Consider the following 230,686-nt stretch of genomic DNA (forward strand, 5'->3'; position numbering starts at 1 on the left):
GCATAAGGAACGTTTCTCCATAATTTAGCTAATTCGAAATGATAGAAACCGCGTAGAAAACGAGCTTCTGCAGTTGCCTGGGCAATATTATCCGCAGACATCGATCCGTCTTTCACCAAAGGAATTTCGCGAATTACATCGTTTGCGCGCTGTACGCCCGCAAAATTCATTCTCCATTTCGGGTCAAGGTAATCGTTTACACCATTCTGTGTACGAGCCTCAATGTCCGCCGCGCTTGGCTGATCACCCGGGGTAGAACCTTTGTGCGCATCATCACCACCCACACTACCGTAGATCCAGTTGTCTGTACCGGTAGACCAGGTAGCACCTGCCTGGCCGTTGTAAACACCATCTACCAGTGCGTAAGCGCCAATTAATAAACCATCAACACCCGCTTTGTTCGCTAAAACTATTTGGTTTAGCGACCCTGTGGGGGTTTTGTCCAGAAACTTCTTGCACGACATAGAGAAGGCAAGCGTGGCTATGGACCCCACAACAATAATTTTGTTACTTAATTTTTTCATCTTTAAAACTTTTAAATTCTTTCTAATTAAAATGTTACACGCACACCCAGGATGAACTTACGCTCGGTACTTGGATAGTTACCAAAATCCACACCGCTACTGTTGCCAGTAACAGCCTGCAATTCAGGATCAAGACCGGTGTATTTAGTAATTGTGAATGGATTTACAGCTTGTATATATACGTTTAATTTATCAGCACCGATTTGTTTAAGGCCACCTTTAAAGGTATAACCTACTTGTACTTGTTTTAATTTAAGGAACGAACCGTTTTCTAAGTAGTAAGAGTTAACAACACCAGCACTACTGAATGTACTTGCAGCTTCAGCAATAGGAGCTTTAGGGTTCAGGTTAGTTGGGGTCCAAGAGTTATATAACAGGTCGTTACCTTTGTTACCGGTTAATGAACTGTAGAAGTTAGTCCAGTATTTAACATAGTTAAAGTTGTCGTTACCTTGAGAACCGTAGAAGTTAGCGCTCAAATCAAAACCTTTATAGTTTAACCCTAAGTTTAAACCGTAAGTAAAGTCAGGGTTGGGATCACCAAAATAAGTACGGTCATCAGCGTTAATTTTCTTATCGCCATTAACATCGCGGTATTTGAAACGGCCCGGAGCAGCATCAGCCTGTGTAGGCGAAGCTGCTACATCCGCAGCAGAAGCAAAATAGCCAATTACATCATACCCGTAAAACGAACCGATCGGATGACCTTCTGCCTGTTGAGCAATGGTACCAATACGGCTACCAACCGATTGTAAAGGATTTGGTATATCATAAACCTTGTTTTTGTATGAAGTAAGCGAAAGTCCTACAGTGATACCCAGGTCGCTTCCGATCTTATCACGGTAGTTTAATGATGCATCAATACCTTTGTTACGTACTTCGCCAGTGTTTATGAATGGCTGAGAAGCACCACCTGTAGTTGCAGGCAATGAAGGATTGAATAATAATTTGGTGGATCTTTTTTGGTAGTACTCGATCGATAGATCTAACTTGTTAAACAATATCGCATCGAAACCAAAGTTGGCAACATAATCACGTTCCCAGGTAGTAGACGCGTTACCTATAGTAGAGTTAAAGTAACCTTGCTGAATGCTGTTACTTGTACCGCCTATATCGTAAAAAGATGAACCTTTATTAAGATTGTATAATGAGTAAGCATTTGATGAAGCCTGATCCATTACGTTACGATCGTAACCACCTACACCGTAGCTACCGCGAATTTTTAACGAGTTTAACCAGTTGATTCCTTTAGCGAAGTCTTCCTCAGTTACACGCCACGCTAATGACACAGATGGGAAATAACCTATGTTATGACCAGGGGCAAATACAGATGAACCGTCACGACGTATAGTGGCTGACAAGATGTACCTGTCGTTGTAGATATAATCTAATTTACCAAAGAAAGATTGGTGGGTAATAGGCTGTGCATTGTAGCTAAAAGCAGTGATAGCACCTGTACCACCAGAAATGGTAACGAAAGCAGGATCTAAAGATGGTAAGCTAACAACGTTACCACCAACACCGCGGCCGAATTGCTCTCTTTGCTCGTAACCTGCTAAGAAATTAATACTGTGTTTACCAAATACCTGGTTATAAACGAGGGTGTTACTCCAGTTATAGTTGTTATAGTAGCTGGCTTGCTCATTAAAGCTTTCAGTGCCACCATGGCCTTCACCACTGTCATACGGCCTGTAGCCAATAGCATACCTTTCCTGGTTGTTAATAGTACCACTCAAAGCTGTACGGACGGTAAAATGTTTCAAGAAATCTGCTTCAGCAAATACAGTTCCCTGGATATTCCAGTTTTTAACAGTATTATATTTTTGCCTATCCTGGGTAGCTACCGGGTTAACAGCGTTACCTAAAGAAGTAGGGCCTGCCCATGTACCACCGTATTGTTTACCAGAGATATCATAGATAGGGATCTGCGGCTCTATACGGTAAACTTCAGATATCGAGTTACCTTCGCCCTGGTTACCACCCGGGATAGTACCTTGTCCGTTTGGAGAAAGCGTATAAAATAATGAAGCATTTTCACCTACCCTGAAGTGATCTTTGATATTAAAAGTAGTGTTAATACGTGTAGTTGCTCTTTTGAAATAAGTATTCAACAATGTACCTTGTTGGTTAAGGTAACCGGCAGAGAAGTAGTATGCATTTTTATCGTTTGCACCCTGCGCGCTGATGGTATGCTGTTGCATAGAAGCTGGCTTGAACACTGCATGAAACCAATCGGTACCCTGGCCATTATCGTATTTTTGGATCAGGTAATCGTTGTTAGGGTTAAACGGGTCATATCTGTATTTAGTAGGATCAACCTGTGAAGCACCTGCTGCAAAATTGCCTTTTACACCCGGGCCTTGCGCACCATAAGCGGCAACGCTTCCGTCGGCCAAAAATAAACTGTTTTTAGGGTCAACCTTTTTCACCAATGTTAAATAATCCTGTGCGTTTAAAACGTCGAAGGGATTACCGCCTAAAGGCCGTTGTGTACCGTAGTAACCATCGTAAGTAATTGTAGACTTACCTTGTTTTCCTTTTTTAGTTGTCACAATAACAACACCGTTACCACCGGCGATACCGTAGATAGCCGCTGAACCCGCATCTTTTAATACAGAGATAGACTCGATATCGTTAGGGTTAACGTTACCTAAGTCGCCACCCTGAACACCATCAATAACAATAAGTGGTGAAGAGTTTGCAAGGTTAGAGATACCACGAACAAGGATTTGTGCACCTGCGCCCGGAGAACCCTGGGTAACTACGGTAACACCTGATGCCTGGCCTTGTAGTAATTGATCTGAACTACTTGCAGGAACTTTAATAGCCTGTGCCACATCTACTGTTGCAACCGCACCAGAGATGTCTTTTTTACGCTGAGAGGTGTAGCCCGTTACTACTACTTCGTTCAGCGTGTTGTTACTGGCTTGCAGCGTAACACTAATGTTATCGCTTGAGCCAACGGTTACTTCCTGGGTGGTGTACCCGAGGTAAGAAACTACCAAAACGTTACCGGCGCTTACACTAAGTGTAAATTGACCGTTAACGTCTGTTTGTGTACCAGTAGTGGTGCCCTTAACGCGCACAGTGGCACCTACTACGGGCAGCTTGTCGTCGCTGCCGATAATCCGGCCGGTGTGCTTTGTTTGGGCTGTAACTACCAGTGAAGATACCATGCAGCATAATAGCAGGCAAAGTACTCTTCCTTTAAGGAGTAAACTTTTAAACATGAGATTGAGATTTAGTTGATTAATATATTTGATTTAAGATTTTATTTCAGTGCTAAGTGCGGTGATAATAAGTGCCGTGGATAGTGGCATAGGAAAACTTTGACAAAGTTCCTTTTGAGAAAGGGGTGAGATTCCCTTTATACATGAAGTGTTCAAAAAGAAAAAAATGTAAAAGTTTTATCATATAGCGAAACTATCCTGCTTAAAATTTTTATTCCTGTTTGTATATTAATGGTGTACCACGTTTGGCGCACCAAGTTTTTTTTTCTGAAAATCTTGCGCTTTTCCTCATACGGAAAAGTTTATATTGGTAATGCATCTAATATAAATAGAGTGTATAGGTTACACAAGCCAATATTATAGAATTATGAATTATTTATTTTTTAATAAGTTTCTCGCAATAATTTATAAATTTTAAAAACTATTTTAAATACATGTTAACAATAACGACTCTTTTATAAAAAATTAGCAATGTAAAAAAGTTGTTATAAAGCGTTTTTAATTATAAAACATGCTGTTTTTGTTTAATAGTGGGTGTAATTTCCATTTTCGGACATTTTTTTTGTGAAACGTCCACTAATATCACCGGCATTTCGCGCGCTCAAATTACCATTATATTATATTTATATAAATAACCTGTTAACTCCCGGGGCTGCGTTAGGCAGGTGCAGCCAGGCAATTTAATGGTGATACTAAGTAGCTTGCTTTAAATGTTTTATAAAAAAAATGTGCCTTAGAATTAACCTAAGGCACATTAGCTTATCATTTGTATAAGTGTAATTTAACAATTACAGCATTTGTTTACTTTTGCCACTTCACTTTTGCGCTATGCGTATCAGCTGAATTTGTGCCAATCCGGATGATGAATTCTCCCGGTTCCCAATCGTATTTCAACTGGCTGTTGTAAAACTTAAGCTGCTCTGGCGTGATGGTAAAACTCACCTCCTTAGCCTCCCCTGCCTGCAGATTAACCTTGTTAAAGCCCTTTAACTCTTTAACCGAACGTGATATGCTGGCAACCGGGTCGCTGATGTAAAGTTGTACAACTTCTTCGCCTGCGTAAGCACCTTTGTTGGTTACCGTTACCGTTGCTGTTAAAGTTTCGGCCCCTTTTAAATTTGTTTTACTCAATTTTACATCACTGTATCCAAAGCTGGTGTAACTTAAGCCATAACCGAACGGAAACAACGGATCGTTAGAAATATCAAGGTAGTTAGATTTGAATTTGGTTGGCCCATCGGTATAAGGGCGGCCCGTATTTTTGTGATTATAATATATAGGTATCTGCCCAACCGTACGCGGGAAAGTGGTAGTAAGCTTACCAGCCGGGTTGTAGTTACCAAACAACACCTCGGCAATGGCGTTGCCAGCTTCGGTACCCGGTGCCCATACATCTAATATAGCAGCGGCGTTCTCATTTTCCCAGGTTAAGGTAAGCGGGCGGCCGTTAAAAACTACAATTACCATAGGCTTGCCCAGTTTGGCGAGTGCTTTCAGCATATTTTTCTGGCTCTCGGGCACGTCGATGTCCGACCGGCTTGATGATTCGCCGCTCATGCTCTGACTCTCGCCTACTACGGCAACAACAATATCTGCCTTTTTTGCCGCTTTAACAGCTTCCTCTATCATATCACCGGGCGGGCGGCTATCCAGGCTAACCATGCCCGGGCCAAAGTTGAGGCGTTTCATAAATTCGGCATCATCGGTAATATTCGCGCCTTTGGCGTAAACCAGTTTTACGTTATCGCCAACCACGTGTTTTATACCTTCTAATACGCTTACCGATTTTTCCCATTCGCCAGCAATAACCCAGGTACCCAGCATATCGCGTTTATTATCAGCCAGCGGGCCAACAACTGCTATCGTTCCGCCCGATTTTTTTAGCGGCAGTATCTGGTTAGCATTCTTCAGCAATACAAAAGAGTGCTCGGCTGCTAAACGTGCCACTTTGCGGTTCTCCTCGGTAAAAACATCTTTCTTTTCGTTCTCGGCGTTTAACGATTTGTACGGATTATCAAACAAACCCAGTTTATATTTTGCTTCCAGCACACGACGGCAGGCAAGGTCTATCTCGGCCTGTGTTACTTTGCCCTGCTGTAACGATTTTTTCAGTGTATTTAAAAAGCCTTCGGCTACCATATCCATATCCAAACCGGCTTTCAACGCCAGGGCCGATACCTGCGGCAGATCTCCCAACCCGTGGTTGCTCATCTCACTCAGCGAGGTATAATCGCTCACCACAAAACCTTTAAAGCCCCATTGCTTGCGCAGCAGATCGGTTAGCAACCACTTATTACCTGTAGATGGGATACCATCCACCGTATTAAACGAACTCATGATACTACCCGCACCGGCATCAACCGCAGCCTTGTATGGCGGCAGGTAATCCTGGTACATTTGCAGGCGGCTCATATCCACGGTATTGTACTCGCGGCCGGCTTCGGCACCGCCGTAGAGTGCAAAGTGTTTTACGCAGGCCATTACCGCGTCGGCATTTTTAAGGCTTGTGCCCTGGTAGCCTTTTACCATAGCGCCGGCAATTTTGCCGCCCAGCCATGGGTCTTCGCCGCTGCCTTCAGAGATGCGGCCCCAGCGCGCATCGCGCGCGATATCTACCATTGGCGAAAACACCCAGTTAAGGCCTTCCGCTGTTGCCTCTTTGGCAGCAACATGTGCCGATCTCTGGATAATATCCAGATCCCAGGTTGCAGACATGCCCAATGGTATCGGGAAAATGGTGCGATGCCCGTGTATCACGTCCAACCCAAATATTAAAGGTATATGCAGGCGGCTGTTCTTTACAGCCAGGTCCTGCGCTTTGCGTACATTCTCTACACCATATAAACCAAATATCCCCCCTATTTGCCCTTTGGCTATACCATTATCTACACCGTTATTGGTAACCGAGCCGGTAATGGCCATACCACTGGTAACCAGGTTAAGCTGACCTATCTTTTCGTCAACGGTCATTTTTTTCATCAGCCCGCTTACAAAAGCATTCATTTTGGCATCGGGTTGGGTTTGCGCCACGGCGTTGCCCAACGGCAATACCAACATTGCGGCGGCAGCTATTTTAAAGAGAGGTTTGTTTGAGAAAAAGCTTTTCATTTTGAATAAACTGGATTATATGTTTACTTCAACACCAATAAACAGGGTTAATTTTCCCATTATTAAAGTTTGTTAAACTTATTGGTTATAATTGGTTGTTAAAAAAATGTAAACACTGGGTGTAATTGGTACACAATTGTAGATATTAAATTTAAACATTCAAAGTATTTTCGTATAATAGTATAAATGCTGACTAAAGAAGAACTGGAAGAATATTCTGCCGAAGCTATCGAAATCTACCTCGACCACATTTCTATAGATTGTGTGGTATTTGGTTTTCATGAAGGACAAATGAAGGTACTAATGCTGAAGAGCAAAAACGAGGACGGTTGGCAACTGCCGGGTGGCTTTGTGCAAAAAAGGGAGCCCATTGATGTGGCGGCCAACCGCATACTGGCAACCCGTACCGGTATCGACGAAGTATTTCTACAGCAGTTCCACGTATTTGGTGCCCCCGACCGCAACCGCCAGCATAACGAGATGTACGCCGATATGGTAGCCAAAGAGAAAAATTTCTTCGCGCACCGCTTTATATCTATCGGTTACTATGCCCTGGTAGATTTTTTTGATGCCATCCCCACGCCGGATGAATTCAGCGAGATCTGCACTTGGCGCGACCTGAACGACCTGCCCCCTTTTCTGCTCGATCATGAACTGATATTTACTACCGCGCTGGATACCCTTCGCCTCCAATTAAGTTACCAGCCTATCGGCTATAACCTGATGCCGAAGGAGTTTACCATGCCCGAACTGCAAAAGCTTTACGAAACCATCCTTGGTAAAAAGCTGGACAGGCGCAACTTTCAGCGCCGGATGCTGGGCTTTGGCATATTAAATAAACTGCCACAAACCCGCAAAGGCGGCGCGCACAAGGCCCCTTATCTATACTCCTTCGACCTGGAGAATTACCAGGCGGCTTTAAAAGAAGGGTTAAAGAGCGGCTGGTAGTGTGGTGAGTGGTGAAAAAACAAATTCAATTCTCATTGTTTTAAAATCTGCAAAACCCGATTAGGGAACTATTATGGCAATCCCTGCGGACCGGGCTTTGCAGGGCTACGCTGCGCTTCGGCCACGCTTGCCGTTGCGCACAGTCCAGCCGCGCCGTGGCTAAACACTTCCAATCCCAATTGCAGAAAAATTGAGACAGCAGTTTCTATTGCCCACATACACTTCAGACTTCTCGTGCTGGCAACTTTTTATTATCTTAACCCCATCTACGCTTATTGCTATGAAATACAGACCCTATATTATAGACACCATGCTCGTTATATTAGGTATCCTATCCGCCGGGATGGGGCTTAAAGGCTTTTTGTTGCCCAGCCATTTTATTGATGGCGGCGTAACCGGTATCTCCATTTTATTGGCAGATGTTACACACCTGCCCCTATCCATATTAATATTTGTAATTAACCTGCCTTTCTTGTTTTTAGGGTACCGTAAACTGGGCCTTGGTTTTGCAACGCGCAGCGCGCTTGCCATTGGCGGCCTGGCCCTGGTGCTGGCATTTGTAAAATTCCCCGATGTTACGCCCGATAAATTGCTGACGGCCGTTTTCGGAGGTGTGTTCATTGGTGCGGGTATAGGCTTGGCCATCCGTGGCGGGGCGGTGTTGGATGGCACCGAGATAGCGGCCGTGCTGGTAAGCAAACGAACCCAAATAGTGCGCGTAAGTGACGTAATATTAACCCTTAACGTATTTATTTTTATAGCAGCGATTTTTGTTTTGGGTGTTGAACAAGGTCTGTATTCCATCCTTACCTACCTCTCCGCATCTAAAATGATAGACCTGATACTAAACGGCTTGGAACAATACACCGGCATGACTGTAGTATCCGCCAAGGGCGAAGAGATCCGGATGGCTATTACCCAAAACCTGGGCCGCGGCGTTACCGTTTACCAGGGCAAAAGCGGCTACGGTAAAGATGGCCACATCAATTCGCCCCGCGAAATTATCTTCACCGTTGCCACCCGTTTGGAAGTACCGTTAATAAAGCGCGAAATATTAAAGATAGATCCGGCTGCCTTTATTGTACAGCAAAGCGTAGACGATACAACGGGGGGATTGCTGAAGAAGAAAAAGCATTAGGGAGAGACACAGAAGATAAGAATTAACGATCAAGACATAAAGCTTAATGTAGAAATCCCTCGTTGTTGGCGCGGCTGTCACCCTGAGCTTGTCGAAGGGCGCGCAAACGCAGGGAGGGGTTTCGCCATGTAGTGACAACAATTATTCAAAATTTGCTCCCCTGCCCCCTATATTTGCTTAACCATTATCCTTCCCGATGAAACGCTTGATACCTTTAATAATAGTACTGTTTTCAACAGCATGCCTCGCGCAGCAAAAAACTACGGTAGAGCTCGTAAATCCGGCAACGGTAGTTACGCCAAAAGGCTATTCGCAGCTTGCGGTGCTTGATTTGGGCGCCAGCAAAATGCTTATTCTATCCGGCCAGGTAGCGCTGGATAAAGATGGCAACCTCAACGGCAAAGGCGACATAGCCAAACAGATAGAACAAACCTTCGCCAATATAAAAGCCATTATAGAAAGCCAGGGCGGCGCTATGGCCAACGTTGTGAAACTGAACTATTACTTACTGGATGTTGCCAACATCCAAACCCTGCGGGCCATCCGCGATAAATTCATAGATGTGAACCACCCACCTGCCAGCACCCTGGTGCAGGTAAGCAAATTGTTCCGTGAGGATATTTTGGTGGAGATAGAGGCGACGGCAGTTATACCGAACAAACCGTAAATTTTTTCACGCAGTAAAGACACACTCCGTTAGTATCATCCTGTTTATAGCAACAAACACATTCATTTCAGGTTCCGTGGGTGCCCCTTATCGCAAGGAAACTGCTTAAATAAAGAAGCGCCTACGGCACTTTTTTTCTTTCAAATTTTTCTATAAGCAAGGTGCTCCTACCGGAGCGCAGAAACTTGTATTTCGGCTTGATGTTTGCATTATTAACGCAAACTTACATCATGCCCGAAGGACCAAGCATCCTTATTTTAAAAGAAGCAGCAATGCAGTTTAAAGGCCAAAAGGTAGTTGCCGCCAGCTGCAATAATGGCGCTATTGATGCCGCTTTGCTGATACACCAAACCATTACCGATATTAAAAGCTGGGGCAAGCACTTTTTAATATGCTTCCCGAGTTTAACGGTGAGGGTACACATGATGATGTTTGGCTCCTACCGTATCAACTCACATACCGAAAAGCCCGCCCGTTTGCACCTACTATTTGAGAACGGCGACGAACTGAACTTTTACGCCAGCCAGTTAAAACTAATTGATGAGCCATTGGACGAGATCTACGATTGGAGCGCCGATGTAATGAGCCCCACCTGGGACGGCAAAAAGGCAATTAAAAAGATGAAGGACATACCCGGTTTGCTCGCTTGCGATGCTTTGATGAACCAAAACCTTTTCGCGGGGGTGGGCAACATCATTAAAAACGAAGTACTGTTCCGCACGCAGATACATCCCGAAAGCCTGATGAGCGCCCTTCCGCCTAAAAAATTGAAAGAGTTTATAGCAGAAACAATTAGCTACAGCTTCGAGTTTCTGGAACAAAAGAAAGCCGGAAAGCTGAAAAAGAATTGGAAAGCCTACAATAAAAAGATATGTCCGCGGGATGAAACGCCTTTTATCAAACGCGATACCGGCAAATCGCATCGCACAAGTTTTTATTGCGAGCTGTGTATGAAGAAGTACAGCTAAGTTGTGAGTAATGAGGGGTGAATAGAGATTGGTTAATATTTAATGGGAATGATGTACGGAAACTTATTTGCCGGCCCCTTGTTATCCTAAATAATTAAAAGCCCCAGCACTATGAGAACAATAACAGTACAAGGCAGCCCCGAAGGAATGACCGCCATTATGGTATCCAAATCCGAAGAGTATCACGACCACGATATTGTTACCCTGCAATCGGCAGATGGTAACCAATCAGTAGAAAAAACCATTTTCAGGGTGGTGGATGCCGGCGAAGATAAATGGGAACTGCAGTTCGAGTAAAGTGCAGCGCACATTGCGGCAATTGTACGTACTTGCCGCAATATACCACTCACTACTCTATTTCTCTTTAGTAAATACAAATTCGCCACCACCCTGCTTCAGGGTGAACTGGCCATCGGCTGGCTTAAACTCCATTACCACGCCTGCCGGTTCAAAAATAAACTTGTCGGGTGTGCTTGTGGCATCAAGCGTAAATGCCCTCTGCCCTGTCACCTGGGCTATAAGCGTGTTACCATCTTTAGTTACCGTAATTTTAATGGGCAACGTAGGGCTGGCATATACACCGGTATATTTTTCCAGCCCTTCAGCCTTTAAGGTAACAAAGGTTGGGATGGTATAGGGCTTATTAAAATAGATGGAAAGCGCGCCTGCAACCACCTCTTCCGGGGAGTAATTGCCACCATTTTTGGTGTACGAAATGGCGAGCTTGTCTTCAGGAAAATACTCCAGCGACGACAGGAAGCCATCTATAGCACCACCATGTCCATAGCCCGTTTTATCTTTAAAAGGCGTTTTATGCATGGCCATGCCATAATTTTCGGTAGTCGGTTTCATTTGCTCTAAGCTTGCCTTGCTAATGAGTTTGCCTGCAAAAAGCGCCTCTATAAATTCATCAAGATCGGCCGGGGTAGATACCATGGCGCCCGAACCCGATGGAACCGTCATATCTGTTTCGGGCAGCAACTTCCAGCTGCCGGCAAAATTGTAGGATTGCGCCTCGTTATCAGCCGCGGTTATCTTTCCGCCATAGTGTGTATCCTTTAAACCCACTTTGGCAATTATGCGTTGCTTTATTACTTCGGGGTAAGGTTTGCCTGTAATTTTTTCGATGATGTAGCTGAGCATTACAAAATTGGTATTACTGTATTGGTATTTGGCACCAGGCTCAAAAGCTGGTTTTTGCGCAATCATACGGGCCAGCATTTGCTCATGTGTTTGCGGGCTTGTCATGTAAGCCACCACACCCGGGTCATTGGTAAAATTGAAAAGGCCGCTGTGATGGCTCAGCATTTGCGCAACGGTAATTTTCGCGGCGTTGGGCATCTGCGGGTAAAACTTATCCAGCGTTGCATCAAGCGATAGCTTACCCTCCTCAATCAACTGAAACACAATTACCCCGGTAAACATTTTGCTGATGGAACCGACACGGTATTTGGTGTGCGCATCGGCCGGCGTTTTTGCCTCAACCGAGCTATAACCAATCGACTTTTGGTAAATCAGCTTACCATCTTTTGATATAGCAAGGCTGCCCATGGTTTTATTGTTGGCTGCAAGTACACCCAGCAGGCTATCCAGTTTGGGTTTGTTAAGCGTTTGCGCGTTAACGGCACTACTTAGCGTCAGGGCCAGCAATAAAAAGGCAGGTATTTTTTTAATCATTTTGGCAAATATTGGAGATTGTACTGGTTGGATTGGGCATTCTCTATTATGTTACTAAAATTAAGAAATATCCCTTTAACGCAGAGCGGCGGCTGGCAAGGTAGTCCTATTAACCCGAACGCAATAATATTTTAACCTAAAGCAAATGAAGCAGATAACAGATAACACTTACAATTCACCCCCGGCATTGTACAGGAATGGCTGTTTTTACCGTTAATGCGATATTTACACGCTAAATCTTTTCATGAAAACAGTAACAAAACTATTATCGGCAACCTTCATAGCGGTAGCATTATTTATCGGCACAAGTGCCAGCGCCCAGTCTATCACAAAAAGTAAATTACGCTTCGGCATTGGTGTGGATGGGCTGCTACCCGTTGGCAGTTTCACTGATGCTGCAAACTTTGGCATAGGCCTTACGCCACGTTTACAATATGGCATTGCTGATAATGTGGCGCTGACCTTTACTTCCGGATTTTACCATTTTTTCACCAAGCCTATTTACCTGCCACAGGGCGTTTTGGGTGCAGGTGAAAGAATGCAAAACGACCTTGATATCATCCCGGTTAAAGCCGGCCTTAAGGCGTTTGTATCATCAAACCTATATGTGGGTGCAGAAGTTGGCGTAGGCTTTGAAGTTGATAACGGCGGCGGAAACTCCAAGCTGATCGTATCGCCTGCTATCGGTTACGCGTCCAAAAAATGGGATATTGGCCTGCGCTACGAAAGCTTTTCGGGCCAGGGCCAAAATTATGGCCTACTCGGCTTGCGTATAGCCTATGGGTTTGGGTTGTAACGCCTAAAATACAATTAATTTATTGACGAGCCTTCGCTTTACAGCGAGGGGCTTTTTTTATGCAATTCTGGCCAATGCACCCGCGTGCGCCAGCGATTGTATGCCATTCACCCTAGAACACAATATTTTGCATCTATTACAAAAAAACACCCGCCGTGGCAAGTGCCCGCACCTGCCTGGATTAGAGGAGGCATGTACCACGGGTGTAATGGGGACGTACCACGCTGTCCCTCTCCGTACCATATTTAAAATCGCACACCCTGTTTAGCGCAGCGATGAACTTGGCTGCTCGCATGCCATCTCACTACTCATCACTTATCATTCACTACTCACTACTCACCATCTAAATCTCCTCAATCAAAAAAATCTCCCCGACCCCTTTAATCCGAATTAATTCTAATAACTTTATCTTTGCAATTAAACGTGCGGAGAAAGCAGGATGCCAGTAAAAGGAAACCAGTTCAGGACTAATAGTTTTAAGGATGAAGAAGCGCCGCGCAAGCCGGGTGCTAAAGCCGAAAGGCCAAAAACAATAAAACAGCAGGTAGAGCGCCTGCCCATTTTTGATCTGCAGGATGGCCGTATCTTAAAAATAGCGGGGCTTTTCTTTTTAGTGCTCGCGGTATTTTTCCTCATCGCGTTCACCTCCTACCTCTTCACTTGGGAGCAGGACCAAAGTTATGTATCGGCAGCAAATGGCGGCTGGCATAACATGTTCAAATCATCAAAAGAACTCATAGAAAGTGGCATTACCAACCCGGTTGATAACTGGCTGGGCATATTTGGCGCACTGCTGGCCAACCAGTTCATTTACCAATGGTTTGGCGTGGCATCCTTTATTTTTGTATTTATTTTCTTTGTTATCGGCTTTAGGCTGGTATTTAAGGTGAAGCTGTTTTCGGTTGCCAAAATGCTGGCGTACAGCATTTTTACCATGATATTCCTGTCGGTTACCATTGGTTTTATCCATGCCATGATCATAGATTACCCCCACTTTTTGGAGGGTGAGTTTGGCTATTGGAGCAACCGACTGCTAAGTGTGCAGGTTGGCCATGCCGGTACCGGTGGCATACTGGCATTTGCCGGGTTAACGGTACTGGTGATCGCCTATAATATCGACTTTAAACTACCTGCCCGTAAAGACCGGGGCCTTAACCCGGTTGAAGTTGACGAAGTTTCGCCCGAGCCGGTGGACCTGGTGGACGAGGATATTTCCCTGCCGGTGGAGTGGCCTAAAGGCAACCGACCGCGGCAAACCGTGCAGGAAAACCTGGTGGCCAGCGAGCCATTAAAACAGCAGCCAATGGTACAGCATGTTAAAGCGCATGAGCCATTGGTTTTAACCCCGCAGCCTTACATAGAGGACGAGCAGCGGGAGAACGATATTCCGCTTACTATTGACGTAGTGCGCCCTACCCCTATTTTAAACATTGAGAAAAGCGACGACGATGCCAAGGCGCAATCGCTGGTAGATCAGTTTGGCACTTATGACCATAAGTTGGAGCTTGCATCCTACAAATACCCAACGCTGGATCTGCTGGAGAACTACGGCTCAAATAAGATCCCTGTAAACAGCGACGAACTGGAGGCCAACAAAAACAAAATTGTTGAAACGCTGAACCATTATAATATTGAGATAGATAAGATAAAGGCCACCATTGGGCCAACGGTTACCCTGTACGAAATTATCCCTGCGCCTGGTGTGCGGATCTCTAAAATTAAGAACCTGGAGGATGATATCGCCTTGAGCCTCGCGGCCTTGGGTATCCGTATCATCGCGCCGATGCCGGGTAAGGGTACCATTGGTATAGAGGTGCCCAACCAGCACCCGGAGATGGTGTCGATGCGGTCGGTTCTGGCTACAGAAAAATGGCAGAGCAACACCATGGATCTGCCTATCGCCCTCGGTAAAACCATCAGTAACGAAGTGTTCATTGCCGATTTGGCCAAGATGCCCCACTTACTGGTTGCCGGTGCTACAGGCCAGGGTAAATCGGTAGGTATCAACGCCATCCTGGTATCACTGCTCTATAAAAAGCACCCGTCCGAACTGAAATTTGTACTGGTAGATCCCAAGAAGGTGGAGCTTACCCTGTTCCGTAAAATAGAAAGGCACTTTTTGGCTAAACTGCCGGATGAGGCAGATGCTATTATTACCGATACCAAAAAGGTGGTGAATACGCTCAATTCGCTTTGTATTGAGATGGATCAGCGGTACGATCTGCTGAAAGACGCGCAGGTACGTAACTTAAAAGAATACAACGCAAAATACGTAAACCGCAAAATAAGCGACCCGGAGAAACATCGTTACCTGCCCTTCATCGTGCTCATTATTGATGAGTTTGCCGATCTGATGATGACCGCTGGTAAAGAAGTGGAGCAACCGATAGCGCGTATTGCCCAACTGGCCCGTGCTGTGGGGATCCACCTGGTTATTGCCACGCAGCGCCCATCTGTAAACGTAATTACGGGTACTATTAAGGCCAACTTTCCGGCCCGTTTGGCTTTCAGAGTGCTTTCCAAGATAGATTCGCGCACCATATTGGATGCAGGTGGCGCCGATCAGCTGATCGGCCGCGGGGATATGCTCCTCAGCACCGGCAGCGACCTGATACGCCTGCAGTGCGCCTTTGTAGATACACCCGAAGTAGAAAGGATCTCTGATTTTATTGGCAACCAGCGCGGTTATGCCACCGCTATGATGCTACCCGAATATGTTGGCGAGGGCGAAGCAAGCAGCAGTTCTAAGGAATATAACCCTGATGACCGCGACCCGATGTTTGAGGAAGCAGCCCGCCTGATCGTATTGCACCAGCAGGGTTCCACCTCGCTTATTCAGCGCAAAATGAAACTGGGCTACAACCGCGCCGGCCGCATCATCGATCAGTTGGAGGCCGCCGGTATTGTTGGTCCGTTTGAAGGCAGCAAGGCCCGCGACGTACTTTACCCCGACGAGTACAGCCTGGAACGCCACCTGGAAAGCCTGCAAAAACCACGCGATTAAACCAACGTTCGCAGATGCACTCTAAATTGATAAAAACGACCCTTTTTTAGCTCATAATGCGAAATAAACAGAAGTTTACGCAAGTAAATTGGTGTATTTTGAGAAACAATTGGCAAAATGGGCATTATTTAGTATATCCAAAGATGAAAAAATTGACACTACTAATACTGGCATCGGCATTTACTTTTACCGCTGCCTTCGCCCAAAAAGATACCGATGCCAAGCTGATTCTGAACAAGCTCAGCAAGCAATATCGCAGCTACGACGCTGTAAAAACCGACTTCACCCTGCTGATAGATAATGCCCAGGCAAACATCAAACAAACGCAATCCGGTACGCTTATCGCCCGGTCGAAAACCAATAAATACAAGGTAACTATCTATGAAACAGGAAAACATGTTTCGCAGGAGATCATCAGCGATGGCAAAAGCCAGTGGACCTACCTTAAAGATGCCAACGAAGTACAGTTAGCCGATGCCGACAACAGCGAGGAAGGCTTTAACCCGGCCAAGATCTTCACCATGTACGAGAAAGGGTATAAATACATTTACACCGGCCTCCAAAAAGCCGGCGGCAAAACCTACCAGGCGATAGACCTCACCCCCGAAGACAGCAAAGCCACCTTTTTTAAAGTGAGACTGATGGTAGATAAGCTTAAAAATCAACTATATAGCGCCATGATATTTGATAAAAACGGTAGTCGTTATACCTACACCCTAAAAACATTCGCCCCGGTTACCAGACTAACCGATTCTACCTTCAGCTACGATAAAAAAGCGCATCCAGGCGCGGAGCTGGTGGATTTGAGGTAGTTAGGCACAAGTTCAAAGAATTTACTAATAGCGATGGAAATGAACCTATCGCTATTTTTTTATCTTTATCTTCGTTATATGCGGGCAGAGGAAATAGAAAGGCTGGTAAAAATAAGTAAAGAGCATCCCCTGATGCCCGAAACCTATGTACCCTGGGCAGAACAACCGCTACCAACCGATCTCTATCTCCCCGAAGTATTAACATCCTTAGAAGGCCTTCCCGTTTACAACATTCTAACCGCGCAACAAAAAACCGACCTGGGGCGTCACGAAGCCGTACAGGTTTTATACTCCTATTGCTGGGGCGAAGCGCTGTTTTGTGTATTTATGACGCGCCATCTGCTTACCCTGCCGCCCGACGGGCCGGAGCATCGCTTCCTCATACGCGAGATCATAGAAGAATACCGCCACCAGGAAATGTTCGCGCAAACCATTACACAGCTGAGGGGGCAGGCGCTTCCTCCTACCCGGATCCACGCCTTTATAGGTAAGTTCAGCACCAACTACCTGCCTGCCGATTTCCTGTTCATGGGCAGCCTGGCTGTGGAGCTCATTACCGATATGTACGGCAACCACACCCGCCGCGCGCCCGAAATTTACATAGTATTACGCAAAGTATTCGAGCTGCATAACATTGAGGAAGGCCGACACATCCATTTCACAAAAGGGTTATTGCAGAACTACACCGCCAGAGCAGGCTACATTAAGCGCACGCTGTATAGCTTTGTGATATTGATGAACATCTACTTTGTGCGCACCATGTATGTGCGCAAGGTGATCTATGAGCGCATTGGTATCCCTAACGCGGATGCAGTTTTCAAAGAGGCTACCAAAAACTACCGTAGCAAATTCACTCAAAACTGCCTCGGGCATATCATCGAATTTGTGGATAGCTGGGGCGGCTTTAATACCGCTACCCGCTGGGCATGGCGCTGGCTGTTAAAGGCCAAGGTATAGCAAGGTTTCTTACTGTTCTCTATGACATCGAAATAAACTACTTTATGATTAGCTTTGATAAAGTATACCGCAAACCATCAACTGAAAATTGCAAAGATGCCGCTTTTTATCCCTAAAAAAATATTAGCCCGCGGGGACGAGATCACTGCCGATTTCCTGAAGGAAATAGACAAACATCTCGACGATATTGTACAGGAAAAAACCGTGGATATGTTCGAAATCCGCGATTTTGCGGAGATACTGCACATACACCCCACGCATTTAACCAATACCGTTAAACTCACCACAGGCAAACCGCCCTGCTTTTTTTTCGAAAAAAGGATAATGGACATTGCCAAAGGCATGTTGGAGGAGAACACCCCCATTAAGCAGATCGCTTATAAACTCACCTTCGATCCCTCCAATTTTACCAAGTTTTTTAAGCGCTTTGAAGGCGTAACACCCAAGGAGTACAAAAAACAGGTATTTGCAGAAGTGTAACCGTAAGTACCTTTTATTTCCCCGGCTTTAGCCGATGGATAAGTGTAAATATTCTATCCTGTTAATCCTGAAATCCCTCAATCGTGTCCCTATCCTGGTAATCTTGGAATCACGAAATCGTGTCGAAACCCCTCAATCTTGTTAAAATACTGTAACTGTCACCATTTTATCTGAAGCTGTCACCATTTTTCGCCACGGTTTTTGCTGCACCTTTGTACCATCATCTAAAACAAAAAAAGAAATGGAACACACAAACAAAATAGCATTGATAACAGGCGGAAGCAGGGGCCTTGGTAAAAACACTGCGTTGAAACTGGCATCGAAAGGCAACGATGTGATAGTAACCTACCGCAGCAAAAAAGAGGAAGCCGATGAAGTGGTAGCAGAAATTGAATCGCTTGGTCTGAGAGCCGCGGCCTTACAATTGGATACCGGAATCGTATCGTCCTTTGAAGGGTTTAAAACAGCGCTAACCATCATTTTAAAAGAAAAGTGGAATCGCGACACTTTCGATTTCCTGATCAACAATGCCGGTATCGATGCTGCTGCACCCTTCGCCAAAACCACGGAAGAAGATTTTGACAACCTGTTTAATGTGCATTTTAAAGGAGTGTACTTTTTAACCCAAACCCTGCTCAACACCATAGCCGATGGCGGGCGCATCATCAACCTTTCTACCGGGCTTACCCGTTTTGCTACGCCGGGTTACGCGGCCTATGCATCTATGAAAGGCGCCATAGAGGTATTTACCAAATATTTGGCAAAAGAACTGGGCAGCCGCGGCATTGCCGCCAATTTGGTAGCCCCCGGCATTATCGAAACTGATTTTACCAAACGTGCTTTTGAAAGCCACCCGGGTATGCATGATTTTATATCCTCTATCACCGCATTGGGTCGCCCCGGTCAGCCAGACGATATTGGCGGCGTGATCGCTTTCCTATGCTCGGAAGATGCCCGTTGGATAAACGCGCAAAGGATAGAAGCTTCGGGCGGCATGTTCTTGTAAGCGAGGTTAACACACGACGCAAGTTGACTCAACCCCTGCCCCCTCTCTCCTGCGGAAAGAGGGTGTTCTTTTTTTTCCTATCTCTTCACCCTCTTTGTGAAGCAGAGAGGGGCGACGCACGGAGTGCCGTCGGGGTGAGTCAAATATGCAAGCGATAAGGAATCAATTTCCGGGTTGCGCACCATATATGCAAAAAGCATAGCGATACGCAACCCTTTGTTCGTTTTTACAGTAAGGCTTATAAACAGCCCCCCTCTTTATCAGCAATGCTTGCCAGCATCATTCAAACCGAAGCGCAATTGCACAACTTACTGCCACAGCAGCGGTTGGAAGGCAGCGTGCCCACGGATTTGCTGGATGCCGCAAGAGAATGGTCGCAATTAGTTTGGGATATGGCCGAACGGCTTGGCCCTATGCCTTTATCAAAAAAACAGGTGGAAGACGGCCTGAACCTCGCCGCACGCCCGGTGTTTATTTGTGGCGTACATCGCGGTGGCACCACGCTTGTACGCAACCTGCTTGATGGCCATCCCCAGCTTTGCGTTCTACCATCCGAAGGTACATTTTACACCAACCTCGAAGCTAAACTTAAACAATTACCCGCCGATAACTGATCCGCCTACATAGGAACGGAATGGCTGTGCAGGTTGGCCAATCCTATAAATCAGCCGCCTTATTGGCTGATTGGCCGCAGTAAACCAACTGTATCACCATATATTGATTTCGCGCGTTACCTGCTCTCCTGGTGGCAGGTGATTACGCATGAGCCAGGCACGCCATGGCCGCATGTGGCCGTAGTTTTGGCTTACGCCAGCGCCACCAACGAACGCTTTCTCAGCCGCATCAGGCAGGAAGCGCCAAACTCACGCATCATCCATGTTATCCGCGAGCCCATGGCAACTATCGCTTCACGAAAGGTAACGGAACCGGGTGCAGGGATCCGCGGAGCTTTACATGCGCTAAAGGAATGCTATACAATCGCTCTGCGTGAAAATGCTTTAAAGGAAACCGCGTATATGCTGCTACGCTACGAGGAACTATGCGACAAGCCGGAAGCTATTACCTGTCAAATGGCATCCTTCCTCAGAATTAAGCATTTGCCGGGGCTGGGCCAGGCTACGGTAGCAGGTGTATCGGCAAAAGCCAACAGTTCGTTTCATAAAAATTCACCATCGGGCGAAATATTAAAAGTTGAGCACCAGCAGCCATATACCCATTCTCGTGATACACAACGATACCGAGCCGGAGGAAGTATCCGCGCAAAAATTATTGGCCTTTATTCTTTCGATTAAATAACCTCTGAATTTTAAATCTGCTTATCTTGCCAAAAATTATAGCAATATGGAATTTGGCCGTGTAACCGATGAAGAACTTAATTTTGTAGATTTCACCCTCCCGCCCGATCCGAAGTTTACGGTGGAAACACTACAGGCGGCGGGTACCGCAGTGCCTTTGCAGGTACGCGCCGGCTGCGCCAAATGGGGGCGTAAGGAATGGGTGGGCAAAATTTATCCGGCAAAAACCAAGGATGCCAATTTTTTGGATGAATACGTAAAGCACTTCAATTGTATAGAGCTGAACGCAACCTTTTACCAAACCTACGGTCCGGCCACCATCAGTAAGTGGAAGGAAAAGGCTGATGCCAATCCCGATTTTAAGTTCTGCCCCAAATTTTCGCAGAGCATCAGCCACATCCGCCGGTTAAAAAATGCTGAAGATATCACCACCAGCTATTATGAGGGCGTTATGGCCTTTGGCGATAAGCTTGGCCCGCTATTTTTGCAGTTGAGCGATAATTACACACCCAAAAGCCTACCCGAGCTTACCGCATATTTGGAAAGCCTGCCTACCGATGTTCCTGTTTTTGTAGAGCTGAGACATAAGGAATGGTTCTCCGTACCAGCCAATAAGGAAGCCGTTTTTAACCTGTTTAAGCGCTTAAATATCGGCAGTATACTTACAGATGCCAGTGGCCGCCGCGATTGCCTGCACATGATGTTGCCCACGCCACACGCCTTTATCCGCTTTGTAGGCAACAGCCTGCACCCTACCGACTACAGCCGTTGCGATGATTGGGTTGACCGGATCATCCAATGGAAAGAACTTGGACTGCAGTCCGTTTGGTTTTTCATGCACCAGCACGATGAGCGTTACAGCCCCGAACTTTGCGATTACGTGATAAACAAGTTGAACCAGCGATTGGGCACCAGCCTGATGCGCCCGCAATTCATCACTAAGGATGAGGGCTTGTTTGGATAAATATTTTATTCCGCACCCGCTATTTTGCTATCTAACAGTTTAAATTTACCTTGGCTATATTATGCGCAAAACCTATTCCTTATTAGTATTGCTTTTTATTGTTCTGTTCGCAGTGCAGTCCTGTTCAAAGGGTGGCACTGTGACGCCGGTGACGCCGGTTACCCCAGTAACACCTGTTACGCCGGTAACTCCCGTTACCCCAGTAACACCCGAGGAAACTTTCGCCCCCGAGCGTTATTTTGTAAGCCGTATAACTACCAAAATGGCTTACAGCCGTACCAATGTTGAGGAGTTTGTATATGACGACAAAAAACGCTTAGCCGAGTATCGGTCCAGAGATTCGTTACAGAATTTTTACGAAAGTTACAGGTATACTTATGATGATCAAAACAGGGTAGTAAAATCAGCTTATTTTACAGTAAACGGAGCAGCCGGCGAAGTGAAATTATATTCCTACAATAACGATATAACAAAGCCGACAAAGGCTTACCCTACTACTACAGACGACGGAAAAGCCGCATTTATGTGGCCGGTATCGTTAACGGCAACCAATCAGATCATATTTTTGGGCGACCTGGGCATGTGTTCTTATAACGCGCTTGGGCAAACGGTGTATTTTGGTGCACCAACCCTCTTTGATGCGACTTACGCTTACCCTGTTTCTTACGATAATAAAAACAATCCGTTTAAGAATGTAACAGGCATAAATCCGCACTATACCTGCTTTATAAATAATTTCCCCACAAACACCATTAACAATAGGTTATCGCTAAAACTTAGCGGCGGTATTCAATTGAATTTAACTTATAACGGTGCAGATTTCCCTAAGAGCGCCTGGTATACCGACGACACCGGTTTTAAACACACCATTACCTACGAATACACTATAAAGTAAAATCACCCGAAAGAATCATCAGGCTATAACTGTAACATCACATATCCACAGCGCGTGTGCGGCTGCGTTTGATGTAGTTTCGGAAATCTAAAACGATGCCCGCGAAGAAGTAGAATACCAGCGGGAAACCTACCGCCAGGAACGACGAGTAAATGAAGAACAACCTTATTTTGGCGATGGAAACGTTGAAACGCTCGCCCAGGTAAGTACACACCCCGAAGGAGTAGCGCTCAAAAAAGGTGATGATCCGTTGTAGCATATCAGCCGGGTTTTAGTATTTTAATTCCAACGCCGCATTGCAGGCATTTCTTATAATCGCAGTAATTATTTTTTAACTCCAGCAATGCCTGCGATTCGAACGCTGTAAAAATATTTACCCCTAAGTTAGTAAAATCTGCCGTAACATGGTTATTTTCAGCAGGTATATTTTCTAAAAGTTTTAAAGCACGGCTGGTAAAATAGGTTGTTTGGATGTGCTTGCCATAACTAAACAGAAACAAAGCTACCGTATTCAGCAGTATGGTATCCACCGAAGCCTGCCCAAAATGCTTTGCCGATGGCGGCGATTTCTTATCAAAACGATAGTGATTTTCCCAGTAATCATTCACCTTAATATCAGCAAACAAAGCGCGCAACTCTTTTAGCTCTTTCAGCTCCAATATTTTGGAAAACAGGTGGCTGCTTTGTACGATCAATGCCGCAAACTGCGCCAGTCGTACCGTAGGGAAGTTTTGCGGCCTCATCCGCAGGAATTTCCAGAGGTGGTTCTCAACAGGTGTAAGGCTGAGCTTTTTTCGCAGATAATCGTATTCCTTTTTTAGGCTGCGCGGGTATTCGTCTTCGGGTTCGTTCTCCAAAAAGCCGGCCTGCCCAAATATCAGCGCCTCAATTTGCAGCGGGTTGTTTTTATGCTTCGCGAGGATATTTTGAGGGAGGGATTTTGCCAAAAGCTCGAATGGCAGCGCGTTGGTTTTAAAACCAAAATTGGCGGCGAGGTGCTGGTAAAACGTTTCCTCCCAGTCGCCACGGTTTATGGCAAGGGCGGCGTTCACGGCTTCGGCGCGTTTTTCCAATCGCTCTACCAACACGCGGGTAAGCCAATTTTGCATCGTCAACGGGTCTATCCTGCCAATACCGGCCTCGCAGGGGATAATGGTTTGGTTACCAAAAACAAGGTTATGATAGCGTTGATACAAATCGGAACTGATACGGTTCTTCAGCTCCAGCGTAGGCACTGCGCGGCCGCTGGGTAATGTTACCGGCGCATCATCGTTATACACCACATGCAGTATTACATTGTCGTAAGCGTTGTCATCAGTATGCCCGTGGCGCTGCCAGTCGCTCGAGCTTAAATGCAGTTCGGCGTTGCCTGCCCAGGTGGTATCGCCAATGCGGATGCGCGCGTTCTGAAAATCAGGACCCGCGTGAGTATTGTGCAGGCCCACCGAATAAATTTCAATCTCCTCTCCCTCTGTTGTGCACAGGTTAAGCCTGTCGAACAGGCGGAACTTCCATACGTAATGCAAAAAGTCTTCGGTGAAAAGCATGGTATCAGGTTGCAGGTTATTATTAAAGACGGTTCAATATACAGTTTTTGCTAAATTAATTGGTAATTAATTTAGCGTATATTGAATTTATAGCATACTCTTATGAATTTATTACAATATTGAGGTTATGCGCTGCATTTGACCTACATTGTTCTGATGATGAAGAAGTTTGTTTTATTACTACTCATAACCCTTGGATCTTTAACAGCAGCCATTGCGCAACCCGCCGGATCGCCTGTAGCCCTTAACGGTGCTTTAAGCGTTAAGGACGGTAAAATTGTAAACAAAAACGGCGTTCCTCCGCAATTAAGGGGCATTAGCCTTTCCTGGAGCTTGTGGGCGGGCAAAAAATATTATAACCCGGCTGTGGTGGATTGGCTGGCGAAGGATTTTAAGGTTTCCATTATCCGCTCTGCAATGGGTGTACAACCCGAGCATGGTTATCTGCAGGAACCCGCTCTGCAAAAGCAACTGATGATAAACGTGGTGAACCAGGCTATTAAAAATGGTATTTATGTGCTGATAGACTGGCACGATCATAATAGCCATTTGCACGCGCCAGAGGCAAAGGCATTCTTTGCAGAGATGGCCAAAAAATATAGCGGCGTTCCCAATGTTATTTATGAGATATGGAACGAACCGGAACGAATTGGTTGGGATACGGTGAAAAATTACGCCCTGCAGGTGATCCCCGAGATCCGTAAGTATGATGCCAAAAATTTGATCATTGTGGGCAGCCCCCATTGGGACCAGGACGTGGATATTGCCGCCGCCGACCCGGTAACCGGCTTTAGCAATATCGCCTATTCCTTCCATTTTTATGCTTCGGATAAAAACCACCAGTATAAACTGCGGGCAAGGGGTGATAAAGCCATTAAAATGGGCCTGCCGTTAATGATAACCGAATGGGGCGTTGGCGAAGCCAACGGTAATGGGCAGTTCAGTAAAACAAAAACAAAACTTTGGGTAAACTGGATGGCCGCAAACCAGCTGAGCTGGGCCAACTGGAATCTGACCGATAAAGATGAAACTACCGCTATATTAGAACCCGGCGCGCCTGCCAACGGCGGTTGGACAGAAGAGCAACTGACCAACGCCGGTTTTTACATCAGGAAGTTATTGAGAGAGCTGAATAAATAAGCATCACTAATTCATTACATTAAAAAAACCATTTATCATCGCTCGTTTAGCTAACTTGTAAACCAATGGTTTACAAGATGGCAAAAGCGAATAATTTATGGGTGCTACTTTCGGCTATCGGGCTGTGGTCTGCGTGTGCGCATAGCAATAAGCTTTACACCAGCAGTTGCAGCGATGGGATAGCCTTTAAAAAAGTAAGCTACGTCAACCTTGTTGACAGCATTAAGTATTACGATAAACAATACGTGGAGGTGTATGGCAAATACATCGAAGGTAAAAACCTGTCGGCGCTGGTAAACGACAGCCTGTTTGCCGACCACGGCAGCAACCGGGCCCTTTGGGTGAACTTTACGCAGGATTGCCCGCTTTATTTAACGGGAACGCAGCAAGGCTTTTTTGCATCAGAAGATGGCAGCTATGCCCACCTGAATAACCGCATGGTAACTCTCCGCGGGCAGGTAGAAGTGCTGCTGAAAGGGCACCAAAAAGCTTATAGCGGCACCATAAACCAGGTAAGCTATATCGAATTATATTAAGACCGGCCCCGGCTGGTGGCTGTACATCAATCCTTAAGAAGCGTTTTAACGGAGAGCTTAAATTTCCAGCTTCAAACCATCATAAGCCAGCTTAATGCCCGCCGGCAGTTCTTCTGCAATTTCTTCGTGCTTGCCCAGCCGATGGCTGATGTGGGTAAAATACGTAGTTTCGGCACCAATATCCTCCGCGAACGCCATGGCTTCATCCAGCGTAAAATGCGAAATGTGCATTTGCTTTTGCAGGGCGTTTATCACTAATATTTTGCTGCCGCGGATCTTTTGCTTTTCGGTTTCCGTCACCGTTTTGGCATCGGTGATATAGGTAAAATCATTTATCCGGAAACCCAGTACAGGCAGTTTGTAATGCATCACCTCAATGGGCGTAAAATGGATACTGCCGATATCAAAAGGGTTTAGATCGATACTATGCAGGTCTATCTGCGGGATACCGGGGTATCCTTTATCATCAAAAATATAGGGGAACTCACGGCGAAGGGCCAACTGTACCCGGGCATCGGCATAAATATCCACAGCGCCCTGCTGTTTGTAGTTAAACGCGCGGATATCATCCATCCCCGCCACATGATCTTTATGCTCGTGCGTAAAAACAATAGCATCCAGGTGTTTTACACCGGAACGCAGCATCTGGTATCTAAAATCGGGTCCCGAATCTATCACCACGGTTTTATCCGGGCTTTCAATTAAAATAGACGTGCGCAGACGCTTGTCGCGCGTATCTACAGAGGTGCATACTTCGCAATCGCAGGCAATTACAGGCACGCCCTGCGATGTTCCGGTTCCTAAAAATGTTATGGTCACAGCTGCAGTGTTGTTTGTTTTAGTTGATGCAAAAATGCAGCCTGTTTCTCATCGAGCAGGTGTTGGTCTATTTCGAGGGTACGAGCCAGTTCAGCAATGGCCGCTATCTTACTCTCCAGGTTGGCAAACTTGTTCACCATTACCATACGGCTGCTCAACAACAGGCAGGCACCGGTTTTAAAGTTTCCTTTTTCATACCGCACGCGGTAACCGGCTGTTTTTAAAAGCAGTTCCAGTTTCTCCAGCGTGTGGTTGGTCATCGTAAGCATGCATTCAAAAATAGAATAATTACCGGTTAGATGAATAATTACCGGCATGTTTTTACACTATTCTGCAAGATAAAAAACATCTTTTTAAAATATTTTAAAAACTTTTATATAGTTTTAGAAAGGAAATAAGGAGGACTATTTTAAGTATCGAATTATTTATATATTGTACCATTGTTTCCCCTGACAATTTTTAAACCTTTTATTTAATTATGACCCAAAAGCCCGACAGGTTTCTTTCGCTGGATGTATTTCGCGGAATGACCATTTGTTTTATGATCATTGTAAATACACCCGGAAGTGGCGCGGCGCCTTTTGCCCCGCTGGAGCATGCCAGCTGGTTCGGCTTTACCCCTACCGATTTGGTGTTCCCGTCGTTCCTGTTCGCGGTGGGCAACGCCATGAGCTTTACCTCAAGCAAATTCGCGCAAATGAGCACCGGCTCTGTTTTGGGTAAGATCTTTAAACGCGCATTTATCATCTTCCTGCTGGGCTACCTCATGTACTGGTTCCCGTTCTTCGACCGGATAGATGGCGTATGGACATTCAGGCCATTCAGTGGAACACGCGTTATGGGTGTGCTGCAACGCATCGCACTTTGTTATATGTTTGCGTCGCTTATCGTATACTTTGTTAAATCTAAACGTGCGGTTATCATCATCAGCATCTTGCTGCTGGTTGGCTACCAGGTTTTGCTGTTGCTGTTTGGCGACCCGGCTGCCCCCTACGGTATGCTAACCAATGCGGGCACCTACCTTGATAAATTTATTTTAGGCGACGGGCACCTCTACCACGGCGAACGTGTAGCCTTCGACCCGGAGGGGATATTGAGCACCCTGCCTGCTATTGTTAACGTAATATGCGGCTATTTTGTGGGTAAATTTATACAGGAGAAGGGCAAAAGTTACGAATCTATCGCCAAATTACTCCTGGTGGGCTGCCTATTCCTTTTCATCGCCCTTGCCTGGAACATGAACTTCCCGATAGGTAAAAAATTATGGACAAGCCCTTTCACGCTGCTTACCGTTGGGCTGGATATGGTGATCATCTCCTCGCTCATCTACGTTGTTGAAGTGCTTAAATGGAACGCCCTTAACTGGACCTCATTTTTTACCACCGTGGGTAAAAATCCGTTGGCGATATACATCCTATCGGAGATCCTCATCATCGCATTCTGGATGGTCCCCGTAGGAAAAGTAAGCTTTTTCGACTGGATAAACCACTCGGTTTACCAAACCATAGCGCCCGGTGCCATAGGTTCGCTGCTGTTTGCCATCAGCTATATGCTTATTTGCTGGATGGTTGGGAAGATACTGGATAACCGAAAGATCTATATTAGGGTTTAGGAGGATTTGTCGATTTAACTCACCCCGACGACGCTACGCTGGTCGACCCTCTCTGCCTGCGGTAAAGAGGGTGAAGAAAAAAGCGGTCGCGTTAGGGATTGCACAGGGCATTATGAGCGGAAAGCCCGGGCCAAAGGTGCCGCCTAATATGTGGATCGAATTTTCATTATCTCAATATATTCCCATGAAAAAACTAAGTATTCTCTCCATCGCGCTCGGCTTTGCGTTAACCGTAAATGCCCAGCAAGCCATAACCTATGCCGAAAAGTTGGGATGGCCAAAGGGCGCGCGCGTGATCATTTTGCATGTAGACGACGCGGGGATGTCGCACGACTCGAATGAGGGCGTGGAGCAGGCTACCAGCCTTGGCGTGGCTAATTCTACCAGCATCATGATGCCCTGCTCCTGGGTGCCCGAGTTTAAGGCTTACCTTGACAAACATCCTACGCTGGATGCAGGCTTGCACCTCACCCTTACCAGCGAATGGGATAATTACCGCTGGGGGCCGCTGGCCGGTAAAGCCAATGTACCGGGCCTGGCAGATAAACAGGGCGCTATGTACAAAGATGTCGCCTCGGTTTATTTTAGCGCCAAAGCGGAAGAAATTGACAAAGAGATTCACGCGCAGTATGACAGGGCCGTGGCGATGGGCATTACCCCTACGCATTTCGATTCGCACATGGGGACGCTGTTTGCCAAGCCCGCTTTTATGGAGAAATATATCCAACTTGGGATAGAAAAGCAGATCCCCATCATGTTCCCCGGAGGCGAGGACTTGTTTTACCGTGCCGAGGCAAAGGCCGCCGCCATTGCCGAATTAAAAAAACAAGGGAAATATACGGAGGGCATGCCCATCCCCGAAGCGGCAGCGCTGGTAAAGGCAAAAGAAGTGGGCGAAATGATCTGGAAGAACGGCCTGCCTGTGCTGGATGATCTGCACAATTCCAGTTACGATTGGAACATGCCCGATATAGCCCGGAAAACAGATAAGCAGATCCAAAAATGGTATACCGACCATTATATAAAAAGCATTGGCCGCCTATCGCCTGGGCTCACCATGGTTATTATGCACTGCACCGATCCATCAGAAAGTTTTAAATACATCTCTGATACCGGTCGAAAACGCAAAGGCGATCTGCTGGCCATGACCGACCTAAGGCTGAAAGCTTTTTTAAAAGGAAAAGGCTTTATTTTAACCACCTGGCGGGAATTGATGGAACGGAGAAAGAAAGCAGGAGCACAGTAACCCCTTTTTGAAAATGATAGCCCATCATTGGGCAGATTTCATAAAACGTTCCGCTGGAACGTAAAAATTGCCGTTTCTTTTTCTACCCATAAGCCGTTCCTCCGGAACGATTTCACTTTTCTTCATCCCCTTCGGGATGTTTTATGGGTAGAACGTGCCGAAAAACCTTTTACGTTCCAACGGAACGTTTTATGAATTAACCGTCTTTTCAATCTTGGGCTATTACTGCTAAAACAGGGACAAGGGAGATTACCCAAACAAATTCTCTTTAAACTCCGGCTTTTTGCGCTTTTTGGAGGCCTGTTCGTAAGCATAAGCCAGCGTTAACAGTTCGCCCTCCTTCCAGGCGGTGCCGAAGAAGGATAAGCCCATCGGCAGATCGTGCCAGGCACCCATGGGTACGGTAATATGCGGGTAACCCGCCATAGCAGCCGGGGTAGAAAAGGAGAAACCATTATCATAATCGCCGTTGATCAGATCTATGCAGCTGGCGAAACCGTTGGTAGGGCCGCAAATGGCATCCAGCTTATTTTCGGCCATAATGGTATCTATCGCTTTACGGCTTACACCGGTTGATTTAGCCAGCGCATCGGTATATTCTTTGGATGTCAGATCGCCTTTCTCCTGCGCTTCTATCAGGGTTTCCTGTTTAAAAAAAGGCATTGCTTTACCCTCGTTGGTTTTGTTGAAAGCAATTACATCGGCCAGGTTTTTTACGCCGGCACCAGCGGTGCTGAGATATTTATTCAATCCATCCTTAAACTCGTACAACAATACCTGGAACTCCGCGCCATCGGCTGGTTTCAGCGCTTTGGATACCTCTACTTCAATCACTTCCGCACCCTGTTTTTTGAGGGTTTCGATAGCCTCTTTTATTAAATTAAGCGTACCATCGTTGGCGTGCTCTATTTTTTCGAAACCGATGCGCTTGCCTTTTAAGCCGTTCGCATCCAGAAATTTGGTATAATCTTTTTCGGGTTTGGCTTTTAGGGTATAGCTGTCGTTAGGGTCGGCACCGGCTAATGCACCTAATAAGATTGCGGCATCTCGCACGGTACGCGCCATGGGTCCTGCGGTGTCCTGGGTTATCGAGATGGGGATAATCCCGCTCCGGCTTAACAGGCCTACTGTTGGCTTAATACCCACGAGGCCTGCAACTGAAGAAGGTGATACCACCGAACCATCCGTTTCGGTACCGATGGCAACAGCACATAAATTAGCTGATGCCGCCGAACCGGAGCCTGCGCTTGAACCGCTTGGCCCTCTATCCAATACATAAGGGTTTTTAGTTTGCAAGCCCCGACAGCTCCAACCGCTGGTAGAGCGTGATGAGCGGAAGTTGGCCCATTCGCTGAGGTTGGTTTTGCCTAATATTACAGCGCCTGCCTGGCGCAGTTTGTGTACAATAAAGGCGTCCTGTTTGGCAAAATGATCTGACAATGCCAGCGAACCCGCCGTGGTGTGCATGGTGTCGCCAGTATCTATATTGTCCTTTATTAAAACGGGAATACCGTGCAGCGGACCATGAATTACGCCCGCCTTGCGCTCCTTATCCAGCGCGTCGGCCATATCCAGGGCGCTTTTATTCAGTTCGATAATCGCGTTTAACTTTGGGCCTGCCTTGTCTATCGCCTCGATCCTTTTTAAATACATTTCGGTAATAGAGCGGGAGGTGTAGGTACCATCCTGCATTTTCTTTTGCAGTTCATCAACGGTTACCTCGTTCAGTTCAAAATCATCCGCGAATGCGGTTGCATTATCCGCTTTTGGACCTGCAGATGGTTGCGCGCAGGAAACGGCGCTCAGGGTGGTTAAGGTTAAGCCCGCTAAGGTGCCTGTTTTTAAAAAGTTTCTTCGTTGCATATTGAGGGATGTTTGTGAAAATGCATCCCAATTTAAGAAAAATAACAGGGTTTAAGGCAGCATAGTTAATTCGCCAGAAATTCAGGCTTTACCGGCGCGGGAATCTTCAATTCCTCGTTAAAATTGGGCAGTAAACGGCGCAGCACATCGGCAGGCATATTGCCCACGTCTAAGAACGTCCAGCTTTCGCCGTTATCATCGCTCACGCCAAGCAGGTAAGAGCGGGCCAGGTAACGCCCCGCAGCAGTTTTGAGGATTATCTGCTCGGGTATGAGGCAATGCAGTTGGGTGTCCGCCTTATAAATTTTGCCGGGCGTGCCTATAGTGCCCTCAAAACTGGTAATGCCCTGCTTTTTCAGCTCGTCCACCCGTTCGGCGATCAACTGCTGCATTTGCTCTTTTCCGCCCGATAGTTCGATGAGTTTGGGATACGTACCAGCTATAATGATAGCAACATCGCCTTTAAAGGTAGCGTGTGCGAACAGGCCCGCCTGGCGTTTTACCGTAGCGGTATCCTGCGCGTGAAGACTGAATGGAAGAATAAGTAAAAAGAGGACGCTAACAAATTTCATGATCATCAAAACGGACTTACATACCCATTTGCTTTGGCTCAGGTATCTTTAGGGCCTTATTAAAATTGGGGAACATTTTTGGTATCTGCGCTATAGTGTTTTTGTTCAGATCTATAAATGTCCAATTTTTGCCTTTATCACTGCTTACAGCCAGCAGGTTACTCTGCGAATGGAGAGTGTTTGCACCAACCTTCATGGTAACATTTTCGGGAACAAGGCAATGGATCTCTGTACCGGCCTTGTAAAATTTGCCAGGCGAGCCAATAGTCGCGCTCTGGAATGTTATCCCCTGGGCTTTCATCTGCTTCATGCCGTTTGTCATCAATTGCAGTAATTTATCTTTACCGCCAACCATTTTTAACACCTTTGGGTGCATGTAATTTATTACGGTACTGTAATTACCGGCTATAAGAGCGGCCGCTACAATGTTGGCCTGTTTTTTTACAACGGTGGTATCCTGCGCGTAAAGCGCGACAGGCAATAAAAGCAATAAGGTAAGTTTAATAGCTAATTTCATTTCTTCTTTTTCTTCTAACGGTTTTCTTTACCAAAATCTTATTCGCCAGTACATTAGTACCATCTACTTTTTCGGTGATCTTCAGTCCTAATACCTCGGCTATCATATTATACACGTCAACATTGGGGAACGCCGTAATGTTTAAATGCTTTTTAAATGCTGGGCCCCAGGCGTAAAAGGTGGCGTGCATATCTTTTACAACGGTTGGGTCGTACCCGTGCCAGCCGGGATTGGTGTTTTTACGGTTATTAAGGTTAAACACCTTAGGCCACTCGGGAATCAGCAGTATATCGCCTATGCGGTCGTGCCAGTCATCCGTTGCCCCGTAATGGAATTTGGCCGGCATATCGGTTTTTAAATAAACCTTGTAGTCTTTGGCCTCTTTGGTAAGCTCCTCAAAAGTGCTTTGGATGGCTGTTTTGTCTTTGGCGTACAGCTCCACCAGTATCCCATCGCCCGACACCTTGAATTTGGCGGTATCAATAGCGACGGGTACGCCTAAAGGATTCTTGTTATCAACCTTGGTCATACCGTGGTCGGCCACGAAAACAAAATTCACATTCAGTCCTGTTTTTTTTACGGCCTTATACAATTCGTTCACCGCCGAATCTACAAAATGCACTTCGTGCGCTGTCTCGGGCGCATCGGGGCTGTAGAGGTGCCCGGCATGGTCTACCTGCGGCAGGTAAAAAGTAATAAGGTGAGGGCGCTCTTCCGGGGGAAGTTTGAGCCAGTTAACTACCGCGGCAATGCGGCTGTTCATTTCTATCTTTTCGTTGTAAATGTAATAGTAGGTTGGGCGGGTATCTTTTATGGCCGCTTCCGAGGCTACCCAATAAAAACTTGCCGACAACATTTTTTGCTGCTCGGCCAGTACCCACAGCGGGGTGCCCCCATACCAGGTACCATCGGCTACCTTGGTTTTGTTGCTCATGCTGTAGCTATCGTTACGGTTCCTATCGTAAAAAGTATTATTTACCAGCCCCGAGTGTGAAGGATACAAACCGCTTACCATCGCATAATGATTAGGGAACGTAACCGAAGGATAAGATGGCACCATCGACTGCGCCTCCACACCCGCCGCCCTGAATTTTTTCAGGTTAACGGCATCGTATTTATCGGTATAATCCCAGCGAAAACCATCGGCAGAAATTAATATTAAGTAAGGTTTTTGCTGCTGCGCGATGCTGTTCTTACGCCCGGAGATCACCTTCTGCGTGGTATCTATAACCGGCAGCGACTGGCAAAGGCCGTTTAAGCAAAACATTACAAATGCCGCGAGGATACTGTATTTTTTCATGTGGGGATAATACTACTGCATCAAAAATATATAATTAAGGTTAACATATCGATACAATAACATTAATGTTGCTAAGTCCCTGTGGTAGTTGCCGGATTTCCAAAACGGTTTATTATTTATATCTTGCTTAGCAAAATCACCCACCCCGCATCATGAACTCCGCACCTACCAGCCAACCTATTACAACAGCAAGCCGCATCAAATCTATCGTGGGGGGGTCGCTGGGGAACCTGGTGGAATGGTACGACTGGTATGTTTACTCGGCGTTTTCACTTTATTTTGCATCGGCCTTTTTCCCTTCTACCGATAAAACGGTGGAGCTATTGAATGCTGCGGGGGTATTCGCTATCGGCTTTTTAATGCGACCACTGGGTGGGTGGCTAATGGGTACCTTTGCTGATAAAAAGGGCCGTAAAGCGGCACTTACCTATTCCGTTTTGCTGATGAGCGCCGGATCATTGATCATAGCCGTAACTCCGGATTATAACCACATTGGTATAGCCGCACCTATTTTATTGGTATTCGCGCGTATTGTGCAGGGGCTTAGCGTTGGCGGCGAGTACGGCACCAGCGCCACCTACCTCAGTGAAATGGCTACCAAAAAAAGCCGCGGATTTTATTCCAGCTTCCAATATGTTACCCTTATTATGGGGCAGCTGACCGCCCTTGGCGTATTGGTGTTGCTTCAACGTGTATTCCTGACAGAGGAACAGCTTCGCCTTTGGGGATGGCGTATTCCATTTGCTATTGGCGCACTGCTGGCCGTAATTACTATGTACCTGCGCCGCAGCCTCCACGAACCGGCTACCTTCACCAGTAAAGAAAATAAGAAGAAAAAAGATAGTCGCGGCACCATCAGGGCATTGTTGCAGCATCCCCGTGCCGTGCTTACAGTTATAGGCCTCACCCTTGGCGGCACGGTGGCTTTTTATACATTTACTACCTACATGCAAAAGTTTTTGGTGAACACCAGCGGTTTTAGCAAAAACACGGCTACGTTGGTATCAACGCTTACCCTGTTTGTTTTTATGCTGGCACAACCGCTGTACGGCTACATATCTGATAGAATAGGCCGCAAGCCGCTGCTGAAAACCTTTGGTATTTTGGGCACGCTCACTACCGTGCCTATTATGATAGCCCTCAGCCATACCAAAAACGAGTGGGTGGCTTTCGGGCTTATTATGGTTGCACTGCTTATTATAAGCAATTATACATCGATTAACGCGGTGGTTAAGGCCGAGCTTTTTCCGGCGCATATCCGGGCACTGGGGGTTGGCTTTCCTTATGCTATCGCGGTATCGCTCTTCGGTGGCACTGCCGAGCCTATTGCCCTGCTTTTTAAACTAAAAGGCCACCAGGAATGGTTTTACTGGTACGTTACGCTTTGTATCCTGGTGTCGTTAGTGATCTATATTACTATGAATGATACGCAGAAGCATTCGAAGATTGAAGACGAAGTGCATGTGTAGCTTCTCGTTGTTAGTTATTGTTCTGTTGTGCCTTGTTAGGTACGTTATGTAATTTATGCCAAGCTCGTGGATGTTACTTTATTTTTTTCCGCAAAAAATAAAGTAACCAAAGTAACAGGGCGACGCGCCTCTTGAACACCGATTAAAAAACCAACAACAGTGAAAAAACTCCCGGCTGCGCCCTGTTCTATGAAGGGTTCTGCTTTAGTACTGCTCAGTGGTTGCCGAACAGGACAAGGCCGATTTTTACGGGAATCGTTGGGTTCTGTGCTTCTTGAATAAAAAAATCAACATCCAAAAAATCGTATAAATCGGTTTAATCGCAGTTCTTATTTCGACACCAATCCTGATATCACATTAATACTTAAAGCCACTATTGCCGTATTGAACGCGAAAGATATCAGCCCGTGCGCCCAGGCAATGCGGCGGATCTGCCGGGAGGAGATCTCCACGTCGGATACCTGGAAGGTCATACCTAAAACAAAGGAGAAATAAACAAAATCCATGTAATCAGGTTCTTTTTCATCACCGGGGAAGTCCAAACCGCCAGCTGGTTTTGTGTTACCTTTATCTACGCTGTAATACAAATGCGCGTAACGCAGCGCATATATGGTATGCACCAGCCACCAGGATACCACAACAGCCGACATCGCCAAAACAACATAGCCTCCCACCGTTGCGTCCGACTCGCCTTTAGATGATTTAAGCAGTAAGAATATCGCCAGTAAGCTCACTAACGATGCTGTGGTAACAAACAAAAATATAAGGTACCGGCTGGAATCTTCTAAACTCGCAATCTTTCTTATTTCTTTTGGATGCGCCCAAAGTATTACTATCCAGGTTAAAATAATAATAGTAAGTGCAAATGCTATCCAGGTAATTAAAGCTATAGCCGGTATAGATGATAAATGCCTGCACAGAAAAAATACTAACGCTGCCACAAACAATGCTACTAACAGCCGGTAGTTAGCCTCCATGCGGAATATGAAATACTTTTCGGGTCCTTTTATGGGTTTCATTTTAAGTTCGTAAATGGTTATTTGTAGTTGATGGTAACTGCGGCTTGGTTCATTTCGAAAAGTTAATGGTTCATAGTATCTTCTGCTATGAAGTAGAATCTATCAACAATTAACTAATCTTCCACTATCTCCGCTACGCGGCCTACCTGGCCGTCTTCCAAACGCACCTTTATTCCGCGGGAATGGAAAGCGGAACTGGTAAGTAGTTTTTCTACAATACCGCGGGTAAGTTTGCCGCTTCGCTGATCCTTTTTAAGGATAATATCTACTTCGAGTCCCGGGTATATGTCTGCCCTGTTTTGTCCGTTCATATTATTGCACCGATTTCACTGATTATTTTTATTCCACCGATTAGCGAACTAATTTGCCTATCGCCGCTTCTACCTTCTCAAACCCAAAACTCTCCAGCACTTTATCCATCGCGGCGCTTATTTGCGCGTTTTGCAGGTTGCCGATGCTGCCTTCATGAGTGTGGCTTATGTTTTTATCGGGGTTAAAATCGCCTTGTTCTATCGCAAGACCTACTTGTTTATAGGCATCGCGGAAAGGCGTACCGTTCAGTACTGCTCGGTTCACTTCTTCTACGCTGAAGAGGTAGGCGTACTTAGGGTCGTCCAGAATATTTTTGTTCACGCTGATGTTTTGCAGCATAAAGGTTGCCATATTGAGGCAATCCAGCAAATCGGCAAAGGCGGGGAACAGGAGTTCTTTAAGCAATTGCAGTTCGCGGTGATAGCCCGATGGCAGATTGGTGGTCATCATAGCTACATCATTTGGCAGGGCCTGTAAACGGTTACATTTCCCGCGCATAATTTCCCACACATCCGGGTTCTTTTTATGCGGCATAATGCTGCTGCCGGTGGTAAGGTTTTCGGGGTAGCTTACAAAAGCAAAGTTCTGGCTTAGGTACAGGCATTGGTCCATAGCCATTTTAGCCATGGTTGCTGCTACTGATGATAAGGCCTGTGCGATAATGCGCTCGGTCTTCCCGCGCCCCATTTGGGCATAAACTACATTATAATTAAGGCTCTCGAAGCCTAAAAGTTCGGTTGTTAAAGTTCGGTTCAACGGAAATGACGAACCGTATCCAGCTGCAGAACCTAATGGATTTTTGTTGGTGATCTTCCAGGCGGCAAGCACCATTTCCAGATCGTCGGCCAGGCTCTCAGCGTAAGCGCCAAACCACAAACCGAAAGACGATGGCATGGCCACCTGCAAATGCGTATAACCCGGCAGCAGCACATCTTTATGCTGTTCGCTTAGTTCTATCAGCTCGCGGAAGAGTTTTTCAACCGCTTCTACCACTTCTTTTAGCTTATGGCGGAAAAAAAGTTTAAGGTCTACCAACACCTGGTCGTTACGGGACCGACCGCTATGGATCTTTTTACCGGCATCGCCGATACGCTGGGTAAGCAGCATCTCCACCTGCGAGTGTACATCCTCCACCCCATCCTCAATAGTGAAATTATTGTTTTGGATATCGGCGTAAATGGCCTTTAGTTCCTGCTGAACAAGCGACAAGTCCTCCGCGCTCATCAGCCCGATGCTCTCCAGCATGGTGGTATGGGCAAGAGAGCCAAGCACATCAAAAGCGGCCATTTCCCTATCCAGCACGCGATCGCGGCCTACGGTGAAATTTTCTACCAGTTGGTTTACATTGGTGGTTTTTTGCCAGAGTTTGCTCATGCGAGTTACGATTTTAGATTTACGATTTTAGATTTGCAACAATCTAAATCGCTTTTTCATTACTTTGCACGCAATGTATTAATTGCGGCTACAATTATAGAAAGAAGTTCATTACCTTCTTTGTAAATGGGCGTTATTTTTTCTTTGAGTTCGGGATTTAATTCTACAAGCAATTCAAGGAAGAACATAGTTTCGTCCAGTTCCTCTTCAACAATCTTCAATTTATTGATTAAAGTCCGCTTTAGATTTAGCGCGACAAGCGGCCCTGTAATTCGCCCCAGTAGAACTTGCACTCCTGGCGAGTTGATCGCAATAGTTACGATTTACGATGTTAAAGGGAACACTTAGCACAAGCCTGGCATTCGCTATTGAGTACTGTTTGGTGCGAGAAAGCATTTGTTGTCTATCCATTTGATGAGTTTTCAACAAATCTAAAATCGTAATTCGTAAATCTAAAATCCTCTCAAACTATCTTATCCAGCATCTCAATATATAAGGCTATCCCTTTCCCTATCTCTTCCACATAAATAAACTCATCGGCCATGTGCGAACGGGCGCTGTCGCCGGGGCCTATTTTGATGGACTGGATATCCAGCAGGGATTGGTCGGAAGTAGTTGGCGAACCATAAGGCGTTCTGCCCAAAGCGATACCTGCCTGTACAAAAGGGTGGTTCTTATCTATTGATGACGGTTTTAAACGGATGGAGCGCGGCTTTACATCGCAGTTCACATGCTGGCGGATGATCTCCAGCACCTCTTCGTTGCGGTAGGCATCGGTTACCCTTACATCAACCGTAAAGGTGCAGGTAGCGGGCACCACGTTATGCTGCGAGCCGGCGTTAATAATGGTTACCGACATTTTTATCGGCCCGAATACTTCAGATTCTTTCGGGAATTTATAGGTGCGGAACCATTCGATATCGGCCAGTGCTTTGTAGATGGCGTTCTCGCCTTCCTCGCGGGCAGCGTGGCCGGCTTTGCCGTGGGCTGTGCAATCCAGCACCATCAGCCCGCGTTCGGCAACGGCAAGGTCCATCAGGGTGGGTTCACCTACGATGCCGAAATCAAGCTGGCCAAGGTCGGGAATGATCAATTCCAGCCCGTTTATACCGGAAATTTCTTCCTCGGCAGTAGTAGCCAGGCAAAAGTTATATTTAAGGTTCTCCTGTTCGAAATAATACAAAAACACCGCGATCAATGAAACCAGGCAACCGCCGGCATCGTTGCTGCCCAGGCCGAAAAGCTTATCGCCTTCTATTTTAGCGTCGTAAGGGTCGCGGGTGTAGCCGGAGTTTGGTTTAACGGTATCGTGGTGCGAGTTGAGCAGAATGGTAGGTTTGGCGGCATCAAAATGCTTGTTCCAGGCCCAGATATTATTGAGTTTACGGTGCGTTTTCACCCCGTGCTGCTGCAGGGTAGTTTCTATCAGATCGGCTGTGCGGTCTTCCTCTTTACTAAATGATGGTATCGAAATTAATTGCTGGAGCAGTGTAACTGCCTGTTGTTGCAAAGTTGCTATATCTGCCATAGATGCCGGTGAATACTCCCGATGATGTTTGGCAAAATTAATGTTTTTTATGACAGGGCACAACCGGCGGCACGTTAAGAATGTGTTAAGGCCGGGGCGTGATACTACACACGCAGTCGCGGAAATTATTTCAGCACGTTGATGTCTATCGTACTCAGGATATCTACCCGGGTGGCAACAACCTCCAGCGAATAGCGCTTTACCCTCTGCTCATCATAGTAAGAACTGGTTTGGATCTTTCCCTCTATAAACAGTGATTGGCCCTCTGCCAGATGCAGCGAATCCTGTGCTATCAATTTTTCGGGGACTTTAATTTTGTGGTATTCGTGGTGCTCGGTTTGCTCGTAACCTTTCCTGACGTACTCGGTAGTAACCAGGTTAAAACACAGGAAAGAATGCCCTTCTTCCGCACTTTGCCGGAACGGCTCCTTCGCCATACCTAACAGTATCACTTTATTTATACCTGTATTGCTTAACATTAGTAGATTTTTAGCACCCTTACCCAAATCTCAATTAACATGCTCGCTAATGCAGGTAAAATGATACAGCTAAGTTACGAATATAAAATTGGCAAACCTTTAACTAATAAGCCCTATCATTCCACGGCTAAAGTTTACTCCAACAATAGCGCGTCGTCCTCATCGCCCAGGCTTAAATGGATCATATCGCTGCCTGCTATACCTTCTATCGAACCTTTAATATGGGCCGCATTCAGCAATACTTTTTCCAGTTGCTTTTCGCGGGCCTTCCACAATTTCTCCATGGCGTCGCGTTCTTTTTGGATAGAAAGGCGCATACTCATGTACCCTTCGCGGATAGCCTTCCATTGCTCGGAAAACTCGCTGCTGGTTAGATAATCGTATAAGAGGTGCATTTTATCGCCTTTATTGTCCTGTGCCTTGGCCATATTGGCCAACTTTATTACACCATCGCGCAGGATGTAACTTACCGCTTTCACCTCATCAAAACTACAGATCCAAACACCGTCGCGTTCGCCAAAACAGTCCATGCCTTTAGGGTAGCATTGGGTAACAATTACGGCTACATCAACGCCCTGGGCACGCATATCCTTTTTCAGCTTATCTATCCAATCCCCACCGAAAGCGGTGGTTCGTTTGCTTTCGTAAATGATGCGCCCGCATTCCTGCCCAAACTGGTTGCGCACGGTTTGTACGCAATCTGCCCCACGCACGCCCTTGCCCACCTCGCTGATCACATCAAACGGGAAATAGGTGCGTAATAATTCTTCCAGTATTAGCTCCTGCGCTTCGCCCTGCAATTGCATCGAGCCTTGTTCGGCGCGGCGTTTCATTTCATCAACCAGGCGCTTTTGGTCTTCCAATTGTTTTTCCATCTCTTTTACCTTCAGTTGGTGCTCGGTATCTTTAATGGAATATTTCTCGGTTTCCTGCTTGCGGATCTGCTCGCTCAGTTCGGCGCGTTGCTCCTGGAGCTTGCGCTGGGTAGACAGCTCCAACTCTTCTTCCTTCTGCTTAAGCGATTGCTCGCGCTGCAAAAACTCCAGTTCTTTCTGGCGCGATTCTTTCAGCTTTTCGGCACTGGCGTTTACCGAGCTTTGCAGCATCAGCAACTGGTTCTCAAAATCAGACGCGATGCTTTTGCGCAGGTTCTCTTCCAGTGTAAGCTGCAAAGCCTTTTTTTCGCCGGCGAGGCGCTGCTCAAATTCCTGCTGCTGTATCTTTTGACGATTATTAAATTCGTCTTCCTTTTTGCGGTACTCTTCTTCTTTCTGGCGGGTATAATCCTGCATCTTCAGCCTTAGCTGCTGCTTGTATTCCTCGGCCATAACTTCCTCAATAGGGAAACCATGTCCGCAGCTGGGGCACTTAACTTCTGTAGCCATAATTATTAATTGACACGAATTTCACGAATTAAGGCGAATATCACGAATTAAAAACGCCATTGTGGACAAAATGCTCAAAATATTAGCCAATAGCTTCAGTCAGAGGCAGACATTATTTTCTATTATTACAGGCAAGTTATTAAAGCCATCAATTAACTATCCACAGATTTATAAGCATATTCTGTAAGTACTGCCAACAAAAAAGGCGCAAAATGCGCCTCAATTCCAATATCTAACGTGTCGATTAAAAATCCTTGTATAAATTCCTGAAGGTAGTACGAACGCCAAAAGTAATGATAGCATTCTTGCGGTCGCCAAGGGCATTTTTCTCGGTACGGTATAGGCCGCCCAGCTCAAAACGGAGGTTATATTTAGGGTTTACCAAAAAGGATACGGTGCCTTCGGCGTAATAAAGATCGGTACTAAGGCCCTGCCCTACGGTTGATGCTGGTGATGTAACAGTGTATGGCGCGTTGATATTTTTACCACTGTTTTCGCCAGTGGTGGCATCCAGCCCGTATTTGGCATAGTTAAGCTGCCCCTGAAAATCTACCCGGCCGATAGAATAGTTAAGCAAGCCCACAAATTCCCTGAAGTTGGCGCCCAGCGGATGAGCCATCGGGTCGCCATAATAGGTGTAGCTGCTAAGTGGTTGCGCATCGGAGTAGGTATAAGGCTTAACCGTATTGAACTCTACCAGGTAGCTAAGGTTTTTTACACCTCCTACGTCGCCGCCGCGTAAGCCCACCTGGTAGCCATTGCTGCTTTTGCTTGCGCCAGCCGCCGTTTTTTGATTATCGAGGATCAGCTGCGCGTATAACGCGTTCTTATCAAACACCTTGTATTTGCCGGTAAAGCCAAATAGCACGTTATTGGGCGTTGCCGCGTTGCCGCCGCCGGTGAAGAACAAGGGGTTTATAAAGTTGGCATCAAAGCCGTGGCGTTTGCCCTGGTCGTCGGCCTCTGGAGTTACCACCGCGTTGAAGAAACCTATTGACAGGCTCTTGGTTGCGTTCCAATCCAAATAATGGTACAGCGCGTATTTGCGGCGGTTACTGCCAAAATCGTCAAACTTTGGTGCTTTTAGGTCTTGCAGGTAGGTCCACATCATCATGTATTGCACGGGACCGATGTTGGCGGTAGCACGCAGCAAAGGGTAGTTCGCCGCAAAGTCCGATAATAGCAGTGAGCGGTAACCGTCGCCGATAAAGGTTTTGTCCTGCCCTATGGTAACATTCAAATATTTTGATGGGGTGTAGGATAGCAGGGCCGTTACGTACGAATAGTCTTTTTGTGCCTTGCCGAAACTACGGTCATAAGCCAGGCCGGGAACAAAGCCGCTGGCGTTTACGTAGTCGTTATAATAGGTTGGGTATATGGCCTGATTTTCGTAAGCGCTGGTGTAAAAAGAAAATTTGCTGCCAATAGTACCTCCTACCTGAAAACCGCGCGTATTGATGCCTAAGGGTGTTTTCAGTCCAAAACCAAATGGCTTAAATACCGATGGCGCGTTTTTGCCGTCTTTAAAATCTTTGCCAAAAATATTATCTATCAATATATCGGCGTAAAAAGTATACTCTTTTGTTTGCACATCAAGCAGGTGCTCGTTGAATAATTTACGGCCAAACCAGTTTTTACGGTCGCTCTTTACCCCGATATTCATCAACTCATTGTACCTGGTAGTTAGCGAGCTATCTATCAGAAACGGCCGCAGGGAAGTGTGCATCCCGTTACTTTTTGAATAAACCTGTCCGTTAAACTTTTGATAAAACTGGTAGGATTGCGGCAGGTAAACCGACTGAGCCTTAGCCGCTCCGGCGCAAAACAACAGGCAGCCAATTATTAGTATGAACTTGCCTGGTAACAGGGGTTGATTTTTTTGCATCGCAACAAAATAAGTATTATTTATTGTAACATTAAAATACAAGCGGCAATTAAATGTTAATAGTTCCGTAAGCCTCACCTAAACGGCGAAGCCCTCACGCAGTAAATCCTCTCCAAAGGAGAGTACCTGGATTATTAAACGGCTATTGATGCAATTTTAAGCCCTTCTCCTTAGGAGATGGGTTGGGACGAGGTTCCAAAAAGCCCAAACGGTTAATTTGTGTTAAATTTGTTAACCTAAGGCCTTTATTGTTAGAATAATTTATAAAATTACTGATATTTGCCGCGCTTATTAGCTACCCTTTAGTACATGCAATACAACAAAATTAACAACCTTTTAGGCTGGCTTTGCTTCGTTATAGCCTCTACAACTTACATTTTAACGTTAGAACCTTCCGTGAGCTTTTGGGATTGTGGCGAATTTATCTCCTGCGCTTTCCGTTTGCAGGTATCGCATCAGCCGGGCTACCCTTTGTTTGCTATGCTGGGCAAGGTTTTCTCGCTGCTATCTATGGGCGATAATACCAAAGTGCCTTACTTTACTAATATGGGTTCGGCAATTGCCAGTGGCGCTACGGTAATGTTCCTGTTTTGGACCACTACTGCTATGGCTAAAAAACTGGTAGCGGGCCGCGAAAAAGAATTTGGCGACGCGCAGATCCTGCTCATTATGGGCTCGGGCCTGGTAGGCGCGTTAGCTTTTACTTATACCGATACCTTTTGGTTCTCGGCGGTAGAAACCATCGTATTTGCGCTTTCATCACTTTGTATCGCGGTTATATTTTGGGCGATATTGAAATGGGAGGCCCATGCCGATGAGCCCGGCGCCGACAGGTGGATCGTTTTCATTGCTTATGTAATGGGCCTTTCCATCGGAATCCACTTATTAAACTTATTAACTATCCCGGCTATCGCACTGGTATACTATTTCCGCAGGTATAAAAATATCACTACCAGGAGCGCCATTCTTGCCTTTTTGGTGAGCGTTGTTATTTTGGGCGTAGTGCAATACGGTATCCGTGGCTATACGGTTAAATTCGCCGCCAACTTCGACCTTTTCTTTGTAAACACCCTTGGTTTAGGCTTTGGTACAGGCGCGCTTTTCTTTTTAGTGCTGCTAATAGCGGCTATCGTTTTCACAATCATCTACAGCATTCGCAACAATAAGCCTACGCTGAATTTAGTAATGCTTTGCGTGGCAGTTATTTACTTTGGTTACGGCTCGTTCGCTTATATCCCTATCCGCGCAACGGCTAACCCGGATCTGAACAACTCGCACCCGGATAATGCCTTCACCATGTACGGTTACTTAAACCGCATTCAGTATGGCGAAAACCCGCTGCTGGTTGGCCAATATTATGATGCCCAGGTGATAGACCAAACCGAAGGCAACACCATTTACCGCAAAGGCGAAAAGAAATACGAAGTGGCGGGCAAAAGGCCGAACTACGTGTACGATCATACCACCTTTTTACCCCGTATGTACAGTACAGATGGCAACGATGTAAACTTTTACAAACAATGGCTGGCGATCCCCGAAGGGCAAAAACCAACCTTTGCCAATAACATCAGCTGGATGGCCAGCTGGCAGATCTACCAGATGTACGTACGGTACTTTTTATGGAACTACGTGGGCCGTTATAACGATGAAGACGGCCAGCAAAGTACAGAAGGTATAGATGGTAACTGGACCAGTGGCCTGTTTGATGGCGGCAAACACCTGCCAAAATCGGTGTTGAGTAACCCCACTTATACCCCGCTTTACGCGCTGCCGTTAATTGTTGGGCTGGTGGGTATGATATATCATTTCAACCGTAAAAAACGCGATGCGCTTATCATTACCCTGCTGTGGTTTTTCACCGGCATTGCGGTGGTGCTTTACGTAAACCAACCCTCGGTACAGCCCCGCGAACGGGATTACTCCTATGTGGGGTCGTTTTACGCGTTTGCCATTTGGATAGGGCTTGCGGTAATTGCCATTGCCGATCTGTTGAGCAAAAAGATAAACGCCCGCACCTCGGCACTGATAGCTACGGGTGTTTGCCTGCTGGTTGCCCCCGTTTTGATGGCCAAACAAGAATGGAAGGCGCATGATCGTTCTACCAAAATGACGCCGCACGATATGGCTTATAACTACCTGATCTCCTGCCCGCCAAACGCTATTTTGTTTACCTACGGAGATAACGATACTTACAGCTTATGGTACGACCAGGAAGTTGAAGGCATCCGACCCGATGTGCGGATCGTGAACCTGAGCCTTTTCACCGGCGATTGGTACATCCGCCAGATGCAGCGCCCGATGAACCAGAGCGCGCCGCTACCCATTACCATGCCTTATGATAAGTATAAAGAAGGCGTACGCGATGTGATCTACTACAACGACAGCAAAATACCGGGCTATACCTCTATTAAAGAAGTATTCGACTTTATTACATCTGATGACCATGCTATGCAGGGACAGACGCAGGGCGGCGAATACTCCAACTACCTGCCTACCAAAAGCTTTAAGCTAAATATAAATGCCCAGGATGTTTTAAAGAACAACGTAATTACGCCCGACCAAATAGGCAAGCTGGATACCGTAATGAAGTGGAATTACACCTCCAACTACGTTACCAAAGAGAACCTGGCCATATTTGATATACTGGCCCATAACAACTGGAAACGCCCTATCTGTTTCACCACCACCATTGGTAACGAAAACCTGATAGGCCTGCAGCCATACCTGTATAAGGAGGGTTTTACTTACCGCCTGATCCCCTTTAAAGCCGATACTGCCAACCACGATCAGTTGAGCAAAACCAACACCATGGTGATGTACAACAACATGATGACGAAGTTTAAATTTGGTAATTTTAAAAAGGCAAGGTACCTGGATCATGAATCGGTTAATATGTTTTACCCGGTAATGATGACCACGTTTTTAGACCTGGCCCGCAACCTGGAGAAGGAAGGTCATGGTGACGAGGCCCTGAAAGCCCTGCATAAATTTGATAATGAGCTGCCAAACCTGTACCCTTATATAGATGTGGCCGGCCGCAAAATGTATATGGCACAAATGGCTTACCGTTTGGGCGATATTTCGCTCGGTAATAAATTCACCAACGAAATAAATGAGCACCTAAAAGACCAATTGGACTTTAACTACTACAACCTGCAAAACAATCAGCAGCTGTTAAACCAGCGTGATGTGCAGATAGCCATGCAGGTGCTTAACGGCTTAACAGAATACACGCTGCAAGGCCATCAGGATGCGCTGCACAAAACCTTAGCTGCCGAATTAAAAGCTTATGAAACTAAGTTTGCATCGTTGATGAGGACGGAATAAGCTGAATTAATCTGTATTAAATAAGCCATCCCGAGGTAATTGGGATGGCTTATTTTTTTTCCCCTTGTTGGGGTTCGAAATTAAAAAGTCCGTGGCTCCTCCAATGATTCGTACTCTCCGCAGGAACTTGAAAAGGCCATAGTCTCCACAGAGTCTCTTTGAAAAAGGACCCTGCGGCTTTAGGATATTATCGCCAGTGTACCGAAAGGCGTTGCAGGGACTAAGTTTTTTTTAAAAATTAGTAAATCATATTTAAGCTGATTACGTTTGTAAAATAAAACATCACACCATGCCCGAACTGCCCGACCTGCAAGCCTTCAGTCGTAACCTCGATAAAAAATTAGCCGGTAAAACGGTCAAAGAAGTCATCATTCATAACGCCAAAAAGCTCAACGTAAGCGAAAAAGAGCTGCAGGCGAAACTGGACAAGCAAAAGCTGAAAGAGGTTTTTCGTGATGGGAAAGAGCTGCACATCAAATTTAGCGAGGGCGATGTTTTGGCCCTGCACCTGATGCTGCACGGCAAGCTGTTTTTGTTCGAGGGCAAGAACAGCAATAAGTACAGCATTATTGAACTGGTATTTACCGATGACAGCGGGCTGGTGTTAACAGACTTTCAGGGAATTGCTACCCCTACCCTCAACCCGGCAAAAAAAGAAGCGCCCGATGCAGTGGACGATAAAGCAGGTTTTGCCTACCTTAAAGAACGGTTGGGCAAAACAAAAACCAATGTAAAAACAGTTCTGCTCGATCAAAAGATCATTCGGGGTATTGGCAATGCTTATGCCGATGAGATTTTGTGGAACGCCGGCATCTCGCCCTTTTCGGCAAGTAATAAACTACCCGAAGACAAGATAAATGACCTGGTAAGCTCTATTCGGTCTGTTTTAAAGAACGCTGAAAAGGAGATCCTTAAATCCAACCCCGACATCATCAACGGCGAGGTGCGCGATTTTATGAACATACATAATTCTAAAAAGAAACACAGCCCAAAAGGCGCGCCTATACTCATAAAAGAAGGTACAAGGAAAACCTATTACACTGAAGAACAAACGCTTTACAGCTAACAGGATGCCTTTGATATTAAGAAACTAAATTGCCAATTGCCAATAAGCGGCACGGCTATTGCATGTAACTATTGAATAATTAAATTACTTAATACTATGGCGCACTATCTTACAATGGCCCTCCACTTATTTGTTGTTGTTATGATGGCTGCTTTTATTGTTGGTTGCATAACCGCCCTTACCGGTAGCTACGATCATTGGGGGAACCGTTACGTTTTAAAAGCACGCCGCAGCCGCCTCATTCGCGAACGTGCGCGCAAAGCCGGTACTGATAATACTAATGTGAGAAATTTAACTCCTTACCGGGCACGAAAAGTGAATAAACACGCGGTGATACATTTGGGGAGGTACGCCGCCTAATTTTCACTAAAACTAAAAACAATTAACCAAACCATTATGTTATTTAATCTAAATAAGCATAACAATGGGAACATTACAGCATATCCAACACCAAATATCAGCGTTAAACGACCTGATAAAAATTAACAACGACCGCATAACAGGCTACCAAAAAGCTATTGAAGGCACCGAAGATGTTAGCCTTAAAACTGTATTTGAAGGCTATGCCGACCAAAGCAAGGGCTACGTAAACCAACTGAACGATTACATCCACCTATTAGGCGGTTCGCCTGCTGACGGGACCACCCTGGCGGGTAAATTCTACCATACCTGGATAGATGTAAAATCCGCTTTCAGCAAAAAAGACAGCCATTCTATATTATCTGATTGCGAGTACGGCGAAGACATTGCAAAAAGCTCGTACCGCAAAGCGTTAGATGATAAAGAACTGATATGGGAGGATGAAAAGGTAGTTAGCCTTCTTACCAATCACCTAAGCGGGCTAAAAATTGCTCACGATGCCATTAAGGCGCTCCGAGATTCTACCGCCTTAAATGAAAAATAAGGGGCATAATATGGATAGCCCCGATCAGGATTTTTTGAAAAATTACAAGCCGCTGCATGTACCACATAAGTACGATGCTGCGGCTTCTGTGAAGGATAATGTGGTATACGCACTCGCCCAGTTGGAATATGCTACCGCGCCTGAGGTTGCCAAAAAACTTTCGGAGTTCGATTCGAAAATCTCGTTAGACACCCATCAACAAAACGCGGAAGAGGTACTTACCGGTCTGTTTAATAAAGGCTTGATAAAAGGAGACGACGAGCCCGAGCGGCAGTATAATTTGAGTAAGATATTGGTACAAAACTCCGGCAAGGCCGACCCGCTGTTTTAGATGTAATCATTGCTGTGGACTTCAGTGACAGTTACAGCAGCATCAGCAATAATATCACTGGCACAAAGTAAAATACAGCGAACTCATATTTATTAAAAAAGAAGCCGCCAACCGCGCCGCCGAGGGCATAGAACGCCAGTACCGTAAGGCGTACAAAAATGCGGTTGCGAATGTGTCGGTCTTTTTTAGTACCAATATGGTAGTATTCGGCAACTTCTGCGCCGAGATCTGTAAACAGGCTGGCCAGGCTGGTTGATTTGATAAGCCCTCCGGATACGATAGCCACTAACCCGGTTTGCAGCCCCATGGCAAATATGGTACAGCTAATCACAATTTCGCGCTCCAGTTTTGTTTCTTCGTAAAAATGACTGCCGTAAACGGCTACAAAAAGCAGCAGCAATATTTCCAGCACTACGGGTGCTGCATGTGCCCTGTAAGCACTATGCTGCGCAAAAGATTTAACAGTAAAACTGGACAGGAACGACCCGCAGAAGAAAAGCAGCAGCCACCCCAGAAACAGAACTATTTCGTAGAGGTTTTGTGTTACCAGGTTCTTAGCCATATTGGCCATGTGCCCGCTGATGCTTGATGTGAAGGCAAAAAAGGAGACCAGCCCGGCAACGTTGATAATACCAGATACAAATGCGCTGGAAGAAGCGAGCGCAAGATTTTGTTTAAGGGTACGATGATGCTTAGCGTGCCGCAGCATAGATCATTAGGGATTTAACTGCTAAAAATCTACAAAAAAAGCCAGTCGCCTTGCATGCGGGGCTAAATTTAACATAAACTTAATACTGAGAGATCGGCACTAAAATCATTGCTGCGAAATTTATGGCGTCGGCGGCGTTACCGGTGATATCGACATCACGCTATCAACTACAAATACGCTTACGCCGCGCCAAGGCAGGGTATGTAGGTATTCTTTATAATGCAGGTCCATCATGGCGCCGGCGCTGTGGTTAAGCTTGTCTGCCACCTTCTCATCCGTTACCGAAAACATGAACTCGTTAGAAGCAATGCCGCCCTGCGTTTGGGTACGGATGCCGTTTTGGATCAGCCTGCCTTCGAAGGTTTTAAATACGTAGCCCTTCTTTACAAAATAGTTTAGCGTGCCTGCTTTGGTACCTTCGCCAAAAACAAAATAGTAACGGTAGTAAATCACCCCAACCAAAATCAATATTAACACTAAACTTATAATGGTGAGTATGCGGCCTTTCATAGATATTTACTTTTGTGTACGTAAAGCTAACGCATCTGCCGCTTATAAGTTTAAAAAATGTGTGGTAAGCGCGTTAAAATCATCAAACTTCAAATCGTAATCGTCCGTTTGCCCAAAGCCGTAGCTTACAAATACAAACGGTATGCCCGCCAGGCGGGTTTGATGGCCGTCGCCTTCGGTATCGCCTACGTAAACTGGGTTCTTCAGACCGTATTTTTCAGTCAGTAATTTGATATTATGTTGCTTGGGCATAAAGTTGATGCCGTAGGCAATTTCATCCTTTATATGCTCATCTATCCCCGCCCAATCAATAAACTGGCGGATAACACCCGCCGCGCAATTACTAAGGATGAAAAGCTGGTATTTCTCTGCTAATAGTTTCAGGCCTTCCCTTACACCTTCGTACAAAATACCGCCCATCTCGGGGATCAGCACCTTGCGCTTTTCGTTTACCTGCGCATAAATCTCCCAGCGCTTATCGGGCTCAAACTCGGGCATCATTACTTCAATTACCTTTTTGCCTTCCCAGCCTACCATGCCGGCCAGTTGGGCGCGGTCGATGGTTTTATCGATGCCCAGTTCTTTGAACACCACGTTCCAGGAGTGTGCGTAGGTGTCAACGGCGTCCCAAAGGGTGCCATCCATATCAAAAATAAGGCTGTCTGGTTTTGTCATAACGGGTTCTTATGCCGGTGAAATTAAATATTTTGGCTCAGTATCAGTCAAATTATTACAATCAGTAAAAAACACCACAAAAGTGATATATATCACCATTAGTACTTGTGTTTGTTAGGTATCTTTGTGTTAATGAAAAAGGCATTCCCGGTTTATGATATTTGCAGCCTGAGCGATCACCAGCACGATGATCTGCTCATTAGCCGTTTTGCGCCTTACCTGCAAAAGCATCAAAACCTCAGTATGGCGCATAAGCACAGCTTTTACCATCTGGTGTTTTTTACCGAAGGCGACGGCACGCACGCTATCGATTTTAAAACTTTCGCGGTGAGGCCTTACCAAATTTACTTTATGGTACCAGGGCAGGTACATAGTTGGAGTTTTGAAGGGCTGGTAGATGGTTATATTATCAATTTTTCTGCATCATTCTTCCAGTCGTTTTTGCTGAGGCCCGATTATTTGGACAACCTGCCCTTCTTTAGCGGGAACATAGACGATCAGGTGATTAATTTATCCCCGAATATTTACCAGCCCGTTGCCGGCCTGTTTGAGCAATTGATCCAGGAAAGCGGCAACATCCATCGGCTGGGTATGGATATGATAAAGGCGCTGATGCTGCAATTGTTTATTTTGATAGCCCGCCAAAGCGAGCAAAGCAACCCGGCTATTGCACCCAACTACAACCATACCCTGCTGCAAAGTTTCCGTAAGTTAACCGATAAGAATTTTGCCTCGCTGAGGCTGCCAAAAGATTATGCAGCCATGCTATACATTACCCCCAACCACCTCAACGCGCTTTGTAACGATATACTGGGCATCCCGGCTGGTGAAGTGATTCGCAACCGGGTGATACTGGAGGCCAAACGCCTGCTGGTGAATCTTGAGTTGAACATAACCGCTATTGCCGTTCAGCTAAACTTTACCGACAACTCCTACTTTACCAAATTTTTTAAAAAATACACCGGACAAACACCCGAAGAATTTCGCAAACAAACCCTGACTCATGGACACCACTAACATAAAACCCGCCAAACCCATCTCCGCCCTCGAGGGCTGCTTAAAAGCCAAATGCCCAAGATGCCGCCGTGGAGATATCTTCGCTACCAGCACATACGAACTGTTCGGACAAAAAATGCATGATAACTGCTCACATTGCGGCCTGCATTACGAGCGCGAACCGGGGTACTGGTATGTAGCCATGTTTGTAAGCTACGCTTTTAACGTTGCTCAAATGGTCACGTTCGCGGTAGCAACCTACGTGCTAACAGGTTCCAATTCGCCATGGCTTTACGTTGGTATTTTAATGGGGGTGATATTTGTATTATCGCCGTTTAATTACCGCTACTCACGGGTTGTATTGCTGTACTGGCTCACCCCCGGGCTTAATTATGAAGCATGGAGAAGCGAGGATAAAAATAAAGGGCTGACAAGGGAACCGGCACAGTAAATAAAGCCAACGTCATTACCATACACTAAGCAATCTCTCAATAGGACAAGCGGCTTGCAAATCGGCTATGTAATGCGTAGAGGTTGCTTCGTAGTTCGCAATGACGCGGTGGTAAAGGATTCTTAATTCATCAGCAATTCCATCTTTCGCAACAGTTCATCCATCTCAAATGGCTTGGCTAAAAATTATCATCGCGCAACCGGCGGGAAACTCCATCAATTAATGCCCCTATAAGCCCCAACAATAATTATTATTTATTTAAGGTAAATTAACTACAACAATATCCACTTTATTAACAGTACATTTATACTGCCTTTTTAATACTACTTAGTTACTCTTTGATTATAACCTATGGATCCGTTTTTTAAACAGGTATCCCTTATCCCGCTAAATGACGAAGAGCGCTTAAGGAAACTATACAAGTATGAGATACTTGATACGCCGGCCGACAAAACCTTCGACAATATAGCCATACTTGCCGCCCAAATTTTTAATACTCCAAGTGCTTTTGTAAGCTTTGTAGACCACGACCGCGTGTTTTTTAAAGCCAAAATTGTTACAACAGAAGGCATTGAGGTACCCGAGGAAGCCATTGCTACACTGGCCGTGCTTAGCGCCGATACAACAGTTTTTGCCGACATTCTTTTAGAGCCCCTGCTGCAAGATAGTCCCCTGGTTGCAAATAAATCTGTGCGCTTTTACGCCGGCACACCCATAAGAACATTGGATGGCCACTTGCTGGGCACTATAAGTGTGGTTGATGCCGTGCCACGGGTGGCAACCGAAAAACAGCTGGAAATGTTGAAGAACCTATCGGAAATTATTATCGACGAACTGGAACTGCGCCAAACTACCCGCAACATTGTACGCGTACAAACCGATCTGATGAACATTGCGGTGCATGATATTAAAAACCCGCTTACCGCCATATCCTTATACGCCAAGCTTATAGAGCAGAAGAGCAACGAAGAACCGGTTAAAGCAATGGCAGGCAAAATAACAACCGCCAGCAAACGCATCCTGGACGATCTGAACGAACTGCTTAACCTCGCCAGGATAGATAATGGCGTGATGATGCTGCACTTTGAAGAAGTAAGCCCAACCGGCCTGATAGAAAAGGTGGTTAACAACCTGCAGGTAATGGCCGAACAAAAACATCAAAAGATATTACTGCAGCTTAATTGCGCAAGTACTGCCCGGGTAGATAAGGGCCGCATACTGGAAGTTTTTGAAAACTTACTAAGTAACGCTATCAAATATTCGCATATAGATGCCTGGATAACCATTTGTTCAGAAGAAGTTGATGGCAACCTTGTTGTAGAATTTCGAGACCAGGGACAGGGGTTAAATGATGACGATATGCAAAAGCTGTTTACCAAATTTGCCCGTTTAAGCGCCGTGCCTACCAATAAGGAGATGAGTAACGGCCTTGGCCTTTCTATAGCCAAAATATTGGTGGAGCTGCACAACGGTAAAATTTGGGCCGAAAGCCAAGGCAAAAACCTGGGTTGCTCATTTTTTGTATCACTGCCACTTTTGCAAAAGTAAAAACAGAGCGTGTGAGTAATTTCGCCTGGATTGCTTACCGCTTTGCTATTTAATTCCCTCTGCCTGCCCCGTACAATATCAAGTCCTTTAATGAGTTTACGATTAATTAGCGTGCGCCGGTTCCCAAGGTAAACAGGCCGTTTCGTATTAATAATAAGCATGGGGCAGCTTAAGCCTTCGGCCACCGAGCCAAGGTAACGCTGCTTTTCTTTCCCAAAAAAATTAACGGTTAAACAAACATTAGTTACACCCAAAACTGATGAGTTATCGTCATTAAAAGTAAATCCCTCCACTACCTCTACCATTCCTGCATTGTTTTTTGTTAATTTTAAACTTAATGAATTACAGCTAAATAGAAATTAAACTATTTCTTAATTAAAAAATAAGAAATATTATTAATTTATAATTGAAACATTGCGCATCATTTTTAGTTGTATTAACAACGCACGATCCCGCCTTTTTCTTAGCCCATCCTTAACTGTCCCATTATTTACCTTAAAATTTACTTTTATGTTTCATCACGTTAAATCACTACAATTTAATGCCAGGGTATCACGCCCCGACCCACGTTTTGCCAACCTTTTGTTAGAGCAATTCGGCGGCGAAAATGGCGAACTTGCTGCCGCGATGCAGTATTTTACACAAGCCTTCGGGGCCAAGCAGCCACATCCCGATAAGTACGACATGCTGATGGATATCGCTACCGAGGAATTTAGCCACCTGGAGATCGTAGGTGCTACCATCCAAATGCTATTGAAGGGTGTTAACGGCGACCTGAAGGACGCTGCAGAACAAAGCGAGATAATGGTTGCCATGAACGGAAAAGCTGAAAAGGAAAGCGTTATCCATGCAGCTTTATCTGCCAACCCGCAGTTCCCCATCATCACTGGCGGCGGGCCAACACCACGTAATAGCCAGGGCATCCCGTGGTGCGCTTCGTACATCAACTCTAACGGCGATCTTACCGTTGACCTGCGCACCAACCTGGCGTCCGAATCGAGGGCAAAGCTGGTTTACGAGCACCTGATGAAATTTACAGACGACCCCTACATCCACGAAACGCTTTCGTTTTTGATGACCCGAGAGGTAACACACTACAAAATGTTCGAGGCGGCGTTGGAAAGCATTCAACCGAATTTCCCTCCGGGCGTATTGGCGGCAGATCCCCGTTACCTGCAAAACGCTTATAACTTATCTGACGGTACCGTTCGTGGACCATGGAATGAAGGCGAGATAAAAGGTATGGGCAAGCATTTTATTTACGTTGAAAAACCGCTGGCCCAGGCGCAGGAAACCGAAGGGCAAACCAAACTGGCCCAAAATTTCGACAAGGAATTAAAAGCAACAGAAACCCAAAACAAAGAAATGAGTAAAACTAAGAGCGCAGAAGTTAAAAACGCTGAACCAAAAGGCGTAGCCCAATGGAGCACTTACGGCGAACAATAATGCCGGCGTAAGCTTGCTAACGCCAAACTTATTTGATGCTCTTTTAAGCAGGTAGTAAAAGCGGAGATGCAAACATGCGTCTTCGCTTTTTTAGTTTCGCCTAAGGCCAAAATTATATAATCACTAATGAGTGTCTTATTTATTTTTCAAGAAAAAGGCTTTTTTTGTGAGAAATACCACATTGTCGCAAATAGCCCGCCACGGGGTGTCCATGTGCGTACAATACGTCCATAAAATAAAAACTGGAGGCCTTATGCCGAGCTATATTATGTTACAACTCCCCTCCCCTAATCTTCATCTAACTTATTTTATTGATAGTTAATTTGGTATTAATTATTGTAAAAAGCATATGACTATCAAAACAATTGCAAATCTGTACAGTTATTTGTCAATAATTTATAAGAGAAATTAACAACATTATATCATATAGTAAGCCGATACCACACCATAAGATTGCTTCAGATGGAATATTTTATACTTTCATGAAACTATCTGACTAAAAACAATACTCAATAAAATGAGCAATACTAAAAAAAACACAACCATTGCGTACGCAACTCTGCCAAAAACCCCAACAGGGATAGCCGGACTTGACGAAATCACCGAGGGTGGTTTGCCTACGGGCAGGCCAACTTTGATATGCGGCCAGGCAGGCTGCGGCAAAACACTGATGTCGGTAGAATTTATCGTACGCGGCGCCATGAAATTTAATGAACCCGGCGTTTTTGTTGCCTTTGAAGAAAAAAGCGACGAACTGGCCATGAACGTAGCGTCATTAGGTTTCGACCTTAAGAAACTACAGGAAGACAAAAAAATACGCATAGATCATGTCCACATCGATCGCAGCGAAATTGAAGAGACTGGCGAATACGACCTCGAAGGGCTATTTATCCGTCTTGGCTATGCTATAGACAGCATCGGCGCAAAACGCGTTGTGCTGGATACACTGGAGAACTTGTTTTCGGGCCTGAATAACCAGGCGGTGCTTCGAGCCGAGATCCGCAGGCTGTTTCACTGGCTGAAAGAAAAAGGTGTAACCGCAATCATTACAGGTGAGCGCGGCGAGGGCAATGCCCTCACCCGCCAGGGGCTGGAAGAATATGTATCAGATTGCGTTATCCTGCTGGATCACCGGGTCATCAACCAGATCTCCACCCGCAGACTGCGCATTATCAAATACCGCGGCACCGTACACGGCACCAACGAGTACCCTTTCCTTATAGATGAAGAGGGGATATCGGTTTTACCGGTAACATCGTTAAAACTGGCCAAACAGGTATCTACCGAAAGAGTGCCAACAGGCATCCCGGCCTTGGATGAGATGCTTGGTGGCAAAGGCTTTTACAAGGGGGGCAGTACTTTGGTATCGGGCACTGCCGGTACCGGCAAAACCAGTATAGCGGCCTATTTTGCCAACGAAACCTGTAACAGGGGCCATCGTTGCGTGTATTTTGCCATGGAGGAATCGCCTAACCAGATCATCCGCAACATGCGGTCAATAGGGGTAGATATGCAGCAGCACGTAGATTCGGGCCTGTTGTTATTCAACGCGTCGCGCCCAAATATGTACGGGTTGGAGATGCATTTGGTGGCCATCCACAAGCTCATCAAAAAATTCAAACCACAGGTAGTCGTCATGGATCCGATAACCAACTTTATCAATATAGGCTCGGTAAGCGAGGTGAAGAACATGCTGGTGCGCCTGATAGATTTTCTGCAGGATGAACAGATCTCGGTAATGTTTACCGCCCTTTCGCTCAATACCATTGTAAATGAGCAAACTGATGAAGGCGTATCATCGCTTGTAGACACTTGGCTGCTGGTGCGCGATATTGAGTTTAATGGCGAGCGCAACCGCGGTCTTTACGTAATGAAAGCCCGGGGAATGAAACACTCCAATCAGGTGCGCGAGTTTGTAATATCTGATGAAGGCTTGAACCTGATAGACGTTTACCTGGGCCCCGAAGGTGTACTAACTGGTTCGGCGCGTAAACAGCAGATGCTGCAGGAGCAAACCGGCGCGGCCATCCAAGCTCATTCCATTGGCCGTAAGGACCGCGAGATTGCGCGTAAACGCAAAGTGCTGGAAGCAAAAATTGCCAGCCTGAATAGTGAATATGAATCGGTAGAGGAAGAGCTGAACAAAGTTTACCTGGAAGATGAACTGAAAAAACAAATTTTAGAAACAAACCGGGAAGAGATAACGAACATACGCAGAGGGGGACTTACCCCATCTAAAACCACCGGAGGAAAGTAAAATGGACATTGAAACAGAAGAAGATAAAAAATGGGAACTGAGGCTATACGTGGCCGGTAAAACCCCAAAATCGGTAACGGCGCTGAGTAACCTCAAAAAATATTGTGAGGAACACCTTCAGGGCCAGTACCGCATAGAAGTGATAGACCTGCTGTTGCAACCGCAACTGGCCGAGGGCGACCAGATATTGGCCATCCCTACCTTGGTGCGCAAAGTGCCCGAGCCCATCCGTAAAATAATTGGCGACCTGAGTAACGAAGAAAAGGTACTGGTAGGATTGAACATTCGCCCCGCTTAGTTGTAGCTATAATAATCATGGCCAATATAGAAAAAGATTTTACCGATTACGAGGGTAATACGGAAGCTTCGGCCTACGTGTTACGTTTGTTTATCACAGGGGCATCGCCCAACTCCATTCGCGCGGTAGAGAATCTGAATATCCTTTGCGAAAAGTACCTCCGTAGCAATTATGAGCTGAAAATTGTGGATATACACCAGCAGCCCGAACTGGCGCAGGGTGAAGATATAATAGCCCTGCCCCTGCTTATAAAAAAGGCACCGGGCACCGAAAGGCGCATGATTGGCGATATGAGCGATACCAATAAAGTTTTAAAAGGGCTTGGTCTGCCCGAAATAAGTTAAACATCATGGAGCAAAAAAATTCAAATAACAGCTTTTTAGCCGAAATTGAAGAGCTGCGCCAACAACTGGAAGAGGCTACCGATACCATACACGCTATCCGCACCGGCCAGGTGGATGCTTTGGTAGTTAAAGACAGCGATGGGCATCAGCTATATACCCTTAAAACCGCCGATCAAACGTATCGCGTTTTTATTGAGAAAATGAACGAGGGTGCCGTTACGGTAAACCGCGATGGCATTGTTTTATATTGCAATACCCGCTTTGCCAATATGGCCGATACGCCGCTGGAGGATGCTATTGGTATGCCCATCTTATCCTTCGTGCCCGGGGATACTAAGGAAAAATTGCAAAACCTGATAAAAAGCAGCTGGGAAAAAGATTGCAAACAGGAAATTACGATAAAAGATGGTGGCGACAAAGATATGCACTGCCTGTTTAGCTGTACCACTATAGAGCTGGACAGCGGCATAGCGCTCAGCCTTATAATTACCGACCTCACCATACTAAAAGCCACCGAAAAAGAATTGAAGCTGCGCAACGAACAATTGGAAGAGGCGCGCTCTATAACAGAAATGCTGAACGAATCGTTAGAGGTAACGGTTAAGGAACGCACGCATGATCTCACCATAAGCCGGGAGCACTTTAAACTACTCACCAATAACATTGTGCAGATGACCTGGACCAACCTGCCGGATGGTAACGTCAGTTCTTACAACCAGCGCTGGTACGACTATACCGGGCTTAACTTTGCGACAACCGGGGACTTTGGCTGGCAGGAGTTGGTGCATCCCGATGACCTCGCGGAAACGGTTGAAAACTTCAAACGATCTTTGCAAAGCGGCGAGATGTTTGAGGTTGAGAATCGCTACCGCAGGCACGATGGTGTTTATCGCTGGCATTTAAACCGCGCCAACCCGCTAAAAAACGACAAGGACGAGATTATTTTCTGGGTAGGCACAGCTACGGATATTGAAGACCAGAAACGCGAAATGGAGCGCAAAGATGAATTTATAGGCATAGCCAGCCACGAGTTAAAAACGCCGTTAACCAGCTTAAAAGGTTACCTGCAATTAATATCGGCATATAACAAGGAGGAGTTGCCGCCTGTAATAAAAAACTACATAGCCAAGGCGGGCGGGTCGTTAAACAAACTGCAATCGCTTATAAACGACCTGCTGGATGTAAGTAAAATAAAAGCCGGACGGTTGGAATACGCGGTAAATGACGTAAATACCAACGACTTGGTGGGGCAATGTGTGGAAAACGCGGTACACATGTACCCACTATATACTTTTGAGAACCAGGCGGATAAAAACTATAAAATATATGGCAACCAGGAACGCCTGGAGCAGGTGCTGATGAACCTGGTGAACAATGCTGTAAAATACTCCCATATCAACAAAACAGTGCGCATCGGCACCGAACAGCGCGACGGATATGTGCGCATATCGGTAACGGACGAGGGCATTGGCTTATCCAACGACCAAAAAAGCAAAATTTTTGAACGCTTTTACCGCGTAGAAGATAAAAAGAACATGACCAGCGGGCTGGGCATGGGGCTGTATATATCCCACGAAATAGTCCAAAATCACAAAGGGTGCATCGGTGTAGACAGTGAACTGGGCAGAGGTTCAACCTTTTATGTGGAGTTGCCGCTGTTAGTAGAATAAGCTGGTTAGCATTCGCAGTTGCCGCAAGCGCCCCCGGCTTTGGCTAACAATTGGCGGGTAACATAAATTTACTGATATTGCCCTCACACATCATAAATTCAATTATGAGCAACACCGATAATGGCAATGTATCGTTAACGCTGGGCGATGATGGGGTAGCCACCATCAGTTTTTACCATCCCGCTCAAAACTCGCTGCCTGCAGGCCTTCTTAAGGAACTGTCAGAAATGATCACTTTCGCCGGCATCGATTCCAAAAGCCGCGTTATCCTTTTGAAAAGCCATGGCGACCGTACCTTTTGTGCCGGGGCCAGTTTTGATGAGTTGCTACAGATAAAAGACAAGCAAGCCGGCGCGGAGTTTTTCTCGGGCTTTGCCAATGTGATAAACGCTTGCCGCAAATCGCCAAAGATCATTATAGCCCGTATCCAGGGCAAAGCGGTTGGCGGTGGTGTTGGCTTGGCGGCAGCCGCAGATTATTGCCTGGCTACTGAGGCAGCAGCCATCAAATTAAGCGAACTGGCTATAGGCATCGGTCCTTTTGTAATATCGCCAGCGGTGATCCGCAAAATAGGCTTACCCGCGTTTTCGCAGTTGACCATCCGTGCGGTTGATTTCCAGTCGGCACAATGGGCGCAGGAAAAAGGGCTTTATAACGAGGTTTACGCCGATATCCCGGCGCTTGATGAGGCTGTGTTATCATTAACCCAGAAACTGGCTTCGTATCACCCAGAGGCACTTGTTGGGCTAAAACAGATCCTTTGGGAGGGCACGGCCAACTGGGATCAACTTTTATTGGACCGCGCCGCGATAAGCGGAGAACTGGTACTATCTGAGTTTACCCAACAGGCGTTGAACAGCTTTTTGAAGAAGTAAGGAAATTACACACCAACCTTGTCATGCTGAACGACAGTGAAGCATCTATTCGCCGACGAGCAGGTAGCCGATATGCATATTCGTTATTAGATCCTTCGCTATCGCTTAGGATGACAAACAAAAACAAAAAAAGCCCCTCAACCGAGGGGCTCCATATATTTATCTAATTTATAACTACCATCTTCTGCCACCACGGCCCCAACCGTTTCCATGGCCATGACCTTTGCCACGACCTTCATAATAATCCTCGCGACCCCGGCCACGGCCTTCGTAATAATTTTCGCGATAAACCTCTCTGCGGTATTGTGGCCTGTAGTATGCCCTGCGGTAAGCTGGACGATAATAAACGGGACGGTTAACATACACCGGCTGTTCGTAATAAACGGGTGCAGGTTCTTCATAATAGGCCGGGTATACTACCCTGCGTGGTTGGTTATAACCAATATGGATACTTGCGCCTACCCTTACCTGGGCTTTTGCAAACTGAGCCGAAACGGTTAATACAAGGGCTATTATCGAAAATTTAATTAGTTTCATGACGTGTAATTTTTAGTTACTAATTCCTGTTTGTTTTGCAGGTAAGACTCTCTGCAACCCCAAGGGTTTAAAAATTATGCCACTTTTTTTTCAGATCAGCCTTCATAAAGCCGTAAACGGCTGCGTAAAACGGCCAATTCCTGTTGCATATTTTCCACCTTATCCAGCAGGCTGTCTATCACTAAAATGCCCGGTTCGTTAATATCCAGTTGGGTGTGCAAGCGGGCCAACCGCTCTGCCTTCCTTATCTCATGCACTGGTATACAAGTAGTTTGGTTAATAATGGTTACCTCTATCAGTCCGGCCTCCTGCAGGTGATCTATAAAGGTATACTCCACGTTGTGGTACAAACAAAAATCGGTTACGGTTATTAAGTTCTCGGTTTTCATTGGCTTAAATTTTTTTCAGGATTTTGCTAATTCTTCAAATAATTCGCGCTGTTTTGCAGACAGGTTGGTAGGTAATTGTACATTATAGGTGATGTACAGGTCGCCAATTTGTCCGTCTTTTTTATAAACCGGCACGCCTTTGCCCTTCAACTTAACCTTGGTATTGCTTTGCGTCCCGGCGGCTACCTTCAGTTTCACTTTACCCGTGAGGGTATCGGCAGTAATTTCTCCGCCCAAAATAGCGGTATACAGGTCAAGGTTAATCGTTTTATGCAGATCGTTGCCTGTTCGTTTAAACTCGGCATCATCTGGTATTGTAAACTTAATATATAAGTCGCCGGCCGGTGCCCCTTTTGTACCTGCAGCGCCATGCCCTGCTATTTTAATGGTTTGCCCGTTCTCTATCCCAGCGGGAATGGTTAAGCGAATATTTTTACCGTTAACGGTGAGCGTTTGCTTTTTCGATTCCATGGCATCGCGCAAGCTTATTTGATAGGTGGCGTTCAAATCCTGCCCCCGATAGCGCTGCTGCTGCCTGCCGCCGCCCGAGCTCCCCGGCGGGCTACCGCCAAACATCGAGTTAAAGAACTCTGAGAAATCGCCGCCATCACCAAAATCCTGCGCGCCGCCGCCAGATCCGCCGCTATAGCTATTTTGACTGCGCTGCTGTCGCTGGGCTTGTTCGTGTGCTTCGCCATGCTGCCAGTTTTCGCCGTATTTATCGTATTTCTTGCGTTTATCGGCATCGCTTAAAACCTCGTTGGCTTCGTTTAACTGCTGAAATATTTTGTTTGATTCTGTATTATCGGGGTTCAGGTCGGGGTGATGTTTGCGGGCCAGCTTGCGGTAAGCACTCTTAATGTCCTTATCCGAAGCGGTTTTAGCAACACCCAGTATTTTGTAATAATCTATAAAAGCCATGGCAAATAAAGGTTGTAAAACTTAAACCTGTAAAGGCGGAGTAAGTTTTAAATTCTGTACCAAGTTACGGTAAGATTATATAAATTACGCCACCAATTCCCTGTAATGACGACTATCACTAATTCCCGCGTCGAGTTTAAACCCAGCCCTACGGCTTACCTTAACTTACTTCGCATTTTTGCCTGCCTTATGGTACTCACCGTACACAGCGGCGAGTTTTTCTATATCGGCCCGGTGGGCAACATTATTCGTACGCACCATGTTTGGGTAAACAACTATGGCAGCTTTATGCGGGCCTGTGTGCCCCTTTTTGTAATGATATCGGGCTATTTACTGCTGCCGATAAAAGAGGCGCCCGAGGTATTTTACAAAAAACGTTTTACCAGGCTGCTCATCCCTTTTCTATTCTGGTCGGCCATGTATGCAATTGTGCCTTACTTTAAAGGTGAGTTTACCCTGCAGCAAATGTGGCATGGGCTTTACATTATCCCGCTGAACTTTAACGGGCCTGCCGGGCACCTGTGGTTTGTTTACATGCTCATCGGCATTTACCTTTTCATCCCGGTGATATCTCCCTGGGTGCAAACCGCTTCAAAAAACTTTAAGCTCTTCTTTTTGGCGATATGGGTATTTACGCTTTTTATCCCCTACATCCGCACGGTTTATCCTGAGGTTATGGGCGAGGCGTTCTGGAACAAGTTCTCAGCCGTGCATTATTTCTCCGGCTATATAGGTTACTTAATACTGGGGCACTATTTTAAAGATCATGTGCGGCTCTCCAAGGCGGCTACCGCTGTAATTGGCTTGTTGCTGGTATTGGTTGGCTATGTTGTTACTCACTTCGTTTTTGCCCACCAGCTACCCTTCGCTAAAGATCTCCCCGAACTGGAACTTAGCTGGGCATTCCCAACTATTAACGTGGCCTGCATGGCAACCGGCTTATTTTTATTATTCAGCCTGACAACAATTAAAAGTCCGGGGCTGGAGAAATTCATCGCCAAAGTATCGGGACTTACTTACGGGATGTACCTTGCGCATATTTTAGTGCTGGTGGTGCTGTTTGAGCCTATAAACAACTGGCTGCACAACAACAGTATGCTGGTGATTCCCGTAATGGCGGTTAGCACTTTTATTGTTACCTATGTGCTCATCAAAATATTATCGTACCTGCCGGGGAGCAAGTATATTGTTGGGTAGAACCGCTGATTTAATTGATTGAATGATTACGCTGATGCTTGCAAGGCTTATTTAACTACTTATGGATACATCTATTTTCAAATATTTCAAGGATATCGAAACCAAGGACATAGCGCCGGGTTATCATTCCAAAATAATTCATACGGCTGCCAACACTATTAATTTTATTGAGGTGGATGCAGGCAGCGAGGTGCCGCCGCATCAGCACATTCACGAGCAATGTGCCTTTATACTCGAGGGGCAATTTCAGCTCACCGTAAACGGCATCCCGCAAATGATGGAGAAGGGCATGTTTGCCATTATCCCGCCCAACGTACCGCACGGTGGGTTGGCTATAACTGATTGTAAACTGATAGATCTTTTTAGTCCGCCGCGAGAAGATTTTAAATTATTGTAGGGATAGGTTAAATTTGCGGCCTTATGTCTACAATTACTACAGCCACCACTACCGATATCCCTGAACTTACCATGCTCATCAACTCTGCCTATCGAGGAGAAACTTCCCTGAAAGGGTGGACCACCGAGGGCCACATGATAGATGGCCAACGCATTGGGCCCGATGACCTGATGGAACAAATGACCGACCCGGACGCCGCTATCTTAAAGCATACGGATGACAATGGCGCGATAACCGGCTGCGTATACCTCAAAAAGCAAAACGAAAAAGTTTACCTGGGCACGCTGACGGTGTCGCCCTTGCTGCAGGCGCAGGGTATAGGTAGAAAATTGTTAGCTGCCGGCGAAGAATACGCCCGTGAAATAGGCATCCATACCATAGTGATGACGGTTATTACCGTGCGCACTGAACTGATAGCCTGGTACGAAAGACGCGGCTACCAAAAAACCGGCGAAATAGTACCGCTGGATATCCCCGAAAGATTTGGTGTGCTGAAACAACCTTTGGATATGTTTAAGCTGGAGAAAGTTGTGTAGGTTTTTAGCCTGTCTTTGTCCCAATTTTGGTGTCCTCACCAAAAGCGCCTCAAAATTTCAAGTATTTCCAATTAACATGCAACCTCTTTCCAAAAAATGCATCTTATAATATATAAGTCACATGCATGGAGCAGATACACCCACAGTTAAAAAATTTCATTATTGATTACTGTAGCAAGTATAAAGTGCAGCGCCTGGATGTTGAAAACCTCTCCCAGGATACCAGTATCGACCTCGATCTGGATATCTTCGACATAGAAATAGATCTGTTTATAGACGAATTTGCCGAACATTTTAAAATAGACGCCACCCGTTTTACCTGGTATAAATACGGCTACCCAACCGGCTCGGCAAAAGTGAATATGCTTAAAATGCTATTCGGTTACAAGCGCCGCTGGGTAAAACAACTGGCCGAGCGGTGGTACACCCCAAAGTTGCGCGTACGCACCTTGCAGTCGGCAATGCAAACAGGTAAGTTGTTGTAAATTAGCCCTTAATTTCCCTACATTTAGGCTTCGTCCGCACCATCGGATAAACTGATAGCATGCCATCTTTAAAAAAATACTTTGTGGTAGCACTGCTGCTTATCACTGCAAACGCGTTTGCTAAAAATCCGCTTACAATTACCTCGCCCGATAAAAAGATAAGCTTCAGCCTGAATACCGATAAAGCCGGATTGTACTATAAGATCAGCTACAAGGGTATGGTTCTGGCAGAAAATTCGCGACTCAATATCAGTTTTAAAAATGGGGGGCCTTTTGCCAACGATGTTACATTTAAAGTTGTACATGCCGAAAAACTAACGGAAGATTATGAATTGATCACTGGGCACGCCAGCAAAATTCACAGCGAATGCAACCGGGCGATAATCCCCGTTCGAGAGCAAAGCGGCGCTAAACGGATGCTCTATGTAGAGGTGCGCATCTTTAACGATGGTGCAGCCTTCCGTTATGTAATGCCGAAACAGGTAGGTATGGACAAGGTGGAGATCACCGCGGAGACCAACACGTTCAACCTCAGCCAAAACCCTAAGGCTACCGTTTTGCTACGCGATAACTTTACTACGTCACATGAGGGCATTTATACCAAAACTACTTTAGATAAGTTGGCAGCCGATACGCTGATGGATATGCCAGCATTGTTCGCATTTCCCGGGGGCGCTTACATGGCGATAACCGAGGCCGCCCTGCACAATTATGCCGGGATGTACCTCATTAAACATAACGGCGTGCTCGAAAGCCGCCTTTCTCCCCTGCCCAAAGAGCCCGGCATCGCCGTAAAAGCTACCCTGCCGCACAACAGCCCCTGGCGGGTAATGATGATCAGCGACCGGGTGGGCGCGTTCCTGGAATCGAACATCCTCACCAATTTGAATGAGCCTAACAAACTAAAGGATCTATCGTGGTTGAAACCTGGTAAAACTACTTTCCCCTGGTGGAACGGCAACGTTACGCCCGATTGGTTGAATGCGCCGGGCAACAACTACGTAACCAATATGTATTATGTAGATTTCTGCGCCAAAAACAAAATTGAATACCATTCGGTAGTGGAGTATGGCCTGCACGAATGGTATGTGAACGATGGTTCCGGCTTTCAACCCGGCCCAAATGCCGACCCATCTAAAGCCGTACCCGGTCTGGATATGCAACAGATTTGCGATTCGGCAGCTGCACGCGGAGTAGGTATAAGGGTTTGGGTGCATTTTTACGCCCTTTATCCAAAGTTGGAACAAACCTTTGCCCAATATGAAAAGTGGGGTATAAAAGGCCTGATGTGTGATTTTATGGACCGCGACGACCAGGAGATGGTGAACATGCAGGAAGAGGTATTGCAATGTGCTGCCAAACATAAGCTGCACATCCAGTTCCACGGCGCTTACAAGCCAACAGGCATGCAGCGCACTTATCCCAACGAATTTAGTCGAGAGGGTACACTGAACTACGAGAACGATAAATGGGGAAATTTGGTGACGCCGGATACCGACCTCGATATCCTGTTCACCCGTTTATTAGCCGGCTCAACCGATTATCATCTGGGTGGTTTCCGTGCAGCCACACCACAAAACTTTAAGGTAAATTACACCCGCCCTATGGTAATGGGTACCCGCTGCCACATGCTGGCCATGTACGTAGCGTTGGAGAACCCATTAGGCATGGCCTGCGATTATCCCGAAGCCTACGTGGGGCAGTCGGGCTTCGATTTTTTGCAGCAGGTGCCCACCACATGGGATGAGACCCGCGTATTGGATGCCGAACCCAGCCAATTCCTAACTATTGCGCGCCGCAAAGGCAGCGAATGGTACATCGGTGCCATCACCAACAGCGCTAAGCGCGACTTAAAAACCAAACTCGATTTTTTACCAGCCGGAAACTACACTGCCGAAATTTGGAGCGACGCCCCCGATGCTAACGTTGATGCCAACCATTTGGTGAAAGAAGTAAAACCAGTAACCCGCGAAACGACTTTAAGCACGTTGATGGCCAGCGGCGGCGGGCAGGTGGTGAGGATTTATAAGGGAAAATAGGCTTAAATACCTGCGTCCTTGCGAGGGACTAATCCTCCCGCTTCCCCTCTGCACTCGCCTTTATTAATTTCTCTAACCGGTTCAGTTGCGTTTTTTCCTGCTTTGCCGACATGATGCGATGATGCCAGACCTTTTTATACCAGGGTGCCTGCGACTGGAAGAACGCCCAAGCCTTTTCGTTTACTTTAAACTGCTCTTCGTAAGCTGGTGCCAGCGTCATTTCCTCATTCTCGAAACTGTAGATCGCCGAGCGCTTTTCTTCGCGCTTGGCATAGGCGGCAATGCCGGCAGGCTGCATCAGGCCGTTTTCTGTAAGGTGGGCTACTTTTTTAATATTGACGGCGCTCCAGATGCTTTTGGGCTTGCGCGGCGTAAATCTAATGCTGTAGCTATCCTCATTGATGTTTTTACGCACGCCATCTATCCAGCCAAAACACAGCGCCTGGTCTACAGATTGCGGCCAGGTAATACTGTGCTTTCCGCTGCCTGTTTTATAAAAACCAACCTGTAGTTCGGTTTGGCTGGCGTGGTTATACTGCAGCCAGCCGCGAAATTCCTCTTGTGTTTTAAAAAAGGTTGGGTCCATCGCGGCTAAGATACAGCGCGATTACGATTTTTTCGCCGTAGCTACAATAACTATACCGCCAACCAATAAAATACCGCCCAGGTATGGTGGCCAGTTTACCGTTTTTTGCTTGTCGGCCGAGATTTGGATGGGGCCTGCATCAACTATTTTCTCCTTTTTGGTATAGGTAAAACCTGTCCATATCAACATGGCCGCGCCAATTACGATAAGTACTATTCCGATTGTTCTGTTCATATTGTTTTTTGATTACACGGATTTGGGGATAATTACGCCGATTAAAATGATCTACTAATTCACCTGTGATTGATGTAGACAATATGGATTACAGGGAAATTGTTTGCGACGGGCACAGAATTAAACTTTGATATTGGAAATTCGGTATTCGATATAAAGCTCTTAAAGTTAATGTAATTATCCCTCGCTTATCATCTTCAGGTCGTAGTCATGATCGTACAGCTGAGTGTTATGGATATTCCAGTCGTCAATATCAATTTCACCCGGGTTGGTTTGATAATGACTATCGTTATTAGGGCACTTAAGCTGGTACAACCCATGCTCTGCAAGGGAAATAATTGGGGCCGAGCCACAAAGCTTGCACCCTTTACATTTAAATGATTCCGGAATGTTGATATAACCCTTCATAACCTTATTATTAATTGGTAATCAGGTGGTTCTGACGGTACAGAATCGAAATGGTTTAATATTGATTAATTTATTATCAATATTAGAAAATTATTTAATAGATAAAATACTAATTACCTACTCATAATTTCAAATCGTAATCATTATCGTACAGCAGGGCGTTGTGGATGTTCCAGTCTTCAATATCAATAATTCCGGGGGTGGTTTGATAGTGAGTTTCGTTATTAGGGCATTTAACTACATACCCTTCAATACCCGCGTGCGCTATGATAGGCCGCGCGCCGCATTCACGGCAAGGTTTGCAATAAACAGACTTCGGGATGTTAACGTAGCCTCTCATAGTTATATATGCGCAAAAACCATTCCGTGTGGTTGTGCCACACACGAAATAATTGTCAACGCAACTATTAATTATTTAGCGTCGTTAATTTCTATGAGGTAACCGTCGGGGTCGTTAATATAAATTTGGTTTACTCCATCTACGCGATGCTCGGTTTTACCGGTTTCGCCTTTCCAGTTACTGTAGGGGATGTTCATGGTGCCAAGGCGGCTTACAAATGCGGTGATGGATGGTACGCTAAAGCACAAATGCACGCCGCGGGGGTAATCTGCTTTGGGGCAATTGGCCTGGATAATGTGCATTTGCAGGTTGGGGCCAATACTGTACCAGGTGTGTACGGTATCTTTAAAAGGATTTGGGATGATCTTTAATTGCAGCACCTCGGTATAAAACTTATTGCTCACTTTTAAGTTGGCAGAGCAGAGCGCAGCGTGGTTAAATGTAGTTTGTGCCTGGCTTATAAATGGCAAACAGCAAAAAACACATATAATGACAGCTTTAAAAGCATTAACCTTTAAACTTTGAGGGCGGTTGATTATAAGCATGGGGGTATACAGTTGTTTATGCGATAAATATACATGCGCCAACGCCTATCTCATAATTTTATTTGTAACAAATACACTTGCAAATATTTATGAATATCTTAGTATGATACACCTTCAAACCTCGTTGCATGGCAATCGTAAAAAACATTAAAACCGTGGCAGCCATTAAGCATGGTTGCCTGGCTTGGTGTTATTTCGCAATTTTACACCTCGGTGCCTGCTTACCTCGCAAAGGGGCGCACCTTAGGCGGCACACTGGTAGAGTTATTCAGCTTTTTTACCATCCAAACCAATACACTGGTAGCCGTTTGCTTTACCGCCGCGGCGCTTGGCAGTACGCAATCCGCTTTTTTTAAACGGAGGGGCACGCTAACCTCGGTTGCCGTAAACATCAGCATCGTGGCGCTGGTTTTCAATTTGGTTTTACGCTCCACCTATCACCCGGTTGGTTTGGCCAGCCTGAGCAACGAACTGGTTCATGTAATAACCCCTGCACTGTTTATCATTTACTGGCTGGCATTTGTGCCCAAGGATAACATTAACTGGAAAGATGGTTTCTCATGGCTTTGGTACCCGGCAAGTTACCTGGTGTATATTTTAATGCGGGGTGCCATTTGCGGCCTTTACCCCTATTTCTTTTTAGATGCAGGCAAATATGGCTATCCAAGAACAGCCCTTAATATCGGAGTTCTGCTCATCGTTTTTTTGATAATGGATATGCTGTATATTTTTATTGCTAAACTGATAAACCGGTATTTTGGGGCTTAAGTCTACTTGCAGCTGCCGTCTTACTTGTCCCCACTCCACCCCCTCCTTTCCTTTTGTAACGTTTATGTGATACTGTTTACGCGGACTAAACTTTACTCCCCGGGCTTAGTTTAACTTATAAAAGAAACAGAAATTAACATTCAACATAAACACCATGAAAAAGGAAATAGTAAAAATGCTGGCCCTGCTTTTATTTGGAACCGTCGCATTATCAAGCTGTGCAATAGATAACACCCGTACCCATCGCAGGTATAATAACGACAGGCATCACGACCGTAAGGGTGATAATAACCGCGATGGCTACCATAACCGCGACAATAACAACAACGGCAGTTACAACCACAGCAATTATTAATATAATCAACCCAAATAAATTCAACAATTAAATAAAAACATCATGAAATACATTAAAATATTAGCCGTAACCATCATCGCTTTATTCGCCTTTGAAGGCGCAAAAGCCCAGGTAGTAGTAAGAGCGCGTGTAGGCGCACCGGTTCATCAACGTACCGTAGTAACCACACGCCCGGTTTACCGCCATGCTTACCGCCGTACCGTGGTGGCATCACGCCCGGTAGTTTATCACCGCCCATACCGTCGGGCAGTGGTAGTTAGCCGCCCTGCATACCGCAGAACGGTAGTTTATCACCACCCTTACAAACGTGTAGTGGTTAGGCGGTATTAATAACCATAGAGAAGCAATATTTTGCGTCTGCTAACAAGAATCCATAAAAAAAGACGCGAAGTATCGCGCCTCTACATAAATCAAAAGCGCTCCCGGCATTCGGGAGCGCTTTTTTTTATTTGGTTACCAGCACCCAGTCTACATAGGTTTTGGCGTCTCCGCTTTTTATTTTATCTACAGATGATTGCGACAGGCCGAAATAAGGTTCTTTCACCTTATTAACTCCATTTGGATAGCCGCCACCCAAAGCAAAATTCAGGATAACGAACTTGGGGTTATCAAATGCCCATCGGCCATATTTTTCTACCATAGCTTTGGTTACTGTGTAGGTTATTACATCATCTACCTTAAAAACAAGGCTGGCGGCTGTCCATTCAACCGTGTAAACATGCCATTGGGTTACATCTACCCCTTTGGGGAAAAACGCCCGGTAGGCCAATGGGGTATTGCCAAAGTAGCCCGGGCCGTGCAGGGCGTTGCTTGTCCAGCTGCTGTCGCCAACAGTTTCCATAATGTCTATCTCACCGCAATCTGGCCATTTGCCTTTGCCTAACAGCCAAAATGCCGGCCATAGGCCCGCGCCGGCCGGGATTTTCATCCTTGCCGAAAATGTGCCGTAGGTGAACATCATTTTATCGCGCGTGTTTATCCTGCCCGATACAAAATCGTATTTCTTTTGCTCTTTACTGGTATGCCCCGCTTTGTAAACGGCTTTTAACACCAGCGCGCCATTGGTTGCCCCTTCGGCTTGGCCATTCACCAGATCAATCGTACCTGCCGAATCTATATAAGCCTGCTGCTCATCGTTCACTGTTCGCCCGGTAACTTCTACATTCCATTTGCCGCGGTTGAGGGTTTTGCTGTTAAAATCTTCAAAAAACAAGGTATCCTTTTTGGTTTGCTGCGCGACGGACGCAGATGAAACGAACAATAGAGCCGATAGCGTAAGCAGGTAGTATCTCATAAATTAAAATTAGCGGTTAAAAATAGGAATTTGCGCGGAAAAGGCAACTCAATTTTACACCCTAATTACCTTAGCTTGGTTATCTTGCGGCCTTACCCGGTTATACTATGCATAGAGGTGGTTTTTTAAATGTGTTTTTAATTATAGCGGCAATAACGCTGCTGATGGATTGGTACGTGATCCACGGATTACGCAGCTTAACAGCCGATTGGCAATCGCGCCCATGGCGCTTAATTGTACTTTGGGGCTACGCGGTTATCTCTATAGGTGTAACAGTGGTGTTTATGGCCGGCTTTGGCAGCTATAGCACCGCCAAGGGCATGACACCCTTCCACGAGTGGATGCTGAGCCTGCTACTCACCTTCTTTATCACCAAACTATTCTTTATCATTATCATTTCGCTGGGCGATCTCGGCAGGTTCTTATATGGCGTTGGCGATAATATTATGAATAATAAGCCAGAAGACCAGCCATTCTTCCCCGAGCGGCGCAAGTTTATTGTGCAGGCCGCGCTGCTGATAGCCGCTGTGCCTTTTACCGGTTTTTTATACGCCATGATAAGAGGCAAGTACGATTATAAAGTACACCGCACCACTATTTACTATGACGACCTGCCCGAGGCTTTTGATGGTTTTACCATTACCCAGCTTTCGGATATCCATTCCGGTAGTTTTGATAATGTAACCGCCATGCAACGGGGGATAGATCTCGCCAAAAGCCAAAAATCAGATCTGTTTGTATTCACCGGCGATCTGGTAAACAACGCCGCCTGGGAAATTGAGCAATATATAGACAGGTTTAGTCAGTTAAAAGCCCCTTACGGGCAATTCTCTATCCTGGGCAATCACGATTATGGCGACTACATCCCATGGGCGAGTCCCGAAGAAAAAGCAGCAAACCTGCAAAAGTTAAAACGCCACCACGGCGAGTTGGGCTACCGTTTGTTACTTAACGAGAATGTGGTAATAGAAAAAGGCGGACAAAAGATCTCGCTGATTGGTGTAGAGAACTGGGGTAAAGGTTTTATACAGATAGGAGATTTGGACAAGGCCCTGAGCGGCGTAGATAATGATGCATTTAAGATCTTGCTCTCGCATGACCCTACCCATTGGGAAGAAAAAGTGCGCTACAACCCTACCGATATTCACTTAACCCTGGCGGGCCACACCCACGGCGCGCAGTTTGGTATTGAAACGGCAGGCATTAAATGGAGCCCGGTTAAATACCGCTACCTGGATTGGGCCGGCCTCATCAATCACCAAAACCGCTATCTGTACGTAAACAGGGGCTTCGGCTTTTTGGCCTTCTCGGGCCGGCTGGGCATTTGGCCGGAGATTACGGTGATCACTCTGAAAAGAAAGGTGGCGTAATTGGCTCGCTTTTCCAAGATCGTTAATGATGCGCACTGTTAATTTCCCTCAAACAAAACTCCATTTTTCGCCTTACTACTTTATGGAAAAGAAAAAAATAGGTACCGCAAAAGCCCCGGCAGCACGCAGTAACGACCATAATGCCCTTGAAGTAATGAAACCATTTTTAAGCTTCGGCTTGAAGGCTATGGCAGTTATCGGCAGCGCGCTGGTTACTATTGTTCGCAATATCCCCAAACCGGAGAATCACACCTCAAAACCCAAGAAAGACGGTAGGATAATTAAGATATAGGGCGATTTCGGAATTCGCATGTGAGATTTCGGATTGATACAATTAGAGGGCTTATTCTTATCCTGATGTATTGTCTCTTGACTCTATCTGCTCTAGGAGAGCCATTTGCCAAATTCGTAGTACTTATCTACTTTGATGCCTACTTTACTGCCAACCTTGTACTTGGCCCTATTATAATTACGCACACGGAGCGATACCTCATCGCGCTCGATAACCAATTCCTCAAAAAATCCTTTAAACAGCACTTGCTTTACCGTCCATTTTTTGGCTGCGCCGATACCGCCTATGCTAATGTTCTCGGCATAGATAACTACGGTACCGCGTTTAGATTTGATGCCGCAAACCGCAGCCTCAGCAGCAGTAAGTTCGCTGCAGGCGACTAATATTTTGGCCGTATATAATAGTTTTGGCGAGTGGTAAAGCTTTTCTGGGGTACCATGCTCTACTATCTCACCTTCTTTGATCACAATAAGTTCATCGGCCATGGATAACAACTCCGCCGGATCGTGCGAAACCAATATCACGGTTACGCCCCACTCTTTTACAATCTGGCGGATGTCGTGCTGCAGTGCCTCGCGATAATTGGCATCTACCTGGTTAAAGGGTTCATCCAGCATCAATACTTCGGGGCGGTTTATCAGGGCCTTGGCGATGGTAACACGTTGTTTTTCGCCGCCGCTCAGTTTACCGAACGATTGTTCTTTTAGTCCGTAAATACCTAATAGATTGAGTGCCTGCGTAGTCTTTTGCACCTGGTAGTTAATATCCCCGGTGGGTAAGCCCGCACTTACATTATACCAAACAGATTCGCCCATATCCATATCGCGGTTATCCTGCGTTACTATGGCAATGGCGGCGTGTTCGGGGGCAAAACCCTCGCTTCGTTGTTTTAGCACCTGCGAGTGAAAGAATACGTCGCCCGAATCGGGTTTCATGGTACCGCTGAGCAATTTAAGCAGGGTTGTTTTACCGCTGCCGCTTTCGCCAACAATGGCGGTGATTTTCCCTTTAGGTATAAAAATAGTGATGTTGTTTACCCCTGTAGATTTATCGCCAAAAAAGTTCTTGGTTATGGATATGGTTTCCAGTATCAGTTCAGCACTCATAAATATTCGCAGGGATTTTAACTTCTCTCAAACCTAATCTATAAAAGTTTATCAGCCAAAAAAAAGTTAAAATGGGAGTATCTTCCGCTTGGTGATTTTACTCTCTCTCTACCCCTCTCTGCTACGCAAAGACGGGTATTTTTTTCTTTATTTTCTCTTCACCCCCTTTACCGCAGGTAGGGAGGGTCGAGCAGCGCAGCGCATTCGGGGTGAGTCAAATAGTCCACCCTTTGAAGTAGCAAACATGATATAGAAGGTCTCTCTTTCCTCCCGCTGCTCATCAAGGTGACATATTGGAGCATAGAAATAACACATTTCCATTAAACCTTACCTCCCATTTCTTGTCGAAATAACAGAACACAACAATAAGAATATTAATTGCTACTACCATGAAAACTACCCTAACAACCATAAAAAACGACCTTTACCGTGTATTAGTTAAAGGCGATGCAGATACCGTACAAATGGCACACGTGTTTTTTATCCTGGCCGTACCCGCCTTAACTGCGTTATTTACTTTAAGCCAATTCCCTATATATTAATGGGCATAAGGAGCTGCTCCATAAAAATAAACTTCTATTTTTGCCGAACAAACTGCAAAAATGGACAGCACACTAAAAGATAAATACGACAGCATCATCTTCGACCTCGACGGCACTCTCTGGGATAGTACCGATACCATCACTGGCGCCTGGCAAACCGCGCTGGACAAAGCGCCGTACATGAGCCATGAGGTGATGAGCCGCGAACGTGTACGCTCGATCACCGGTATGACCTACGATGCGATATTTGAAAAACTGTTCCCGTTTTTAAGTACAGACCAGCGTGCAGAAGTGCAAAGACTTTGCTCACTTAGCGAACTGGAAATACTGCACAAACAAGGTGGTACCCTATACCCTAAGCTTGAAGAAACGCTGATTGAGCTTGGGAAAAAATACAAACTGTACATTGTAAGCAACTGCCAAAACGGCTATATCGAACTGTTTTTAGATCTCAGTAACATGCACAGCCACTTTTTGGCGCACCAATGCTTTGGCACTAATGGCAATCCTAAGGCAGATAACATCCGCGATATTGTGAACGATAACGAACTGCAGGCACCAGTTTACGTAGGTGACACCATGGGCGATTACGATGCTGCAACTAAAGCCGGCGTGCCGTTCATCTTCGCGTCCTATGGGTTTGGTGTGGTAGAAAGCGGACAAGTTGCCACCATAAACAACTTTGAGGAATTAAAGGTGATACTTTAACTACAAACCTTTTTATGTAGACAGGTTTATTGGGTAAATTTACTAACGCTGCTATGAAAATATCAAAATACATCCACTCCTGCCTGTTATTTGAACTGGACGGGCACAAATTATTGTTCGACCCGGGGAACTTCACTTTTGCGGAGGGGATTGTAACGCCAGAAATGTTTGCGGATGTTAACAGCATCATTATCACGCACACTCACCCGGACCATTTAGATATTGAAAAACTAAAGAAAATAGTAGCGTTAAGCAATGCCCCGGTATACGCTAATATGGAGGTGGGTACCACTATCCAAAAATCGGGTTTAAATTATAACCTGATAGAAGAGGGCATTTACAAAATAGGTCCTTTTAAACTAAAGGCCATCCCCGTGGTACACGAGCCTTTATTGGACAGCCCGATACCGCAAATGACAGGCTTTATTATTAACGATAAGGTACTGCACCCGGTAGATTCGATGGAAAACAAACTTACCGAATACGAAGGCATAGAACTTTTACTACTGGTAACCATGGCCCCCTTTGCCAACGAACTGCGGATTGCCGGTTTTGGCGATAAAGTAAAACCAAAACGGATACTGCCCGTACACGATGGTTTCGCAAAGCCATTCTTCGTAAAGTCGCGCTTTCAGAATTACGCCAAACACTTCGCAAAATCGGGCATCGAATTTATAGAGATATACGAACCCGGAGATAGTGTAACGGTTTAATAAAGCAACTTTCACTACTCACTACTCACTATTTCCCCTTTACTTCCTTATCAAAATTCTCCATCACCAATACCGCAGCGCCAATCAGTTCAGCATCAAATCCTAAGGAAGATATGAGCAATTCGGTGCCGGATGCCAGGCGCGGAATGCAATATTTGTGCAGTGCCTGTTGAATAGGTGCCAGTAATATTTTACCAACCTTTGCTCCGCGGCCGCTCAACACGATGTTTGCCGGGTTCATGATATGGATAAGAATGGCCAGCGCTTTACCAATTTTGTAACCCGCGTCAGATAATAGTTCCAGCGCAAACTGGTCGCCCTGGTTAGCAGCATCCATCAGGGCATCGCCCATTAGTTTAAAGTTGCCCTGCGTGGTTTTCAGGCTGGTTACCCGGCCGTTTTTAATCCCCTCCTCGGCTTTTTCGGCTACTACCAGCATACTGGCTTCCGCCTCCAGGCAGCCGCGTTTACCGCAGGTGCAAAGTGCGCCATCGTCTGATAATGGGATATGACTCAACTCACCCGCGAAACCGTTATACCCACGGAAGATCTTACCATCAATGATCATCCCGAGGCCGATACCCCAGCCCAGGTTTATCACCATTACTTCCTGTTGCGTTTTGGCAATGCCAAATTTTTGCTCCGCAAGCGCAATTAAGCTGCTATCGTTATCTATGTAAGTGGCAACGCCGGTTTTTTGTGAAATATAATCGCTCAACGATTGCCCTCCGGCATCCAGGTAGGTGTAGTTGATCCCTTCTACCGCATTGATAAAACCAGGCATACCAATGCCGATACCCGCGATCTTATTTTTTGGGATGCCGCTCTCGGCTATATAATCGTTAAGGCTGTTGATGAGCGTTGGCAGCGCTTCTTCATTGTTAAGCAGTTTTATATCAACGGTAGCCATTTCGGCCACCGGGTTATTTTGCAGGTCTATCAGTTGCAGGCGTGCCGAAAGCTGATCCATCGCCACAGCTAAAATATACATGGCCTTCGCGTTGATGTTATACATCAGCGGGCGGCGGCCACCACTGGAGGGCGCATACCCTTCTTCCACCACAAAGCCTTCTTTTATCAGTTCGTTTATTGCCTTTGTTATAGAGGGGATGCTTTTATCAAAAAGCAGGCTTAACCCGGCGCACGACATTGCATTATCAAAATACAAGCGTTTAATGATCATATTTTTTAACCAGCCGCTTTTAACGCCATTACTTTTTATTTCCATTCAGTATAAATGTTCGGGTTTTATTTAATAGGGGTTTATAATTCGATAAAATTAAAAATAATGCGGCAAAGTACAACATCATCGTTGATAACATAGCCATTTAGCACGGCTATTTTTAATAAGTACAGCGCCTAATTAAATAATGGTATATTTACTTTACCAATTAAGGCCAAAACGCAGCCCGATGAAGAAGATCTTTCTTGTAATTATCCTATCGGGCATCCTGTTTTCCTGCAAAAAAGAAAACGCGGCGCCGAGCACCGATGCCAGCTTAAAAGGCTCCTGGAAATCTAACTTAACTACAGATGTGGTATTTGATAACGCCACAGATATTGAGCTTACCCGGGTAAGCTACCTCCACGGCTTAGAAACCGACCTTACTTTTGACGGCGCAGGCTCGGTAACTTCCTTTGACACCCAGTATAACACAACACTGGTGCATACCTACAGCCTGCACAGCGAGAACGGGCACAACTACATCAGCACCCAGATAGTTGGGATAAATCCTACGGATTACGAGATCCTGGCCCTGAGCGGCCCCGATCTGCAGCTGAAAGGAACTATTATTACTAATTCAGGTTACAGTATAAATGGTAAAAACTACCGGGTGCATTACATCCGTACGCAGTTTTTCGTTAAACAATAACCGCTTATTTGCCGGCCAGTTGTTTTTTTAGTTTCTCCAGTTCATACTCCAGTTTCAACACGTATTCGTTTTGCGGAGCAAAGGCGCGTTTTATTTCGTCTTCGGTATAACGGGGTGTAATGTGCTGGGGGCAATTCCAGTCGAAGGCCTTTACATCAAACAGTATCATGCGTTCGGGCGTGTGCTTATAATCGGCAGGATCTAATAATTTAAACAGCGCCGGCTCATCAGCTAACTCTACAATGTGGGCATCGGCGTATATTTTTAAACGGGTTTTATGCGGGTACTCCATCAGGAACAGGGAAACCTGGTGGTGACCAAGCACGTTCCCTATAAAAATGTATTGTTTATTACCCTTAAAATCAACTACACCAAGCGTATCAGCATTTATCACCTTGATAAAACCCGCCGGGCCGCCACGGTGCTGTATATAGGGGTAGCCGTTTTCGCCGATGCTGGCCATGTAAAAGCTGTCGCGGCCTTCAATAAAATCGGCCTCCGCTTCTGTTAGTCCGTCCGTATCGTCGCGGTTTTCCATGCGGGCGTAGGAGTCGCGGCTGCCATATTGTTGCTGCAGGGCTTTAATACCATCGGTAAAAGCAAATTTTGCGAAGTTCATGTGAGGTTCAAATTAGTGCTGTAGTGTAAAGATATTACATATCAGCCGGTTACTAAGTTGATGCGCGGTAAATTTACAATAGCAGTATTTAAAGCCCCATGCGCATCTGGATCATATTTTTACTGAAGCCGGTTTTTTCGTAAGCTTTTACAGCCGGGGCGTTATCGTAATAAACCTCCAGCTGCAATTCGGTTATGCCCTTGCCGATAGCCCACTCTTTTAATGCCTGCATTATTAAATTATTTACGCCTTTGCCCCTATGCTGCGGCAATACGTACATAAAGCCCAGGTAGCAGTGTTGCGGGTGATTTAAAAAAGGCTTGGAGGTTTGGATCCGGGCGTAGCCGCTGCCTATGAGCTGGCCATCCAGTTCGGCTACCACCAGGTAAATGTGTGGAGCGGTGACCATGAGGTCAATATCGTAATATTTAGTGGGATGAGGTTTGATGGTAGGGTCGAAAGGACGCTCGGCCTCTATAACACCCTGCTCAAACTGCAGCAACGCATCCATATCAGCCAAAGTGGCCTCGCGGGTAGTGATAGTTTCCATTATTTTTTGATTACATGGATTATTGGTTGATTACTCCGATTACGATATGATTTCACAGATTGTAACCGGTTCCGTCAAATATAATCACCCCACCGTAAACACCGTAGCCATTTTTACTTTTGACTTCTACCTTTTGACTTAACTACGCCGCGCCGCCGAAATCGGCAATAAAAGCAAAATAATCATCCCAGTTAGGGTCTTCTGTTTTGGTGATGGTGATGGGGAGCTGCTCAAAATCGAGCAGGACGGTATCAATGCGTTCCTGCGCACTGTCGGCATTGGAAGTGTACCAGGCCCAGCGTTTTTCGCCCTGGCCGGTTATTACGGATGTCAGGATGCTTTGCCTGTCGCCTTCGAGAGCGTAGATCAACGCTGTTTCAAAATTATCTATTATATCCGCTTCGCCGGACGCAGGCATTTCCGATGCTTCGTCGGTGTCATATTTCCAGTGGATCTCTATTTTTGTGGGGTAATAGCCGCTGTCGATAAAGCCGCGGAGGTTTTGGCGGTAACGCACCATTACGGGTATCCCCTCGGCGTTGGAACCTTCGGCACCCGTCCAGTTATCTTCCAGTATCAAGTGGTTATTCATGCTTGTATAAGGGAATTGGGGGCGAAATGTTTTTGTGGTGAATTGCCTATCCCAATTGAAGTTCAGAAAGTTCTTTGCCAAGCTCCCTGATCCCAAGTAGAATTTTCTCCACCTGTTTACTTGATGGCTTTTTTTGCCCGCCAACATATTGTGCCAGCAGACTTTGATTCATGCCAACCCGTTCAGACAATGCTTTGGCATTGATAACTTTAAAATATTCGAAGAATTGAGGGAGGTCAAGCGTGATATTAATATCGCTTTCTTTGACCGGCTCCCCCCCGGTTTCTTCCTGGTATAAATTCATCGCCTCCAGAATATTTGATTTCAATTCTGTCATTGAGGCACCAACAGTATAAACCGGATAGTTCTCTGCATAAGCAGAGAACCCGGTTGAAGTCTTTTCGACTATAAGATTAATTTTTTTCATCTTTTCAAACTTTTGTGATGATAAAAAATATAAGAATAAAGAAACAGTACATTTATTTCAACCCTGCCTGTTTTAAGATACTGTTCGCAAGACCTTTACCAACTTCTGCGCTTCCATGGTCAGTTACTACAATTACGCCTTGTTTAGTAGGGTGAGTCATAGTTATATGACTACCTTTTTGCCGCTTGTTTACCCATCCATCCCGATGGAGAATCCTTAAAAGCTCTGAGCTTTTCATTCGTTTCTTTGATTTTTGTTTTCATTATTATAAAGATGCTATATAATTAGGGTTAATAATCAAAGGTAATATATTTATTACTTAAAACAAATAAAAGTAATAAATATATTACCTCAACATCTTCCCCTTACTCCACCACAAATTCCTTCTTCAACTTAATATCTTCCGATGATGCGCCTATCATTACCGTGAACGTTCCCGGCTCTACGGTCCAGTTCATGTTTTTGTCCAGCAGGGCGAGGTCATCCGGGTGGAGGGTGAATTGTACGGTTTTCTTTTCCCTTGGTGCCAGGGCAATGCGCTCAAAGCCACGCAGATCAAACTCGTAAGTGGTTACGCTGCTGATGTTATCCTTCAGGTATAGCTGCACCACATCATCACCTTTACGGGCACCGGTGTTGGTTACGTCTACCGTTACGGTAACATCGCCCTGTGAGTTACCTTTCTCAGGCGATACCGTTAGGTTGCTGTACTCGAATTTGGTATAGCTTAAGCCATAACCGAAAGGATAAAGCGCGCCGTTAACACTGGTTTTGCCCCAGCTGTTTTGCCCGCCCTGCCCGGCCTGCGAGTTGGGTTTAAAAGGGAAGTTAAACTCTATCTGTCCCGTTGTTTTTGGAAAGGTTATGGCCAGTTTACCGCCGGGGTTGTTATCGCCAAAAAGCGTTTCTGCAATTACCTGCCCGCTTTGCACGCTGGGGAACCAGGCCTCTAAAATGGCAGGCACATACTTATTTTCCCAGTTAATGGTAAGCGGCTGCCCGTTTATCATCACCATAACTACCGGCTTGCCTGTTGCCTGCAATGCCTGGATTAGTTTTAACTGACGGCCGGGCAGGTTCAACCCGGTGCGGGAGAGGCTCTCGCCCACCCTGCGCACATCTTCGCCAACTACGGCAATTACAACGTCAGACAAACGAGCCTGTGCAACTGCCGAATCGATACCGGCCTGTTCGGCGCCGGTCAATGGCGTTTCTATGATCTCGCTCTCCGGCCAGGTAGCATCAATAATATTGCAGCCTTTTACATAAGTTACATTGGCGCTGCTGCCCACATATTTCTTTATGCCATCATAAACATTGATGATAGGGTTATGCGATGGACCGTAACGGCTAATGGTGTAATTAGATTCCACCGCCAGCGGGCCGGTAACCAAAATATTCTTCAGCTTGCTTTTATCCAGCGGCAGCAGGTTGCCTTCATTTTTCAGCAGCACCATGCTCTCGCGGTTCATTTGCAGGCTCATTTGCGCGTCGGCCTCGGTATGCACCAATTTATCGGCAGCTTTAGGGTCTTTTACGTAAGGATCATTAAACAGCCCAAGGCGAAATTTCACCCGCAACACATCTGCCACACGGCTATCTATCACCTTCATCGAGATCTTGTTCTCTTTGATCAGTTCGCGCAGGGGCAATATAAAAGTTTGCGGCATGGTAAAGTTGGTGCGCACGTTCAGCCCCGCTTCTACCGCCTGCCTTACGGCTTCTTTGTAATCTGCCGCTACTTTATGCTTTGAGTACAAAAACTCCACCGCTTCGCTATCAGATACCACGTAGCCATCAAAACCAAATTGCTGGCGCAGCAGCTGGGTTAAAAAGTAATAACTGCCGGTGATGGGTACGCCATCATAATCGTTATAGCTGCTCATCACACCCATGGGGTGCGCTTCCTGTATCACCCGGCGAAACGGATACAGGTATACCTGGTGCATTTCGCGCGGTGCCACATGCGGATCGGTACGGGCGCTGCCATCGCGGCCGCCTTTGGGGATGCTGTATACGGCATAGTGTTTCAGGGTAGATGCCACCCCTTCTTCCTGGATCCCTAATACCATTTGCTTGCCCATCTCGGCTATATGGAAAGGACTTTCGCCGTAACATTCCACAACACGGCCCCAGCGCTGATCGCGCGCGGGATCTAATATCGGTGCGTATACGTTGGTGTAGCCCAAAGCTTTTGCTTCGCGGCCAACGGTTTGACCCGCGCGGCGGACCAATTGTTTGTTCCAGGTGGCGCCGATAGATATGGGCGCAGGCAACGGTGTAGCACGATCATGGTTTAAACCATGGATACCTTCGTTAGTAAAATCGACAGGGATGCCCATACGGGTTTCTTCTACAAACCATTTTTGAACGGTATTAATAGCCGACGCGTGTTTGCTAAAAGGGAACGAATATTGGGTAGGCGCGTCGTCTGTAGTGGAAGTGAGGTTATTAAGCTCTTCATCTATATTGGCAATACCGTCTTTCCAGATCTCTGTTTTCCATCGGGGCACGGGCATTTCATCCTTCAATACGCGTTTATAGCCGTAAAGGGTAGCCATCTGGCAGGTTTTTTCATCAATGTTCATCTGGCTCAGCAGATCGTTCACCCTTTTTTCGATGGTTTGCGAGGGATCTTCAAAAACGTCCATTTTGCCGTTCTTGTTAAAATCTACCCAGCCTTTATGGTATATGTTTTTTTGTTGGGCCGACGCGGATAATGACAACAATGGCAGCAGTAGCAGCAGCAGTGGTTTTTTCATTAAAAGGAGATGTATTGGTTTACATCTCAAATATAAAAGAAAGTTGGGTAGGCGGTTTGAATTGGGTTGGTTTTTATACTACAACGTTTGCGATGGCACATTAAGGTCGCGAAATAACCCAGCAAAATATACCGACCGAAATTTTTCAGGTGTGTACAATTAACGGCACTATTGTTCAACAAACAGTATCACCCGGCAGCGTTTCTACGGATAACTTATTAAAACAACGCTGTAAAATGCTTAATTTCGAACCGCATCCGCCGCACCTTTCTTTGGCATTTTTTTTGCACCGGCAACAGCATATATCTTGGCCAACTATTTTTTATGAGTAATTCGTTTTTACTAAGCTTTTTTAGCCTGCTGCTAATCACCGCTAACAGCGGCAAAGCACCGGTTGCTACACTTGCTGCCGACGAGCAGATCTGCGGCAAATGGCGAAACCAGGAAAAAAATTTAGTGGTGCAGGTGTATAAGGAAAACCGCGAGTTTAAAGCTAAAATCATTTGGTTTAATAATGGCGAAGGCAATAAGGCAATGGAAAGCTGGACAGATAAGCACAACCCCGACCCTACTTTGCGCAGCCGCAAATTATTAGGCATGAATGTTTTGGAAAAACTGGTTTACGACCGTGACAGCAACTCCTGGGAGGATGGTATGATTTACGACGCCCAAAACGGCAAACACTGGAATTCTTCAGCCTATATAAATAAGGATGGCGCACTAAAGGTAAAAGGCTATTGGCACTTTAAATTCATTGGTAAAACCATGACCTTTAACCGTATTTAACATAGAGAAATCTAAAAGTTATAAACTAATAAAGCGCCCCTGGTTTATTCCAGGGGCGCTTTATATATATAAATTTAAGTCTATTACTTAGCCTGGCCAAATTCGCCGCTTGCGCTTAGTTCAACTTCGTCGCTCAGCATTGGCGAACCATATTTGCTGCCGAAACCGAAATCAGAACGTTTGATAGTACCGGTAACTTTGAAACCTGCTGCTGGCGCTTTGCTCATTGGGTTGGTGATAGTACCGCGGTGTACCATATCAAAAACAACCGGTTTAGTAACACCATGCAGTGTTAAGTTACCAGTTAATTTGTATTTGCCTGTACCTGCAGGAGCAATACTTGTGCTTACAAAGCTAAGGGTTGGGTATTTAGCAACGTCGAAAAAATCTTCGCTTTTCAGGTGACCGTCGCGGCGATCGTTCTCTGTGTTTACAGATGCGGTTTGTGCTACGAAAGAAACTTTAGCATCGCTAAAATCGGGCTTTGCAGCCACGATTGTTGCATCAAAATCTTTAAAAGTACCGTCAACATCAGATACCGCTAAGTGGGTGATGGTGAAAGTTACGTGCGAATGTGCTTTATCATTCTTCCAGGTGGTTTGCGCAAAAACAGCTGTTTGCATTAATAATGCGGCAGCGGCTAATAATAAGGTTTTTTTCATTTTGTTTTAATTTGTATTTTAATACTTTTTCCGAATCAAAGATATATAAAGGATTGAGAATAGATCAAATTAAATGTTTAAACATTTAATTTGTGAAACAAGGGTGACAAAGCCCCCTATTTTTCGAAAAATTCGTCTACCTTTTTGTTGAATTTCCTGGCATGCTCTATCAAAGTACCATGCCCCGAGTTGTGCACTATCCACAATTGCGACCCTGGTATGTTACTTTGAATGAGGCGGGTGTGCTTATCAACTATCACATCGTGATCGCCTGCGATGATGAGTGCCGGACATTTTATTTGCTGTAGTTGGGATAACTTAATATTCGGTTGGGTCCAATCGAGCATAAATATCTTCCAGTCGTTTTTAGCCTTGGGAGTTTTCCATGCCCGGTTTTTATTCTGGTTGTAATACTTTTCGCTTTGTTTCCATCCCTGCGGGTCAAGCGCGGTACTGTCGGGCCATATATTAGCACCGGTTGACGCCAGTTTAATCACCTTATCCGGGTGGCGCATGGCCATCAGCAGGGCGTTTATACCGCCGTCGCTCCAGCCAATTACGTATGCCTTGGGCACTTTAAGCGTATCCAGCAGTACAGCAAAGTCATCGGCCATTTGCTCAAAGCTCAGCGAATCGCTGGCATCAACAGTTTTGCCCTGCGCACGGCTATCAGCCAGTATTACACGGTATTTTTTGGCAAAGTAAGGCACGTTCTCGGCAAACGCACTCATATCGCCCCCATTGCCGTGGATCATCAGCAGGGGCTTGCCGCTGCCGTATTCTTCCACATACATTTTTATGCCGTTTATTTGGTAATAGCGGCCAGCTTCGGGGTTATTGCCATACATGGTTTTGGGTTTACAACCCAACAGGGTTAAAAGCTGCGGCAATACCATCAGCATAATGAGTTTTTTTACACGCATATAAAGTTTACGCATTAGATGCCTAAATATAGGGATTAGGGGTTAGAGATTGACGATTAGTTATTGCTACTTGCTTTCAGATAAGCAGCTATCTCGGTAAAGCTCTGTAAAGCATCCTCGCTCCCAACCTCTGATGGCGCATACTCAGCCCAGCCGAGCGGGGTACCGCCGTAAATTTTGTCGGCAACATCCAGCCGGGCACCGGCCTTTACCAGCAGTTTTACGGTTTCCATCGAGCCGGACCATACCGCCTGGTGCAATGGCATAGCGTGCGAATGGAAGCCGCTGTTAGGGCTGGGATAGCCGTTAGGGCCAACGCCTTGCTCCAATAAAAATTTCACCATATCTGCCATGCCATAAAAAGCCGCGGCGGTTAGCGCTGCCAGTTTTTCGTCGGCTGTGGCGGTTTGCAAAAGGCGGTCAACATCATCCATCCGGTGCAGACCAATGGCAACGCCCAATGTTAATTTGCCGCCCCGCTCTATCAAATAATTGGCCGCTTCGGTATTACCATGAGCCAGGGCACCAATGCCGCCGCCCGGTTGTGCGCCGGCGTTTATCAGGGCGTCCATCATAGCTATCTGCATGTCGCTTTCGCGCGGGATGCGCCCTGTAGCTACCAGCCCGAGAGTATAATCCAGCTGTTGCTGCGCGATACCCGGCGCTTTGGCCTTTATTTCGGTTACCAGTAAATTTATGATGGCTACAATATTGGCAGGCAGCTTTTCATGCCTGATGGGGTTATCGGCAACAAACCAAAGCAGATACGGGTCTTTAAAATAACCCTCTTCGGTGGTTGAAAGTTTGTCTGTAATTAAGCGCGGGTTATCAGTAATTAGTTTTTGGAGCAAAACCGTGTCGCCGCCGTCTATAGCTTCAACAGCCTGGAGGAAGATCGGATCGGTGATATCTGAGGTTTGCATGATGTATTTTACTTAATGATATAGGTTAACACACCCATCCTCCCTTTCAAGAGCAATAGCCCATCAGAACGCAGTATTTATTTAATTTCTATACGGGTTTATAATAAAAGTTTTAAGATTTATGGTGACAATATTATAATGAAAAATATGTTAACCCTGATTATTTTTAAGTTATTGAATATCATATATTTAGATATAAATTATTGAAATTGTGTTAAGTTATGTTAACCGTACTTAAATCCGTCCAAAGGAGTGGAATAGTACAAGGCCACTGCCTTGGCAGGTGAAATCCCATCTAAATTCGGCGTAGCTCCGGTTATATATTCTCCCATTTCCCGCTATCCAAACTTCGGTAAATGGCATCTACTACTCTCATATCTTTCAGCCCCTCTTCGCCGGGTACGCGGCTTTGCTTGTTGAGGGCAACGCAGGTAGCAAAATCGTCCATTTGGGCGGCTTGCTGAATAATGTTAGGGATCTTCATGGGGTTGCCATTTATTTTGCCGTCGAGGCCGCCGTAGCCAAATGCCGGATCCAGTTCAAAGTTGCCATTTTCGGTAGTTACGTGCAGGTAGCCCCAATTGTTGTTGTAGCTGCTTTTGCCCGTCACCTTAGCCCCGCCGGGGAACTTCAGTTCCCAAAAAACGGTTTCATCTACTTCTTTAAAAAAATCGGGGCGGGTTTTCTCTTGTGTAGCTTTCACGGCTACAGGCTCCTCGCCCAGCGTATAGCGTGAGCCTTGTATGGCGTAAATGCCCATATCCATTAATCCGCCACCGCCGGCCATCGCTTTTTTCAATCGCCATGCGTTAGGGTCACCTCCGTAAGTGAAGCCGTTGCCGGTTTCAATAGTGGTGACTTTCCCCATAACCTTTTTTTGCCCAAGGCGCATTACTTCCTGCGTATGCGGTTCAAAGTGCAGGCGGTAGCCTATAGATAACAAACGATTTGCCTTTCTGCAGGCGGCTATCATATCGCGGCATTCGGCAGCGTTGAGCGCCATCGGTTTTTCGCACAGTACATGCTTGCCCGCCTTTGCCGCGCGGATGGTAAATTCCTTGTGCATACTTACCGGCAGCACAATGTACACAATGTCGATATCCGGGTTGTTGGCTATCTCATCAAAATTTTGGTAGTTATATATGTTCTTTTGAGGAATGTTGTACTTTTTGGCCCAGTCTACCGCCTTTTGCGGCGTACCGGTTACTAAACCGGCCAGGTAACAGTTATTGGTATGCAGCAGCGCCGGGGCAAGCTGTCCGCTGCTGTAATAACCGAGGCCAACGAGCGCAACGCCCATCTTTTTCCCTTTGGCCAGGGCGGATATAGCGTTGCCGAGCAATAAAGCGCCGGTGGCTATAGATCCTTTTTGAATAAAACTACGACGTGAAATTTGGGTACTTGTTTTCATAACTATAAATGGTTTGATGTTTGGCATTTAAAGTTAGCGGAAAATATTGAAAGTTTGCTCTTTAGTGCTAGTTAGGTGGGTGTATGTTATTTAGTGCTGTGAAAGGTGAGGCAGTGATTAACGTTAAGCTTGTGGATGTTCATTTTTTCGCGGGCATTTGTTTTAAGGCGCTCAAGAGGGCTTCGCCGTTCTTTCGAAACCAAAAGAAACGAACCAAAGAAAAGTGCCGGCCACGTTACGTTCTTTGAAAGTTCGTGATTGTTCAGAGTTTGTGCCACCCGAACGTTCCTGATGCCGGTTTTATGGGGTCTCGTTCTGTTCTTCGGGCTCCAATTACTTGCCTTTTAAGTCATTCGGTAAAATCTTCGATTAGCTGCCAATACCCGCTTTATACTTTTTAATAGCGCGAATAACGGATTGCACTATTTCGTTCTGGCCTTCGTCGGAGTTGAGGTAGCGTTCGTCGTCGGGGTTATTGATGAAACCGGTTTCTATCAGCAGTCCGGGCATTCCACTTTGCTGTAATACCAGTACGCCCTGTTCTTTTACCCCTACGCTGGCCCTGCCGTCGGTTTCGGTGAACTCGGTATTCAGTAACTCGCCAAACTGCACGCTTTGTTTGCGGTAGCGTTGTTGAAACGCGGCCAGCACAATGGCGTTCATCGCCGCATCCTCACCGTAACCGTTATATCTTTTCTGGTAATCTTTCTCCTGGTAAATAGACGCGTTCTCGCGCAGAGCCTCTAACTGCTCCTGCTTGCGGTGGAAACCATATAACAACAGCATGGCGCCACGGCGGGTACCCACACGCTGCGGCGTGGAGTTGCAATGAATAGATATAAACAAGTTGGCTTTACTATCGTTGGCAATTTCGGCGCGGTTGTGCAACTCAATGAATTTATCGGTGCTGCGCGTCATGATCACATTGATATTCGGGAGCTGATCGTTAAGGGCGTCGCGCAGTTTTTTGCCGATGCTTAGCGCTACCGTCTTTTCGTTGGAATAGGCACCATGGGCTCCTGGATCTTTACCGCCGTGCCCCGGATCGATAACGATTGTTCTGAAACGGAACGCTCCCGTAGAATCTCCGGTTTTAACTGGCGACTGGGCAAACGCCAGGCAAGCCCCGGCCAAAAAAAATATAGTACAAGAAAGCAACGCGGCCCTTGTAAGCGGCTTAAAAAACATGGCGCAAAGATATACGATTGTTTTTGGGTATAATCCCTGCGTTTTTGAATTATTTGTAGACATTATTTGGTTATAAACTGGCTACCTCCTAATAAAGACAAAAGGCGCAGTATTGTTTTTGGGTATGACTGCAAACCTGCACCCGGGTTTAACTTCAATAACTGTTAAACAAAACCGCAGGCGTGAAAAGAAGTAAAAAAGACGCGAAGTATCGCGTTTATATGGTATTTAACTAAGCAAATTATGTTTTTCTACAAAGGCGTTTACCCGGGCAATTAGCACTTGCTTTAGCTTGAAGGAGACCGAGCTGTTTTTTAAGTGATTCGCTGTCCCCAAAAAACTTCCCCGAAATTAATTTCTTTCGTAACCTATTGTATACTAAATCCGTAATAATGCACATAAGAAAGCTACACCATGAACGCCATATTTACTAACTCATTTACAACGTTTTCCTTCTTTTTGGTATTGGGGACACTGATAGTTTATCTTATCTTAAAATTCGATAAACTGCAGCGCAATAAAATGAGCGGTATTTTGGCACAAACGCGAGATGTACAGCCACTATTTGTAGCGAAAGCTATTAACCATAAACTAAAAGCCATTAAACCCGAACTGAATGCCGATAGCCGCCGCGATATAGCCAAGCAACTGGATGAATTAGTTGCCGCTTACGACAGAGGGCAGGTATCTTTACCGGAGTATTGCCACAAGCTGAACCGCCTGTTGGCTATGGTAGCTTAGTGTTAAAACAGGGGGTAAAAAAGTGGCGGGCGCTACTTGCTTGCACGCAATTCTTTTACCCGGGCTGCTTGGCTCAACAAGTCATTATTACCGATATTTGTTAAATTTGGCGCTATCATGAGCGCTACCCAATCCACTAATAATTTACAAATAGTTGCCACTGCCGATGGGTCAAACACCATTTACAACGCGCAGGTTGGCGAAAACTATCACTCCCGCAACGGGGCCGTGCAAGAGAGCCGGCACGTGTTCCTTCAATCGGGCTTAGCTTATTTTTTAAACCTTACCCCCGCCACGCCTATTGCTGTGAGCATCCTCGAAGTAGGCTTTGGTACCGGGCTTAATTTTTTACTAACTGCCGATCTCTGTTTCGCCGAACAACTCAAATTAGATTATACCGGTATAGAGGCTTACCCGCTAAGCCCTGAAATAATTAGCCAAACCGGCTATGAAAAGTATGTTACCAGTGCCACCTGGCAGAGTTTTTTAGATAGCTACCCAGAATCGCTTACGGGGGCAACATCCCTAAACGATTTTGTTCAGCTACGTACGGCGCATTGCCCGCTGCAAGCTTTTAATTCCGCCCAAAAATTCGACCTGATTTATTTTGATGCCTTTGCCGCCGCCAACCAACCCGAAATGTGGAGCGAGGTCGCTATTAACCATACGCTCAGTTTTTTAAAACCCGGCGGCGTATTTGTTACCTACGCCATAACCGGCAACCTAAAACGCACCATCAAAGCATTAGGCTTAAAAGTGGAGAAAGCCCCCGGAGCACCAGGCAAACGGGAAATGCTGAGGGCGGTAAGCAGTTTGCAGTAAGCGGTGGCAGTTGCAGTTGGCAAACCTGCAACAAACAAAATATCAACCGCAAACTAAGCACCGTTAACCGGTGAAGATAAGCAAATTGCCCACTGCTAACTCACAACTGTTAACTATCTTTGCCCACATGCCACTAACGCCGCCTATTACTTCTGCAACGCCTTCAGGCGCTTTTGACCGCCTGCTTACTATCATGAACGATTTGCGCACTAACTGCCCCTGGGATAAAAAACAAACCATGGAAAGCCTGCGCCATCTCACCATTGAAGAAACCTACGAACTATCTGACGCCATACTGGGCGGGGATATGCAGGAGGTCAAGAAAGAGCTGGGCGATATTATGCTGCACCTGGTGTTTTACTCGCGCATCGCATCAGAAACAGATGATTTTAATATTATCGGCGTACTCAACAGTATTTGCGATAAGCTTATTAACCGCCATCCCCATATTTACAGTGACACCCAAGTAAGCAGCGAGGAAGACGTGAAGCGCAACTGGGAACAGATCAAACTAAAAGAGGGGAATAAATCGGTACTTGCAGGGGTGCCTGCATCGTTACCTGCCCTGGTAAAAGCATCACGCATACAGGAGAAAGCCCGTGGCGTTGGGTTTGACTGGGATAACAAAGGCCAGGTTTGGGCCAAGGTAGAAGAAGAGCTACAGGAGTTTAAGGACGAATTTAACGTGGCCGATGATACCGCTATAGACCGGGAAAAAGCGGAAGCGGAGTTTGGCGACCTGTTATTCTCGCTCATCAACTACGCGCGGTTCATCAACATCAACCCCGAAGATGCGCTGGAGAAAACCAACCGCAAATTCATCAAACGTTTTCAGTACCTGGAAAGTAAGGCAAAAGAACATGGCAAACAGTTGCAGGATATGAATTTGGCTGAGATGGATGTATTTTGGAATGAAGCGAAAAAATCGTGAAAATATAACACGACTTGTAGCGTTTTAAGTATCAACCCCGTAACCCTTATAACTTAACATAATATGGAAAAAAGATCTACTTATTTATTGCCAGCAGTGGCAATAGCTATATTAATGGCAATTGGTTGTGCGCCCAATAAAAAAAGCGAGCCGGTACCCACACCCGTTGGTACTTTCGCCGGTCAGTTCCGTAAGTTACACCGCGCCAGCGGTGCAACAAAAATTGACACAACTAAAGCTACTATACAGTTAGTGCTGGACGCGGGCGGTGCCTATAAAGTATTGGGCGATACCGCAACCCTACATGCCGGCAGTAAGGGCACTTATAGTATAGGCGGGAGTGTGATTGCATTTCAGGATGCAACCTTCAAAACTGTCCCCGATCCTAAAATACATTTATACGGGTACTACGCCTTTTATTACGATGGCAGCAGTATGTTTCAAATGGTTCTTAACAGTTCCGATACGCTTAGCTTGCAGTACGACCTTAAAAAGGTAAACTAAGCCGCAGGGTTTCTTATTTTTGTTCCCGTGGAATTGTAATACACTCCACGGGATTTTTTTTGTAAAATACTTGTATACCCATGTAGCGTTTTACCAAAAACGCGCGTAATTAATTACACTTAGCAGAACTAACAGTATTTAATGCATCTAACCCACCGCATTACTGAGGACGAAATAGTAAGTAAATGCAAAACAGGCAGCCTGAAATACCAGGAATTGCTGTATAAGCAGTTTTATGGCTACGCTATGGGTATAAGCGTGCGCTATAGCCTTAACCAGGATGATGCCTTAGAAGTTGTAAATGATGCTTTTATAAAAGTGTTTAATAATATAGATACATATAACACCGATAAACCTTTTAGGGCCTGGCTGCGTACCATAGTGGTTAATACAGCTATAGACAGGCGCCGTAAAGAATTAAAACACCAGGCCACCACCGATTTGGATAGCGCGGTTGGTGTTGGCAGCAGCGCCAGCGCTATTGAGAATTTAAACGCACAGGATATTTTAAAGTTGATGAAGCGTTTGCCGCAGCTGCAGCTTACCATTTTTAACATGTATGAGATAGATGGCTACAACCACGATGAGATAGGCAAAATTTTGAACCTGCCGGCCAGTTCGTCACGGGTTTATTTAAGCAGGGCCAAAGATAAGTTAAGGCAGCTATTAACAACAGAAACACAGAGCCATGGATGAGCAGTTTGATGAAAAACTAAAGAGCCGCATCACGGAGGTGTTTGATAATTACGAATTCCCTCCGGCTGATGAAGCGTGGCTGGAACTCCGCAAAAAGTTACTGGTGAAAGAGGAACGCAAAGTTGCCTGGCTTTGGTGGAGCAGCGCCGCGGCTATTTTATTGTTATTTTTAGGTGTAGGCTTATGGCTTAATTATAAGCCGGATGCCGTTACCAATGTGGCCGCAAACCACAGCAAACCGCTAAGCCACGTTGCCGAAGAAGTTGATAGTGTAAAACAAACTGAAGCTGCACCAAACAACATCGCTTCGGCACAACCGCAGCCGGTTAACAGCGATAGCAGGTCTATAGCACCTGCCGCATCCAATAAGTACACCGCCGGGAATAACAAACCTTTAAGGGAGCAACACGCACCATTGGGCAATGCCGGCACCCTGCCTGTTGCTATGGATGGCACCCAAAAAGCCGGCATCGCTAAGCAAGATCAAAGCGTTACAGCCATTGCGGGTAACCTGCCGGTAAGCAAACAAGCGCCGGTAAATGCAACCACCCTGCCTGATGTGAAAAAACCGGTAACTGCTAAAACCGACCAGCAGCAGGTGGCCAAAATTGATGCCCCCGTTAACGTTGCAGATAACAGCCAAACCAATGCCGTTGCAAGCACCAAAACCAATAGCGTAATTGCGCAGCAACCCGCTAAAACCATTGATGATCTTTTTAAAGAAACCCAACCCAGCGTGGTGGCCCGGCAAAAGGCGGGTAATAAGGAATTGAAGAAAGTTAATTTTAGCGTGTACGCGGCAACTTACGTTAACTACGCCGAAGGCAGCGCTAACCAGGTAAATGCCGGCGCGGGCTTTACTTCCGATATTCGCCTGGGCAAAAAAATTAAGCTTTCTACAGGGGTCTCGCTGGCGCAAAACACTTTTAGCTATGCCGGCCTGCCACCGGTAAGCGTTACAAACCGGGCATTGGCGGCGGATGCACTTCCGGCGGCTACAAAGTCCGATGGCTTCTTTAGCACGGTATCGTCGGTTGCCGAATTAAAGGGCTCCAACGCGAGCCTGGTTGGGCTGGATATACCCATCAATATTAAATACGAGTTTAATCCCGATAAAACCGATACCTATATATCGGCAGGCCTAAGTTCGGGTACGTTTATAGATGAGCGATACACTTACCGTTATGCTTACCACAATAACAGTTTGGGTAACTCAACGGTAACCACGCAAGATCAAACCTCAACGCAAAGCTTTAACAGCTTTTATTTCGGTAAAACGCTGAATGTTTCTTTTGGTACCGGCTTTCCTATTGGTAAGACAAACAGACTGGTTATAGAGCCTTTTTTAAAATACCCGCTTGGCGGTTTGGGTACCCAGTCAATTCATTTTGGCTCGGGTGGTGTTAACCTTAAGTTCAATTTTAAAACAACCAAAAAATGAGGAAACTTCTACTAAGCCTTATCTGCATGTTCGCCTGCACTGCGTTATTTGCCCAAAAGCTGGAAGTTACAGCCGGTGCCTATTCGGGTTTGTTTAAATACAGCGGCAAATCAACAGCCTCCTTTTCATTTATGAATTCGACTGTATCTCCTACCATGGGTACCTCATCATACACCAATAATCCTTATGGCAATAAAATCGGTTTCGGTTACGGTGTAAACGGCCAGGCCCAACTCGTTGGCAAGAGCGGTTTTATTGTAGGGATGCAGACCGCATATGAACAATTGAAAAGCAAAATCCATATCAACCAGGCATTCGCAAGTTTTAGCAACCCAGTCGGCGTCCAATATGTAATGACGTTGGACGCTAACGGTAGCACCGCTTTAAAAAACAACATCATCAACCTTAACCCATACTTTGGCCATCGCATACAATTCACCAAAGTTAAACTGGATGTTTTAGCAGGGGCCGATATTGGCTTTATTAGCAGCACGCACGAAAAAGGTGTGGCCCACGCAAACGACGACAGAACTTACGCCACCGACCTTGACCGCACAACCATTAAAAAAGACATAAGGATACGGTTTGGCCTTGCCGCAAGCTTAAACAAGCTTAACCTGAATGCCAGTTACGCCTACGGATTATCCAATTACATGGGCGGCTACATTGGCGGCAGCGCGAACGACGCGCATAGCCAGGTGATAAGAATAGGGCTGGGGTACCAGATTTTTTGATTTTTCGCGTTATTTATTTTATGGTGCTCAAGATGGCTCGGCTTCCTGTTGCAAGAAACAAGATCGCCTGTTAAAAATTGCGTTAAGGATAGCAACGTAAACGCCGGAATGGAGGGCCGCTTCTATCAGCGGCGCGGAATGAGGAGTTGCAGTGTATAGCCTGGCCTACAGGGAACGCCCGTAGAAGAAACAAGAAGTAAGAGGCAAGAAAAAAGAAAACCCTCCCCTATTTAAACCTTATGGCCTTCACCGGCGAGATGCGGCTAACCAGCATACTCGGCACAATTAATACCAGCAGGCATACCACAAGCGTACCTATATTTAACAGTATCACATCGCTCAGCTCGAATTGAATAGGTACGAACGTCATGTAATAACTCGCCTGGTCGAGTTTAAAAAAGTGGGTAGTTTGCTGAAAGTAGCCTACCCCCAGGCCAAGTAAATTGCCCAGCAGCAACCCTATCCCTATCAGGTACGCTGCGTTATAAAGAAAAACCTTTTGTATAACCCAATTGCGTGCCCCTATGGCTTTAAACAAACCTATCATGGCCGTCCGTTCCAGTATCATGATCAGCAGGGCCGATATCATATTAATAACCGCCACTATGGTCATCAAAACCAGCATTACTACAATATTTACATCCAGCAGGCCCATCCATTCAAATATGGCTGGGTAATTCTCAAATACCGTGTACGATTTTAGCAGGATAGGTAATTTGTTATCGATCCAGTTGGCGGTTGAGGTTATCCCGTCAAAATCGGCCACCCGCACTTCATAGCCGCCAATTTCACCTTTGTTCCAATCGTTAAGGCGCTTTATCAGGTTAATATCACCTATGATAAAGGTTTTATCCACCTCATCCACACCGATGCTAAAAATGCCTTTTATGGTTAGTTTTCGCCTGCGCGGGGTCTCTTGTATAAAGTAGATGATGAGGTCGTCCCCTACCTTTAATTTGAGGCGGTTGGCAGTTACCTGCGATATCATCACCTGTTTCATGGCTTCGGCGCTGTCCCTGAAATCCATCACGCTGCCGGCTACCAGTGCCTCTTTAATATATTTCCAGTCGTAACTTTTATCAACGCCCTTCATCACCACTCCTTCTATTTCGCTGTTGGCCTTAATAATTCCCGGCTTGGTAGCATAGGGGTTTATGGCTGTTACGTGTTTATTGGCTTTTAGCTTTGGGATGAGACCGGCATTTGGGATAAAGGAGGAATTTTCGTAAGAATTGTTAAGGTCGGATTTTACGATCTGCACATCACCCGCAAAGCCGCGAACTTTTTCGCGGATCTCCTGTTTAAATCCTTCAATAACGGCTACCGAAAGTATCATCACCCCAAGCCCCAGCATAATGCCAATAATAGCTATGCGTACAATTAATTTTGAAAATGTACGCTTACTCTTTAATGTAATGCGGCTTGATATAAAACGGGCGAAACTCAATGCTGAATGATTTTTGTACCTTCGCAAATATGCGTTTTTAAGGTTAAACAAGCCGCTTTTAAATTTGCTTTAAGTTGATAAATTTATGATGAGGATAAAAATACTGCTACCCGCCGCCCTTATTTGCTGCCTGTTTTTCACCTGCGACAACCTAGCGCAAACGCCCAAAAGGCAGCATAAACTGGCCATTAAAAAAATGGTGCCACCGATTACCCCCGCCGCCGACCAGGTACCCGTTTACCTCGATTATTTAAAAGGCAAAAATATTGGGATGCTGGTAAACCAAACATCAGTTATCGGCCCAAAAAAAATACCTGTTGTTGATAGTCTGCTGAAACTGGGCGTCGCGGTGAAAAAGATCTTCGGGCCCGAGCACGGCTTTAGAGGTAATGCCAGCGATGGCGCTACCATTAACGACAGCAAAGACCCTGTAACAGGCTTGCCCGCCATTTCGCTATACGGCAAACACTACAAACCAACACCCGGTGATCTGAAAGGCATCAACCTGATGATATTTGACGTACAGGATGTTGGTACGCGTTTTTACACCTATATATCTACCCTGCATTACGTAATGGAGGCCTGCGCCGAAAACAACATCGAACTAATGATACTGGACAGGCCAAACCCCAACGGCTATTTTGTGGACGGACCAACGCTGGATACCGCCTTCCGCTCCTTTGTTGGAATGCACCCCATCCCGGTAGTACACGGCATGACGATTGCCGAATACGCCCAGATGATAAACGGTGAGGGCTGGTTGAAGAACAAAGTACAATGCAAGCTCAAAATAGTTAAGGTGGCTTATTACACACACGATAAACCATACAAGTTACCGGTTAGTCCATCGCCAAACTTAAATTCTGATCAGTCTGTTTTGCTTTACCCGCACATCTGTTTTTTTGAGGGTACCAATATTAGTTTGGGCCGGGGGACTATGGATCCTTTCCAGGTGCTGGGCAGTCCGCTGCTAAAGGGGAAATACAGTTTTTCGTTTAAACCGGTGAGTATCCCGGGAATGAGCGATAATCCACCCTTAAAAGACCAACTTTGTTATGGAATTAGCTTAAAAGATTACAATACCGACACCCTAAGGCAACAGAAAAAGCTTAACTTAGCGTGGCTGATCAATTTTTATAAAGCGTACCCTGATAAGGAACACTTTTTTATAGCATACTTCAACAAACTTGCCGGCAGCGAAACGCTTAAAAAGCAAATTATTGCCGGTAAAACGGAGGCTGAAATAAGAGAAAGCTGGGAGCCTGCCCTATCAAATTTCAAGGCAACACGCAGCAAATACCTGCTGTACAAATAGCAGCCGCGGTTGAACACCGTAACGCTATTAGGCTCTTTTTTATTTTTACGCTAAATCTTAATCTACAAGCAGATGAGAATAATTTTTATGGGTACCCCCCAGTTTGCCGTTGCGTCGCTCGATGCCTTAATAACCGCCGGTTGCGATGTTGTTGCCGTTATTACCGCCCCCGATAAACCCGCTGGCCGTGGCCAAAAAGTAAACGAATCTGCCGTTAAACAATATGCTGTAGCAAATCATTTAAAAGTGCTTCAGCCCGAGAAATTAAAGAACCCCGATTTTTTAAAAGAACTGGAAGCCCTGAAAGCCGATCTGCAGGTAGTGGTTGCCTTCCGGATGCTGCCCGAAGTGGTTTGGAATATGCCCTCAAAAGGCACCATTAACCTGCACGCCTCCTTACTGCCGCAGTACCGGGGTGCCGCGCCTATTAACTGGGCTATCATCAATGGCGAAAAAGAAAGCGGCGTAACCACGTTTTTTCTTACGCATGATATTGATACCGGGCATATCCTATTCACCGAAAAAGTAACCCTTAAAGGCACCGAAACCGCCGGAGACCTGCACGACTGGCTGATGAACAAGGGCGCAGGCCTACTGGTAAAAACCGTAAAAGGTATAGAAAGCGGCCGTTACAGCCAGCACCCGCAGGACCATTTTACAGAAGGCGTTACCCTGAAACACGCACCAAAATTATTTAAAGAAGATTGCCTGGTAGATTTTAACCAGCCCGCCGAAAAGGTATATAATCTTATCCGTGGTTTAAGTCCCTCGCCTACCGCCTACACTACCATCAACGATAAAGTGCTGAAAATTTATAACGCTACCTTTGAGGTAACCGAACCTGGCGTATCTGCCGGGGCCTTTGTTACCGATAACAAAACCCGTTTAAGGTTTGCCACCAAAAACGGCTACGTAAGTGTTACCGATGTGCAGTTGGAAGGTAAAAAACGCATGGGTATTGAGGAGTTTTTGCGGGGGAATAAGTTTTAACTTTTGTTATGAGACAATGGATAGCTGTCATTCTATTTATTGCGCTGTCTGTGAAAGGCTATTCTCAGACCAATACCGACTCATTAATTAAAACACTGGTTAGTGCGGCTTACAAAGAAATTGTGAACCCGAAAGCTAAATTCTACTACCTATATGAAAAAGGTGAAAGTTTAAATTCTGATGATTGGGATATCTACGAATTTAAAAACGAAAAAGAGCGGCTGGCAGACGTTCCGTTGGACGAATTAATTGCATTAATAAAAACAGATACAACATCCATCGATTGGAAGAATTATAATTTGGCAAATGCCAGATGCCTGAAAAAGCCACTATATAAATATAGCTACAGCTACAAAATAAGTAACATTGTAAGTTATACTACACCCGATTCTGTTATTAATAAATTAATGGATAATGGCATTATACCTGTTATTCCTACAAAAAAAACATGTCGGAAAAACAGATGGCTATCGCGCAAAAAAAAGGCGAGGAACGATATGAAAATTATATACCGCTTGAAGGAAAACAGTTCTACAACTTTAGCAAACCGGTTTTTTCTAAAAAACTTGATTATGCCATTATCGGCTTAAATAGAAGCGACCAAGGCTTTGTTTGTATTTTCAAGTTAGTTGATGGAAAATGGGTAAGGAGATTCAGTTTCTCGCGCTGGGCTGTGTAATTTAACACGCTCTTCAGCTTCCATTTGCATCCAAAACCTTACTTTTGCCGTTTATTTTTCTACCATGACCGAACTGGACGCAAGAATTACACAGCTAAAACACGAAATCGAACCGCTCCGCGGGCAACTCATTGCACACGAGCTTTACCATAACATTAATACCGTTGAGGATCTGCACATCTTTATGCAGCACCACATATTTGCCGTATGGGATTTTATGTCGCTACTGAAAGCCCTTCAGCAAAATTTAACCTGCACTACTCTGCCCTGGATGCCCGTTGGCAATGCCAATACCCGCTATCTTATCAACGAGATAGTTACCGGCGAAGAAAGCGATGTGGACCATACCGGCGAACGTATCAGCCATTTCGAATTATATTTAAAAGCGATGGAACAGGCGGGATGTGATGCCTCGGCTATACTTTCTTTATTTGAGCAATTAAGCATCTATCCAAATGTAATTGACGCTTTAGCGAATGCCGAGATGCCTGTCGCCGCCCGCGAATTTGTAAGTCACACCTTTGATGTGATAGGTGCCGGTAAAAGCCATCTTACAGCCGCTGTGTTCACATTCGGTCGCGAAGACCTGATCCCGGGCATGTTTATAGAGATGGTTAAGAAACTTAACGGCCAGCTACCCGGCAAAGTAGATATTCTGCTTTACTACCTGGAGCGCCATATTGAAGTAGATGGTGACCACCACTCCCAGCTCGCCTACCAAATGACAGCCGAACTTTGCGGCAACGATGATAGCAAATGGGCAGAAGCAACGCAGGCTGTTAAAGCTGCATTGCAGGCAAGGTTAGCTTTATGGGATCGGATATTGGCAGGAATAAAAGAAGAGGTTGTGGAAGGGTAAATTTCCTGCACCATTTCATTTCGAACGAAGCGCAGCGATGAGAACTATCTCTTGACCGAAGGGAAAAAATCTTGTACGCTGTGCCTGTTGACGCCCTGCCTGTATCCTACCTGCATAGTTTGGATGCATGGCCTCTAAGATTTCTCCTCGCCCGCCTGCTCCTACCCAGCCCGCTCATCGAAATGACATAAAGGGCGGTAAGGACTGGTAATATCTACAACTTATTCAACTCATCCATCAAGCCTTTACTTACCCGGTTAAAATAGCGCTTTACGCCGTAACCCATTACCCATTGGATGCCGCTGGTGGCGTTGGTTAAAAATACCTCGTCGGCTTCGTTTAATATTTCAGGATTTATTTGGGCCTCGGTGACGGGGATATCGTTATCCTGGGCAAGTTTTATCACCACCTGCCGCATTACACCTTCTACGCAGCCCTCGCTAAGCGCCGGGGTGTACAGGTGGTTTTGGTACCACACAAAAATATTGGCGGCACCTGCTTCGCATAAAAAGCCGTTCGCATTCAGTAAAAAAACTTCATCCAGCTTGTTTTGCTGTTTAAAAAGTCCCGCCATTACATACAGCAACGAATTACAGGTTTTTATGGTGGATAGGTAATTCAGTGGTTTCGGCAATTCGCTATAGATATCCATGATCAGCCCGCGCTCGTTCAAAAAATAGCGGGGCTCATCCAGCGGGCTTATTTCCAGGCAAAAGCCCATTTTATTTTGAGTAGGTGTATATAAGCCTTCCGCCTCGCGGTAAACGGTGAGGCGGACCCGGCCATGGCGAATTTTATTGCGGCGACCAAGCTGCTCCACCTGTTCGCGCAGAAACCAGGTGTCAGCTTGCGAATAGCCATCTATTTTTAGCGCCTTCATTCCGCGCTGCAGGCGCTCGGCGTGCAGTTCGGCAAATTGCAGTTTGCCCTTCATCAGGCGCATGCTCTCAAACAGGCCGTCGCCATACTTAAAACCACGGTTGGCAATGGTAAGTAATATGCTATCCTCAGGGAGTATTTCGCCGTTAAAATTGATGTACCTGGCAGACATGGGCAGATTTGAGATATTAGATGTGAGATGTGAGATTAGCTCCCGTGACATGTATAGGTCTTGCGATATTAGTTTCAAGACAAGCTTCCTTTATTAACATTCGCAAACTTAAAAAATTATCAAATTATTACCTTTTATTTTGGCATCAACCGATAATAATGCAGCTTTTTTCTCATATCTCAATTCTCATTTCTAATATCTGTTGCGCTGTACTTGCGCCACTTTTCTAAAACAGTTTCAAAATCAAGCGGTAAGGGTGCTTCAAAATAAATATCTTTTTTTAGGGAGGGCTGCAAAAAGCCCAGCGACTGCGCATGTAAGGCCTGCCGCGGCATTATCTCGAAACAATTTTCTACAAACTGGCGGTATTTGCTAAACACCGTTCCCTTTAAAATTTTATCACCGCCGTACATGGCATCGCTAAACAAGGGATGCCCTATGTGCCGCATATGCGCGCGGATCTGGTGCGTACGGCCGGTTTCCAGCTTGCATTCTATCAGGGTGACATAACCCATGCGTTCCAGCACTTTGTAGTGTGTAACGGCCCATTTGCCCTTCTCCGGATCATCGTAGATGGACATTACGCGGCGGTCGTTTACACTGCGGCCAATATAACCAGTCACGGTGCCGTCCTCCGCAATATCTCCCCATGCCAGTGCAAGGTATCTGCGATTGATGGTATGATCGTAAAATTGCTTGGCCAGGTAATTCATGCTGCGCTCATTCTTGCTGATGAGTAGCAGGCCCGATGTATCTTTATCAATGCGATGCACCAATCCCGGGCGGCCATCGTTCCCCGGCAGGGTTGGTAATTGCTGAAAATGGTATACCAGCGCGTTCACCAGCGTGCCGGTATAGTTATTATAGCCAGGATGCACCACCATGCCGGCTTCCTTATTCACAATAAGCACGTCGTTATCTTCGTAAACAATATTGATGGGCAGGTTTTCGGGGTAAACTTTGGTATCGCGTGGCGGGTGTGGCAGCACAACGGAGATCACGTCCATTGGTTTAACCTTGTAGCTGGCCTTGACAGGCTTATCGTTTAGGAGCACATTACCCGCTTCGATAGCATTCTGGATGCGATTGCGCGACGCGTTCTCCACGCGGTGCATTAAAAATTTATCAATCCGCAACAGCGATTGCCCCTTATCAACCACCACGCGCAAGTGTTCAAACAAATCCTGCTCGTCGCTTTCTAATAATTGGGTGTCCTCTATCGCCATGGCGCAAAAGTAAGAAAAAACAAACCAAGCCCCCTAACCCCCTGAAGGGGGATTTTTCAATCTCGCAAATCAAAAGCTCTCCCTTCAGGGGGCTGGGGGGCTACTTTTTTGTATTTTCGCCCTCCATGAGCATCCACCTCGATATCTATAGCCCTATCCAGCAAATTCATGATGAATTATTTGCCGCAAAAGGAATCGAGGTTTTTATCAAACGCGATGATATGATTCATCCTCTTATATCGGGCAATAAATGGCGTAAGCTTAAATATATACTACAAAAAGCGCGGGATGAGGCCAAAACCCAACTGGTAACCTTTGGCGGCGCGTACTCCAATCATTTGCTGGCCACCGCAGCAGTAGCGGCTAAATTCGGCTTCAACTCCACTGGTTTTGTGCGGGGCGAGGAAGTGCAGAACGATACCCTTTTTATGTGCCGCCTGCATGGCATGCAAATAATTTTCACCGACAGGGACAGCTACCGCGATAAACCCGCCTTATTTACTCAATATTTCGGAGGCGATATTAACGCCTTTTTTATAGACGAGGGTGGAGCCTCCACCGAGGCAGCTAAAGGCTGTAGCGAACTGATTGGCGAACTTACCGAACCCTACCAGCACATCTTCTGTGCCTGCGGAACCGGCACCACCGCGGCGGGTTTGATAAACGGCATCGTGCAGCACCATTTAAACACCCGTTTTAACGCCATCTCCGTTTTTAAGAATGGTGGTTTTATAAAGGTCGAGATTGACAAATACCTAAGTTCGCCGGTTGATTACGATCTGCACCTCCACTACCACTTCTGCGGATATGCCAAAACCACGCCGGACCTAATTGGTTTTATTAAACAATTTGTCGGCAAAACAGGGATTTTGATTGAGCCTGTTTATACTGCCAAGATGATGTATGCTATATATGATCTGGCTGCAAAAGATCACTTCCAACCCGGCAGTCGTATCCTTGCCATCCACACCGGCGGGTTGTTGGGTTTATTGGGAATGAGGGAGAAGTTTTAGGCTTTGGATGTGCAAATATGCAGATGAAAATCCGAACATCTCCTTGCATACTGCCTAACCAAGACAAATTGTGTGGTGGGTCATGGTGAGCCTGTCGAACCATAGCGGGCTGGCCAACCGCCCGTCCTTCGACAAGCTCAGAATGACCCTACGCTCTTTGTCATTTCACCGTTCAGAGGCTCGCGGATTTAAAGGTTGCAAACACTATATAGCGAATCTCATAAAAACATCAATTTTCGGAGTAAAAAATCTGCACATCTGCATATTTTCACATCCGCACATGCTATACTAATCGCCATTCCAGTACAAAAACTATGTTTAGCTAATTTAAAGTTACTTTTTCGTCAATCGGTTCAAAAACCTTTAAATTATTGTTATTTAGCCCTTTTTGTTAGATTTGTTAAAACTAAATTATACTTATGAGCCAACTACAAATCACCCCTCAGAACGTACAGGCTACTCTCAGCAAACATATTCTTGCCGATGGTTTCGACCTTACTTTTGATATGGAAAAAAGCCAGGGCGTCCACATCTACGATGCCAAAAACAAGCGTACCCTGCTGGATTTTTTTACCTGTTTTGCATCTGTGCCCTTAGGTTATAACCACCCCAAAATGTTGGGCGACGAAACTTTTAAAAAGAACCTGATGCTGGCGGCCCTAACTAACCCGTCCAACTCAGACATCTATACCGAGCAATACGCGCAGTTTGTAGATACATTTGGTCGTGTAGGCATCCCCGACTACCTGCCACATGCCTTTTTTATTGCCGGGGGTAGTTTGGCTATTGAGAACGCCCTTAAAGTAGCTATGGACTGGAAGGTGCAAAAGAACTTTGCCAAGGGCCATACGCAGGAAAAAGGCCATAAGGTTTTACACTTCGAGAACGCCTTTCACGGCCGCTCGGGTTATACTTTAAGCTTAACCAACACCCAGCCCGTAAAAACCAAATGGTTCGCTAAGTTTGATTGGCCGAGGGTATCGCTGCCCGAGATCCATTTCCCGCTGAATGAGAATAATATTGTTGACCTGGCCGCCCGCGAGGCCAGATCTATAGCCGAGATCCGCACCGCCTTTGCTAATAACCCGGACGATATCTGCGCCATCATCATCGAACCTATCCTGTCCGAAGGTGGCGATAAGCACGTGCGCCAGGAGTTTTTGGAGCAATTACGGCAAATTGGCGACGAGTACGAAGCCATGCTGATCTACGATGAAGTGCAAACCGGTGTAGGGCTAAGCGGCAAGTTTTGGCTGCACCAGCACTTTGGCGAAAAAGCCCGACCGGATATCGTAGCCTTTGGTAAAAAAATGCAGGTTTGCGGCATACTGGTAAGTAACCGGGTAGACGAGATAGAAGGTAACGTTTTCAAGATCTCATCGCGTATCAACTCCACTTGGGGTGGCAGTTTGGTGGATATGGTTCGTTCGGCAAAAATTATGGAAATTATTGAAGAGGACGGATTATGCGCCAAGGCAGCCGAAACTGGTACCTACCTGCAAAACGGACTACAAAAAATAGCGGATAAAAGCGGCCTGGTTACTAACGTACGCGGCAAGGGTTTACTAACCGCGTTTGATTTTCCGGATGCTGCCTCCCGTGGTGCATTTATTGATAAGGGACTGGAAAACAACATCATGTACCTCGGTTGCGGCGATCGCACTATCCGTTTCCGCCCGGCACTTATCATCGAAAAAGAACACATAGACGAGGGTTTATATAACATCGAAAAAATATTGCCCTCCCTATAATATCAATGTAATAATATCGCTACAGGCGCCTGTTTTGTTAAGAACAGGCGCTTTTTTTGTTTGGAATATACTATAATCGCACTTTAACGTTATTATATATATTATTAACTATTATATAATGCGTACACGAACACGCAATTTATTTAACGCATTGTAACACATTAACTTATATTAATATCAAAACAAGAGTACTATTTTAGAATGAACAGACACATTGAAAAATTAAAAAAACAACTGGTGGAGATTGCCGAAGTTGTTAATTCTTTCCAGTCTGAAGCCGTACAAGTAAGAGTTGTAGACAGGCTATTAGACGAGATTATGGAAATAGAGAGGGTGGAAACGGAAGGATCAGAAATTTTCAATAAGAGGGGCCGTAAGCCCAGGGGTGAAAATGACGACGAACAAAGCCTTACCGTACAAAGGCGTAAAAAACCGGGTGCCACCAAGGTACTGAACCAATTGCTTTCGAGCGATTTCTTCAGGACACCGCACTCGATATCCTCCATTGCCGAATATTGCAAAGACAAGTTCGACTCGGATTTCAAAACTTCAGAGCTATCGGGCATCCTGCTAAAGCTTGCCAAAGAGAACAAACTGAAGCGCGAAAGAAGCAACGAACACAACCGCTTTGAATACGTAGGCGTTTAAAAAAACAAATAAGGCCGTTCAGTAATGAGCGGCCTTATTTGTGTTGTTCATAGTTCATAGTGGCAAACAAATAAATCCGAAATCGAACATCCGAAATCCGAAATCAACCACCTTCTTACCTCAACTCCTTCAAATTATCCACCCCCAATATCTTCCTGGATGTAAAACCTTCGGCGTATTTGGCGTTGATGCTTTTACCGAACTCTCGCCCGCGGCCGTTTATCTGCTCAATAAAATCGGGCGATGAAATGTAGGTTTGCGGCTCGTCCTCATTATAATCGGGGTTGTGGAACTGCGAGGCGTAAGCGTAAACGCTGGCTATCTTTTTCTCCCAATATTCGGTAACATCTACCAAAATATCCGGCTTAATGTAGCGGTCCTGTATAAAGTGCAGCACCTGGCCCGGGCGCCATGGCTCTTGCGGCTGGCCATCGGCACCAAGCGTTTCTATCCGGCGCAGGCCTGCTAAAAATGAAGCGGCCTCTACCAGTTCATTGGCGCGGCCATGATCGGGGTGGCGGTCGTGGTAGGCATTGGTTATAACAATATCGGGCTGGTATTTGCGTATAGCGGCTATCACTTTTAACTGGTATTCTTTGCTGTTCTCAAAAAAGCCATCGGGCAGTTCCAGGTTTTCGCGAACGGTTAAACCTAAAATTTCTGCGGCTTTAGCGGCTTCCTGGTCGCGAATTTCTGCGGTGCCGCGGGTGCCCAGTTCGCCGCGGGTAAGGTCGGCAATGCCAACTTTGTGGCCAAGGGCAATGTGTTTCAGTATCACGCCGGCACAACCAAGTTCGGCGTCGTCCGGGTGTACCGGCAAAACTAATATGTCTAATTTCGGCATAAAATTATTCTAATTATTGATCAGCCACAGCTAACAGGCGCTGGATCTTTTTCCTGATCTTGGAGGAAGTTGGGCTGGTGAACGGAAAAAAGTAATCAACAACCGCGCCATCCCTGTTTATTAAATACTTGTGAAAGTTCCAGCGGGGAACGGAGTTAAGCACGCCGTTCTCTTTCTTCTCGCTCAAAAATTTGTAAAGTGGGTCGGCATATGGGCCGCGTACCCTTATCTTATCAAACACCGGGAAATTTTTACCGTAATTGCTGCAAAAGGTGGCAATGGCCTGCCCTTCTAAAGGTTCCTGTCCGCCAAAATCGTTAGATGGGAAGGCAAGGATATCAAACCCCTGCGGCGCAAATTCGGTTTTTAACGCAACCAGGTCTTTCAGCTGTGGTGTAAAACCACATTCCGACGCGATGTTTACAATCAGCAGTATTTTGTCTTTATAGTCGCTCAGGCTGATAGGCTCGCCATCTAACGCGTTAACGTTAAACCCGTAAATATTTTTGTTGTCCATTAATTATAGCTGGGATTGTAGCCCGCGGTTTGTAGTATCGATTCGATATCCCGCTGCTCCTCTCGGTCGTAAGTTTCCTTCAGGTCGTGCCCAAAAATTTTCGCTACCGATTGTATCACAAAGGCGTTAAAGCCGCCTTTAAGTTCCTTAACCATGGCGTAACTGGTGTTACCCGTTTCGCGGTTAATGAGTTTTATCAATACCTCGCCCTGTGTAATGGTGAGGTCTTTAATTTGTTTATTAAAAATGTCTTTGATCTCGGTTTCGCAAGCCTTCATTAACGCTTTCTGCTGTTTTTTATCGGCAGTTAAAGCTAAATCGCGCTGTAGTTGACGATAGCGCTTGCCCGCAAACTGCGCGTAAGGCAACACTTTCATTACGTTATATCGTAAACGGTAAAAATTTGCTCTGTCCTGCGCGCTTGCAAAAATACGGGTATCTACAATGCGTACCTCGGGCGTAACTATCCAGGGCACCAATTCGCCATCAAGCTTTGTCATCAGCGTTTTGATGGTATCATTTTTGCCAAGTATAACCGGCGGGGCAGTTTTCTCTACCTGCGCCTTTAAAGCGCCACATAAGCAACAAAATACAAGCAGAGAAGCAATAATTTTCATATTTTTACTTGAACACAAAATTAACGCATTTTATTCCATTATTTTATAACAACCGGCAATAATAAATATTGTTGCAAGTTGGTGATATTATATAGTACTTACGCTGACACATGAAAGATTTAGTGATTGACCTGGAAGCCGAGAAAACGGAAATACTAAAACGTTACCGTGCGTTGTTGCGTGCAAGTAAATCTACCCTGCAAAAGGGCGATAAACGCATGATACGCAAGGCGTTTGATATGGCGCTGGAAAGCCACAAAGATATGCGCCGTAAAAGCGGCGAGCCTTATATATACCACCCTATTGCCGTGGCCCAGATAGCCGCCGAAGAGATAGGCCTGGGTACCACATCCATTGTATGTGCGCTGCTGCACGATGTGGTGGAAGATACTGATGTTACCCTGGAGGATATAGAGCTGGAATTTGGTAAAAAAGTGGCCAAAATTATTGATGGTTTAACTAAAATATCGGGCGTATTTGATACTAATAGCTCGCTGCAAGCAGAGAACTTTAGGAAAATGCTGCTTACCCTTGCCGATGATGTAAGGGTGATACTGATAAAACTGGCCGACAGGCTGCACAATATGCGTACAATGGAGTTTATGCCGCGCGATAAGCAGCTGAAACTCTCCTCAGAAACCGTATACCTGTATGCACCGCTGGCACACCGGCTGGGGCTTTATGCCATAAAGTCAGAATTGGAAGATCTCTCCATGAAATACATGGAGCGCGATATGTACTCGTTCATCAAAGCTAAATTGAACGAGAAAAAGACCGAGCGCGAAAAATTCATCCGCGATTTTGTGGAGCCGGTAAAAAAAGTGGTATCAGACCAGGATCTGCACGCTGATATCTTCGGCAGGCCAAAATCTATCCACTCCATCTGGAACAAGATGAAAAAGAAATCGATCCCCTTTGAGGAGGTGTACGATCTTTTTGCCATCCGGATCATCTTAGACAGTACGCCCGAAAGCGAAAAAGCGGATTGCTGGAAGGCTTATTCTATTATTACCGACCTGTATCGCCCCAACCCCGACAGGCTGCGCGATTGGATCTCTTCGCCAAAAGCAAACGGATACGAAAGCTTGCACACCACCGTAATGGGTCCACGCGGGCAATGGGTAGAGGTGCAGATCCGTACCAAACGGATGAACGAAATTGCCGAAAAAGGTTTCGCGGCGCACTGGAAGTATAAAGAATCATCTACCGATAGCGGCCTGGACCAATGGGTACAAAAGGTACGCGATATGCTAAAAAACCCCGACTCCAACGCGCTGGACTTTTTGGATGATTTTAAGATGAACCTCTTTAGCGACGAGATCTTCATCTTCACCCCCAAGGGCGCTTTAATACAACTACCCCTGAGTGCTACCGCGCTTGATTTTGCTTTTGAGATTCACACCGATGTGGGCGCCACCTGTATTGGCGCCAAGGTGAACCATAAGCTGGTACCGCTAAGCTATAAACTGCAAAACGGCGACCAGGTGGAGATCATCACCTCGGGCAAGCAAACGCCTAAGGAGGATTGGTTGAGTATTGTGGTTACGGCTAAGGCTAAAGCCAAAATAAAATCGGCCTTAAAAGAAGAAAAACGCAAAGTAGCCGAGGATGGTAAGGAAATACTGGAGCGTAAACTAAAATCCCTAAAGATCACTTACAACTCCGAAAATATTCATAAGCTGAGCTACTTTTTTAAGCTTGCCTCAACCCAGGACCTGTTCTACAATGTAGCAAAGGGCCTGATAGATATGAAGGACCTGAAAGAATACCAGGCATCCGAAAAAGTTATTGAGAACAAACCGCAGGATAAGATTGAGAACGAGCAACTGCAAAGCCTGGTACGCAACATAAAAACTAAGGATAGCGATGTACTGCTTTTTGGCGAGGACCTGCAAAAGATAGATTACAAGTTGAGCAACTGTTGTAACCCTATCCCGGGTGATGATGTATTTGGCTTTGTAACCGTGAGCGACGGCATCAAGATCCACCGCACCAACTGCCCTAATGCTGCCAAACTGATGGCCAATTATGGCTACCGTATTGTGAAAGCCAAATGGACCAAACAACTGGAACTGGCCTTTTTAACCGGGATGCGCATCCGTGGTATTGACGAGGTTGGGTTGATCAACAAGCTCACCACGGTGATATCAAACGATTTTAAGGTGAACATCCGCTCTATTACGGTAGATAGTGACAATGGTATTTTTGAAGGATCGATAATGATTTACGTGAATGATACCGAGCATTTGAACAACCTTACCAAAGAGATATTGCAGATTAAAGGCATTACGTCGGTAGAACGGTTTGATTCGGCGATAGAGAAAGCGTCTTAAAAGCGAGAATCAAAAGATAAGAAGCAAGAAACAAGAGATTTGATTGGGAGCGATGTCTTGATTCCTGGCTCTTGATCTTGTTTCTTATCGTTACTTTATATTTTTTATTAATACCTTTGGAGGGTTAATTTAACATTATGCCTGTACAGGAAACCATTGCATTGGTAAAGAAGATTTTTGAGGCTTACCTCGAAAACAAGAGCCTCAGGAAAACACCCGAGCGTTTTGCCATACTGGAGGAGATCTACTCCCGCAGCGACCATTTTGATGTGGAGAGTTTATACATCCACATGAAGAACAAAAAATACCGCGTAAGCCGCGCCACGGTATACAACACTTTAGAACTTTTAGTATCGTGCGATTTGGTTACCAAACACCAGTTCGGCAAAAACATGGCTCAGTTCGAGAAATCGTACGGCTATAAACAGCACGACCATATCATCTGCATCGATTGTGGTAAGGTGGTAGAGTTTTGCGATCCGCGCATTCAGCAGATACAAAGCATGATGGGCGATATTTTAAAGTTTGAAATTAAGCACCACTCGCTGAACCTATACGGTAACTGCGAAAAACTGCGCGCGGGCTTCTGCGACAGGAGAGCGCAATAAACTGTATCCCTAATAGAATCATTTTAAGAATTATTACGAAAAGAAATTAATTAATGGCTGTTGACGTATTATTAGGCCTCCAATGGGGCGATGAAGGTAAAGGTAAAATTGTTGATGTACTAAGTGCAGGTTACGACCTCATAGCCCGTTTCCAGGGCGGCCCTAATGCAGGGCATACCTTAGAGTTTGAAGGCAAAAAGTTTGTTTTAAATACCATCCCTTCGGGTATATTTTTTGATAACACCATGAACCTGATAGGTAATGGTGTGGTTATAGACCCCATCACGCTTAAAAAGGAAATTGATAAGCTGAAAGATGCCGGGCACGACCTGCTGGCTAAAAAGAATTTAATGATCGCCAAAAAGGCGCACCTGATATTACCTACCCACCAATTACTTGATGCCGCTTCTGAAAAGAAAATGGGCGATGGCAAAATTGGGTCTACCCTAAAAGGTATCGGCCCAACTTATATGGATAAAACCGGCCGCAACGGTTTACGTATCGGCGATATCACCCTGCCCGATTTTAAAGAGCGCTACCAAAAGCTGGTTGATAAGCATACCTCTATGCTGCAAGCCATGTACGGCGAAGTAGCCGATTTTAGCGAGCGTGAGGCTCTGTTTTTTGAAGCGATAGAGTTCATTAAACAATTCCCACTGGTGGATAGCGAGCACTTGGTGAACAATTACATTAAGGACGGCAAAAAAGTACTGGCAGAAGGCGCACAAGGCGCTATGCTGGATATCGACTTCGGTTCTTACCCGTTTGTTACCTCGTCGAATACTACCGCCGCAGGCGCTTGTACCGGTTTGGGTATTGCCCCAAGCCAGATTGGCGATGTGATAGGTATTTTTAAAGCTTATTGCACCCGTGTAGGCGGCGGCCCCTTCCCTACGGAACTGAATGACGAAACCGGCGAAGAACTGCGCCGTATAGGCCACGAATTTGGCGCAACTACAGGCAGACCACGCCGTACTGGCTGGATAGACCTGCCTGCCCTCAAGTATGCCATTATGCTGAACGGTGTTACCCAATTGGTAATGACCAAGGCTGATGTGTTGAGTGGTTTCGATAAAATTTACGCTTGTACCCATTACAATTACTTAGGCGAACAGATAGACTACATGCCGTATGATATTTGCTCAGTAGACGCGCACCCGGTTCTGAAAGAAATTGACGGCTGGAATGAAGACCTTACCGGCATTACCGAATTGAACGAGATCCCTGAGAAACTGCAAAACTACATTGATTACCTGGAAGCCGAACTGGGCGTACCTGTAAAATGGCTATCTGTAGGACCAGACAGAAAGCAAACTTTGGTATTGCACTAAAAATTGGTGGTGAGACACCTCCAATGGGAGAAAAATACTAACACCCCATTTCCGGTGTCCTCACCGGAACGCTTAATAAATTTCAAGAGGCTCCAATAATCGGAGCCTTTTTCTTTTCCTGTTATTTATCTTTGCCTTGTGATATTCGAGCCCACCGACGTACAACTTTTCAAACAAAAAGCACTTGCCTGGGCAAATACTTTCGACACGATGTGTTATCTCGACAGCAACAACTACGCCGACCCTTACGGTAAATTTGACGCGTTAATTTTCGTTGGAATAAAGCAAGATATCGACCCAAAAAACGGTGAAAATTTCGAAAAACTCGCAAATTTTCGTAAGGAAAACCACGGTTTTATCACCGGTTTTATCGGATACGATCTCAAGAACGAGGTAGAGAATTTATCGTCCCACAACACGGACGGGCTGCACTTCCCCGAGCTTTATTTTTTTGCGCCCGAGATCGTTATTACCATCAATAAAAACAAGGTAGAGATAATTGGGGAGAATGAAGCGGAGGTCTATCAAAAGGTGGAGAGATTCAAACCCGTGGAAAGTTCAGGATCGGCACCACCGTCGGTAGATCTTCAATCCCGTTTCAGCAAAGCGGAATACAGCAATGCGGTAGAAAAAATAAAGGCTCACATTGTGCGCGGCGATATTTACGTAACCAATTTTTGCCAGGAGTTTTACGCGGAGAGTGCAGAAATAGATCCGCTTAGCATCTTCAACAAGTTAAACAGATCCTCACCCAACCCCTTCTCCTCGTTTTTTAAATGGAAGGGCAATTATATTATCTGCGCCTCGCCCGAAAGGTTTTTAGCCAAACGTGGTAATCAACTCATCTCCCAACCAATAAAAGGCACAGCACGGCGGGATGATGACAGCATTGTAGATCAGCATATTAAGACCGAACTCCGTAACCACCCCAAAGAGTTACAGGAAAATGTAATGATAGTAGACCTCGTGCGCAACGACCTTACCCATTCTGCAAAACCCGGCACGGTTAAAACCGCCGAGCTATTTGGCATCCATAGCTTTAAGCAGGTACACCAGATGGTATCAACCGTGCTATGCGAGATAAGGGACGATATGAGCCCCGTAGAGGCCGTTAAAAACACTTTCCCTATGGGTAGCATGACTGGTGCCCCCAAAATAAGCGCAATGAAACTGATGGAACAGTACGAGCGCAGTAAGCGCGGCGTATATTCCGGTGCAATAGGTTATTTTAGCCCGGATGATGATTTTGATTTTAACGTGGTGATCCGCACGCTGCTATACAACTCTGCCGAAAAATACTTATCCTTCCACGTAGGCAGCGCCATCACCTACCACGCCGACCCGGAAAGGGAGTACGAGGAATGCCTGCTAAAGGCAAAAGCTATTTTGGGAGTGCTGGAGGTACCACCAACTTATCCCCTATCCTAACCGCTATATCTGACCCATTTGCCCAAAAAGCCGAGAATGGTTTCACAGAAAGATAGGGCACAAATTCCTCGCCGTATAGCTCGGCTATATCCGCATCAAAAATATAATCATTTACTTCGGCTACCTGCCAGGCAATGTGCTCTACCTGGTACTGCATGGTTTTATAATCGTTGAGGCGGTTATAGCCCCAGTAATGCTCAAAAATAAATTCTTCGGGGCTGCCAGGTTCTATTTTAACCAGGGCGTTGCGTACCGCAGCACCAAGCTTATTCCAACGGCCTTTTACCTTCCACTCGTATAAAAATCGGGTGTGGTTAGGGCCTTCTTTAGTGATAGAATGCCGCATGGGAAAACAGCTGTAGTGCTCTTTATACAACGTATTGGCAATTACCGTAATTAGTCTTTTAGGCACTATCTCGCTTACAAAAACGGCTCCGCGTTTCCACTCCTTACCATCAAAATGCCGCACGTAAAAACGCAGGTTCACCTCTTCAAAATTTACATGGAAAGGCCATTTAATACCCAGAACACGGGTTTCCTTAAATAGAAAGCCTACCATGCTCACCAAAGCTTTGCCCTCCCAGAGGTCTATTTCCGTGCCTGCAGGCAGATAGGGTTTTAGTATCTCAGGTGGCACCTCGTAGTTCAGCATCACCAGGTTTTTCCATTGAGCGGTAAGAAAGCGGGATTTAGACATATCGACACGAATTTCACTGATGAAAACTAATTTCACGAATTAAAAATCAAACACTTTTAACCACCAATTTGTGCTTACCCGCGCTAAATAAAAAAAGGCACTCAGAAATAAATCTTTATGCCTTTGTTCTTTGAATTAAGCCGATCCACTTCGTGTAGATCGCCTAATTCGTGAAATTCGTGTTTATTATTTCCCTTTATAATACTTCATTGCTTCGGGTATTAAACTTTGCAGGTTAGCAATACGGGTAGCATCAGATGGGTGGGTGCTTAAAAACTCGGGCGGGCTACCACCTTTGTTTTGGGCCGCCATGCGTTGCCAAAAAGCAACTGCCTGGCGCGGGTCGTAACCGGCCATGGCCATAAAGGTTAGCCCTAAACGGTCAGCTTCTGATTCCTGCCCTCTCGAATATTTCAACAAAGCTAACTGGCCACCTACGCCGTATAGCTGCCCTATAATAGCCTGCGTTGCTGCAGATTTATTACCAGTAGCTGCACCAACTGCGGTACCACCGGCTTGCAATGCCAACTGTTGCGACATACGTTCTGCAGAGTGGCGGGCAATGGCATGGCCAATTTCGTGGCCCATAACTACGGCTAAACCCGCGTCTGTTTGCGCAACCGGCAATAAGCCGCTATAAACGGCAACCTTACCACCCGGCATACACCATGCGTTTATCTCGGGGCTTTGTATCAGGTTAAATTCCCATGCAAAGCTGTACTGGTTGGCATAGCCATTGGCGTTTAAATACTTTTCAATGGCAATGGCTAACTGGCCGCCAATGCGCTTAACACGCTGGGCATCGGTGCCGCTGGTAACAACTTTTGTAGCTGGGCTCGATAATAATTCTTTGTAGCTGGCAGCCGCGGCAGGGTTTATCTGGTCATCGCTAACCAATGACAATTGCGAGCGGCCGGTAAGCGGCACAGTAGAACATGAGTAAAACGTAAATGCTGCAATAACAGCAATCAGTAAGGGTCTAAGTGTTTTCATGGTAATTTAGGCGGTTGATTTTTTCTTGAATAAATTAACTTTCGACTCTTTACCTCTTAATAATCGTTCTATATTTTTTTGATGGGTAACTAAAATCAGCAAAAATATACACATCCCATAAATAACGACCGATTTAATAGTCACCGGGAATATAAATGTTACGCCGATGGGATATATAAAACCTGCCGAAATTGATGCTAATGACACATATTGCGTTAACAGCAACACCACTAAAAAAACAAGCACACAAAGTAAAGATGCCTGTAGGTTAATAGCCAATATCATTCCAAAAAGCGTGGCCACGCCTTTACCACCTCTAAACCCCGCGAAAATAGGGAACAAGTGGCCCATAACGGCTGCTACACCCAAAGCAAGCGAATAATTGGTAAAAGCCACGGAATGGTAAGCGCCGGTAGTAGATACACCTATGATGTAGGCCAGGTTGGTGGCCGTCCATCCTTTAAGGATATCCAGCAGCATCACCGGGATGCCCGCCTTTTTACCTAAAACCCTGAATGTGTTGGTGGCGCCTGCGTTTCCGCTGCCATATTCCCTAACATCAATGTTGTAAAAGGCCTGCCCTATCCATACAGCCGTAGGGATAGAACCGAAACAATAAGCAAGAATAAGCGCTAAAATGGAGTAGATTGATAGCATCTGCCTGCAATAATATTAAATTGATGTTATATACCGCAATATATTCATTTATAATTTAACAGCTTTCAAACTTAGGTCTAAACTTTTTACCGAGTGTGTAAGCGCCCCAACTGACACGTAGTCTACACCGCAATCGGCATAATCGCGTATGTTATCGATAGTTATACCGCCCGAAGCTTCGGTAATGTACCGGCCTTCTATCATGCTAACAGCCTGTCGCAAACTGTCAAAATCAAAATTATCCAGCAAAATACGATTTACCTTGCCCGTTTGCAATACCTGTTCCAACTCGTCGAGGTTTCGTACCTCAATTTCAATGGCCAGTTTCTTGCCGGTTTGCTCTAAATAATGGTTAGCGTTCTCAATAGCCTGCCTTATACCGCCGGAGTAATCCACATGGTTATCCTTGATCAGGATCATGTCGTACAGCCCTATTCGGTGGTTTACACCGCCGCCAATGCGTACGGCCCATTTCTCCAGGTAACGTAATCCCGGGGTAGTTTTGCGGGTATCTAAAACTTTGGTATTAGTGCCTTGCAGCAGGTCTACAATTTCGTTGGTTTTGGTGGCTATGCCGCTCATGCGCTGCATACAGTTAAGCACCAGCCGTTCGGCTTTCAGGATGTTTTGGGCATCGCCGGATACAATGAAGGCAATATCTTTGGGTTTCACCTCGGCACCGTCATTCAAAAATACTTCCAGCTGCAAGTTGGGGTCAACCACTTCGAAGATCTCTTTGGCCAGTTCAACGCCCGCCAGTATCCCGGTATCTTTAACTAAAAGTTTCGCTTTTCCCTGTGTGCCGGCTTCAATAGTAGCTAAGGATGTATGGTCGCCATCGCCAACATCCTCACTTAAAGCATTTACTATAAATTGGTGTATAAATTGTTTGTCCAAACCTTTAAATTTTGAGTTTCAAAAGTAAGAACAATTGATGAGTAATTAGGTTTTTTCAGTTTCGATGCGAAGTTCAATCACCACCATTTCTTTTTCAACCTCCTTCATGGTGTAGGCAACACGGTACTTCCCTTTATCGGTATTAAGCAAAAGAACAGTGTAATTAAATGTGGCACTGGAATTTACGCGATGCAACACAGTGGCCGATAGCGGCTTGTTTTCTTTAAAGAATTTCTCGAGGATGAGCTCCGCCTGTGTTTTGGAGTACACGTTGGTATTCTCTAAAACGGTGATATCAATACTGGCCGCAAAAAATTTAGATAGTTCGTGCGCGTTCCCCTGCTTTATTAGGTCGGCTATTTTATCTATAGGGCCGGCTAAACAAACAGAAGGTACCAGGTAAAGGAGTACCAGGATGGGCAAATATTTTAGTTTCATCATATATATGACCAATAAACTAAAAAAAGGTTGCACAAAAAAATAAACCAGTTTTTAAATTATAATGTTTAAACGTTGCTTTTATATTTGCATTGTGGAAAACAGAAAAAAAGTTGCATTAATAATACTCGATGGCTGGGGTTACGGCCGCCAGGACGAATCGAACGCTATACTGGCCGCTAACACGCCATTTTTCGATTCGATGATAGCCAATTATCCAAATTCCAAACTGGAGGCCTCAGGACTTGCGGTGGGCCTTCCCGAAGGACAAATGGGCAACTCGGAAGTGGGGCACATGAATTTAGGCGCCGGCCGTGTAGTTTACCAGGAACTGGGCCGCATAAACAAAGCCGTTATTGATAACGAATTTGTACAGAACGAAACCCTGCTGGAAGCATTTAACTATGCTAAGGCTAACGATAAAGATGTACACCTGATAGGCCTGGTGAGCGATGGCGGCGTACATGCCCACATTAAACACGTAATAGGCCTGGTAGATGCCACCACACAATTAGGATTGGATAAAGTGTTTATACATGCCTTTTTGGATGGCCGCGATACCGACCCTAACTCCGGTTTGGCTTTTATAGATGAATTAAACCAACATATCGCTTCCACCCCTGCTCAATTAGCTTCGGCTATTGGACGCTACTATGCCATGGACCGCGATAACCGCTGGGAGCGCGTTAAAAAGGCGTACGACCTGATGGTGAACGGCGAAGGCGAGGCATCCCAGGATATCGTAGCTTCCATCCAAAAATCGTACGACGCGGGCGTTACCGATGAATTTGTACTGCCGATAGTTAAGGTTGATAACGATGGCAAACCCGTTGCCGTAATAAAAGAAGGCGATGTGGTGATCTGCTTCAACTTCCGTACAGACAGGGGCCGCGAAATTTCGCTGGCTCTTACGCAAAAAGCATTCCCGGAGTACAATATGCACCCGCTGAATGTGAAGTACGTAACCATGACCTCGTACGACGAAACCTTTAAAAACGTAAGCGTAGTTTTCCGTAAGGACGACCTGAGCCAAACTTTGGGCGAGGTTTTAGAAAGTGCCGGTAAAAACCAGATTCGCATAGCCGAAACAGAGAAATATCCACACGTAACATTCTTCTTCAGCGGTGGCCGCGAAAAGGAATTCATTAACGAGAAACGCTTATTAGCGCCATCGCCAAAAGTGGCTACTTACGATCTGCAGCCGGAAATGAATGCCGCTGGCATCCGCGATGCTATCATCCCCGAACTGATTGCCGAATGGCCCGATTTTGTTTGTTTGAACTTTGCCAATACCGATATGGTGGGCCATACCGGTGTATTCAGCGCCGTTGTTAAGGCTGCTGAAACTGCCGATGCCTGCACCAAAGCTGTAGTAGAAACGGGCCTGGCACATGGATACTCGTTCATCATCATTGCCGACCACGGTAACGCCGATTACATGATCAACGACGATGGATCGCCAAACACCGCGCATACCACCAACCTGGTGCCTTGCATTGTGATTGACAGCGATGTAAAAGCGGTAAAAGATGGCAAGCTGGGCGATATTGCGCCAACCATTTTAAGCATGATAGGCGTACCCATCCCCGCAGAAATGACTGGTAATGTATTGGTATAAACCCTTTTCAAAATATATCCTTTTTACAGGCGGCCTGCTGCTTTTATGCACATGGTACGCCTGTAAACCGGAAATTAAAGAAACCGGCGCCACGTTAAAATACTTCGATCTGAAGGAATTTTTTAAAACGGATTCGGTCCATTTGGTAAAACTGAACCCGAACATCAAAAAAACCGTTACCCACAACGGCGAAAGCGAAACTAAAACGGTTAAAATAGCCAACTGGGGGCAGGAGTTTGGCTTGTTCACCTCATCAGACATTAACAAACCCGCCTGGAAAGACAGCTACGCGGTAACAGAAAATACCGACAGCCTGATGTATAAAGCCAAATTCCCGGAACTGAAAACCCGTGAAATTGTGATCCATAAAAACAATGGAAAAGTAACGCGGCTGTACATCCTCAACAACATCCATAACCTGCTCTATACCACTACCGAAAAGCTACTTTATGTGCCCGGGGAGTACTATTTAATAGAGAAAGACCAAAAGGTAAAAGTGATGAGTGGAAATAATTACCTCATTAAAGGCGAGTTTTAATTAGTGCTTGCCGGTAGCGCTGGCCAGCTTCTCCTTAGAAACATCCAGCAGCGTAGAAATATCCGACCGACCGGGGTTTTCGGCCAATACCTTTTCCAAATCGGCAACCGAAGCGCGTAAAGAATTAATACCACGCACCTTATCGTAATTTTTCTGGCTGGAGATCAGCTTAAACATGCCGTATTCGCGGTAAGCTAATGCGCGGGTTTGGTAACTTTTTGTTTGCTGCGACGGATCTATGGCAATAGCCTTGGTGAGATCGAAGATAGCGCCAAGCAAGTATTTTTCCCGCTCATCAGGCGAGAGGAAACTATCCTTACCCAAATAGCCTTTGGCGCGTGCCCTGTAATAATAGGCAGTTGCGTCAACCGGGTTTATAAAAATTGCCTTTGAATAAGCGGCGATGGATTTTCGGTAGTTTTCGCTGTGATAGTAAGAGTAACCAAGCATCCAGTAAGCATTGGCGTTGGTAGAATCTATTAAACAGGCTTTCTCTAACTGTGCAACGGCAGCCTTAAAATTGCCATCCATAAAGGCTTGCTGGCCCATTTTCACATAGGCATTTTGTGCCGATGCCTCGAGCGAAGTAATTACAAAAAGAGAAATTATTGTTGCGAACCTCATTAAAAGCCTGCCTTGTGTAACGAATTTGTACTATAGTAACTTGCAATAGTATAAAATATTATACTAAGCGCGTACTTTTTGTTGGAAATAATGGGGAGTGACGGCTTAAAGGATATCGGGCTTGTAGCCTATCCTATTGCGTATTCTTGGTTCATCTTTTTTCTCTGTCAATTCACCCAGGTATTGAAACACAAGTTCCATATTTTTATCCTGGTTATCCAATTTGGTTTTTATCTTCTCAACATGCAAGCGCAGATCGGTATTATCAATAAACATTTGGCGGTTACATGTAAATATCCGCATCACCTGGATATTCACCTGTATAGTTTGCTTGCTGTTTAACACGCTTGATAACATTAAAACGCCGTGTTCGGTAAATGCGTAAGGCGGATATCTGCGACCGCCCCAACTTGAGGTCGCAAATTGCGACTTCAAACAGAAAATTTTCAACTGAAACTATATTCCTAAAAAGCATGACTTTTTTTCCACTATTCACCTCCTCCCCATAATTCCCTCTGAAACTTTTTGCGCATTGCAACGTCTAATAAATCAAACAGTTACAGGCGCAGGCAAAATACCCAATCAAATAACCCTATATTGGCATAGTGCTTGAAATAGTATATTTGTATATATAAAACTGGTAGTTAACCCCTATTTAATGCGCAGGATGTTTCCGGCGGCTGACAATATGACGTTGCGCTATCATTAAACAAGGTGATTAATGACTTTCGATCCGTTTGATTTTAAAAATACTGCTGCTATAAACGAAGATTCCGAGTTCTTTCCGCTGATGTCGTCAGAGGATGAGGAGGAGATGAATAACGAGCAGGTTCCCGAAATTTTACCCATACTTCCGCTTCGCAATACCGTTTTATTCCCTGGTGTTGTCATCCCTATTACCGTAGGTCGCGATAAATCTATCAAGCTCATCCGCGATGCCAACAAAGGCAAGCGCCTTATTGGCGTAGTGGCACAACAGGATGTAAGTGTAGAAGACCCTAACTTTAGTCAGCTGCACCGCGTGGGCACTATTGCGCTCATTATCAAAATGCTGCAAATGCCCGACGGTAATACTACCGTGATACTACAGGGTAAAAAGCGTTTTATTTTAAAGGACGAAGTACAAAGCGAGCCCTACATCAAAGCTACTTTGGAGCCTTTTAAAGAGATAAAACCAAAAGAAGATAAAGAGTTTAAAGCCATGGTATCGTCTGTAAAGGATATGGCTATGAATATTATCCAGCTTTCGCCGAATATTCCGAGCGAGGCCGGTATTGCTATCCGTAATATCGAGAGCACCAACTTCCTCATCAACTTCATATCATCCAATATGAACGCGGATATGGCAGCCAAGCAAGACCTGCTGGAAACCGCCAGCCTGCGCGACAGGGTGAACATGGTGCTGGAACATTTGACTTTAGACCTGCAGATGCTGGAACTGAAGAACCAGATCCAAACCAAAGTACGGGTTGACCTGGACAAACAGCAGCGCGATTATTTCCTGAATCAACAGTTAAAAACTATACAGGAAGAACTCGGCGGCACCTCTCCCGACCTCGAGATAGAGAATCTGCGCCAGCGTGCCTTAAAGAAAAAGTGGAGCAAAGAAGTTAAAACCCAGTTTGCCAAAGAGCTGGAAAAACTTACCCGCACCAACCCTGCCGCCGCAGATTATTCGGTGCAGATAAATTATTTGGAGCTGTTGATCGATCTGCCATGGAATGAGTTTACTAAAGACAACTTCGACCTTAAACGCGCCCAAAAGGTGCTGGATAAGGACCACTTTGGCCTCGATAAAGTAAAACAACGCATCATAGAGTACCTTGCCGTGCTCAAGTTGAAGCACGACATGAAAGCGCCTATCCTTTGTTTGGTTGGCCCTCCGGGAGTTGGTAAAACCTCCCTGGGTAAATCAATCGCCAAAGCTTTGGGTCGCAAATACGTACGTATGGCCCTTGGCGGCGTACGCGATGAGGCAGAAATTCGCGGTCACCGCAAAACCTATATCGGCGCTATGCCGGGCAGGATCATCCAGTCGGTAAAGAAAGCCGGCGCGGCAAACCCGGTATTTATTTTGGATGAGATAGATAAAGTAAGCAACGATTTCCGTGGCGACCCATCTTCTGCTCTTTTAGAGGTACTGGACCCTGAACAGAACAGCACCTTCTATGATAACTACGTGGAGATGGATTTCGATCTGTCCAACGTTATGTTCATTGCTACCGCAAACTCGCTGAGCAGCATCCAACCAGCTCTGTTAGACAGAATGGAGATCATCGAAGTGAACGGTTACACCATCGAAGAAAAGATAGAGATAGCCAAACGCCACCTGGTACCCAAACAGCGCGAAGCCCATGGTTTGAACGCGAAGCAGGTAGTGATCAAAAATGAGATAGTAGAGCGGCTGATAGAAGACTATACCCGCGAGTCGGGCGTACGCGCGCTGGAAAAAAGGATTGGTTCGGTAGTACGTGGCGTAGCCAAAAACATTGCCATGGAAGAGGAATACAACCCGGCGGTGAATAAAAAAGACGTGGTAAAAATATTGGGCGCGCCTTTTTATGATAAAGATCTTTACGAAAACAACGACATAGCGGGTGTAGTGACAGGCTTAGCCTGGACATCCGTTGGTGGTGATATCCTGTTCATCGAATCGAGCTTGAGCCCGGGTAACGGTAAACTTACCTTAACCGGTAGTTTGGGCGATGTAATGAAGGAATCGGTAACCATTGCCTTAGCTTATTTAAGGGCGCACGCAGCCGCTTTCGATATCAACCCAAAACTGTTTGAACAATGGGATGTACATGTACACGTACCGGCCGGCGCTACCCCTAAGGATGGCCCATCGGCTGGTGTTACCATGCTTACCGCCCTGGTTTCGGCATTTACACAGCGTAAGCTAAAACCACATCTAGCCATGACAGGCGAGATCACCTTGCGCGGCCGTGTACTCCCTGTAGGTGGTATCAAAGAGAAGATCCTCGCAGCAAAACGTGCCAATATCAAAGAGATCATTCTCTGCAAATCCAACCAGAAAGATATCCTCGAGATCAAGGAAGATTACATAAAGGATCTGAAGTTCCACTACGTAACCGATATGAAGGAAGTAGTTGAACTGGCCTTACTGAATGAGAAGGTGAGCAACGCGCTCGACTTGACGGTGAAGGAAAAAGAACCCGCAAAACCGGCGTCGAACTAACGAAACGATTTTTAAATAATGGAGAGCAGCACAAATTGTGCTGCTTTTTTTGTGATAGATTTTCGGGGTAACTATCGCTGTGAAACAGGCTATAACAACAATTAATAATTAACGCCGGCGTCGTTTCAAAAAAATAGACTATCTTCATGCAGCTTAAACCAGTTTATGATAAAATTAATACGCCCCACCCTACTCGTTTTACTCGCCGCTTTTTCGCTCAATACCAGCGCGCAAAAAATTTCGCAAACAGATTCGCTTAACAAGATTTACGCCAATAAAAGGGCGCAAAGCGTTTATTTTGAGGGATTAGGCGCCGGTGGCGTATATTCCTTTAATTATGATACCCGTTTTAAAAAGCGGCAGGATGGGCTGGGCGGCCGGGTTGGTATCAGCTATTTTTCCGAAAACGATGACAGGCTTTTTACCATACCCGTTGTTATCAACTATTTGTTGGGTAAAAATGGCAAGTATTTTGAAATTGGCGCTGGCGCTACGTTTTTCCAATACAGTTCTTACAGCTCTAACACCTTTTTTGGCAATAGCAATAGCTATTACGATTACATCAATTACCCAGAGGATTACAGCTATGAGCGCCACTCGCAAGTTGGGGCGTTCGGCTCGCTTAATTTTGGTTACCGTTACCAACCCGCCGATGGCGGCTTTAGCTTCCGTGGTGGGTTCAGTCCGATATTTTCATCACACGATTTTGTGCCCTACTGGCCTTATTTGAGTTTCGGATACACGTTTTAAAATGAAAAAAATATTAATCGCCGCTACCTTATTGGTCACGTCAGGTTCGGGTTTATACGCACAGCAAGCGAGCCCCGTAAAAACAACGCAGCAGGATTCACTTAAAAAAGATTCGCTCAACAAACTGTTAAACCAACGGGCCAAAAGTATTTACTTTGAGGCCGCCGGCCCGGGCTCTCTATACTCCGTTAATTACGATACCCGCTTTAAAAAACGGCGAAACGGGTTAGGCGCACGCATTGGCTTAACTTATGTATTTTTAGATAACGAAAAAGCTTTAGCAGTTCCGTTTTTGCTCAATTACCTGTTCGGCAAAAAGAAGCATTTTTTTGAAGTCGGCGCCGGGGCAACCTACTATTATGATTTTAAAACCGACTATACGCCCCTCTTTGGCGAAACGGATCTCCCGGCTTCTACAAAATTTGAGCAGTACGGTTCGGGTGTGATAGGATCTGTTACGGTTGGCTACCGCTACCAGCCTTTAAAAGGGGGATTCAATTTCCGCGCGGGTAACAGCGTTATCATCAAAAAAGAATTTTTACCTTTTTGGCCATACGTAAGCGTTGGGTATACATTCAAAAATAAACCCAAGCCTATTAAAGTTAAATCATCCTGATTTTCTATTTTAGCGAAGCTTTTTTATAAACTCTTGATGAAAATTAAACTCCTTGCTTTAGCCGCCTGCCTGTTTGCAGCCAGCGGCGCTTTTGCACAAACCCGTGGACACGAGTTCGGCATTCAATCTGATAACGACTCCTTCCTGGCGCAGGGATCTGACAAGTATTACACCAATGGCATTTTCTTGTATTACCGCAAAGCGCTGGATGCCGGCAAAAACGAAAAGCTGGGCAATAAGGTACTGGGCTTTGAGGTGGGTCAAAAATTATTCAACCCCCAATCGGCGTCTATACCTTCATTAAACTATCTCGACAGACCATTTGCAGGCTATTTATACGCGGGCGCATCGCTAAACCTGCTTTATAAAAGCGAAAATAATTTAAAGCTTACCGCCAGGGTTGGCGTTGTTGGCCCGGCTTCGGGTGGGCGGGGCGCACAGGAATTTATTCATAAAACCTTCGGCTTTTACCCGCCGGAGGGCTGGGAATACCAGATTAGGAACGATGTTGAAGTAAACCTGTCTGCAGAGTATAATAAACTGCTTGCACGCGGTTCGTTTATAGATATATCTGCTGCTACCTACGCCAATTTGGGTACTGGCTTTGTTAGCGCAGGCGCAGGCCCGCTGATCCGCATGGGGAATTTTAATCAATTATTTCAATCTTCGAGCACACAAAGCACTGCCTCCAAAGGCAAAAACGCGCTGCTGCACGAGCATGAGTTTTTCTTCTACTACAAACCACAGGCAAACCTTATTGGTTACGATGCCACCATACAGGGCAGCATATTTAAGGACCATCCCGAGGCGGGCACTATGGAGGTTACTAAAGATATCCGCCACTTTGTATTTAGTAACGAGCTGGGCTTAAACTACGTAAGCGGCAGATTTGTATACGGGTTAGCGGCCATCTTTAATACAAAGGATGTAAAAAACCAGGCAAAAGCTCATCAATGGGGTTCGGCAACGTTGCTGTACCGATTTGATTAAATATCAAAGTTCTTTTTCCGGCTTTCTTTTTTATCGGCCTGGGCCTTCTTGTTGCCCAGGCGGGCCAGCTTGGCTGCCTTGCTAACTTTCCGTTTTTTGCGAATTTTGGGCCTGATAAGCGCGTTGCCGAGTAACGCGATGAGGCGTTCCATCGCAATTTCTTTATTGAGGTACTGGCTGCGTTCTTCATCACATATAACCTGTACAGAGCCATCTTTGTTAAAACGGCTTTGTAGCTTCTCGTTCAGCAATAGTTTTTCCTCATCGGTAAACAGTACCGATTCGTTGATATTAAACAGCAATTCTACCTTGCTGGATACCTTATTTACATTTTGCCCGCCTTTACCCCCGCTGCGCGATGTTTTGTAGCTGATCTCTTTTTGCAGGCTGGCCTTATCAAAATTCATGGCGCGAATTTAATAAATTAGTTGATTAGCCGATTGGAGGTGTTCCAGGCAAGTGCTTCAATGCAATTTGCCTCATTTTTCAAATTTTTTATAAATAAGTGTAAATAAGTAAATTAAATAGTTCATCTAACTAACAGGGGTGTTCCAAAGTGTTTCATAAAAAACTGTAAAATACTGATGATCAATATTATTTAAAAAATAAGTATTTCACGCGCAATTATGGAACACCATACGGGACCCTGCGGACAGGTTATGCAGGTTTCTACCTGCTTTCCATTTCCAATTAATCGCCAAAAACCGTAACTTCGTACCCCGATGAGCAATAACATTATAGTAGCTATCGACGGCTACTCCTCATGCGGTAAAAGCACCCTGGCCAAGGCACTGGCCAAAAAACTTCATTTTATTTATGTAGACAGTGGCGCCATGTATCGCGCAGTTGCCCTATATTTTTTAAGGAACAATGTGGATATGGCCGACCATGCCCATGTTGAGGAAGCCCTTAAAAACATCCACCTCAACTTTCACTCACGCGATTATGAATCGCACATCACCCTGAACGACGAGGAAGTATCCGAAGAAATTCGCCAGATGCCGGTATCCGAAAAGGTGAGCGCTGTAGCGGCTTTAAAAGAAGTTCGCCGCGAGATGGTGAAGCAGCAGCAACGCATGGGCAAATCAAAAAATATTGTGATGGATGGCCGCGACATAGGTACCGCCGTGTTCCCAACCGCGCCTGTTAAACTTTTTATGACGGCCGATCCAAAAATACGTGCCGAACGACGTTACAAAGAGATCCATACCAAAGAGCCCAACGTTACCTTAGAAGACGTATTTGAGAACCTTGCCCACCGCGACTACGCCGATACCACCCGCCTTGAAAGCCCATTGGTACGAGCTGATGACGCCATTATACTGGATAATACCGAACTCACCCCTGAGGAGCAGCTTCAATTTGCGCTGGACAGGGTGGAACCACTTTTGAAAAGTTAAAAGTTAATGCAACCCGAAAGACTTTGTTTGCCCCAGTTTTAAATAAAGTCGAAAGTGAAAAGTCTTCAAAACTTTTCACTTTCGACTTTTCACTTTTAACTTTCGACTCTACTCCGCTTTCACGGCGCTTACCCCAAACTTATTCAAAAAATCAACCCCTTCGTCACTGGCGAGGCCTTTGTATTGGGCGTAAGATTTATCAAAGTAAACTTGCTTAATACCCGCAGAGAAAATAAGCCTGGCGCATGGCAGGCATGGCGATAGCGTGGTGTACAGCGTTGCACCTTCTAAATTGGCACCATTCTTCACAGCGTAAAGGATAGCGTTCTCCTCGGCGTGCAGCGCAAGTGAGCAGCTGCCCTTAGAGTCGCGCGGGCAACCTTGCTCCGGAAACTCCTCATCGCAGTTATGCGTGCCCGCAGGCGGGCCATTGTACCCAATAGAGATGATGCGGGTGTCCTTAGCTAAAACGGCACCTACCTGGGCTTTAACGCAGTGAGAGCGCTTAGCCAGATCGGTTGCCAGGTTCATAAAAATATGATCGAAAGTGGGTTTCATGTTAGTTAATTATAGGTTGGAGGTTAGTAGAAGCTGTTTTATAATTATACAAAGAAAAGAGGTTAGCCGGAGCAATCCAACTAACCTCTTTTCACAATTTATTTGCTAATAATTAATGGCCCCCGCTTTTCTCAACCTGAACGTGGTCGATATTTATACCTTGTTTGATTAGCTCTGCCCTTACTCTCCATGCAAAGAATACGATGTAAGCAAAACCTAAAACTGGTACAAGGTAAGATTGATGTATACCAATGGTATCGGCCATAAAGCCCTGTACCGGCGGGATGATTGAACCACCCAGGATCATCATAATTAAGAATGCCGAACCCTGACCTGTATATTTCCCTAAACCAGTTATGGCTAACGAAAAGATAGATGGCCACATAATAGAGCAGCATAGGCCACCACTAATAAACGCGAATACGGCTACCATACCTGTGGAAAATAAACCAATTAACATAAATATCACCCCTAATATACCAAATGTAACCAATGTACGAACCGGTTTTTGCTGGCCTATAAAAAATGCCACTACTAATACCGCGATACTAATCCCATAAACAAACAGTGTACTAACATCGGCCACTGTAGACCTGTTTACCAACAGCACAATGCCAAATGCAATAAATGGAACTATAACCGTTAAAATATTTTTTGTTGTTTTAGACAGGTTAAACGCGCCTATGGCACCAGTGAACCTGCCTATCATCAAACTACCCCAATATAAAGAGATGTAAGGCGCTATTTCCGAATCTTTAAAGTTGCCGAATTCTGGCAATTTAAGCAATGCACCCATATTACTTTGTATGGTAACCTCGGTGCCAACGTAAGTGAAAATAGCTATCATACCCAAGATCAACTGTGGATACTGCATCGCTCCCCAACCCTGGTTGTTTTTCTGTGCTGAAAACAGGGAACCTATTAGGGTTAGTATAATAAGCGCCAATGTTGAATAAATAAAAACCGACTTTGGTATTCCTGTAAGACTAACTAACGGATCAACAGCGAGAATTATCAAAAATGCTATAAACATTAATATTATTGGCTTGCCTGGTTTGCTTGTGTTTTCCACTTTTTCGTCACTGGTAACCACAGGAAGTTTTGACAACCAAAAAAACAATGCTACGGCTAACAACAGCCCCGCGAAAATGTAATATAAATTATCGATAGAAGATATTTTTACGTCTGCTGGCGCGATATGGCTGTTAGCTGAGCCAAATAATACAATACTGATAACAGCGGGGCCGAGCAAGCCGCCGATATTGTTGATACTACCCGCGAAATTTAAACGATTGGACCCAGTTTCTGACGGACCAAGCGCAACAACGAAAGGGTTAGCAGCCGTTTGTTGTAAAGAAAAACCAATGGTGATAACAAATATAGCCGATAAAACAAGGGCGTATGACCCAGTAGCAACGGCAGGGATCATTAACAAGGCACCGCCCGCAGATATCACTAAACCCAATATTATACCGTTTTTATAGCCTAATTTATTTAGGATATCAGTTTTGCTGATCTGAGAAGCAAAGTATAATATTAACGACCCTATGAAATAGCCGCCATAAAAGGTAAAGTCGATTAATTGCGACTCGAATTGCGTTAAGTGAAAATGTGTTTTACAAAAGGGTATGAAAATTCCGTTTGATGCCGCTAAAAAGCCCCAAAAGAAAAATACAGTTACCAGCGTATATAAAGCCGACCCATAATTTTTTGAGTTGTTTTGTTCCATTGTTAAATGAGGTTGTTAAATATTGGTGTATTTGAAGCACTAAACATAATTCATTTTTTTATAAATAGCCGTTAATTTTTTCAAAATATAAATCACAAATTATGTTTTTGGTGTTTAACAGATAATTGTTGCATATTAGTGTCCTGATTTTTTTAACTGGATAGAAAGCAATATATACGCCTAACTTAATGATAGAAGCCATTATTTCGGGAATTGGGTTTGGATTAGTACTCACATTTATAACCGGCCCGGTTTTTTTCGCTTTAATTAAAACCAGTATCGAAAAAGGCTTCCACGCAGGCGTAGCTTTGGCACTCGGTGTGGTATGCAGTGATGTTGTTTTTGTAGGGGCCATCCTTTTCGGGTCGCAATTGTTCACTATAAGCCAGCATACAAAAACTATGGTTGGCGTATTGGGCAGCCTTATACTCTTCGTAGTGGGCGTTTACTACCTGTTCAAAAAAAGCGATGTAAACTACAATAACACGGTACCTTCTAATGTAGACCGCGCCGGATACTTCTTCAAAGGATTTTTAATGTGCATTTTCAACCCTACGATACTCTTTCATTGGACGGTCGTCATCGGCGCAGCCAGTACTGTTTACCACGAAGGAGTACATGGCCGCACATTAAAAATCGCCATCATGTTCTTAACCATCCTTATCGTACAATTCGGGCTCGACACCACAAAAGCGTTCTACGCCGATAAACTCCGCGACAAAATATCTGTAAAACTTGTTCACCGCCTCAACCAAATCGCTGGCATAGCGCTTATCATCGCCTCATTGGTATTGGTTGATAGGCTGGTAACCCACTACGTTTTCTCGGCACCGGGGCATTAACGCGGTGCGCCTCCCCAACTTGGCCGTTCCGATAACTATGTTATCTTAAATTACTACTTTAGGTATTCTTTTAATAGTATGCCCCATAATAAAAACGCATTTGACCTCCTCCATGTTATCCTTGCAATTTTGGTTCTTATATCGCATGCGTTTTACTTTACAGATCACAGTGCCGAGCCTATAGCGGTGTTCTAAAAAGGTCAGATCAATATGGGCGATGTTGATGTTATGGAGTTCTTTTGTTTGAGCGGCTACCTCATCACCGCCAATTTTGACAGATCACCGAATCTTTTAACAATTTGGCCCAACCTTCTTTATACTATCAAATGCGCGGGCTTTGTACATTTGTTACCTGTGTGGTACCTGCCTTTATATTTTTAAGAACGAGACCATTATCGATAATAAGGGCCAGTTATTTATTGCCCTGATAGCTACTGCCGTTTTACAGTTTGGAGGTTTTTTAATAATAGCGCCTGTGGTATTGCTGTATTGTTTATCAGCGGCTTTGCAAACTTCCAATTCAACTTTAAATACGATCTTTCGTTTGGCCTCTATATCTACGCCTTCCCGGTCGAGCATATTTGTGGAACGGGTGTTCTTGCGCCTTAAAAGCAATAAAGCAGCTTAGATCTGCTCTTTAGCTTCACAACTAAATAAAATCATTTCACAAAAAAAAAGCCCCGAAATTCGGGGCGTTTTTTTTGTACGCTTGATGATTAATATATAATTAAACAACTTTTACATTTACTGCGTTCAAGCCTTTTCTGCCGTTTTCTACTTCGAATTCAACTTTATCGTTTTCACGGATTTCGTCGATTAGGCCTGTTGAATGAACAAATACGTCTGCGCCACCACCGTTAGGTGTAATAAAGCCAAAACCTTTTGTCTCATTGAAAAATTTTACTGTTCCTTCTTTTTGCATTATTTTATTTATTAAAGTGCAAATGTAATTATAATAATCGGCATTTACACAAAAACCCTGTTTTATCGGCAGACAATCGCTTTTAAATTCCAGGAGTGGCAATTTTCGGCTAAAGCCATTGCTATTCGGCTTTAACCTAACCTTTGGCTAAAGCCGAACAGCAATGAATGTAAAAAAGTACTGTTTCTACATCTATTGCCGTCTCTTTAAGGGAAGGATGGCATACTACATGTATGCGGCTTTAGCCAAAATTAGTGTAAACGTTTAACTGCGATTCCCCCCGCATAAAACCCAATAAATTTCAAAGGCTCATTCGATTGTCCATCGGATTGGAATCATAAAAAAAGAGGCGGGAAGTTCAACTCCGGCCTCTTATAAATTATCCCATCTTATTCCCCTTCAGGGGGTAGGGGCTTACATATACGCCCTTTGGTTCTTACCTTCCATCCAGTTAACAAAGGCGCGATTCACAACCTTGTTACCACCCGGGGTTGGGTAATCGCCGCTGAAGTACCAGTCGCCGGTGTGGCCGGGGCAGGCAATATGCAGGTTATCTAAAGTTTGATATAAAACCTTCACTTCGCACTTAACGCCTTTAGGGGTGATGATCTGCGCGATACGGTCAGAAATTTCCTGATCGGTAAACTGCTCATAAATAGCTTTTACGTAGTTCTCCACATCCTCTTTCGGCAGTTTGGAGCTATCTTTACACTTCTGGTAAACGCCCAGTATTACATCATCCTTGTCGGCATCTTTTAACAAGCTTATAGCAGCTTCGAAAGCCACAAACTCGCCCATGCGCGACATATCTATACCGTAGCAATCCGGGTAACGGATCTGCGGGGCAGATGATACCACCACTACCTTTTTAGGGCCAAGGCGATCTAATATCTTCAGGATACTTTGTTTTAGCGTTGTTCCGCGTACGATGGAGTCGTCTAATACTACTAATGTGTCGTCATCATTTTTAATGAGGCCGTAGGTGGTATCGTAAACGTGCGCTACCATCTCGCTACGGTCGGCATCCTGTGTGATGAAGGTACGCAGCTTAACGTCCTTAATAGCAATCTTCTCTACACGTGGCGCCATGCTCAGCACCTCGGTTAGCTCTTCTTCGCTTATTTTATCATCGCGGTTAAGCAATTTGTCGCGCTGGTATTGTTTAATGTATTTATGCACCCCTTCTACCATGCCGTAAAAGGCAACTTCGGCAGTGTTGGGGATGTAAGAGAACACGGTGTTCTTCATGTCGTTATCCACCGCGTTCAATATCTGCGGGCAAAGCAGCCTGCCTAATTGTTTACGCTCGCGGTAAATAGAAGCATCGCTGCCGCGCGAGAAATAGATCCGCTCGAAAGAGCATGATTTTTGTTCCTTCGGCTCGCTAAACATTTCCTCGGTTATCTTGCCGCTCTTTTTAACGATAAGGGCATGGCCGGGGCGGATCTCTTTAACTTCGTCTATAGGGATGTTGAAGGCAGTTTGTATAGCAGGGCGCTCAGAAGCGGCTACTACTATCTCGTCGTTATAATAATAATAAGCCGGGCGTATGCCTACAGGGTCGCGCATTACAAAGGCGTCTCCATGGCCCAAAATACCGGCTATGGTGTACCCACCGTCCCAATTCTTGGCGCTTTTCCGCAATATCTTAGCCACATCCATATCATTGGCTATGAGCTTGCTTATTTCGCGGTTATCGTCCAATCCTTCGCGTTTGTACTGATCAAAAAGGCCCTGGTTCTCGGTATCGATGAAGTGGCCCATTTTTTCCAGCACGGTAATGGTGTCGGCTTGTTCTTTAGGGTGTTGGCCCAGGTCATATAGTTGTTGCAGCAGTTCATCAACATTAGTCATGTTAAAGTTACCGGCAATAACCAGGTTACGCGTCATCCAGTTGTTTTGGCGCAGAAAAGGGTGGCAGCTTTCGATGCTATTTTTGCCATGCGTACCATAACGCAAATGGCCCAGAAGAACTTCGCCGGTAAAGCTTACATGTTCTTTGAGCCATTCAGCATCCTGCATTTTTTCAGGCTGCTCTTTTTCTATCTCGGCAAACTTCTTCTGTATATACTCAAAGATATCTGCCACCGCGTTTGATGCCATCGACCTATGCCGGCTGATGTATCGTTTCCCGGGTTCAATATCCAGCTTAATGGTAGCAACGCCCGCGCCGTCTTGCCCGCGGTTATGCTGTTTTTCCATTAAAAGGTAAAGTTTGTTTATGCCGTACAGCGCCGTGCCGTACTTTTTTTGATAAAAGGATAACGGCTTTAAAAGGCGGATAAATGCTACTCCGCACTCGTGCTTTATCGAATCGCTCATGCTTGCTATTGAGGACGCAAAGGTAAGACTTTATCTCAATTGTGTTTAAACATATTGTCATTATAATGCATTAATATTAGCTTAACAGTACGGCGGGTTAAACCACGAATAATCCAAAACTTAAACATGCTAAATGGCAAACATCGGGGGCTATTAAAACAAAAATCTTTAAATTTGATTATGAATTACATGATGGAAAAACGATCGATCCTATATATTTTACTTGCTTTTACTATCGCAAGCTGCTCGGTTCCTAAATCAGCCCAGGCTCCCGTAAAAGGCCAAAACCTTTTTACCGCGCCTATTGGCGTGCAGGCTTATACCTACCGCGCCAGCTTCGCTGCCCGGCCCGAGGCTGTATTAGATAGTGTAAAAGCGCTTGGCATCACCCAAATGGAAGGCCCAAACCCAAAAGGTGTAGACATTTTTAAGTTTAGGCAGATGCTGGATAAGCGCGGCATCAGTATGCCGTCTATTGGAGTTGATTATGGCTCCCTGGTAAAAGAACCGCTGGAAGCTGTGCGCATGGCCGGTATATTAGGTTCTCAATTTGTAATGGTGGCCTGGCTTCCACATGGTAAAACTTTTACGCTTGATGATGCCAAAAAAGCTGTTGCCGATTTAAACAAGGCCGGCCGCACGTTGAAGGCAAACAGCTTAACCCTTTGCTACCACATCCATGGCTACGAGTTTGCGCCTTATGAGGATGGTACCCTTTTCGATTACATTGTAAAAAACACCGATCCGAGATATGTTAAGTTTGAGATGGATGTAATGTGGGCTTTCCACGGCGGTGCCGACCCGGCTAAACTGATGTTAAAATATCCAACCCGCTGGAGGCTGATGCACCTGAAGGATATCCGTAAAGGCATTGCTAACGACCTTACCGGCGGTACCGCTATCAAAAACGACGTAGCCTTAGGAACCGGACAGATTGATATCCCCGAAGTATTGAAAGCCGCTAAAGCGGTAGGCATCCGCCATTATTTTATTGAGGATGAAAGCCCGGACCATGCCAAGCAGATCCCGGTGACGATAAAGTATTTGAAGAGCCTTTAAGGTTGTTTTTTTTTACCACAGAGTACGCAAAGATTGCAGCGTAATGAGTGCAGAAAGCACAGAGTTTTGCAAATTGGTTAAGCATTTTTTATAGCTGGTTGAATTGCAAAGCTCTGTGCGCCTCTGTGTTTTACTCTGTGCGCTTTGCGGTAAAATACCTAAATTGGATTACAGGCAAAAAATCGTGAAATTCGTGTCGATATGAAAATAGCCGTTGCTTCTCCCCCCTATCCAAAATCTATTGAAGATGGTCTTTATTGGATAGATAAATTATCCAGAGACGCAGCCGACCAACAGGCCGTGGTAGTTTGTTTCCCCGAAACTTATCTACCGGGCTACCCTGGCTTTGGCGCGGAGAAAGCAACGCCCCAGTATATGCAAGCGGCTTTGGAGAGGGTTTGTGAGATAGCAGCAAAACATTCGGTATGTATCATCATCCCGATGGATTGGTTTAAAGATGGCGAACTGCTGAACGTTGCTTACGTAATATCAAATACCGGCGATACCTTAGGCTACCAAACCAAAAACCAGCTGGACCCATCGGAAGACAACATCTGGACGGCAGGCACGGAGCGCAGTTTATTTGAGATTGATGGCCTGAAATTTGGCATTACCATTTGTCACGAAGGTTTTCGGTATCCCGAATCGGTAAGGTGGGCAGCAAGGAACGGCGCTCAAGTCGTGTTCCACCCGCATTTTACCGGCAGCGATACCGAAGGCGTACAACTCAACGAATGGGGCGAAAAACACAGCCCCTACTACGAAAAAGCCATGATGATGCGTGCCATGGAAAACACTATATACTTTGTCAGCGTAGGCTACGCCACCAAATACCAGGAAGCGGCATCGTGCATTGTAGCGCCTGATGGCGTTTGCCTTGCCCATCAACCTTATGGCGAAGCCGGCGTTGCAGTTGTAGATATTGACTTGGGTAAAGCCACGGGGTTATTGGCCAAAAGGTTTAAGCCGAAGCTGGTGCGGGAAGTATAACCTCGCCCAAGAACCCGCTTGTCGAGGGAAGCGCATCGACGAAAAATCTTGAACGCTTCGCTTTTACGCCGGTGCATGACCGTCATACATAATCCGTATGCATGGCGTACAAGTTTTCTCTTCGCCCGCCCACTCTTTCCCTGCCCGCTTGCTCATCGAAATGACAACGTTTTATAAACATTTGGTTTTGCCTTTAGCATCAATAATTTACGCGCCTTTTGGTATAGCGGTGCCTGCTTTGCCTATTTGGTAATAAGTCCGTTCTGTAGTATGATCACGCCGTTTGGCATGGCAACCCCTTTCTCTACATCTACAATACTTCCACCGGTAATAACTACTATTTTATTGGCAGATGCCGGTAAAGCGGTCGATTTTGCAAAGGCTTCCATGCCATAGCCTGCGGCGCGTTTGATCAATTCGGGCAACAGCGCTTCGTCGGGTCGGGGGGGGGTACTTTTATTAGCAAGGTTAGTCTCGTGAGCGTCCACGCTCACCAATGTTGTTGCGCCTGGCGCGGCGGAGAAGTCTTGGCTCCACAGGTGCCTCTTTTTTAAAAACAAAACTGTTCACCTCCTCCCCTAAACATCAAACGCCAAAGGTTTCCCTTCGGCGTTCAACATTTGAAAATTTATTACTCTATATTAAAACTTATAATCTTTCGCCATGCTGGCTGATATCCAATCCCACAACTTCTTCTTCTGTTGACACCCTTAGCGGCGAGATCATGTCGGTTATCTTCAACAATATCACCGAACCGAAGAACGAGAATAAGGAAGTCGCAACCAGCGCCAGTAATTGAATGAAGAACAAATGCGTGTGCCCAAAAAATAAGCCGTTGCCGGTGGTGTTGGCCGGGTTTACGTTCTGGTTGGCGAATACTCCCGTTAGCAGCATGCCTACCATACCACCTACACCATGGCAGGGGAATACGTCCAACGTATCATCTATCGTGGTGCGCGTGCGCCATTCTACCACGAGGTTACTCACCACTGCCGATATGATACCGATTGCCAGCGAGTGCGGCACGCTTACAAAACCGGCGGCCGGGGTAATAGCCACCAAACCTACCACGGCGCCAATACAGGTTCCCATGGCAGATGGCTTGCGGCCGCGAAGCATATCGAAAAATATCCAGGTAACACCGGCGGCGGCAGATGCCGTTGTGCTGGTAGCCAGTGCGGTTACTGCCAAATGGTTTGCGCCAAAAGCCGAACCCGCGTTAAAACCGAACCAGCCGAACCAAAGTAAACCCGTGCCTATCATTACATAGGTAATACGCGCCGGGGCATGGTTGGCTTCGTTACGGCGTTTTAAAAATAAGGCTGATGCCAGTGCCGCCCAACCTGCCGACATGTGTACTACCGTACCCCCGGCAAAATCAAGCACACCTAATTTGAATAAAACACCATCCGGGTGCCAGGTGGCATGGGCCAATGGCGAAAAGATAAATATGGAGAACAGCACCAAAAAGATGATGTACGAATTAAAGCGGATCCGCTCAGCAAAGGCACCGGTGATAAGCGCTGGTGTAATAATGGCGAACTTGAGCTGATACATGGCAAACAGCAGCAATGGGATGGTTGGCGCAAGCGGCCAGCTGGTATTGCCCAGCATCCCTTTCATCATAAAAAAGGTAGAAGGGTTACCAATAACCCCGCCGATGCTATCGCCGAAGGCCAAACTAAAGCCGAAAATACCCCACATTACCGTGATGATAACCATACAAACAATACTTTGTAACATGGTGGATATCACGTTCTTTTTGTTCACCATACCGCCGTAAAAGAAAGCGAGGCCAGGCGTCATAATTAAAACAAGCGCGGTAGACATCAGCATCCAGGCGATATCGCCGGTATTGAAATTCGACTTTATAGTTTTATCATATTCGATAGAAGGAAAAGCAAAGGTAAGGCCTAAAATTACCAGGATGATGAAGAAGGGGAAGTAACGTTTCATATATTATCAGCACTTTTTACAATAAACGGCTGAATTTATATAATTTCTGCAATATTTTTACGAAAAATGAAAAATTACTACAAATTACATGTATTTTATCAATAAATCGGGGAAGATCCCGAATATGATCAGCGCTATCGCGATAATCACCGAAAGTATCACCAACTTTACAGACCATTTATTTTCGCTAATGATAAGTTCGGTACGTTTCAAAAATAAATTAAGGGGAATTTTAATGTAGTAGAACAACGCCACTACCGTGGTAAGCGCCCCGGTGCCCAGCATAGCCAGCAACCAAACATCTTTGGTATGCTGATAAACGCTGTAGGCAGCCGAGAATACAAAAAGCTTACCCGTAAAACCCGCGCTTACGGGAATGCCAGTTAAGGAAACAAGCACTACCACAAAACAAACCGATGCCAACGGATATTTAAAGCCGAGGCCCTTATAGTCGCGCACATCGGTAATACCTTCGGCGTTCTCAAAGTAATTGGCCAAAGCAAGTGCCGCGATAATGCCAAGCCCATAAACCAGCAGGTAATATATTAAAGCGGATAAACCCTCGGGCGTAAACGTAACCAGCGCCATCAGCGCAAAACCGGTATGCCCTATGCCCGAATAGGCCAGCATCCGTTTTACATTGTTTTGCAGTACGGCGGTAAAGTTACCTGCTATCATGGTGATGATGCCGATAATGGCCAGTACTAAACGAAAATCAAACCCATGCCAATCTTTATAAAAAGCAAATGGGGTAACAAAATTCACCAGCAAAGCAAAGGCAGCAATTTTTGGCAAGGCCGAGAGGTAGGCCGTAACCGGGGTTGCCGCGCCTTCGTAAACATCTGGCACCCAAAAATGGATGGGCACGAACGACAACTTAAACCCTATGCCCACCAGTACCAATACCAAAGCGAAGGATACGCTCAAAGGGTTTACCTGTGCAAGCTGCACAATCATCTGACTGCCCACCGTTAAATTCAGCGAGCCCGTAAAGGCATAAATAAGCGAGATGCCGTACAACATTACCGCCGATGATGCCACGCCAAACAACACATACTTTAACCCCGCTTCGGTACTAACCACCCGCTCGGATTTATAGGCCACCAGCAGGTACGATGCGATAGACACCATCTCAATAGCCAGGTAAATTGAGAGCAGGTTTACCGCCATGATCATGAGGTGCAGCCCCAATACAGATCCAATCACGATTGTATATAGATCTGACAAGCCTTTTTTATGTGCCTTTAACTTATTATCCCATGTAAAATACAGCAACAGAATAAAGGTTAATATATCAACTACGATCTTAAACTTAATTGCCGGCCCATGCAGCCATAGCGTATTACCGAACAGGTATTGCGAACCTGTGCCTTTCAACATCAAAAACTTTTGATCGTAGTCCATCACCAATACCAGCGCCATGCCTATTAACGCGATGGAGCGGCACAACCACGTGGAGGCTTTACCGAAGAAAAGATCGGTAAGCAGTACCACGATAAACAATGCAGTTAAGTAAATTTCGGGCGTAAAATATTGCAGACTGCCTAAAACGTCACTTAACTGCTTGGGTATATCGTGTATCAGATAATGCATTTTTACTATTGTACTATTACAGATTGGTTTTTAGGGTATTTCACCTGGTATTTTACACGCAGTTGTTTCACGGCCTGCGGCTCCAGGGTAAAGCTCCATGATAATTTACCGGTTACTTTATTCATTTCGGCACCGCTTGTTTCCTGTGTATCTACCTCTATCGCGGTATTTTGCGATACCGGCACCTGGTCTTCTACCAACAGGTTAATAGCCTGCGTCTTGCGGTTTTTTATGGAGATGTTCCAGTCGCGGGTTTCCTTTTTGTTCGAACCCAAAATGCCCTGCTTCTCGTTCAGTTCGGTTTGCATCATGCGTTTTACCACAATGTTTTTATCAACCCCCAAAGATAAACTTAAGGTATCGTTTGCCGCACGGATATCTAATTTTGATTTACCGATGAATGTGCCCTCGAAAAATAAATTAGCCTCGCCCGACAGGAAATTGTATTTGGTCCAGTCGGTAATGCGGGCGGTGAGGAACACATCCGTGCTTAGTTTTGGCGCGGCGTAGTATTGGTATTTTGCTTCGGCAGTAACCTGGTCAATTTCTACCAGATATTGCTTACCATCCGCAGGCACCGAAAAGGGGTTTTGGATATTAAACTCCATATTAGTTTGGTTCTCTGTAGTATTCACCGAAACGCCCGAAGCTCTTCCCTGAAGCGATTTTGTTACGACCACTTCTCCTAAACTTGAATTATTTAAACTATAATTCATAAAGCCAGAACTTGCTGCTGGTACAGCCGCGTAAATATTCAGGTAATTTGGCCTCAGCTCAGGCTTTGCTCCGCTTACCGACGGGTCGCCGGTGGAGAGGGTAAGCTTTATATTCTTCCAATCCTCGCCGCATTGCTGCGATACATTGGCTTTGTAGGCGATAACTACCGGGCTATTTACATTTTTGGCGCGAATATCATAAGTTGGGTACCAGCGGGCATCGTTCACCACGTAGGTAATGGTAAAAGTCGATTGCAGGGCCGCAGTCGACGATACATTCACCAGCACATTACTGGTAGTAGCGCTTTGGCTCTGCACCAGTTCGTTTACCTGGCTATCATATTTACGGATCTGCTCGTTCAGGCTTTCCAACTCATTATTGATGGCCAGCTCTTTTTTCTTGATCTCGGTTAAGCGCGCAGTTTGGAAATCGAGCGCGGCTTTTAGCTTTACAATATCCAGCCCGGCGGTTTGCCCGTTGCTTACCTGGTTTTTGGTCAGCATATTGGCTTCTTCCTTGTTGATGCTCAGCATGGTGGTTTGAAGGGAAATTTTATCGCGCAGCGACTTTTGGATCAGCTGCAGTTCTTCCACCTTTTTAGTTTTTAGCTGATCGCTCAAATAATTTAGTTCGTGCTTTACAGATAGGATGGTAAAATCGCCGGTGGCACGTACCTGCATACTGGCAGGATCGAGGTTGGGCGATAGGTTATCAAACACCAGTGTTGTTGTGCCGGGCACTACGCTGGCAGTGGCGGTACGCGTAACCTGTGCGCCATTTAAAAACACGGTTACTTTTTCTACTTTGGATGCCACTTTCTGTCCGTCGTCGGCGCGGACGGTTTGGGTGGATATAAACAGGCAGGCAATAAATAATAAATGCTTCATATTTTATTTTATTTACCTGTAGGATGCATGTGCCCGTCCAATTCCATAACCCTGTTCAAATTATTTTATACCGATGAATTGCACCAGCGCCAGTACCGAATCGTTTATCTTATCGAAAACCAGCGATGGCATCAAACCCAAACCTAAAGCGATAAGCGCCAGTGGCAATAAAGTAAGGGTTTCGCGCAGGCTAAGATCTTGCAGGGCTATCTTCCAGATCTCTCCTCCCTTTAAGGACAATTTGCCAAAGAACATGCGTTGCAGCGTCCACAAAAAGTAAGCGGCGCTGAGCAAAATACCAACGGAACCGCAGACCGCCATCCAGTAAGGCAGCAAGCCGTTCGCTGAATGGGATTTAAAGGCACCTGCTAAGGAAAATGCTTCGGCCACGAAAGCGGAGAAACCCGGCAGGCCCAGCGAAGCAAAGAACGCCACCATTACATAAACCGTATAGCGTGGCATCAGCGAGCCGAGGCCACGAAAATGGTAGATGTCGCGGTCGTGTACGCGGTTGTAAATAACGCCTACCAAAAAGAACAGCATAGTTGATAAAAACCCGTGACTCACCATCTGCATCATCGCACCGCTGATCCCTTCGGCAGTGTTGGAAGCGATACCCAGCAGCACAAAACCCATGTGCGAAACGGATGAATAAGCAATGAGGCGTTTCAGATCGCGCTGCGCGAGGGCATTGAAGGCACCGTATAATATAGAGATAACGCCTAAGAGCCCGATCCAGAAAGCACCGCTAAGCGCGATATCCGGGAAGATACCCAAACAGATGCGGATGATGCCGTAACCGCCAATTTTTAGCAAGATCCCCGCCAGTATGATAGACACAGGGGTCGGGGCTTCCACGTGCGCATCGGGCAACCATGTATGCAGGGGCACCACCGGCACTTTAATGGCGAATGCGATGAACAGCACCACAAAGCCCACGGATCGTGCCGGCATCCCTAAAATGGTGTTATGTGTAAGGGTAGAGAACACCGAGCCGTTGATGTAGTTGGCCGGGTTCATCATTTGGATGATATTGAAAGTATGGTTGCCGGTTGCAGGGTCTTTCACCGAAAGGTACAGCCCAACCATTACCAGCAGCATAAATACCGAACCGAACAGGGTGTACAGGAAAAACTTAATGGCGGCATATTCGCGCCTTGCACCGCCCCACATACCTATCAGGAAGTATAGCGGCAACAACATCAGTTCGTAAAAAGTGTAGAACAGGAAGAAATCCATCGCGCAGAAAACACCCACTACCGCCATATCCAGCAGTAAAAATAAGGCGAAGAAACCCTTGAGGTTGCTCTTGATCTCCCAGGAAGAAACGGCGGCCACCACCATTACCAGGCAAGTCATCACCATCAAGGTAATGGAGATGCCATCTATCCCTACAAAATACTCTATCTGCATTTTGCCTGCGGAACCAAGGTCGAGATGGATCCAGGGCAGCTTTTGCACAAACTGGAACTGCTCCTCGTGGTTGATGCCGGCAAGATTGGCCCCCGTTTTAAAGTTGAGGTACATCCAGATACTAAGCCCTAATTGAACAAGCGTGGCAAAAAGGGTGATATACTTGAAGCTGGCCCGCATAGATGAAGGCAGCAGCAGGATGATGAATCCGAACAGTACGGGGGTGAAAATAAGCAGGGTTAATATGTTCATCAGGCCCAGATCAATTTTAAAATAAAAACAGCAATTACGGCAAGCAACATGCTGTACAAATAGTATTGCACTTTACCGCCTTGAAAACGGCGCGCAAAGTTGCCTATGTACTGCACCGGTTGGGCAGCCAGCCAAAGCACGCCATCTACAATATATTTATCACACCAGGCGGTAGCTTTCGCTATGCACAGGCCGATGCTTTCCAGCAGGTGTACAAATCCGTCGATAACTTTGCGGTCTACCCAATAGAGCGCCCCGCTGAGCCAAATTACGAACTTTACAATAATACGTTTATAAAAGCGGTCGATATACCATTCGTTAAAGGAAATGCGGTATAGGAAACCGGTTTCGGAGATAACCGGGCCTACGCGCTTTACATAGAGCACGTAGGCGCTGTAGATAACCATAAGACTCACCACGCTTACCAAAACGGGTATCACTAACGTATAAATACTATAATGCCCTTCCCAGTGTTTCGGTGCAAATGGTTCGTACAGCCACGAGGTTTCGTACGAGATTGGGTTGAGAGAGAACAGCGGGAACAAGCAGCAAAGCGCCAGCAGTACCAATGGCAATTTGTATGCCCAGTGCCCGTCGCCAATGTGAATTTGCAGCGAAGGGAAACTTTTGAGCAGCCTTAGTTCGCCAAAGAATACTTTAAAAATAAGCCTTGCTACATAGAAAGCGGTAAGCCAGCTGGTGAGCAATGCCATTACCGGGATGATATTTAACAGCGGATTCTTGCTATCTGCCCATTCGAAAGCCTGGATCAGGATACCGTCTTTAGAGAGGTAACCGGATGTTAATGGCAAACCTACCAAAGCCAGTCCGGCTATAACAGCTGTGATGAATGTAAGCGGCAGTTTTTTGCGCAGGCCGCCCATTAGCGTAATATCTTGTGGATCGATATCAAGGTTATTATCTTCTTTGATGTGTTTTATTTGGTGAATAACGATACCCGCGACCAAAAACAACAGGCATTTAAAAAAGGCGTGTGTTACCAAATGGAACAGCGAAGACGAATACGCGCCTACGCCCATAGCCATTACCATGTAGCCCAATTGCGATATGGTGGAGTACGCCAAAATGCGTTTGAGATCGTTCTGCGTGAGGGCAATGGATGCCGCCATAAACGCGGTGAAACAGCCCACAATAGCCAGCGTAGTCAATTCCGTACCGTTGAAGAACGGATACACCCTGCCTAATAAGAACACCCCTGCCGCCACCATGGTAGCCGCGTGGATGAGTGCTGAAACGGAGGTTGGCCCTTCCATCGCATCGGGCAGCCAGGTATGTAAAGGAAACTGCGCCGATTTTGCTGCAACGGCAAGAAAAATGCCGCCAAAGGCTATATAATGCCATATTGCCGGTAACGATGCTACCTTCTCGTAATCATGTAAAGGGACCGAACTCCAAAATCCGTCAGAAATTACTGATTGTGCAACCAGTCCGTGCTCACCAAATAACAGGTCAATATCGAAAGTGCCAAATTGGGTAAAGAGGATGATGATGGCCGTTAGCAAGCCAATATCCCCTATCCTGTTCATGATGAAGGCTTTTTTGTTGGCCTGTACCGCGCTGTCCCTATCGTACCAGAAACCGATAAGCAGGTAGCTGGAGAAACCCACCAGTTCCCAAAAAGCATAAAACGTGATGAGACTATCCACAACCACCAACGCCAGCATACTGAAACAAAAGAAACTGAGGTAGCGGAAGTAACGGCTGAAACCCGCATCGTCCTTCATGTATGCCGTCGAATAAATATGCACAGGCAAAGCAATGAGCGATACCAGCACCAGCGTCAGCACCGAAAGGTTGTTTAGTAAAATGCCTATTTGCACCTTTGTTGCCCCAATGGTGAACCACACCTGCTGCATGTGGATGGTATGGTTATCCCAAACTTTAAAAAACACATTAAGCGACAGCACCGCGCTACCCAATATAGCCAGCGTAGATACCCAACCCGAAGCCTTGCTTTTGCCCAGCACCAAAAAGTTGACCACAAAGGCAGCAAAAGGCAACACCACGGCTATAATAGCCAGGGTTACGGTTTGCGCGTCGGTATGGAGGGTGGTGGGGTTCAATGTTTCTTAGTTGTGATCTTAAAAATTGTACCACTCATCCCCTTCATCATGTAATCTTCGATGAACACAGTGTTTTTCATATCGCCTACAGGCAGCTCGTACAGATACTTTATTAAAGCATCGTCACGTTTTCTGTATTCACCATTTACATCATAGAGCACCTTCAAATCAGAAAAATTATTATCATTTAAATACTTACGATAACCCTGCGTTACGCTGCAAAGCTTGTTAAGATAAGTCTTAATTGCATAATCTCTTGTAAAAAGCAGTAATACCAGCGAGCCATAAGCTGCATAGGCAGTTGACCCTTTGTTGAGAAACTTATAATCAATAATTTCATCCGTATTCAGCGTGTCTAACCCCTCCTTACCTGTTTCCGAATTCATGAGGATATTACTACCATATCTTAACGTATCTGGAAAGATAACCAACGGATGCACCCCGCTTTTTACGCGCTTAATATGCTTTCTTGTCACTAAAATTGCGCCGTTAGCGGCTTGTCTTCCGTATATGGCGGCAGCTGCCGCAACTTTTAAAATTTCAATCGTCTTTATATCGCTTGGTTTAACGAGGTTCAAATCATCAGCGTAGTAGCGGCCATCAATAATAATGAGTGGCTTAACCGGCATTGGAGGATTAGGTGGTTCTTGCCAACGTTTTTGCGTGAAACCACTCACACAAACACACATCAAACCGAATATCAAAACCAGCTTCCTCATCCCTTAATCTTTTAACCGGTTAATTTTATCCGCGTCAATGGTTTTGTAGCGGCGGTACACGTTCAGTATAATGGCCAGCGCTACGGCAGTTGTGGCGGCTGCCAGTACAATGGCAAACAGGGCGAACATTTGCCCGCCGTTGTTAATACGATCATACCGGCCAAAGGCTACCAGGTTGAGGATGGCTGCATTCAGCATCAGTTCGATTCCGATCAAGATCTGGATGGCGTTCTTTTTTGATACGATGATGAATAAGCCGATGCAAAATAGCATGGCGCTCACCAGCATAAAATGCTGCAGGGTTATCATTCGTTCCCCTCCTTCCGTGACAAATGCGCCGCACCTACCAACGCCACCATCAGCAAAATACTAATGGCCTCGAAGGGAAGCAAATACCGCGTCATTAAATTGATGCCGATATTGTTAATACCCGATTCATTCACGGGGATCATATTCCCGGCATCTTTGGCGCCTTTTACCCAGGGCAATGCGGCAACATCCGCTTTTAATATTACGTTCACCATCACCACTAAAAACAGCGCGGCAAGGATAAAAGCAGGTAAATTATGCAAACTGATAAATCGGTTCTTTTGCTGTTCTATAACGGCCAGCGCTTCCTTGCCCGAGAGCATAAAGGCAAAGAGGATGAGCACCAAAATACCGCCTACGTATATTACAACTTGGGTAACGGCCACAAAATCGGCAACGGCCAGCACGTACAGCTCCGCCAAGCCAAACAGTGTAATGAAGAACATAAAGATGCTGCGCACTAAATTTTTGCTGATTGCTACCAACAATGCCGAACCCAGCACCACAAAACTCATTACATAAAACATCACCTGTACTAAACTCATGCGCCGCCCTCCTTCGCTTTCATAGCGGCTAATTTGGCCGCTTGTTTTTCGGCTTGCTGTCTTTCCAAAAGTTCGCGCTTTTCGGCAGCAAACTCCGGCGACATATCCGAGAACTCGTAATTCAGATCCTTCAGCTCAAATACGGTACGGTCATACTGGTTGGTCATCACAATACACTCCGTTGGGCATACAATGGTACACAGGCCGCAATACATGCACTTCGCCATGTCAATATCAAACTTAGCGGCGTATAGCAGTTTTTTAGATCCGTCGGATGTTTCGCCGATGGAGCCCTCCGTAGATTTTATCGATTCGATATCGATGCAGTTTACCGGGCAAATTTTCGCACAAAGGTCGCACACAATACAGTCGTCTATTTCCACGTCTAGCTGGTAACGACCCACCTCGGGCGTAGGCAGCTGCTGCATAGGATACTGAATGGTATTGGTATCGTTTTGCTGCTTAAAGTAATTATCATCGGTAATCGGAAGCACTTTGCGCTTAAAATTGCCCACAAACAGGTGCTTCATGGTGAGGGTAAGCCCCCGCCATGCCGTTGTAAAACCATTTATTACTTTGTTTATCAAATCTGAATCAGAATTTACAGAATTAAGGAATTTCCAGAATACTGTTTTATTTAAATTAATCCGAAATCTACTCACCACTCCATATTCACCACTCACTACATCACCCACAGCCGCCACACGCCCGAAATGAGCATACAGGCAAAGGCCATCGGGGTTAATATTTTCCAGCAAAGGTTCATCAGCTGGTCTACCCGTAAGCGGGGTAAGGTCCAGCGGATCCACATTTGCACGCCGACTAAGGCTATTGTTTTTACTAAGATCCAGATAATGCCCCATGCCGTGCCGGTTGTCCAGTCGGCCAGCCTTGCCACACCCATATTTGGCAACGGCGTGTTCCAAGCACCGAGGAACAGGATCACCCCTACCATGGATACCAAGTACATCATGCTGTACTCCGCTAAAAACACCAGGGCGAATTGCAAACCGGTAAACTCGGTATGGAAACCCGATACCAGTTCCGAATCTGCCTCGGGGATATCAAAGGGAGCACGGTTGCTTTCCGCCAGCGACGCAATGAAATAGATGATAAACGCCACAAGTAAATGCGGCGCACGAAACACGTTCCACGAGAATATACCGCCTATGTGGCTTACATCCCAAAAGCCCCAAAAAGTTGTTTTCTCTGTAGCTAATACGCCCTGCTGCATAGCAATTTCCTGCAAGCTGAGGGTTTGGGCTATCATCACTACGGCTATCAGCGCGAAGCCTGCCGGGATCTCATAAGAGATAATTTGGGCCGCGGAGCGCATAGCACCCAGTATAGAATATTTATTATTGGAGCCCCAGCCAGCCATCAGGATGCCGAGGGTTTCGATAGAAATGATGGCGAATACATAGTACAGCCCGATATTGATATTGGCCGGTACAACGCCCGAGGCCCAGGGCAATGCCGCGAAACCAAGGTAAACGCCTATGAAAATAACGGCCGGCGCCATCAGGAAAAGTATCTTATCGGCAGCGGCGGGGATGATAAATTCCTTTTGCACCATCTTTAGCATATCCGCAGGTACCTGCAGCCAGCCAAATTTGCCCGTTTCGGTAGGGCCCAAACGGTTTTGGATAAAGGCGCTCACCTTACGTTCGGCGTACACGCCGATCATGGTAAACAGCCCCACAAAAGCAAATAAGCCAAAGGCAACAATAAAATATGTAAGATAAAAATTCAAGGGCGCTTGCTTTTGGTGCAAACTTAATAAATGCGGGGGATAGTTGACTGTTTTGGTAGTTGTTTTTTAGGCTTCGCCGGTGATTACACAGATGGAGGGTGGATTACACCGATGGGGCTCCATCTGCACATCTGAAATCCGCACGTCTGCACATCCGAAGCTTATTCACATCCTTCCCGTACATCAACAAACTGGCTTTTCACCTCGTCGTTGAAGAATTGGGAGGCGTGGTGGTCGAAGTCGGCGGTGTCGTCTATGGTGGTGTAAAATTCGCGCTTGCCTGTTTTGGTTAGGCCTTGCTCCATTTCGAGGTGGCGCCGCAGGTAATCTACCAAGCTGGCCGCCACAATATCGCCTTGGGCAACTACCGTTATGTTAGCCGGTAAATTGGCTTTTATTTTATCTGCCAGCAGCGGGTAATGCGTACAGGCCAGCAATACCGTATCAATATTTGGCGATTGTGCCATCAGTTGATCCAAATATAGTTTTACATAATAATCGGAACCGGGCTTATCGTATTCGCCGTTCTCTATCAGTGGCACCCATAGCGGCGCGGCTTGCTGATGCACCTTCAGGTCCGGAGAAAAATGTTCTATCTCTAACAGGTACGATCCGCTTTGCACCGTGCCCTTTGTGCCCAGTACGCCTATCTCCTTGGTTGTGGTGTAATCGCCAATTACTTCTGCCGTAGGTCGGATAACGCCTAATACACGTTTATCGGGATATAATTTTGGCAGGTCCTGCTGCTGTATAGTGCGCAGGGCTTTGGCAGATGCCGTATTACAGGCCAGTATAACCAGTGGGCAGCCCTGCTTAAACATCCATTGCACACACTCCCAGGTGTACTGGTGGATAGTTTTAAAAGAGCGGTTACCATATGGCGCGCGACCATTATCGCCCAGGTAAATATAATCGTAACCCGGCAAAGCCTCTACAATGGAGCGAAAAACGGTTAAGCCGCCTATGCCTGAGTCAAATACACCTATTGGGTTCTGTGTTGCCATATACTTCAAAACTAAAAAAAGCGCCCCGTAACTGGAGCGCTTTTTTGTAATAATTTAATTGTTTAAAAAGCTTATTTCAAAGCTAATTTAAGCTTCACAGCAGCCATCAAATCGTCAGCATCAGGTGATACGATAAGGTCTGTTTGTGATGAGTTTAAAACATAGGTGTAACCTTTTTCTTTTGCTACCGTAGCAATTGCTGCACGGGCTTTATCAACCAATGGTTTGGTTAATTCGTTACCCTTTGCTTCAACCTGCTGTTGAGCGGTAGCCTGGTAATCCTGGAAACGTTTGCTCAAATCCTGTAGCTCGTTTTGTTTAGCTACGCGTACAGCATCAGTCATGGCTGCGCTTTTGTCCTGGAAATCTTTACCTTTTGCCTGCAACTCAGTGTTCATAGCAGTAAGCTGAGTAACAAATGTTTGCTTGTAAGCGTCGATCTGTGCAGAAAGCGTTTTAGTTTCTGGCATTAAGCCTACCAATTGCTCAAAATTAATATGGCCTATTTTAGACTGGGCCTGGGCAAAGTTGCCTGCAAATAACATTCCTGCTGCAACTAAAGCAACTTTAAATAGTTTTTTCATTGTTTTTTTGTTCTGTTCTGGTGTTTAAATTAAATAGTTCGCGAATTTATGTATTTTTTTTATTTGGCGAAAACTCCGGGTTTAAGGCCCAACTTTGTTATTACGTCGGCACTTTTATCGTAGCGGGGACTTGCATAAAGCATAATTACCTCGCTGTTTTTGTCAAATATCATATCAAGATTGTCGCTCTCGGCAACGGCTTGTACTGCTTTTGACACTTTATCCTGTATAGGTTTAATCAACGTTGTACTTTTCTTTGCCAGCTCACCATCCGGGCCAAATTTTTCGCGTTGAAAATCTTTGGCTATTTTCTCTTTATCCACAATTTCCGCTTCGCGGCGCTTGCGCATATCTGGTGTCATCAGCACTTGATCGGCCTGGTAAGCTTTGTAAAGGCGGTCTATCTCCTGAAAACGGGCGTCTACCTCCTTCTGCCATTGACCTGACAGTGCAGCCAATTGCTTTTGGGACGAAGCGTACTCAGGTACATGTTTCAAAATGTAATCCGAATCTACATAAGCAAAGCGCTGTGCCATTGCTGCCGTAAATGCTGTGAACGTAAAAAAGAGTACTAAAATTATCTTCTTCATAAATCCCTGTTCAAATTTAGTTAAATCCGCCGCTTAAACTTTGTGAAATTGTAAAGTGGATATGTCCCTTGTTAGCATCGGGCTGGCCCGGTAGTTTATCAAACCCGTAACCATAATCAAGCCCAAGCAAACCAAATATCGGTAAAAATATCCTTGCGCCCAAACCTACCGAACGACGAACGTTAAACGGATTTACCTGGCTTATATTATCCCAAACGTTACCACCTTCTGCAAATGCAAGCATATAAATAGTTGCCGATTGGCTGGCTATTACCGGGTGCCTTAATTCAAAGGTGTATTTGTTATAGATAGCATTACCCTGGTTAGAGTTGGCGTTGAGGCTTGAACCCACCGGTACTACCGAGAAGTTTTCGTAACCCCTCATACCAATGATATCGGTACCTTGTAAAAACTGGTAACTCTGCATACCATCACCACCCAATTTAAAGCGTTCGAATGGCGACGGGCCTACCTTGCTGTTGTACTGGCCAAGGTAACCAAACCTCGCCTGGCTCATTAATACCAGTTTACCGGTAATTTTGGTGAACCATTGCGCATCAAACTTAACTTTATAGTACTCTACAAAATGGTAGCGCTCGGCCTGGGTAGCCACATTATAGTTGGTATGGTTAAACAACGAGTATGGCGGCGTGCCCTGTAAGGTTAATTTAATGTTTGAACCTGATGTTGGGTATAACGGAACGTCTACCGAGTTACGGCTAAACTCCTGGGTTAATTTAATATTATAAGAGGTACCATTATCAAATAGATAACCCTTGTAATTATCCAGGTTATAGTGGTCAAAGTTTAACGAGTAGTTTAGCTGGAAGTAGTTATCTGGCCAGTTTAAACGTTTACCCAAAGTAATACCCACACCGTTTATACGCAGGTTGTTGTACCTAGAGTCCGTTTTAGCGTAATACTGCCCTGTTGAGCTACCTTGGGTATATGCTGATAAAGCAAAATAGATGGGTTTTTTACCACCCAACCACGGCTCGCTGAACGTGAACGAGAAGTTTTGATAAGTACGACCGCTCGACTGGCCCCTTAAGCTCAGCTTTTGCCCATCGCCTTTTGGCAACGGACGGTACGCTTTACCATTGAACAGGTTACGTAACGAGAAGTTGTTGAACGTTAAGCCCAGTGTACCCACCAGCTGCCCGCCACCAAAACCACCCGAAAGCTCGATCTGATCTGAGGGTTTTTCAACCACGTTGTAAACCAGGTCAACCGTACCTTCAGAAGGGTTAATGTTAGTTGGGCGTGGTTCTGTTTTTTGCTCATCAAAGTTACCCAACTGGCCAATTTCGCGGGCACTGCGTATTAAAAGGGCCTTGTTGAATTTCTGACCCGGCTTGGTGCGAATCTCGCGCATTACAACCTTATCGTTGGTAACATCATTACCTTTAAGTATCACGCGGTTAATGGTGTATTGCGGCCCTTCGTAGATCCTCACATCCAAATCAACGGTATCGTTATGGATGCGGGTTTGTACAGGGTCGGCATTAAAGGTTAAATAACCATCATTGAGGTAAAGGGATGAAACATCATCATCGTTTGGCGTAGGGCCGCTTAAGCGTTTGGTCAACTCGTCTTCGCTAAATACGGTACCTTTTTCGATAGACAGTACACGGGTCAAAATTTCGGCGGGGTAACGCGCGTTGCCCGAGAACTTGATATCACCGAAGTAATATTTATGCCCTTCGTAAACCTTAATTTTTACGTCAACCGTTTTATCATCGTGGCGGGTTACGCTATCGCTTATTATTTCGGCATCGCGGTAACCGGCAGCCTGCATTTTATCAACCAGGTTTTGTTTGTCCTCTTCGTATTTATCCTGCTTGAATTTTTTAGAACCGAAAAGGTTGTACCAACGGCGCTTGCGGGTTTTGCTAAGGTATTTACGCAGCTTGGCCTGTGAAAAATCTTTATTACCCTCAAAGGTTACGTCGTTGATCATCACCTTGGTTTTTTTGTCTATCGCCACATTCAGTATCACACTGTTCGGATCGCCCGGGTCTTTAACCTGGGTAATGTTAACCGTTGTGTTTAAGTAGCCTTTTTCGTTAAAGTGCTTTTTAATGATAGCGGTGGTGGTGCTTAGCAAATTCTCGTTCACAATTTTGCCGGTTTTATCGCTCAGCTTTTTGGTAACGTCTTCAATTTCGCCTTTGCGGATACCGGTCATTTTAAGCCTGGAGAGGCGCGGGCGTTCCACCACAGCAATTTCCAGGTAAATGGTATCCATATTAATACCGGTAACATTTAAATGGATGTCATCAAAAAGGCCCTGTTTATACAAGTCTTTTATCACGTTGGCGTTAGCCTCGCCGGGCAGGTTTATCCTATCGCCCTTGTTTAATTTTGATATTTGCAGCAATACATCTTTATCGAGGTATTTAGCACCACTAATGGTTATGCCGCCAATGATATAATCTTTGGGATTAAGGTAGCTCAAACTATCGGCAGGGATGGTTTTCGTAAGCGTAGACCGCCTTTGGCCGGGTATCTGGGCAATGGCAGCGGTGCTTATAAGAGAGAAAAGAATAGCAAAAAAGACTTTATTCATCCGAATATTTTAGTGGGCTAAAAATAATTTATACAGTTGTTAAATTTTGTTAAAAGAAAAAATTTAGTTTACCTGCTCGCTTGTCTTCCCAAAACGTCGTTCGCGTTTTTGGTAGTCCAGTATAGCTTCATACAAATCTTCGCGCCTGAAATCGGGCCATAGTTTTGTGGTGAAGTACAGTTCGGCGTAAGCAATTTGCCAAAGCAGGTAGTTACTTATACGGTACTCCCCGCTCGTTCTTATCAAAAGCTCGGGATTGGGGATTCCGCCGGTATATAAATTATCTTCAAACATAGTTTCATCAATATCTTCGGGTTTTAGCTCGCCGTTTTGCACCTTAACTGCCAGTGATTTAGCAGCATGTACAATTTCGAGGCGGCTGCTGTAGCTTAAAGCAAGCGTAAGCACTAACCCGGTATTTACCGATGTTTTATTTATTGCGTTGTTAAGTTCTTTGTGGCATTTTGCGGGCAGCTGACCCAGGTCGCCAATGGCATTAAGGCGTACGTTGTTTTGCATCAACTTATTAATCTCTTTATTAATGGTACTGATGAGAAGCTCCATAATGGCGTTCACTTCAAACGTTGGGCGGTTCCAGTTTTCGGCGCTGAAGGTGTAAAGCGTAAGGTATTCGATACCGAGGATGCCCGCGCCTTCCACCACATCGCGTACCGATAGCACACCGTTATGATGGCCAAACACCCTTAATTTGCCTTTGCCTTTTGCCCAACGGCCGTTTCCATCCATTATAACAGCTACGTGGCGGGGCAATCTTTGCAAATCTATCTGATCCTTTAAACTCATTTTTCGGGGCAATTTACCAGCCAAAACAGGGCTGTTAAATACATGGCTTTACTAAAACAAACCTTGTTTTAAGCAAAGTTTTATATAAATACGCTTCTTTTTTAAGGTGACAAAGGTAAAACTTACTTTGTATTATTTTAGTATGGAGTGAAAAAGAAATAAATAGGCGTTTTTGGCGACATGTTGGGTGTGAGGCGTTTGGCATTTATTACCAAAGGTACCAGCACCAAACTATTTTTAAATACCGTTTAAGGCTAAAAAGTGCAAATTTTACCCGCGTTTATTTTGGAGCGTAAGGTTTATCATCTACGACACGGAGCATCACCTTAGGAAAAACAAAAAACCCTCCCTGCCGAAGCAGAAGAAGGCAAACAAACTAATTTATTGATGAGGTTTCCTCTAAAAATAAGAGAAGCAGCTATTACTTATTCTGCTTTACTTTTTTCACTAAGAATGAATATATATCTAACTTCGATTATTAAATTAAAACATTATGAGAGCTTTAACAGTGCCAATAATGGCTATCATTTTTTTAGGATGGGTGTTTTATATAACTTTTATAACTAAGACTTTAAAAAAGAACAAAAACGAAGTTTTTGCAGGCTTTGCCTTTATAGCTATTTGGGTTGTTATTTTGGTAGTGATCTAATCATTGGTTTTAATAGCATTTCAGTACAGTTTAATTAAAATAAGTTCTCTCCCAGCCGTTTAGAAAACGCACAACTGTACTTACCGTATTATTGGCGGTTTAGTTTTGGCATTATATCAATTCGTTTTTCCCAAACCCAAAACCCTCCCTGCCGAAGCAGAAGAGGGTAAACAAACTAATTATTGATAGCGTTTCCTCTAAAATTATATGCTTCTTGATTTAATTCGAGGCAAGCAACGAAGTAATTAGAAGTGTATAATACGATTCATCTCTTATGTCCATTAATACTCCATCCAAAATCCCTATACAAACATGAAGAGGTTTTTACTATTTATTGCTTGTGGACTGTTTTCCATTAGCACTTATAGCCAAAATTTCAAAAAAGATCCAAGATCCGATAGTCTAAAAGAAGATTATATGGATGAGTATCAAGCTGGCGAGATAAGTAAAGTTGACTTATTACGTGCCTTAAATAGTTTAGGCGCAAGAATATTTAATTGCCAATTATTGCCTCGGTTCACAAAAACTTATAATTTGACGGTAGATGTTGATGAATATTTAAACGGAAAGTTGATCAGTACAAAAAACGTTTCTCCAAATGAAAAAAATATATATTTCTTTTGGGAAAAAGAGAAGCAATATGCTGATTATGCTAGTAAGATCCAGTTAATTACGCGGGATGCGGACAGTGTTTCCGTTTTATCTGTTGATGTTATGGGCAACACTACAGGAATGAAGTTAAACACTTGGATCGGAAAAATCAATGGTATAGTTGGAGAAGGTTCAGTAAAGTTAATTGGAAATTGAATACTAAAATCCCCATAATGGTTTATTCATCTTCATGGTATGATAAAAAGTATGACGTCGAACGATCTTGCGGCGCAGTGGATCTATCAAATGACAAAGCAGCAACCAAGGAACTACTCGATAACTCGTCTCATTACTTTTTGATAAGTTATAAGATATATGATTAATTACTTCACCAATTTGGCTTTTCGTTCTGAAACTACGCTTTACAACGGCGATAGTAATTAAATTCTTTGTTACATTTTACATAAAGGATATTTTTTCTCTCCGTTCTCTTGGAACAACCCCGGGCGCTATCTACAATTTTGGCAGCTTAGTTTTGGTAACTATTCGACAATCTCCAACAAAAGACCCTCCCTGCCGAAGCAGAAGAGGGTAAACATTACTAATTTATTGATGAGGTTTAGGTTACTTGTTAATAGGCCTGCTTGTCCTTCAGTAAACTGATGTCTTTTGGCGCGATATCGGCAATTGCATATTGGTCTATGTCAGTTATTTTCATTTCATCCAGCGTATTCACCAGGTTTTCGTATACAGATGTATCGCCGGGTTTTATTACCACAATCATACTTTTACCGGTACTTTGGAACACTTTTTTACGGGTATCCATAATTGCCCGGCGCAAACCACTTTTACCGTATCCTGTGACCGTAGCGGCTATGATGGGATTTTCTGCTAAACCTAAATAATACATGGCCTGATTGTTTTTACCGAGACAGATGGTCATGGTGCGAGATTCGGGGACACCCTCACCCGTTGGGCCTACCGGCATTGTCACATTCATTATCTTCGGTTTATTCAACGTTGTGGTCAACATGAAAAAGGTGATGAGCAGGAAGGCAAGATCCACCATTGCGGTGAGGTCTACACGCAGGGCTTGTTTTTTTGTGCGTACTTTTTTGCCTTGTTTTTCGGGAGCAGCGGTTAATTCGGCCATGGCTTTATACGTTTAGGGTTAAACAATTGGTTTGTGTAATTCAACGTATAAAAGTAATGCTTTGTTTTAATTTAACAAATTATATTTTGTTAAAATATAATTTTACGGAATTTAATATACAAAATAAGTGATTTAACAGTGTTTTTCAGTTTGGTATACCATTTTAGCACAATTGTACCGGGGGTGTCCCACGCTGTACCATTCCGTACCATTTTAAAAATGGTACACCTACAAAAGTCTTTTCCTTTGAAATGTATTAATCAATTGGATGGTAAAATGAGAGAGGTTACTCTTCGTAATAGCACTTCGCGGTTACGAAAGTGTAGGAAAGTGTAAAGCCGAAGAAAGCGTAGATGTCTTTTGGCCGAAGATTGCCGCGCTGGGAACCAGGGCTGCCTGTGTAAACCCCGGTACGCTCGCCACTACGATCGGCAAGCGCGACAGATAACTGGTTAGGGAGTTGGTTATGCGGAGCGTAAAAACCGCTCACATCGTCTAAAAAATCGGAGCGCGTATAGCGGTAACCCAACTCGGCAGCTACCGTCCACTTACCGGCTATGTTGTATTTGATGCCTGCCCCATAGGGGATAACAATGGTGCTGGTTTTATATTCAGATGCCTGCCCCTCGGTGCGGAGCGTCCGCAAGGAGATCTCGGAACCGTTATACATGGTACGCGGGGCAAAAGCTGTTGTACCAATGCCTAAATAAATGTAGGGGGTATATTTATTTTTGCCGGCATCGGGGATGTATTTCATAAAATTAAACTCGGCCATCAGGCTTAGCTCCTTCAAGCCGTCAGTAAAGCTGAGGTTACGGTTGCGCTGTTGCTCACCGGATGATGTGCTGTCCGCACCGGCTATTTTACCCGACTGGAAATTTAGCCTTGCCGATAAATAGCCATTAAAATTCCGCTTAACAAATAACCCCGCAGAGCTTCCGCTGGGTTTAAACGGACTTGCATTGAGATCGCCAATGTAACCTGCACCGCCTAACGCGCCGCCAATTTCCCAGGTTTGGGCTTGTGCCGCATAGCTAAGTACCACAAAAAATAAGGCAGCGGAAAATTTCAACATCCGTTAAATTTAATAATTACGGGCATCTAAGCCCCATAATAATTTAGTCCTTAACGTTTGCAAGTAGCTTTCATTATTCATACGGATCAAATTGAGTTTAAAATCCGCTTTATAAACCCTGAATTGCATGGTTTTATCAATAACCGCGGTACGGCTATCGCACGATACGATGTAGTTGGTACCCCGGCATTCCACCTCGAAGGATAGCTTGCTGGTATCGGGCAAAATAATTGGCCTTACATTTAAGTTATGCGGTGATACCGGTGTAAGTGCAATACTGTTGGATTGTGGGAAAATGATAGGCCCGCCGCAACTTAAAGAATAAGCTGTAGACCCTGTTGAAGTAGAGATAATGATCCCATCTCCCCAGTAAGAGTTTAAAAATTCATCATTTAAGGATACATGGGTGGTGATCATGGCCGAATCATCGCGCTTGTGGATGGTAACATCATTCAGCGCGAAGTTATCCTCGCCAAAGATCTTCTTATCAGAATCTATGATGAGCAGTTCGCGACAATCCAGCGTGTATTCTTTATTCACCACGGCGTGCATGGCTGCGGTGATGTCGTTTTTGTTAATGCTGGCCAAAAAACCAAGCCTGCCAAAGTTGATACCGATAACAGGTACGCCGCTGTCGCGGATAACGGTTACCATATCCAGCAAAGTACCATCGCCACCAATGGTGATAAAGATGTCGATAAAATCTTTAATGGCGTCGCCCGGTTTGAGCACGTTGTAGGCGGAGGTATCTACATTGCCCTGCAGATACTCGTTAAACTGATGATGCACATAAACATCAACCTGATGCAGCACCAGGCTATCAAAAACCTGCCGTATGTACGGGAATACCTGCGGATCGTTAAACTGCCTTCCGTAAACTGCTATCTTCATTCAAATAAAAAAACGAATATCGAACTTTGTATGTAAAAAGCTGCTTAATGTTTTAAAATATTGCTAACTGCCAGGCTTTACTTCGCCAACTCATCCATGGTAACCTCATTACTCAGCAGTTTACCAAACAGCTCCCAGCGTTTTGCAGGATCTTTAGCGGTTCCGCCATTTTTTTCGATATGGTGTTTCACCAGGTCGAGCCCGTAATTGTAGTTGATTACATAGGCGCGATACTTTTTAATGAAGCTTACCGATTTTTCGGCGGTCTCGTCGTTCATTAAACAATACTTTTTAAGGTATGTACGGGCCTTACTCTGGCTCCAGTTATCATCTATCAACCCGCGGGCAGCCTCGTTGCGAGCGTAGTTCAAATTACTTTTTATAACCAGCGCTCTAAAATAAGCGCCTGCACCGGTGGTATCCAAACCGGCAAGCGGCAATAATACGTTCTTGGCAAACTTTATTTTTTCGTTGCCGGGGAAGGCCATTTCAATACCGTAATTGGCACTACCTTCGGCAATAAGCGATTGCGGACTAAACAGCGGGTACATGGAAAGCTCTACATATCCTCTATCGTGATACAGGTTTTTCTCCAGCATCATATTGTACACGTGGTGGCCCGGATAGCTCTCGTGGCTTCCTACATCTATCGCGCGATCGATAAATATCTTAAGGTCTGTATTTATTTGTACTACGCTTTGGTATTTGCCTTTGTACCAGTTATACCCGTTCCAGGGTTTATCGGTAACAAATTCCAGCGTGAAAGATTCGCCTGCAGGTAATTTATAATGCGCCAGGGTACGCTTACGCGATTCGGCAATGGCCGCCTTGATCACCGGGTCCAGCTTATCTTTGGGGATAATGAATTTATTGGCGAGTTTCTGAAAGCGGTCGTTCACATTACCTTTGCCCGGCAACAGGCTATCCAATAAAACCAGTTGTGCTTTAAAGTAATCCTCGGTATTTACAGGCGCGGTTACGTCGAACAATTGCTTAGATTCCTGATCGAACGTGCTGTGCTCGCCCGAGAATATTTTAACGCGCCCGCTGAAGGAAGCTAACTGATCGTAAAGCCAGGTGGCGCGCATTTTATTTGAGTCCACTTCGGCTGAGGTAGCTAACAATTTAATATCATTCATCAGGCTGTTTACCGATGCCAGCAGGCTATCTCTCGGGAACTCATCGCCCTCAACTGCCTTAGGTTTTAACGAATCGGGACCATAATAAGCATCCACAAAATCTTTATCATACTCACCAATGGTTAGCCCAAGCCTCACATATTCGGCAGCGTATTTATTGAGGAGTTTTGTTTCGGGTTTATCAGCGTTTTTTGTACACGATATAGCTAAAATGGAAATTATAAGCAGGAAAAAAAGATTTTTCATGGGAGTGGTTGACGTAGTAGGGGCTGCAAAGCTATAAAAATAGGTTGGGTAGCAGAGAAAAGTTTTAGTTTTTTAAGAGCGCGGGTTCTGTTAATGCTCCTTTAGGAGTGTTTAGTGCTTTATGATGCGTCAATGGAAGAAACTTTCTTTTTCCCGCAAAAAAGAATGTCACCAAAGAAAAAACTCTCGGTTGCGCCCTGTTCTATGAAAGTTAGTGCTTTAGCAGTGATTGTGGTTACCGAACAGGACAAGGCCGATTTAGGAAGGGCTTTGTTCTGTTCTTCTTATCTGCTCATCTGAAATCTGCACATCTACTAAAGGTTCAAATAATTCATAAACGAATCAAACCTGTCTTTGGCGTTGTCGTTATGATCGGTGAAGTTGAAGGTGGCTTTAACGTCGTATTCGTACCGCAAAAAGGTGGCTATAATGTTCGATATATCCTGCTTATTCACCTTCAGGGTAACTTCCATGCGGGTGCTTTCGGGGAAAGTGCGGGTGTAGGAACTCAGGATCTGGGCATTGTCCGACTCTACAATTTGCGACATGTGGGCCAACGAATTATTCTTATTGCTGATCTCCAATACGATGATACCACCCGGTTCGCTTACCGAAGTGAGCTTGGCAAAGTACTCGTTCATGGTATTGATGGAGATAAGCCCCTGGTAATCCTTCTTGACATCCAACACGGGCACAACGCTCAGGTCGCGCTCATAAAAAAGGCGGATAACGTCATAAATATGCTGATCCTCCAACACGTAAGGGTTCACCAGCGATAAAGCTAATGCGCCTATCGGGGTGCTATAGTCCGGCTCTTCTATCAGGTCGTCTTCAGATACGAGGCCTAAAAACTGTTCTTCGTTTACAATTGGCAGATGCCGCACACGAAATTCCGCCATACGGTCAAACACTTTCTGTATAGTATCAGAAGTGTGTACCGGGGGGACCGCGTCAGAGATCAGCTCAACTGCAAGCATATTTTATTGTTTTAATTTATCTAAAAACACCTTTAGGTACTTATTAAATTCCTCCGGGCGCTCCATCATTGGGGCGTGTCCGCATTTATCAACCCAGTATAAGTACGAGTTCGGCAGCAACTGATTAAACTCAACTGCAACCTCGGGCGGGGTAATTTTATCATCCCTTCCCCATATTAACGCAACAGGCATCGTTATCTTGCGCAGGTCGCCTTTCATATTATGCCTGATGGCCGATTTTGCCATGGCCAGTATGCGTATCACCTTGGGGCGGTCGTTAATGTTGGCGTAAACCTCATCAACCATTTCTTTTGATGCAGTGGCGGGGTCGTAAAAAGTGTATTCTACTTTTCCCTTCACAAACTCATAATTCTCGCGGCGCGGAAAGGTGCCACCAAAGGCATTCTCGTACAAGCCCGAGCTACCGGTTAACACAAGCGCCTTTACATAACCCGGATGCGACAGCACGTATATTAAACCAACGTGCCCGCCAAGCGAGTTACCCAATAAGGTTACCCTTGTAAGCTTTTTAAACTTGATGAACTTATGCACAAACTTAGAAAGGGCACGCACACCGGTAGTTAGTATTGGCATATCGTAAATAGGCAAAATAGGGATGATAACCTTATAATGCGGGCTAAACTCCTCTATCACTTTCTCCCAGTTGCTTAGTGCTCCCATTAAGCCGTGTAACAACAATAATGGCTCGCCCTCACCTTTTTCTACGTATGTAAAACCCTTTTCTTCTTTCAGTACAAAATTCATAGTTCCTTGTTCAAATGCAGCTTTAAACTTGTGCAGACCGTTTTACGTTTCAGTCTGAAAAGTTGTAGTTACCACGGTAAATTTAGTTTATTAGGGTATACCTGCAACAATTTTAACAATTAAATTATCCTAACAGTTGTTTAACTACTTCAGATACTGTTTTGCCATCGGCCTGGCCGGCAAGTTCTTTATTGGCAATGCCCATTACCCTGCCCATGTCTTTTACGGATGTTACACCAAGGCGGCCAATCACTTCCTGTATGTAGCCTTCAATTTCAAAACGGGTCATTTGCTGTGGCAAATATGGCTCAATTACATACATCTCCGCCATTTCTACCTCGTAAAGGTCCTCACGGTTCTGTGTTTTGTATATATCGGCCGATTCTTTACGTTGCTTAATGAGCTTTTGCAGCACTTTTATCTCAGCTTCCTTAGTTAGTTCTTCGGCAGCTCCTTTTTCTGTTTTTGCAAGCAACAAAGCCGATTTAATTGCCCGCAGCCCGCGTAAGCGGTCTGGCTGTTTGGATAGCATCGCTTGTTTGATGTCCTGATCTATTTGTGTAATGAGTGACATAGTTTTATTTCGGATTTCGAATGTTCAATTTCGGATTTATTTTCTTGCATCTTTTCATCATCTGCAAATCTACTTCCTATATATAGCTGTAGCTGCTGCCTGCGCGGTTGGCATAATAACAAGGTCGTTGATGTTTACATGCGCCGGGCGCGATGCTACAAACCAAATAGTTTCGGCAATATCCTTGGCCACCAGCGGTTCAAAACCATCGTACACTTTTTTAGCGCGTTCTTTATCGCCTTTAAAGCGTACCTCGCTAAACTCGGTTTCAACGGCACCGGGATGCACGGCGGTAACTTTTATACCGTGACTAAGCAGATCCAACCGCATACCTTTATTTAAGGCATCCACAGCGTGTTTGGTAGCGCAATATACGTTCCCGTTAGGATAAACCTCTTTCCCGGCTATCGACCCAAGGTTAATAATATGCCCAAAACCGTTGTCTATCATCCAGTTGCTTACCACACGGCTTACATAAAGCAGGCCTTTTATATTGGTATCTATCATGGTTTCCCAATCATCGTAGCTGCCTTTATCAATAGGGTCCAGGCCCTGGCTTAGTCCGGCGTTGTTTACCAATACATCTACCTGTTTCCATTCTGCGGGCAGGCCCTGTAGGTTCTCAATCACCTGCGCCTTACTGCGCACATCGAAACAAGAAACAGCAACTTCTACATTGTATTTTTCATTCAGCTGCCCCGCAAGCCGTTCTAAACGCTGCATGCGGCGGCCGGTAAGTATTAAATTGTAACCCTCGCGGGCGAATGTATGGGCACAGGCCTCGCCTATCCCTGCGGTGGCACCTGTAATTAATGCGATCTTAGCCATAGGTAGTGTAACTATGGCAGCGAAATTATGTTTTTATGTTGGGATAATAACTGTTGGGCTGTAATTGTTGCAGCGAAATGATGCCTTTCAGTGCGTTGTTAGGGATGATAGTGGTTTTTGTTAAGCCTGTGGATGTTACTTTTCTTTTCCGCAAAGAAAAGTAACCAACGAAACTCCTGGCTGCGCCATGTTCTATGAACGTTGTACCTTTTCAGTGCTTGTAGTTGCCGAACAGGACAAGGCCGATTGAAGAACGGGCTTCGTTGGGTCTGTTTAGATTTTTTTTCTAATCAAGCTAATCCTCAAATTGGGGTTCAGAAAAAATCCAAAAAAACGTGTTAATCGCTAACTCCCTAAATCGTGTTCTATTCGAAAAACAGGCTAAACATAATGGTATGCAGCGATAGCTTGCTGATGGGTGCCGAGAACGGGTGGTTCTCCTGGATGAGCAGATTGCCGAAGGTGTTGGTCACTTTTATTTCGGGCGACATTTTAAAATATTCAAAATAAATATCGAAACCAAAGCCTGCCTCGTAAGACGAGTAGCTTTTGCTGTTCTTTACAATGCGCTCTAATGGCGCGGTGTTATCACCATCTTTTTTGCCACCGATAGCGCTCGAGAATTTTACGCCGCCCAAAAGGTAGGCACGCAGGTTACCCACCCGGTCTGATTTTAGTTTTACCGAAAAAGGGAAATCTACGGTAGTGGTTTGTATCGGCTTATCAATCGGCTCGGTGCTATTTTTAAAGGTGTACCGTAACTTACGGTCGGCGAAAATTAGCGAGGGGGTTGAACGCACCTCCAGGTGATCCGTTAGTCGGTAGCGGGCAACAAAGCCTACCGCAAAGCCCGGCGTTGTTTTCGAACTAATACTGGTGAGCGAATCGGTTACGTAAGCATTGGCATCCTTATCAAAAAAAGGCGCGCGCCAGTTGGGCTGTTTTACAATTTTAAAATCGCTGGAAACGTACGAAAAGCTAAAGCCTCCGCTAAAGTCGGCCTCATCTGCACCCCCACCCCATGCCGGCGAAAACTGCTGTGCACGCAGCAAAGGACTGCAGCACAATAGTACCAGTAAAGTGGCCAGGTAACGTTTTATCATTTAATGCCGGTGTAGATTGAACAGATACCAAACGCCAAAGGCCGGCTTTTGGTATTTTTGAAACCTGCCTTTGCCATCATACCGATAAATGCTTCGCCATCCGGGAAAGCGGCAACCGACTCGGGCAGGTAGGTATAGGCGCGGGCATCTTTGCTAAACAGCTTACCGATACCCGGGGTAACGTAGTTAAAGTAAAACGCGTAAAGTTGCTTTATGGGGAACGCTTTGGGTTTGGAGAACTCTAACACTACGGTTTTGCCACCCGGTTTTAGTACCCTGTAAATATCGGCAAGGCCATCGGCAAGGTTCTCAAAATTACGTACGCCGTAGGCAACCGTAACGGCATCAAACTCATTTGCTTCGAACGGCAGTTTCTCCGAATCACCCAGTTTTACTTCAAACTTATCAGACAGGCCGCGTTTCAGGATCTTCTGATCGGCAACGTCCAGCATCCCGCGTGAAATATCAACCCCGATAATTTTCTTTGGCTTTAAGATAGATAGCGCCTCGAAGGCGAAATCGCCGGTACCGGTAGCCACATCCAATATTAGCTGTGGTTTATCGGCTTTGAGTTCGTTTATGGCTTTTTTGCGCCAGATGATATCAATCCCCAGCGACATAAAGTGATTTAAAAAATCGTAGGTTTTGGAGATATTGTTGAACATATCGGCCACCTGCTCTTTTTTGGTGCCTTGCTGATCCTGGTACGGTGTTACAATTTTGCTCATACGTTGTGGGGGGCAAAGATAGGTGTTTGAGTTGATGGTTCATAGATGATAGTTGATGGGAGAAGCCAATGGTTCATCTTTGATGGGTCATAAAAAAACGGCTTCGCTATGAACCATGAGCCATCATCTATGAACCATTTGAACCATTCCCCTACTTCAAAATAAGCTTTAATGCAAAACCAGCGCCAAAGGCTATAAAAATACTTAACAGCGTACCTATCAGCAGATATTCGGTTTTAGCTTCTTCGTTTGCGCTGTTATACCTTAAAATGCTTTTCCCGGTAATTAGCAAACCGATTGCTTCATACTGCCCCTGGTACACCAATACGCAGATGATCAGCCTCTCAATTATCCCTATATATTTCCCGGCATTTTTCAATCCGGGCGGAACAGCCCAATGCTTGGTGGCGTAGGCTATTATGATAGATGTAGGGACCGTTAAGAAAAATGCCGCGGCGGCTACCACCCAAAACTTGCTGTTTTCATAAAAGCCGGTTAAGGTTTGCATATCAAGCCTGTGCTGGTCAAAAATTATCATCCAGCTTGCCAGTATCACCAATAAATGCAGTAATTGGTCTATTATAAAATAAGTAAAATTCGCTTTGGTGTAAGATTTGGCAAGGTCGATAACACCATGCAGAATGGTTATAAACAACACCACTTTCCAGTAATTAAACCCAACAAACAGTATTGCCGTTGCACCCGTAACCAGGATATGCAGATAGAGATAGCTGGATTTTATTTTTCGTTGCTGCCTGTCCTGTACCCATTTGGATGGTTGCCACCAAAAATCGCTTATCAAATGCGCCAGCAACAATTTAACGAGCCATATAATACTAATTTCCATTTTGTAGTTGGTTTGTTAATATTTCGAATTTATTAAGCACGCTCCTTATCTCTTCGTAACGGCCGGCCTTTACCTGCTTACTTACCGTAGCGGCGGATAAGCCTAAAAAAGCCGCGGTTTCTACCTGCGATTTACCCGACAGCAACAGATAAATCACTTTAGCTTGTTTTGCGGTTATCTGCGCCACCAGGCTGTCTGCATATTCGGCTAATATTTCATAAGTAAAGTCTTTCTCTGCATTTCCGCTATTGATATACAGTCGCCTTGGTGTAGCCTGCAATTTAGCAAAGCTGCGCCCCGAAGCCACCAAAAGCTCGTCCATGCTCGACCGCAGGTCTATATCATCAGATCTCAAATGCCCAATAGTTATACTTACCCGTATATCTATAGTATGTTTCTCTGCATATTTTATAGCCAGCAGCCTGCTTTTTATACATTTCAATAACGCTGTTTCCGGCTGGATAACAAGTACCCTAAAGCTATCTCCATTATAAAAGTCGGTTTTTTCGCCATCAAAAAACTGTTTTAAATCAACAATAAGTTTATCGAATGCCGTTGTTAACAAAGAAGAGTTAACAATATCGGCTGTAAGTATCGCCCTCATAATAGCCTCAAAATATTAGTTAAGCAAATATTAGCATAAATAGGCTAACATCAAATAAATTAGCCAAAAAAGGCTAATTATTATACAATTAGCTTAAAAAAGCTAACTTAGTTAATATTAGCCAAAAGAGGCTAACATCAATAATTATTAATACTAACTCACCTTGCAATGCTTATGAACTAATTAAATAAATTTATACCTTTCACTTTCCGTATCTCAAACCACAAAACCATCTTATCGTTTCAAAAATGAAGGAAAATAACGAAGCATCGCGCAGAGGATTTCTTAAAAAACTGGCCACAACCGCAGCTGCTGCAACCGTTGGCAGTAATTTAATAGCAGCCGATAATATTGGCAGCTTTCATTATCTTAAACAGCAATACAATAGCATTGGCGCTAACGACCAGGTGAACATTGCCCTTATTGGCGCGGGTGGCATGGGTACCTCAGATACCCAAACCGCCTTGCAAATACCCGGTGTAAAACTGGTTGCCGTGTGCGATTTGTACGATGGCCGCCTTAAGGATGCCAAAACCAAATGGGGTGCCGATATTTTTACCACTAAAGTTTACAAAGAGATATTAAACCGGAAGGATGTGGACGCGGTTATCATCGCCACGCCCGATCATTGGCACCAGCAGATCTCTGTAGATGCCATGCATGCCGGTAAGCACGTATATTGCGAAAAACCGATGGTACACTCCGTGATGGAAGGCCCGGCGGTGATCAAGGCCCAGCAGGAAACCGGCAAGGTGTTCCAGGTAGGCAGCCAGGGGGTTTCTTCGCTTGGTAACGAGAAAGCAAAAGAGCTTTTAAAAAGCGGTGCCATTGGCCAACTGAACTATGCCGAAGGTTTTTGGGCACGCCGCGGCGCGGTGGAAGTTTGGCAATACCCTATCCCTGATGATGCCTCAACCCAAACGGTAGATTGGGAAACTTATATCAGCAACGCGCCAAAGCGCCCGTTCGATTCTAAGAGGTTTTTCCGTTGGAGAAATTATACCGACTACGGCACCGGCATGGCCGGCGACTTATTCGTTCACTTGTTTAGCAGCCTGCATTTTATCACTGGCTCCATGGGGCCAAATAAAATATATGCCTCGGGCGGTTTACGCTATTGGAACGATGGCCGCGAAGTGCCTGATGTTTTATTAGGCACCTTTGATTATGCCAAGGCAGCCGCACACCCGGCGTTCAACCTATCGCTTCGCTGTAACTTTGTGGATGGTACCAGTGGAACAACCTATCTTAAATTAGTGGGCAGCGAAGGCTCCATGGATGTCACCTGGGATAGCGTTACTCTAAAACGCAATAAAACCATCGATAATAACGACCCATTCTACATCGAAAAAATGAAACAAATGGGGCAGGCGGTAAGCGGCCGCAAAATGATGATGCCGCCGGAACAGATCACCTACGATGCCGAAAAAGGGTATTTAGGCGGCCCTTACGACCACATGAATAATTTTATCACAGCCATCCGCACCGGCGGCAAAGTTACCGAGGATGCCGTATTCGGATACCGCGCGGCCGCCCCTGCCCTGTTGTGTAACGACAGCTACTTTAAAAATGCCCCTATGTTTTGGGATCCCGAAAAAATGAAGATGCTGAAGGCTTAAATAGCCGCATTGCAAAAGGATATAAGACAAAAAGCATCTCCATCGCGAGGCACGGAGCAATGACGACGGGATGAAGAAACGCCTAAACAACAAGGGCTGCCTTTTGAGCAGCCCTTGTTGTTTAATAAAACTTTGGTGTTGGGTTCAAATTGGTGTCCTGCTTTTGATGCCAATAGGGGTATATCGGTGCAACGGCGCTGGCCTCGTCGAGCTTTTTAACTTGTTCGGTGGTTAGGTTCCAGCCTACGGCGGCAAGGTTTTGCTTTAGCTGCTCTTCGTTGCGGGCACCTATAATAATGTTGGCTACTGTTGGGCGTTGCAGCAACCAGTTAATGGCTACCTGCGCAACAGATTTGCCCACTTCTTCCGCAACGTCGTCCAAAGCATCCACAATGGTGTAAAGGCGTTCAAAGTCGGTTTCGGGACCATGGCTACCACCCTGGCTGCGGCGGTTATCTGCCGGAATAGGCTGCCCGCGGCGAAATTTACCACCCAACTGGCCCGATGCCAGTGGGCTCCATACGATGGTGCCTACTTTTTGGTCGATACCTGCGGGCATCAGTTCCCATTCAAACTCCCTGTCCAGCAGGGAATAGTATGCCTGGTGGGCAATATATTTAGCCCAGCCGTAACGTTCAGATATCGAAAGCGATTTCATCAGGTGCCAGCCGGAAAAATTGGAGCAGGCGATATAACGTATTTTACCGCTGCTTATCAAATCATCAAGCGCGTGCAATGTTTCTTCAACAGGCGTGTTACCATCAAAGCCATGCATGTGGTAGATGTCAATATGATCTGTTTGTAAACGGCGCAGGCTGTTCTCTACCGAGCGGATGAGGTGAAAACGTGATGAACCGTAGTTAGGGTCCTCCCCCATTTTAAACGTTGCCTTGGTAGATACCAGCACCTCGTTGCGGATGCCAAGCAGCGCTTTCCCCAAAATTTCTTCGGCTACGCCGCCTGAATACACATCGGCAGTATCAAAAAAGTTTACGCCTGCATCCATACACAGATGCACCAGTTTTTTCGCGTCGTCTAATTGGGTTTGGCCCCAGGCTTTGAAAAATTCGCCGGCGCCGCCAAAGGTTGCGGTACCAAAGCTTAGCACGGGCACTTGTAATCCCGAGCCGCCTAATTGTCTGTATTCCATAAGGTGTGAGTTTTTGATATATAAAACAAAGGAAACCCCTGTTATCAGTTCAAATCTCGGTGATATACAGCAAAGTTTATATCATCGGAATAACATAAAGAGAAATTGTTGGCGTGGAGCGACTCAGTGGGCTTTATTTACAAATAGCCTCCGTACCATGTGCGATAGCACTTTTACCGCAAAGTGCATAACCTGGCGTAACCGCAAAAACCTGGTAGTAGAAAAACGGCGGATACCCGTTTCCTGATGCGCGTTCAACTGTACCAGTAATATCATAAAAAGTAAACACACGAATGTGTAAAACGCAATATTTTGCAAAGCATTACCTACGCTAAGATGATGGCGCAGGGCATCCATTAAAGTTGGCAACATGGTTAGGCAGTGTAATAGGTAAGTTAAAATTAAATACAATTTTTATTATTGAGTTAATTTTTCATCAAATTTAATTACTCAAAAATTAAATTACAACTTTTAGGAATGTTTTTGATTATTTTTTTTTAAATTTAATGCAATAAGGCTCTTCCATTCATTAAAGCTACAGTTTACGCTAATTGCTTTTCCAAACAAACAAAGCGCATACCCGGGCGAAAGGCGAGCGTAATTTCGCCAGCCAATATATAACCCAGTTTAATAAAGAGCTTTTGCGCGGCCTTATTTTCAAAATTGGTATCTATCCGTAGTAAAGGGACGCCTCTGCGGCCTGCCTCGTATTCAGCTTCCATTAACAGCGCTTCGGCAATACCTTGGCCGCGGTGTTGGGGACTTACCACCAAACGATGAGTAACAATGGCGGGATCATTTATATCGAACCCTACCTGCTCATACTCGGGGTATTGCTCGGTAGTGATGGCGGAAACACCTACAACAAGGCCGTCTATCCCGGCAACCCACAACTGGTTAAGGGAGATATCCGCTACAAATATCTCCGGATTAGGGTATTTATCATCCCATTGCAAATTGCCAGACGCCCTCATGAGTGGAACAACTTCTTTAACGATAGACATTATAGCAGGGATATCGGTAAGTGCAGCGCGACGGATGTTCATGGCCCAAAAATAGCAAGCTAACCTTAAACCACAACGGCGGCGGCGGATATTAATTCTGGCCCTTACAGCAGTCGAGGTAAAACAAAGGGCGTATACGAAGTTCTTTCGCTACCAAAGCATCCAGCGGTTTTAAATAACCACTATCTACGAGCAACGTACGGCCCAACTTGGGGTGAACCCGGCCATCCCAATTCAGCAACAAAGTATCTTTTTTTTGTTGCCATTTGCCGATACTCCATTCACTGAAAAATGCCATCGTAGAATGCATTTGAAAAGTATGGTCATTACGGAAATAGATAACCGATTGCGCATTTGTACCTTCGTGACTAGCCCTAAATTTAATAGGGCTTAAATAGTCTTCAACAGACCCTGTTGGCAAAAAAAGAAAAATAAGATATATGGTGATGGGTAAAAAATAACCTAAGTTTAAATTATGCCGGTTTTTAACAACGAGTATCAACTGCCTCACCACCCCAACTACCATTAAAATACCGGCCAAACCAATTATCGATGCTGTGATAAGCACCAGCCAGCCTCACAGGTAAACATCTATGTAATAATAGAAGAACGCCAGCACTATATACACCACCGAAATAACGGCGGCTTTAATGGACCGTACTTTATTACCTGCTCGCTTCATTTATTTTTACTTATAATGCTGGATATCCCGCATCGTTTCTTGCATCTGCACATTTGAAATCTGCACATCACTTAATGATTATGTTTCTTATGGATATCTTTAACTAAACACAGTTTCTTGATATCATCTATCAAAATAGGGAACGGCGCGTATTTTAGGCGACTGCCAATCATTTCGGTGGTATTGTCTGAGTGGGCTATCACCTCTTCCGGGTTATCGCTCATCAGCAGGCGCTTGTACATGCGGTAATCGCCCCATTCAATATAGTATACCTCCCCGGGCAGGATCTTTTTATCGCTGATCACCTTTAACGCAACCCAGCAACCGTTCTCCAGGTATGGGTACATGGAGTGGCCCCATACCGGCAGCGCAAAATCGCATTCTTCTATCCCGGGAAAATTCATGCGGCCCACAGGGTGCGCATCATTAATATCGTTATACACTTCCACGCCCGATGCGGTGGCGGTAATTTCGTACATCGGGATGCCATCGCCGTTGCGCACATTTACAGGTTTATCCGTAGTTTTCTTCCCTCCTAATAAATCTCTGTATTTTTCTTTAAATATCTTTAATTTTTCTGGATCAATATTTTGGCGACTCTTGATGATCTCCGTAATACTGCTGGCATTATTAAAGCCCAGGGCTTCGGCCAGTTCGCTGTTATTATTAAAAGCGTTACCCCTTAATTGGTTGTATAAAATAATAAACTCCAGCGTTTCGGGACGGATGGTTTTTATTTTATTGGGTTTTGATTGATCTTCCATGGCAAAAAAAATATTTTAATTTATTTCTTTATTAAATAAAGATTATTCTTTATATTTGTAGGGTCGTTATTCCATAAAGGTACGCATAAATTTTAAAAAATCAATACAATGCATCAAGAAAATACAGAAACAACTTTGTCAAGCTGCCGGGCCGGTTAACGTGTTTCCATGATCAAAGCAATTAAAAAATCACTCACCTTCTTTAGCACCTAAATATGCATTTAGCCCACAGCGCGTTGCGCACTACCATCAAAAAAGGCAAACCCGAACTTAAAAACGAAGAACTGCAACAGCGTATGGAAGCTTACCAAACCGCTTGTAATAAGCACCGGCAAGAGATAGCCGCCATACATCGCTACCTACCAGGCTGGATGCCCGCGTTCGACGCCAAAGGGTAAGCGATCCTCAAGTACCAATGATCTATTTAACAAATGAACCAATAAACTATAAAATGAAATTAACCCAAAAACTAAAAGACGAGCTCTGGTGGATGATCATCTCGGTAGATTATGATTACGGTCGCATCAGTATTGCCGACCACGACCTGGGCGATGAAAGCCTCACCCTTTGGCTGGAAGATAAGCACGATTTTAAGAACAGCTTGGACGAGTGCTTGCTACTGGAGGTACCGTTACGCAACTTCGCCAAAATTATCAAAGCCGAAAACCTTAACAGCTACGAGGGCAGCAAAATGCACCCTACACGCCAATATGTGTACAAAACCCGCATAGAGGTAAACTCGCCCATTAAATGGTACCGGGAAGATGCTACCCCTGTTGAACAAACCTGGGCACGTGAGGCCATACTAAAAAGCATTTTAACACAATTAGTTGAAACCGAAACAGCCAGAGATAATTTGTGACAAATTATGCTGATTTGCATTAAATTCATATTTGGAGATACGCCCTCAGCCCTGTGATGCAATGCGGCGTTACAGAATAATAGCATATTCTGGATAAATGTAGGGGGATTTGATTCCGGTATACAAATATACCGGCAAACGAAGCATAAGCCGCTAAAAGTTGAAACGATCCATGAGTTAAGATAACAACGCGTTAGCAAATAAACACAGGCCCAAAAACAGCAGGAATAGCAAGATAAATGATTTCATAAGCATGGTATAGATTGATGATACAAAGCTTGTGAAACATCTGCTGCCGGGCAACCGTGTTTTAACGGTATTTGAACGGGAAATTAACGGAATTAGGTTACTTTTCTTTTACCTTTAGCAGTTCGCCGGCATCTACTTCTACCAATTCCTCTGTTTCGCTTAAAGCTTCGGCCGGTTTGGTGTTGTAATTAAGTTTACGAAAACGCCACATAGCAAAGGCAGGTTCCTGAAAACGGTTGATCAGCTTAAAAAACTTGGGGAAGTTATGTACCTCATCAAGCAGGAGGCCAGGCACTATACCGTTGTTATCCAGTATCTCGCGCACGGTGTACTCTTTATCTTTGGTTATCCAAATCTCAAAGTCGCGCCGTATCTCCTCGTTCTTATCAAGGTCTATCTTATCGTTAATACAAATTACCTTATCACCTGGCTTCATGGTACAAAGATAATTATTTAGGATTACACAGACTGCAAGTCGACTGCACCGATTACTATGATTTTGATGATAAGGGGATGATTGCTGGCTAACGACAGGCAACCTGCTAATTGCCTGCCGGCATCGCCACATAGAAGGCGGTGCCTTCTCCGGGGTTGCTTTCCAGCCAAATGCGGCCGCCTTGTAGTTCGGTAAATTCTTTGCAAAGCAGCAAGCCCAGGCCTACTCCTTTTTCGTTATTGGTACCAAAGGTTGTCCCGGCGCGTAACGAGAAAAGCTCGCTTTGCTTTTCTTCGGTGATACCGATGCCATTATCGCGAATGATGAGCCAGCACTCGCCGCCAATTGGTTTGGCTTTGAAAATTATTTCGCCGCCCGCATTAGTAAATTTAATTGCGTTATTAATGAGGTTACGTATCACCAGTTGCAACATATCATTGTCCGCAACTATTTTGATATCCCAATCAAGCTCGGTGGTTAATACAATCTGTTTTTTAAGCGCAATAGAGCGCTCCAGTTCCAACGTATTAAACAAGGCACCCCGCAGCGTTACATAACCCAACTTTACGTTTACGCCGTCCATTTGGCCCTTACTCCAGATGAGTAGCTTGCCAAGCATATCAATAGTACGGCGGGTAACCTTCAGCAGGTCGCTTTCCACCATGCGGCGTTCTTCGGTGTCCAGTTCATACTCGGTGATCAGTTCCAGGTAATTCTGGATATTGCTCAATGGCGAGCGCAGGTCATGCGCTATGATAGACATCAGCTTATTCCGCTCCTGGTTAATCCGCTCCAGCTCTTGGTTCTGCTGCATGATCTGCTGATTCTTCCGCTCAATAGAACTTGCCTTTTCGCCGGCAGAGCGTTTCTCATGATCGTAGTTGCGTCGCAGATAGGTTATTGTATAGTACACAACGATCACTCCTACCACATAGGCCGATGTGATATCTAAAAAACGGCTTTCGCGGTTTATATAAGTATAGGGGATCTGCTCTGGCATGTAGTACTCAAATATATGCAGGCTGATAACGACCACCATATTGCCGGCTATCCAGAAACGATGCTGTTTTTTTGGGGCGATACACAATAACAGCAGCACACAAAGCCCCATAAAAAGGTCCGTTGGCCCATAAGTGCCCGAATTATAAAGAAAGTTAAGGGCGAATAACAAGTTGCCAACAATGCAAAACAGCGTAATTGCAAGCTTAGTATCGGCCCGGTAACGCGACCAGTAGTATAAAAGCAAAAAAATGAGCATTGTGCCCAGGCTGAGCAGCGCCATGATTGGTAACCCAATAATAAAATTAAACGGAATATTATATACCAACGCGGCAATGGCAAGTATACAAACCGAGTGGAAGATCCTAACCTCCAGCGGAAACTCTGCCGTTGAGCCCGTTACCCTGATCCAAAGCTTATTTATATTTCCTAAGGGGCTCAACTGTATTATTATTTGGAATACACAAGGTTAGTAATAATATTCTAAAACACGAACGCCGCTACCGTTAAACTTTAGGGTATAAATGTAAGTTAAGCATAGGTAATTTAAGGTATCTGCCAAATAGGTTTACTATCTGATACGCAGCTACCTCCCTGCATAAATCAAACAGCCGTACAAACCCAATCCACAGAGGGGATTTGGATAGATTATACTGCCTCAATTATTGAGGATATTGCGCTTTCATTAGTACAACCGATCGCGTTATCATATTATCCAAAACATCCAAATTCACATGAGCCAACTTTTTTATGTAGATGCAGCTTTTGGCCATTTTGAATTTTCCTAACTGGGCCAGCAGTTCATCATTTTCAAATCTCCCAAGCTTAAGATACAAAGCAATATTGGCCTTGCGTGGCGCAAAACCCACCAAGCACATATCCCCTTCATGGCCACTGGCATATTTATAATGATAACTACCGCAACCTATAATAGCCGTGCCCCACATGATGGCGGGCTCGCCGGTAGCCTTTTCCATCATCGCCGCAATGGTAAAGCAATCTTTACGCAGGGGTTCGTCTTCTACTTCGTTTAAATAGCTTTCCGCGGTTTTCGGTGTGGCTTTGGTTTTCAACTCGTACATAGAGCGGGGCTTTGGTTAACCAAATATAACAGGAATTTGATTATTTGATAAAAGCTATTAGGTTGGCCGCGTATATAAATTTTACGCCACAAAAAAAGCCGGGCTATGCCGGCTTCTAAAAAGAAAAATATTATGGGGTACTTAATTACGGCTAAACCCGCCGCGGCCACCACCACCGTTAAAACCAGGACCTTTGTCCTCGGCTATGTTAACTGTAATGCGTTTGCCGTAATAGCTTTGCCCGTTCATGCATCTTATAGCTTCTTTAGCTTCATCCTCGTTCACCATTTCAACAAACCCAAAACCCCTGCTCTCTTTTGTTTCACGATCTTTAACTATCCTGAGGGACTTAACCGGCCCAAAATCGCCAAAAACCGCATTTAGTTCGGCCTCATTTACTTCTAATGGAAGGCCTCCAATAAATACTTTCATTAATCTCCTTTGTTTTTACAAATGTACGCAAAAAAGGGCGCTTTTTAAAGGGTTAAGTGGTGTTAAATAGAGGTGTAGCTTGTTTTTTACAATAAGGTGTCAATATGAAGCAACGCGATCCTTATATCGTTAACCTGAAGAAATTTTGGTGGCTAATTATTGTTTAAGCTTCAGGTTGAAGCTTCCTTCAACCCGATAAAAAGGCGAGTCGGCTTTATCATCGTGTGCCAAAAATGTAAAGAAGGTACCCTTGGCGAGTACACTATCCTGCCGGTAGCGCTGCAGATCTAAAACCCCCGCATCTCCGGCCTCGGTAAATTGAGTGAGGCTATATTGCTTAATATGCAAAGCATCCGGGCGAAGCAGCAATTGGCTACCCTCTACCCCTTTGGTAACTTCCGCGGCGGCAGTGCCTTTGCTGCTGATAGCGAAACTCATGGTGTGTGCCTTGTTTATAGCGGTGATGCCAAAGTATCTGCCACCGCCAACACTGATATTTACAAATGCGACAGAGTCTTCGGCAGCGTTAAAGGTGTAAGTAGAATCCTGTACATTTAAAGTTAAGATTCCGCTTGATGCTAAAAAATTTGTAGATGGTGTAGCGGCAAGGGCACTGTCGGCAACTGCGACGGCTTTTTTTTGTTCCACGCTTTTATCGCCCTGGTCTTTCTGGCATGCAGATGCCAGTAAAGCAAGGAACAAAATGCACGAAACACACCAGTTGGTAAACCGTTTTGAGTACATAGGTAAATTGATGCCCTAAAAGTAAAAAATATTTCTGAAAAAATCCCCTTAGCAAACCACCCGCACAAAAAGTTTAACACTTTTTAACTACTTATATAAACGTATATGGCAAACAAAAGGTTTGCTTTATTTGTATTTTTTACACTTATTTTTATTGATAACCAGATTGTTAAGCAAATACTCTCCCGCCAGTTTTAGCCATATCCCTAAATGCATGTATCTACTGCATACACAAAGCGCAACATAACCGAACCGGCTTAGCTTTAATTTAAACACAACTACCTATAAAACAACAATTTAAAACATGTCGTAAAGTTAGTTTCCGCTCATATTGCTTAACAACAATACACAAAGCAATGATCGCCAATCACTTAAAATTCGCCTTTCGTAACTTTAAACTCACGCTCGGATAATCTTCAAGCGTTTCATTCAAAGGAAACCTGCCCGTGAATAATAGCATCGAAAACAATTTTTATTTCTAAAAATATTAGCAAATACAAAATCGATTTGCTATATTTGTATATGTTTTATGCCATTCGGCATTTTAATCATAAATCAAACACCCATGCTATTTTCTTCAAACGCAGACGATCTCGCCGATCGTATCGATTGCTATTTCCGCGATATACAAGGGGAATACCACCTCGAAACCACAGCACCGGCAAAAACCAAAAACACTGAAACCGTAACCACCCAACTGGTTTGGGACAAACAACCCGAACCGGCCCTGCTAACCGGGCTGGCACTCTTTATAGGCTTTATCAGTATGGAAGATTTTGTTGCGTATGAACAAAAGGGAAAGCATAAAAAGATCCTGAGAAAAGCCCGCCTTAAGGTTGAAGCCGAATACGAGAAAAGGCTCCATCTGCCAGCACCTGCCGGGGCCATGTTTGCCCTGCGTTGCATGGGTTGGGCCGATACCGCCAACGCTCAGCAAGCCACCTCTCCGCCAAAAAAATTACGGATAGAAGTGGTTGATGCCGGCCCCCAGGTTTCGGGCAACGAAAAGGATGTAATTGTGTAACCTAAACTATTAATATGCCAATAAGCAAATACCCTAAAATGAGATCGACGGCAATATTTAAACATAACTATAACGCTACAGCGCACGTAGTGGTAAACCAGGGCGGCACAAGTTCGGGTAAAACCTACTCTATTTTGCAAGTATTATTTGCATTGGCAGCCGCCGAAACACTGGTGATAACCGTAGTAGGGCAAGATATTCCAAACCTAAAGGCCGGTGCCCTGCGCGATGCGGTGAAAATATACAAAACCTCAAAAGTGTTGATGCGCAGTGTTAAGAACTATAACAAAACCGACCGCGTGTTTGAGTTTAATAACGAAAGCATTATTGAGTTTAAAAGCTATGGGGATGCCCAGGATGCTAAATCGGGCAAGCGGGACTACCTGTTTGTAAACGAGGCCAACGGAATAGATTGGGAGGTGTACAACGAACTTGCCCTGCGCACCAGCAAACGTATTTATATCGACTATAACCCCAATGCCGAATTTTGGGTACACGAAAAGGTGCTTGGAACGCCCGGTGTGGAACTCATTATATCAGACCACCGCCACAATCCTTTTGCAGAAGAACATATCCATACGAAGGTAGAAGCGCTAAAACATATAGATATAGAACTCTGGAAAGTTTACGCCCGCGGCTTAACGGGCAAAATAACCGGGCTGGTACTCAATAACTGGCATATATGCGAAGCTATTCCGCAGGGAGCTAAATTATTAGCCGCCGGCCTTGATTTTGGCTTTACCAATGACGAAACCGGTTGCTTGCTGGTATACCGCCAAAACGGCGAACTTTGGGTAGATGAAGTGATATATGAAACCGGGCTCACCAATACCGATATCGCCAAAAAACTAAGCACCGCAGGCATCAGCAAAAACACCGAGATTATTGCCGACAGTGCCGAACCAAAATCTATTGAAGAATTAAAACGCCTGGGCTGGTACGTAACCGGCGCAAAAAAGGGCGCAGATAGCGTTAGCCATTCTATAGATATCCTGAAACGCTATAAAATAAACGTTACCCGCGCCAGCCTAAACCTGCGCAAAGAACTGGGCAAATACAAGTGGCTGACAGATCGGGGCGGCAAAACTACCAACCAGCCCATAGATGCCTGCAACCACCTGATAGATCCGCTGCGTTACGTGGCCCTTAATAAGTTAAAAATAGAGAAAGTAAAAACGCTGAAAAGCAGACTCCCGGCACGGCGGCTACCCTTAACCAGTGGAGGCGTTTTTGAAGAACTTATTGGAATAGCGTAATGCGAACCCCCGGGCTCCCTGAAGAGGGAATTTAGAATTACAAATTATCTTTTACCCACTGCCATATTTAATCCCTGTAAACTTAACTAATCAAAAGCTCCCCCTTCAGGGGGGTGGGGGCTAATAAAATGATAGAAAAAACACTAAAAACCACACACGGCAAACTGCGGGTAAGCATCCCCACGCAATTGAGCGAGGTAACCCTGGGGCAAATGATGCAGCTGCAGGATTCGCCCGATCTGAACGACCTAGATGCCATTAGCATCCTCTCGGGCGTACCTGTTGCCGAGCTGCAAAACGTAAGCAATGCCGATGATTTTATGACTTTTGCCGATGCGGTGCTTATCCTGTCGCACCAAATAAAACACCTGTATAACAGCGATGCCATACCCAGGGGCATTACTATCCAACTGGATAAAAAACAGGTAAAGCTTGATGTGATCAAAAACCTGTCGGTAGAGCCAACAGGCGCGTTTATGGCCGCAAGGGATGTTATAGCAGAAGAGATCACAACGCACATTCAAAAGTACGGCGAAGAAAACTGGCAAGATTATTTTAACCCCTCGCTTACCGCCTGCTGTAAGGTACTTGCCTATTATTTTTATTGCAAGGCTACCGGCAACAGGTATGATGAATACGCCGCCACCGCCTTTACAAACACCATTAAAAAACTCAGGGTAACGGAGGCACTGCCCATTGCCAAGCATTTTTTTATGAGCTATCCAAACTTATCCAGACCGAGAACCGGCTTTTGGCCTCGGCTGCTACAGTTTTGGAGAAAAGGGCCGGTATACAAGCCTTCGAAAAGTTTAAATATATCAATACCGTAAACGCGTTGGCCGGGGGCGATATCACCAAATGGAACGAGATCCTGGCCATGCCCTACGAACGCGTTCTAACCAAACTGCTGCTCAATAAAACGGAGGCAGAGTACCAGAAAAGGTATGGTGAACTAATCAGCACCGCCCCTTAAACCCCTGAATGGGGGATTTCTGAAAAGCATTTTTAAAACCACAACCCTCTGATAACACAATCAAAAGCTCCCCCTTTAGGGGGTTGGGGGGCTCCCATTATTATGAGAAACCAAATCGAATCCGTCGCACAAACCCTTACCGGCACGCCTGCCTTTTTGTACGGCACCGAAAAAGAACTGAACACCCTGGCAGATGATGCCTCTTTTCCCTGCGTAATGCTTTATCCTATGCAGCCAATTGTGGTATCGCCGCAGATAAATGGCTCGGTAGATAACGTTTTTACCTTATACCTTGAGTTTCTGTTTAAAACAGAATTTGGGCAATACACCGCCGAAAACGAAACCTACGTACAGCAAGCGCTGCGCCTGGCCAACGAGTTTATGGTGAAAGCAGCCAAATACCGGGATGGTGACGGGCGCTACTTCCGCATAAAAGCCGGCGAAAAGGCCAAATGCCTGCCCGTGTACAATAAATTTGATACCAATACCACCGGCGTAGGTTTAACCATTACGCTAAATACCATGTACTACGAATTTTTAGGCTAACAACCAACCATTCACTACTCTCCAATAACCACCCCATGCGCTTACTCCCACTTTTAGATTACAGCAACACCTACACCAACGGCACGCAAACCAACGGGCAGGTTTATATTAAAATTACCGATGCCGATACCGGCCAGCTGGTAAACGGCAACAATATTGAAGTACGGTTTAGGCAGGATACCAACGGCGAGGCTATCAACCGTATCGAAATCATTTCGGGGCAATACAAGCCCATTTATACGGGTTTATTAAACGATACCGACCCGTTGAACCTCCGTTACGTACATTTCACCATCACCGGCTATACCGAATCGACCGGGCCGCCGCTAGGTTCTGATGCTTTGTGCGACCTGTCTATCATTTCGATAACCATCAATAAATCCGAAACATCCCCCGGTGCCAATGACGGCCAAATAACGGCAAATGCCAGCAGCAGTTATGGCGGTATCGAATACAGCCTCGATAACACGAACTATCAACCCTCTCCTATCTTCGGCGGGCTTAGCGGCGGGGTAAAAACCGTTTACATACGCGATGCCAGCGGCTGCCATGCCCAATTGAGCGTGCAGCTAAATACCTTAAGCAGCCTATTACTTTCTGCCCCCACTGCCACCCTGCCCGATGGCAATATTTCGCGCTGGAACGCCGCGTTCAACCCCGTTGTATTCACTTACCAACGAAAAGATTTTGGAGTGATAGCCGCCACTTTAGACACCGAAAAGGGTTACACCATACTGCGGGTAAACGCGGTGCTTAATCCCGATGCATCAAACCCCGTTTTAAAAAAGGATGACCTGGTATATGTAAACGCCGAACCATACATTGGCCCCTATGAGGTAGAAAAAGTGACCGGGACCGCCTACATCACCATTCGCACACCATTTGCGGGTGATGCCGGCGGCTTTATCAATATCAACCAAATGCGGGCCTATTATAAAGTGCTTACGCGCATCAATTACCAGGATAAACAAACCGGCATGGCAAAAACAATTACGTCCACCAACCGACCCGATAATACGGGACTGATAAAAGCTGATATCTCCAACTTTTTGCAAAGTCTGCTACAAGCTACCGATAACAGTAACTACACCCAAAGCAACTACCGCGATGATAATCTCAGCGCCAGTTATCAAATAGCGTATACCGAGGAGTGGGACGAAACCGGCGAAACCAAAACATCGCCATTCATCCAGATCGATCATAACTTTTACGTGCTGTACGCAGCTAAACAACTGGGCGAACGCTATAGCGGCAACATGGCGGCGTATATACCCTTTGCTACCCTTGCAGAAGGTTTGGAAAAAGCCCGGTGGATAAGCGATTTTGCCGAACCGGCTTACAGCAACGGCTACCCTTTTGATATCGGCTTCATTTACAGTGAGGACCTGTTGGGGCGCGATGTGTATTGCGAGTTTACCTTGCTTGATATTAACCGCAACCCCTTAACCGGCGGAGCGCAAACCAGCTACTTGTTAAACGAAGACTCCTCCTGGCTGCTTAATACGGATGGTAGCAAGCTCATCATATCCAGGCAAAGTACGGGCACCATACCCGTACCTCAACAATTAGGCCTTAACCGCCTGTTGATAGATACCTTGTTTGCCAATGATGTTTACTATATCAATATCGCCCTGAAGTATGCCGATGAGAATATGGTACAGACGGTTACCCAAACGCAAACCATCCGTGTGGATGATGCCGTTGACGATAACTCGGTTTACCTGCGCTGGATTGGGCTCAGCGGCAGCTGGAACTACTACCGCTTTGTATTTAACCAGGAAGTGAATTTGGATGTACAGAACGCGGTTATCATTAAAAATTACGTAAGTGATTGGGAGAACCAACAGGGTATTGAAGAGGTGATCAGCAAAACCGCCGGGCAAAAAATAAAGGTAATGGCCGAGGATCTATCGGTAGCAGATATTAGGGGCCTACAATCCATCAAATATTCGCCTAAGGTGCAGATGCTGGTAAACAAAAACCCGGTAAAATGGCAAACCATCGTTATCAATACGGCTACCTACAGCGAGTACGAAACCCGCAATGGCCGTGCCCCATTCAGCGTAACGTTTAATATGCCTGCAATTAATATACAAACACAATAGGTTGTAATAAGTTAAAAAAGTTTTAAAGGTTGTTAGGGGTTAAAATATTGGAGCACAATGGCCTTTCTGCGAGCAAATAACCTCTCCAACCTCAAATTACTTTCAACTTCTCCAACTTTTTTAAACCCTCCACTTCTTCAACCTCTATAACTACTCCCAACTAATGCAACTCTACATCAACAACCAGCTTGCCGATCTGGCCGACGATAGTCCTGTCGCGCTTACCTTCCAGATAAATAACCTGGCCGAGGTAAAAAACCAGCAGGGCAACACCAGCAACCAGTTTAAACTGCCGCTAACACAGCGCAACCGGCAAATACTCGGCTTCCCCGACGATGTAGCCTTCACCACCGGGCAACCCTATGATAATTACGAAGCAAAAATTATACAGGATGGGCTGGAGATAGTACCCAACGGAATTGCTTTTTTAAATGGCATTGAAGGGGATGGTGCCTCCATGACCGTCCTGAGCGGCAACGTTGATTTTTTCGACACGCTTGATGCCAAAATATATGACATGGGCGATAGCAGTACTATCATTGGCAAGCAAAACCTGCTGAACGCCTATGGGCACAAATGGGATGTTGATACGGTTGTACGCTCGCAGCAAAACACCGAAGGTTATATATGGCCCGTGGTAGATTACGGCACCATCACTTACCCCTCCACAACAACTACCGATATGGTTGATATCCGCCAGATGCGGCCTGGTTTCTTCCTGAAAACCATGGTAGAGCTAATGGCCAGGCAGGCCGGTTATCGCATCAACCCAAACTCCTTTTTGCTTAAACAGCCACTGTATGATAAGCTGATCGTTCAGTTTGCCAATGATGATTTTAGCCACGGCGTTGATTATCAAAACACGGATGATAACCTGGGGATAACCGTACAAAACGGGCTTACCTACGTACACAGTAATAGCGTTTATGAAGAAGAAGTGCGTTTTAGCACCATTGTTTTAGATAACGCGCACTGCTTTAAAAACAACGGGTATGTGGCTAATTCAAATGTGGACATTACGGCAACATTTACCTACTCGTTAACCCTGGCAGGCAGATTAATAGGCAACAATCCTGCGAAAGCGCATCTTTATTTTATGGTGGGCGACCTGGAACTGGGCCGAATTACGCACGATCTTGCCGACAATGCTACCATTATAACCTCCGCCTACCATGGTTTAAAGACACCATTCGGTATGCCGAGCGGCTACTTCGGCAAAAAGGTCTTCGACAACCAAAAGTTAACGGTAGACGCGCAGTTGGTGCCCGGTGATAGGTTAAGGATCGTTTTTGAGGTGAATGACCGTGCCGCGGCCGACTTGTATTGTGAAATAGCACCAAACGCCACCTTTAATGTTGAAACAAAACGTCAGCAGGTTTTATTGGGTCACCAGGTGCAATGTGAGCGCATCTTTCCGGATATCAGTTTAAAAGACCTTCTTAAAGATACACTGCAACGTTTTGGCATTATTTGTCAAACGGATAGCGCCACCCGCACAGTTACCTTTGCCTCATTTAAAAACATTGTGGCCAATATTCCCATTGCTAAAAACTGGACGGGCAAATGCCTCGACCAGGGCAAAGCCATTAATTTTCAATTGGGCGGCTACGCGCAGGTAAATTATATGAAGTATAAAGAGGACGAAGCTATACTGCCTAAAAGTTATGGCAACGCGCAAATAAACGTTAAGGATAAAACGCTGCCCGCCACCGCCGAGTTGTTTGAGAGCCAGTTTGCCGCCACCCAAGCCCGCCCTTATATTGCTGGTACCATAGCACAAATAGTAAAAGTGGATCGCAGTACCGACGATACCGAAATTGCTTTTAGCATCAGTACACAGCCACGCATCCTCATCAACCATACCTTAAATCTGCTGGAGCGCAGCAAACAGGTAATCTTTACCAACGGCAACGCAACCCGTGTGGTGAACGATGCCATCAGCACGCCGTACTTTGCCCTGCCAGATGGCAATGAAAGCTTGGATTGGGAACAGCTCCGTAAAACCTACTACCCCGAACTGGAGAAAATATTGCAGCAAACCAAAAAAGTAGTGCGTTATTTTATGCTGAGCCCGCGCGATATACTGGAGCTGGATTTACTTATACCCATATACCTGGAGCAAGACAGCGCCTATTACTACATAAACAAAATAGATAGCTGGCGCAAAAGCCAGCCGGTAAAAGTGGAGCTGGTGAAACTGGGATAAAGAGATTCGAGGTTTGGACGTTTGAGATCAGTTAAAACCGTTTACACATCGTGTAAATCAACTAATCCTTAAATCGTGTAGCGTGTTATTACGAAAACATCCCGTGTGTTATCTCCTGCACGGCATCTTCGGCATAAAAAAATATGCTAAACGATCCCGGCACCTGGGTGATAACCAATATATCCTCACGCTTTATTTTGTTTTCGGTTATAAAACGGGTAAGGCGCTCATGGGTGCTAAAGTAGTCGGATTTTAAAATGATCATGCTATTTTTATTTGCTGATTTGACACCACGCCCAGGCATTTGTTACGCTTTGTAATTTAACAATAGATATCGTGGCTATAAAAATGTTTGTAATTGATAATCTTGTTTATATCTTTACCAATAAAATTAGCAACACCTAAACAAATGAAAAGACTACTTATTGTTATCTCGTTATTTTTTGTAGCCTTCCAAGCCATGGCACAGCACCAAGAGGCCAGGAGCAATCCAAAAGATTATATCGGTAAGCATTTCCGTGTAGATACCATAGCTGAGAGTTCGCGGAAATATGGATACCATTATTTCGTACTGGACTATACAAAAAGCGCGTTAGATAATGGTTATTATTTTGTTGAACAAAAGGATGGTACTTCTTCAGATTATGAAACACTTGTAAACAAAATATTTGTTTGTATCGATGCCGCTAAAGTTCCGGACGGTGCCGATTATTATTTAAAACTCAAAAACGATCAACTCGGAACAACTTATTACTTGTATAGTAGCATTTTATTTGAGGTTTACTGCATTGAGGACGAAGAAAACTTAAAACGTGAGGTGCAAAGAACCGACTCTATTGCACTATCTTACAAAAACAACCCCTGCTTATTAATTGAGGATGAAAAGGATAACATATCACGTACCAGAGATATAAAAACGCCTTCTTTTATTGACGAGCAGCCGGGATTCGGCTATAAAGATCCTGTATTTTTCGGAATTTCTTATGACAAAAGGATAGAAAAAGGCATTACAAGTTACTATGCCGATTTAACAACAAGTACTACCGTACCGTCCCTTACCGAAAAAGGTGTAATAATACTCCTTAAAAACGGACAGCGTATTTTAAAACCATCAGCCGAAGTGCGTTATAATACTAACAGAAACTCATCTGGTTATTCGGTAAGCTCCTATATACAACTCTTACCTGCCGACTTAGCGTTACTTAAAGCATCTCCTGCGGTAGAATTTAAGCTTTACACAGACTACGGAAAGGTGGAAAATCCGGATATTGTATATAAATTATTTTTGTGCTGGCTGTCGAAAAAATAGTTAAAATAAGGCGCTAATCGCGCCTTATAATTTAATCAAATTATGCCATTTGGCATTAAATACATAAATCTATAATTATGAACACAGACAATTCTGCAATTAACAACCTTGGAGAGCAAGCCGCGCAGGCTAAAAAAGAGGTTAACGATTTAACTGCTGCGGTTAAAATCAACAATGCCGAAACTGAAAAAGTAACAGCGAGTTTTCAGCTTGCTACAGCATCCCTCCAGCAAAGCAAGGATTCGCTTGCGGAATTATCCAAAAAATACGAAATTTTAACCCGTACCCAAAGCGATAATACCAAACAGGCCAAAGACCTTAATACCCAAATAGGCAAAGTTTCTGCTACTATTGCCGAGCAGGAAAAAAAGGTATCTAAAAGCAGGGAGGTTTTCGATCTCCATAAAAAAGCTTCGGAAGCATTAAGCTCTTCATTCAATAAATTAAAAGATACATCCGGCAGCTTTGGCGAGGCGTTGGGGCAAGCAGCGAGCGGTTTCGAAACTTTAAAATCCGGGTTATATATCGCAAAAGTGGGCTTCCAGGGCATGGGGGCCGCAATTAAGGCAACGGGATTCGGGTTATTGGTATTGGCCATTAACTTGGTCATAGAGAAAATCCAGCAGTCCAAACCCATAATGGATATGATAACCGGCGTAATTGCCGGCATTGGTGCCGTTGTAAATGTGGTTAAAGACGCCATTTGGGATATGGCAACGAACATTGGTAAAATAGGCGATTTTTTTCACCACCCCATGGATAGCATACAAAATTCAGTAATACCATGGCTACCGCCGCAGTAAGCGCATATAAGCTTGTTCAGGCCCAGGAGAAGCTAAAAACGGATACCATATTTCAGGAAGCTGATAACGAAAGAATTAAAGATCGTATGCAAGCTTTAAAAGACATAGCTGGTAGCGAGAAGGCGACTCAACAGGCGAGAACAAATGCGTTGACCGAACTGGCGAAACTCAATAAAGATTACGCTGATAAGAACGAAATACTTCAGGACCTCGCGTTAGCAAACGCCATTAAACGCAATAACACAAGCAATAAGCTGAGAAACAACGATATATTGAATTTGAAAACAAACGGAACATTAGCTGCAGCTGAACTTTTGAAAAATGGCAAAATTGACGAGAAACAATTTAACGACCTGAAAAAAGTTTTTGATGACAGAAAGACGTTACGGCAGGATGAAACTGAGCACCAAAAAGCTTATTTGGATGGCATGCAGCAAATTGAGGACGCGAACGCCGCAAAAAACAAACAATGACAAGACGAAGCCAACCAGGCAAGAGAAAAAACAAACGCTGCTAAACAAACAGCCATGGAAATGGAGAAGGAAGCAATACGCCATGGGCTGCAACTTACATTTGAAGCCTATGGCAACGAAGTGCTTACAGAGAAAGAACATTACGACTCCCAGCGTGCTTCACTATCAAAATTATTAACTGATAAATTAATTGATCAAACTAACTTTAATAAAATTAGCGCAGAACTGGAAAAGGAACATCAGGCCAGCCTTAGCGCTATTATTAAAAAATATAAAGAAAATGATGAAGCGGCGGTTGCGCAAGCAACTACCGACTTTGAAAACCTGCGCATAGCCGGTATGCAGGAGGGTGCAAAAAAGCAAATAGCGGTGCTAACGCAGTAGTTTAAGGAGAGTAAAGAAGCTATTGAAAAGAATAATAAAGAATTAGACCAGCAAACAACAAAATTGGAAGCCGCGCTAACACATGCGCGCAAGCAAAACAACCAGGACGAGATCGCAGGATTGACAATGCATTTGGCTGCTATAGAGATATTAAAAGCAAAAAACGTTGAAAAAATTGCGGATAAAACCTTACAAAATAAGGATAAAATTAAAATCATCAACAACGAGGCCAATCAAAATGAGCTGTTAAATACAGACCAGGCAGCTATAGACGCAGCCAAAGGGCAGGCAGCCAAACTGGAAGCACAAAAAAAATTGATCCGGGATAAGGCAGCGTATGAAATAGAACTCGCTACAGACAATCAGGAAAAAATAAAACAGATAAACAATAAAACAAACTCCCAGATAGATGAGCTTGACAAGCAGCACGAAAAGCAACGTGCAGAGCGGGCAATACAAACGGCGCAAACAATTGCCAATGCGGCTATAACTATTGTAAGCAACAACATCAAATGGCAAAGTGATGCCAAAATAAAGGCGCTTGAGAGAGATAAGATAAACGAACTGAGCAACAAAAATCTTACTGCAACACAACGAAAAGCAATTGACGACAAGTATCAGAAAAGAGAAAACCAGGAAAAGGTAAAAGCCTTTAAAGCAAACCAGAAAGTACAGGTGGCACAAGCGCTGATAAATGGTGCAATTGGTGTGCAAAAAACAATTGCAGAATGGGGTATGCCATTTGCAATACCCAGCCTTATACCTGTCGTTGCGAGTACCGCAGCTCAGGTGGCCACCATAGTTGCCCAAAAACCACCTGCATTTGCCAAAGGCGGGCATTTTGTATCCGACGGTCGCGGTGCCCTCCTGCCCGGCTACAGCCGTACCGATAATACCAACGCCTACCTGCGCGTTCAATGTTATTGCAGAAACTCAATAAGCTCGATTATATTGGAGCAGCAAACCAGCTTTTACTTTGGGATAAAATAACCAGTCCGGCGACGGGTAAAAAAGTGACCCATAATTCGCTTACCAGCCGCCGAAAACAAGAACGTGAACTATTTTTAACACACGCTGTATGACAACATTCGAACACAGCGAACTAAAAGGCATCACCATCAAAAACATCGCGGTCACTATATTAAGCACCGCAAGTATTGTGGCATCGGTAATGACGACTTACTTTGAATTAAAGGAAGACATTGGCAATGTAAAAACCCAGCAGGATGCGCAAACTCGGGTAAACGAGATTCGTTTGAAGGTATTGGAAGGGCAGGTTGCACTTTTGCAACGCGAAGTTGAAAACATTAAATCGGGCAAACAATGAGCGTCATATCCTTTTTAACCAGGCTTTGGAATAACATTCGTTCTCTATTTAACAGACTACCCGCTAAAGTAAAAACCGCGGTGCATCTCGGCGTAATTATTACCGAAAACATCAAGGGTTTTGTTGATTCACCGTTGGCTGATGTGTTAACAGATATTATTCCCGGCGATATCGACGACAAAATAAAACAAACGCTACGTGCAGGGTTACCGATACTTCTAACCAATTTAAAACTGGCTCAAAACTGTAGCGCTTCCTCCGATCCGCAAGACATCACCAATTGTGCCATTAAAACACTGCAAACTATGACCGGCGAAATTAAAAATGCTTACCTGCATAATTTATCTGTACTGATAGCCCAATTAGCCGCCGATGGCAAATTAAGCTGGAGCGATGGTGTTTGCATTGTAGAATGGTATTACCAGCAGCAATACAAACGCCTTAAATCAGTCGCCTAAATACGGCTACCTACCGCCTTTCTTTAGCTTCATTTGGCTGAAGCAGTTATCATCAGTTTTACAGAGTTCCATTTGCACACCTGCGGGGGTTTTTAATTTAGTAGGATCCCACAAACCACTGGCAAACAAGAAATCCAGTCGGCATGGTCATCCTCCTGGCCAGTATCAAACCAGTATCGTATGGGGCAATTGGCAACCCTTATGTAAAAACCGCCCTGTTTCTCTTGCGGCAAATGGTGGTGATGCACATTGATTGCATGGCCTATCTCGTGGGTAACGGTATAACTGATGAGTAACGGCAAGTTCCTTGCAGCTTGAGGATCAGCTACATTTGAAAGCGTCATTGGGTCGAGGTTTACATGATAAAGTTGGTTGGAATGTAATAGTGCTTATTTATGCTCTTATTGAAATTATCGTTTCCTTCAGGGCGCTTGGGCAGGTACCATGTACGCAGATTTACAACCTGCTCGTTAAAATGCGTAATATCGTAAGTCCATATCTCCACAAAATCTGTTTCGGCAGGTGGTTGAGCACCGGTATAAGCATCGGTTTAGGCAAATATAGGGGCGGTAGAACCAAGCTACTGTTTTTTGTGATTACCATCATCGTTATCAAGTACGCTGGATGGGTTTTGTGTATCATAACAATAAATAACCACGCCATCAGTATGGTGATAGGTAGGGCTGTTCCAATTAACGCAGCGACCATAATGGGCATTTATACCCTCTTCTGCTAAGGCGTAAATGGACGACGTAAAATGGTAAACGGTTACTTTGGTAAGCTTGCCGTAATTAAGTGCGCCTTCCCGTACCGACGATTTAAACATTTTTCCGAAGGCAGATTTATCGGTAAGGCCAACGGTAAACAATTCCTTTGTTTCTGGTGTAAAACGGGTGTATTCGGGATTATCATCCTTATCCTCGGTCATAAAACCGCGATACTCGTCTATCAGGCTAATATCGTCACCGGGGTGATTGTTATCGGCAACAAATCCTCATCCCAATCCATTTTATATTTCTTGCCCGAAATATGCACCTTGGTTTCCCAGGCATCTGCCAGTTTATTCTCGTCCTTATCAAAGCGAATGGTAAGATAACCAACCGCTTGCTCATAATATGGGTGCGCCATAATTACCTGTCCGTTATCAAGTGTTACTTCGGCATACAGCTTACCCAATGAGCCGTAATCCAAGCTCATTATTTTGATGAACCGTCTGCACCCTTCCCATCTTCCGTAACGGCTACACTATCATCTGCCAATGACTTTTTAAAGTTAGGATCATCCTGTACCGATTCAGCTAAGCGAAGATCTTTGTCTCTAGTTGGATGGACAGATTGCAATGGGTAATTACTGCAAATGCCGGGGTAGCGGGTAACCTCTTTTAGCTTACATTTAACGGTATACTTGCCGGCGTATAACTTTGCGGCATTTGCCTTATCATGAACTACAATGTTGAACATACTCTTATCGTCACCCTTTTCATCGCCGCTGCCATCTACCTTTGCTCCCATGGGCACCCAGTATTCTTAGTCGAAAGTAGCAACGAGTTTAATCACAACGTCATAGTCGGCAATCGGTTCGCCAATAAACGCGGTAAAAGTTTCCGCAATGGTATCCAAATCATCGTGCTGTGTTTTGTTGCACGTAATCTTAAAACCGCGTGGCGTTTTTACCACTTTAGCAAAAGCAGTATTTGGGTCATTGCGAACAGGCCCCGCACCGGCCAAAGTAGCCTGCGACATATCTGTTGTGCCCCCCGCCCACACTCGCACCTTCTATATGGTCTACCTTGTTGCCACCCTCTTCAATAGTTCAGATAATAGTGAGATCGGCTCCTGCACCAACCGTTGCATAATGCTGCTGCGGATCTTACATAAAACTGAAAGTAATGTTATTGATGGATTTTATCCTCACATGGGGCTCACCATAACTTGCATCGCCGGTGAGAGAGTTATCTTTTACTAAGGTTGATGAGAAATTCATCTGTGCGCCAAGCTGCCGGCAGCTGTTGCCTGCGCGGTCGTCATATATTGCCGGTTTTGCTTTAGGCGTTAGCGGCATTATCCATCACGTCGGTAGAATTATCTGCAGTGCGGGGATTGAAAAGCACATTGAACTTGCGTGTGCCTGTTCGCCTCATACAAAACGGGTGCCTTGCGCGAAATATTACCGGCATCGAACTATGTAAAAAAGTAAAAACAAAGTACCTGGCCATACAGGTTATCGCGCTCAGCATCAACAACCAGCCCGGCATCATTCGCAAGATGATCGCCGGTGGCGCATCCGGCTATGTACTGAAAGATGCAGGCAAGCATGAGATATTTGAAGGCGTAAAAGCCGTAATGAAATGTAAAACCTATTTCGGCAGCTCGTGTCGGAAGTACTCCGCAAGCCCGACCTCCCCGCCGCCCCCCCCCGCTCTCACCCGCCGCGAAAAAGAAGTACTCGAACTCATCGCCGATGGCAACACCAACCAAGAGATCGCCGATGCTCTTTTTGTGGATGTCACTACTATCGATTTTCATCGAAAAAACATGCTGTCTAAATATAAAGTGAAGCATACGGCTGCATTGGTAAAGTTGACGGTAAGTAATAAATTGATATGAGGAGGACCTGAGTGTGCCCAGTTGTGAAATAAACCACGAGTTCACACCATAACAGCAAAATAATCGCCATGAACCACGCGGGTTAAGCAACCAACAATTTAGCGCCAAATAGAACCTGTTACCATCGACTCTGAATTATTTACCTAAACCTGCTTAAATACGTAACTACTATCTTATTCCACCCAATTATAACCTTTGCATTGAAAAAGCTCTTCGCTATAACGATTCTTATTATGCTTATCTTGCTGTAGGCTGGTATATAGGTTAACCAACAAACACTATTCGCCCGTCTTTTATCAAAGCGTACTCTAAGTCGACAGCCTTATTTATACCGGCAAGCATAGCAAGCTCAACATTGGCACCCAAACGGTCGAACCCAAACAGTTTGCCCGTTTCGCGCACCAGGTCGGTTTTGGCAAGGCTTATTTGGTTTTTAAGGATCGCCCTTACGGCATTCGCTATTTCCTCGGGCGGCAGGTCGTCGGCATCTCTCTTCTGCATATCGTTAAGCGGAACGCGGTAGATCTTGTAACTCCCGGCCTGCTGCCCGTTGTTCCAAAAATATGTACTTTTCCCCTGGCTGGTTTTTGCAATATTCATCTGATCGAACAAGCTATCGAAATGAGTATTTATTCTCGCCCCCGTCCGCGTTATTCCCCAGGCCGAAAGAACGCGCTTGCTCAGCAGGTTTTTACTTATCGGCGCTTCGGTTTGCAATACGTTAAATATCTGCGCCTTTATCCTGCCCCTATTTTGTGGGGAAAAGAAATCTTCTGCTGAGGTTAATTGCACGCCATCCAGCGCACTCACCTCGTAGGTGATGACATTATTTGGTGCAACAACCCTGTTAACCGGTGCGGCAACCGGTGCAAAGCCGGCAGATTTAAATTCGTTATTTGTCGGTGGTGCTGCCGGTGGTTTTACGGCCGGTGGTTGCGGTGTTTTATTTTTATTTTCTTCGGCGAGGCATATAGCCGCTACAATGCCTCCGATAACCTTGTCCGGTTTTTCCCACCACTCGGTAGAGAATATTTTGTGGATGTTCCAGCCCAACAATTTCAGCACATCTACCTGCACAATTTCCCTGTCGCGAGATGTTTTGGCGCTTTGGTAGCTTTTGCCATCGGTAAGTACCCCTAAAATATATCCCGTCCGGTTTTCCTTATCAACAATACCCAAGTCTATTTTGTAGGCCGAGCAGCCTATCTGGGTGTGCACCTCATAGCCCTGTTTCCGCAACTCTGCGGCTATAAGGTTTTCAAAGGAAGGCCCTTGTTCACTTTTTTCCGCAACCCGTACAGGCAAGGCCGTTTTTCCTTTTTCGGCGTAAGCCAGGAAGGCCTTAAGCCCCGCCACTCCTTCCGATCCGGAGCGGTTCAGGTCTATCTGGTCGGCGTTTAAGGTAGAGAATACCTTCATCTCATATCGCGCGCGCGATACTGCTACGTTCAGCCTTCTCCAGCCACCCTCGCGATTTATGGGACCAAAGTTTAAGCTTACTTTCCCAGTTTCGTCCGGGCCATACCCGATGGAAAACAGGATAACATCCCGCTCATCCCCCTGTACATTCTCCAGATTTTTGATAAAAATGGGCTCCTCGCATTCCAGGGCTATGCGTTCCAGATCTGGCCGCAGTTTAAACACATCGGTCAGCAGGTCCTCTACCAGTATTTGCTGTACCGAACTAAAGGTTACAATACCCATACTCCGTTTCGCCAGTACGGGGTCTGAGAGCCTGCGAATCACTTCATCAACAATGGCTTTTGCCTCAAACTTATTCTGCCGCGATCTGCCTTTATCGTAATAGCCCTCCACCTTTACAAAAGTTACCTTGCTCACAATATCATCGGTAGATGGAAAAGTAAGGAGTTTATTATCGTAATATTTGGCATTACTGAACGCTATAAGGCTTTCGTGCTTGCTCCGATAATGCCACAATAGGTGGTGCGATGGCATGGATAGCGCCAGGCAATCGTCCAAAATGCTTTCCAGGTCTTCTTTATCAATGTTCTCTTCGTCGATATTGTTGGTAGAGAAGAAATTAGTAGGCGGCATTTGCTTAGGGTCGCCCACCACAATTACGGTGGTGCCGCGGGCTATAGCGCCAACGGCTTCACAGGTAGGCATCTGCGATGCCTCATCAAACACAACCAGATCAAACTTCACGCTGTCTGCATCAAAATATTGGGCTACCGATATCGGACTCATCAGCATACAGGGCGTAAGGCGATGCAGCAGGTTTGGAATGGCATCGAAGATTTTACGGATAGACATGGCCCTGCCATTGTTGCGGATGGTACGTTGCAGTATCCCTATCTCCGAACTTTGCGATGCCTCCTGTGTAAAGGAGGGAATCCGTGCGGCCAGGCGGGCGTAAAGCTCTTGTTTTGTCAGTTTTTCAAAATTACTGCTGATATCCCTGAACCGTTTTATTTTTTCCTGGAACAAGCTGGAGTTGAATGTTGCCAGTTGCGGTGTACGCTCTATAATATATTCGGCCGCGGAGCGATAAAACCCTTTCTCAAACTGCATTACAAGATCCGCGCTCTGTACCGCGCCATTTTCGTAAGCGGCTATCAGCGGTTGCAGGTCTGTTTCAATGGCGCGCTCTTTTACGGCCAGCCAGTTGTACCAATCTTTTAAAGCATCCAAATGCTGTAGCCAGCCACCTGCCATTTGGGAAAGCTCAATTTTCCAATCAACAGCGCTGTTTTGCATAGAACCAAAATTGATCCCCAACAAATTATGCAGCACGGTTTCTACTTCGGCAATATTGCCGGTGGTTTGGAGGTAATCGCCCAGTAGTTTTTTATGTTCGGTGGCATAGGCTTTGCTTCCTTCAGAAAATTCACCGGCCAGTGCCGTGCGCCAGGTTTTTAACCCGGCGCTACCCACTATGCCTGTTGCAGCGCGATTCATTTGGATCACCTGCTGGCAGCTGCTTTCAATTTTAGTCCAATCGCATTCTCCGTTTTGCCACATAAAGCCCAGCAACGGGGGCAACGAGGTTGCTTTATCAATTATGTCCTGCTCTTCGCGGTAAGCAATTATTTGCTGCAAAACCGCGGGTACATCGTCATTACCAATGGCCCCGCCCAATGTTAATTTCGACAGTTTTTTTAACAACGAACGCTGTGCTAACCAACGCGGTAAAAACCATTTAACGTCAGCTATATTCCATTCGCTCAGTGTTTGGGCAGCCGGGAAGTTTAATATCTCTTTCTGAAAACGGGCCAGCAATTCTCGGCGTAAAGTATCACGCTGTTTGCCATGTGCCGCTATGCCTATCACCTGCGCGAGGTTTTGCTCAGGAGCATCTACCTGCATTAACGAGGCCGGGAAATCGTCCCCGTTGTTAAGGAGTTGGGCAAGGCTGCTAATCTCTTGTTCATGCTCTTTACTTTTAACTAAGCCACCAACCTTTAAAATGTCACTTACAATGCTGATTTGATTAGTTAAGGTTTTGAGAAAGCTTAACAACTCCTCAATCAAACGGCCTGCCTCTTGTTTTAACTGCAGGGTATACAGTTTTACATTGATAGCTTTAAGCGGATGGCCTTGGGGGCTACCGATCAAGGTACCCGCCGCCTGTAAATCGGTGGCAACATCGCGCCAAACAATAACATGATCTGGTGTGAGGGTTTGGATAGATTCTGACGGAAAGCTAACATGATCCTCACCTTGCGGCAACTGGCTGTATTGCGTAAATAAGTCGAACAAAGAATATCCGAAAGGATACTTTTCGTGCAAAGCGGCTACATATACATTCAGTTCGTTTCGCAGACTGTACAAGCGTTCCGCTTCCGAAATAAAATTGTCAGGCGCATCCTTCTGCACTATTTCCGTAGCTGCCTTAAGCTGCTCCAGCACGGCAGATTTTTTTGACTTGTTTGAATGCAGTTCTAAACAAAACGCGCCGATACCTATCGCCTCCAACCGGCTTTCCACTACATCAAGCGCGGCCTTCTTGGCAGCCACAAACAGTACTTTTTTACCGGCGTAAAGCGCGTTGGCTATAATGTTGGTAATGGTTTGCGATTTACCTGTACCCGGCGGGCCGTGCAGCACAAAACTTTTGCCTTCGCCAGAAGTTAAGATAGCCTGCAGTTGCGATGAATCTGAGCTGATGGGCAGCGCTACATTCTTGGGATGCAGCTGCCCATCTTCAATAGCCATGCCCGAGGTGTCCTCTTCCGGCTGCCACTCCAGTTTGCCGGATATAAGACTGGCTACTACCTTATTGCGGGCAAGCTTATCGGCATTATTATGTATATCGTTCCATAAAATAAACTTGCTAAACGAGAATGTGCCCAGCAACGCCTGTTCCTCAATATCCCAGCGCGATTTGGTCATGATGGCCTGGCGGATGATGTTGAAGATGAGTTTCACATCTACACCACTCTCATCCTTCGGCAAGGTTTCCAAGCCACCAATGGTGATGCCAAAATCCTGCCTTATCATCTCCAGCAGGGTAATATTCATGATGGTTTCTTCTTCGCGGGTGCGGATAACGTAGCCTTTTTGCGCCGATTTTCGGATGATCTCTACCGGCAAAAGCAATATGGGTGCGTAGCGCGGTCGCTCGCTCAAATCTGTTTCAAACCATCTTAATAAGCCCAAACCCACATAAAGCGTATTGGCACCGTTCTCTTCTATCGAAAGTCGCGACGAGCGGTATAAGTTGGTAAGGCTATTACCTAATTCCATTTCGGATAGGTAAGTTCTTAATCGCCGTTGGCCCAACTCATTTTTTACGAGGTCGGCAATGGGATCGGTTTGATGCAGGGCTTCGTACACACCAGTATCGCGCTGGTTATTATCCCAGTCTGATGGTTTTGCCAGCATCTGGAACTCCGTCCCGGCAGATAGAGCATCCTCTAGTTTACCGGCGTTTATGGTGATAAACTGGATCACGCTTTTTGTGATACGGATGTTAAGCAGGCTATTGCGCAGGGTAAGATCAAGCAGCTTACGTTCCCAAAGGCGTTGTTTGGATACATCTATTTTTTCGCTATGCACCAATTTTTGCCCAACAAATATATCATCAGGCAAGGCACTTTCACGCAATTGCCGGGTTTCTTCTACTATCTCCCAGCCGTTTGGTGTAGGCACCCGTAACGGAAGCGGCCGAATGCCGCTGAACCGCGCGCGCTTAATATCTATAAATAACAAAAAATCGCTGATGCGGAGTAATTTCTGGTCGGCAGAGCGCACTGCGTCATCAAAAGAGGTGTTGTTGCCTGCGTTCATGCAGGTGGCTTCCACCACCACAATATCGTTGATCCCATCTGCAGATCGCTTGGTTATCAGCGAAGGATCGTCGTTCACAGCATCTGCGAAGGATTCATCAATAAGCCAGCCACCGGCAAAGGCATGGCCCTTAACCATGGTAATAATTGGATGTATGCCAACTGCCTCCAGGCAGGCGGCGTACAGCAGAGAAAGGTCGAGGCAATTAGCCAGCTTATTAGCAAAAATAGTATCCGCCAGCCTTATCCTTTGCCCCCCTTCTTCAAAACTTGCCGGCACGGTACAATAGATAAATTGCATAGCGGCAATAGCTTCGTAAATGGCGGCCATTTGCTTACGCACCCGGTTGGGGTTGCGGCTTTGGTATTCGTCGAAAGATGGGTTGCCGGTCCATTTTTCTAATATGGCCGATGCCGCGACGATTATCTTTACAATTTGAGGGTGGTTTGGCGTTATAAAAGCCGCCAGCATTTCGGGCAGCAAGCCGAGGCCGTTCCATTGGTCATAGGCGAGCAGATCAACCCCGTAGTGCTCCTGGTATTCAATTTCACCATCGGCTGTGATGGTTAAAATGAATTTACCTGCCGCCCGCTCCGTAAGTTCGGCCAGGTATTTTGATGATATAACCGGTGAAATGTTTTTAAAAGAGTGGCTTTCCTGGTCTCTCAAAACCCCTGTCGATTGCTTCCATACCGCCGCGAAATCCGGCTCGGATGATAGTTCAACCGTTACATTTTGCCAATCGTAACCCGATACGTTTTTAATGGCCAGTTGCCTGATAACGGGGACGTGGTTTTGCTGCAGCGCGAAATTTATTACGGGCGAATACTCAAAATTCACCACTGTTTTTGGCAGGGTTTGGCTACTCATAGTTGGAGGTTAAGATAACAATTTATCGTAATCAAATTATCTGCCGATATTTTGGTTTACTCCACTGATGAACAAAATAAATTATATGGCAAAAAAAACAGTCTTGACGATATCGTCAAGACTGTTTTTGAATTGGGTAGTGAACCCTATTGGACTTTTTTCGAACCATTTTCTAGAAGACTTGAAAGTAGTTAGCCATATACTTTAAGCGGTTCGAGCCCAGTCTGGGCAGCCAGAATGGGCAAGCACGAAAAATCGGTCGCTTGCCCTTCTTTTTTTCCAACTATTTTTCTGTTAATCAAGTAGATACAAGAGTATAATTCACTCGTAAAAGCGGTTCGATGTTGCAATTCCTCGAAAGTGAACTTTTGGGGGTACATCCAACCAATTAATTTCCGCTTTTCTGAAGTTGTTGATTTTGAATGTATTGCGTCAAGCTGTGTCAATTTGGTAATTGCTTTCTTAAGCATCGGTTCTATATTTTCAGCTTTAGAATTTACCGCTGCCGCCTCTGCTAACTTCGCTTCCAGTACGTTTATCTTATATTCATTTTCAGACTTAATGGTTTTGTAATCCACGCCGTCAATGTCGCCATTCAAAAGTAACTCCCTTGCTTTGGCAATACGGCGGAAGGTAAAGGTAGTGCTACTAAACTGATAGGGATGATTTAAAAAATCGTTGGTTAAGTCGTACAAGTAGTCATCAATAGTCAAATTTTTTGTGAGTGCCAGCAACCACATTACAGCTGATATTTATGAGTACTCCCTTAAACTTTTTTTGTGCGATCTTAAAATCCATATAAGAAACGAGATCTTGTTCTTTAAAGAACTTATTTGTCTCCAATTGTAGAAATAAGCTTTCCATCAATATTTTTATGACTAGATAAAATCCCAAGGCAAGGCAAATGTTCAGGGTTCCACTTGTGCCTAGTACCTTTGCGAGGCTGAACCTACCGGTTACATTCAGCAGAACCGATAGGGCATGCATGCATATAAATATTTGTAAGATGGCTTTAAAATATAGCGGGTTATTATCACCTTTTATTTTGAGTAGCCTGATTAAACGAAGGGATATAACGATACCAAAGACCGATAACGCGATTACCATTCATTATCTTTAATCGGTCGGGTAGAGTTCTCGTTTGCCTGATAGCCGTCCATTATTTACCTATTACGCAAAAATAAAAAGCCACACCCAGTTATGGCAGGTGTGGCTTGAGCGCTAATCATTAATGATCTATGTCAGAAATTACAATCCTTACCAGGATTAATATTTTCCTTATCACGAGTCAGGTTCGCTGTGCCATTTTGAAAGGTCACAATCCAAATGGTATCGTAATCATCGTCAGGCCATAGCAGATTATTGTCTTTAACTCCCAGGGCCCTTACAATAGCCGCTATTGTTTTATGATTCCAGGCAACAAGAATGGTACCGGCTTTTGTCTTTATATCGGCAGCTACCCCCGCAGTATCCTTCTCTACCCTGGCACTGTTTATCGTAAGATTGTATTTTACAGCCAGGGGTACAATAGTCTCAAACATACGCGCATGTTTAGTCACTTCTCCGACACCTAAAGAAGGGACATAAGTATAGGCTGGTATACCAAATTTACCTACAAGTACAGCTGGCAATTTTAACGATCTATTGTAACCCTGGCAGGTAAGGTTATCTCCCTTAAGAGGCTTCTCTGCGTGACGTATTAATATAACTTTTAAATCAGGCGTTTGCGCCCGGGTAAATCCGATGTAGAAAAAGCTAAACGTTATTAGTAAGCACAATATTTTTAATAAGTATTTCATCCCTATATTAGTGTAAGTTGCCGGTTCCGTTTAACTGATATGCACCAAGGTCGACACCGGGAGGGGTTGCATCTGAAAGGCCGTAAATTTTGTCCATCGGTACCACAATCAAAGGTTTAATGCTTATGTTGCCCTTACCGATCAAAGGTGAATTTGGCTGCAATCTAAAATTAAAATTTCCAACTGCACTATATTGAGCAAATGGGCGGTTTACCGGCAACGGGAAATTTAAAAACATTGGTGCGCTTTTTTGTACAACGTCTGTACCATCATAAATGGATCCCAAAGTATAACTTACAGGAAGGTATTTGGCCGTTGAAGTGATAGACGGAAAATCTGTTGATTGCGGCTGGGTAATGTATCCTGTTGGATAAAATTGGTTGGCCACACTTAACGAGTCAGCGTATTGATAGTTATTGCCGTAAGTTAAGTGTGCAATATCAGCAATAGGGCTACCAACAACACGATAACCGAATTTACAATTTACAGCTACGTTATTATAATACATGCCTGACGCCCCCTCTTCAAAATTGATCGAGCCACCACGTCCGCTTTGAACCTGCCTGTAACCACCACTGATAAAAGTATTGTTATACATTACGATATTGGTTTGCGGTGCTCCCGTTGCCTGGCCTTTATTTGAAGCTTTCTGCCCGTTGGTTGCCGTCCCGATAAATAGGTTATAGGCTAACGTGCCTACAGACCCTCCTTTTATATTCAAACAATCGCCGCCACTTACGCCGTTTTTTTCAAATGTACTACGGAAAATAGCCAGCTTACCGGCCGAGATGCGGATAGGATCATCCACACCACCATACAGCCACGAGTCTTCCATAATAAAGCTCCCTTTATAATTGGCGAACAAGATGCTGAACTGGTTGCCAGTACCTGCTCCGGCAATGGTTGATGTTGCTTTACCTTCTGTTAAGCCGGCGTATTCAACGTGTGTCCATCTTAAAACCATAAGGTTACATGTAGGGCCGCCAATGATACCTTTCCATTTACCCGCGTAGGCAGGATCGTTGGCAGGTAAAAACCCACCGGGCGCATCATTTTTAGTTATACCACCCACCGTTATATAATTTGGTTGGTCTTTAGAACCGTTGCTTACTAATGTACCTAACGCGATCAAACTACTTCCCAAACCCATTTTTAGGGTTACACCCGGCTGCAGTAGCAATGTATCAGTTGGATTAATTACCAGGTCGCAACCATCGGCCACAGTATATGTTTTTCCGGAAAGCATGGTACCCTTTACCGGTACTACTGTACTACCACCACTGCAGGACAGTGGGGCGGCATCGCTAACCGGATTGGCGGCAGGTGGCGTATAGTTATATATATCTGTATGTTCGCCTTTCCATTTCTGGCAGCTACTTAATACGGCCAGTATTATAAGGCAAAATATGGCGGAAATGATTCTTTTCATCTTTTTATTTTTTATAATTTATATCTTAAACCACCAAGAAATGATGTTTTGTAGTAATCGCTTTGCACCAGGGTCTGCGCTGCAATGTCTTGTTTACCCAAAAATTCCTGTTGTTTGGCGTCCAGGCTGCCATGTGGAAATTTTAGATAGATTTTGCTGGCAGCATTTGTAATGTTGTTGATCTTACCGTAAAAAGAAAGCTTTTTACCAATGGTTTTCTCAAATGAAAAATCTAACTGGTTGTAAGCATGCTGGTAAAAATCAAGACTAGCATATGGCGATACCTGCGTTAGCCGCTCGCCCGTATAAACAAACGCTGCCTGCATATCTATGCCTAGTTTTGCGCTCTTAAATAAAACCGATGCATTACCAACGTGGTCTGCCTGGCCCTGTAAAGGGCGGGTTTCATTAACAATGGTTTGGATAGAACCCGCGGTAGGGTCGTTAACATACAATAATTTGTTAGTGCTGATCCTTGAGTGGGTGTAAGTATAATTTACCGAGAAACCTATCAGCCCGAAGAATTTGGTTGCCAAAACTTCCGCACCATAATTAGTAGCATTGCCCGCATCGTTTTGAGGTTTTATCACCTGTGAGCTTGGGCCGCCGTCACGTACTACAAAGTACTCGATCGGGTTATAGATTTTTTTGAAGAAAGTACCCACCAATACCTGGTCAGATCCGCCCGGGAAAAGCTCGTAGCGCAAATCATAGTTATCGGCAGTGATGTGTTTTAATAACGGGTTACCTACTTGGTCATAATACTCGCCCGAAACTTTATAAGGAACAAGCTCTCCAAAACCAGGACGGCTGATCGAGGCAAAATACGAAGCGCGGATATTCTGTCTGTCAGTCAATGCATATTTTAAGTGAACGCTTGGCAGCAAATCGCTATAAATAATCGTACCGGTGCGCTGGGTAACTGTTGCCGGCGATTGCGTGCCATAGGTCATGTAAGTATTTTCAACCCTGACACCGCCAAGTATTTGTAATTTGGGAAAAGGATTAAATTTTACCTGTAAGTATTCTGCGTTATCATCCTCACGCACATTGTAGTTGTTTTGAAGATCAGGATTATTGCTTCCAATACCATCTGCTGCTGAATTAAAGCCAAATGGGATAGCCGCAAAATTATTGCTGAATAAAGTTGATTTACCGCCGGTTAACGAGTAAGTGATATAATCTGCATCTCTCAATTTGTGGCGATATAAACCACCTAAAGCAAATTCAACGTCTGTACCAGCAATCTTTGGTGTATAAAAGAAATTAGCATAACCAGACAAGTCTCGGTCGCGATTATTTTCCCAGTGGTGGGTAAGCTTAGTGTTGTTATCAATTTCTGTAGTAACCTGACCTAAGCTATTTAATGATTTGTTTGCATCGTATGAAAAATCTATACGATCGGGCATGTGCCTTGAAGCTACAGAATAGATCCCATCCCAGTTCAGGTGGAATTTATCGCTGATGATGTGCTCACCATGAAGTGTTCCGTTATAAATATTCTGTTTGGTTAAGGTGTTTCGGTCGGCAAGCGTGATCTGCTTGCTTAAGTTGGTTGAGTTCAAGCCAAGTCCTAAGGTATCCGAAGTTAACCTCGACTCATATTCGTTTTGATGAATGTAAAGGTTATATAGCGAGATCTTGTTTTTATCGTTCATCACGTAATCAATCTTATTATGTAAACCTAAACGTTGTGTCTGGGTAGAATAAGTGCGGTCATACGCGTCAGAAAACTGCGGGGAATTAGGCAGTGGGATTGCTGATGGCTGCGCATTTGGCGTTAACTGTTTAGAATTTGAACCGCGGTAGATATTTTGGTAGCTGCCGGAAATTATAATGCCCAGTTTGTTGTTAAGGAACCTATCGCCAATGGTTAAACCGGCTGTTGAGCTTGAGGGATTGTTTAGGCTGTGTTGACTGGTGTAAGCACGGTTGCTGAAATCAGCAGGTGAAGCCGCAAAACTGTTGCCATTGATCATGGCAGGAGATTTCACGTTAGGCGACGGATTAAAAGCACTAAACAATCGTCCGTCAGAGAATAAAGAAGAGAAACCTGCCGACGCATTAGCACTTAAGGTAAAGTGGTAGGGAGCGCTTTTCATAATCAAATTCATGGCACCTCCAATGGCATCACCTTCCATGCTTGGCGTAAGTGCTTTGATCACTTCAAGGCGCTCCAGCATTTCTGAAGGGAAAATATCCATTGGAACAAAGCGGTAGCTTGGGTCAGGGCTGGGAACTTTTATACCGTTCACTAAAGTGGAATTGTAACGCTGATCCATACCGCGTATAATAGCATAGCGGCCTTCGCCATTTGCAGATCTTTGTATGGTTACACCACTTACACGCTGCAATGCGTTACCTACCGTAACATCTGGCAGGAGTTGAATGGTATTAGACGAGAGGATATTTATAACCATTGGGGCACTTTTTTCAAGACCGCGGGCATTTCTATCGGTCTCTTTATTAGCCTGAGCGGTAACTTTTACCTCGCTCATTTGTGTGCTGGCATCTGTCAAAAAAATGTTTACAATTCTAAGCTCAGTTGCGGCCGATAGGGTACCTTCAACTACTTTCGATGGGGCATAACCTACATAATTCACCCTGATCTGGTAAAGACCTGTTGCAACTTTTTTAAAGCTGTAAGCACCATTTAACCCTACCGAAGTATACTTGTTTTGCCCGTTTTGGGTTAAATGGACCGTTGCACCCGGTAAGGTTTCGCCCGTGCGGGAATCGGTTACTCTTCCTTCAATAGTCTGCGCTATTAGCCCGGAAGAAAATGATGAGAATATAAACAGGAAAAAAAGGATTTTGTTGTAAGAGTGTATAAATTTCATACGGAACCGGGGTTAATTTTGCGCAAGTAACCTCCTGAAAACTGTGTTTTTTCTGAATTTATACGATTGTGTTAATTCGGTAATAGATTAATAACACTACCTTAACAATACAAGTGATTTATGAAGCTTCTGGAGACGCTACCTGATTTATTCCTAAATTGATTCACACATAATGAGATCGTTTTGCTTTCTTCAATTACAAGACCAAGCATGGGTTGGCTAAATATTTAACCAATAAAAAAGTCAGAAAAGCGTTTTCTAATTAACCCCTTCCCCTCCCCAGAATACTGGGCATAATTCGAACCAAATCTTGGAGGGATTGAAATTTTTAGCAGTCTAAAGGTAGCTTAAGTTTAGGGGTTCGATTCCCTCCGGCTCCACCGAATTTAGTATTAAAACAGAGTAAATTCCTGCAAATCAAATAATTGCATACATTTCTTATATAGTCAAATATTACTAAATTAATTACTTACATTAAACTTATCCATGCAAACCTCATCACAATTGCCTCAAAACGACTTGTTTGATACAATTCTGACTTGTCTCTCCCCCCAAAGGCGGCTACTTCTTTATTTTTATTATTCTTTTTTCTTTAAAGAGACAAGGAACGTAAGTAGATCCGCTAATTCTTGTTTTGACATTGTTTGATCCAGGCTGGCCGGCATCATAGATGTTGATACTTTTTTTATTTGCTTAACATCATTGGTTTTTATTTTCTGAACAGCGCCTCCAGGGTATTTCAATTCGATATCCGTCTCTGTCCGGCTCGAAATAATCCCCATCAGGGTCGATCCATCTTTCATAACTAGTTGTGAGGTCTCATAGCCAAAATTAATCCCTGCAGAGGGGTTAACAATAGCATCAAATAATCCTTCCCTTGGTAATTTCGCGCCTATTTCTGATAAATTAGGCCCAAATTCAAAACCAGCTTTATTAGCTCTATGACATACGGAACAGGTTCTGAGGAAAACGGCGTTTCCTTTCAGTGCATTTCCTTTTAAAGCAAGTATGGCAGTAAGATTAGCAGAAGGCGTCCTGGTTTTAGCAATTTTGACACCATCGGTTTTGGGTAAAAAGGCTTTTGCTTTGTCCAATGTGCTTTTTCTGAGTGTTCCGCTCAAGCCTGCAACAGCTGGTGTAATTAAACTTTTAGGTAATTTTTTTCCCTGAAGCATTTCCAGAACGCGGTCTTCCCCATTTTGGCTTTTACCCAGCATTTGTATCGCCTTTTGACGTGTGGGCATGCTGTACTGGTTTGATAAAATCACCTTTGACAGGATAGCTACTGATTCATCGTTGCCTATTGCACCAAGCACTGATAAAACATTGGACGCCTTTTGCTGATCTTTGCCTTTAATTACATTTAGGAAGCGAAGGTCTTCATTGGCTTTAAGTAATAGCCTGGCCGCATCAACCCCGATTCCTCCGCTTTGATATCCTCCGCTACCCTGAATACCTTTGGATTTTACCAGATCCATCAATTTATCGGCTTCTGTAGTAATATTATACTGTTTTACCATATCAACAAAATCCTGTGTTCCCGTATAAGAATTTAAAACCAGTTGAACCTGCGCCTTGGATACAGGCGAATCTGATATATCCTGAGGGTTTAAAGACTTCAATATCATTGCACTCAATTTCAAATCCTTACCATTATTCTCTTCCAATAATTCCACTAAAGCTTTGGATTTTTCAGCTCCCGGATAAAAATCAAAAGCTCTGAAATATCTCAAACGGGATTTTAATGGAACACTTGCATCTTTAGCCAGCTTTACCAGATATGGAAGCGCAATATTTGTCCGGGCCCGCCACACAATATCTCTGCCTCCGGCTGTTAATAAAGGATCCGGTACTACTTTCAGGTAGGCTGCAAGGAATTGGTCCCATTGCTTGTCGGCCCCGATACCCAGTGCCTCTAAATACCATTTGTCATTGCCATCATGTTTCGCTGCAAGTGCCGCCCATATCGTCGCGGCTTCCGGTTCATTCCGATGCCGTAACGCAATCGCACAATCTCGCCTTACCTGTGCGTCCGGATCATTTACTAAAGCTCCTGCAAGTTTAAGTAAATTGCTATTTACTTCTCTTGCCGCCCTCAGCCCAGTTATCTTTAAATCAGGGTCGGGATTGTTGATGGCTTCGGAAAGATATTTTGGGGCCGTTGTTGATTTTGAAAGCACCCACAGCGCTCGGGCACGCATACGGGGATTGGGCGATGTTGACCATAACTTTTCCAACTCCGCTATTGCTGATTCTCCCATGCCGGTTAATGCTACGAAAGCATGCCTGCGAACGTCGAGATTTGGATTTTGCAAGGCAATGACTGCACCCTTCGGAGTGGCATAATCCTGTTCAGGCATTTTATAGGTCGCTCTCATATTTTCCGGAACAATCCGGTATATACGACCACGCTGAAGATCCCCCACCCGATGCCCGCCAACGCCGGGATCATACCAGTCGGCTACAATTAAAGAACCATCCGGAGCTGTACAGATATCTGCCGGGCGAAACCATTGGTCCCGTCCGCCATTAAGAATGTTGACGATATTGGCAGTATATCCCGCGCCAGCTTTTTGAACAGAATAGGCCCGAACAACATTATGTCCCGGTTCCGCATGGATCATCCCATTTTGAAACTGCTGCGTTAACAGCGTCCCTTCATAAAAAATCATTCCGGTAGGGGAGCCGGAACCTGTTTGTAAAAGATTGGGGATGACACCCGGATCATTTTGATGTCAGTGACGAAGCGGGATCGAATCTTCCATGTTAATGCGTTTAGCACTCCAGCCAGCACCAGTTACTTCATCCGTGTAGCCATAATTTCCATATTCCATTACGTAATTGATCCGTACTCCTTTATTCCCGTCATCATCATTATCACTTTGCCATATATTTCCATAACTATCTACGGCCGATTCATATTCGTTCCTGAAATTATGACCCAGGCATTCCACATGAGTACCGTCCGGATCACAACGGAATAGCATTCCTTCTTTGTATTTTTTAGGTCCTATCTCATCACCATCCTGGTCCAGTACTACCTCATTATTTTTATCTCTAAGGGTTTTACCAGCATTCCCAAAATTGAAATATAGTTTACCATCCGGGCCAAATGCGAAGCTGTGCATCCCATGATCATGTTGTATACCGCCTATCCCCTGGAATAATATTTCTTTTCGGTCGGCTTTACCATCATTATTGTCATCAAAAAAGGCCCAAACATAGGGGCTTTGCGATATCAATACCCGGTTACCTAATACGCACACGCCTAAAGGTGCATTAACCTCGGGGCCCTGATAAAACACCGTGCTTGTTTCCAAACTTCCGTCTCCATCCTTATCTTCTAAAATCAGGATGCGGTCGCCGGCCTCCCTGGGTTTGTTGTGATTAATCTCAAACCGGTAATTATAAGCCTCCGTTACCCAAACCCTCCCTTTTTCATCCACGTCAATATTGGTAGGGTTAATCAACATGGGTTCGGTTGCCATCGTTTCAACACGCAGGCCAGGCGCCACGTCGAGCTCCTTCAAGCCATTTTTAGCTAAGTGTTTTTGTGCTTCGCTGAGCGGCGTATCAATGGTAGCCAAATGATACGATGAGTGTTTTTCAGGAATATTGGTAAAGGCCCCAAATACTACTAACAAAGGAATCGCGGTGAATAATCCACCTATTAGAAAAAAACGTTTTCTTTTATTGTTGTCCATTCCTATGTTTTCTTGTATTGTGTCCATTTTTATTATAAAAGTACTCAATTTCTCCTGTTGCCTATATGAAATTATCAGCTTCGCGATATGCTTTGATCAAAGCAAGCTCGCCTGCTTTACCGGCACCCGCATTGCCGTGTTCCATGCCTACCACTCCTTTGTATCCTTTATCATAAATAAGTTTGAATATGTTTTTGTAATTAATCTCACCGGTACCGGGTTCGTTGCGGCCGGGATTATCGCCAACCTGGTAATAACCTATTTCATCATAAACCCAATTAAGCGTAGGGATAATATTGCCCTGATTGCGTTGTATATAGTACATATCGTACAAAATTTTGCAAGATGGGCTGCCCACAGCTTTACAAATAGCATAAGCTTGATCGGGTGTGCGTAAAAAAAGGTCGGGGTTGTCGCTGAGGGGTTCCAGCACTATCATCAGGCCATGGGGTTCAATAATGGCTGTCCCCTTTTTGATATCTTCAATTACATTACCTGTTTGTATGCCGATAGGCAGGTTGCGTACAAAATCTCCGGGAACAACGGTATACTGTTTACAATTGGTCCGTTTTGCCACTTCCACGGCTTCTTTACAACTGGCAATAAATTTATCGATGTATTCCGCCTTGCCTGATGCTAACAGGTTGGTATCATTACCTAACCAGGTTGTACAAAAACGCCCATGATCAGAAAACGCTGGATGCAGCGTTATTAAAGCTAACCTGCATCAATTACAATATACTGTAAATCTGACCATTATGGAAAACGGAAACTGATTGGTTCGATATACCCTGAAAAGTTCACATTTGAGGATTTGAAAGTTCGAACCGCTAAAACAGGGGAGATTTTTAGTTTTATTTTCCTGATAAACAAGGAGTTAAAGAGCAAAAAAAATGGGACAAGTGATAAATTTTATCGCTTGTCCCAAGAGGTGATCCCGCTGGGATTATTTTTTGACGGGCTTTACCCCTGTATATCAATGAATTAGAACGACCAAATTTCAATAGGTTACCGAAAAGGTTACCGATTTACTTTGTACTAACATGTACTGTTTGGAATCGTTTAAAGAACAAATAATAATTTCACAAATATATCAAAAACAAATTCTTGACACAATATTATTAAATTTCCTTTATGATGGCAAGTTCATATTACAGATTTTTTAATCGTCAAAAATTACGGTAACGATAAATATCCTCTTTAACAGCATCCAGCGATTCTGGCTTACCGATGATAATTGAATTTAAGTGGAATGGTTTGACAAGATCATAACATTTATATCCCCATCAAATTGTAAGGTATGCCGGATAGCTTCGACTAACAGTTGAATGCATAATGAAAAGAAACCTAAAGTTGTAATTATTGGCGGTGGATTCGGCGGTATAGAACTGGGCAAAAGTTTAAAAAACGCACCAGTCGATATTCTGATGCTGGACAAGCATAACCATCATACATTTCAACCACTGCTTTACCAGGTTGCCATCGGTGCTATCGAAGCTGATTCCGTGGGTTTTCCTATACGCAGGATATTCACAAAACAGGAAAACTTTAAATTTTTGCTGACCGAGGTAACAAGAATACACCCCTCTGAAAATAAGGTAATCACTGCTAACTGAGCAATAGAATATGATTACCTCGTTATTGCCACTGGCTCAACTACCAATTTTTTTGGTGAGGATGCCATAGAGCGATCAGTAATGCCGATGAAAAACATTGCTGAAGCTTTGAACCTTCGAAGCGTTATTCTGCAAAATCTGGAATCCGTTCTCTTTACAACGGATGAAAAAGAAAAAGTGGCGCTTTTGACTTTTGTGGTGGTTGGAGGAGGCCCGACCGGCGTGGAATTGGCAGGTGCTTTAGCAGAAATGCGACAGCTCATATTGACGAAAGATTATCACAACTTAAAAAGTAGTGAAATGACGGTTTACCTGATGGAGGGTAAGCCCAAACTATTATCATCCATGTCTACTGTTGCTTTCTCAAAAGCGAAGGAATTTTTGAAGAGAGCCCAGGTAAAAGTTTATAACGGCGTGCACGTTAAATCGTATGACGGCCTTACTTTGAGAGTGGATGATGGCACGATCATTAAAACGAAGAATGTTTTTTGGACAGCAGGCGTTAAAGGCGTCTTCCCTGCCGGCATCTCTAAAAACATGATCACTAAAAGCAACCGACTGCAGACAGACGGGATCAACCGTTTAAAGGGGCACTCCAACATATTTGCTATTGGCGATGCGGCGGCTATTATCACGGAGGAAACTCCAGAAGGGCATCCCGGAGTAGCTCCAGTAGCATTACAACAGGGCAAACACCTTGCCCGGAACCTGGAGGCACTGATCAATGGGGAGTATACGGTTCCTTTTAAGTATAAAGATAAAGGCTCACTGGCTACCATTGGGCGCAATAGAGCCGTGGCAGATATTAATGGAGTTCATCTACACGGATTTTTTGCGTGGATATTGTGGGGATTGGTTCATATCCGGTCCATTGCAGGTTTTTCAAGTAAGGGGATTATCTTCTTTAATTGGGCTATCAATTATTTTACCAAGAATAGTGATAACCGCCTCATCATCCGGCCTTTCGATAAGAAAACGAAAAAAATCAGTACTGGGATCGAATAGAATACTGCTACTTACGCTCATTTTTAGTAAATGAAGCGGCGGCAAAACCCGTTACCTGCCCGGTTGTCCATAAGCAACTCCCTCCTTTTATTCCATCTTCATTGGTGACAATTTTCATATTTTGATCTAATTTCATGGTCAGTTTTGAAGAATTGCCACCACCGATATACAGGTATTTGTAATTAAATAAGCTCTTTAAGTTTTCAAATACCTTTTGCATTCGCTTGTTCCATTTTTTATCACCCAACTTTTTCAAAGCTTCGTTACCCACGTATTGATCATAGTTAAGCTTTTTTGCAACCGTGTGATGACCAAGTTCCAAATGAGGCAGCAAAATACCGTTCAGCAAAAGCGCGGTACCAAACCCGGTTCCCAGAGTGATCACCATTTCCAATCCATCGCTTCTAACGATCCCTAAACTTTGCATATCGGCATCATTTACAACGCGGACAGGCTGTCCGAGTTCTTTTTGTAAATGAGCCTTTAAATCATAACCCTGCCATTCCTTTGTACCAAGGTTCGGTGCGGTTATCACAACGCCATCCTCCAGGTAACCCGGAAAGCCTACCGATACTTTGTTATAAGCTGGGAAGTTTTTTAGCAGTTTTTTAACGGCTTCGATAGTATGTGCGGGTGTTGCCTGATCAGGTGTTTCCACTTTTTCATATTCCATTGTGAGTTCACCCTTCTCATTTAATACGGTTGCTTTGATATGGGAGCCGCCGATATCTATAGCCAGGATTAGTTCACCGATTCTTTTTTTCATAAAAGGTCTTTGGTTTTTGTCGAATAAAAAGGCAAATCCTTACATAGTAAGGAAAAAAGAACACGCTCTGTTACATGGCAATTAAATTAAAAAATCTGAAAGGACTACCAAGACCGTTCGTCTAAGCTTTAAACTAACTCCTATGAAAAATGAAACAAAGTCCCTAACGGGGAAGATCGCGGTCATCACGGGCGCGGAGTCCGGGATCGGGCAGGCCATAGCCATCGAATTCAGCGCGCTTGGCGCGGATGTATTAATCGTCTACCATGAAGATGAAAAAGCGGCGAAAGAAACCTTAAAAGCGGTAGAAGAAAACGGCGGGAAGGGATTGATCCATCAAACGGACGTATCGGATTATAAACAGGTACAAAAAGCGTTTAAGGTAGCTACGGACAAGCTGGGCACTCCTTATATCCTGGTGAACAGCGCCGGGCTTGATTCTTCCGGCAAAATGGTCGACGAAATGGACATCGCCATATTTGACCAGACGATCCGTGCCAACCTTTACGGTACTTTTTACAACTGTAAAGAATTTATCAAACTGCGGAAAGCAACCGGCGGGCAGGGTAAGATTATTAACATCAGTTCGGTACATGAAGATATCCCGCGCGCCGGGGCGGCCGAGTATTGCGCCAGCAAAGGTGCGGTGCGTAACCTAACCCGATGCCTGGCACTGGAATTGGCCGAGTTTAAAATCAATGTCAATAATATCGCGCCGGGCATGGTATTGACCCCGATGAACCAGGAAGCCATTGACGACCCCAAAGTATTGGCGAAAGCGGTGGAAAGCATTCCCTGGAAACGTGCTGCCGAACCATGGGAGATCGCTAAGCTGGCCGCCTACCTGGTTTCTGAGGACGCTTCGTATGCAGCTGGGCAAACCTTTACGCTGGACGGGGCCTTATCACAAAACTTAGGACAGGGCGCATGAGTTACAAGGTCATTAAAATAGAAGAGCTAAAGCTGAAATGCAGTATTCCATTAGATGGAATGTATAAGCTCAGTCCCTTGGTATGGGAAGAAAACGGCAGCTACCAGATGCTGGTGCGTGCGGTCAATACATCAGAAGACCCTACTCAAAAAGTTGCTCGGGTATATGCCGGCAGCTCAAAAAATGGCCTCACTTTTAAAATGAGCGATGGCCCGGTAATTGCGCCCGGAACGAGCAGCCTGGATAAGGATGGTTGCGAAGACCCAACGGTGGTTTGTGTCCCTAAGGGCTACCTGGTTTATTATACCGGCTGGAACCAAACTAAAATGGAGGGGCAGTTATTGATGGCCGGTGGAAAATCGCTGGACACGTTGGCTTTAAAAGGTGTCGCTATCTCAAGCAAAAAACCATATCTCAACCCCAAGGAGGCAACGGTAACGCAACTAAAAAACGGCAAATGGAACTTGCTTTTTGAATACGCGGACGAAAAGCGATCTAAATTAGGTTTGGCTCTTAGTGCAAAACCTGAAGGACCGTGGAAAATCAAAGGCGAGTTTATGGCTACTGTTAAAGATAATTGGGATAGCTATCACCTCAGTCCTGGCCCTGTATTGACAGATGCGAACGGGCAGAGCGTTTTGTTTTATAACGGGGCTGACGATCAAGCGCACTGGCGGATCGGCTGGGTAAAACTGGATGAGAAAGGCGCGATCACAGGCCGGAGTAAGCAGCCGTTGATCACCCCTCCGAAAGGTAAAGCCGGTGAAACGGATATCGCTTTTGCGGCGTCGGCTGTGTTGGTTGGTAAACATATCTGGCTGTATTATACGACGGCAGATAAATCTACTTTCCGGGCGGTCATCGAAATTTCAGCGGATTGATTTTTTTGCAACTGCTTATCTACCATAGCTAGCAGTTTTTAAATTAATATTGTCATAAACATGACTTAAATCATATTATATGGATATTTCTTTTAATTAAAATGAAAAATATTGTAAGGAATTTAAATCTTGATCGACTACTTCATACATCTTAACAACAATCTACTTATGAAAACAATGAATTTAAATGAGCAAACAACCACTGGCCTCCGCTTGGAAAATATTGGCGCTGGTGTGATCAGATATGGACTTGCCATTGTATTGATCTGGATCGGTATTCTAAAATTTACCACCTATGAAGCGGAAGGCATTAAGCCACTGGTTGACCATAGTCCATTATTAGGTTGGGCGTATAATGTCGCCAGTGTTAGCGGTTTTTCCATGTTCATCGGTTTTATCGAGATCTTATCCGGTATACTAATAGCTTGCCGTAATTATTCAGCGAAAGCTTCATTAATTGGCAGCAGTATGGCTGTTTTTACTTTCGTGATAACGCTTACTTTCCTTTTATCCACTCCCGGCATTATCCAACCGGATTATAGTTTTCCCTTTATATCACCGCAACCCGGGCAATTCTTATTAAAAGATATTGTACTGTTTGGCGCCGCATTATGGTCGGCAGGCGAAGCTTTACGTGCATCTAATACCACAGCGGCTTAAATAGCTGGATAATTTTAACACACGGTTTTATGAGAGAACCTGCAATTATACGGGATGGAGTGCTACGCTCTGTAAAAAACCCAAGAACTAACCAATACATATATCTATTATCTAAAATTATGAAAAACAAATTTTTATTTATCGGAACGATTGCCGTAGCGGTGACACTTTCGATCATCAGTTGCAAAAAGAACAATGATAACAACAACAACAGCAACAAAGTTACCGGGTATCTATATACTACCACTAACGGGGAAAGCACCAATCAAGTGGTCAGGTTTTCAAGAATGAGCGATGGATCGCTAACAGAAGAAAAAAGCTTTACCACCAATAGTAACGGCGGAGCCAATGTTGCTGCGGGCGGCGACGCCCATGGTGACTTTGATGCTCAGGGCGCGGTGCAGATCATCGGGAATTATTTATTGAATGTAAATGCGGGCGGTAACCAGGTATCCGTTTTTTCGCTTGACAGAAAAAATGGTGACCTTGCTTTAAGAAATAATGTTAGTTCAGGCGGTACACGTCCGGTAAGTATTGCATACTTGAAAAAAACAGGTAGTGCTGATGAATATTGGGTAGTTGTGGGAAACCAATGGAACAACCCGAACATACAAAAAGATGGCGCAAATATTCAGCGCTATCCTAATAATGCTTTTTATCAGCAGGACCTTACCCTGGCCGACGCTACTGATAATGAACGAAATATTACCCTGTTTACTTTCAATACCACATCGGGTGCGCTTACCTTAGTAAAGCAGCTGGACAAGTATGTTAGACAAAATGGCGGGCCCACCACCGTGAGTTTCAGCGCCGACGGAACAAAACTGGCTGTGAGTACTTGGGGTATTGCACATTTTGATACGCAAGTAACTTCGCTGGCAGAACAACGCCCAAGCAGGGTTTATGTATACAATTTTACTAATGGCGATATTAGTGGAAAACGTTATTTTGAGGAAGCAGGCATTTCGGGTACCATTGGCTTTAATTGGGATAAGATTGGCAGCAGCAAATTGTATGTATCCAATTTTAATCTGATACCCACTAAAAGAGATAATAGTGTTACCGTATTAAACGACAATGGTACATTAGTTAGCAAATCGGCCAATTTCAGCGCTACCGCCGCGTCTGCCATTAATGAATCATGCTGGACTGCTTTAAACATCAGCGGCGACAAATTATATGTAGCCAGTTTTCAAACTAACCTGGTTTCGACTTTTGGAGTGAGCGGCGGCAACCTGACCTTTGGTTCCACAGAAGCCAGGGCAGATCTTGCCCCGCACGGTGATTCTAAGGAATTATGGTTGTCTCCTGATAACAAATATTTATATAATCTGGGAGCGCTACAGTCTTTTTCTATCAATATTTTTGATGTAAATGGCGCAGGTACAAAATATCGTTCGCAAACTGTTTTAAGCACCACTGCGTCCGGAAAAGGGATCGCTGGGAAGTATAACTTTTTAGGTTTAACAGGTTTTGATTTTTAGGGTAAGTATCCCCCCGAATATAAAAACAAAATCTTAACATGGCATGGGCCGGGAAAAGTTTCACTACTTAACCGGCCCATATTTTTATTTAAAATAAGTTCTTTAAAACCTGTTCATCATTTTGGCGGCGCGGCATTTTTTAGCAGGCTTTTTGCAAGTAATTGCGTAGCTGTAATTTGCTGCGGTGCGTGATCGTCCAGAAGTTGGATGGCGTAATGCCTAAGCGGCTGCAAATTTTATCGGTAGATATTTCTTCAAAGTATTTCATTCTAAAGACCTCGGCCCAAACGCCCGGCAATTTTAGCAGGATCACATTGATATTAGCGGCGAATTCTTTTTGAGTTAATTTATCTTCCGCTGAAAACGCAGCTAATTGATCGGTTAAAGACCTGATGATCTGCGGCTCTTTGCAGTTCGCCATGGATCTTTTACGGTAAAAATCGCAGATCTTATGCAATAATATACTGGTGAGCCAGGTCCTTTCGGTGCTATTTCCTTTGAATTGCCCCCGACGCTCTAAAGCTGCTAAAAAAGTATCCTGTACCAGATCCCTGGCGTTTTCGTGGTCGTTGACCCGGCTGACCGCGATCTGGTGCAGGTAGCGGTGATAGCGCTCGGCCCATTGCTGGGGTTCTAATTTGCTCATGGCGGATTGTTTTCAATTAGAACCTCGAACGGCTGTTAATAGTTATCACAAAAGCCTAAACAATCCGTACTAAAATTAATGAGACAGCCGGTAAATGGGCATCTTTAGGGCGAGTTTGTTATGACCGGTGGTATCGATAGTAAAAGCAAACCCGTGCAGTTCAGCGATCCTTTTAACGATGGCCAGGCCCAATCCGGATTTGTACGGTCTTTTAATGATACCCCTTTGTTTTTTATCCTGCATCACCCAGGCAATCACGGCGGGTGGGATGGCCGGGCCATTGTTCATAAATTGCATAACGAGTTCATCGCCGTTTTGAAAAAACGTGATGTGGATATAGCCATGTTCCGGTGTGAACTTCAGGGCATTGCCGATCAGGTTCTGTATCAGCCGTTCCATTAAACTGATATCCGCGAAGATCATGGAAACGTCCTCACAGCCGGTACAGTCAAGTTTGATATTTTTGTTTTGTGCTGGCAGTTTCCAGCTTTGGACGATCTCTTTAAGCACTTCGGCTACGCTAAATGGTTCCCGTTGTGCTTTAAACGCTACCGATTCCATTTTGGATAGCTCAAAAAGTTGAGACACCAGGTTTTCCACAAGTTGCGCCTTATGGTCGATCAGGTGCAGATATTCATGGAATTCCGGGCTCAGTTCCTCTTTCAGCAGCAGGGTTTCGATGTAGCCTTTCGCCACTGCCAGCGGTGTGCGGATATCATGGGAGATATTGACGATAAAATCTTTCCGTTCATCTTCAGAAGCTTTTAACGCGTTGAACGAGGTTTCCAGTTCCATTTTAGTGTCCTGTAACTGGAGGATCTTTCGCCGCAATTCCAGCTTGTCCATGATCTGCTTGGCGATGACAGTCAAAGCGGTGAGTTGTTCCGCGCTGATGTTCCGGCTTTTATGATCGACCACGCAAAGGGAGCCAAGGGCAAAGCCCTCGCTGTTCACAAGGGCCACGCCTGCGTAAAAGATAATATGGGGTTGTCCGTTAACCAAGGGGTTGTTAGAAAAACGCGCGTCCGATTTGGCATCCGGAACGATCAGCACATAGTTAGGGGCATTTATGGCGTGCGTACAGAAAGAATGTTCTATCGGTGTTTCGGTCGTGTCAATTCCGTGGTGCGACTTGAACCATTGCCTTTTTTCGTCCACCATGCTGATCACCGCGATAGGCGCCTGGCAGATAGCAGCCGCCAGCGCGGTCAGGTCATCATAGTCCTTTTCCGTTCCGCTGTCGAGGATTTGGTAAGAATGCAACGCCTCCAGCCGGTCCTTCTCGGCCGCGATCTTTGTTTTTTTCATGCTACTTAAGATTCATATAAGGGCATCCTGATAACGAAATGATTGATTTTTTTTGTGGTGATGGTAAAACTATAGCCGTGCAGTTCCAGTATCCGTTTGACAATGGCCAGCCCTAAACCGGCATTGGCCGGCCGGTTCACAATCCCGCCGGCTTTTTTGTCCTGACTGATCCATTGGATCAGCGCGGCGGGTACAGCCGGCCCGTTGTTGGAAAACTCCAATACCAGTTCCCGGCCTTTCCGTGTCAACTCCACTTTGATGAAACCATCGAGTGGGGTATAACTTACCGCGTTGCCGATCAGGTTACGGATCACCTTTTCCAGCATACTAACGTCCGCATAGATCATATCGCTACCCTCACAACCCACGCAATCCAGTTTGATATTTTTTGCCTGTGCGGGCAACACCCAGGAAGTGATGATCTCTTTCACCACCTCGGCAATGATAAAAGGTTCCCGTTGCGCCTTGAATTCTACGGACTCCAGCTTTGAAAGTTCGAAAAGCTGCATAACGAGGTTTTCCACAACCTGGATTTTTTTTTCTACCAATTGCAGATGTTCCACGGCCTGAGGGCTAAGTTTGCCCTGAACCAATAATGTTTCTGTGTAGCCTTTAGCTACCGAAAGGGGCGTTCGCAAATCATGGGAGATATTGGTGATAAAGACCTTTCGTTCATCTTCCGATTGCCGCAGTTGCTGTATCGTATCGTGTAAGCGGTCCGCGAGATTATTAAAAGCCAGCATGATGCTATGGAGTTCGTGCGGTACGCGGGTGTTGAAGCGGGCTTCGAAATCGCCTTCACGAAAACGATCCAATGTTTGGATAACCCCGTTAAAATTTCCCTGCAACCTTTTAAAATATAACCAGGTAAGGATAAGTGAAAATGCAATAATGATTGCGAAAGCTTCGAGCGCCAACACCATAACATTACTGCCGGTAAGCAGAGCGGTCGCGCTGCGATACTTGTCACTCGCCAGGATCACATAAATATAACCGATAGTATGGCCGCTAATAACAACTTCGGCGGCTGAAAATATTTTTGGTGTTCCGGGGTCTCTTGGGTCGGGCCCCTTGATATAGTCGGTGCCACCAGCCCGGATATGCGTTTTGATTTTTTCCAGCGGCAGGAACCATTCTTTGATCAGGGAATCGGGGGCCTGGTACTCTATCACCTTACCATGCGTGTCTAAAAAATAAACTTCGTCATTAGGGTTGATGACCATGGCGTTATAAAAAACAGAATCTGCCTTTGTTTTATTGATACCGCCGTTTTCAAAGGGAGAGGTAAATTTGGCGATGTGACCAGCAACATCCTTATGCAGTAATTGTGTGCTGGCCTCGTAAAAGCGGGTGGTGGCCACATAGGTGATGCCCATGAACAGCACACTCAGTACGCTGATCTGGATAAACATGAATACACCCATCCGGGTGAAAATACTACTGTTCCTGAATTTCATCTGCAAAGCGGTAACCTACACCCCAGGAGGTGAGGATATATTGAGGATCACTGAGGTTTGTTTCCAGTTTGATCCTTAAACGGTTGATATGTGAAGTAACGGTATGCTCATAATCGGAAATGGTATAGCCCCATACCAAAGCCAATAATTCAGGACGGCTGTAAGTTTTTCCAGGGTTACTGGCCAATTGCAATAACAGGTCGAATTCTTTTTGGGTGAGATCGACCCGCTTATTTTTCAGGCAAACCTTTTTTAGGTTATTATCGATCAGCAGGTCTTTGAATTTGATCTCGGTTTGCGTGTCTGCCTGTAGGTCGGGCTCCCGGCTGCGCAAATGCGCTTTGATCCGCGCGGTTAGTTCCCGCATGCTGAACGGCTTGGTCATGTAATCGTCCGCGCCCATTTCCAGCGCCAAAACCTTGTCTATTTCTTCCGAACGCGCCGAGAGCATCATAATCGGTGTCTTGACCTGTTGCTGCCTGATGGCTCTGCAAACCTCGATCCCGTCTTTGTCCGGCAGCATGATATCTAATATGACAAAATCAAACGTATCTTTGGCCACACTTTTAATGGCTTCGTCGCCGGACATAAATGCCGTTAAACAGTAAGCAGGTTCATTTAAATGAAGATTAAATAACTTAATGATATCAGGGTCGTCTTCGACCAGGAGGATTTTTTTCATCGGTATCATGGCAACAGGTTTAGCAGCTTATTGTTTCACTGTCCAAATCGCGTTGGTAAACCAATTCTTGCTGTCGGTCAGGTGTTTAAACGGTACAAAGCCATTGGTTAAGGCCAGGTTGTCGATCTGAGGGAGATTATATTTTTGCGAGATCTCCATCCATAGGTATTCATCTTTCTTAAAGCTGATGTGCTCGCCACCGATATTAACCTGTTGATCTTGCAAACTGATAAGGAAGCTTTTGCAGGCACCGGTCTCCGGTTCATAGCTGCAATAATGCGTAAATTGCGTAACATCAAAATTCGCATCCAGTTCCCTGTTGATGCGTGTTAACAGGTTTTTATTAAATCGGGCAGTGATACCTTCGCGGTCATCATAAGCGGCCCGAATAATCGACGGGTTCTTTTTTAGGTCAAAACCAACGATCACCATGTCGCCGGGCGAAAGGTAACTGCGTAGTTTTTGGCAAAAATCCTGCGCCTCGGACGGCAGCATATTGCCGATATTAGCGCCAAGGCATAAAATGACCTTACGGCCTTCCTTTTTCGAAGCTTCGGCCAGCATTTCAAAATAATCGCCTTTCATTGCCGACAACCGCATATTCGGAATTTGTTCCGGCAAAGCGATTTCTAAATGCCGGATGATATTGGCGGAAATATCAATTGGGACATAGGTAAAATCGGTTCCTGCCTGCGTTAGAAGGCTGAGCAGTTTGATGGATTTAAAACAATCACCGGCACCTAATTCGATCAGGTCAAAGGGTTCGCCGCCCCGCAGGATCAGGTCGGCCATGATCCCGGTTTGTTCGGAAAATATTTCCAGTTCGCAATCGGTCACATAATATTCGGGGCAATTCATAATGTCCTGGAAAAGGCGGTCACCGGCAGCATCATAAAAATATTTGGCGGGCAAATGTTTAGGAAAAGCCGTCAGGCCATCTAAAACATCCGTATAAAATTGTTGTGTGGCTAAAGTTTCGGTAGCTCGCATAAGGTATTCGTTAGTTATCACAGAATTATAACATTTGCATCTCGTTTTTAAACGCTCATAATCAGTTATTTAACAGCACTAAAACTGCACATTATTATGAACACGGGTGTGCTGTTAAACGCACAAAAGGCCCGCTATTCTCATAACGGGCCTTCGCTCGTCGAGAGATCTACATTTTTTTCATCGGCGCCATTTTCATTTTGCCGTTCATCATCATCATATCACCCTCTTTCATTTTCATCATTTTACCATTTTTCATTTTCACGCTGCCATCCATCATCACCATGGTACCGTTCTTCATGGTCATGTCTTTGTCCATCATCATGGATTTACCATCCTTCATCGTCATCATTTTGCCGTCTTTCATCATCACGCCGTCCTTCATTTTCATTTTAGACTGCATCATTTTTTCCTGTACTGGCGCATTTGCCACTGTGTTTGTTTTTGCCATAGCGCTACAGCTTAATGCAACTGCTAAACAGGCGATCATCATTTTTTTCATGGTTATTTTGTTTTTAGGCTTCATAAAGTATAAATATCAAGCCAGTAAAAAACGGGTGTCCTCAGCGGATACTTTAAGCTGATATTCTTTATACTTCTGTGATAACAATGCCGCTTTTTTGGAGGTTGATGGAGTATCACTTAAAATGAAAAACATGAAAAACATTAATTTTCCGCAAAGAAGCTCCGGCTTATCTAAAACAAAATTTCTGCTGGGTTCGCTGGTGCTGATCTCGCTGGGCCTTTATTCATTTAACAAAATGAAGGATTATACCCCTGAAGAACACCTGACAGGTGTGCCCGCGCTTTCAGGCATGCTGGACAAAAGCAAATTTACCATGTCCAGTATCATCAGCGTAGATCTTTATCATAACACCGCGAGGTTCCCTTTATTTAAAGGCAGCTTTAAAGGCAAGACCGTTTGGTATGTGCGCACCGATGTTTCGGACGAACAATTAGCCAAAGAACTAGGGCTTAATTTTTCTCCGCGTTTGGCCAATGCCGGTAAAGATTGCCCGTTTTGTGTCCAGTCTGTACAATCAGCCAAATCAATTCCCGGAGCTACAGCGGTAGAGTTTGCCGGCACGGTTGACTTTAGCCCGATGCGTAAACTGGTGCCGGGACCTAAAGGGTTCCTGCCGATGGCAGCCGAACCTGGCTCGGTTGCAGGTCCGGGTTACAGCGACCTGATACAGGTAAAAGGAAGTAATATCGTCTATAACGCCCCTATTGTGGCTACCGGCGACGGACCTTTGGATGTTTCGCCGAATCATACCAATACACTGGACCGGGTCACTGCTATTGATACGCGGAACATGACGGTCGACCTGCAATTTATCAGGGCTTTCTCTCATGGCAAAGATATTTTCTACCTGAGTTTTTCGGCTTCCGATCCGGGATCTGCAGTGATCGAGCGCGGCACTTTTATCCCTGCTATGGCTTCCCTGCCTTTTGGCAACGATCCCCGGAACCCGAATGGGTCAAGGAGTTCGATATTTGCTTTTGCTAACGGCAAACTGGGTAAAAATGATCCGAACGCCCAGGGGCTGGCCCACGTGATCCTCGATAACCCGCCGGGTGGTCTGAGCACTCAAAATCCCGCGCTGTTTGAAAGCTTGCGTAAGCTGGGAGATGCCCGCAATATCTTGGGCTCCTTCCCGACATTGAAAGACAAACAGGAACGCGAGTTGTATTCACCGCTTTGGGATTTGAACGTTTGCGTTTGGAGTGATGAAACGGTCGCCAAAAAAATGAATTATGCGCAAACTGATGCCAACACCATTACGCAACTGGCAGCCAAAGGCTATATCACTAACCCCGGCGGCGGGAAATTAGGCTCCGCAAATATCGTTGTCAATTGCCCGGTTATTGGTTTCGCTACTTCAGCGCCGCAAGAAGCCCAGGCACCACGAGTTACCAATTAGTATGGAAAAGTTTCCTTTTCCCATTGGTATAAGCGAATTTACTACCCAACCCTGGACATTTGAACAGGATGTGGAGCGTTATGCCGAAGCCGGTATAGCCATGATAGAAGTATGCGAGGAAAAACTGGATGACCGGCGTTACCCGGAGCAAATGGCGATGGTAAAAAGCCATGGTTTAGCCGTTTGCGCCGTTCAGCCGTTGGTACGGACATTTGGATACAGTCAGATAAAACCCGAACCAAAAGAACTGAGCGCGCGAGTTTCCAGATTGCGAACCAGTATTGAACGCTTATCCCCGTTTGCGCGGGGGTGCCCCTTCATTGTCAATACCGGTGCCCCCGAAAAAGAAAATGTACACGCGATGATAGATACCACCATTCGCGAACTTAGATCGCTGGCGGGGTTCGCGGCCGACCACGGTGTGAAGTTGGCGCTGGAACCGCTGAACGCCAGTTCTATGAATACCGAATCATCCATTTGGACCATTAATCAGGCGCTGAAGATCATTGATGCCGTGAACCGGGATAATGTCGGGCTTTGCCTTGACCTCTGGAATAGCTGGCAGGATGCGGATGTTGAATCGGAGATCAGGCGTGCGGCGGGCCGCATTTTTGCACTCCAGGTAAGTGACTGGCGGACGCCCCGTTCAGGCGGCGACCGCCTGGTGCCCGGCGACGGGGTCATACCCATTGGCAAGTTGCTTCGGGCGGTGCAGGATACCAGGTACACTGGTGCCTGCACAGTGGAAATATTTTCAAATGATGTTACTGATTCCCTCTACAAAACCGATTTATATAGTGTCATCCTGCAGTCGAAAAGAGGATTGGCAGATGCCTGGTCACATACTGATATCAAACTATGAAAACCTACGATCTGATCATTATCGGCACGGGTGCCGGCGGCGGTACTTTAGTACACAAACTAAAGGATACAGGAAAAAGCATATTAGTGCTGGAGCGCGGCGGCTATCTGCCGCGCGAGAAAGCTAACTGGGATAGCAAAGCTGTTTTCCAGGACGAGCGCTACCATACCAAAGAAGTTTGGAAAACCAAAAATGGCGAAGACCTGCACCCCGGTACCGGTTATTGGGTGGGTGGCAATACCAAGGTTTACGGCGCTGCGCTTTTCAGGTTGCGGGAACGCGATTTTAAAGAGTTGCAGCATGAAGCCGGCGTTTCGCCTGCCTGGCCATTAACTTATGCGGATTATGAGCCTTATTACACCGAAGCGGAAAAACTGTATTGGGTACACGGTAAAATGGGTATGGACCCGACAGAACCCTTTCGTACGGAAGAATATGCCTATCCGCCCGTCAGCCATGAACCGAGGATACAGGAACTGCACGACGCGCTGGTAGAAAATGGTTCGCAACCTTTTTATATGCCTATGGCTATTAAGCTGACCGAAACGGACATGCTGAATAGTCCTTGTATCCGTTGTAATACCTGCGACGGCTACCCGTGCATGATCCATGCGAAGAGCGATGCGGATATTAATTGTGTGCGCCCGGCACTTGAGAATGATAACATTACCCTAATGATTGATGCGAAAGCGGAACGCCTGGTAACGACGGCGGACGGCACATCTGTAGACTATATTGAAGTGACCATTAATGGTGAACTGGTGCGGTTTAAAGCGCCTATTGTGGTGGTGGCCTGCGGTGCCATCAATTCGGCGGCCTTGCTGCTAAAAAGCGCTAATGAGCAACATCTGAATGGCCTGGCCAATGGCAGCGGGCAATTGGGGCGTAACTTTATGAAGCATAACAGCGCTGCCATGCTGGGTATCAGTCTCAAAAAAAACCCTACCCAATTTCAAAAAACACTGGCCTGTAATGATTATTATTTCGGCGATCCCGATTTCCCTTACCCTATGGGGCATGTGCAATTGCTGGGCAAATCGGACAAAGCACAGCTAAAACCTAACGCGCCTTTTTTTGCGCCGGGTATTGTACTGGAAGAAATGGCCGAACACGCCATCGACTGGTGGTTTACGGGTGAGGACCTGCCCGACACCAATAACAGGGTGCAAGTTATCGACGGACAGATCCACCTGGATTATACGGAGAATAACAAAAAAAGCTTTGACCGGCTGGTGGATACCTGGAAGACGGTATTGGCCAACATTGATACCGGCCATTCCCTTATCCCGCAGGAAGTTTACCTGAGCCAGGATATTCCGCTGGCGGGTGTGGGGCACCAGGCGGGTACAGCCAGGTTTGGCACGGACCCTAAAACATCCGTGTTGGATACTAATTGCAAAGCCCACGAGATAGATAACCTGTATGTAGTGGATGGCAGCTTTTTTCCGTCCATTGGTGCCGTTAATCCTTCACTGACCATTATAGCCAATGCTTTAAGGGTGGGCGACCACCTGATCGAAAAACTCCATGGGAAATAAGCCCGGTATCGAAATCAGGAAATACATGGATGAAGCCATCGGTTTGGGGCTTTTCATGGCATCCGCCTGCTTTTTTGGCGCATTGATGGAATATCATGGTTTACCGTTCAGCCAAGCCATACCATCCCCTTTACTGCGGCGTTTCCTGGTTGGTTTAGCCATGGGACTAACCGCGCTGTATATTTTCACATCCCGTTTTGGCAAACAGTCAGGGGCTTATATCAACCCGGCGGTTACCTTGATCCACTATCGTTTAGGAGACATTAAAATAATAGATGTCGTTTTATATACCGTTTTTCAATTGATAGGCGGTAGCCTGGGCGTTTATGTGGTGTACCTACTATTTCCCGCGTGGATGCGCTCGCAAGAAGTGAATTATGTAATTACCGTACCCGGCAAGCAGGGACTTGTGCTGGCTTTCCTGTCGGAGTCCTTAATCTCTTTTTTGCTGATCTCTGTAGTGCTTTTGATGCGCTTGAAGAAAAGCTGGGTAACGTACACACCATTCATTGTTTCCATGCTGATCACCCTGTTCATCACTTTCGAAGCACCGTTCAGCGGCATGAGCATGAACCCGGCACGAACTTTTGCCACAGCGATCATAGCAGGTGAGTGGAAATCTTTTTGGCTGTATTGCAGCGCCCCGGTTTTGGGGATGCTGGCCGGTGAACTGCTTTATAGAAAAGTTAAAAAAATCAAACATGAAAAAAATGTTTAAATACTATTGGATAATTATCCTTTTACTGGCGGGTAATAGTTATGCGCAGGTAAAACAAGTAGAAAGTGTAGGAATGACTGTGCGTTCCATGGACAGATCGGTCAAATTTTACCATGAAGTACTTGGCTTTACAAAAATAAGCGATGAAAAATCTCATAACATTAGGAATGTGCAGCTGAAACTGGGTGATGAAACCATCGTATTGACACAATATTTATCAAAAAAAGGCAGGGCTATCCCCGAGGATATGAAAAGTAATGATCTTTACTTCCAGCATATTGCGATAGTAGTGAGCAATATGGACCAGGCTTATGCCATGCTAAAAAAATATCGGACCAACGGCATCAGCCCAAGGCCCCAAACTATCCCCAGATCAAACGTGGTAGCAGCGGGTATCAGGGCCTATTATTTTCACGACATTGATAACCACGACCTGGAACTGATCTGCTTCCCTAAAGGCAAAGGCCAGCCCAAATGGCAAATAGCCAATGGCAAATTATTTTTAGGGATCGACCATACCGCCATCGGTATCAGCAATACCGGCAAAAGCCTCCATTTTTATAAGGACCTACTGGGCCTTAAACCTAAAGCCGAGAGTTGGAACAAAGGGAAGGAACAAAGGGCTTTGAGCCAGGTTAGAGGTGCCAGTTTACACATTACCGATATAAATGCCAAAGCAGGTCCCGGCATCGAGTTTTTGCAGTACCTGGTGCCAGGTCCCGGAAAGCTGTATCCAAAAGATACCAAAGCGGAAGATAGCTGGTATTGGCAGATCACGCTGGTCACCGATCAGTTAGCTGGTCTCTATAGGAAATTGAGTGCCGAAAATTTCCGGTTCCAAACTAAGATCACAGGTAATGGGGCTTACCGATATTTTATTGTTCAGGACCCGGATGGCCACGCTATATTAATAAAAGACTAATAGAAAGCCCTCGCAATCGCTGACAGGGCCTTCACTCTTGTTTAATTTGTCATTCGGCTACGCTTGCGCATTCACCAAGCCTTCACCGCAGGCGGTCAACGCTTCGTCGGTCGCTTTTTCGTTAATTAATGTTTACTGCAATAACTCAGCGACATCGTCGCGGCCCTTGGTCGGGGCCAACGTTCTTAAACCGCCGTAAGTTGCGATCTCGTAGTACTCCACTTTTTGGCGGCCAGGATCAAAAAGAAAGAGGCTAAAAATAAGCGTTAACCCTTGAACGATTTGATTTCCGCTTCGGCATTGATAAATTGACCGTCCGGTTGGGTCCAGTTCATAAAAGCCTTTTTATTTTTATGGTCCTGTACCTGGGTGACAGTATTGCCATTCTTTTCCTTCCAAGTCAGCAAAAATAGTCTTGGCCGAAGTTGGTTCAGTTTGATCTCCACTATTTCGGTTTCTTTGGTCTCTTTACCGTTTTTTTCGATGATGGTAAAGGCAAGCGAAGTGCTGTTTTTTACTTCCAGGATCGCTTTTGCCATGCCGAAATCTATTAAAAACTTTTTACCTATTATTTTCACGTCCTTATTTCTTTAGCGGCTGATAAACACGACCGATCACCCCATTACTAAATATATGCGTTTGCACCAGCTTTAACTCCAGTGGCTTGGACGCAACGCCAAACAAAGGCATGCCTTCGCCCAACGCGACCGGGAAAGTCGTCAGCCGGTACTCATCGACGAGATTCAATGCCGTTAGAGCCTGCGCAAAACCCGAGCCACCATGCGCCAGTATATAATTCCCGGGCTGTTGCTTTAGCTTTTTAATCCCTGCCGCCAGGTCACCTTTGATCACCAGCGCTTCTTGCCAGTCGGTCAAATATCCAGCACTGCCGGGGTTCTCTTTCATTTCCTTTACGGTTTTTGATATACCGGCCATCTTAAAACCGGCAACACCTTTTTTATAGTCGGGTTTCATATTGACCTTATGCCGGGTAAAAACAGCTTTGGGAATTTTGTTCATCGGGGCGGAGTAAACCTCGTCAGAAAACGGCCAGTATGAGATCATATCATTAAATACCCTACTGCCCATCAAATGCATACCCGCGTTGATTATAGTATCCAATATCCAGCCGTTAGCACCTTCGTCTTGAATCTTAAACATCCAATCCTGGTTCCCATCAGGGGCAGCAACGAACCCATCGACCGTGACCGCCATATTCAGCACCAATTTTCTCATGCTAAGATAAACGGCGTTGTTTGAATTTTGTTTATCTATCCCAAGCCCCATACCGAAGACCTGCAACTATGAATATAATTTGCATATTAGCCTGCAACAGCCACTGGGTAATGTTACTTCGTAATAGGCGACTTTGATGATCTTTATTTTGCAGGACTGGTTCAGATAGCCTTCGCAGCTAAGGTATTGTGCAAATTCTCCTATTGTCATGCCATGGTCATTTGCATTTTATGTAACCCAATGCCCTATTTATATTTTCATCCGACATGACCTACCCGTCGAATGAGCAATTCTTTACTATTTTCTGCACAATTAATATCTTGAAATTCTCAGTCCTATAATTTACTCCAAAACCGTTACTTTAAAGGCTGTAACCCTCATTGGATTTAGAAATACTGCGAACAGTATGGTATGTTTTAAAGCGGTAAGGTGAACCAAAATTCACTGCCTTGCCCTAATATGCTCTCTACACCTATTTGTCCATTATGCCTTTTAATTAACTCTGCACAGATATATAGGCCTAATCCCAAACCCGAATATTGCGTTCCGGCGTGATCGGCACGATAATACCGTTCAAACAGATGCGGCAGTTTTTCCGACGCTATACCAAGCCCATGGTCAATAACTGAAAAACGAATATAGGCATCTTGTTTTACCAGCTTCATTTGGATAACAGAAGAGTTCGGTGCATATTTAATGGCGTTGTTTACAAAATTTGCAATCACCTGCTCAATACGATCGGGGTCGGCAATAATCATAAATCGGCCTTCTGCTACCAGTTCCAACATTGTTGTAGTGGCTGCTTGTAGATCCAATCGGCAAGTCTCGGACAGTTCCAGCAAATCAAACGACCTTTTATTTAATTGAATTTGCCCTTCATTTAATCGATTGACATTCAGTAGTTCTTCAATAAATTGGCTTATACGCCCGACGCTTCGATTTGATTGATTAATCATTTGCTGATAAATTGGTGGCATGTCTTTTTGCCGACCAAGTATTTGTATCGCAGCCCTAAGTGTAGTCACCGGTGTTTTTAATTCATGGCTGGTAATACTAATGAATTCATCACGCTTTTCCAGTTCGCGCACATGGGCATCTATATTCGTACATGAACCCAGCCATTTTGTGATCGCACCCGTTTCGTTGCGATAAGGTGAACCTTTTAATAAATACCATTCGTAATCGCCCGAGCGTTCTTTTAGCCGGAATTGTACCTCAAAATGCGCTTCCGCGCGGATTCCGCCTACCCAGCGGCGCAATGCCAAACTACGATCCTCCTGATGAATACCCCTGCTGAGCAAATCTTGGTTTAACTGATCAGGCCGCACATTAAAATGATCTAAAAAACGTTTATTAACATAATTGATTTTTCCATCGGCTTCCGCTGTCCAGATCATCTCCGGGATAAAATTTGCCACGAACTCAAATTCCTTGCGTTCCGCTTCAGCCATTTGTTTGCCTCGCAATAACTCAGCTTCGTACTTTTTACGGTCGGATATATCCGTAACAATGATGTTGATTGCCAGCAGTTGCCCTTCAACATCCCTGATCGCGCTGGTATTTAGCAATGCTGGAAAAAATGAGTGATCTTTTCGATGGATATCATAATTAAGTTCATTTACCTTACCTTTTAATTGAATAAGGGGGTAGTGAAACATTTGGTAGTAGATTTTGCCACCTTTGCTAAAAAGGTCTGTGAGACTGGCCTTGCCGATGAGATCCCCTTCTGTGTAGCCCAGCCAATTTAGTAAGGTACGGTTGATTTTAATGAATGTACCATCAGGCAGGCAGGAAAAATAACCGCAAGGCGCGTTATGGTAAAGCGTTTCCCCATCAGTTAGCGAGGCTAAGAATTCCGGGTCTAACTGCGCTGCCAAATGCTTTGAATTAAATAAATGACTTTATTGCCTCGATAGTTTCTTCTGGAGCGCTCATATGGGAACAATGGCCGGTGGCTTTTAGGATAACCAACTGGTTATTTCGCGTATGTGTATTGACGAACTCTCCAACCGCCAATGGGGCAATGATGTCTTCTGCACATTGCAAGGTAAGACTGGGCACGGTAAGCTTTTCGAGATCGGCACGGTTATCTGATAAAAAGGTTACGCGTGCAAATTGTTTGGCGATCTCCGGGTCAGTTGCGCAAAAACTGTTGCTTAGCGTTTGGCCGAGTTCCGGACGCTCCGGATTAGCCATGATCTGCGGCGCCAACGCTTGTGACCAGCCCAAGTAATTATTATCCATCATCTCGAAAAGGCCTTCCAGGTCGTCGCGCTCAAAAGCACTGACATAGCCTTCATCATTAATGTATCGTGGTGATGGCCCAAGAAAGACGAGTTTGCTGAATAGTTCCGGCCGGTCATTTGCAGCTAGAACACCGATCATCGCGCTTACCGAATGTCCGATAAAAATTACCTCTTTTAAACTCAACGCATCACAGATCTCCAGCACATCTTTTGAATAACCTTTTAAGGTGCTGTATCGCTCTTTATCATAAGCCGACAGATCAGAACCACCTGCTCCTACATAGTCAAAAACGATTAGTTGATAATCCTTTTCAAATGCCGGGGTAATAGAAGTCCAAACGTTTTGGTCACAGCCGTAGCCATGCGCGAACAGCATCGGTTTTTTGCCCTCGCCAAAAACGCGGACATTATTTCTTTTTAGGATGTCTTTCATAGGACGTAAAAGCGTAAAGATATAACAATCGCTTAAATTAATGAAACTAGGGCTGACTTGAAATTAGTCCACGATTGTACCTTTAAAATTTAAAACGAATTCTAAAAAAAAACACCTAACTCATGTACGAGTGGTGAAAAACTTAATTTCTTCCTGTTCAATTTTGTCGAAATAAAATATTGATTATGGAAAAAGTCATTTCACATTTTGAGAAACATGGGAAGGTATTCCGCGATCAGTTAATTACTGTGGGCGACCTTTTAGAATTTAAAGACTTGTTATTATCTGAACTCAAATCTGTCCTTAAAGACCAGATTACTGGCAAGACTAAGAAATGGCTCAAAGCCATTGAAGTACGGAAAGTTTTGAATATATCTCATGGTAAATTACAGCGATTGCGGGACAACGGTAAAATACCTTTTACCATGTTAGGCAATACAACCTATTACGATGCCGACAAAATTGAGGAATTAATGCAAAGTCCAATGGTTGTTAAGTATTAACTTATGTTGAAGAGGAAAGCTAAACGGAGGGTGGTAGCGGCTAAGGATGTTATCAATATATATGATGACAAAATGACTGATTCTAACAATCAGGGAATGGGTTATATCATTCCTCCCCTAATCAATCATGTAGCAATTTATTTCCTTCAACAAAACCTTAATTTTCCTGATGCACAAAGTTTTTATATGCACTATGAAAAAATGGAATGGAAAACGGTCAATGGCGTGGCGCAAAAGAATTGGAAAGTATTGGCAAAGGACTGGATATACAATACAATTCAAAACACAAAATTGCTGGAGCGACAGGCAGCTAAACGTATCGCCTTTCCTGATACATAAATACAGATTTATGTATTTACAGTAGTATGTATTTATAGAATTATGCAATTCAAGATACCTGTATTTATGTAAATACAGGTTTACAGGATTATGTATTTACAAAAGTCTGTAATTGAAGATTTATGTATTTAAAGATTTACAGCATTATGCAATTACAGCATTATGTATTTATAACAATTTAGAATTACAGAAATGGGAAAGATCATCACAGTAGCCCACCAAAAAGGTGGCGTTGGAAAAAGCACACTGGCCATGAATTTGGCAGTATGCTTTCAGGATCAACTAAATGTTGCTTTAGTTGATACAGATTTACAAGGAAGCCTTTATCACATCAAAGACGAGTTACCAGGTCTTGCTGTAGTAGGCAACGACCAACTACAGGAAATTAAAGATTTAGACTATGACTTGATTATAGTTGATACCCCTCCGTACCTATCAAATAAACTGCTTGAACTATTCAGCCTTTCGGATTTTATACTAATTCCTACAAAGGCTGGTTTTTTTGATGTTATGGCGATACGTTCGACTATTGCCCTGGTGAACGACGCACAGGCAAGGCAGCCGGAAATTCGGGCCGGAATAGTTATGAATATGATTAAGCCGCGTTCAGGTATTACTAAAGAGGTCAGCGGCCTGTTGGAAGGCATGGAAATACCTGTTTTAGAAACTATGATCCATGATCGTGTGAGCATTGCAAGATCATCAATTACCGCTGGTGTACTTCAGGGCACGGATGTTAAAGCTAAGGAGGAAATAACATCCTTAGCGGAAGAGATCGTTAACCGCATCAGTGCATAATTACATAAATACATATTTATGTAATTGCCAAAATCTCTTATGTAATGGGGAACTTAAAGAAAGGTTTATAATGACAGATTATA

General features: G+C 45.0%; 244 protein-coding genes and 1 pseudogene (2 of these 245 cut by a window edge). 116 read left to right on the forward strand and 129 right to left on the reverse strand.

Translation table 11 applies throughout. The annotated features are described in order from the left end of the window. The 3 genes from EPL05_RS13145 to bglX all read right to left on the reverse strand — a co-directional run. A protein-coding gene (locus EPL05_RS13145; protein ID WP_128534431.1) for a RagB/SusD family nutrient uptake outer membrane protein crosses the window boundary here: on the reverse strand, nt 1–524 show its beginning. Its footprint begins 1,294 nt before the window's first position; 524 of the gene's 1,818 nt are visible here — the first part of the coding sequence; it begins with the start codon at nt 522–524; its stop codon lies off the left edge, out of view. A gap of 26 nt (nt 525–550) precedes the next feature. After that, complete coding sequence (locus tag EPL05_RS13150; protein ID WP_128534432.1) at nt 551–3,754, reverse strand: SusC/RagA family TonB-linked outer membrane protein; 3,204 nt, start codon at nt 3,752–3,754, stop codon at nt 551–553. An 801-nt stretch (nt 3,755–4,555) separates the two neighbouring features. Beyond that, nucleotides 4,556–6,862 carry a beta-glucosidase BglX gene (bglX, locus tag EPL05_RS13155; RefSeq protein ID WP_128534433.1) on the reverse strand — a complete coding sequence of 769 codons (2,307 nt, stop codon included), beginning with the start codon at nt 6,860–6,862 and terminating at the stop codon, nt 4,556–4,558. 186 nt (nt 6,863–7,048) lie between these two features. On the opposite strand from bglX, the gene EPL05_RS13160 reads away from it, so the two are divergent. The 5 genes from EPL05_RS13160 (at nt 7,049) to EPL05_RS13180 (ending at nt 10,880) form a co-directional block, all read left to right on the forward strand. Then, nucleotides 7,049–7,810, forward strand: coding sequence for an NUDIX hydrolase (locus EPL05_RS13160; RefSeq protein ID WP_128534434.1), 762 nt, complete (start codon nt 7,049–7,051; stop codon nt 7,808–7,810). Nucleotides 7,811–8,090: 280 nt separating this feature from the next. Further along, nucleotides 8,091–8,948 (forward strand): YitT family protein, encoded by an 858-nt coding sequence (locus EPL05_RS13165; RefSeq protein WP_128534435.1) that lies wholly within the window; start codon nt 8,091–8,093, stop codon nt 8,946–8,948. Between the two features lie 196 nt (nt 8,949–9,144). After that, complete coding sequence (locus EPL05_RS13170) at nt 9,145–9,615, forward strand: RidA family protein (RefSeq protein WP_128534436.1); 471 nt, start codon at nt 9,145–9,147, stop codon at nt 9,613–9,615. 200 nt (nt 9,616–9,815) lie between these two features. Next, nucleotides 9,816–10,583: a DNA-formamidopyrimidine glycosylase family protein gene (locus EPL05_RS13175; protein ID WP_243837289.1), complete on the forward strand. Its 768-nt coding sequence runs from the start codon at nt 9,816–9,818 to the stop codon at nt 10,581–10,583. A 111-nt stretch (nt 10,584–10,694) separates the two neighbouring features. Continuing rightward, complete coding sequence (locus EPL05_RS13180; RefSeq protein ID WP_128534437.1) at nt 10,695–10,880, forward strand: hypothetical protein; 186 nt, start codon at nt 10,695–10,697, stop codon at nt 10,878–10,880. Between the two features lie 57 nt (nt 10,881–10,937). On the opposite strand, the gene EPL05_RS13185 is transcribed toward EPL05_RS13180, so the two are convergent. Beyond that, complete coding sequence (locus tag EPL05_RS13185) at nt 10,938–12,260, reverse strand: serine hydrolase domain-containing protein (protein ID WP_128534438.1); 1,323 nt, start codon at nt 12,258–12,260, stop codon at nt 10,938–10,940. Between the two features lie 244 nt (nt 12,261–12,504). On the opposite strand from EPL05_RS13185, the gene EPL05_RS13190 reads away from it, so the two are divergent. The 10 genes from EPL05_RS13190 to EPL05_RS13235 all read left to right on the forward strand — a co-directional run bounded on the left by EPL05_RS13190 (nt 12,505) and on the right by EPL05_RS13235 (nt 22,469). After that, nucleotides 12,505–13,056, forward strand: coding sequence for a hypothetical protein (locus EPL05_RS13190; RefSeq protein ID WP_128534439.1), 552 nt, complete (start codon nt 12,505–12,507; stop codon nt 13,054–13,056). Between the two features lie 439 nt (nt 13,057–13,495). Then, entirely contained in the window at nt 13,496–16,060 is a 2,565-nt protein-coding gene (locus EPL05_RS13195; protein WP_128534440.1) for an FtsK/SpoIIIE family DNA translocase, read from the forward strand. A 143-nt stretch (nt 16,061–16,203) separates the two neighbouring features. Next, the gene (locus EPL05_RS13200) at nt 16,204–16,872 is read left to right on the forward strand and encodes a LolA family protein (RefSeq protein ID WP_128534441.1); all 669 of its coding nucleotides are present in this window, start codon (nt 16,204–16,206) and stop codon (nt 16,870–16,872) included. Between the two features lie 78 nt (nt 16,873–16,950). Next, nucleotides 16,951–17,829: a diiron oxygenase gene (locus EPL05_RS13205; protein ID WP_166727695.1), complete on the forward strand. Its 879-nt coding sequence runs from the start codon at nt 16,951–16,953 to the stop codon at nt 17,827–17,829. A gap of 96 nt (nt 17,830–17,925) precedes the next feature. Then, nucleotides 17,926–18,309, forward strand: a complete 384-nt coding sequence (locus tag EPL05_RS13210; RefSeq protein WP_128534443.1) for a helix-turn-helix domain-containing protein — start codon at nt 17,926–17,928, stop codon at nt 18,307–18,309. A gap of 241 nt (nt 18,310–18,550) precedes the next feature. Next, nucleotides 18,551–19,315 (forward strand): SDR family oxidoreductase, encoded by a 765-nt coding sequence (locus EPL05_RS13215; protein ID WP_128534444.1) that lies wholly within the window; start codon nt 18,551–18,553, stop codon nt 19,313–19,315. A 266-nt stretch (nt 19,316–19,581) separates the two neighbouring features. Beyond that, on the forward strand, nt 19,582–19,929 hold the full coding sequence (locus EPL05_RS13220) for a sulfotransferase (RefSeq protein WP_128534445.1): 348 nt from the start codon (nt 19,582–19,584) through the stop codon (nt 19,927–19,929). A gap of 33 nt (nt 19,930–19,962) precedes the next feature. Continuing rightward, nucleotides 19,963–20,607 carry a sulfotransferase gene (locus EPL05_RS13225; protein WP_166727696.1) on the forward strand — a complete coding sequence of 215 codons (645 nt, stop codon included), beginning with the start codon at nt 19,963–19,965 and terminating at the stop codon, nt 20,605–20,607. Nucleotides 20,608–20,656: 49 nt separating this feature from the next. Continuing rightward, nucleotides 20,657–21,574 carry a DUF72 domain-containing protein gene (locus EPL05_RS13230; RefSeq protein ID WP_128534447.1) on the forward strand — a complete coding sequence of 306 codons (918 nt, stop codon included), beginning with the start codon at nt 20,657–20,659 and terminating at the stop codon, nt 21,572–21,574. Between the two features lie 61 nt (nt 21,575–21,635). Further along, nucleotides 21,636–22,469, forward strand: coding sequence for a hypothetical protein (locus tag EPL05_RS13235; protein WP_128534448.1), 834 nt, complete (start codon nt 21,636–21,638; stop codon nt 22,467–22,469). A 37-nt stretch (nt 22,470–22,506) separates the two neighbouring features. Here the strand turns inward: EPL05_RS13235 and EPL05_RS13240 are convergent, their stop codons facing one another. Next, entirely contained in the window at nt 22,507–22,728 is a 222-nt protein-coding gene (locus tag EPL05_RS13240; protein ID WP_128534449.1) for a PspC domain-containing protein, read from the reverse strand. A gap of 1 nt (nt 22,729) precedes the next feature. Then, on the reverse strand, nt 22,730–24,016 hold the full coding sequence (locus tag EPL05_RS13245) for a DUF2851 family protein (protein WP_128534450.1): 1,287 nt from the start codon (nt 24,014–24,016) through the stop codon (nt 22,730–22,732). A gap of 156 nt (nt 24,017–24,172) precedes the next feature. Here EPL05_RS13245 and EPL05_RS13250 point away from each other — a divergent pair, with 156 nt between their 5' ends. Both EPL05_RS13250 and EPL05_RS13255 read left to right on the forward strand, forming a co-directional pair. Continuing rightward, a complete protein-coding gene (locus EPL05_RS13250) occupies nt 24,173–25,156 on the forward strand; it encodes a glycoside hydrolase family 5 protein (protein ID WP_128534451.1) in 984 nt (327 codons plus the stop codon). Nucleotides 25,157–25,233: 77 nt separating this feature from the next. Then, a complete protein-coding gene (locus EPL05_RS13255) occupies nt 25,234–25,692 on the forward strand; it encodes a hypothetical protein (protein WP_128534452.1) in 459 nt (152 codons plus the stop codon). A gap of 57 nt (nt 25,693–25,749) precedes the next feature. Here EPL05_RS13255 and EPL05_RS13260 read toward each other — a convergent pair whose 3' ends face one another. Together EPL05_RS13260 and EPL05_RS13265 are read right to left on the reverse strand one after the other, a co-directional pair. Next, nucleotides 25,750–26,511: an MBL fold metallo-hydrolase gene (locus EPL05_RS13260; RefSeq protein ID WP_128534453.1), complete on the reverse strand. Its 762-nt coding sequence runs from the start codon at nt 26,509–26,511 to the stop codon at nt 25,750–25,752. After that, nucleotides 26,508–26,828, reverse strand: a complete 321-nt coding sequence (locus EPL05_RS13265; protein ID WP_243837290.1) for a hypothetical protein — start codon at nt 26,826–26,828, stop codon at nt 26,508–26,510. Before EPL05_RS13265 ends, EPL05_RS13260 begins: the two co-directional genes overlap by 4 nt. Before the next feature lie 161 nt (nt 26,829–26,989). Between EPL05_RS13265 and EPL05_RS13270 the strand changes: the two genes are divergently transcribed. Together EPL05_RS13270 and EPL05_RS13275 are read left to right on the forward strand one after the other, a co-directional pair. After that, on the forward strand, nt 26,990–28,123 hold the full coding sequence (locus EPL05_RS13270; protein WP_128534454.1) for an acyltransferase family protein: 1,134 nt from the start codon (nt 26,990–26,992) through the stop codon (nt 28,121–28,123). A gap of 184 nt (nt 28,124–28,307) precedes the next feature. Continuing rightward, nucleotides 28,308–29,369, forward strand: a complete 1,062-nt coding sequence (locus EPL05_RS13275; RefSeq protein ID WP_128534455.1) for a polysaccharide deacetylase family protein — start codon at nt 28,308–28,310, stop codon at nt 29,367–29,369. 249 nt (nt 29,370–29,618) lie between these two features. On the opposite strand, the gene EPL05_RS13280 is transcribed toward EPL05_RS13275, so the two are convergent. From EPL05_RS13280 to EPL05_RS13295, 4 genes are all read right to left on the reverse strand, one after another. Continuing rightward, nucleotides 29,619–31,232 carry an amidase gene (locus tag EPL05_RS13280; RefSeq protein ID WP_128534456.1) on the reverse strand — a complete coding sequence of 538 codons (1,614 nt, stop codon included), beginning with the start codon at nt 31,230–31,232 and terminating at the stop codon, nt 29,619–29,621. A 65-nt stretch (nt 31,233–31,297) separates the two neighbouring features. Further along, nucleotides 31,298–31,810, reverse strand: coding sequence for a hypothetical protein (locus tag EPL05_RS13285; RefSeq protein ID WP_128534457.1), 513 nt, complete (start codon nt 31,808–31,810; stop codon nt 31,298–31,300). Nucleotides 31,811–31,820: 10 nt separating this feature from the next. Then, entirely contained in the window at nt 31,821–32,321 is a 501-nt protein-coding gene (locus EPL05_RS13290; RefSeq protein WP_128534458.1) for a hypothetical protein, read from the reverse strand. Beyond that, a complete protein-coding gene (locus tag EPL05_RS13295) occupies nt 32,305–33,621 on the reverse strand; it encodes an alkaline phosphatase family protein (protein WP_128534459.1) in 1,317 nt (438 codons plus the stop codon). The genes EPL05_RS13290 and EPL05_RS13295 overlap by 17 nt, the downstream gene beginning before the upstream one ends. A gap of 152 nt (nt 33,622–33,773) precedes the next feature. Here EPL05_RS13295 and EPL05_RS13300 point away from each other — a divergent pair, with 152 nt between their 5' ends. Next, complete coding sequence (locus tag EPL05_RS13300) at nt 33,774–35,090, forward strand: MFS transporter (protein ID WP_128534460.1); 1,317 nt, start codon at nt 33,774–33,776, stop codon at nt 35,088–35,090. A 329-nt stretch (nt 35,091–35,419) separates the two neighbouring features. On the opposite strand, the gene EPL05_RS13305 is transcribed toward EPL05_RS13300, so the two are convergent. The 9 genes from EPL05_RS13305 to EPL05_RS13340 form a co-directional block, all read right to left on the reverse strand. Further along, nucleotides 35,420–36,109, reverse strand: a complete 690-nt coding sequence (locus EPL05_RS13305) for a DUF1345 domain-containing protein (protein WP_128534461.1) — start codon at nt 36,107–36,109, stop codon at nt 35,420–35,422. 113 nt (nt 36,110–36,222) lie between these two features. Next, a complete protein-coding gene (locus tag EPL05_RS13310) occupies nt 36,223–36,420 on the reverse strand; it encodes a YwbE family protein (RefSeq protein WP_128534462.1) in 198 nt (65 codons plus the stop codon). Nucleotides 36,421–36,460: 40 nt separating this feature from the next. Then, on the reverse strand, nt 36,461–37,795 hold the full coding sequence (argH, locus tag EPL05_RS13315) for an argininosuccinate lyase (RefSeq protein WP_128534463.1): 1,335 nt from the start codon (nt 37,793–37,795) through the stop codon (nt 36,461–36,463). A 59-nt stretch (nt 37,796–37,854) separates the two neighbouring features. Next, on the reverse strand, nt 37,855–38,088 hold the full coding sequence (locus tag EPL05_RS13320) for a four helix bundle protein (RefSeq protein WP_208394745.1): 234 nt from the start codon (nt 38,086–38,088) through the stop codon (nt 37,855–37,857). Further along, complete coding sequence (locus EPL05_RS24645) at nt 38,018–38,206, reverse strand: four helix bundle protein (RefSeq protein WP_394342732.1); 189 nt, start codon at nt 38,204–38,206, stop codon at nt 38,018–38,020. The genes EPL05_RS13320 and EPL05_RS24645 overlap by 71 nt, the downstream gene beginning before the upstream one ends. Before the next feature lie 52 nt (nt 38,207–38,258). Further along, nucleotides 38,259–39,323: a M20 family metallo-hydrolase gene (locus tag EPL05_RS13325; protein WP_128534464.1), complete on the reverse strand. Its 1,065-nt coding sequence runs from the start codon at nt 39,321–39,323 to the stop codon at nt 38,259–38,261. 125 nt (nt 39,324–39,448) lie between these two features. Beyond that, nucleotides 39,449–39,802, reverse strand: a complete 354-nt coding sequence (locus EPL05_RS13330; RefSeq protein WP_128534465.1) for a single-stranded DNA-binding protein — start codon at nt 39,800–39,802, stop codon at nt 39,449–39,451. A gap of 134 nt (nt 39,803–39,936) precedes the next feature. Next, complete coding sequence (locus EPL05_RS13335) at nt 39,937–41,187, reverse strand: DUF2130 domain-containing protein (protein ID WP_128534466.1); 1,251 nt, start codon at nt 41,185–41,187, stop codon at nt 39,937–39,939. A 244-nt stretch (nt 41,188–41,431) separates the two neighbouring features. Further along, nucleotides 41,432–43,072: a capsule assembly Wzi family protein gene (locus EPL05_RS13340; protein ID WP_243837291.1), complete on the reverse strand. Its 1,641-nt coding sequence runs from the start codon at nt 43,070–43,072 to the stop codon at nt 41,432–41,434. A gap of 309 nt (nt 43,073–43,381) precedes the next feature. Here EPL05_RS13340 and EPL05_RS13345 point away from each other — a divergent pair, with 309 nt between their 5' ends. From EPL05_RS13345 to EPL05_RS13365, 5 genes are all read left to right on the forward strand, one after another. Beyond that, nucleotides 43,382–46,399: a glycosyltransferase family 117 protein gene (locus EPL05_RS13345; RefSeq protein ID WP_128534467.1), complete on the forward strand. Its 3,018-nt coding sequence runs from the start codon at nt 43,382–43,384 to the stop codon at nt 46,397–46,399. A gap of 289 nt (nt 46,400–46,688) precedes the next feature. Continuing rightward, entirely contained in the window at nt 46,689–47,465 is a 777-nt protein-coding gene (locus tag EPL05_RS13350) for a DNA-formamidopyrimidine glycosylase family protein (protein WP_128534468.1), read from the forward strand. Nucleotides 47,466–47,561: 96 nt separating this feature from the next. Next, entirely contained in the window at nt 47,562–47,825 is a 264-nt protein-coding gene (locus EPL05_RS13355; protein WP_128534469.1) for a hypothetical protein, read from the forward strand. A gap of 64 nt (nt 47,826–47,889) precedes the next feature. Continuing rightward, nucleotides 47,890–48,369, forward strand: coding sequence for a ferritin-like domain-containing protein (locus EPL05_RS13360; protein ID WP_128534470.1), 480 nt, complete (start codon nt 47,890–47,892; stop codon nt 48,367–48,369). Beyond that, complete coding sequence (locus EPL05_RS13365) at nt 48,359–48,700, forward strand: hypothetical protein (RefSeq protein ID WP_166727698.1); 342 nt, start codon at nt 48,359–48,361, stop codon at nt 48,698–48,700. The genes EPL05_RS13360 and EPL05_RS13365 overlap by 11 nt, the downstream gene beginning before the upstream one ends. A 31-nt stretch (nt 48,701–48,731) precedes the next feature. Here EPL05_RS13365 and EPL05_RS13370 read toward each other — a convergent pair whose 3' ends face one another. The 3 genes from EPL05_RS13370 to EPL05_RS13380 form a co-directional block, all read right to left on the reverse strand. Next, nucleotides 48,732–49,409 carry a YoaK family protein gene (locus tag EPL05_RS13370; RefSeq protein WP_128534472.1) on the reverse strand — a complete coding sequence of 226 codons (678 nt, stop codon included), beginning with the start codon at nt 49,407–49,409 and terminating at the stop codon, nt 48,732–48,734. A gap of 120 nt (nt 49,410–49,529) precedes the next feature. Next, nucleotides 49,530–49,919, reverse strand: a complete 390-nt coding sequence (locus EPL05_RS13375; RefSeq protein ID WP_128534473.1) for a hypothetical protein — start codon at nt 49,917–49,919, stop codon at nt 49,530–49,532. A 42-nt stretch (nt 49,920–49,961) separates the two neighbouring features. After that, nucleotides 49,962–50,594, reverse strand: a complete 633-nt coding sequence (locus EPL05_RS13380; RefSeq protein WP_128534474.1) for an HAD family hydrolase — start codon at nt 50,592–50,594, stop codon at nt 49,962–49,964. Nucleotides 50,595–50,726: 132 nt separating this feature from the next. Here EPL05_RS13380 and EPL05_RS13385 point away from each other — a divergent pair, with 132 nt between their 5' ends. From EPL05_RS13385 to EPL05_RS13425, 9 genes are all read left to right on the forward strand, one after another. Further along, entirely contained in the window at nt 50,727–51,611 is an 885-nt protein-coding gene (locus EPL05_RS13385; RefSeq protein WP_128534475.1) for a helix-turn-helix domain-containing protein, read from the forward strand. Further along, nucleotides 51,598–52,041: a DUF983 domain-containing protein gene (locus EPL05_RS13390; protein WP_128534476.1), complete on the forward strand. Its 444-nt coding sequence runs from the start codon at nt 51,598–51,600 to the stop codon at nt 52,039–52,041. Before EPL05_RS13385 ends, EPL05_RS13390 begins: the two co-directional genes overlap by 14 nt. A 351-nt stretch (nt 52,042–52,392) precedes the next feature. Beyond that, complete coding sequence (locus EPL05_RS13395) at nt 52,393–53,589, forward strand: GAF domain-containing sensor histidine kinase (RefSeq protein ID WP_128534477.1); 1,197 nt, start codon at nt 52,393–52,395, stop codon at nt 53,587–53,589. Between the two features lie 510 nt (nt 53,590–54,099). Then, nucleotides 54,100–55,035: a manganese catalase family protein gene (locus tag EPL05_RS13400; protein WP_128534478.1), complete on the forward strand. Its 936-nt coding sequence runs from the start codon at nt 54,100–54,102 to the stop codon at nt 55,033–55,035. 517 nt (nt 55,036–55,552) lie between these two features. Beyond that, entirely contained in the window at nt 55,553–57,292 is a 1,740-nt protein-coding gene (gene kaiC / locus EPL05_RS13405) for a circadian clock protein KaiC (protein ID WP_128534479.1), read from the forward strand. 1 nt (nt 57,293) lies between these two features. Next, the gene (locus EPL05_RS13410; RefSeq protein WP_128534480.1) at nt 57,294–57,590 is read left to right on the forward strand and encodes a circadian clock KaiB family protein; all 297 of its coding nucleotides are present in this window, start codon (nt 57,294–57,296) and stop codon (nt 57,588–57,590) included. Between the two features lie 17 nt (nt 57,591–57,607). Then, on the forward strand, nt 57,608–57,934 hold the full coding sequence (locus EPL05_RS13415; RefSeq protein ID WP_128534481.1) for a circadian clock KaiB family protein: 327 nt from the start codon (nt 57,608–57,610) through the stop codon (nt 57,932–57,934). A gap of 5 nt (nt 57,935–57,939) precedes the next feature. After that, nucleotides 57,940–59,604, forward strand: coding sequence for an ATP-binding protein (locus EPL05_RS13420; RefSeq protein ID WP_128534482.1), 1,665 nt, complete (start codon nt 57,940–57,942; stop codon nt 59,602–59,604). Between the two features lie 104 nt (nt 59,605–59,708). Beyond that, nucleotides 59,709–60,479 (forward strand): enoyl-CoA hydratase/isomerase family protein, encoded by a 771-nt coding sequence (locus EPL05_RS13425; RefSeq protein ID WP_128534483.1) that lies wholly within the window; start codon nt 59,709–59,711, stop codon nt 60,477–60,479. A 174-nt stretch (nt 60,480–60,653) separates the two neighbouring features. Here EPL05_RS13425 and EPL05_RS13430 read toward each other — a convergent pair whose 3' ends face one another. The 3 genes from EPL05_RS13430 to EPL05_RS13440 all read right to left on the reverse strand — a co-directional run bounded on the left by EPL05_RS13430 (nt 60,654) and on the right by EPL05_RS13440 (nt 62,326). Then, complete coding sequence (locus tag EPL05_RS13430; protein ID WP_128534484.1) at nt 60,654–61,016, reverse strand: virulence factor; 363 nt, start codon at nt 61,014–61,016, stop codon at nt 60,654–60,656. 95 nt (nt 61,017–61,111) lie between these two features. After that, nucleotides 61,112–61,405: a chaperone modulator CbpM gene (locus EPL05_RS13435; RefSeq protein ID WP_128534485.1), complete on the reverse strand. Its 294-nt coding sequence runs from the start codon at nt 61,403–61,405 to the stop codon at nt 61,112–61,114. Nucleotides 61,406–61,420: 15 nt separating this feature from the next. Next, nucleotides 61,421–62,326: a DnaJ C-terminal domain-containing protein gene (locus EPL05_RS13440; RefSeq protein WP_128534486.1), complete on the reverse strand. Its 906-nt coding sequence runs from the start codon at nt 62,324–62,326 to the stop codon at nt 61,421–61,423. 105 nt (nt 62,327–62,431) lie between these two features. Here EPL05_RS13440 and EPL05_RS13445 point away from each other — a divergent pair, with 105 nt between their 5' ends. From EPL05_RS13445 to EPL05_RS13465, 5 genes are all read left to right on the forward strand, one after another. Then, entirely contained in the window at nt 62,432–63,523 is a 1,092-nt protein-coding gene (locus tag EPL05_RS13445; protein ID WP_128534487.1) for an acyltransferase, read from the forward strand. Between the two features lie 61 nt (nt 63,524–63,584). After that, complete coding sequence (locus tag EPL05_RS13450; RefSeq protein ID WP_128534488.1) at nt 63,585–63,920, forward strand: cupin domain-containing protein; 336 nt, start codon at nt 63,585–63,587, stop codon at nt 63,918–63,920. Between the two features lie 23 nt (nt 63,921–63,943). Next, nucleotides 63,944–64,456, forward strand: a complete 513-nt coding sequence (locus tag EPL05_RS13455; RefSeq protein ID WP_128534489.1) for a GNAT family N-acetyltransferase — start codon at nt 63,944–63,946, stop codon at nt 64,454–64,456. Nucleotides 64,457–64,581: 125 nt separating this feature from the next. Continuing rightward, complete coding sequence (locus tag EPL05_RS13460) at nt 64,582–64,941, forward strand: DUF1493 family protein (RefSeq protein WP_128534490.1); 360 nt, start codon at nt 64,582–64,584, stop codon at nt 64,939–64,941. Between the two features lie 59 nt (nt 64,942–65,000). Continuing rightward, nucleotides 65,001–66,980 (forward strand): glycoside hydrolase family 97 protein, encoded by a 1,980-nt coding sequence (locus tag EPL05_RS13465; protein WP_128534491.1) that lies wholly within the window; start codon nt 65,001–65,003, stop codon nt 66,978–66,980. A 28-nt stretch (nt 66,981–67,008) separates the two neighbouring features. Here EPL05_RS13465 and EPL05_RS13470 read toward each other — a convergent pair whose 3' ends face one another. The 5 genes from EPL05_RS13470 to EPL05_RS13490 form a co-directional block, all read right to left on the reverse strand. Continuing rightward, the gene (locus tag EPL05_RS13470) at nt 67,009–67,566 is read right to left on the reverse strand and encodes a YdeI/OmpD-associated family protein (protein ID WP_128534492.1); all 558 of its coding nucleotides are present in this window, start codon (nt 67,564–67,566) and stop codon (nt 67,009–67,011) included. Between the two features lie 21 nt (nt 67,567–67,587). Next, nucleotides 67,588–67,800: a hypothetical protein gene (locus EPL05_RS13475; protein WP_128534493.1), complete on the reverse strand. Its 213-nt coding sequence runs from the start codon at nt 67,798–67,800 to the stop codon at nt 67,588–67,590. A 177-nt stretch (nt 67,801–67,977) separates the two neighbouring features. Beyond that, a complete protein-coding gene (locus tag EPL05_RS13480; RefSeq protein WP_128534494.1) occupies nt 67,978–68,208 on the reverse strand; it encodes a hypothetical protein in 231 nt (76 codons plus the stop codon). Between the two features lie 121 nt (nt 68,209–68,329). Beyond that, nucleotides 68,330–68,548: a hypothetical protein gene (locus tag EPL05_RS13485; RefSeq protein WP_128534495.1), complete on the reverse strand. Its 219-nt coding sequence runs from the start codon at nt 68,546–68,548 to the stop codon at nt 68,330–68,332. Between the two features lie 71 nt (nt 68,549–68,619). After that, nucleotides 68,620–69,018 carry a VOC family protein gene (locus EPL05_RS13490; protein WP_166727699.1) on the reverse strand — a complete coding sequence of 133 codons (399 nt, stop codon included), beginning with the start codon at nt 69,016–69,018 and terminating at the stop codon, nt 68,620–68,622. 246 nt (nt 69,019–69,264) lie between these two features. Here EPL05_RS13490 and EPL05_RS13495 point away from each other — a divergent pair, with 246 nt between their 5' ends. The 3 genes from EPL05_RS13495 (at nt 69,265) to EPL05_RS13505 (ending at nt 70,546) form a co-directional block, all read left to right on the forward strand. Further along, complete coding sequence (locus tag EPL05_RS13495; RefSeq protein WP_128534497.1) at nt 69,265–69,861, forward strand: Pr6Pr family membrane protein; 597 nt, start codon at nt 69,265–69,267, stop codon at nt 69,859–69,861. A gap of 154 nt (nt 69,862–70,015) precedes the next feature. Next, the gene (locus EPL05_RS13500; protein WP_128534498.1) at nt 70,016–70,216 is read left to right on the forward strand and encodes a hypothetical protein; all 201 of its coding nucleotides are present in this window, start codon (nt 70,016–70,018) and stop codon (nt 70,214–70,216) included. 42 nt (nt 70,217–70,258) lie between these two features. After that, on the forward strand, nt 70,259–70,546 hold the full coding sequence (locus EPL05_RS13505) for a hypothetical protein (protein WP_128534499.1): 288 nt from the start codon (nt 70,259–70,261) through the stop codon (nt 70,544–70,546). Between the two features lie 115 nt (nt 70,547–70,661). Here the strand turns inward: EPL05_RS13505 and EPL05_RS13510 are convergent, their stop codons facing one another. Beyond that, the gene (locus tag EPL05_RS13510) at nt 70,662–71,510 is read right to left on the reverse strand and encodes a glycoside hydrolase family 16 protein (RefSeq protein WP_128534500.1); all 849 of its coding nucleotides are present in this window, start codon (nt 71,508–71,510) and stop codon (nt 70,662–70,664) included. Between the two features lie 107 nt (nt 71,511–71,617). Between EPL05_RS13510 and EPL05_RS13515 the strand changes: the two genes are divergently transcribed. Both EPL05_RS13515 and EPL05_RS13520 read left to right on the forward strand, forming a co-directional pair. Continuing rightward, nucleotides 71,618–72,880 carry a metallophosphoesterase gene (locus EPL05_RS13515; RefSeq protein ID WP_208394746.1) on the forward strand — a complete coding sequence of 421 codons (1,263 nt, stop codon included), beginning with the start codon at nt 71,618–71,620 and terminating at the stop codon, nt 72,878–72,880. 82 nt (nt 72,881–72,962) lie between these two features. Further along, nucleotides 72,963–73,172 (forward strand): hypothetical protein, encoded by a 210-nt coding sequence (locus tag EPL05_RS13520; RefSeq protein WP_128534501.1) that lies wholly within the window; start codon nt 72,963–72,965, stop codon nt 73,170–73,172. A 92-nt stretch (nt 73,173–73,264) separates the two neighbouring features. Here the strand turns inward: EPL05_RS13520 and EPL05_RS13525 are convergent, their stop codons facing one another. Beyond that, nucleotides 73,265–74,278, reverse strand: a complete 1,014-nt coding sequence (locus EPL05_RS13525; RefSeq protein ID WP_128534502.1) for an ABC transporter ATP-binding protein — start codon at nt 74,276–74,278, stop codon at nt 73,265–73,267. A 389-nt stretch (nt 74,279–74,667) separates the two neighbouring features. Between EPL05_RS13525 and EPL05_RS23985 the strand changes: the two genes are divergently transcribed. Genes EPL05_RS23985 through EPL05_RS13535 form a run of 3 tightly spaced genes read left to right on the forward strand, consistent with a single transcriptional unit; the run spans nt 74,668 to nt 76,241 of the window. After that, the gene (locus tag EPL05_RS23985) at nt 74,668–74,820 is read left to right on the forward strand and encodes a hypothetical protein (protein ID WP_166727700.1); all 153 of its coding nucleotides are present in this window, start codon (nt 74,668–74,670) and stop codon (nt 74,818–74,820) included. 60 nt (nt 74,821–74,880) lie between these two features. Continuing rightward, the gene (locus tag EPL05_RS13530; RefSeq protein WP_128534503.1) at nt 74,881–75,528 is read left to right on the forward strand and encodes an HAD family hydrolase; all 648 of its coding nucleotides are present in this window, start codon (nt 74,881–74,883) and stop codon (nt 75,526–75,528) included. A 53-nt stretch (nt 75,529–75,581) separates the two neighbouring features. Next, entirely contained in the window at nt 75,582–76,241 is a 660-nt protein-coding gene (locus EPL05_RS13535) for an MBL fold metallo-hydrolase (RefSeq protein WP_128534504.1), read from the forward strand. 28 nt (nt 76,242–76,269) lie between these two features. Here EPL05_RS13535 and EPL05_RS13540 read toward each other — a convergent pair whose 3' ends face one another. Beyond that, entirely contained in the window at nt 76,270–77,469 is a 1,200-nt protein-coding gene (locus EPL05_RS13540) for an ROK family protein (RefSeq protein WP_128534505.1), read from the reverse strand. A 184-nt stretch (nt 77,470–77,653) separates the two neighbouring features. Between EPL05_RS13540 and EPL05_RS13545 the strand changes: the two genes are divergently transcribed. Continuing rightward, nucleotides 77,654–78,115, forward strand: a complete 462-nt coding sequence (locus EPL05_RS13545; RefSeq protein ID WP_128534506.1) for a hypothetical protein — start codon at nt 77,654–77,656, stop codon at nt 78,113–78,115. Nucleotides 78,116–78,119: 4 nt separating this feature from the next. On the opposite strand, the gene EPL05_RS13550 is transcribed toward EPL05_RS13545, so the two are convergent. The 6 genes from EPL05_RS13550 to EPL05_RS13575 form a co-directional block, all read right to left on the reverse strand. Next, nucleotides 78,120–78,734 (reverse strand): pyridoxamine 5'-phosphate oxidase family protein, encoded by a 615-nt coding sequence (locus tag EPL05_RS13550; RefSeq protein ID WP_128534507.1) that lies wholly within the window; start codon nt 78,732–78,734, stop codon nt 78,120–78,122. Nucleotides 78,735–78,822: 88 nt separating this feature from the next. Next, entirely contained in the window at nt 78,823–79,284 is a 462-nt protein-coding gene (locus EPL05_RS13555) for a GNAT family N-acetyltransferase (protein ID WP_128534508.1), read from the reverse strand. A gap of 142 nt (nt 79,285–79,426) precedes the next feature. Beyond that, on the reverse strand, nt 79,427–79,876 hold the full coding sequence (locus tag EPL05_RS13560) for a DUF695 domain-containing protein (protein WP_166727701.1): 450 nt from the start codon (nt 79,874–79,876) through the stop codon (nt 79,427–79,429). A 46-nt stretch (nt 79,877–79,922) separates the two neighbouring features. Continuing rightward, nucleotides 79,923–80,303 carry a helix-turn-helix domain-containing protein gene (locus EPL05_RS13565; RefSeq protein WP_128534510.1) on the reverse strand — a complete coding sequence of 127 codons (381 nt, stop codon included), beginning with the start codon at nt 80,301–80,303 and terminating at the stop codon, nt 79,923–79,925. A gap of 52 nt (nt 80,304–80,355) precedes the next feature. Then, nucleotides 80,356–80,541, reverse strand: coding sequence for a type II toxin-antitoxin system HicA family toxin (locus EPL05_RS13570; protein ID WP_128534511.1), 186 nt, complete (start codon nt 80,539–80,541; stop codon nt 80,356–80,358). A gap of 127 nt (nt 80,542–80,668) precedes the next feature. After that, complete coding sequence (locus tag EPL05_RS13575; RefSeq protein WP_128534512.1) at nt 80,669–83,065, reverse strand: glycoside hydrolase family 3 N-terminal domain-containing protein; 2,397 nt, start codon at nt 83,063–83,065, stop codon at nt 80,669–80,671. Nucleotides 83,066–83,389: 324 nt separating this feature from the next. Here EPL05_RS13575 and EPL05_RS13580 point away from each other — a divergent pair, with 324 nt between their 5' ends. After that, nucleotides 83,390–83,851, forward strand: a complete 462-nt coding sequence (locus EPL05_RS13580) for a DUF2147 domain-containing protein (RefSeq protein WP_128534513.1) — start codon at nt 83,390–83,392, stop codon at nt 83,849–83,851. Nucleotides 83,852–83,934: 83 nt separating this feature from the next. Here the strand turns inward: EPL05_RS13580 and EPL05_RS13585 are convergent, their stop codons facing one another. The 5 genes from EPL05_RS13585 to EPL05_RS13605 all read right to left on the reverse strand — a co-directional run bounded on the left by EPL05_RS13585 (nt 83,935) and on the right by EPL05_RS13605 (nt 89,021). Beyond that, nucleotides 83,935–84,513 carry a YceI family protein gene (locus EPL05_RS13585; RefSeq protein WP_128534514.1) on the reverse strand — a complete coding sequence of 193 codons (579 nt, stop codon included), beginning with the start codon at nt 84,511–84,513 and terminating at the stop codon, nt 83,935–83,937. A 116-nt stretch (nt 84,514–84,629) separates the two neighbouring features. Continuing rightward, nucleotides 84,630–85,451 carry an alpha/beta fold hydrolase gene (locus EPL05_RS13590; RefSeq protein ID WP_208394747.1) on the reverse strand — a complete coding sequence of 274 codons (822 nt, stop codon included), beginning with the start codon at nt 85,449–85,451 and terminating at the stop codon, nt 84,630–84,632. Between the two features lie 41 nt (nt 85,452–85,492). After that, the gene (locus EPL05_RS13595) at nt 85,493–86,359 is read right to left on the reverse strand and encodes an ankyrin repeat domain-containing protein (protein ID WP_128534515.1); all 867 of its coding nucleotides are present in this window, start codon (nt 86,357–86,359) and stop codon (nt 85,493–85,495) included. A gap of 316 nt (nt 86,360–86,675) precedes the next feature. Next, entirely contained in the window at nt 86,676–87,770 is a 1,095-nt protein-coding gene (locus tag EPL05_RS13600; RefSeq protein WP_128534516.1) for a Gfo/Idh/MocA family protein, read from the reverse strand. Between the two features lie 369 nt (nt 87,771–88,139). Beyond that, nucleotides 88,140–89,021 (reverse strand): N-acetylmuramoyl-L-alanine amidase family protein, encoded by an 882-nt coding sequence (locus EPL05_RS13605; RefSeq protein ID WP_128534517.1) that lies wholly within the window; start codon nt 89,019–89,021, stop codon nt 88,140–88,142. A 351-nt stretch (nt 89,022–89,372) separates the two neighbouring features. Here EPL05_RS13605 and EPL05_RS13610 point away from each other — a divergent pair, with 351 nt between their 5' ends. The 7 genes from EPL05_RS13610 to EPL05_RS13640 all read left to right on the forward strand — a co-directional run bounded on the left by EPL05_RS13610 (nt 89,373) and on the right by EPL05_RS13640 (nt 94,827). Next, entirely contained in the window at nt 89,373–89,699 is a 327-nt protein-coding gene (locus EPL05_RS13610; protein WP_128534518.1) for a hypothetical protein, read from the forward strand. Nucleotides 89,700–89,816: 117 nt separating this feature from the next. Further along, nucleotides 89,817–90,521, forward strand: a complete 705-nt coding sequence (gene mnmD, locus EPL05_RS13615) for a tRNA (5-methylaminomethyl-2-thiouridine)(34)-methyltransferase MnmD (RefSeq protein ID WP_128534519.1) — start codon at nt 89,817–89,819, stop codon at nt 90,519–90,521. A 127-nt stretch (nt 90,522–90,648) separates the two neighbouring features. Continuing rightward, entirely contained in the window at nt 90,649–91,452 is an 804-nt protein-coding gene (gene mazG / locus EPL05_RS13620) for a nucleoside triphosphate pyrophosphohydrolase (RefSeq protein ID WP_128534520.1), read from the forward strand. Between the two features lie 63 nt (nt 91,453–91,515). Next, nucleotides 91,516–91,956, forward strand: a complete 441-nt coding sequence (locus EPL05_RS13625; RefSeq protein WP_128534521.1) for a hypothetical protein — start codon at nt 91,516–91,518, stop codon at nt 91,954–91,956. A gap of 141 nt (nt 91,957–92,097) precedes the next feature. Beyond that, the gene (locus EPL05_RS13630; protein WP_128534522.1) at nt 92,098–92,652 is read left to right on the forward strand and encodes an RNA polymerase sigma factor; all 555 of its coding nucleotides are present in this window, start codon (nt 92,098–92,100) and stop codon (nt 92,650–92,652) included. Next, nucleotides 92,645–94,093, forward strand: coding sequence for a hypothetical protein (locus tag EPL05_RS13635; protein ID WP_128534523.1), 1,449 nt, complete (start codon nt 92,645–92,647; stop codon nt 94,091–94,093). Before EPL05_RS13630 ends, EPL05_RS13635 begins: the two co-directional genes overlap by 8 nt. After that, complete coding sequence (locus EPL05_RS13640; RefSeq protein WP_128534524.1) at nt 94,090–94,827, forward strand: outer membrane beta-barrel protein; 738 nt, start codon at nt 94,090–94,092, stop codon at nt 94,825–94,827. The genes EPL05_RS13635 and EPL05_RS13640 overlap by 4 nt, the downstream gene beginning before the upstream one ends. Before the next feature lie 226 nt (nt 94,828–95,053). On the opposite strand, the gene EPL05_RS13645 is transcribed toward EPL05_RS13640, so the two are convergent. Continuing rightward, on the reverse strand, nt 95,054–96,274 hold the full coding sequence (locus EPL05_RS13645; RefSeq protein WP_128534525.1) for an ABC transporter permease: 1,221 nt from the start codon (nt 96,272–96,274) through the stop codon (nt 95,054–95,056). Nucleotides 96,275–96,359: 85 nt separating this feature from the next. Between EPL05_RS13645 and EPL05_RS13650 the strand changes: the two genes are divergently transcribed. The 4 genes from EPL05_RS13650 to EPL05_RS13665 all read left to right on the forward strand — a co-directional run bounded on the left by EPL05_RS13650 (nt 96,360) and on the right by EPL05_RS13665 (nt 100,117). Next, complete coding sequence (locus tag EPL05_RS13650; RefSeq protein ID WP_128534526.1) at nt 96,360–97,589, forward strand: exo-beta-N-acetylmuramidase NamZ family protein; 1,230 nt, start codon at nt 96,360–96,362, stop codon at nt 97,587–97,589. A gap of 72 nt (nt 97,590–97,661) precedes the next feature. Further along, complete coding sequence (gene fmt, locus EPL05_RS13655; RefSeq protein WP_208394748.1) at nt 97,662–98,579, forward strand: methionyl-tRNA formyltransferase; 918 nt, start codon at nt 97,662–97,664, stop codon at nt 98,577–98,579. An 8-nt stretch (nt 98,580–98,587) separates the two neighbouring features. Next, nucleotides 98,588–99,169 carry a hypothetical protein gene (locus EPL05_RS13660; protein ID WP_128534527.1) on the forward strand — a complete coding sequence of 194 codons (582 nt, stop codon included), beginning with the start codon at nt 98,588–98,590 and terminating at the stop codon, nt 99,167–99,169. A 153-nt stretch (nt 99,170–99,322) separates the two neighbouring features. Next, on the forward strand, nt 99,323–100,117 hold the full coding sequence (locus EPL05_RS13665) for a DUF3050 domain-containing protein (RefSeq protein WP_128534528.1): 795 nt from the start codon (nt 99,323–99,325) through the stop codon (nt 100,115–100,117). Between the two features lie 214 nt (nt 100,118–100,331). On the opposite strand, the gene EPL05_RS13670 is transcribed toward EPL05_RS13665, so the two are convergent. Both EPL05_RS13670 and EPL05_RS13675 read right to left on the reverse strand, forming a co-directional pair. Then, entirely contained in the window at nt 100,332–101,168 is an 837-nt protein-coding gene (locus EPL05_RS13670; protein ID WP_128534529.1) for an aminotransferase class IV, read from the reverse strand. Nucleotides 101,169–101,347: 179 nt separating this feature from the next. After that, the gene (locus EPL05_RS13675; RefSeq protein WP_128534530.1) at nt 101,348–102,394 is read right to left on the reverse strand and encodes an RluA family pseudouridine synthase; all 1,047 of its coding nucleotides are present in this window, start codon (nt 102,392–102,394) and stop codon (nt 101,348–101,350) included. Between the two features lie 125 nt (nt 102,395–102,519). On the opposite strand from EPL05_RS13675, the gene EPL05_RS13680 reads away from it, so the two are divergent. The 3 genes from EPL05_RS13680 (at nt 102,520) to EPL05_RS13690 (ending at nt 105,806) form a co-directional block, all read left to right on the forward strand. Beyond that, nucleotides 102,520–103,407: a 1-aminocyclopropane-1-carboxylate deaminase/D-cysteine desulfhydrase gene (locus EPL05_RS13680; protein ID WP_128534531.1), complete on the forward strand. Its 888-nt coding sequence runs from the start codon at nt 102,520–102,522 to the stop codon at nt 103,405–103,407. 419 nt (nt 103,408–103,826) lie between these two features. Further along, a complete protein-coding gene (gene lat / locus EPL05_RS13685; RefSeq protein WP_128534532.1) occupies nt 103,827–105,158 on the forward strand; it encodes an L-lysine 6-transaminase in 1,332 nt (443 codons plus the stop codon). 201 nt (nt 105,159–105,359) lie between these two features. After that, nucleotides 105,360–105,806, forward strand: a complete 447-nt coding sequence (locus EPL05_RS13690; RefSeq protein ID WP_128534533.1) for a hypothetical protein — start codon at nt 105,360–105,362, stop codon at nt 105,804–105,806. A 115-nt stretch (nt 105,807–105,921) separates the two neighbouring features. On the opposite strand, the gene bshB1 is transcribed toward EPL05_RS13690, so the two are convergent. Genes bshB1 through EPL05_RS13705 form a run of 3 tightly spaced genes read right to left on the reverse strand, consistent with a single transcriptional unit; the run spans nt 105,922 to nt 107,784 of the window. Beyond that, nucleotides 105,922–106,650, reverse strand: a complete 729-nt coding sequence (bshB1, locus tag EPL05_RS13695) for a bacillithiol biosynthesis deacetylase BshB1 (RefSeq protein ID WP_128534534.1) — start codon at nt 106,648–106,650, stop codon at nt 105,922–105,924. A gap of 13 nt (nt 106,651–106,663) precedes the next feature. Further along, entirely contained in the window at nt 106,664–107,167 is a 504-nt protein-coding gene (locus tag EPL05_RS13700; RefSeq protein WP_128534535.1) for a glutathione peroxidase, read from the reverse strand. Next, nucleotides 107,167–107,784, reverse strand: a complete 618-nt coding sequence (locus EPL05_RS13705) for a DUF4294 domain-containing protein (protein ID WP_128534536.1) — start codon at nt 107,782–107,784, stop codon at nt 107,167–107,169. The genes EPL05_RS13700 and EPL05_RS13705 overlap by 1 nt, the downstream gene beginning before the upstream one ends. Before the next feature lie 110 nt (nt 107,785–107,894). Between EPL05_RS13705 and EPL05_RS13710 the strand changes: the two genes are divergently transcribed. The 4 genes from EPL05_RS13710 to EPL05_RS13725 all read left to right on the forward strand — a co-directional run bounded on the left by EPL05_RS13710 (nt 107,895) and on the right by EPL05_RS13725 (nt 113,484). Further along, nucleotides 107,895–110,117, forward strand: a complete 2,223-nt coding sequence (locus tag EPL05_RS13710; RefSeq protein ID WP_128534537.1) for a RelA/SpoT family protein — start codon at nt 107,895–107,897, stop codon at nt 110,115–110,117. Between the two features lie 137 nt (nt 110,118–110,254). Further along, complete coding sequence (locus tag EPL05_RS13715; protein ID WP_128534538.1) at nt 110,255–110,725, forward strand: Fur family transcriptional regulator; 471 nt, start codon at nt 110,255–110,257, stop codon at nt 110,723–110,725. Nucleotides 110,726–110,778: 53 nt separating this feature from the next. After that, on the forward strand, nt 110,779–112,056 hold the full coding sequence (locus tag EPL05_RS13720; RefSeq protein WP_128534539.1) for an adenylosuccinate synthase: 1,278 nt from the start codon (nt 110,779–110,781) through the stop codon (nt 112,054–112,056). Nucleotides 112,057–112,194: 138 nt separating this feature from the next. Further along, the gene (locus EPL05_RS13725) at nt 112,195–113,484 is read left to right on the forward strand and encodes an anthranilate synthase component I family protein (protein ID WP_317127890.1); all 1,290 of its coding nucleotides are present in this window, start codon (nt 112,195–112,197) and stop codon (nt 113,482–113,484) included. Here EPL05_RS13725 and EPL05_RS13730 read toward each other — a convergent pair. From EPL05_RS13730 to EPL05_RS13750, 5 genes are all read right to left on the reverse strand, one after another. After that, entirely contained in the window at nt 113,438–114,181 is a 744-nt protein-coding gene (locus EPL05_RS13730) for a YqjF family protein (RefSeq protein WP_128534540.1), read from the reverse strand. The two genes, EPL05_RS13725 and EPL05_RS13730, sit on opposite strands and share 47 nt — an antisense overlap. Before the next feature lie 186 nt (nt 114,182–114,367). Continuing rightward, nucleotides 114,368–115,174, reverse strand: coding sequence for a M48 family metallopeptidase (locus tag EPL05_RS13735; protein ID WP_128534541.1), 807 nt, complete (start codon nt 115,172–115,174; stop codon nt 114,368–114,370). 6 nt (nt 115,175–115,180) lie between these two features. Continuing rightward, nucleotides 115,181–115,831, reverse strand: coding sequence for a glycerol-3-phosphate 1-O-acyltransferase PlsY (plsY, locus tag EPL05_RS13740; protein ID WP_128534542.1), 651 nt, complete (start codon nt 115,829–115,831; stop codon nt 115,181–115,183). 48 nt (nt 115,832–115,879) lie between these two features. Then, nucleotides 115,880–116,728: a carboxylating nicotinate-nucleotide diphosphorylase gene (gene nadC / locus EPL05_RS13745; RefSeq protein ID WP_128534543.1), complete on the reverse strand. Its 849-nt coding sequence runs from the start codon at nt 116,726–116,728 to the stop codon at nt 115,880–115,882. Between the two features lie 45 nt (nt 116,729–116,773). Next, a complete protein-coding gene (locus EPL05_RS13750; RefSeq protein ID WP_128534544.1) occupies nt 116,774–117,169 on the reverse strand; it encodes a DUF4783 domain-containing protein in 396 nt (131 codons plus the stop codon). A gap of 61 nt (nt 117,170–117,230) precedes the next feature. On the opposite strand from EPL05_RS13750, the gene gpmI reads away from it, so the two are divergent. Together gpmI and EPL05_RS13760 are read left to right on the forward strand one after the other, a co-directional pair. Beyond that, nucleotides 117,231–118,784, forward strand: a complete 1,554-nt coding sequence (gene gpmI, locus EPL05_RS13755; protein ID WP_128534545.1) for a 2,3-bisphosphoglycerate-independent phosphoglycerate mutase — start codon at nt 117,231–117,233, stop codon at nt 118,782–118,784. After that, nucleotides 118,771–119,322 (forward strand): hypothetical protein, encoded by a 552-nt coding sequence (locus EPL05_RS13760; RefSeq protein WP_128534546.1) that lies wholly within the window; start codon nt 118,771–118,773, stop codon nt 119,320–119,322. The genes gpmI and EPL05_RS13760 overlap by 14 nt, the downstream gene beginning before the upstream one ends. Here the strand turns inward: EPL05_RS13760 and EPL05_RS13765 are convergent, their stop codons facing one another. Further along, complete coding sequence (locus tag EPL05_RS13765) at nt 119,323–119,946, reverse strand: tetratricopeptide repeat protein (protein ID WP_128534547.1); 624 nt, start codon at nt 119,944–119,946, stop codon at nt 119,323–119,325. A gap of 105 nt (nt 119,947–120,051) precedes the next feature. Continuing rightward, on the reverse strand, nt 120,052–120,396 hold the full coding sequence (locus tag EPL05_RS13770) for an ORF6N domain-containing protein (protein WP_128534548.1): 345 nt from the start codon (nt 120,394–120,396) through the stop codon (nt 120,052–120,054). Nucleotides 120,397–120,667: 271 nt separating this feature from the next. Between EPL05_RS13770 and lon the strand changes: the two genes are divergently transcribed. The 4 genes from lon (at nt 120,668) to EPL05_RS13790 (ending at nt 125,501) form a co-directional block, all read left to right on the forward strand. Beyond that, nucleotides 120,668–123,145 (forward strand): endopeptidase La, encoded by a 2,478-nt coding sequence (gene lon, locus EPL05_RS13775; protein WP_128534549.1) that lies wholly within the window; start codon nt 120,668–120,670, stop codon nt 123,143–123,145. Nucleotides 123,146–123,310: 165 nt separating this feature from the next. Further along, nucleotides 123,311–123,895: a hypothetical protein gene (locus EPL05_RS13780; RefSeq protein ID WP_128534550.1), complete on the forward strand. Its 585-nt coding sequence runs from the start codon at nt 123,311–123,313 to the stop codon at nt 123,893–123,895. Between the two features lies 1 nt (nt 123,896). Continuing rightward, nucleotides 123,897–124,511, forward strand: a complete 615-nt coding sequence (locus EPL05_RS13785) for a hypothetical protein (RefSeq protein WP_128534551.1) — start codon at nt 123,897–123,899, stop codon at nt 124,509–124,511. Nucleotides 124,512–124,547: 36 nt separating this feature from the next. Beyond that, nucleotides 124,548–125,501: a lipid A deacylase LpxR family protein gene (locus EPL05_RS13790; protein WP_128534552.1), complete on the forward strand. Its 954-nt coding sequence runs from the start codon at nt 124,548–124,550 to the stop codon at nt 125,499–125,501. On the opposite strand, the gene arfB is transcribed toward EPL05_RS13790, so the two are convergent. Next, nucleotides 125,498–125,908: an alternative ribosome rescue aminoacyl-tRNA hydrolase ArfB gene (arfB, locus tag EPL05_RS13795; protein ID WP_128534553.1), complete on the reverse strand. Its 411-nt coding sequence runs from the start codon at nt 125,906–125,908 to the stop codon at nt 125,498–125,500. The two genes, EPL05_RS13790 and arfB, sit on opposite strands and share 4 nt — an antisense overlap. 315 nt (nt 125,909–126,223) lie before the next feature. On the opposite strand from arfB, the gene cmk reads away from it, so the two are divergent. Continuing rightward, nucleotides 126,224–126,901, forward strand: coding sequence for a (d)CMP kinase (gene cmk / locus EPL05_RS13800; RefSeq protein ID WP_128534554.1), 678 nt, complete (start codon nt 126,224–126,226; stop codon nt 126,899–126,901). Between the two features lie 108 nt (nt 126,902–127,009). Here cmk and EPL05_RS13805 read toward each other — a convergent pair whose 3' ends face one another. Together EPL05_RS13805 and EPL05_RS13810 are read right to left on the reverse strand one after the other, a co-directional pair. After that, entirely contained in the window at nt 127,010–127,459 is a 450-nt protein-coding gene (locus EPL05_RS13805; protein WP_128534555.1) for a deoxycytidylate deaminase, read from the reverse strand. 112 nt (nt 127,460–127,571) lie between these two features. Then, on the reverse strand, nt 127,572–129,188 hold the full coding sequence (locus tag EPL05_RS13810; protein WP_128534556.1) for an MFS transporter: 1,617 nt from the start codon (nt 129,186–129,188) through the stop codon (nt 127,572–127,574). A gap of 188 nt (nt 129,189–129,376) precedes the next feature. On the opposite strand from EPL05_RS13810, the gene EPL05_RS13815 reads away from it, so the two are divergent. Beyond that, nucleotides 129,377–130,030, forward strand: coding sequence for a LysE family translocator (locus tag EPL05_RS13815; RefSeq protein ID WP_128534557.1), 654 nt, complete (start codon nt 129,377–129,379; stop codon nt 130,028–130,030). 369 nt (nt 130,031–130,399) lie between these two features. On the opposite strand, the gene EPL05_RS13820 is transcribed toward EPL05_RS13815, so the two are convergent. The 3 genes from EPL05_RS13820 to EPL05_RS13830 form a co-directional block, all read right to left on the reverse strand. Continuing rightward, nucleotides 130,400–130,609, reverse strand: a complete 210-nt coding sequence (locus EPL05_RS13820; RefSeq protein WP_128534558.1) for a hypothetical protein — start codon at nt 130,607–130,609, stop codon at nt 130,400–130,402. Nucleotides 130,610–130,757: 148 nt separating this feature from the next. Then, nucleotides 130,758–130,952 carry a cold-shock protein gene (locus tag EPL05_RS13825; protein ID WP_128534559.1) on the reverse strand — a complete coding sequence of 65 codons (195 nt, stop codon included), beginning with the start codon at nt 130,950–130,952 and terminating at the stop codon, nt 130,758–130,760. A 414-nt stretch (nt 130,953–131,366) separates the two neighbouring features. Beyond that, the gene (locus EPL05_RS13830; protein WP_128534560.1) at nt 131,367–133,274 is read right to left on the reverse strand and encodes an amidophosphoribosyltransferase; all 1,908 of its coding nucleotides are present in this window, start codon (nt 133,272–133,274) and stop codon (nt 131,367–131,369) included. Between the two features lie 180 nt (nt 133,275–133,454). Between EPL05_RS13830 and EPL05_RS13835 the strand changes: the two genes are divergently transcribed. Together EPL05_RS13835 and EPL05_RS13840 are read left to right on the forward strand one after the other, a co-directional pair. Beyond that, nucleotides 133,455–134,333, forward strand: a complete 879-nt coding sequence (locus tag EPL05_RS13835; protein WP_208394749.1) for a sugar phosphate isomerase/epimerase family protein — start codon at nt 133,455–133,457, stop codon at nt 134,331–134,333. Nucleotides 134,334–134,534: 201 nt separating this feature from the next. Continuing rightward, nucleotides 134,535–135,323 carry a carbon-nitrogen hydrolase family protein gene (locus tag EPL05_RS13840; protein WP_128534561.1) on the forward strand — a complete coding sequence of 263 codons (789 nt, stop codon included), beginning with the start codon at nt 134,535–134,537 and terminating at the stop codon, nt 135,321–135,323. 242 nt (nt 135,324–135,565) lie between these two features. On the opposite strand, the gene EPL05_RS13845 is transcribed toward EPL05_RS13840, so the two are convergent. The 16 genes from EPL05_RS13845 to EPL05_RS13920 form a co-directional block, all read right to left on the reverse strand. Further along, a complete protein-coding gene (locus EPL05_RS13845) occupies nt 135,566–135,883 on the reverse strand; it encodes a hypothetical protein (RefSeq protein WP_128534562.1) in 318 nt (105 codons plus the stop codon). 88 nt (nt 135,884–135,971) lie between these two features. Then, nucleotides 135,972–137,279: an ammonium transporter gene (locus EPL05_RS13850; RefSeq protein ID WP_128534563.1), complete on the reverse strand. Its 1,308-nt coding sequence runs from the start codon at nt 137,277–137,279 to the stop codon at nt 135,972–135,974. A gap of 84 nt (nt 137,280–137,363) precedes the next feature. Beyond that, nucleotides 137,364–138,872 carry an NADH-quinone oxidoreductase subunit N gene (locus EPL05_RS13855; protein ID WP_128534564.1) on the reverse strand — a complete coding sequence of 503 codons (1,509 nt, stop codon included), beginning with the start codon at nt 138,870–138,872 and terminating at the stop codon, nt 137,364–137,366. 5 nt (nt 138,873–138,877) lie between these two features. Then, nucleotides 138,878–140,476 carry a DUF4139 domain-containing protein gene (locus EPL05_RS13860; RefSeq protein WP_128534565.1) on the reverse strand — a complete coding sequence of 533 codons (1,599 nt, stop codon included), beginning with the start codon at nt 140,474–140,476 and terminating at the stop codon, nt 138,878–138,880. A gap of 60 nt (nt 140,477–140,536) precedes the next feature. After that, nucleotides 140,537–142,141, reverse strand: coding sequence for a complex I subunit 4 family protein (locus tag EPL05_RS13865; RefSeq protein ID WP_128534566.1), 1,605 nt, complete (start codon nt 142,139–142,141; stop codon nt 140,537–140,539). Further along, nucleotides 142,141–144,225, reverse strand: a complete 2,085-nt coding sequence (locus EPL05_RS13870) for an NADH-quinone oxidoreductase subunit 5 family protein (protein ID WP_128534567.1) — start codon at nt 144,223–144,225, stop codon at nt 142,141–142,143. Before EPL05_RS13870 ends, EPL05_RS13865 begins: the two co-directional genes overlap by 1 nt. Beyond that, nucleotides 144,222–144,944 (reverse strand): TonB-dependent receptor plug domain-containing protein, encoded by a 723-nt coding sequence (locus tag EPL05_RS13875; RefSeq protein WP_128534568.1) that lies wholly within the window; start codon nt 144,942–144,944, stop codon nt 144,222–144,224. Before EPL05_RS13875 ends, EPL05_RS13870 begins: the two co-directional genes overlap by 4 nt. A 3-nt stretch (nt 144,945–144,947) precedes the next feature. Next, nucleotides 144,948–145,253, reverse strand: a complete 306-nt coding sequence (gene nuoK / locus EPL05_RS13880; RefSeq protein ID WP_128534569.1) for an NADH-quinone oxidoreductase subunit NuoK — start codon at nt 145,251–145,253, stop codon at nt 144,948–144,950. Continuing rightward, complete coding sequence (locus tag EPL05_RS13885; protein ID WP_128534570.1) at nt 145,250–145,798, reverse strand: NADH-quinone oxidoreductase subunit J family protein; 549 nt, start codon at nt 145,796–145,798, stop codon at nt 145,250–145,252. The genes nuoK and EPL05_RS13885 overlap by 4 nt, the downstream gene beginning before the upstream one ends. Further along, nucleotides 145,795–146,385, reverse strand: coding sequence for a NuoI/complex I 23 kDa subunit family protein (locus EPL05_RS13890; RefSeq protein ID WP_243837292.1), 591 nt, complete (start codon nt 146,383–146,385; stop codon nt 145,795–145,797). Before EPL05_RS13890 ends, EPL05_RS13885 begins: the two co-directional genes overlap by 4 nt. Before the next feature lie 95 nt (nt 146,386–146,480). Next, nucleotides 146,481–147,551 carry a complex I subunit 1/NuoH family protein gene (locus EPL05_RS13895; RefSeq protein ID WP_128534571.1) on the reverse strand — a complete coding sequence of 357 codons (1,071 nt, stop codon included), beginning with the start codon at nt 147,549–147,551 and terminating at the stop codon, nt 146,481–146,483. A 161-nt stretch (nt 147,552–147,712) separates the two neighbouring features. After that, on the reverse strand, nt 147,713–148,555 hold the full coding sequence (murI, locus tag EPL05_RS13900) for a glutamate racemase (protein WP_128534572.1): 843 nt from the start codon (nt 148,553–148,555) through the stop codon (nt 147,713–147,715). Nucleotides 148,556–148,626: 71 nt separating this feature from the next. Beyond that, nucleotides 148,627–149,139 (reverse strand): OmpH family outer membrane protein, encoded by a 513-nt coding sequence (locus tag EPL05_RS13905; RefSeq protein WP_128534573.1) that lies wholly within the window; start codon nt 149,137–149,139, stop codon nt 148,627–148,629. Between the two features lie 59 nt (nt 149,140–149,198). Beyond that, complete coding sequence (locus EPL05_RS13910; protein WP_128534574.1) at nt 149,199–149,729, reverse strand: OmpH family outer membrane protein; 531 nt, start codon at nt 149,727–149,729, stop codon at nt 149,199–149,201. A gap of 16 nt (nt 149,730–149,745) precedes the next feature. Next, a complete protein-coding gene (gene bamA / locus EPL05_RS13915; RefSeq protein WP_128534575.1) occupies nt 149,746–152,298 on the reverse strand; it encodes an outer membrane protein assembly factor BamA in 2,553 nt (850 codons plus the stop codon). A 63-nt stretch (nt 152,299–152,361) separates the two neighbouring features. Then, on the reverse strand, nt 152,362–153,102 hold the full coding sequence (locus tag EPL05_RS13920) for an isoprenyl transferase (protein ID WP_128534576.1): 741 nt from the start codon (nt 153,100–153,102) through the stop codon (nt 152,362–152,364). 493 nt (nt 153,103–153,595) lie between these two features. Here EPL05_RS13920 and EPL05_RS23990 point away from each other — a divergent pair, with 493 nt between their 5' ends. The 3 genes from EPL05_RS23990 (at nt 153,596) to EPL05_RS24650 (ending at nt 154,725) form a co-directional block, all read left to right on the forward strand. Beyond that, entirely contained in the window at nt 153,596–153,751 is a 156-nt protein-coding gene (locus EPL05_RS23990) for a hypothetical protein (RefSeq protein WP_166727702.1), read from the forward strand. 312 nt (nt 153,752–154,063) lie between these two features. Then, nucleotides 154,064–154,558, forward strand: coding sequence for a hypothetical protein (locus EPL05_RS13925; protein WP_128534577.1), 495 nt, complete (start codon nt 154,064–154,066; stop codon nt 154,556–154,558). Then, nucleotides 154,555–154,725, forward strand: a complete 171-nt coding sequence (locus EPL05_RS24650) for a hypothetical protein (RefSeq protein WP_394342733.1) — start codon at nt 154,555–154,557, stop codon at nt 154,723–154,725. The genes EPL05_RS13925 and EPL05_RS24650 overlap by 4 nt, the downstream gene beginning before the upstream one ends. Nucleotides 154,726–154,973: 248 nt before the next feature. Here the strand turns inward: EPL05_RS24650 and EPL05_RS13935 are convergent, their stop codons facing one another. The 4 genes from EPL05_RS13935 to EPL05_RS13950 form a co-directional block, all read right to left on the reverse strand. Next, nucleotides 154,974–155,495 carry an ExbD/TolR family protein gene (locus EPL05_RS13935; RefSeq protein WP_128534579.1) on the reverse strand — a complete coding sequence of 174 codons (522 nt, stop codon included), beginning with the start codon at nt 155,493–155,495 and terminating at the stop codon, nt 154,974–154,976. Nucleotides 155,496–155,781: 286 nt separating this feature from the next. Beyond that, nucleotides 155,782–156,570 carry a type IX secretion system protein PorG gene (gene porG, locus EPL05_RS13940; RefSeq protein ID WP_128534580.1) on the reverse strand — a complete coding sequence of 263 codons (789 nt, stop codon included), beginning with the start codon at nt 156,568–156,570 and terminating at the stop codon, nt 155,782–155,784. 9 nt (nt 156,571–156,579) lie between these two features. Then, a complete protein-coding gene (locus EPL05_RS13945) occupies nt 156,580–157,461 on the reverse strand; it encodes an NAD kinase (RefSeq protein ID WP_128534581.1) in 882 nt (293 codons plus the stop codon). Between the two features lie 77 nt (nt 157,462–157,538). After that, nucleotides 157,539–158,846, reverse strand: a complete 1,308-nt coding sequence (locus EPL05_RS13950; protein ID WP_128534582.1) for a hypothetical protein — start codon at nt 158,844–158,846, stop codon at nt 157,539–157,541. Nucleotides 158,847–158,978: 132 nt separating this feature from the next. Between EPL05_RS13950 and EPL05_RS23995 the strand changes: the two genes are divergently transcribed. Continuing rightward, a complete protein-coding gene (locus EPL05_RS23995; protein ID WP_166727703.1) occupies nt 158,979–159,146 on the forward strand; it encodes a hypothetical protein in 168 nt (55 codons plus the stop codon). 14 nt (nt 159,147–159,160) lie between these two features. Here EPL05_RS23995 and EPL05_RS13955 read toward each other — a convergent pair whose 3' ends face one another. The 8 genes from EPL05_RS13955 to EPL05_RS13990 form a co-directional block, all read right to left on the reverse strand. Next, nucleotides 159,161–159,823, reverse strand: a complete 663-nt coding sequence (locus EPL05_RS13955; protein ID WP_128534583.1) for a CBS domain-containing protein — start codon at nt 159,821–159,823, stop codon at nt 159,161–159,163. 3 nt (nt 159,824–159,826) lie between these two features. After that, on the reverse strand, nt 159,827–160,588 hold the full coding sequence (locus EPL05_RS13960; protein ID WP_128534584.1) for an alpha/beta fold hydrolase: 762 nt from the start codon (nt 160,586–160,588) through the stop codon (nt 159,827–159,829). Between the two features lie 124 nt (nt 160,589–160,712). Further along, on the reverse strand, nt 160,713–161,162 hold the full coding sequence (locus EPL05_RS13965; protein ID WP_128534585.1) for a GatB/YqeY domain-containing protein: 450 nt from the start codon (nt 161,160–161,162) through the stop codon (nt 160,713–160,715). Between the two features lie 69 nt (nt 161,163–161,231). Next, entirely contained in the window at nt 161,232–161,990 is a 759-nt protein-coding gene (locus EPL05_RS13970; protein WP_128534586.1) for an SDR family oxidoreductase, read from the reverse strand. Nucleotides 161,991–162,355: 365 nt separating this feature from the next. Next, entirely contained in the window at nt 162,356–163,093 is a 738-nt protein-coding gene (gene porT, locus EPL05_RS13975; protein ID WP_128534587.1) for a type IX secretion/gliding motility protein PorT/SprT, read from the reverse strand. Further along, nucleotides 163,090–163,821 (reverse strand): bifunctional demethylmenaquinone methyltransferase/2-methoxy-6-polyprenyl-1,4-benzoquinol methylase UbiE, encoded by a 732-nt coding sequence (gene ubiE / locus EPL05_RS13980; protein ID WP_128534588.1) that lies wholly within the window; start codon nt 163,819–163,821, stop codon nt 163,090–163,092. Before ubiE ends, porT begins: the two co-directional genes overlap by 4 nt. Before the next feature lie 151 nt (nt 163,822–163,972). Continuing rightward, nucleotides 163,973–164,668: a DUF3307 domain-containing protein gene (locus EPL05_RS13985; RefSeq protein ID WP_128534589.1), complete on the reverse strand. Its 696-nt coding sequence runs from the start codon at nt 164,666–164,668 to the stop codon at nt 163,973–163,975. Beyond that, on the reverse strand, nt 164,658–165,272 hold the full coding sequence (locus EPL05_RS13990) for a helix-turn-helix domain-containing protein (RefSeq protein ID WP_128534590.1): 615 nt from the start codon (nt 165,270–165,272) through the stop codon (nt 164,658–164,660). The genes EPL05_RS13985 and EPL05_RS13990 overlap by 11 nt, the downstream gene beginning before the upstream one ends. Before the next feature lie 248 nt (nt 165,273–165,520). On the opposite strand from EPL05_RS13990, the gene EPL05_RS13995 reads away from it, so the two are divergent. Further along, nucleotides 165,521–166,891, forward strand: coding sequence for a Gfo/Idh/MocA family protein (locus EPL05_RS13995; RefSeq protein WP_128534591.1), 1,371 nt, complete (start codon nt 165,521–165,523; stop codon nt 166,889–166,891). Nucleotides 166,892–167,012: 121 nt separating this feature from the next. Here the strand turns inward: EPL05_RS13995 and EPL05_RS14000 are convergent, their stop codons facing one another. The 5 genes from EPL05_RS14000 to EPL05_RS14020 all read right to left on the reverse strand — a co-directional run bounded on the left by EPL05_RS14000 (nt 167,013) and on the right by EPL05_RS14020 (nt 170,491). Then, complete coding sequence (locus EPL05_RS14000) at nt 167,013–168,041, reverse strand: aldo/keto reductase (protein ID WP_128534592.1); 1,029 nt, start codon at nt 168,039–168,041, stop codon at nt 167,013–167,015. Between the two features lie 123 nt (nt 168,042–168,164). Next, nucleotides 168,165–168,413, reverse strand: a complete 249-nt coding sequence (locus tag EPL05_RS14005) for a hypothetical protein (RefSeq protein WP_128534593.1) — start codon at nt 168,411–168,413, stop codon at nt 168,165–168,167. A gap of 170 nt (nt 168,414–168,583) precedes the next feature. Further along, nucleotides 168,584–169,087 (reverse strand): GNAT family N-acetyltransferase, encoded by a 504-nt coding sequence (locus EPL05_RS14010; RefSeq protein WP_128534594.1) that lies wholly within the window; start codon nt 169,085–169,087, stop codon nt 168,584–168,586. Between the two features lie 49 nt (nt 169,088–169,136). Next, the gene (locus EPL05_RS14015) at nt 169,137–169,343 is read right to left on the reverse strand and encodes a hypothetical protein (protein ID WP_128534595.1); all 207 of its coding nucleotides are present in this window, start codon (nt 169,341–169,343) and stop codon (nt 169,137–169,139) included. 455 nt (nt 169,344–169,798) lie between these two features. After that, nucleotides 169,799–170,491, reverse strand: coding sequence for a S24 family peptidase (locus EPL05_RS14020; RefSeq protein WP_128534596.1), 693 nt, complete (start codon nt 170,489–170,491; stop codon nt 169,799–169,801). 215 nt (nt 170,492–170,706) lie between these two features. On the opposite strand from EPL05_RS14020, the gene EPL05_RS14025 reads away from it, so the two are divergent. Both EPL05_RS14025 and EPL05_RS14030 read left to right on the forward strand, forming a co-directional pair. Beyond that, entirely contained in the window at nt 170,707–170,889 is a 183-nt protein-coding gene (locus EPL05_RS14025; protein ID WP_128534597.1) for a hypothetical protein, read from the forward strand. 53 nt (nt 170,890–170,942) lie between these two features. After that, nucleotides 170,943–171,353, forward strand: coding sequence for a hypothetical protein (locus EPL05_RS14030; protein WP_128534598.1), 411 nt, complete (start codon nt 170,943–170,945; stop codon nt 171,351–171,353). A gap of 346 nt (nt 171,354–171,699) precedes the next feature. Here EPL05_RS14030 and EPL05_RS14035 read toward each other — a convergent pair whose 3' ends face one another. The 5 genes from EPL05_RS14035 to EPL05_RS14055 form a co-directional block, all read right to left on the reverse strand. Next, nucleotides 171,700–172,038 carry a hypothetical protein gene (locus tag EPL05_RS14035; protein WP_128534599.1) on the reverse strand — a complete coding sequence of 113 codons (339 nt, stop codon included), beginning with the start codon at nt 172,036–172,038 and terminating at the stop codon, nt 171,700–171,702. 106 nt (nt 172,039–172,144) lie between these two features. Further along, complete coding sequence (locus EPL05_RS14040; protein WP_128534600.1) at nt 172,145–173,479, reverse strand: sensor histidine kinase; 1,335 nt, start codon at nt 173,477–173,479, stop codon at nt 172,145–172,147. A gap of 220 nt (nt 173,480–173,699) precedes the next feature. After that, entirely contained in the window at nt 173,700–174,119 is a 420-nt protein-coding gene (locus tag EPL05_RS14045; protein ID WP_128534601.1) for a DUF1801 domain-containing protein, read from the reverse strand. 141 nt (nt 174,120–174,260) lie between these two features. Then, entirely contained in the window at nt 174,261–174,551 is a 291-nt protein-coding gene (locus EPL05_RS14050; protein ID WP_128534602.1) for an RNA recognition motif domain-containing protein, read from the reverse strand. Nucleotides 174,552–174,707: 156 nt separating this feature from the next. Next, on the reverse strand, nt 174,708–175,295 hold the full coding sequence (locus EPL05_RS14055; RefSeq protein WP_128534603.1) for a hypothetical protein: 588 nt from the start codon (nt 175,293–175,295) through the stop codon (nt 174,708–174,710). A gap of 565 nt (nt 175,296–175,860) precedes the next feature. On the opposite strand from EPL05_RS14055, the gene EPL05_RS14060 reads away from it, so the two are divergent. From EPL05_RS14060 to EPL05_RS14090, 7 genes are all read left to right on the forward strand, one after another. Continuing rightward, nucleotides 175,861–176,319 carry a terminase small subunit gene (locus EPL05_RS14060; RefSeq protein ID WP_166727704.1) on the forward strand — a complete coding sequence of 153 codons (459 nt, stop codon included), beginning with the start codon at nt 175,861–175,863 and terminating at the stop codon, nt 176,317–176,319. Between the two features lie 38 nt (nt 176,320–176,357). After that, nucleotides 176,358–177,575: a terminase large subunit gene (locus EPL05_RS14065; RefSeq protein WP_166727705.1), complete on the forward strand. Its 1,218-nt coding sequence runs from the start codon at nt 176,358–176,360 to the stop codon at nt 177,573–177,575. Nucleotides 177,576–177,703: 128 nt separating this feature from the next. After that, nucleotides 177,704–178,405 carry a hypothetical protein gene (locus tag EPL05_RS14070; protein WP_128534606.1) on the forward strand — a complete coding sequence of 234 codons (702 nt, stop codon included), beginning with the start codon at nt 177,704–177,706 and terminating at the stop codon, nt 178,403–178,405. A gap of 5 nt (nt 178,406–178,410) precedes the next feature. Continuing rightward, complete coding sequence (locus EPL05_RS14075; RefSeq protein ID WP_166727706.1) at nt 178,411–178,548, forward strand: hypothetical protein; 138 nt, start codon at nt 178,411–178,413, stop codon at nt 178,546–178,548. Between the two features lie 102 nt (nt 178,549–178,650). Further along, nucleotides 178,651–179,094 carry a hypothetical protein gene (locus EPL05_RS14080; protein ID WP_128534608.1) on the forward strand — a complete coding sequence of 148 codons (444 nt, stop codon included), beginning with the start codon at nt 178,651–178,653 and terminating at the stop codon, nt 179,092–179,094. 35 nt (nt 179,095–179,129) lie between these two features. Next, a complete protein-coding gene (locus EPL05_RS14085; protein ID WP_128534609.1) occupies nt 179,130–181,199 on the forward strand; it encodes a hypothetical protein in 2,070 nt (689 codons plus the stop codon). A 163-nt stretch (nt 181,200–181,362) separates the two neighbouring features. Beyond that, entirely contained in the window at nt 181,363–183,405 is a 2,043-nt protein-coding gene (locus EPL05_RS14090; protein WP_128534610.1) for a hypothetical protein, read from the forward strand. Between the two features lie 88 nt (nt 183,406–183,493). Here the strand turns inward: EPL05_RS14090 and EPL05_RS24000 are convergent, their stop codons facing one another. Continuing rightward, on the reverse strand, nt 183,494–183,670 hold the full coding sequence (locus EPL05_RS24000; RefSeq protein ID WP_166727707.1) for a hypothetical protein: 177 nt from the start codon (nt 183,668–183,670) through the stop codon (nt 183,494–183,496). A 102-nt stretch (nt 183,671–183,772) separates the two neighbouring features. On the opposite strand from EPL05_RS24000, the gene EPL05_RS14095 reads away from it, so the two are divergent. From EPL05_RS14095 to EPL05_RS24005, 9 genes are all read left to right on the forward strand, one after another. Then, nucleotides 183,773–184,714 (forward strand): hypothetical protein, encoded by a 942-nt coding sequence (locus tag EPL05_RS14095; RefSeq protein WP_128534611.1) that lies wholly within the window; start codon nt 183,773–183,775, stop codon nt 184,712–184,714. 77 nt (nt 184,715–184,791) lie between these two features. Next, nucleotides 184,792–185,517: a phage tail tape measure protein gene (locus EPL05_RS14100; RefSeq protein WP_128534612.1), complete on the forward strand. Its 726-nt coding sequence runs from the start codon at nt 184,792–184,794 to the stop codon at nt 185,515–185,517. Next, nucleotides 185,499–185,990 (forward strand): hypothetical protein, encoded by a 492-nt coding sequence (locus EPL05_RS14105; protein ID WP_128534613.1) that lies wholly within the window; start codon nt 185,499–185,501, stop codon nt 185,988–185,990. The genes EPL05_RS14100 and EPL05_RS14105 overlap by 19 nt, the downstream gene beginning before the upstream one ends. Nucleotides 185,991–186,044: 54 nt before the next feature. Then, complete coding sequence (locus EPL05_RS14110; protein WP_128534614.1) at nt 186,045–186,374, forward strand: hypothetical protein; 330 nt, start codon at nt 186,045–186,047, stop codon at nt 186,372–186,374. A gap of 63 nt (nt 186,375–186,437) precedes the next feature. Continuing rightward, nucleotides 186,438–187,364: a hypothetical protein gene (locus EPL05_RS14115; protein WP_128534615.1), complete on the forward strand. Its 927-nt coding sequence runs from the start codon at nt 186,438–186,440 to the stop codon at nt 187,362–187,364. Next, complete coding sequence (locus EPL05_RS24655) at nt 187,292–187,456, forward strand: hypothetical protein (protein WP_394342734.1); 165 nt, start codon at nt 187,292–187,294, stop codon at nt 187,454–187,456. The genes EPL05_RS14115 and EPL05_RS24655 overlap by 73 nt, the downstream gene beginning before the upstream one ends. After that, nucleotides 187,453–187,701 carry a hypothetical protein gene (locus EPL05_RS14120; RefSeq protein WP_128534616.1) on the forward strand — a complete coding sequence of 83 codons (249 nt, stop codon included), beginning with the start codon at nt 187,453–187,455 and terminating at the stop codon, nt 187,699–187,701. The genes EPL05_RS24655 and EPL05_RS14120 overlap by 4 nt, the downstream gene beginning before the upstream one ends. After that, nucleotides 187,698–188,159, forward strand: a complete 462-nt coding sequence (locus EPL05_RS14125; RefSeq protein WP_128534617.1) for a hypothetical protein — start codon at nt 187,698–187,700, stop codon at nt 188,157–188,159. The genes EPL05_RS14120 and EPL05_RS14125 overlap by 4 nt, the downstream gene beginning before the upstream one ends. 143 nt (nt 188,160–188,302) lie before the next feature. Further along, nucleotides 188,303–188,455, forward strand: a complete 153-nt coding sequence (locus tag EPL05_RS24005; RefSeq protein ID WP_166727708.1) for a hypothetical protein — start codon at nt 188,303–188,305, stop codon at nt 188,453–188,455. A gap of 284 nt (nt 188,456–188,739) precedes the next feature. Here EPL05_RS24005 and EPL05_RS14130 read toward each other — a convergent pair whose 3' ends face one another. The 5 genes from EPL05_RS14130 to EPL05_RS14150 all read right to left on the reverse strand — a co-directional run bounded on the left by EPL05_RS14130 (nt 188,740) and on the right by EPL05_RS14150 (nt 190,220). Continuing rightward, nucleotides 188,740–189,087, reverse strand: a complete 348-nt coding sequence (locus tag EPL05_RS14130; protein WP_128534618.1) for a hypothetical protein — start codon at nt 189,085–189,087, stop codon at nt 188,740–188,742. Between the two features lie 20 nt (nt 189,088–189,107). Next, on the reverse strand, nt 189,108–189,356 hold the full coding sequence (locus EPL05_RS14135; RefSeq protein WP_128534619.1) for a hypothetical protein: 249 nt from the start codon (nt 189,354–189,356) through the stop codon (nt 189,108–189,110). Beyond that, on the reverse strand, nt 189,356–189,670 hold the full coding sequence (locus EPL05_RS14140) for a hypothetical protein (protein ID WP_128534620.1): 315 nt from the start codon (nt 189,668–189,670) through the stop codon (nt 189,356–189,358). The genes EPL05_RS14135 and EPL05_RS14140 overlap by 1 nt, the downstream gene beginning before the upstream one ends. 15 nt (nt 189,671–189,685) lie before the next feature. Continuing rightward, nucleotides 189,686–189,901, reverse strand: a complete 216-nt coding sequence (locus EPL05_RS14145; RefSeq protein WP_128534621.1) for a hypothetical protein — start codon at nt 189,899–189,901, stop codon at nt 189,686–189,688. Nucleotides 189,902–190,028: 127 nt separating this feature from the next. Next, nucleotides 190,029–190,220 carry a hypothetical protein gene (locus EPL05_RS14150; protein ID WP_128534622.1) on the reverse strand — a complete coding sequence of 64 codons (192 nt, stop codon included), beginning with the start codon at nt 190,218–190,220 and terminating at the stop codon, nt 190,029–190,031. A 38-nt stretch (nt 190,221–190,258) separates the two neighbouring features. Here EPL05_RS14150 and EPL05_RS14155 point away from each other — a divergent pair, with 38 nt between their 5' ends. Further along, on the forward strand, nt 190,259–190,765 hold the full coding sequence (locus EPL05_RS14155; RefSeq protein WP_128534623.1) for a LuxR C-terminal-related transcriptional regulator: 507 nt from the start codon (nt 190,259–190,261) through the stop codon (nt 190,763–190,765). A 264-nt stretch (nt 190,766–191,029) separates the two neighbouring features. Here EPL05_RS14155 and EPL05_RS14160 read toward each other — a convergent pair whose 3' ends face one another. The 8 genes from EPL05_RS14160 to EPL05_RS14195 all read right to left on the reverse strand — a co-directional run bounded on the left by EPL05_RS14160 (nt 191,030) and on the right by EPL05_RS14195 (nt 207,369). Continuing rightward, the gene (locus EPL05_RS14160; protein ID WP_128534624.1) at nt 191,030–196,885 is read right to left on the reverse strand and encodes a DUF3320 domain-containing protein; all 5,856 of its coding nucleotides are present in this window, start codon (nt 196,883–196,885) and stop codon (nt 191,030–191,032) included. A 191-nt stretch (nt 196,886–197,076) separates the two neighbouring features. After that, nucleotides 197,077–197,625 carry a hypothetical protein gene (locus EPL05_RS14165; RefSeq protein WP_208394750.1) on the reverse strand — a complete coding sequence of 183 codons (549 nt, stop codon included), beginning with the start codon at nt 197,623–197,625 and terminating at the stop codon, nt 197,077–197,079. Between the two features lie 501 nt (nt 197,626–198,126). Continuing rightward, complete coding sequence (locus EPL05_RS14170) at nt 198,127–198,684, reverse strand: histidine phosphatase family protein (RefSeq protein ID WP_128534625.1); 558 nt, start codon at nt 198,682–198,684, stop codon at nt 198,127–198,129. Between the two features lie 7 nt (nt 198,685–198,691). Next, complete coding sequence (locus EPL05_RS14175; protein WP_128534626.1) at nt 198,692–200,113, reverse strand: hypothetical protein; 1,422 nt, start codon at nt 200,111–200,113, stop codon at nt 198,692–198,694. An 11-nt stretch (nt 200,114–200,124) separates the two neighbouring features. Then, nucleotides 200,125–202,953 carry a TonB-dependent receptor gene (locus EPL05_RS14180; RefSeq protein ID WP_128534627.1) on the reverse strand — a complete coding sequence of 943 codons (2,829 nt, stop codon included), beginning with the start codon at nt 202,951–202,953 and terminating at the stop codon, nt 200,125–200,127. Between the two features lie 578 nt (nt 202,954–203,531). Further along, a complete protein-coding gene (locus EPL05_RS14185; protein ID WP_128534628.1) occupies nt 203,532–205,625 on the reverse strand; it encodes a DUF7133 domain-containing protein in 2,094 nt (697 codons plus the stop codon). A gap of 63 nt (nt 205,626–205,688) precedes the next feature. Beyond that, the gene (locus tag EPL05_RS14190; protein ID WP_128534629.1) at nt 205,689–206,684 is read right to left on the reverse strand and encodes a PVC-type heme-binding CxxCH protein; all 996 of its coding nucleotides are present in this window, start codon (nt 206,682–206,684) and stop codon (nt 205,689–205,691) included. A gap of 34 nt (nt 206,685–206,718) precedes the next feature. Beyond that, entirely contained in the window at nt 206,719–207,369 is a 651-nt protein-coding gene (locus EPL05_RS14195; RefSeq protein ID WP_166727714.1) for a hydroxypyruvate isomerase family protein, read from the reverse strand. Nucleotides 207,370–207,985: 616 nt separating this feature from the next. Here EPL05_RS14195 and EPL05_RS14200 point away from each other — a divergent pair. Both EPL05_RS14200 and EPL05_RS24660 read left to right on the forward strand, forming a co-directional pair. Then, nucleotides 207,986–208,951 (forward strand): annotated as a pseudogene (locus tag EPL05_RS14200) (NAD(P)/FAD-dependent oxidoreductase); the annotation flags it as partial. 90 nt (nt 208,952–209,041) lie between these two features. Further along, nucleotides 209,042–209,278, forward strand: coding sequence for a hypothetical protein (locus tag EPL05_RS24660; protein WP_394342735.1), 237 nt, complete (start codon nt 209,042–209,044; stop codon nt 209,276–209,278). Nucleotides 209,279–209,285: 7 nt separating this feature from the next. On the opposite strand, the gene EPL05_RS14205 is transcribed toward EPL05_RS24660, so the two are convergent. Next, complete coding sequence (locus EPL05_RS14205) at nt 209,286–210,044, reverse strand: ROK family protein (RefSeq protein ID WP_128534630.1); 759 nt, start codon at nt 210,042–210,044, stop codon at nt 209,286–209,288. Between the two features lie 142 nt (nt 210,045–210,186). Between EPL05_RS14205 and EPL05_RS14210 the strand changes: the two genes are divergently transcribed. The 4 genes from EPL05_RS14210 (at nt 210,187) to EPL05_RS14225 (ending at nt 214,000) form a co-directional block, all read left to right on the forward strand. Then, complete coding sequence (locus tag EPL05_RS14210; protein ID WP_128534631.1) at nt 210,187–210,975, forward strand: SDR family NAD(P)-dependent oxidoreductase; 789 nt, start codon at nt 210,187–210,189, stop codon at nt 210,973–210,975. Next, on the forward strand, nt 210,972–211,856 hold the full coding sequence (locus EPL05_RS14215; protein ID WP_128534632.1) for a glycoside hydrolase family 130 protein: 885 nt from the start codon (nt 210,972–210,974) through the stop codon (nt 211,854–211,856). Before EPL05_RS14210 ends, EPL05_RS14215 begins: the two co-directional genes overlap by 4 nt. 168 nt (nt 211,857–212,024) lie before the next feature. Continuing rightward, entirely contained in the window at nt 212,025–212,516 is a 492-nt protein-coding gene (locus EPL05_RS14220) for a YkgB family protein (protein ID WP_128534695.1), read from the forward strand. A 119-nt stretch (nt 212,517–212,635) separates the two neighbouring features. Next, nucleotides 212,636–214,000, forward strand: a complete 1,365-nt coding sequence (locus EPL05_RS14225) for a lactonase family protein (RefSeq protein ID WP_166727709.1) — start codon at nt 212,636–212,638, stop codon at nt 213,998–214,000. Nucleotides 214,001–214,139: 139 nt separating this feature from the next. Here EPL05_RS14225 and EPL05_RS14230 read toward each other — a convergent pair whose 3' ends face one another. The 6 genes from EPL05_RS14230 to EPL05_RS14255 all read right to left on the reverse strand — a co-directional run bounded on the left by EPL05_RS14230 (nt 214,140) and on the right by EPL05_RS14255 (nt 219,609). After that, the gene (locus tag EPL05_RS14230) at nt 214,140–214,646 is read right to left on the reverse strand and encodes an RNA polymerase sigma factor (RefSeq protein WP_128534634.1); all 507 of its coding nucleotides are present in this window, start codon (nt 214,644–214,646) and stop codon (nt 214,140–214,142) included. A gap of 75 nt (nt 214,647–214,721) precedes the next feature. Next, nucleotides 214,722–215,909, reverse strand: a complete 1,188-nt coding sequence (locus tag EPL05_RS14235) for a GAF domain-containing sensor histidine kinase (RefSeq protein WP_166727710.1) — start codon at nt 215,907–215,909, stop codon at nt 214,722–214,724. 50 nt (nt 215,910–215,959) lie between these two features. Continuing rightward, complete coding sequence (locus EPL05_RS14240; RefSeq protein ID WP_128534636.1) at nt 215,960–217,411, reverse strand: sensor histidine kinase; 1,452 nt, start codon at nt 217,409–217,411, stop codon at nt 215,960–215,962. Then, entirely contained in the window at nt 217,392–218,093 is a 702-nt protein-coding gene (locus EPL05_RS14245) for a response regulator transcription factor (RefSeq protein WP_128534637.1), read from the reverse strand. Before EPL05_RS14245 ends, EPL05_RS14240 begins: the two co-directional genes overlap by 20 nt. Before the next feature lie 27 nt (nt 218,094–218,120). Further along, nucleotides 218,121–219,083: an L-histidine N(alpha)-methyltransferase gene (locus EPL05_RS14250; RefSeq protein ID WP_128534638.1), complete on the reverse strand. Its 963-nt coding sequence runs from the start codon at nt 219,081–219,083 to the stop codon at nt 218,121–218,123. A 169-nt stretch (nt 219,084–219,252) separates the two neighbouring features. Beyond that, nucleotides 219,253–219,609: a DUF6799 domain-containing protein gene (locus EPL05_RS14255; protein ID WP_128534639.1), complete on the reverse strand. Its 357-nt coding sequence runs from the start codon at nt 219,607–219,609 to the stop codon at nt 219,253–219,255. Between the two features lie 130 nt (nt 219,610–219,739). Between EPL05_RS14255 and EPL05_RS14260 the strand changes: the two genes are divergently transcribed. The 5 genes from EPL05_RS14260 to EPL05_RS14280 are packed head-to-tail and all read left to right on the forward strand — an operon-like array spanning nt 219,740 to nt 225,048. Next, the gene (locus EPL05_RS14260; protein ID WP_128534640.1) at nt 219,740–221,008 is read left to right on the forward strand and encodes a DUF7482 domain-containing protein; all 1,269 of its coding nucleotides are present in this window, start codon (nt 219,740–219,742) and stop codon (nt 221,006–221,008) included. A 1-nt stretch (nt 221,009) separates the two neighbouring features. Next, entirely contained in the window at nt 221,010–221,870 is an 861-nt protein-coding gene (locus tag EPL05_RS14265; protein ID WP_128534641.1) for a sugar phosphate isomerase/epimerase family protein, read from the forward strand. Beyond that, entirely contained in the window at nt 221,867–223,408 is a 1,542-nt protein-coding gene (locus EPL05_RS14270) for a GMC oxidoreductase (protein WP_128534642.1), read from the forward strand. The genes EPL05_RS14265 and EPL05_RS14270 overlap by 4 nt, the downstream gene beginning before the upstream one ends. Beyond that, the gene (locus EPL05_RS14275; protein ID WP_128534643.1) at nt 223,398–224,126 is read left to right on the forward strand and encodes an MIP/aquaporin family protein; all 729 of its coding nucleotides are present in this window, start codon (nt 223,398–223,400) and stop codon (nt 224,124–224,126) included. Before EPL05_RS14270 ends, EPL05_RS14275 begins: the two co-directional genes overlap by 11 nt. Beyond that, complete coding sequence (locus tag EPL05_RS14280) at nt 224,110–225,048, forward strand: VOC family protein (RefSeq protein ID WP_128534644.1); 939 nt, start codon at nt 224,110–224,112, stop codon at nt 225,046–225,048. Before EPL05_RS14275 ends, EPL05_RS14280 begins: the two co-directional genes overlap by 17 nt. A 132-nt stretch (nt 225,049–225,180) precedes the next feature. On the opposite strand, the gene EPL05_RS24320 is transcribed toward EPL05_RS14280, so the two are convergent. The 5 genes from EPL05_RS24320 to EPL05_RS14305 all read right to left on the reverse strand — a co-directional run bounded on the left by EPL05_RS24320 (nt 225,181) and on the right by EPL05_RS14305 (nt 228,963). Beyond that, entirely contained in the window at nt 225,181–225,270 is a 90-nt protein-coding gene (locus EPL05_RS24320) for a DUF892 family protein (protein WP_317127891.1), read from the reverse strand. A 44-nt stretch (nt 225,271–225,314) separates the two neighbouring features. Next, nucleotides 225,315–225,626 (reverse strand): MoaF-related domain-containing protein, encoded by a 312-nt coding sequence (locus EPL05_RS14290; protein WP_128534645.1) that lies wholly within the window; start codon nt 225,624–225,626, stop codon nt 225,315–225,317. A 4-nt stretch (nt 225,627–225,630) separates the two neighbouring features. Continuing rightward, complete coding sequence (locus tag EPL05_RS14295; RefSeq protein WP_166727711.1) at nt 225,631–226,284, reverse strand: dihydrofolate reductase family protein; 654 nt, start codon at nt 226,282–226,284, stop codon at nt 225,631–225,633. Nucleotides 226,285–226,700: 416 nt separating this feature from the next. After that, nucleotides 226,701–228,161 carry an ATP-binding protein gene (locus EPL05_RS14300; protein WP_128534647.1) on the reverse strand — a complete coding sequence of 487 codons (1,461 nt, stop codon included), beginning with the start codon at nt 228,159–228,161 and terminating at the stop codon, nt 226,701–226,703. 10 nt (nt 228,162–228,171) lie between these two features. Continuing rightward, nucleotides 228,172–228,963 carry an alpha/beta fold hydrolase gene (locus EPL05_RS14305; protein WP_128534648.1) on the reverse strand — a complete coding sequence of 264 codons (792 nt, stop codon included), beginning with the start codon at nt 228,961–228,963 and terminating at the stop codon, nt 228,172–228,174. A gap of 185 nt (nt 228,964–229,148) precedes the next feature. On the opposite strand from EPL05_RS14305, the gene EPL05_RS14310 reads away from it, so the two are divergent. The 4 genes from EPL05_RS14310 to EPL05_RS14325 form a co-directional block, all read left to right on the forward strand. Further along, nucleotides 229,149–229,466: a helix-turn-helix domain-containing protein gene (locus EPL05_RS14310; protein WP_128534649.1), complete on the forward strand. Its 318-nt coding sequence runs from the start codon at nt 229,149–229,151 to the stop codon at nt 229,464–229,466. Between the two features lie 3 nt (nt 229,467–229,469). Next, entirely contained in the window at nt 229,470–229,805 is a 336-nt protein-coding gene (locus tag EPL05_RS14315) for a hypothetical protein (protein ID WP_128534650.1), read from the forward strand. Between the two features lie 192 nt (nt 229,806–229,997). Further along, the gene (locus EPL05_RS14320) at nt 229,998–230,603 is read left to right on the forward strand and encodes a ParA family protein (RefSeq protein WP_128534651.1); all 606 of its coding nucleotides are present in this window, start codon (nt 229,998–230,000) and stop codon (nt 230,601–230,603) included. A gap of 70 nt (nt 230,604–230,673) precedes the next feature. Further along, nucleotides 230,674–230,686, forward strand: the start of a protein-coding gene (locus EPL05_RS14325; RefSeq protein WP_128534652.1) for a hypothetical protein. Its footprint extends 245 nt past the window's final position; the window shows 13 of its 258 coding nt (coding positions 1–13); its start codon is at nt 230,674–230,676; the stop codon falls past the right edge of the window.

It is taken from the genome of Mucilaginibacter gilvus, assembly GCF_004054195.1.
GTDB classification, from domain to species: Bacteria; Bacteroidota; Bacteroidia; order Sphingobacteriales; family Sphingobacteriaceae; genus Mucilaginibacter; species Mucilaginibacter gilvus.

Coding starts and splice junctions, on each gene's coding strand:
- EPL05_RS13150 (WP_128534432.1), bottom strand. CDS start 3,754: ATGTTTAAAAGTTTACTCCTTAAAGGAAGAGTACTTTGCCTGCTATTA.
- bglX (WP_128534433.1), bottom strand. CDS start 6,862: ATGAAAAGCTTTTTCTCAAACAAACCTCTCTTTAAAATAGCTGCCGCC.
- EPL05_RS13160 (WP_128534434.1), top strand. CDS start 7,049: ATGCTGACTAAAGAAGAACTGGAAGAATATTCTGCCGAAGCTATCGAA.
- EPL05_RS13165 (WP_128534435.1), top strand. CDS start 8,091: ATGAAATACAGACCCTATATTATAGACACCATGCTCGTTATATTAGGT.
- EPL05_RS13170 (WP_128534436.1), top strand. CDS start 9,145: ATGAAACGCTTGATACCTTTAATAATAGTACTGTTTTCAACAGCATGC.
- EPL05_RS13175 (WP_243837289.1), top strand. CDS start 9,816: ATGTTTGCATTATTAACGCAAACTTACATCATGCCCGAAGGACCAAGC.
- EPL05_RS13180 (WP_128534437.1), top strand. CDS start 10,695: ATGAGAACAATAACAGTACAAGGCAGCCCCGAAGGAATGACCGCCATT.
- EPL05_RS13185 (WP_128534438.1), bottom strand. CDS start 12,260: ATGATTAAAAAAATACCTGCCTTTTTATTGCTGGCCCTGACGCTAAGT.
- EPL05_RS13190 (WP_128534439.1), top strand. CDS start 12,505: ATGAAAACAGTAACAAAACTATTATCGGCAACCTTCATAGCGGTAGCA.
- EPL05_RS13195 (WP_128534440.1), top strand. CDS start 13,496: ATGCCAGTAAAAGGAAACCAGTTCAGGACTAATAGTTTTAAGGATGAA.
- EPL05_RS13200 (WP_128534441.1), top strand. CDS start 16,204: ATGAAAAAATTGACACTACTAATACTGGCATCGGCATTTACTTTTACC.
- EPL05_RS13205 (WP_166727695.1), top strand. CDS start 16,951: ATGCGGGCAGAGGAAATAGAAAGGCTGGTAAAAATAAGTAAAGAGCAT.
- EPL05_RS13210 (WP_128534443.1), top strand. CDS start 17,926: ATGCCGCTTTTTATCCCTAAAAAAATATTAGCCCGCGGGGACGAGATC.
- EPL05_RS13215 (WP_128534444.1), top strand. CDS start 18,551: ATGGAACACACAAACAAAATAGCATTGATAACAGGCGGAAGCAGGGGC.
- EPL05_RS13220 (WP_128534445.1), top strand. CDS start 19,582: ATGCTTGCCAGCATCATTCAAACCGAAGCGCAATTGCACAACTTACTG.
- EPL05_RS13230 (WP_128534447.1), top strand. CDS start 20,657: ATGGAATTTGGCCGTGTAACCGATGAAGAACTTAATTTTGTAGATTTC.
- EPL05_RS13235 (WP_128534448.1), top strand. CDS start 21,636: ATGCGCAAAACCTATTCCTTATTAGTATTGCTTTTTATTGTTCTGTTC.
- EPL05_RS13240 (WP_128534449.1), bottom strand. CDS start 22,728: ATGCTACAACGGATCATCACCTTTTTTGAGCGCTACTCCTTCGGGGTG.
- EPL05_RS13245 (WP_128534450.1), bottom strand. CDS start 24,016: ATGCTTTTCACCGAAGACTTTTTGCATTACGTATGGAAGTTCCGCCTG.
- EPL05_RS13250 (WP_128534451.1), top strand. CDS start 24,173: ATGATGAAGAAGTTTGTTTTATTACTACTCATAACCCTTGGATCTTTA.
- EPL05_RS13255 (WP_128534452.1), top strand. CDS start 25,234: ATGGCAAAAGCGAATAATTTATGGGTGCTACTTTCGGCTATCGGGCTG.
- EPL05_RS13265 (WP_243837290.1), bottom strand. CDS start 26,828: ATGCCGGTAATTATTCATCTAACCGGTAATTATTCTATTTTTGAATGC.
- EPL05_RS13270 (WP_128534454.1), top strand. CDS start 26,990: ATGACCCAAAAGCCCGACAGGTTTCTTTCGCTGGATGTATTTCGCGGA.
- EPL05_RS13275 (WP_128534455.1), top strand. CDS start 28,308: ATGAAAAAACTAAGTATTCTCTCCATCGCGCTCGGCTTTGCGTTAACC.
- EPL05_RS13280 (WP_128534456.1), bottom strand. CDS start 31,232: ATGCAACGAAGAAACTTTTTAAAAACAGGCACCTTAGCGGGCTTAACC.
- EPL05_RS13285 (WP_128534457.1), bottom strand. CDS start 31,810: ATGATCATGAAATTTGTTAGCGTCCTCTTTTTACTTATTCTTCCATTC.
- EPL05_RS13290 (WP_128534458.1), bottom strand. CDS start 32,321: ATGAAATTAGCTATTAAACTTACCTTATTGCTTTTATTGCCTGTCGCG.
- EPL05_RS13295 (WP_128534459.1), bottom strand. CDS start 33,621: ATGAAAAAATACAGTATCCTCGCGGCATTTGTAATGTTTTGCTTAAAC.
- EPL05_RS13300 (WP_128534460.1), top strand. CDS start 33,774: ATGAACTCCGCACCTACCAGCCAACCTATTACAACAGCAAGCCGCATC.
- EPL05_RS13305 (WP_128534461.1), bottom strand. CDS start 36,109: ATGAAACCCATAAAAGGACCCGAAAAGTATTTCATATTCCGCATGGAG.
- EPL05_RS13310 (WP_128534462.1), bottom strand. CDS start 36,420: ATGAACGGACAAAACAGGGCAGACATATACCCGGGACTCGAAGTAGAT.
- argH (WP_128534463.1), bottom strand. CDS start 37,795: ATGAGCAAACTCTGGCAAAAAACCACCAATGTAAACCAACTGGTAGAA.
- EPL05_RS24645 (WP_394342732.1), bottom strand. CDS start 38,206: ATGGATAGACAACAAATGCTTTCTCGCACCAAACAGTACTCAATAGCG.
- EPL05_RS13325 (WP_128534464.1), bottom strand. CDS start 39,323: ATGGCAGATATAGCAACTTTGCAACAACAGGCAGTTACACTGCTCCAG.
- EPL05_RS13330 (WP_128534465.1), bottom strand. CDS start 39,802: ATGTTAAGCAATACAGGTATAAATAAAGTGATACTGTTAGGTATGGCG.
- EPL05_RS13335 (WP_128534466.1), bottom strand. CDS start 41,187: ATGGCTACAGAAGTTAAGTGCCCCAGCTGCGGACATGGTTTCCCTATT.
- EPL05_RS13340 (WP_243837291.1), bottom strand. CDS start 43,072: ATGCAAAAAAATCAACCCCTGTTACCAGGCAAGTTCATACTAATAATT.
- EPL05_RS13345 (WP_128534467.1), top strand. CDS start 43,382: ATGCAATACAACAAAATTAACAACCTTTTAGGCTGGCTTTGCTTCGTT.
- EPL05_RS13350 (WP_128534468.1), top strand. CDS start 46,689: ATGCCCGAACTGCCCGACCTGCAAGCCTTCAGTCGTAACCTCGATAAA.
- EPL05_RS13355 (WP_128534469.1), top strand. CDS start 47,562: ATGGCGCACTATCTTACAATGGCCCTCCACTTATTTGTTGTTGTTATG.
- EPL05_RS13360 (WP_128534470.1), top strand. CDS start 47,890: ATGGGAACATTACAGCATATCCAACACCAAATATCAGCGTTAAACGAC.
- EPL05_RS13365 (WP_166727698.1), top strand. CDS start 48,359: ATGAAAAATAAGGGGCATAATATGGATAGCCCCGATCAGGATTTTTTG.
- EPL05_RS13370 (WP_128534472.1), bottom strand. CDS start 49,409: ATGCTGCGGCACGCTAAGCATCATCGTACCCTTAAACAAAATCTTGCG.
- EPL05_RS13375 (WP_128534473.1), bottom strand. CDS start 49,919: ATGAAAGGCCGCATACTCACCATTATAAGTTTAGTGTTAATATTGATT.
- EPL05_RS13380 (WP_128534474.1), bottom strand. CDS start 50,594: ATGACAAAACCAGACAGCCTTATTTTTGATATGGATGGCACCCTTTGG.
- EPL05_RS13385 (WP_128534475.1), top strand. CDS start 50,727: ATGAAAAAGGCATTCCCGGTTTATGATATTTGCAGCCTGAGCGATCAC.
- EPL05_RS13390 (WP_128534476.1), top strand. CDS start 51,598: ATGGACACCACTAACATAAAACCCGCCAAACCCATCTCCGCCCTCGAG.
- EPL05_RS13395 (WP_128534477.1), top strand. CDS start 52,393: ATGGATCCGTTTTTTAAACAGGTATCCCTTATCCCGCTAAATGACGAA.
- EPL05_RS13400 (WP_128534478.1), top strand. CDS start 54,100: ATGTTTCATCACGTTAAATCACTACAATTTAATGCCAGGGTATCACGC.
- kaiC (WP_128534479.1), top strand. CDS start 55,553: ATGAGCAATACTAAAAAAAACACAACCATTGCGTACGCAACTCTGCCA.
- EPL05_RS13410 (WP_128534480.1), top strand. CDS start 57,294: ATGGACATTGAAACAGAAGAAGATAAAAAATGGGAACTGAGGCTATAC.
- EPL05_RS13415 (WP_128534481.1), top strand. CDS start 57,608: ATGGCCAATATAGAAAAAGATTTTACCGATTACGAGGGTAATACGGAA.
- EPL05_RS13420 (WP_128534482.1), top strand. CDS start 57,940: ATGGAGCAAAAAAATTCAAATAACAGCTTTTTAGCCGAAATTGAAGAG.
- EPL05_RS13425 (WP_128534483.1), top strand. CDS start 59,709: ATGAGCAACACCGATAATGGCAATGTATCGTTAACGCTGGGCGATGAT.
- EPL05_RS13430 (WP_128534484.1), bottom strand. CDS start 61,016: ATGAAACTAATTAAATTTTCGATAATAGCCCTTGTATTAACCGTTTCG.
- EPL05_RS13435 (WP_128534485.1), bottom strand. CDS start 61,405: ATGAAAACCGAGAACTTAATAACCGTAACCGATTTTTGTTTGTACCAC.
- EPL05_RS13440 (WP_128534486.1), bottom strand. CDS start 62,326: ATGGCTTTTATAGATTATTACAAAATACTGGGTGTTGCTAAAACCGCT.
- EPL05_RS13445 (WP_128534487.1), top strand. CDS start 62,432: ATGACGACTATCACTAATTCCCGCGTCGAGTTTAAACCCAGCCCTACG.
- EPL05_RS13450 (WP_128534488.1), top strand. CDS start 63,585: ATGGATACATCTATTTTCAAATATTTCAAGGATATCGAAACCAAGGAC.
- EPL05_RS13455 (WP_128534489.1), top strand. CDS start 63,944: ATGTCTACAATTACTACAGCCACCACTACCGATATCCCTGAACTTACC.
- EPL05_RS13460 (WP_128534490.1), top strand. CDS start 64,582: ATGGAGCAGATACACCCACAGTTAAAAAATTTCATTATTGATTACTGT.
- EPL05_RS13465 (WP_128534491.1), top strand. CDS start 65,001: ATGCCATCTTTAAAAAAATACTTTGTGGTAGCACTGCTGCTTATCACT.
- EPL05_RS13470 (WP_128534492.1), bottom strand. CDS start 67,566: ATGGACCCAACCTTTTTTAAAACACAAGAGGAATTTCGCGGCTGGCTG.
- EPL05_RS13475 (WP_128534493.1), bottom strand. CDS start 67,800: ATGAACAGAACAATCGGAATAGTACTTATCGTAATTGGCGCGGCCATG.
- EPL05_RS13480 (WP_128534494.1), bottom strand. CDS start 68,208: ATGAAGGGTTATATCAACATTCCGGAATCATTTAAATGTAAAGGGTGC.
- EPL05_RS13485 (WP_128534495.1), bottom strand. CDS start 68,548: ATGAGAGGCTACGTTAACATCCCGAAGTCTGTTTATTGCAAACCTTGC.
- EPL05_RS13495 (WP_128534497.1), top strand. CDS start 69,265: ATGGTTGCCTGGCTTGGTGTTATTTCGCAATTTTACACCTCGGTGCCT.
- EPL05_RS13500 (WP_128534498.1), top strand. CDS start 70,016: ATGAAAAAGGAAATAGTAAAAATGCTGGCCCTGCTTTTATTTGGAACC.
- EPL05_RS13505 (WP_128534499.1), top strand. CDS start 70,259: ATGAAATACATTAAAATATTAGCCGTAACCATCATCGCTTTATTCGCC.
- EPL05_RS13510 (WP_128534500.1), bottom strand. CDS start 71,510: ATGAGATACTACCTGCTTACGCTATCGGCTCTATTGTTCGTTTCATCT.
- EPL05_RS13515 (WP_208394746.1), top strand. CDS start 71,618: ATGCATAGAGGTGGTTTTTTAAATGTGTTTTTAATTATAGCGGCAATA.
- EPL05_RS13520 (WP_128534501.1), top strand. CDS start 72,963: ATGGAAAAGAAAAAAATAGGTACCGCAAAAGCCCCGGCAGCACGCAGT.
- EPL05_RS13525 (WP_128534502.1), bottom strand. CDS start 74,278: ATGAGTGCTGAACTGATACTGGAAACCATATCCATAACCAAGAACTTT.
- EPL05_RS23985 (WP_166727700.1), top strand. CDS start 74,668: ATGAAAACTACCCTAACAACCATAAAAAACGACCTTTACCGTGTATTA.
- EPL05_RS13530 (WP_128534503.1), top strand. CDS start 74,881: ATGGACAGCACACTAAAAGATAAATACGACAGCATCATCTTCGACCTC.
- EPL05_RS13535 (WP_128534504.1), top strand. CDS start 75,582: ATGAAAATATCAAAATACATCCACTCCTGCCTGTTATTTGAACTGGAC.
- EPL05_RS13540 (WP_128534505.1), bottom strand. CDS start 77,469: ATGGAAATAAAAAGTAATGGCGTTAAAAGCGGCTGGTTAAAAAATATG.
- EPL05_RS13545 (WP_128534506.1), top strand. CDS start 77,654: ATGAAGAAGATCTTTCTTGTAATTATCCTATCGGGCATCCTGTTTTCC.
- EPL05_RS13550 (WP_128534507.1), bottom strand. CDS start 78,734: ATGAACTTCGCAAAATTTGCTTTTACCGATGGTATTAAAGCCCTGCAG.
- EPL05_RS13555 (WP_128534508.1), bottom strand. CDS start 79,284: ATGGAAACTATCACTACCCGCGAGGCCACTTTGGCTGATATGGATGCG.
- EPL05_RS13560 (WP_166727701.1), bottom strand. CDS start 79,876: ATGAATAACCACTTGATACTGGAAGATAACTGGACGGGTGCCGAAGGT.
- EPL05_RS13565 (WP_128534510.1), bottom strand. CDS start 80,303: ATGAAAAAAATTAATCTTATAGTCGAAAAGACTTCAACCGGGTTCTCT.
- EPL05_RS13570 (WP_128534511.1), bottom strand. CDS start 80,541: ATGAAAAGCTCAGAGCTTTTAAGGATTCTCCATCGGGATGGATGGGTA.
- EPL05_RS13575 (WP_128534512.1), bottom strand. CDS start 83,065: ATGAAAAAACCACTGCTGCTGCTACTGCTGCCATTGTTGTCATTATCC.
- EPL05_RS13580 (WP_128534513.1), top strand. CDS start 83,390: ATGAGTAATTCGTTTTTACTAAGCTTTTTTAGCCTGCTGCTAATCACC.
- EPL05_RS13585 (WP_128534514.1), bottom strand. CDS start 84,513: ATGAAAAAAACCTTATTATTAGCCGCTGCCGCATTATTAATGCAAACA.
- EPL05_RS13590 (WP_208394747.1), bottom strand. CDS start 85,451: ATGCGTAAACTTTATATGCGTGTAAAAAAACTCATTATGCTGATGGTA.
- EPL05_RS13595 (WP_128534515.1), bottom strand. CDS start 86,359: ATGCAAACCTCAGATATCACCGATCCGATCTTCCTCCAGGCTGTTGAA.
- EPL05_RS13600 (WP_128534516.1), bottom strand. CDS start 87,770: ATGAAAACAAGTACCCAAATTTCACGTCGTAGTTTTATTCAAAAAGGA.
- EPL05_RS13605 (WP_128534517.1), bottom strand. CDS start 89,021: ATGTCTACAAATAATTCAAAAACGCAGGGATTATACCCAAAAACAATC.
- EPL05_RS13610 (WP_128534518.1), top strand. CDS start 89,373: ATGAACGCCATATTTACTAACTCATTTACAACGTTTTCCTTCTTTTTG.
- mnmD (WP_128534519.1), top strand. CDS start 89,817: ATGAGCGCTACCCAATCCACTAATAATTTACAAATAGTTGCCACTGCC.
- mazG (WP_128534520.1), top strand. CDS start 90,649: ATGCCACTAACGCCGCCTATTACTTCTGCAACGCCTTCAGGCGCTTTT.
- EPL05_RS13625 (WP_128534521.1), top strand. CDS start 91,516: ATGGAAAAAAGATCTACTTATTTATTGCCAGCAGTGGCAATAGCTATA.
- EPL05_RS13630 (WP_128534522.1), top strand. CDS start 92,098: ATGCATCTAACCCACCGCATTACTGAGGACGAAATAGTAAGTAAATGC.
- EPL05_RS13635 (WP_128534523.1), top strand. CDS start 92,645: ATGGATGAGCAGTTTGATGAAAAACTAAAGAGCCGCATCACGGAGGTG.
- EPL05_RS13640 (WP_128534524.1), top strand. CDS start 94,090: ATGAGGAAACTTCTACTAAGCCTTATCTGCATGTTCGCCTGCACTGCG.
- EPL05_RS13650 (WP_128534526.1), top strand. CDS start 96,360: ATGATGAGGATAAAAATACTGCTACCCGCCGCCCTTATTTGCTGCCTG.
- fmt (WP_208394748.1), top strand. CDS start 97,662: ATGAGAATAATTTTTATGGGTACCCCCCAGTTTGCCGTTGCGTCGCTC.
- EPL05_RS13660 (WP_128534527.1), top strand. CDS start 98,588: ATGAGACAATGGATAGCTGTCATTCTATTTATTGCGCTGTCTGTGAAA.
- EPL05_RS13665 (WP_128534528.1), top strand. CDS start 99,323: ATGACCGAACTGGACGCAAGAATTACACAGCTAAAACACGAAATCGAA.
- EPL05_RS13670 (WP_128534529.1), bottom strand. CDS start 101,168: ATGTCTGCCAGGTACATCAATTTTAACGGCGAAATACTCCCTGAGGAT.
- EPL05_RS13675 (WP_128534530.1), bottom strand. CDS start 102,394: ATGGCGATAGAGGACACCCAATTATTAGAAAGCGACGAGCAGGATTTG.
- EPL05_RS13680 (WP_128534531.1), top strand. CDS start 102,520: ATGAGCATCCACCTCGATATCTATAGCCCTATCCAGCAAATTCATGAT.
- lat (WP_128534532.1), top strand. CDS start 103,827: ATGAGCCAACTACAAATCACCCCTCAGAACGTACAGGCTACTCTCAGC.
- EPL05_RS13690 (WP_128534533.1), top strand. CDS start 105,360: ATGAACAGACACATTGAAAAATTAAAAAAACAACTGGTGGAGATTGCC.
- bshB1 (WP_128534534.1), bottom strand. CDS start 106,650: ATGCCGAAATTAGACATATTAGTTTTGCCGGTACACCCGGACGACGCC.
- EPL05_RS13700 (WP_128534535.1), bottom strand. CDS start 107,167: ATGGACAACAAAAATATTTACGGGTTTAACGTTAACGCGTTAGATGGC.
- EPL05_RS13705 (WP_128534536.1), bottom strand. CDS start 107,784: ATGAAAATTATTGCTTCTCTGCTTGTATTTTGTTGCTTATGTGGCGCT.
- EPL05_RS13710 (WP_128534537.1), top strand. CDS start 107,895: ATGAAAGATTTAGTGATTGACCTGGAAGCCGAGAAAACGGAAATACTA.
- EPL05_RS13715 (WP_128534538.1), top strand. CDS start 110,255: ATGCCTGTACAGGAAACCATTGCATTGGTAAAGAAGATTTTTGAGGCT.
- EPL05_RS13720 (WP_128534539.1), top strand. CDS start 110,779: ATGGCTGTTGACGTATTATTAGGCCTCCAATGGGGCGATGAAGGTAAA.
- EPL05_RS13730 (WP_128534540.1), bottom strand. CDS start 114,181: ATGTCTAAATCCCGCTTTCTTACCGCTCAATGGAAAAACCTGGTGATG.
- EPL05_RS13735 (WP_128534541.1), bottom strand. CDS start 115,174: ATGAAAACACTTAGACCCTTACTGATTGCTGTTATTGCAGCATTTACG.
- plsY (WP_128534542.1), bottom strand. CDS start 115,831: ATGCTATCAATCTACTCCATTTTAGCGCTTATTCTTGCTTATTGTTTC.
- EPL05_RS13750 (WP_128534544.1), bottom strand. CDS start 117,169: ATGATGAAACTAAAATATTTGCCCATCCTGGTACTCCTTTACCTGGTA.
- gpmI (WP_128534545.1), top strand. CDS start 117,231: ATGTTTAAACGTTGCTTTTATATTTGCATTGTGGAAAACAGAAAAAAA.
- EPL05_RS13760 (WP_128534546.1), top strand. CDS start 118,771: ATGTATTGGTATAAACCCTTTTCAAAATATATCCTTTTTACAGGCGGC.
- EPL05_RS13765 (WP_128534547.1), bottom strand. CDS start 119,946: ATGAGGTTCGCAACAATAATTTCTCTTTTTGTAATTACTTCGCTCGAG.
- lon (WP_128534549.1), top strand. CDS start 120,668: ATGACTTTCGATCCGTTTGATTTTAAAAATACTGCTGCTATAAACGAA.
- EPL05_RS13780 (WP_128534550.1), top strand. CDS start 123,311: ATGATAAAATTAATACGCCCCACCCTACTCGTTTTACTCGCCGCTTTT.
- EPL05_RS13785 (WP_128534551.1), top strand. CDS start 123,897: ATGAAAAAAATATTAATCGCCGCTACCTTATTGGTCACGTCAGGTTCG.
- EPL05_RS13790 (WP_128534552.1), top strand. CDS start 124,548: ATGAAAATTAAACTCCTTGCTTTAGCCGCCTGCCTGTTTGCAGCCAGC.
- arfB (WP_128534553.1), bottom strand. CDS start 125,908: ATGAATTTTGATAAGGCCAGCCTGCAAAAAGAGATCAGCTACAAAACA.
- cmk (WP_128534554.1), top strand. CDS start 126,224: ATGAGCAATAACATTATAGTAGCTATCGACGGCTACTCCTCATGCGGT.
- EPL05_RS13805 (WP_128534555.1), bottom strand. CDS start 127,459: ATGAAACCCACTTTCGATCATATTTTTATGAACCTGGCAACCGATCTG.
- EPL05_RS13810 (WP_128534556.1), bottom strand. CDS start 129,188: ATGGAACAAAACAACTCAAAAAATTATGGGTCGGCTTTATATACGCTG.
- EPL05_RS13815 (WP_128534557.1), top strand. CDS start 129,377: ATGATAGAAGCCATTATTTCGGGAATTGGGTTTGGATTAGTACTCACA.
- EPL05_RS13820 (WP_128534558.1), bottom strand. CDS start 130,609: ATGCTCGACCGGGAAGGCGTAGATATAGAGGCCAAACGAAAGATCGTA.
- EPL05_RS13825 (WP_128534559.1), bottom strand. CDS start 130,952: ATGCAAAAAGAAGGAACAGTAAAATTTTTCAATGAGACAAAAGGTTTT.
- EPL05_RS13830 (WP_128534560.1), bottom strand. CDS start 133,274: ATGAGCGATTCGATAAAGCACGAGTGCGGAGTAGCATTTATCCGCCTT.
- EPL05_RS13835 (WP_208394749.1), top strand. CDS start 133,455: ATGAATTACATGATGGAAAAACGATCGATCCTATATATTTTACTTGCT.
- EPL05_RS13840 (WP_128534561.1), top strand. CDS start 134,535: ATGAAAATAGCCGTTGCTTCTCCCCCCTATCCAAAATCTATTGAAGAT.
- EPL05_RS13850 (WP_128534563.1), bottom strand. CDS start 137,279: ATGAAACGTTACTTCCCCTTCTTCATCATCCTGGTAATTTTAGGCCTT.
- EPL05_RS13855 (WP_128534564.1), bottom strand. CDS start 138,872: ATGCATTATCTGATACACGATATACCCAAGCAGTTAAGTGACGTTTTA.
- EPL05_RS13860 (WP_128534565.1), bottom strand. CDS start 140,476: ATGAAGCATTTATTATTTATTGCCTGCCTGTTTATATCCACCCAAACC.
- EPL05_RS13865 (WP_128534566.1), bottom strand. CDS start 142,141: ATGAACATATTAACCCTGCTTATTTTCACCCCCGTACTGTTCGGATTC.
- EPL05_RS13875 (WP_128534568.1), bottom strand. CDS start 144,944: ATGAGGAAGCTGGTTTTGATATTCGGTTTGATGTGTGTTTGTGTGAGT.
- nuoK (WP_128534569.1), bottom strand. CDS start 145,253: ATGATAACCCTGCAGCATTTTATGCTGGTGAGCGCCATGCTATTTTGC.
- EPL05_RS13885 (WP_128534570.1), bottom strand. CDS start 145,798: ATGAGTTTAGTACAGGTGATGTTTTATGTAATGAGTTTTGTGGTGCTG.
- murI (WP_128534572.1), bottom strand. CDS start 148,555: ATGGCAACACAGAACCCAATAGGTGTATTTGACTCAGGCATAGGCGGC.
- EPL05_RS13905 (WP_128534573.1), bottom strand. CDS start 149,139: ATGAAAAAACTATTTAAAGTTGCTTTAGTTGCAGCAGGAATGTTATTT.
- EPL05_RS13910 (WP_128534574.1), bottom strand. CDS start 149,729: ATGAAGAAGATAATTTTAGTACTCTTTTTTACGTTCACAGCATTTACG.
- bamA (WP_128534575.1), bottom strand. CDS start 152,298: ATGAATAAAGTCTTTTTTGCTATTCTTTTCTCTCTTATAAGCACCGCT.
- EPL05_RS13920 (WP_128534576.1), bottom strand. CDS start 153,102: ATGAGTTTAAAGGATCAGATAGATTTGCAAAGATTGCCCCGCCACGTA.
- EPL05_RS23990 (WP_166727702.1), top strand. CDS start 153,596: ATGAGAGCTTTAACAGTGCCAATAATGGCTATCATTTTTTTAGGATGG.
- EPL05_RS13925 (WP_128534577.1), top strand. CDS start 154,064: ATGAAGAGGTTTTTACTATTTATTGCTTGTGGACTGTTTTCCATTAGC.
- EPL05_RS13935 (WP_128534579.1), bottom strand. CDS start 155,495: ATGGCCGAATTAACCGCTGCTCCCGAAAAACAAGGCAAAAAAGTACGC.
- porG (WP_128534580.1), bottom strand. CDS start 156,570: ATGTTGAAATTTTCCGCTGCCTTATTTTTTGTGGTACTTAGCTATGCG.
- EPL05_RS13945 (WP_128534581.1), bottom strand. CDS start 157,461: ATGAAGATAGCAGTTTACGGAAGGCAGTTTAACGATCCGCAGGTATTC.
- EPL05_RS13950 (WP_128534582.1), bottom strand. CDS start 158,846: ATGAAAAATCTTTTTTTCCTGCTTATAATTTCCATTTTAGCTATATCG.
- EPL05_RS23995 (WP_166727703.1), top strand. CDS start 158,979: ATGGAAGAAACTTTCTTTTTCCCGCAAAAAAGAATGTCACCAAAGAAA.
- EPL05_RS13955 (WP_128534583.1), bottom strand. CDS start 159,823: ATGCTTGCAGTTGAGCTGATCTCTGACGCGGTCCCCCCGGTACACACT.
- EPL05_RS13960 (WP_128534584.1), bottom strand. CDS start 160,588: ATGAATTTTGTACTGAAAGAAGAAAAGGGTTTTACATACGTAGAAAAA.
- EPL05_RS13965 (WP_128534585.1), bottom strand. CDS start 161,162: ATGTCACTCATTACACAAATAGATCAGGACATCAAACAAGCGATGCTA.
- EPL05_RS13970 (WP_128534586.1), bottom strand. CDS start 161,990: ATGGCTAAGATCGCATTAATTACAGGTGCCACCGCAGGGATAGGCGAG.
- porT (WP_128534587.1), bottom strand. CDS start 163,093: ATGATAAAACGTTACCTGGCCACTTTACTGGTACTATTGTGCTGCAGT.
- ubiE (WP_128534588.1), bottom strand. CDS start 163,821: ATGAGCAAAATTGTAACACCGTACCAGGATCAGCAAGGCACCAAAAAA.
- EPL05_RS13985 (WP_128534589.1), bottom strand. CDS start 164,668: ATGGAAATTAGTATTATATGGCTCGTTAAATTGTTGCTGGCGCATTTG.
- EPL05_RS13990 (WP_128534590.1), bottom strand. CDS start 165,272: ATGAGGGCGATACTTACAGCCGATATTGTTAACTCTTCTTTGTTAACA.
- EPL05_RS13995 (WP_128534591.1), top strand. CDS start 165,521: ATGAAGGAAAATAACGAAGCATCGCGCAGAGGATTTCTTAAAAAACTG.
- EPL05_RS14000 (WP_128534592.1), bottom strand. CDS start 168,041: ATGGAATACAGACAATTAGGCGGCTCGGGATTACAAGTGCCCGTGCTA.
- EPL05_RS14005 (WP_128534593.1), bottom strand. CDS start 168,413: ATGTTGCCAACTTTAATGGATGCCCTGCGCCATCATCTTAGCGTAGGT.
- EPL05_RS14010 (WP_128534594.1), bottom strand. CDS start 169,087: ATGAACATCCGTCGCGCTGCACTTACCGATATCCCTGCTATAATGTCT.
- EPL05_RS14015 (WP_128534595.1), bottom strand. CDS start 169,343: ATGGCATTTTTCAGTGAATGGAGTATCGGCAAATGGCAACAAAAAAAA.
- EPL05_RS14020 (WP_128534596.1), bottom strand. CDS start 170,491: ATGGAAGATCAATCAAAACCCAATAAAATAAAAACCATCCGTCCCGAA.
- EPL05_RS14025 (WP_128534597.1), top strand. CDS start 170,707: ATGCATTTAGCCCACAGCGCGTTGCGCACTACCATCAAAAAAGGCAAA.
- EPL05_RS14030 (WP_128534598.1), top strand. CDS start 170,943: ATGAAATTAACCCAAAAACTAAAAGACGAGCTCTGGTGGATGATCATC.
- EPL05_RS14035 (WP_128534599.1), bottom strand. CDS start 172,038: ATGAAGCCAGGTGATAAGGTAATTTGTATTAACGATAAGATAGACCTT.
- EPL05_RS14045 (WP_128534601.1), bottom strand. CDS start 174,119: ATGTACGAGTTGAAAACCAAAGCCACACCGAAAACCGCGGAAAGCTAT.
- EPL05_RS14050 (WP_128534602.1), bottom strand. CDS start 174,551: ATGAAAGTATTTATTGGAGGCCTTCCATTAGAAGTAAATGAGGCCGAA.
- EPL05_RS14055 (WP_128534603.1), bottom strand. CDS start 175,295: ATGTACTCAAAACGGTTTACCAACTGGTGTGTTTCGTGCATTTTGTTC.
- EPL05_RS14060 (WP_166727704.1), top strand. CDS start 175,861: ATGCTATTTTCTTCAAACGCAGACGATCTCGCCGATCGTATCGATTGC.
- EPL05_RS14065 (WP_166727705.1), top strand. CDS start 176,358: ATGAGATCGACGGCAATATTTAAACATAACTATAACGCTACAGCGCAC.
- EPL05_RS14070 (WP_128534606.1), top strand. CDS start 177,704: ATGATAGAAAAAACACTAAAAACCACACACGGCAAACTGCGGGTAAGC.
- EPL05_RS14080 (WP_128534608.1), top strand. CDS start 178,651: ATGAGAAACCAAATCGAATCCGTCGCACAAACCCTTACCGGCACGCCT.
- EPL05_RS14085 (WP_128534609.1), top strand. CDS start 179,130: ATGCGCTTACTCCCACTTTTAGATTACAGCAACACCTACACCAACGGC.
- EPL05_RS14090 (WP_128534610.1), top strand. CDS start 181,363: ATGCAACTCTACATCAACAACCAGCTTGCCGATCTGGCCGACGATAGT.
- EPL05_RS24000 (WP_166727707.1), bottom strand. CDS start 183,670: ATGATCATTTTAAAATCCGACTACTTTAGCACCCATGAGCGCCTTACC.
- EPL05_RS14100 (WP_128534612.1), top strand. CDS start 184,792: ATGAACACAGACAATTCTGCAATTAACAACCTTGGAGAGCAAGCCGCG.
- EPL05_RS14105 (WP_128534613.1), top strand. CDS start 185,499: ATGGCTACCGCCGCAGTAAGCGCATATAAGCTTGTTCAGGCCCAGGAG.
- EPL05_RS14110 (WP_128534614.1), top strand. CDS start 186,045: ATGGAAATGGAGAAGGAAGCAATACGCCATGGGCTGCAACTTACATTT.
- EPL05_RS24655 (WP_394342734.1), top strand. CDS start 187,292: ATGTTATTGCAGAAACTCAATAAGCTCGATTATATTGGAGCAGCAAAC.
- EPL05_RS14120 (WP_128534616.1), top strand. CDS start 187,453: ATGACAACATTCGAACACAGCGAACTAAAAGGCATCACCATCAAAAAC.
- EPL05_RS14125 (WP_128534617.1), top strand. CDS start 187,698: ATGAGCGTCATATCCTTTTTAACCAGGCTTTGGAATAACATTCGTTCT.
- EPL05_RS24005 (WP_166727708.1), top strand. CDS start 188,303: ATGGTCATCCTCCTGGCCAGTATCAAACCAGTATCGTATGGGGCAATT.
- EPL05_RS14130 (WP_128534618.1), bottom strand. CDS start 189,087: ATGACCGAGGATAAGGATGATAATCCCGAATACACCCGTTTTACACCA.
- EPL05_RS14135 (WP_128534619.1), bottom strand. CDS start 189,356: ATGAGCTTGGATTACGGCTCATTGGGTAAGCTGTATGCCGAAGTAACA.
- EPL05_RS14140 (WP_128534620.1), bottom strand. CDS start 189,670: ATGGGAGCAAAGGTAGATGGCAGCGGCGATGAAAAGGGTGACGATAAG.
- EPL05_RS14145 (WP_128534621.1), bottom strand. CDS start 189,901: ATGTCGCAGGCTACTTTGGCCGGTGCGGGGCCTGTTCGCAATGACCCA.
- EPL05_RS14150 (WP_128534622.1), bottom strand. CDS start 190,220: ATGCCGCTAACGCCTAAAGCAAAACCGGCAATATATGACGACCGCGCA.
- EPL05_RS14160 (WP_128534624.1), bottom strand. CDS start 196,885: ATGAGTAGCCAAACCCTGCCAAAAACAGTGGTGAATTTTGAGTATTCG.
- EPL05_RS14165 (WP_208394750.1), bottom strand. CDS start 197,625: ATGTGGTTGCTGGCACTCACAAAAAATTTGACTATTGATGACTACTTG.
- EPL05_RS14170 (WP_128534625.1), bottom strand. CDS start 198,684: ATGAAATACTTATTAAAAATATTGTGCTTACTAATAACGTTTAGCTTT.
- EPL05_RS14175 (WP_128534626.1), bottom strand. CDS start 200,113: ATGAAAAGAATCATTTCCGCCATATTTTGCCTTATAATACTGGCCGTA.
- EPL05_RS14180 (WP_128534627.1), bottom strand. CDS start 202,953: ATGAAATTTATACACTCTTACAACAAAATCCTTTTTTTCCTGTTTATA.
- EPL05_RS14185 (WP_128534628.1), bottom strand. CDS start 205,625: ATGATTTTTTATGAAGGGACGCTGTTAACGCAGCAGTTTCAAAATGGG.
- EPL05_RS14190 (WP_128534629.1), bottom strand. CDS start 206,684: ATGGACACAATACAAGAAAACATAGGAATGGACAACAATAAAAGAAAA.
- EPL05_RS14205 (WP_128534630.1), bottom strand. CDS start 210,044: ATGAAAAAAAGAATCGGTGAACTAATCCTGGCTATAGATATCGGCGGC.
- EPL05_RS14210 (WP_128534631.1), top strand. CDS start 210,187: ATGAAAAATGAAACAAAGTCCCTAACGGGGAAGATCGCGGTCATCACG.
- EPL05_RS14215 (WP_128534632.1), top strand. CDS start 210,972: ATGAGTTACAAGGTCATTAAAATAGAAGAGCTAAAGCTGAAATGCAGT.
- EPL05_RS14220 (WP_128534695.1), top strand. CDS start 212,025: ATGAAAACAATGAATTTAAATGAGCAAACAACCACTGGCCTCCGCTTG.
- EPL05_RS14225 (WP_166727709.1), top strand. CDS start 212,636: ATGAAAAACAAATTTTTATTTATCGGAACGATTGCCGTAGCGGTGACA.
- EPL05_RS14230 (WP_128534634.1), bottom strand. CDS start 214,646: ATGAGCAAATTAGAACCCCAGCAATGGGCCGAGCGCTATCACCGCTAC.
- EPL05_RS14240 (WP_128534636.1), bottom strand. CDS start 217,411: ATGAAATTCAGGAACAGTAGTATTTTCACCCGGATGGGTGTATTCATG.
- EPL05_RS14245 (WP_128534637.1), bottom strand. CDS start 218,093: ATGAAAAAAATCCTCCTGGTCGAAGACGACCCTGATATCATTAAGTTA.
- EPL05_RS14250 (WP_128534638.1), bottom strand. CDS start 219,083: ATGCGAGCTACCGAAACTTTAGCCACACAACAATTTTATACGGATGTT.
- EPL05_RS14255 (WP_128534639.1), bottom strand. CDS start 219,609: ATGAAGCCTAAAAACAAAATAACCATGAAAAAAATGATGATCGCCTGT.
- EPL05_RS14260 (WP_128534640.1), top strand. CDS start 219,740: ATGAAAAACATTAATTTTCCGCAAAGAAGCTCCGGCTTATCTAAAACA.
- EPL05_RS14265 (WP_128534641.1), top strand. CDS start 221,010: ATGGAAAAGTTTCCTTTTCCCATTGGTATAAGCGAATTTACTACCCAA.
- EPL05_RS14270 (WP_128534642.1), top strand. CDS start 221,867: ATGAAAACCTACGATCTGATCATTATCGGCACGGGTGCCGGCGGCGGT.
- EPL05_RS14275 (WP_128534643.1), top strand. CDS start 223,398: ATGGGAAATAAGCCCGGTATCGAAATCAGGAAATACATGGATGAAGCC.
- EPL05_RS14280 (WP_128534644.1), top strand. CDS start 224,110: ATGAAAAAAATGTTTAAATACTATTGGATAATTATCCTTTTACTGGCG.
- EPL05_RS14295 (WP_166727711.1), bottom strand. CDS start 226,284: ATGAGAAAATTGGTGCTGAATATGGCGGTCACGGTCGATGGGTTCGTT.
- EPL05_RS14305 (WP_128534648.1), bottom strand. CDS start 228,963: ATGAAAGACATCCTAAAAAGAAATAATGTCCGCGTTTTTGGCGAGGGC.
- EPL05_RS14310 (WP_128534649.1), top strand. CDS start 229,149: ATGGAAAAAGTCATTTCACATTTTGAGAAACATGGGAAGGTATTCCGC.
- EPL05_RS14315 (WP_128534650.1), top strand. CDS start 229,470: ATGTTGAAGAGGAAAGCTAAACGGAGGGTGGTAGCGGCTAAGGATGTT.
- EPL05_RS14320 (WP_128534651.1), top strand. CDS start 229,998: ATGGGAAAGATCATCACAGTAGCCCACCAAAAAGGTGGCGTTGGAAAA.